Origin of the sequence: Bacillus sp. TH19, from assembly GCF_016651075.1 — a bacterium.
Lineage (GTDB): Bacteria > Bacillota > Bacilli > Bacillales > Bacillaceae_G > Bacillus_A > Bacillus_A mycoides.
Map to the genome: position 1 here is coordinate 230,687 of NZ_JAEKEO010000001.1, position 230,686 is coordinate 461,372.

184 protein-coding genes, 29 pseudogenes and 2 riboswitches (2 of these 215 cut by a window edge) are annotated in these 230,686 nt (G+C 34.1%); of the genes and pseudogenes, 132 read left to right on the forward strand and 81 right to left on the reverse strand.

What is annotated here, in order from left to right:
- The 14 genes and pseudogenes from JFU54_RS01150 to JFU54_RS30025 all read right to left on the reverse strand — a co-directional run.
- A protein-coding gene (locus JFU54_RS01150) for an MBL fold metallo-hydrolase (RefSeq protein ID WP_201038232.1) crosses the window boundary here: on the reverse strand, nt 1-436 show its 5' portion. The gene continues 386 nt to the left of window position 1, outside the view; 436 of the gene's 822 nt are visible here — the first part of the coding sequence; it begins with the start codon at nt 434-436; the stop codon falls past the left edge of the window.
- Between the two features lie 295 nt (nt 437-731).
- Nucleotides 732-1,352 (reverse strand): DsbA family protein, encoded by a 621-nt coding sequence (locus JFU54_RS01155; protein WP_078205665.1) that lies wholly within the window; start codon nt 1,350-1,352, stop codon nt 732-734.
- Between the two features lie 559 nt (nt 1,353-1,911).
- Nucleotides 1,912-3,594: a DUF2075 domain-containing protein gene (locus JFU54_RS01160; protein ID WP_201063485.1), complete on the reverse strand. Its 1,683-nt coding sequence runs from the start codon at nt 3,592-3,594 to the stop codon at nt 1,912-1,914.
- 147 nt (nt 3,595-3,741) lie between these two features.
- Nucleotides 3,742-4,071, reverse strand: a complete 330-nt coding sequence (locus JFU54_RS01165; protein WP_078205664.1) for a nucleotide pyrophosphohydrolase — start codon at nt 4,069-4,071, stop codon at nt 3,742-3,744.
- A 68-nt stretch (nt 4,072-4,139) separates the two neighbouring features.
- Nucleotides 4,140-4,502, reverse strand: coding sequence for a hypothetical protein (locus tag JFU54_RS01170; RefSeq protein ID WP_078205663.1), 363 nt, complete (start codon nt 4,500-4,502; stop codon nt 4,140-4,142).
- Between the two features lie 57 nt (nt 4,503-4,559).
- Nucleotides 4,560-5,483 (reverse strand): HNH endonuclease, encoded by a 924-nt coding sequence (locus JFU54_RS01175; RefSeq protein ID WP_078205662.1) that lies wholly within the window; start codon nt 5,481-5,483, stop codon nt 4,560-4,562.
- A gap of 590 nt (nt 5,484-6,073) precedes the next feature.
- The gene (locus JFU54_RS01180) at nt 6,074-6,820 is read right to left on the reverse strand and encodes a zeta toxin family protein (RefSeq protein ID WP_201063487.1); all 747 of its coding nucleotides are present in this window, start codon (nt 6,818-6,820) and stop codon (nt 6,074-6,076) included.
- A gap of 461 nt (nt 6,821-7,281) precedes the next feature.
- A complete protein-coding gene (locus tag JFU54_RS01185; protein WP_201063488.1) occupies nt 7,282-8,652 on the reverse strand; it encodes a lytic polysaccharide monooxygenase in 1,371 nt (456 codons plus the stop codon).
- Nucleotides 8,653-8,953: 301 nt separating this feature from the next.
- Nucleotides 8,954-9,310: pseudogene (tnpA, locus tag JFU54_RS01190) on the reverse strand (IS200/IS605 family transposase); the annotation flags it as partial.
- Nucleotides 9,240-9,608, reverse strand: coding sequence for a CopG family transcriptional regulator (locus JFU54_RS01195; RefSeq protein WP_201063489.1), 369 nt, complete (start codon nt 9,606-9,608; stop codon nt 9,240-9,242). The pseudogene tnpA (JFU54_RS01190) and the gene JFU54_RS01195, both read right to left, overlap by 71 nt.
- A gap of 308 nt (nt 9,609-9,916) precedes the next feature.
- Nucleotides 9,917-10,130 (reverse strand): annotated as a pseudogene (locus JFU54_RS01200) (hypothetical protein).
- Nucleotides 10,127-10,321: a hypothetical protein gene (locus JFU54_RS01205; RefSeq protein WP_113937361.1), complete on the reverse strand. Its 195-nt coding sequence runs from the start codon at nt 10,319-10,321 to the stop codon at nt 10,127-10,129. The pseudogene JFU54_RS01200 and the gene JFU54_RS01205 overlap by 4 nt, the downstream one beginning before the upstream one ends.
- Nucleotides 10,312-10,470, reverse strand: a complete 159-nt coding sequence (locus tag JFU54_RS01210; RefSeq protein ID WP_181777931.1) for a hypothetical protein — start codon at nt 10,468-10,470, stop codon at nt 10,312-10,314. Before JFU54_RS01210 ends, JFU54_RS01205 begins: the two co-directional genes overlap by 10 nt.
- 389 nt (nt 10,471-10,859) lie before the next feature.
- Entirely contained in the window at nt 10,860-10,982 is a 123-nt protein-coding gene (locus JFU54_RS30025; protein WP_265324696.1) for a hypothetical protein, read from the reverse strand.
- Nucleotides 10,983-11,258: 276 nt separating this feature from the next.
- Here JFU54_RS30025 and JFU54_RS01215 point away from each other — a divergent pair, with 276 nt between their 5' ends.
- Complete coding sequence (locus JFU54_RS01215) at nt 11,259-11,822, forward strand: excalibur calcium-binding domain-containing protein (RefSeq protein ID WP_201063490.1); 564 nt, start codon at nt 11,259-11,261, stop codon at nt 11,820-11,822.
- Nucleotides 11,823-11,965: 143 nt separating this feature from the next.
- A complete protein-coding gene (locus JFU54_RS01220) occupies nt 11,966-12,430 on the forward strand; it encodes a stress protein (RefSeq protein ID WP_201063491.1) in 465 nt (154 codons plus the stop codon).
- Between the two features lie 217 nt (nt 12,431-12,647).
- Here JFU54_RS01220 and JFU54_RS30030 read toward each other — a convergent pair whose 3' ends face one another.
- Nucleotides 12,648-12,782, reverse strand: a complete 135-nt coding sequence (locus tag JFU54_RS30030) for a hypothetical protein (protein ID WP_002016520.1) — start codon at nt 12,780-12,782, stop codon at nt 12,648-12,650.
- A gap of 221 nt (nt 12,783-13,003) precedes the next feature.
- Between JFU54_RS30030 and JFU54_RS01225 the strand changes: the two genes are divergently transcribed.
- A complete protein-coding gene (locus JFU54_RS01225; protein WP_078205657.1) occupies nt 13,004-13,117 on the forward strand; it encodes a YjcZ family sporulation protein in 114 nt (37 codons plus the stop codon).
- 549 nt (nt 13,118-13,666) lie between these two features.
- Entirely contained in the window at nt 13,667-13,780 is a 114-nt protein-coding gene (locus JFU54_RS01230; protein WP_113937363.1) for a YjcZ family sporulation protein, read from the forward strand.
- 100 nt (nt 13,781-13,880) lie between these two features.
- Here the strand turns inward: JFU54_RS01230 and JFU54_RS01235 are convergent, their stop codons facing one another.
- The 3 genes and pseudogenes from JFU54_RS01235 to JFU54_RS01245 form a co-directional block, all read right to left on the reverse strand.
- Entirely contained in the window at nt 13,881-14,306 is a 426-nt protein-coding gene (locus tag JFU54_RS01235; RefSeq protein ID WP_002017095.1) for a DUF4879 domain-containing protein, read from the reverse strand.
- A gap of 532 nt (nt 14,307-14,838) precedes the next feature.
- Nucleotides 14,839-15,118 (reverse strand): annotated as a pseudogene (locus JFU54_RS01240) (hypothetical protein).
- A gap of 287 nt (nt 15,119-15,405) precedes the next feature.
- The gene (locus JFU54_RS01245) at nt 15,406-15,714 is read right to left on the reverse strand and encodes an ArsR/SmtB family transcription factor (RefSeq protein WP_078205906.1); all 309 of its coding nucleotides are present in this window, start codon (nt 15,712-15,714) and stop codon (nt 15,406-15,408) included.
- Nucleotides 15,715-16,434: 720 nt separating this feature from the next.
- Between JFU54_RS01245 and JFU54_RS01250 the strand changes: the two genes are divergently transcribed.
- A complete protein-coding gene (locus JFU54_RS01250; protein WP_002090455.1) occupies nt 16,435-16,788 on the forward strand; it encodes a hypothetical protein in 354 nt (117 codons plus the stop codon).
- Between the two features lie 344 nt (nt 16,789-17,132).
- On the opposite strand, the gene JFU54_RS01255 is transcribed toward JFU54_RS01250, so the two are convergent.
- The 4 genes from JFU54_RS01255 to JFU54_RS01270 all read right to left on the reverse strand — a co-directional run bounded on the left by JFU54_RS01255 (nt 17,133) and on the right by JFU54_RS01270 (nt 20,365).
- On the reverse strand, nt 17,133-17,348 hold the full coding sequence (locus JFU54_RS01255) for an alpha/beta-type small acid-soluble spore protein (protein ID WP_001167047.1): 216 nt from the start codon (nt 17,346-17,348) through the stop codon (nt 17,133-17,135).
- A 238-nt stretch (nt 17,349-17,586) separates the two neighbouring features.
- A complete protein-coding gene (gene hepT, locus JFU54_RS01260) occupies nt 17,587-18,000 on the reverse strand; it encodes a type VII toxin-antitoxin system HepT family RNase toxin (RefSeq protein ID WP_002204143.1) in 414 nt (137 codons plus the stop codon).
- On the reverse strand, nt 17,990-18,397 hold the full coding sequence (mntA, locus tag JFU54_RS01265) for a type VII toxin-antitoxin system MntA family adenylyltransferase antitoxin (protein ID WP_002204144.1): 408 nt from the start codon (nt 18,395-18,397) through the stop codon (nt 17,990-17,992). The genes hepT and mntA overlap by 11 nt, the downstream gene beginning before the upstream one ends.
- 327 nt (nt 18,398-18,724) lie before the next feature.
- Nucleotides 18,725-20,365 carry a S8 family peptidase gene (locus JFU54_RS01270; RefSeq protein ID WP_078205921.1) on the reverse strand — a complete coding sequence of 547 codons (1,641 nt, stop codon included), beginning with the start codon at nt 20,363-20,365 and terminating at the stop codon, nt 18,725-18,727.
- Nucleotides 20,366-20,771: 406 nt separating this feature from the next.
- On the opposite strand from JFU54_RS01270, the gene tnpA (JFU54_RS01275) reads away from it, so the two are divergent.
- From tnpA (JFU54_RS01275) to JFU54_RS01285, 3 genes and pseudogenes are all read left to right on the forward strand, one after another.
- Nucleotides 20,772-21,170: an IS200/IS605 family transposase gene (gene tnpA / locus JFU54_RS01275; protein ID WP_113937393.1), complete on the forward strand. Its 399-nt coding sequence runs from the start codon at nt 20,772-20,774 to the stop codon at nt 21,168-21,170.
- A gap of 11 nt (nt 21,171-21,181) precedes the next feature.
- Nucleotides 21,182-22,293: pseudogene (locus JFU54_RS01280) on the forward strand (RNA-guided endonuclease TnpB family protein).
- A gap of 316 nt (nt 22,294-22,609) precedes the next feature.
- Complete coding sequence (locus tag JFU54_RS01285) at nt 22,610-23,077, forward strand: RsfA family transcriptional regulator (RefSeq protein WP_002144287.1); 468 nt, start codon at nt 22,610-22,612, stop codon at nt 23,075-23,077.
- A 179-nt stretch (nt 23,078-23,256) separates the two neighbouring features.
- Here the strand turns inward: JFU54_RS01285 and JFU54_RS01290 are convergent, their stop codons facing one another.
- The 13 genes from JFU54_RS01290 to JFU54_RS29365 all read right to left on the reverse strand — a co-directional run bounded on the left by JFU54_RS01290 (nt 23,257) and on the right by JFU54_RS29365 (nt 37,464).
- Complete coding sequence (locus tag JFU54_RS01290; RefSeq protein WP_002068800.1) at nt 23,257-24,531, reverse strand: MDR family MFS transporter; 1,275 nt, start codon at nt 24,529-24,531, stop codon at nt 23,257-23,259.
- Nucleotides 24,532-24,639: 108 nt separating this feature from the next.
- Nucleotides 24,640-26,013 carry a M28 family peptidase gene (locus JFU54_RS01295; RefSeq protein WP_201063495.1) on the reverse strand — a complete coding sequence of 458 codons (1,374 nt, stop codon included), beginning with the start codon at nt 26,011-26,013 and terminating at the stop codon, nt 24,640-24,642.
- Between the two features lie 131 nt (nt 26,014-26,144).
- Nucleotides 26,145-27,080 carry an apurinic/apyrimidinic endonuclease family protein gene (locus JFU54_RS01300; protein ID WP_201055276.1) on the reverse strand — a complete coding sequence of 312 codons (936 nt, stop codon included), beginning with the start codon at nt 27,078-27,080 and terminating at the stop codon, nt 26,145-26,147.
- 11 nt (nt 27,081-27,091) lie between these two features.
- Nucleotides 27,092-27,769: a PIG-L deacetylase family protein gene (locus tag JFU54_RS01305; RefSeq protein ID WP_201063496.1), complete on the reverse strand. Its 678-nt coding sequence runs from the start codon at nt 27,767-27,769 to the stop codon at nt 27,092-27,094.
- Between the two features lie 6 nt (nt 27,770-27,775).
- Nucleotides 27,776-28,465 carry a WbqC family protein gene (locus tag JFU54_RS01310; RefSeq protein WP_002204149.1) on the reverse strand — a complete coding sequence of 230 codons (690 nt, stop codon included), beginning with the start codon at nt 28,463-28,465 and terminating at the stop codon, nt 27,776-27,778.
- A gap of 3 nt (nt 28,466-28,468) precedes the next feature.
- Nucleotides 28,469-29,350 (reverse strand): GNAT family N-acetyltransferase, encoded by an 882-nt coding sequence (locus JFU54_RS01315; RefSeq protein WP_078205763.1) that lies wholly within the window; start codon nt 29,348-29,350, stop codon nt 28,469-28,471.
- 11 nt (nt 29,351-29,361) lie between these two features.
- Nucleotides 29,362-30,603 (reverse strand): aminotransferase class V-fold PLP-dependent enzyme, encoded by a 1,242-nt coding sequence (locus tag JFU54_RS01320; protein ID WP_201063498.1) that lies wholly within the window; start codon nt 30,601-30,603, stop codon nt 29,362-29,364.
- Entirely contained in the window at nt 30,578-31,501 is a 924-nt protein-coding gene (locus JFU54_RS01325) for an NAD-dependent epimerase/dehydratase family protein (RefSeq protein WP_016096897.1), read from the reverse strand. Before JFU54_RS01325 ends, JFU54_RS01320 begins: the two co-directional genes overlap by 26 nt.
- 6 nt (nt 31,502-31,507) lie before the next feature.
- Nucleotides 31,508-32,665 carry a DegT/DnrJ/EryC1/StrS family aminotransferase gene (locus tag JFU54_RS01330; protein WP_002068789.1) on the reverse strand — a complete coding sequence of 386 codons (1,158 nt, stop codon included), beginning with the start codon at nt 32,663-32,665 and terminating at the stop codon, nt 31,508-31,510.
- A gap of 8 nt (nt 32,666-32,673) precedes the next feature.
- Nucleotides 32,674-34,002: a nucleotide sugar dehydrogenase gene (locus JFU54_RS01335; protein WP_002068787.1), complete on the reverse strand. Its 1,329-nt coding sequence runs from the start codon at nt 34,000-34,002 to the stop codon at nt 32,674-32,676.
- Nucleotides 34,003-34,738: 736 nt separating this feature from the next.
- Nucleotides 34,739-35,215, reverse strand: coding sequence for a GNAT family N-acetyltransferase (locus JFU54_RS01340; RefSeq protein WP_078205759.1), 477 nt, complete (start codon nt 35,213-35,215; stop codon nt 34,739-34,741).
- A 186-nt stretch (nt 35,216-35,401) separates the two neighbouring features.
- Entirely contained in the window at nt 35,402-37,099 is a 1,698-nt protein-coding gene (locus tag JFU54_RS01345; RefSeq protein WP_078205758.1) for a helix-turn-helix domain-containing protein, read from the reverse strand.
- 119 nt (nt 37,100-37,218) lie between these two features.
- Entirely contained in the window at nt 37,219-37,464 is a 246-nt protein-coding gene (locus JFU54_RS29365) for a hypothetical protein (RefSeq protein WP_207192570.1), read from the reverse strand.
- 1,064 nt (nt 37,465-38,528) lie between these two features.
- Between JFU54_RS29365 and JFU54_RS01350 the strand changes: the two genes are divergently transcribed.
- The 4 genes from JFU54_RS01350 (at nt 38,529) to JFU54_RS01365 (ending at nt 42,908) form a co-directional block, all read left to right on the forward strand.
- A complete protein-coding gene (locus JFU54_RS01350; RefSeq protein ID WP_201053942.1) occupies nt 38,529-40,238 on the forward strand; it encodes a hypothetical protein in 1,710 nt (569 codons plus the stop codon).
- A gap of 940 nt (nt 40,239-41,178) precedes the next feature.
- A complete protein-coding gene (locus JFU54_RS01355; protein WP_002069415.1) occupies nt 41,179-41,322 on the forward strand; it encodes a hypothetical protein in 144 nt (47 codons plus the stop codon).
- Nucleotides 41,323-41,462: 140 nt separating this feature from the next.
- Complete coding sequence (locus JFU54_RS01360) at nt 41,463-42,449, forward strand: tyrosine-type recombinase/integrase (protein ID WP_201038241.1); 987 nt, start codon at nt 41,463-41,465, stop codon at nt 42,447-42,449.
- 300 nt (nt 42,450-42,749) lie between these two features.
- The gene (locus tag JFU54_RS01365) at nt 42,750-42,908 is read left to right on the forward strand and encodes a hypothetical protein (protein WP_172805467.1); all 159 of its coding nucleotides are present in this window, start codon (nt 42,750-42,752) and stop codon (nt 42,906-42,908) included.
- 117 nt (nt 42,909-43,025) lie between these two features.
- On the opposite strand, the gene JFU54_RS01370 is transcribed toward JFU54_RS01365, so the two are convergent.
- On the reverse strand, nt 43,026-43,301 hold the full coding sequence (locus JFU54_RS01370; protein ID WP_242312071.1) for a DinB family protein: 276 nt from the start codon (nt 43,299-43,301) through the stop codon (nt 43,026-43,028).
- 441 nt (nt 43,302-43,742) lie between these two features.
- Nucleotides 43,743-44,453: a DUF421 domain-containing protein gene (locus JFU54_RS01375; protein WP_151304175.1), complete on the reverse strand. Its 711-nt coding sequence runs from the start codon at nt 44,451-44,453 to the stop codon at nt 43,743-43,745.
- Between the two features lie 609 nt (nt 44,454-45,062).
- Between JFU54_RS01375 and JFU54_RS01380 the strand changes: the two genes are divergently transcribed.
- Nucleotides 45,063-45,479: a DUF1259 domain-containing protein gene (locus tag JFU54_RS01380; protein ID WP_078205821.1), complete on the forward strand. Its 417-nt coding sequence runs from the start codon at nt 45,063-45,065 to the stop codon at nt 45,477-45,479.
- Nucleotides 45,480-45,785: 306 nt separating this feature from the next.
- Here the strand turns inward: JFU54_RS01380 and JFU54_RS30035 are convergent, their stop codons facing one another.
- The 8 genes from JFU54_RS30035 to JFU54_RS01415 all read right to left on the reverse strand — a co-directional run bounded on the left by JFU54_RS30035 (nt 45,786) and on the right by JFU54_RS01415 (nt 51,377).
- A complete protein-coding gene (locus tag JFU54_RS30035) occupies nt 45,786-45,920 on the reverse strand; it encodes a hypothetical protein (RefSeq protein WP_277956398.1) in 135 nt (44 codons plus the stop codon).
- A gap of 12 nt (nt 45,921-45,932) precedes the next feature.
- Nucleotides 45,933-46,232, reverse strand: coding sequence for a hypothetical protein (locus JFU54_RS01385; protein ID WP_078205823.1), 300 nt, complete (start codon nt 46,230-46,232; stop codon nt 45,933-45,935).
- A 67-nt stretch (nt 46,233-46,299) separates the two neighbouring features.
- Nucleotides 46,300-46,584 (reverse strand): hypothetical protein, encoded by a 285-nt coding sequence (locus JFU54_RS01390; RefSeq protein ID WP_078205634.1) that lies wholly within the window; start codon nt 46,582-46,584, stop codon nt 46,300-46,302.
- A 491-nt stretch (nt 46,585-47,075) separates the two neighbouring features.
- Nucleotides 47,076-47,339 (reverse strand): hypothetical protein, encoded by a 264-nt coding sequence (locus JFU54_RS01395; protein WP_151304173.1) that lies wholly within the window; start codon nt 47,337-47,339, stop codon nt 47,076-47,078.
- Between the two features lie 436 nt (nt 47,340-47,775).
- Nucleotides 47,776-48,063 carry a hypothetical protein gene (locus JFU54_RS01400; RefSeq protein WP_016096929.1) on the reverse strand — a complete coding sequence of 96 codons (288 nt, stop codon included), beginning with the start codon at nt 48,061-48,063 and terminating at the stop codon, nt 47,776-47,778.
- 261 nt (nt 48,064-48,324) lie between these two features.
- Nucleotides 48,325-49,293, reverse strand: coding sequence for a sugar phosphate isomerase/epimerase family protein (locus tag JFU54_RS01405; RefSeq protein ID WP_078205631.1), 969 nt, complete (start codon nt 49,291-49,293; stop codon nt 48,325-48,327).
- Nucleotides 49,294-50,331, reverse strand: a complete 1,038-nt coding sequence (locus tag JFU54_RS01410) for a Gfo/Idh/MocA family protein (RefSeq protein WP_434088125.1) — start codon at nt 50,329-50,331, stop codon at nt 49,294-49,296.
- A 14-nt stretch (nt 50,332-50,345) separates the two neighbouring features.
- Entirely contained in the window at nt 50,346-51,377 is a 1,032-nt protein-coding gene (locus tag JFU54_RS01415) for a Gfo/Idh/MocA family protein (protein WP_002069438.1), read from the reverse strand.
- A 177-nt stretch (nt 51,378-51,554) separates the two neighbouring features.
- Here JFU54_RS01415 and JFU54_RS01420 point away from each other — a divergent pair, with 177 nt between their 5' ends.
- Nucleotides 51,555-52,502, forward strand: a complete 948-nt coding sequence (locus JFU54_RS01420) for a helix-turn-helix domain-containing protein (protein WP_078205629.1) — start codon at nt 51,555-51,557, stop codon at nt 52,500-52,502.
- Between the two features lie 28 nt (nt 52,503-52,530).
- On the opposite strand, the pseudogene JFU54_RS01425 reads toward JFU54_RS01420, so the two are convergent.
- From JFU54_RS01425 to JFU54_RS01455, 7 genes and pseudogenes are all read right to left on the reverse strand, one after another.
- Nucleotides 52,531-52,896 (reverse strand): annotated as a pseudogene (locus JFU54_RS01425) (RNA-guided endonuclease TnpB family protein); the annotation flags it as partial.
- Between the two features lie 75 nt (nt 52,897-52,971).
- Nucleotides 52,972-53,898: a hypothetical protein gene (locus tag JFU54_RS01430; RefSeq protein WP_201063500.1), complete on the reverse strand. Its 927-nt coding sequence runs from the start codon at nt 53,896-53,898 to the stop codon at nt 52,972-52,974.
- 9 nt (nt 53,899-53,907) lie between these two features.
- Nucleotides 53,908-54,891 carry an RNA-binding protein gene (locus JFU54_RS01435; RefSeq protein ID WP_078205628.1) on the reverse strand — a complete coding sequence of 328 codons (984 nt, stop codon included), beginning with the start codon at nt 54,889-54,891 and terminating at the stop codon, nt 53,908-53,910.
- A gap of 285 nt (nt 54,892-55,176) precedes the next feature.
- Nucleotides 55,177-55,368 carry a hypothetical protein gene (locus JFU54_RS01440; protein WP_078205626.1) on the reverse strand — a complete coding sequence of 64 codons (192 nt, stop codon included), beginning with the start codon at nt 55,366-55,368 and terminating at the stop codon, nt 55,177-55,179.
- A 213-nt stretch (nt 55,369-55,581) separates the two neighbouring features.
- The gene (locus JFU54_RS01445) at nt 55,582-59,079 is read right to left on the reverse strand and encodes a DNA translocase FtsK (protein WP_201053924.1); all 3,498 of its coding nucleotides are present in this window, start codon (nt 59,077-59,079) and stop codon (nt 55,582-55,584) included.
- A 17-nt stretch (nt 59,080-59,096) separates the two neighbouring features.
- Nucleotides 59,097-59,489: a hypothetical protein gene (locus JFU54_RS01450; RefSeq protein ID WP_016096937.1), complete on the reverse strand. Its 393-nt coding sequence runs from the start codon at nt 59,487-59,489 to the stop codon at nt 59,097-59,099.
- 189 nt (nt 59,490-59,678) lie between these two features.
- Nucleotides 59,679-60,962 carry a replication-relaxation family protein gene (locus JFU54_RS01455; RefSeq protein ID WP_201063503.1) on the reverse strand — a complete coding sequence of 428 codons (1,284 nt, stop codon included), beginning with the start codon at nt 60,960-60,962 and terminating at the stop codon, nt 59,679-59,681.
- Nucleotides 60,963-62,494: 1,532 nt separating this feature from the next.
- On the opposite strand from JFU54_RS01455, the gene JFU54_RS01460 reads away from it, so the two are divergent.
- Together JFU54_RS01460 and JFU54_RS01465 are read left to right on the forward strand one after the other, a co-directional pair.
- Nucleotides 62,495-62,908 (forward strand): hypothetical protein, encoded by a 414-nt coding sequence (locus JFU54_RS01460; protein ID WP_078205620.1) that lies wholly within the window; start codon nt 62,495-62,497, stop codon nt 62,906-62,908.
- Between the two features lie 14 nt (nt 62,909-62,922).
- A complete protein-coding gene (locus JFU54_RS01465; protein ID WP_002069458.1) occupies nt 62,923-64,377 on the forward strand; it encodes an FtsZ/tubulin family protein in 1,455 nt (484 codons plus the stop codon).
- A gap of 34 nt (nt 64,378-64,411) precedes the next feature.
- Here the strand turns inward: JFU54_RS01465 and JFU54_RS01470 are convergent, their stop codons facing one another.
- Complete coding sequence (locus JFU54_RS01470) at nt 64,412-65,152, reverse strand: MerR family transcriptional regulator (RefSeq protein WP_002069459.1); 741 nt, start codon at nt 65,150-65,152, stop codon at nt 64,412-64,414.
- Nucleotides 65,153-67,243: 2,091 nt separating this feature from the next.
- On the opposite strand from JFU54_RS01470, the gene JFU54_RS01475 reads away from it, so the two are divergent.
- The 8 genes from JFU54_RS01475 to JFU54_RS01510 all read left to right on the forward strand — a co-directional run bounded on the left by JFU54_RS01475 (nt 67,244) and on the right by JFU54_RS01510 (nt 76,834).
- The gene (locus JFU54_RS01475; RefSeq protein WP_201063505.1) at nt 67,244-68,377 is read left to right on the forward strand and encodes a hypothetical protein; all 1,134 of its coding nucleotides are present in this window, start codon (nt 67,244-67,246) and stop codon (nt 68,375-68,377) included.
- Nucleotides 68,378-69,063: 686 nt separating this feature from the next.
- Nucleotides 69,064-70,017, forward strand: a complete 954-nt coding sequence (locus JFU54_RS01480) for a hypothetical protein (RefSeq protein WP_201063506.1) — start codon at nt 69,064-69,066, stop codon at nt 70,015-70,017.
- 19 nt (nt 70,018-70,036) lie between these two features.
- Nucleotides 70,037-71,530, forward strand: coding sequence for a CpaE/TadZ family protein (locus JFU54_RS01485; RefSeq protein ID WP_201063507.1), 1,494 nt, complete (start codon nt 70,037-70,039; stop codon nt 71,528-71,530).
- Between the two features lie 16 nt (nt 71,531-71,546).
- Nucleotides 71,547-71,999 (forward strand): hypothetical protein, encoded by a 453-nt coding sequence (locus JFU54_RS01490; RefSeq protein WP_201063508.1) that lies wholly within the window; start codon nt 71,547-71,549, stop codon nt 71,997-71,999.
- 28 nt (nt 72,000-72,027) lie between these two features.
- Nucleotides 72,028-72,426 (forward strand): DUF4320 family protein, encoded by a 399-nt coding sequence (locus JFU54_RS01495; RefSeq protein WP_046956950.1) that lies wholly within the window; start codon nt 72,028-72,030, stop codon nt 72,424-72,426.
- Between the two features lie 195 nt (nt 72,427-72,621).
- Nucleotides 72,622-74,049 carry an S-layer homology domain-containing protein gene (locus JFU54_RS01500; RefSeq protein WP_201063644.1) on the forward strand — a complete coding sequence of 476 codons (1,428 nt, stop codon included), beginning with the start codon at nt 72,622-72,624 and terminating at the stop codon, nt 74,047-74,049.
- 146 nt (nt 74,050-74,195) lie between these two features.
- Nucleotides 74,196-76,541 carry a hypothetical protein gene (locus tag JFU54_RS01505; RefSeq protein ID WP_201063509.1) on the forward strand — a complete coding sequence of 782 codons (2,346 nt, stop codon included), beginning with the start codon at nt 74,196-74,198 and terminating at the stop codon, nt 76,539-76,541.
- A 131-nt stretch (nt 76,542-76,672) separates the two neighbouring features.
- Nucleotides 76,673-76,834, forward strand: coding sequence for a hypothetical protein (locus JFU54_RS01510; RefSeq protein WP_201063510.1), 162 nt, complete (start codon nt 76,673-76,675; stop codon nt 76,832-76,834).
- Nucleotides 76,835-77,014: 180 nt separating this feature from the next.
- Here the strand turns inward: JFU54_RS01510 and JFU54_RS01515 are convergent, their stop codons facing one another.
- Complete coding sequence (locus tag JFU54_RS01515; protein ID WP_201063512.1) at nt 77,015-77,203, reverse strand: hypothetical protein; 189 nt, start codon at nt 77,201-77,203, stop codon at nt 77,015-77,017.
- 374 nt (nt 77,204-77,577) lie between these two features.
- Between JFU54_RS01515 and cpaB the strand changes: the two genes are divergently transcribed.
- The 13 genes from cpaB to JFU54_RS01580 all read left to right on the forward strand — a co-directional run bounded on the left by cpaB (nt 77,578) and on the right by JFU54_RS01580 (nt 88,315).
- On the forward strand, nt 77,578-78,438 hold the full coding sequence (gene cpaB, locus JFU54_RS01520; RefSeq protein WP_002069471.1) for a Flp pilus assembly protein CpaB: 861 nt from the start codon (nt 77,578-77,580) through the stop codon (nt 78,436-78,438).
- A 16-nt stretch (nt 78,439-78,454) separates the two neighbouring features.
- On the forward strand, nt 78,455-79,276 hold the full coding sequence (locus JFU54_RS01525; RefSeq protein ID WP_201063514.1) for an AAA family ATPase: 822 nt from the start codon (nt 78,455-78,457) through the stop codon (nt 79,274-79,276).
- A 17-nt stretch (nt 79,277-79,293) separates the two neighbouring features.
- Entirely contained in the window at nt 79,294-80,727 is a 1,434-nt protein-coding gene (locus JFU54_RS01530) for a TadA family conjugal transfer-associated ATPase (RefSeq protein ID WP_201063517.1), read from the forward strand.
- Nucleotides 80,720-81,652 carry a type II secretion system F family protein gene (locus JFU54_RS01535; RefSeq protein WP_201063519.1) on the forward strand — a complete coding sequence of 311 codons (933 nt, stop codon included), beginning with the start codon at nt 80,720-80,722 and terminating at the stop codon, nt 81,650-81,652. Before JFU54_RS01530 ends, JFU54_RS01535 begins: the two co-directional genes overlap by 8 nt.
- A gap of 1 nt (nt 81,653) precedes the next feature.
- Nucleotides 81,654-82,520, forward strand: a complete 867-nt coding sequence (locus JFU54_RS01540; protein WP_201063521.1) for a hypothetical protein — start codon at nt 81,654-81,656, stop codon at nt 82,518-82,520.
- Nucleotides 82,521-82,563: 43 nt separating this feature from the next.
- Nucleotides 82,564-82,770 carry a hypothetical protein gene (locus JFU54_RS01545; RefSeq protein ID WP_002166806.1) on the forward strand — a complete coding sequence of 69 codons (207 nt, stop codon included), beginning with the start codon at nt 82,564-82,566 and terminating at the stop codon, nt 82,768-82,770.
- Between the two features lie 62 nt (nt 82,771-82,832).
- Nucleotides 82,833-83,036 (forward strand): hypothetical protein, encoded by a 204-nt coding sequence (locus JFU54_RS01550; RefSeq protein ID WP_002166805.1) that lies wholly within the window; start codon nt 82,833-82,835, stop codon nt 83,034-83,036.
- A 71-nt stretch (nt 83,037-83,107) separates the two neighbouring features.
- The gene (locus tag JFU54_RS01555) at nt 83,108-83,314 is read left to right on the forward strand and encodes a hypothetical protein (RefSeq protein ID WP_201063522.1); all 207 of its coding nucleotides are present in this window, start codon (nt 83,108-83,110) and stop codon (nt 83,312-83,314) included.
- 75 nt (nt 83,315-83,389) lie between these two features.
- The gene (locus tag JFU54_RS01560) at nt 83,390-83,995 is read left to right on the forward strand and encodes a WxL domain-containing protein (protein ID WP_201063525.1); all 606 of its coding nucleotides are present in this window, start codon (nt 83,390-83,392) and stop codon (nt 83,993-83,995) included.
- Between the two features lie 73 nt (nt 83,996-84,068).
- On the forward strand, nt 84,069-85,154 hold the full coding sequence (locus JFU54_RS01565; protein WP_201063527.1) for a DUF916 domain-containing protein: 1,086 nt from the start codon (nt 84,069-84,071) through the stop codon (nt 85,152-85,154).
- A gap of 29 nt (nt 85,155-85,183) precedes the next feature.
- Nucleotides 85,184-87,109, forward strand: a complete 1,926-nt coding sequence (locus JFU54_RS01570; protein ID WP_201063529.1) for a WxL domain-containing protein — start codon at nt 85,184-85,186, stop codon at nt 87,107-87,109.
- A gap of 40 nt (nt 87,110-87,149) precedes the next feature.
- Nucleotides 87,150-87,695: a hypothetical protein gene (locus tag JFU54_RS01575; protein ID WP_201063531.1), complete on the forward strand. Its 546-nt coding sequence runs from the start codon at nt 87,150-87,152 to the stop codon at nt 87,693-87,695.
- Nucleotides 87,692-88,315: a hypothetical protein gene (locus JFU54_RS01580; RefSeq protein WP_201063534.1), complete on the forward strand. Its 624-nt coding sequence runs from the start codon at nt 87,692-87,694 to the stop codon at nt 88,313-88,315. Before JFU54_RS01575 ends, JFU54_RS01580 begins: the two co-directional genes overlap by 4 nt.
- A 63-nt stretch (nt 88,316-88,378) precedes the next feature.
- Here JFU54_RS01580 and JFU54_RS01585 read toward each other — a convergent pair whose 3' ends face one another.
- Nucleotides 88,379-88,834, reverse strand: a complete 456-nt coding sequence (locus JFU54_RS01585; protein ID WP_201063535.1) for a hypothetical protein — start codon at nt 88,832-88,834, stop codon at nt 88,379-88,381.
- Between the two features lie 610 nt (nt 88,835-89,444).
- Here JFU54_RS01585 and JFU54_RS01590 point away from each other — a divergent pair.
- From JFU54_RS01590 to JFU54_RS01615, 6 genes are all read left to right on the forward strand, one after another.
- Complete coding sequence (locus JFU54_RS01590; protein ID WP_201063537.1) at nt 89,445-90,167, forward strand: hypothetical protein; 723 nt, start codon at nt 89,445-89,447, stop codon at nt 90,165-90,167.
- Nucleotides 90,168-90,207: 40 nt separating this feature from the next.
- The gene (locus JFU54_RS01595) at nt 90,208-90,759 is read left to right on the forward strand and encodes a hypothetical protein (protein ID WP_201063539.1); all 552 of its coding nucleotides are present in this window, start codon (nt 90,208-90,210) and stop codon (nt 90,757-90,759) included.
- Between the two features lie 257 nt (nt 90,760-91,016).
- A complete protein-coding gene (locus tag JFU54_RS01600) occupies nt 91,017-92,330 on the forward strand; it encodes a DUF3854 domain-containing protein (protein WP_201063541.1) in 1,314 nt (437 codons plus the stop codon).
- Nucleotides 92,331-92,460: 130 nt separating this feature from the next.
- Nucleotides 92,461-93,372 (forward strand): Rpn family recombination-promoting nuclease/putative transposase, encoded by a 912-nt coding sequence (locus JFU54_RS01605; protein WP_201063543.1) that lies wholly within the window; start codon nt 92,461-92,463, stop codon nt 93,370-93,372.
- Nucleotides 93,373-94,386: 1,014 nt separating this feature from the next.
- Nucleotides 94,387-101,112 (forward strand): DNRLRE domain-containing protein, encoded by a 6,726-nt coding sequence (locus JFU54_RS01610; RefSeq protein WP_201063545.1) that lies wholly within the window; start codon nt 94,387-94,389, stop codon nt 101,110-101,112.
- 36 nt (nt 101,113-101,148) lie between these two features.
- On the forward strand, nt 101,149-102,075 hold the full coding sequence (locus JFU54_RS01615) for a hypothetical protein (RefSeq protein WP_201063546.1): 927 nt from the start codon (nt 101,149-101,151) through the stop codon (nt 102,073-102,075).
- Nucleotides 102,076-102,151: 76 nt separating this feature from the next.
- On the opposite strand, the pseudogene JFU54_RS29615 reads toward JFU54_RS01615, so the two are convergent.
- Nucleotides 102,152-102,274: pseudogene (locus JFU54_RS29615) on the reverse strand (IS6 family transposase); the annotation flags it as partial.
- 10 nt (nt 102,275-102,284) lie between these two features.
- On the opposite strand from JFU54_RS29615, the pseudogene JFU54_RS29370 reads away from it, so the two are divergent.
- A pseudogene (locus JFU54_RS29370) lies at nt 102,285-102,577 on the forward strand (replication initiation protein); the annotation flags it as partial.
- Nucleotides 102,578-102,745: 168 nt separating this feature from the next.
- On the opposite strand, the pseudogene JFU54_RS01620 reads toward JFU54_RS29370, so the two are convergent.
- Nucleotides 102,746-103,282: pseudogene (locus JFU54_RS01620) on the reverse strand (recombinase family protein); the annotation flags it as partial.
- A 60-nt stretch (nt 103,283-103,342) separates the two neighbouring features.
- Entirely contained in the window at nt 103,343-103,903 is a 561-nt protein-coding gene (locus JFU54_RS01625; protein WP_201063547.1) for a recombinase family protein, read from the reverse strand.
- 155 nt (nt 103,904-104,058) lie between these two features.
- Here JFU54_RS01625 and JFU54_RS01630 point away from each other — a divergent pair, with 155 nt between their 5' ends.
- The 20 genes and pseudogenes from JFU54_RS01630 (at nt 104,059) to JFU54_RS01715 (ending at nt 128,351) form a co-directional block, all read left to right on the forward strand.
- Entirely contained in the window at nt 104,059-107,022 is a 2,964-nt protein-coding gene (locus tag JFU54_RS01630) for a Tn3 family transposase (RefSeq protein ID WP_201063548.1), read from the forward strand.
- 148 nt (nt 107,023-107,170) lie between these two features.
- Nucleotides 107,171-108,235, forward strand: a pseudogene (locus JFU54_RS01635) (glycoside hydrolase domain-containing protein); the annotation flags it as partial.
- 267 nt (nt 108,236-108,502) lie between these two features.
- Nucleotides 108,503-108,844, forward strand: a complete 342-nt coding sequence (locus JFU54_RS01640) for a sodium:proton antiporter (RefSeq protein ID WP_201063549.1) — start codon at nt 108,503-108,505, stop codon at nt 108,842-108,844.
- A 163-nt stretch (nt 108,845-109,007) separates the two neighbouring features.
- Nucleotides 109,008-109,197, forward strand: a pseudogene (locus tag JFU54_RS29375) (hypothetical protein).
- A 161-nt stretch (nt 109,198-109,358) separates the two neighbouring features.
- The gene (locus tag JFU54_RS01645) at nt 109,359-109,778 is read left to right on the forward strand and encodes a hypothetical protein (RefSeq protein ID WP_201063550.1); all 420 of its coding nucleotides are present in this window, start codon (nt 109,359-109,361) and stop codon (nt 109,776-109,778) included.
- A 66-nt stretch (nt 109,779-109,844) separates the two neighbouring features.
- A complete protein-coding gene (locus tag JFU54_RS01650) occupies nt 109,845-110,195 on the forward strand; it encodes a PrgI family protein (protein WP_201063551.1) in 351 nt (116 codons plus the stop codon).
- Nucleotides 110,196-111,110 carry a hypothetical protein gene (locus tag JFU54_RS01655; RefSeq protein ID WP_201063553.1) on the forward strand — a complete coding sequence of 305 codons (915 nt, stop codon included), beginning with the start codon at nt 110,196-110,198 and terminating at the stop codon, nt 111,108-111,110.
- A 2-nt stretch (nt 111,111-111,112) separates the two neighbouring features.
- Nucleotides 111,113-113,212 (forward strand): VirB4 family type IV secretion system protein, encoded by a 2,100-nt coding sequence (locus JFU54_RS01660; RefSeq protein WP_201063555.1) that lies wholly within the window; start codon nt 111,113-111,115, stop codon nt 113,210-113,212.
- A gap of 30 nt (nt 113,213-113,242) precedes the next feature.
- Nucleotides 113,243-117,277 (forward strand): TrbL/VirB6 family protein, encoded by a 4,035-nt coding sequence (locus JFU54_RS01665; RefSeq protein ID WP_201063557.1) that lies wholly within the window; start codon nt 113,243-113,245, stop codon nt 117,275-117,277.
- Nucleotides 117,274-119,484 carry a lysozyme family protein gene (locus tag JFU54_RS01670; RefSeq protein ID WP_201063559.1) on the forward strand — a complete coding sequence of 737 codons (2,211 nt, stop codon included), beginning with the start codon at nt 117,274-117,276 and terminating at the stop codon, nt 119,482-119,484. The genes JFU54_RS01665 and JFU54_RS01670 overlap by 4 nt, the downstream gene beginning before the upstream one ends.
- A 16-nt stretch (nt 119,485-119,500) precedes the next feature.
- Nucleotides 119,501-120,076: a hypothetical protein gene (locus tag JFU54_RS01675; protein WP_002166785.1), complete on the forward strand. Its 576-nt coding sequence runs from the start codon at nt 119,501-119,503 to the stop codon at nt 120,074-120,076.
- Between the two features lie 165 nt (nt 120,077-120,241).
- Nucleotides 120,242-120,625 carry a hypothetical protein gene (locus JFU54_RS01680; RefSeq protein ID WP_201063561.1) on the forward strand — a complete coding sequence of 128 codons (384 nt, stop codon included), beginning with the start codon at nt 120,242-120,244 and terminating at the stop codon, nt 120,623-120,625.
- On the forward strand, nt 120,622-120,921 hold the full coding sequence (locus JFU54_RS01685; protein ID WP_002169762.1) for a DUF2325 domain-containing protein: 300 nt from the start codon (nt 120,622-120,624) through the stop codon (nt 120,919-120,921). Before JFU54_RS01680 ends, JFU54_RS01685 begins: the two co-directional genes overlap by 4 nt.
- A 448-nt stretch (nt 120,922-121,369) precedes the next feature.
- Nucleotides 121,370-122,088 (forward strand): annotated as a pseudogene (locus JFU54_RS01690) (hypothetical protein).
- Nucleotides 122,089-122,422: 334 nt separating this feature from the next.
- Complete coding sequence (locus tag JFU54_RS29380; RefSeq protein ID WP_215561127.1) at nt 122,423-122,572, forward strand: hypothetical protein; 150 nt, start codon at nt 122,423-122,425, stop codon at nt 122,570-122,572.
- A gap of 229 nt (nt 122,573-122,801) precedes the next feature.
- Nucleotides 122,802-124,601 (forward strand): group II intron reverse transcriptase/maturase, encoded by a 1,800-nt coding sequence (gene ltrA, locus JFU54_RS01695; RefSeq protein WP_201063563.1) that lies wholly within the window; start codon nt 122,802-122,804, stop codon nt 124,599-124,601.
- A gap of 757 nt (nt 124,602-125,358) precedes the next feature.
- Nucleotides 125,359-126,042 carry a CPBP family intramembrane glutamic endopeptidase gene (locus JFU54_RS01700; protein ID WP_201063564.1) on the forward strand — a complete coding sequence of 228 codons (684 nt, stop codon included), beginning with the start codon at nt 125,359-125,361 and terminating at the stop codon, nt 126,040-126,042.
- Between the two features lie 103 nt (nt 126,043-126,145).
- Nucleotides 126,146-126,832, forward strand: a complete 687-nt coding sequence (locus tag JFU54_RS01705; protein ID WP_201063565.1) for an IS6 family transposase — start codon at nt 126,146-126,148, stop codon at nt 126,830-126,832.
- A gap of 168 nt (nt 126,833-127,000) precedes the next feature.
- A complete protein-coding gene (locus tag JFU54_RS01710) occupies nt 127,001-127,534 on the forward strand; it encodes an RNA polymerase sigma factor (protein WP_078205618.1) in 534 nt (177 codons plus the stop codon).
- Entirely contained in the window at nt 127,524-128,351 is an 828-nt protein-coding gene (locus JFU54_RS01715) for an SH3 domain-containing protein (RefSeq protein WP_078205617.1), read from the forward strand. Before JFU54_RS01710 ends, JFU54_RS01715 begins: the two co-directional genes overlap by 11 nt.
- Before the next feature lie 11 nt (nt 128,352-128,362).
- Here JFU54_RS01715 and JFU54_RS01720 read toward each other — a convergent pair whose 3' ends face one another.
- The gene (locus JFU54_RS01720; RefSeq protein WP_201063566.1) at nt 128,363-130,123 is read right to left on the reverse strand and encodes a peptidoglycan D,D-transpeptidase FtsI family protein; all 1,761 of its coding nucleotides are present in this window, start codon (nt 130,121-130,123) and stop codon (nt 128,363-128,365) included.
- Nucleotides 130,124-130,531: 408 nt separating this feature from the next.
- On the opposite strand from JFU54_RS01720, the gene JFU54_RS01725 reads away from it, so the two are divergent.
- The 3 genes from JFU54_RS01725 to JFU54_RS01735 all read left to right on the forward strand — a co-directional run bounded on the left by JFU54_RS01725 (nt 130,532) and on the right by JFU54_RS01735 (nt 133,653).
- The gene (locus JFU54_RS01725; RefSeq protein WP_201063567.1) at nt 130,532-132,664 is read left to right on the forward strand and encodes a peptidoglycan D,D-transpeptidase FtsI family protein; all 2,133 of its coding nucleotides are present in this window, start codon (nt 130,532-130,534) and stop codon (nt 132,662-132,664) included.
- A 177-nt stretch (nt 132,665-132,841) separates the two neighbouring features.
- Nucleotides 132,842-133,138: a transposase gene (locus JFU54_RS01730; protein ID WP_016101983.1), complete on the forward strand. Its 297-nt coding sequence runs from the start codon at nt 132,842-132,844 to the stop codon at nt 133,136-133,138.
- An 8-nt stretch (nt 133,139-133,146) separates the two neighbouring features.
- Nucleotides 133,147-133,653, forward strand: a complete 507-nt coding sequence (locus JFU54_RS01735; RefSeq protein ID WP_097891547.1) for an IS3 family transposase — start codon at nt 133,147-133,149, stop codon at nt 133,651-133,653.
- A gap of 154 nt (nt 133,654-133,807) precedes the next feature.
- Here JFU54_RS01735 and JFU54_RS01740 read toward each other — a convergent pair.
- Nucleotides 133,808-134,274 (reverse strand): annotated as a pseudogene (locus JFU54_RS01740) (VOC family protein).
- 215 nt (nt 134,275-134,489) lie between these two features.
- Between JFU54_RS01740 and JFU54_RS01745 the strand changes: the two are divergent.
- The 3 genes and pseudogenes from JFU54_RS01745 to JFU54_RS01755 form a co-directional block, all read left to right on the forward strand.
- A pseudogene (locus JFU54_RS01745) lies at nt 134,490-135,540 on the forward strand (IS4 family transposase); the annotation flags it as partial.
- Between the two features lie 513 nt (nt 135,541-136,053).
- Nucleotides 136,054-137,358 (forward strand): group II intron reverse transcriptase/maturase, encoded by a 1,305-nt coding sequence (gene ltrA, locus JFU54_RS01750; protein WP_201063568.1) that lies wholly within the window; start codon nt 136,054-136,056, stop codon nt 137,356-137,358.
- Between the two features lie 146 nt (nt 137,359-137,504).
- Nucleotides 137,505-137,900: pseudogene (locus JFU54_RS01755) on the forward strand (IS4 family transposase); the annotation flags it as partial.
- Between the two features lie 649 nt (nt 137,901-138,549).
- Here JFU54_RS01755 and JFU54_RS01760 read toward each other — a convergent pair.
- Both JFU54_RS01760 and JFU54_RS01765 read right to left on the reverse strand, forming a co-directional pair.
- Complete coding sequence (locus JFU54_RS01760; RefSeq protein WP_078205848.1) at nt 138,550-138,750, reverse strand: hypothetical protein; 201 nt, start codon at nt 138,748-138,750, stop codon at nt 138,550-138,552.
- 85 nt (nt 138,751-138,835) lie between these two features.
- Nucleotides 138,836-139,036 carry a hypothetical protein gene (locus tag JFU54_RS01765; RefSeq protein ID WP_201063569.1) on the reverse strand — a complete coding sequence of 67 codons (201 nt, stop codon included), beginning with the start codon at nt 139,034-139,036 and terminating at the stop codon, nt 138,836-138,838.
- 296 nt (nt 139,037-139,332) lie between these two features.
- Here JFU54_RS01765 and JFU54_RS01770 point away from each other — a divergent pair, with 296 nt between their 5' ends.
- Complete coding sequence (locus JFU54_RS01770) at nt 139,333-139,497, forward strand: aspartyl-phosphate phosphatase Spo0E family protein (protein WP_201038246.1); 165 nt, start codon at nt 139,333-139,335, stop codon at nt 139,495-139,497.
- Between the two features lie 218 nt (nt 139,498-139,715).
- Here JFU54_RS01770 and JFU54_RS01775 read toward each other — a convergent pair whose 3' ends face one another.
- Together JFU54_RS01775 and JFU54_RS01780 are read right to left on the reverse strand one after the other, a co-directional pair.
- Nucleotides 139,716-140,861, reverse strand: coding sequence for a DUF418 domain-containing protein (locus JFU54_RS01775; RefSeq protein ID WP_201063571.1), 1,146 nt, complete (start codon nt 140,859-140,861; stop codon nt 139,716-139,718).
- Nucleotides 140,862-140,900: 39 nt separating this feature from the next.
- A complete protein-coding gene (locus JFU54_RS01780; RefSeq protein ID WP_201063573.1) occupies nt 140,901-141,383 on the reverse strand; it encodes a thioredoxin family protein in 483 nt (160 codons plus the stop codon).
- A 570-nt stretch (nt 141,384-141,953) separates the two neighbouring features.
- Between JFU54_RS01780 and JFU54_RS01785 the strand changes: the two genes are divergently transcribed.
- The gene (locus tag JFU54_RS01785) at nt 141,954-142,118 is read left to right on the forward strand and encodes an aspartyl-phosphate phosphatase Spo0E family protein (protein ID WP_002166777.1); all 165 of its coding nucleotides are present in this window, start codon (nt 141,954-141,956) and stop codon (nt 142,116-142,118) included.
- A gap of 287 nt (nt 142,119-142,405) precedes the next feature.
- On the opposite strand, the gene JFU54_RS01790 is transcribed toward JFU54_RS01785, so the two are convergent.
- Together JFU54_RS01790 and JFU54_RS01795 are read right to left on the reverse strand one after the other, a co-directional pair.
- Nucleotides 142,406-143,836, reverse strand: coding sequence for an IS4 family transposase (locus tag JFU54_RS01790; protein ID WP_151304162.1), 1,431 nt, complete (start codon nt 143,834-143,836; stop codon nt 142,406-142,408).
- Between the two features lies 1 nt (nt 143,837).
- Nucleotides 143,838-144,368, reverse strand: a complete 531-nt coding sequence (locus JFU54_RS01795; protein ID WP_048561901.1) for a CGNR zinc finger domain-containing protein — start codon at nt 144,366-144,368, stop codon at nt 143,838-143,840.
- Between the two features lie 114 nt (nt 144,369-144,482).
- Here JFU54_RS01795 and JFU54_RS01800 point away from each other — a divergent pair, with 114 nt between their 5' ends.
- Nucleotides 144,483-145,679, forward strand: a complete 1,197-nt coding sequence (locus tag JFU54_RS01800; protein WP_070146044.1) for an MFS transporter — start codon at nt 144,483-144,485, stop codon at nt 145,677-145,679.
- Nucleotides 145,680-146,045: 366 nt separating this feature from the next.
- Here JFU54_RS01800 and JFU54_RS01805 read toward each other — a convergent pair whose 3' ends face one another.
- The 3 genes from JFU54_RS01805 to JFU54_RS01815 form a co-directional block, all read right to left on the reverse strand.
- Entirely contained in the window at nt 146,046-147,476 is a 1,431-nt protein-coding gene (locus tag JFU54_RS01805) for an IS4 family transposase (protein ID WP_201063575.1), read from the reverse strand.
- A 68-nt stretch (nt 147,477-147,544) separates the two neighbouring features.
- The gene (locus JFU54_RS01810; protein WP_201063577.1) at nt 147,545-147,931 is read right to left on the reverse strand and encodes a hypothetical protein; all 387 of its coding nucleotides are present in this window, start codon (nt 147,929-147,931) and stop codon (nt 147,545-147,547) included.
- 23 nt (nt 147,932-147,954) lie between these two features.
- Nucleotides 147,955-148,143: a helix-turn-helix transcriptional regulator gene (locus tag JFU54_RS01815; RefSeq protein ID WP_201063578.1), complete on the reverse strand. Its 189-nt coding sequence runs from the start codon at nt 148,141-148,143 to the stop codon at nt 147,955-147,957.
- 481 nt (nt 148,144-148,624) lie between these two features.
- On the opposite strand from JFU54_RS01815, the gene JFU54_RS01820 reads away from it, so the two are divergent.
- Nucleotides 148,625-149,068 carry a DUF5065 family protein gene (locus JFU54_RS01820; RefSeq protein WP_151304161.1) on the forward strand — a complete coding sequence of 148 codons (444 nt, stop codon included), beginning with the start codon at nt 148,625-148,627 and terminating at the stop codon, nt 149,066-149,068.
- Between the two features lie 219 nt (nt 149,069-149,287).
- Here the strand turns inward: JFU54_RS01820 and JFU54_RS01825 are convergent, their stop codons facing one another.
- Nucleotides 149,288-149,584, reverse strand: coding sequence for a metalloregulator ArsR/SmtB family transcription factor (locus JFU54_RS01825; protein ID WP_151304160.1), 297 nt, complete (start codon nt 149,582-149,584; stop codon nt 149,288-149,290).
- Nucleotides 149,585-149,788: 204 nt separating this feature from the next.
- On the opposite strand from JFU54_RS01825, the gene JFU54_RS30180 reads away from it, so the two are divergent.
- Nucleotides 149,789-149,998, forward strand: a complete 210-nt coding sequence (locus tag JFU54_RS30180) for a hypothetical protein (RefSeq protein WP_151304159.1) — start codon at nt 149,789-149,791, stop codon at nt 149,996-149,998.
- 270 nt (nt 149,999-150,268) lie between these two features.
- Complete coding sequence (locus JFU54_RS01830; RefSeq protein ID WP_078401698.1) at nt 150,269-150,379, forward strand: YjcZ family sporulation protein; 111 nt, start codon at nt 150,269-150,271, stop codon at nt 150,377-150,379.
- A 22-nt stretch (nt 150,380-150,401) separates the two neighbouring features.
- On the opposite strand, the pseudogene JFU54_RS01835 reads toward JFU54_RS01830, so the two are convergent.
- A pseudogene (locus JFU54_RS01835) lies at nt 150,402-150,833 on the reverse strand (DUF6998 domain-containing protein); the annotation flags it as partial.
- A gap of 19 nt (nt 150,834-150,852) precedes the next feature.
- Nucleotides 150,853-150,987: pseudogene (locus JFU54_RS01840) on the reverse strand (IS6 family transposase); the annotation flags it as partial.
- 1,732 nt (nt 150,988-152,719) lie between these two features.
- Between JFU54_RS01840 and JFU54_RS01845 the strand changes: the two are divergent.
- The 10 genes and pseudogenes from JFU54_RS01845 (at nt 152,720) to JFU54_RS01890 (ending at nt 159,523) form a co-directional block, all read left to right on the forward strand.
- Nucleotides 152,720-153,229: pseudogene (locus JFU54_RS01845) on the forward strand (DUF6944 family repetitive protein).
- Nucleotides 153,230-153,573: 344 nt separating this feature from the next.
- Nucleotides 153,574-153,723: a hypothetical protein gene (locus tag JFU54_RS29385; RefSeq protein ID WP_165773209.1), complete on the forward strand. Its 150-nt coding sequence runs from the start codon at nt 153,574-153,576 to the stop codon at nt 153,721-153,723.
- Nucleotides 153,724-153,952: 229 nt separating this feature from the next.
- Nucleotides 153,953-155,752: pseudogene (gene ltrA / locus JFU54_RS01855) on the forward strand (group II intron reverse transcriptase/maturase).
- Between the two features lie 242 nt (nt 155,753-155,994).
- Nucleotides 155,995-156,267, forward strand: a pseudogene (locus tag JFU54_RS01860) (DUF1064 domain-containing protein); the annotation flags it as partial.
- Between the two features lie 43 nt (nt 156,268-156,310).
- Nucleotides 156,311-156,454, forward strand: coding sequence for a hypothetical protein (locus JFU54_RS01865; protein WP_201038252.1), 144 nt, complete (start codon nt 156,311-156,313; stop codon nt 156,452-156,454).
- Nucleotides 156,455-156,593: 139 nt separating this feature from the next.
- Entirely contained in the window at nt 156,594-156,965 is a 372-nt protein-coding gene (locus JFU54_RS01870) for an ArpU family phage packaging/lysis transcriptional regulator (protein WP_201063579.1), read from the forward strand.
- A 761-nt stretch (nt 156,966-157,726) separates the two neighbouring features.
- Nucleotides 157,727-157,924 carry a hypothetical protein gene (locus JFU54_RS01875; protein WP_201063580.1) on the forward strand — a complete coding sequence of 66 codons (198 nt, stop codon included), beginning with the start codon at nt 157,727-157,729 and terminating at the stop codon, nt 157,922-157,924.
- A gap of 356 nt (nt 157,925-158,280) precedes the next feature.
- On the forward strand, nt 158,281-158,514 hold the full coding sequence (locus JFU54_RS01880) for a hypothetical protein (protein WP_201063581.1): 234 nt from the start codon (nt 158,281-158,283) through the stop codon (nt 158,512-158,514).
- A gap of 104 nt (nt 158,515-158,618) precedes the next feature.
- Nucleotides 158,619-158,783 carry a hypothetical protein gene (locus JFU54_RS01885; RefSeq protein WP_003193050.1) on the forward strand — a complete coding sequence of 55 codons (165 nt, stop codon included), beginning with the start codon at nt 158,619-158,621 and terminating at the stop codon, nt 158,781-158,783.
- 32 nt (nt 158,784-158,815) lie between these two features.
- Nucleotides 158,816-159,523, forward strand: a pseudogene (locus JFU54_RS01890) (IS6 family transposase).
- A gap of 485 nt (nt 159,524-160,008) precedes the next feature.
- Here JFU54_RS01890 and JFU54_RS01895 read toward each other — a convergent pair.
- Entirely contained in the window at nt 160,009-161,298 is a 1,290-nt protein-coding gene (locus tag JFU54_RS01895) for a glycosyltransferase family 2 protein (protein ID WP_201063582.1), read from the reverse strand.
- A 307-nt stretch (nt 161,299-161,605) separates the two neighbouring features.
- On the opposite strand from JFU54_RS01895, the pseudogene JFU54_RS01900 reads away from it, so the two are divergent.
- From JFU54_RS01900 to pseI, 9 genes and pseudogenes are all read left to right on the forward strand, one after another.
- Nucleotides 161,606-162,370: pseudogene (locus JFU54_RS01900) on the forward strand (glycosyltransferase family 2 protein); the annotation flags it as partial.
- 6 nt (nt 162,371-162,376) lie between these two features.
- Entirely contained in the window at nt 162,377-163,780 is a 1,404-nt protein-coding gene (locus tag JFU54_RS01905) for a CDP-glycerol glycerophosphotransferase family protein (RefSeq protein ID WP_201063651.1), read from the forward strand.
- A 33-nt stretch (nt 163,781-163,813) separates the two neighbouring features.
- Nucleotides 163,814-164,839 (forward strand): SDR family NAD(P)-dependent oxidoreductase, encoded by a 1,026-nt coding sequence (locus JFU54_RS01910; protein ID WP_201063584.1) that lies wholly within the window; start codon nt 163,814-163,816, stop codon nt 164,837-164,839.
- Nucleotides 164,836-165,798, forward strand: a complete 963-nt coding sequence (locus JFU54_RS01915; protein ID WP_201063586.1) for a dTDP-glucose 4,6-dehydratase — start codon at nt 164,836-164,838, stop codon at nt 165,796-165,798. The genes JFU54_RS01910 and JFU54_RS01915 overlap by 4 nt, the downstream gene beginning before the upstream one ends.
- Entirely contained in the window at nt 165,798-167,003 is a 1,206-nt protein-coding gene (gene pseC, locus JFU54_RS01920) for a UDP-4-amino-4,6-dideoxy-N-acetyl-beta-L-altrosamine transaminase (protein WP_151304151.1), read from the forward strand. The genes JFU54_RS01915 and pseC overlap by 1 nt, the downstream gene beginning before the upstream one ends.
- Nucleotides 167,004-167,999, forward strand: coding sequence for a cytidylyltransferase domain-containing protein (locus JFU54_RS01925; protein ID WP_201063588.1), 996 nt, complete (start codon nt 167,004-167,006; stop codon nt 167,997-167,999).
- 39 nt (nt 168,000-168,038) lie between these two features.
- A complete protein-coding gene (gene pseG, locus JFU54_RS01930; RefSeq protein WP_151304149.1) occupies nt 168,039-169,139 on the forward strand; it encodes a UDP-2,4-diacetamido-2,4,6-trideoxy-beta-L-altropyranose hydrolase in 1,101 nt (366 codons plus the stop codon).
- 1 nt (nt 169,140) lies between these two features.
- Nucleotides 169,141-169,701, forward strand: a complete 561-nt coding sequence (pseH, locus tag JFU54_RS01935; RefSeq protein ID WP_151304148.1) for a UDP-4-amino-4,6-dideoxy-N-acetyl-beta-L-altrosamine N-acetyltransferase — start codon at nt 169,141-169,143, stop codon at nt 169,699-169,701.
- The gene (gene pseI, locus JFU54_RS01940) at nt 169,694-170,743 is read left to right on the forward strand and encodes a pseudaminic acid synthase (RefSeq protein ID WP_016093949.1); all 1,050 of its coding nucleotides are present in this window, start codon (nt 169,694-169,696) and stop codon (nt 170,741-170,743) included. The genes pseH and pseI overlap by 8 nt, the downstream gene beginning before the upstream one ends.
- Nucleotides 170,744-170,868: 125 nt before the next feature.
- Here the strand turns inward: pseI and JFU54_RS01945 are convergent, their stop codons facing one another.
- The 3 genes from JFU54_RS01945 to JFU54_RS01955 form a co-directional block, all read right to left on the reverse strand.
- Nucleotides 170,869-171,846 carry a CgeB family protein gene (locus JFU54_RS01945; RefSeq protein WP_151304147.1) on the reverse strand — a complete coding sequence of 326 codons (978 nt, stop codon included), beginning with the start codon at nt 171,844-171,846 and terminating at the stop codon, nt 170,869-170,871.
- 31 nt (nt 171,847-171,877) lie between these two features.
- Nucleotides 171,878-172,123, reverse strand: a complete 246-nt coding sequence (locus JFU54_RS01950; protein WP_002169373.1) for a hypothetical protein — start codon at nt 172,121-172,123, stop codon at nt 171,878-171,880.
- 224 nt (nt 172,124-172,347) lie between these two features.
- The gene (locus JFU54_RS01955) at nt 172,348-172,581 is read right to left on the reverse strand and encodes a hypothetical protein (protein ID WP_002016601.1); all 234 of its coding nucleotides are present in this window, start codon (nt 172,579-172,581) and stop codon (nt 172,348-172,350) included.
- 203 nt (nt 172,582-172,784) lie between these two features.
- Here JFU54_RS01955 and JFU54_RS30300 point away from each other — a divergent pair, with 203 nt between their 5' ends.
- The 17 genes and pseudogenes from JFU54_RS30300 to JFU54_RS29625 form a co-directional block, all read left to right on the forward strand.
- A complete protein-coding gene (locus JFU54_RS30300; protein WP_374100930.1) occupies nt 172,785-173,096 on the forward strand; it encodes a hypothetical protein in 312 nt (103 codons plus the stop codon).
- Between the two features lie 15 nt (nt 173,097-173,111).
- On the forward strand, nt 173,112-173,276 hold the full coding sequence (locus JFU54_RS30305; protein ID WP_374100928.1) for an S-layer homology domain-containing protein: 165 nt from the start codon (nt 173,112-173,114) through the stop codon (nt 173,274-173,276).
- A 3-nt stretch (nt 173,277-173,279) separates the two neighbouring features.
- Nucleotides 173,280-173,597, forward strand: a complete 318-nt coding sequence (locus JFU54_RS30310) for an S-layer homology domain-containing protein (protein ID WP_369811991.1) — start codon at nt 173,280-173,282, stop codon at nt 173,595-173,597.
- 506 nt (nt 173,598-174,103) lie between these two features.
- The gene (locus tag JFU54_RS01975) at nt 174,104-174,766 is read left to right on the forward strand and encodes an IS6 family transposase (RefSeq protein ID WP_151304146.1); all 663 of its coding nucleotides are present in this window, start codon (nt 174,104-174,106) and stop codon (nt 174,764-174,766) included.
- A gap of 206 nt (nt 174,767-174,972) precedes the next feature.
- Nucleotides 174,973-175,923, forward strand: coding sequence for a nucleoside hydrolase (locus JFU54_RS01980; RefSeq protein WP_061675856.1), 951 nt, complete (start codon nt 174,973-174,975; stop codon nt 175,921-175,923).
- 307 nt (nt 175,924-176,230) lie between these two features.
- Nucleotides 176,231-176,407, forward strand: a pseudogene (locus JFU54_RS01985) (IS4 family transposase); the annotation flags it as partial.
- 367 nt (nt 176,408-176,774) lie between these two features.
- Nucleotides 176,775-179,204, forward strand: coding sequence for an insecticidal delta-endotoxin Cry8Ea1 family protein (locus JFU54_RS01990; protein ID WP_201038255.1), 2,430 nt, complete (start codon nt 176,775-176,777; stop codon nt 179,202-179,204).
- 331 nt (nt 179,205-179,535) lie between these two features.
- A pseudogene (locus tag JFU54_RS01995) lies at nt 179,536-179,889 on the forward strand (IS4 family transposase); the annotation flags it as partial.
- 158 nt (nt 179,890-180,047) lie between these two features.
- Nucleotides 180,048-180,881, forward strand: a pseudogene (locus JFU54_RS02000) (anthrax toxin lethal factor-related metalloendopeptidase); the annotation flags it as partial.
- Nucleotides 180,882-181,530: 649 nt separating this feature from the next.
- Nucleotides 181,531-182,394: pseudogene (locus tag JFU54_RS02005) on the forward strand (serine hydrolase).
- Between the two features lie 431 nt (nt 182,395-182,825).
- Nucleotides 182,826-185,447, forward strand: coding sequence for a PBP1A family penicillin-binding protein (locus JFU54_RS02010; protein WP_201063590.1), 2,622 nt, complete (start codon nt 182,826-182,828; stop codon nt 185,445-185,447).
- Nucleotides 185,448-186,341: 894 nt separating this feature from the next.
- Nucleotides 186,342-186,521, forward strand: a complete 180-nt coding sequence (locus tag JFU54_RS29395) for a ribose ABC transporter ATP-binding protein (protein WP_078204041.1) — start codon at nt 186,342-186,344, stop codon at nt 186,519-186,521.
- Between the two features lie 159 nt (nt 186,522-186,680).
- The gene (locus tag JFU54_RS02015) at nt 186,681-187,367 is read left to right on the forward strand and encodes a response regulator transcription factor (RefSeq protein ID WP_061675857.1); all 687 of its coding nucleotides are present in this window, start codon (nt 186,681-186,683) and stop codon (nt 187,365-187,367) included.
- Entirely contained in the window at nt 187,364-188,440 is a 1,077-nt protein-coding gene (locus JFU54_RS02020) for a sensor histidine kinase (protein ID WP_201038258.1), read from the forward strand. Before JFU54_RS02015 ends, JFU54_RS02020 begins: the two co-directional genes overlap by 4 nt.
- A 251-nt stretch (nt 188,441-188,691) precedes the next feature.
- Complete coding sequence (locus tag JFU54_RS02025) at nt 188,692-189,453, forward strand: ABC transporter ATP-binding protein (protein ID WP_201038259.1); 762 nt, start codon at nt 188,692-188,694, stop codon at nt 189,451-189,453.
- A gap of 16 nt (nt 189,454-189,469) precedes the next feature.
- Nucleotides 189,470-191,299 carry an FtsX-like permease family protein gene (locus JFU54_RS02030; protein ID WP_201038260.1) on the forward strand — a complete coding sequence of 610 codons (1,830 nt, stop codon included), beginning with the start codon at nt 189,470-189,472 and terminating at the stop codon, nt 191,297-191,299.
- 151 nt (nt 191,300-191,450) lie between these two features.
- Nucleotides 191,451-191,591 (forward strand): annotated as a pseudogene (locus JFU54_RS29625) (DNA mismatch repair protein MutT); the annotation flags it as partial.
- A gap of 1,043 nt (nt 191,592-192,634) precedes the next feature.
- Here the strand turns inward: JFU54_RS29625 and JFU54_RS30045 are convergent.
- Nucleotides 192,635-194,338, reverse strand: a complete 1,704-nt coding sequence (locus JFU54_RS30045) for an exosporium leader peptide-containing protein (RefSeq protein WP_201063591.1) — start codon at nt 194,336-194,338, stop codon at nt 192,635-192,637.
- A 512-nt stretch (nt 194,339-194,850) separates the two neighbouring features.
- Between JFU54_RS30045 and JFU54_RS02040 the strand changes: the two genes are divergently transcribed.
- Nucleotides 194,851-195,132: a YolD-like family protein gene (locus JFU54_RS02040; protein ID WP_078204036.1), complete on the forward strand. Its 282-nt coding sequence runs from the start codon at nt 194,851-194,853 to the stop codon at nt 195,130-195,132.
- Nucleotides 195,133-195,592: 460 nt separating this feature from the next.
- Here the strand turns inward: JFU54_RS02040 and JFU54_RS02045 are convergent, their stop codons facing one another.
- Nucleotides 195,593-196,198: a cupin domain-containing protein gene (locus JFU54_RS02045; RefSeq protein WP_088265915.1), complete on the reverse strand. Its 606-nt coding sequence runs from the start codon at nt 196,196-196,198 to the stop codon at nt 195,593-195,595.
- 371 nt (nt 196,199-196,569) lie between these two features.
- Here JFU54_RS02045 and JFU54_RS29635 point away from each other — a divergent pair, with 371 nt between their 5' ends.
- The gene (locus tag JFU54_RS29635; protein ID WP_078204034.1) at nt 196,570-196,791 is read left to right on the forward strand and encodes a hypothetical protein; all 222 of its coding nucleotides are present in this window, start codon (nt 196,570-196,572) and stop codon (nt 196,789-196,791) included.
- A gap of 215 nt (nt 196,792-197,006) precedes the next feature.
- Nucleotides 197,007-197,233, forward strand: a pseudogene (locus JFU54_RS29640) (DinB family protein); the annotation flags it as partial.
- A gap of 644 nt (nt 197,234-197,877) precedes the next feature.
- Here the strand turns inward: JFU54_RS29640 and JFU54_RS02050 are convergent.
- On the reverse strand, nt 197,878-199,671 hold the full coding sequence (locus tag JFU54_RS02050; RefSeq protein ID WP_078205500.1) for a helix-turn-helix transcriptional regulator: 1,794 nt from the start codon (nt 199,669-199,671) through the stop codon (nt 197,878-197,880).
- 422 nt (nt 199,672-200,093) lie between these two features.
- On the opposite strand from JFU54_RS02050, the pseudogene JFU54_RS02055 reads away from it, so the two are divergent.
- Both JFU54_RS02055 and JFU54_RS29400 read left to right on the forward strand, forming a co-directional pair.
- Nucleotides 200,094-201,155 (forward strand): annotated as a pseudogene (locus JFU54_RS02055) (serine hydrolase domain-containing protein); the annotation flags it as partial.
- Between the two features lie 343 nt (nt 201,156-201,498).
- Nucleotides 201,499-201,732, forward strand: a complete 234-nt coding sequence (locus tag JFU54_RS29400; RefSeq protein ID WP_078204032.1) for a hypothetical protein — start codon at nt 201,499-201,501, stop codon at nt 201,730-201,732.
- Here JFU54_RS29400 and JFU54_RS02060 read toward each other — a convergent pair.
- Nucleotides 201,692-201,910: pseudogene (locus tag JFU54_RS02060) on the reverse strand (DinB family protein); the annotation flags it as partial. The gene JFU54_RS29400 and the pseudogene JFU54_RS02060 overlap by 41 nt on opposite strands.
- A gap of 608 nt (nt 201,911-202,518) precedes the next feature.
- Between JFU54_RS02060 and JFU54_RS02065 the strand changes: the two are divergent.
- From JFU54_RS02065 to JFU54_RS02110, 10 genes are all read left to right on the forward strand, one after another.
- On the forward strand, nt 202,519-204,555 hold the full coding sequence (locus tag JFU54_RS02065) for a DUF11 domain-containing protein (RefSeq protein ID WP_201038262.1): 2,037 nt from the start codon (nt 202,519-202,521) through the stop codon (nt 204,553-204,555).
- 63 nt (nt 204,556-204,618) lie between these two features.
- Nucleotides 204,619-206,283: an alpha-helical endospore appendage domain-containing protein gene (locus JFU54_RS02070; protein WP_002193452.1), complete on the forward strand. Its 1,665-nt coding sequence runs from the start codon at nt 204,619-204,621 to the stop codon at nt 206,281-206,283.
- A gap of 44 nt (nt 206,284-206,327) precedes the next feature.
- Complete coding sequence (locus JFU54_RS02075) at nt 206,328-207,053, forward strand: DUF11 domain-containing protein (RefSeq protein WP_151304213.1); 726 nt, start codon at nt 206,328-206,330, stop codon at nt 207,051-207,053.
- Nucleotides 207,054-207,156: 103 nt separating this feature from the next.
- A complete protein-coding gene (locus JFU54_RS02080; protein WP_078205712.1) occupies nt 207,157-207,810 on the forward strand; it encodes a DUF11 domain-containing protein in 654 nt (217 codons plus the stop codon).
- Nucleotides 207,811-207,846: 36 nt separating this feature from the next.
- Nucleotides 207,847-210,327 carry an RICIN domain-containing protein gene (locus JFU54_RS02085; RefSeq protein ID WP_078205713.1) on the forward strand — a complete coding sequence of 827 codons (2,481 nt, stop codon included), beginning with the start codon at nt 207,847-207,849 and terminating at the stop codon, nt 210,325-210,327.
- A gap of 947 nt (nt 210,328-211,274) precedes the next feature.
- Complete coding sequence (locus JFU54_RS02090; RefSeq protein WP_002069635.1) at nt 211,275-211,844, forward strand: hypothetical protein; 570 nt, start codon at nt 211,275-211,277, stop codon at nt 211,842-211,844.
- 479 nt (nt 211,845-212,323) lie between these two features.
- The gene (locus JFU54_RS02095) at nt 212,324-213,739 is read left to right on the forward strand and encodes a phosphatidylinositol-specific phospholipase C (protein ID WP_078205715.1); all 1,416 of its coding nucleotides are present in this window, start codon (nt 212,324-212,326) and stop codon (nt 213,737-213,739) included.
- A 420-nt stretch (nt 213,740-214,159) separates the two neighbouring features.
- A complete protein-coding gene (gene licT / locus JFU54_RS02100) occupies nt 214,160-214,996 on the forward strand; it encodes a BglG family transcription antiterminator LicT (RefSeq protein ID WP_033707505.1) in 837 nt (278 codons plus the stop codon).
- A 290-nt stretch (nt 214,997-215,286) separates the two neighbouring features.
- The gene (locus JFU54_RS02105; protein WP_078205716.1) at nt 215,287-217,155 is read left to right on the forward strand and encodes a beta-glucoside-specific PTS transporter subunit IIABC; all 1,869 of its coding nucleotides are present in this window, start codon (nt 215,287-215,289) and stop codon (nt 217,153-217,155) included.
- Between the two features lie 12 nt (nt 217,156-217,167).
- Nucleotides 217,168-218,586, forward strand: coding sequence for a 6-phospho-beta-glucosidase (locus JFU54_RS02110; protein ID WP_078205717.1), 1,419 nt, complete (start codon nt 217,168-217,170; stop codon nt 218,584-218,586).
- Between the two features lie 735 nt (nt 218,587-219,321).
- Here the strand turns inward: JFU54_RS02110 and JFU54_RS02115 are convergent.
- Nucleotides 219,322-219,540 carry a hypothetical protein gene (locus JFU54_RS02115; RefSeq protein ID WP_078205718.1) on the reverse strand — a complete coding sequence of 73 codons (219 nt, stop codon included), beginning with the start codon at nt 219,538-219,540 and terminating at the stop codon, nt 219,322-219,324.
- 1,429 nt (nt 219,541-220,969) lie between these two features.
- On the opposite strand from JFU54_RS02115, the gene JFU54_RS02120 reads away from it, so the two are divergent.
- The 5 genes from JFU54_RS02120 to mgtA form a co-directional block, all read left to right on the forward strand.
- Nucleotides 220,970-222,952, forward strand: coding sequence for a methyl-accepting chemotaxis protein (locus JFU54_RS02120; RefSeq protein WP_201063592.1), 1,983 nt, complete (start codon nt 220,970-220,972; stop codon nt 222,950-222,952).
- Nucleotides 222,953-224,033: 1,081 nt separating this feature from the next.
- Nucleotides 224,034-224,197: riboswitch (M-box (ykoK) riboswitch) on the reverse strand.
- Nucleotides 224,198-224,619: 422 nt separating this feature from the next.
- A riboswitch (M-box (ykoK) riboswitch) is annotated at nt 224,620-224,796 on the forward strand.
- A gap of 212 nt (nt 224,797-225,008) precedes the next feature.
- Complete coding sequence (gene mgtE, locus JFU54_RS02125; protein ID WP_151304217.1) at nt 225,009-226,337, forward strand: magnesium transporter; 1,329 nt, start codon at nt 225,009-225,011, stop codon at nt 226,335-226,337.
- A gap of 89 nt (nt 226,338-226,426) precedes the next feature.
- Entirely contained in the window at nt 226,427-227,542 is a 1,116-nt protein-coding gene (locus JFU54_RS02130) for an FtsW/RodA/SpoVE family cell cycle protein (protein ID WP_201063654.1), read from the forward strand.
- Between the two features lie 22 nt (nt 227,543-227,564).
- Complete coding sequence (locus JFU54_RS02135) at nt 227,565-228,104, forward strand: undecaprenyl-diphosphatase (RefSeq protein WP_016126998.1); 540 nt, start codon at nt 227,565-227,567, stop codon at nt 228,102-228,104.
- A 570-nt stretch (nt 228,105-228,674) separates the two neighbouring features.
- Nucleotides 228,675-230,686, forward strand: the 5' portion of a protein-coding gene (gene mgtA / locus JFU54_RS02140) for a magnesium-translocating P-type ATPase (protein ID WP_201063593.1). It continues 682 nt past the right edge of the window; 2,012 of the gene's 2,694 nt are visible here — the first part of the coding sequence; it begins with the start codon at nt 228,675-228,677; its stop codon lies off the right edge, out of view.

The window sequence follows — 230,686 nt, forward strand, 5'->3', positions numbered from 1 at the left end:
CTACAAGTTCAAATGTTAGACCTTGAAAATCAATTGTTTTCTCTTTAATAACTTGAGGTAATACCACATTGTTTGGTGCATTTTCTCCTAGTACATCTTTCCAAACTTTTAATTTCCCTAATACAGAATGAACAATATGTTCAACCGTAGACTCTGTTGCATACGCTATGGCTCCTGGGTAAGCAGCTTTCATACTTTCTAACCCAAAGTAATAATCAGGATCCCCATGTATAATAAAGATTTTATCTAGGGATAAGTTATTGTTTTTCAGATAATCTACAATTTCTTTCGAATCAGATTGAGTAAATTTTGAGTTTATTAAAAATGCATGTCCTGCTTTCTCAACTAAGGTTGCAGTTACCATAAAACTTTTTTCATCCGAACTAAACACCGTCAATTTTACATCATTTAGATTTGTATCGATTGTTTTAAACATAGAATGTTATTCTCCTTTTGTTAAAGTTATTGAATAGATAACACATTTTTATCTTGTTCCCACAGAAGGCCCCTCCTCAATTCCCCTGCATAGTTAATCGCACCAGCAAATAGATAGGAGATGTATGTCGGTTGGCGTAAGCTAACATGTTTGCTACTGTGATCTATAGTAAAATCATAATTGGACCTTCTTTAATAACAAATAGAAACTATAACTGTTATCAGAAAGATTTAAGTCCATCCACTTCTAGTCTTTTTTAAAACGTTAAATGTTATATACTTTAACTTAAAGTTTTTTAATATAAATTTTTGAAACGTGCTTCGATTTTATCTGGCGTCATTACCCCGCCACCAATAGGGATAATTTGATTATCCTTTTGTAAAAGTAATGAAGGATAACTATTAACACCAAGCTGTCGAACCTTATTGAAATCATTTTGTACATCTACAATTGTTTCTTGAGCATTTAAACGCTCTATTACTTGTTCAGGATCCAAACCATGCTCAATTGCAATCTTACGATATGTTTCAGGGTCACTTAGACTTTCCCCCTCATAATAAAACGCTTTTTGCATAGCCGAAGTGAATTCTAACAAACGGTCTGGCGCTAATGAACGTAAAGCGGAAAAGCCAATTGCAGCATCTTTCGAATTCATTTTAAAAGTACCTTCTTCCACCAACTTTTGATATGAAGGACCAAACTCTGCACCTGTAAGTTGATTAATTCTTTTATTTCCCTCTTCTATATATGAGAAATTTTTTATTGGTAAATCATCTAAAAATAGCCCTCCACATAAAACCGTTAACGGCACTTCAGTGTGTTTTTGGTAAAATCCTTTAATACTTTCTGAAAAGCCATAGCACCATCCACAATATGCGTCCCATACATATATAAAGTTATCTTGTTTCGTTTCCATTTAAATCTCCTACCTTTATTTTTATTTACCAGTCCAGTTATCACTTAAAATTCTCAGCCAACTTTTTGGTTTGTAAAAGTACATCTTTTTTAGTATCTTGTTCTTTTTTGAGGCACCTTACTATATTTTTCAAAAACTAACCCTTTTAAAGAAAGAGCAACTAAGATTTTTAGCAAAAGACAACGATGTATATTATTGCCCCAAAGTAGAAAATACTACAGTACGGAATATGCATTTCTTTTAATATATCAGTAACTATCTACCCTTAACGGCAACGTGTGAACCACCATCCTTAAATAAATATACAAATCGTATTTCCACTTAAAATAGGTATTAGTTGTAACTAACACGATTACAACTTTATGTAACTATATTAGTTACAACTAAGACGAAAGTCAATTCTTTTTTTATAAAAAATATTAAATTTCTATCCTAACGTTTTCAAAAATCTGGTTAACAATAAAACATAACTTTAGTATTATCGCTTAATACCTATATACCCTTTCATTTTTATTAAATAAAAAGAAGCTACTCTAATTCAAGTAACTTCTTTTCATAATTATTGACTTATTCTCACTACTTCTTTTAGATATCTGTGCATGTTTTGATTTACTGCATAGACGTAACATCCATTTATCCCGCGAGATAATAATACGTAATAGATACGTTTAATATAGGATGTTAACTCTTCATTATTTAAATCAGTTCCCTTAATCGGAAGACCATTTCGATCTTTATACTCTTTTGGATTGACGATGACCTTTGCTTTATTCAAATCATAGTCTCCATTTTCTTCACCCGTGTAATTACAATCAATTTCGGCCCCTAATATCACACCAACATAATTTAAATCAGCGCCCTGGGTAGTATGAATACATCCTATTTCCTCTACACTATTCTCAAAGTTAATCCAACCTTTTACCTTCGAGTTCCATTTGAATGTATCACCTGTAACAGGATCTTTTATATCATATAGATTCTTATCCTTTTGTGTAGCCCATTTCCAAGAATAACCTGCGACTACGCGACATAATTCATGTTCTTTATTTAAAGATTTCATAGAATCATTTAATTCTGTAATAGAGTCCATTACTTTAAAGTCATAGCCCTGCAATAATCCTTCCTCATAAACACCAACATTATTTGCTATTTGTAAATATTTACGCAACCATGCTAGATATTGATCTCCAGATTTTAAACGGAATTGTTTATGTAAGGGATGTCTCTTATAATTCACTGTCAACTGTTGGAATACATCTGTATCTATATCTGCAGGTCGGATTGTTTGATATGGATCATAAACCACAGTTAAGTGATACGCGAATGTTTCTATTAACTCCAACTCAGTTATATAACCATTACCAGTGACTAAATGTTTTAAATCACGTGCTTGTTTACCAAAATATTGTTTCAGACGATGCGCTTCATCCACAAAAACATATTTATATTTAGTACCCCTACTTTTTGCCTGCTTAATAAATTGTGAAGGTGACAGTACTGTAATACCTTGTAGACCTAATTTGTTCATTAAGCTCTTATATAAATTTAATGAGTGATTTTGTGGAACAACAAGTGCTATATCTTCATAATTCAATGCCTCTCTCGCTTTACCAGTTTTATTGTCGTAAGCAAGCGCATATAAGATATTTGTTAATACAATTGTTTTACCGGTACCCGGGTCCCCTGTAATCAAATGTCGACTATTTGATGTGGTAAGCATCGTATTGAAAATGTCTTTACAAACCTCAATTTGATTAGCCGATAGCTCTTTAAATGGTGAATATTTATAAATAAATTTATTATGTATCTCACCTAAATTCTCACTAGCTACCCCTTCTTCAATTAACTGATTCCAAATTTCTTTAAACATACTCTGAACATTTTCAATCCCGTTATAAGAATGAATCTTTTGGCCCCTTACTTTATTTAGTAAGTTAAATTTATCATCTGCAGATAAATATTCAATTAACAATGTTTCAATATGCTTAATCGAACTTTCATTAAATAATTCGCTTTTTATTACAATAACTTCATTGAATGTTTTACTTTCATCACTTAAATGTGCAACGAAACGCTCATATATATCTGTGGACTTACCTACATATAAATTCTTCTTATCTCGTTGAATATAGACTACTGGTACTTTATCAATTTCAAAGTCTCTCGTACTGCCTTGCTCAAACGCTTTTCGCTTCTTCTTAATTATTTCAAATAAAGATAATTTTGCTGCAAATGATATCATTTAAATAACCCCCACTTTTTTGGTTAAAGAATATTTGAGAGTAGTGAATATTGTATACAGTTTGAATTCAATACACACATACAACTCAAAATCCCATCCCTCTTCTTTTACACATTTATTTCAAAAAACTGTAAAGCGATAATCGCTTTACAGTTCGTCATATTTTTTATTACTTCCAAATGCCTTTTCTACTGGATATTTCTCTGCATTCTTGAGTAATTTAGCATATACTGCCTCTTCTAAATCAATATTCAATTTATCACTTAACATAAGCAAATAAATCATTACATCAGCCATTTCTTCTTTCATTTCCTGCATTTTAGTTTCTGTTGCTTCTTCACTAGACTTCCATTGAAAAGTCTCAAGTAATTCTGCTGCCTCTAAATTTAATGAAATTGCCAAATCCTTTGCATTATGAAACTGACCCCAATTTCTCTCATCTCGAAATTTTATTACTGCCTTTTGTAAATCTTGCATCACTATTAATCTCCTCTCTTTTTCGTACTATCTTTTCAAAATAAAACGCACTTTATATAGGGCCTCAACTAATTCACCTTAATCCAGATATAATCGTCCTCATATTTAACATTTAATTTTAATCGGATACCCTTCATATATGCATCTAATTGCTTTGATAGGCTCTCATCACCGACTTGATCATATCTATCTACATCTAAATATAACTTGAATACACTTCCTTCCGTTAACTCAAACTCCCATTTTAAAAAGTTATGTAGCACACTTTCCCGACTCATGTATTCATTTGCTTCCATATATTCTAGCAGCTCATGTAAATTATAATATACTAAGCTACTTGGCCTGAGATCATGACATCTTGGACAATATTCTCTATATCTATCTTTTAATTGCATAATCATTTCTGAACCACATTGATTACAGTTACACATGTAGCAATCTCCTTCAATTCTCTTATGTTCTTCATACTCTTGAAATTATAAATTATACTATTTTGTTTTAAAAATGTTCCTCTTATGCCACTTAAAGTATAATTTATTTTCTGGGCGAATTTCTATCTTAGCTTTGGGTGTTAATCCAAATATCAAATAATCTGTTTCTACTATCAATGGAGAAATATGCAATCGCCCCTGGCCATCAAATGTAATAAACCCTTTATCATACAGGGCATCATGATTACAGCAAAGGAGCACACCATTATAAGAATTTAAACGCTCCATACTTGTGCTATCTTTCCATGGCTTTGAATGACTCGCTCTTAATAATTCTGGTAAATTTATTCCGCATAATGCACATTTCCCGTTCCACAGCTCCATTAATGCTTTCCTGAATTTTTGCTGCCCAATTCGGATTGTAGCTTTTACCTTTGATTCCGTTTCAGATATAACAGGAATTAATGTGTTATTTTCAGTCCTTCTTACCTCATCAACTGATAATTCTAATTGCTCATTTTTCTTCTTATAGATGTTTGAATCACTAATTAATTCAATTAATTTAAGAGCTAATTCTTCATTACATGGGTATAAATAACCTTGATTTCCATTTGCATCTGATTGAAAAGGCGAGTATTTAATTGGTAAAAGCTGCGATATCTCTTCAAAATTCTCACGTATATTAATTGTTTTTTCTAACTCATGATATTTTAAAGGCACCAGATAGCCTTCATCATTCCATTGATCATGACTTTTCATAATCGATGGTTTATTCGATTCCTTACAATCTTCTTCAGCAATACTAACCGCTACAATATTCCCTTTTACATAATGAAAGATTCGATCTCCTTTTTTTACATCCATCATTCTTTTCCATGAATGTGGTACATTACCACCTCTATCTTTTTTTGGTGACCAAATAATTCCTAATTCCTTTTCTTCTTGATAAGTATGTCCCTGCATAACAATAAAATGGTTCATATATTCTCTCCTAAAGCGTATATTTACTACACTGATTTCTATTTAATTTAATACTAAAAAACTCTCCTACGATTAGCAAATAACCTATTTAAGTTTTTACTAATAATTAATTATACATTTTTTATTTCATACGATTTTTTTCTCTTGAAATTTGCTAGTTGCAATACATAAATTAAATCCCACACACAATGGTGTTAACATGTGAAAATAATCTAGTAGTTTTACATATAAAGTACATATCACACAAATATCTACAAAAGCAGCACATGCGCTATTATTGATTTTTGTGATAAATGGAGAGTTTTAACTAAATACTCATTTATGCAAACAAAAGAGTTGACCTAAAAGGTCAACTCCTCTGCTTCAAATTCTTTATTTCTCTTCTTCCTTTTTTTCCATTTCCCGTTCATTTTTAGCGATTAAATCATGAAAATGCTCTTCTTTGTTTTCTTCTATATACTTCATAAGTTCTTTAAATTCCATTCATATCGCCTCCTATACTTATTATATCAATAATATTATAAGTTGTCAGGAGATTATAGAAATTAAATCTATTTATCATTTTATAAAATTTATTAAATGTATGTTCCCTAAAAAACAAGAGCTGATTTTTCGTTAAATTGATTATTTCGAAATTCATCAACAATAATTTCTTTTGCTTGTTTTGATTCTTTAAAAGCAAAAATTTCTGGTTGCTGACCCGTATTATCATATAAGCTATAACAATCTATCAAATCTTTAATTTTACAAAATGTAGTTGCTACTTTCATATGGCTTTCTTCAATAATATGTTCCGGAACCAATCTTCCTGTTAGTTTAAAACGCATGATTGATCGTTCTAAAGCAACCTTTATTGGAACATCTACAATGATTGCATTAATACTGAATTCAGCTTGTCTTAATTGTTGAATCAATTTTTTATATTTCTCTACATTTTTCATTGTACCATCATACATAAAGTTTATTTTTCTCTTCATACAGATTTTTAAAAGTTCCATGGTAATATCACTGCTTTCATCATGAACCAAAAAGGCTGCTTGTTTTATTAGTTCTGTGTCCCCTGATTCCATTAATTGTTGATATTCTGGTATTTTTTCTTTGATCTTATCAGAATCTATCCAAATCATATGTTTCTTCTTACGTTTATACCCCTTACTTACTAACTCTCCAATTGAGCTTTTTCCAGCAGCAGAACCACCACCAAGTAATATGGCTTCAGGTTCTTTTTCTTGCTGTGAATGTTCATTTAAAAATGATTCAATAATCTCATTATGTAGATCCTTACGTTCTATTACATACTCCCCATTGTTTACATATCTTTCTCGGGTTGTTCTCAATTCGTCTTCTCCTCTTCTATAAATGAATTATTAGGTTCCCTTCAAAAGTTAGAGTACTTACTCTAACCCTGTACTTATAACTTTGATTTCTCGTCTCTACTTGAGATCATTCTTACTATGATTCCATATAGCTCTTTTAGTTAGATGCTATATTTTTCAATTCATCATTACACATTCCTTCTAAACAATCATATTTCTCTCTAACTTAATACCTACTCTATATATCCACTTAAACAAACAAAAAAGGACTCCTTTAAGTCGATTAATTGTGCATAGCAAAATAAGCTATATACACTAATCGGCTCAAAGAAGCCCTTTCAAAATTGAAACAAGAACACAACTTGCTTCTACAACTCAACCACAACACATAAGGTGTGGGAATAAACGGAATCAATTAAACTAACAATATACCTATATATTACATAATTTAGTTATTATTATCAAGATGATCTATTAAATTACTATTTTATTTCATTCCATAAAGATAAAGCAAAGATCCAATTCGGATCCCCATTCCCTTGATAGCTTTGGGCCGCCTCGTATTCCTTACCCTCGTGAACTACTCTATCTCCTTTTTTATATGCTTTATACGAATCCCATTTCTCATAAGCGTTTTCTTGTTCCTTCGTAGTAACTGTTAAGATATCACTTTTCATTGATTCATTGCCAGCCGTATCAACTGCAGAAACTGCATACTTGTATGTTGTATTTGCTTGCAAATTCTTGTCCATAAATGATGTGGTATTAACAGTACCTATTTCCTTCGTAACCCCTGCAATTTCTCTGTATACAATATAATGATCCACATCTATGTTATCTTCAGACGGACTCCACATTAAGTCAACAGTATTGGCAGTGATTCCCATACTGTGTAACCCTTTAGGTTGAGTTGGCGCTTCTGTATCTGGTTTTTCCACTGTTGTTTTAATAACTAATGCTTCACTTTCCTTAGATATATTCCCTACAGCATCTACTGCTTTTACTGTATACGTGTAATCTGTGTTTGGGCTTAATTTTTTATCAACTACACTAGTACCTGCTACAGTATTAATTACTTCTCCATTACGTAACACTTGATACTCTTTCACCCCTACATTATCTGTTGCAGGCTTCCAATTAAGTTCTACGCTATTTGAAGTGGTTTTTACTACTTGTAGTCCAGATGGCCTAGTTGGTGCTTCTGTATCTGGTTTTTCATTATTAACTAGATTCACATCAATCACATTATAAAAAGCATTTACGGTATCAGCTACATCCCAAACCGCTAAAATGACATGATATCCACTACGATCAGTTGGTACATTAATTTTATGTGATAAATTATTAGATGCTGCAGAACCATCGTGTTTTACAGTTCCTATTAATTCAAAATCCGCTCTTGTTAGAGGTTTGTTTGGGTTCCATCCTTTTTTTGTAATGTAATAGTGCCATTGACTTGTTAAATGAGGAGCAGTGTATTTCCAAGTGAATGTATTCTCTCCACCCTTAATCGTATTCTTAAACCATCGATCAGCTGTTTGTTGATCAAGAATCCCACCAAACAGGCCTCCTGCTGAAGCAATTTTCCCATCAACCGGTCCACCTTGTGGGAATCCTTTAGGCGCTTCTAAGCTTTGCGGCTCATACATTACATTGCCACAATTTAAATTCAAAGCTCCATAATTCTGGCTACATAAAGCAGCACGGCTACCTGGCTTTTCAACGAACCCATGTGCATAGGCATTTTGAGGAATTAAAGTTGTACTCATAATTCCTACTGCTACTACAGCAGCACTTAATCCTTTTTTATTTGTAGTCATTTTTTTCAACTGCTTTAGAATTTTTTTATTCATTTTAATAGTCCCCTCCTATTAATTTTCTTACTATATTAAGAGCATTGATGTAAAAGAATAATAAACATAGATTACAAAGATTAAACAAATAAAAACGAAACCTCATAACTTCATACTCAAATATTCATTTAACTTCCTTTACATCCAAATAGCTTTATAATTAAATTATCACATAATAATTCATTAAACTTATACTGAAATTGTGCACAGTTTTTGAACTTTCTTCCAATACGCCTTTTTCTTTAAAAATCTCCCTTTCTGTAGCTTTAAAATGAAGTTTGATCAAAAACACTACGCTAGTCTATATTTTGTAGCAAAAAAAAGAATCCATTTTAACGAATTTACTGAAAGAATTCTCCTTCCTCAAGCGTGTGAAGGGCGATAGCCCAGCGGTAGAAACAAAATAGGAACGTGTCCATAAACTTGGCAAGTGCATAAGGTGAGGAAATTCTTCCCTCAAACGCTTTGATGTCACCCCTTTAATTTTCGCCATTGTATCGGCGGGACTAAGTGTTGGCATTGTATTTAAAAACAAGTGAACGTGGTCTGTATCACATTCCATTGCGATAATAACAATATCCAGTCCGTTACATATTTTTTGAACCAACATTTTGAAACGTTCTTCTACTTTTGTGTTTAGAAAAATCTTTCTTCTGTATAAAGATCTCGTGAACCAGTTTCACGCAAAAATCTACGGCATCCTCATCACTTGTAATATTTGCACCAATGTTGGCATTCTGAAGTTCTTTTATATCCCGTACCATTTGAGTTTTCGGTATCTGCGTCTCTAACATTTTTCGAATTACTTTAGATTGACTCCCCCCAGCGTATTCACACAGAAACTCAATCTCACTCCATAACTCAGTTGGTAAAGTTAACGATACTTTTCTTGTTACACCGATCGCTTTACGTCCTGCTCCTTCTCTTTTCCCACCACGATTGTTTTGTCCAGTCATTATATATATCTCCCCTTTGATTAAAGTTACTTTATTCAAAAATATCCCTTGCATTGGATACAATCAATTAATTTTAGTTACTTTATTCAAATAGAGTTCGACAAAATGAAATTTTCATTACATTAATCCCCGTATAACATTTCCGGTCCTGCTAACACTATAACTGTAACTTAACGTTACACATCCTAACTTGCAGGGCCTAATTTTCTTTTGTACAACAAGCAGTTAGCTAATTAAGCTGATTGCTTTGTTGAGCCGAATGAAGGATTTATAAAAAGATTTCTCAACACCTAGCATTTAGAAATATATTACCTATTATGGTAATCCGTTGGTAATCCTATGATTTCTATAGCTTCTCTCTCGGACTTCGCCTCAAGCCAACGACGCTTCCACTTTTCGTCTTTGTCATAAAACTCTAATGAGTACGTCATAACGCTATTACGTTTCAAAAATTTGTCCGCTGTACTTGTTGCAGTATAATCAAAAATTTCGACTATATCCCTCCCGTGGTAGTTGTTTCATGCCCCTAACCCCATTGGACGAGATTTAATTTTGTTCTTATCTGCCTGATCCATGATTAATGTGGCGATTTCTAGTTGATTCCTTCCTAGCCCTTTTGCTATTTCAAGAATATCTTTATCCTCATCCCACACTTCTCGTAATTGAATCACTTCGCTTTCATCAAACACTAGGTCCAATCCTTCTAAAGCGATATATCGCCTCTTATTTCAATGATTTTGTATCCTGGATAGCGATTGGGAGTAATGTACTCAATCGCTTTTTCTTTTGCTTCTTTTTCATTTCGTCCTTCCTTCCATACCCATGAAGGAAGGAAGACTTTTGATTGATTTTTATCTAACATAGGCTTTCACTCCTTGTTTAATTAGAAGAAACGACCATGTTATAATAGAGGGACAAAATATTGTGTCGTTTCATGAAATAGCTAATTAGGGGTAATCGACTGTTTTTATTTTCTCAATAACGATTATTCAATAAATCTGTTAACATTTAATTACCGATATGTGTATCAACCAGCCTGTGCATCTGCACAGGCCTTTTACTATGCTAATTTTAGTTAGCGGATGCATTTTTCTCACCCTTTATGATGCTTCGCACATCAGAATAGTTCATAATTCCGTAACACATGCATACGAGTTATCGTGTTAAAATTAAGCCATTCTCAAGAAGTAATTCTTATTTACTCGACAATTCTTTTACCCTGTTTAAAGCCTTGCCCCCTGCGAGGCTTTTTTATTTAGCTAAAGTAATATCCTCTACCTTATCTGCGCTGTTATGTACCCCTCTAGCTCTTAAATCTCGTATCATTTTGATTATGTTTGCTATTTCTTCTTTGTCACTCTGCTGTTTATCCATCACTTTTCATCCTTCATAATCCGTTTGTCTATCCGATCCATCAGGTAAATGAATCCTGCAATTCCGATAACTAGTACCAGTATCATAAAATACGAGAATGTACTTCCTTCCATTTTCTAGGGATAAAATTATGTGAAGATTGTACCAAATTAACCAATGAGGGCTACGGCTCTCTTTTTTTATTTCTAATCGACAAAATATGACAATATACGGATAATTATTTTGATAAGATTGTCCAGAAATATTACATTTTATATATCTTGGAGGAATTAAATTATGAGCAAGAAATTATTAATGGCTTTAGCATGCAGCGTGTTACTTATGGGATTGGCTGCTTGTGGTTCAAGTGATAAAGCAAGTACATCAGAAGAACCAAAACAAGAAACTAAAAAAGAAGATGAACAAAAGAAACTAGATGAGCAAAAACAGGAAGACGAACAAAAGAAAATAGAAGAACAGAAAAAAGCCGAAGAACAAAAAGAAGTTGAAGAGCAGAAACGATTAGAAGAACAGAAAAAGGCTGAAGAGCAAAAGAAATTAGAAGAACAACGAAAACAAGAAGAGGCTCAAAGACAACAGGAAGAACAAAAGAAACAACAAGAAGCAGCTCGGGCAAAAGAACAGGAGCAACAAAAAACTACTGCTAATACAGCACCTCAGCAACAAGCTGCACCTAAACAAGAGAAAGTGCACTTTGCAAACTGTACAGATGCAAATAATGCCGGTTACTATGATATAACTCCAGATAGCCCAGCTTATGCTTCACATTTAGATCGCGATGGCGATGGCGTGGCTTGTGAACGAAATAAAGGACATAAAAAATCTAGTAAAAAACATTAGATTTATGGTTAAGCACTCTTGTGAGTGCTTTTTTTATTCTCATTCGACAAAATATAACAAAATACAAATAACTTGTTTGCTACCATGAGATAAGAAATCTTACATTTCAGCTTATATAACTAATACATACTGGGGGTAACACAATGAAACGCAAATTACTTGCAGCATTAGCATGTAGCGCCTTACTTATGGGATTATCCGCTTGTGGTTCAAATGAGAAGACTGCAACTGAATCTAAACCTAAACAAGAAGCTAAAAAGCCTGAACCGGTTACTACAACTTCACTTATTAGCGAGTTCAAGAAAGCTGGTATAGAAGCTGAAAATGCTACGGATCTACCACAAAAAGAGTTCGGTAACATGCGTAAAGATGGTAAACGAATCCTAATTCCTAAATTAGGTGAGGATAAAGGTGGCCGTGTGTTTGAATTTAGTAAGAAAGAAGACTTAGAAAAAGCTAAGAAGTACTATGATGAGCTAGGAAACTCAGCTCCAATGCTTTTCTCACATACATATGCTAAGGGGAATTTCCTTTTACAGATGAATGGCGATATGAAAGATGAAGAGTTTAATAAGTATAAAGAAGTTATGGATAAAGTAGTGAAGTAAATAGCGGCACTCGAAAGAGTGCTTTTACTATTTCTCAATACTCGAAATTATCTAACGTGGTAAAATAATAATTGGATTGGCATCCAATACCATATTACGTTGGTTCAAATCGCAGGAAGGCACCTTAGGGTGTCTTTTTTTTATAAGAAAACCCCCAAGCATTTATATACTTAGGGGCTTATCGATTGAAAGGTAAAACTGCTTACAATTCCTTAAATTAAGAACAAAGTGGGATTACTCCTAAACCAATTAATAGAGCTGCAGCAAACGCTGGAATTGGTACAGGAATCTGGATACCTTCTACAACTAAGAAGTATTGTCCACTTACTACTTGGAAACAAACTAATTGCATGGTTATTCCTCCCTTCTGTTAGGATTAATACATTATATTAAATAGTCTGTTTTTATTAATATATGCGATTTATTAATATTCAGGAGAAGTGCCTTAGATTGGCTTTCTCTTTTTTCAAAAGAACTTGCTCCATTAATGCATAAAAACATAAAGTAAATTGAATCCGTTAAAATACATGAGTTACCTCTTGTTTTATCCTCTTATCTAAAGGAGGAACTATTATGGGCTTTGGTGGAAGTTGTGGTGGTGGTGGTGGCGGCTTCGCTGGAGGATTTGCTTTACTAGTTGTATTATTTATTCTATTAATAATAGTTGGAGCTAGCTGCTTCTGCTAAACAAACTATCGGAAAAGACACTCTTATATGGGTGTCTTTTCTTTATGCATTAAAAAGCCCACCTATTTCCGTAGGTGGACTTTATCTTTATTACACAATACCAAATTATACTCTCATTTTTTCGTAAACTTTATGCAATTATACATATTTGTAAAAAATTACACTAAATAAATATTACATGTAGTAAAATATAAATTGTGGACACGTTCTATAAAGCAGATTCTCCGATTAGAAGGCGTAACACATCTCAACCATATAGATGTGGCGTTGCTTTAATCTAGCCAAACAAACGATCTCGATTCTCTTGTATTTGTACACTAACAATCTGGTAAAAATAAATGATTCTGTTTTATAGGATGTGTTTACTTAATGTCCAATACATATTATTAAAAGTAAAGTGGTTCAAGTCGGAGGAAGGCACCTTAGGGTGTCTTTTTTTATTTTCAAAAGGACCTGCTCAATTAATCCGTAAAAACATAGGGTAAAGTGAACCCGTTAAAATACATGAATGACCTTAATTTTCCCCTCCTACTCAAAGGAGAGATTAAAATGGGATTTGGTGGTAGTTGCGGTAGTTGTGGCGGTGGCTTTGCTGGAGGCTTTGCTTTATTAGTTGTACTATTTATTTTATTAATCATAGTTGGAGCTAGCTGCTTCTGCTAAACAAACTATTGGAAAAGGCACCTACATAAGGGTGCCTTTTCTTTATGAAAATCTCCACACAAGGTGCAGGAATTTTCATGCTACGAATATATAAAACTAATTATTTAATATATAATGAAGTGCGCCACGTATCTCTTGGATAATTTATTGAAGTCTTTTGATATTCAAAAGTCCCTTCTTGATGATTTGATGCGTCCCATTTATATTCCCAACCTACAATAGGATTACCACCAATTATTTGTGAACCAATACTTTTCACATCAAATCCATTCATTTTGGCAAAAGGAAACTGGCCATATCCTATTTCTTTTGTGTAAACATATAAGTAACTTCCCCCATGATCTTTAGTTGTACTAAAACTATTAGGATTAATGTATTCAACTCCACCCAATTGTGATTCTACTTTTACTACACTTAAAGAAGTTAGAGGTGCTGCTGGTCCTGCTGATGCCTCCGATGCCATTCCTAACCCAACTACCGCCGCCACCGCTAATGATGATATCCCTAATGTAACTTTTTTAAACATATAAACATCCCCTTGTTTTATAATAAGTACAAGTTTGATATTAGCAGAAATTTATAAAAATATCCCTTATTTTGAAAACGTTAACAAATTCTACTTTTTTCGATATGCAATTTAGCATATCGATTGACATACAGAATAATCCATCTACTACTTTTGATATAAAAACTATTTTCAAATTTAATACTATTAACTCACTAAATTCTCATAAAAAGACTGGTCGTCTATACAATGTTTTGGTAAAATATAGGTAACTTTTAAGAAGGAAAAGCTAATATACATCGACTAAATAATGTAAAGAAAATGTTTTATTGCATAAAAAAAGGCTCCATTGCTGGAGCGCTCAAAAAATAATATAAGTAAATGAATTAAAACAAATAACAGACAATTAAACTATATAGATAAAGCTTCAATAAATCTATATATATGCAATATTACATATAAAAATCCTATTTATTGATGCTATAATAAGCTTACTCGATGATTGTTATATTTTTTAAGTCGGAGAAAGGCCACTCAAATGAGTGTCCTTTCTTTAACAATATTCAGGTTCATATAACCCGTATAACTGTCCACCGTTTATAACAGTTCCTTTTAAATAATGCTTTATTCCCCCTTTAATCACTACCATTAATCACTACCATAGGCATATCATCTTTACTATTATAAGGAAAAGCCTTATAATCACATGTTGCGGCAATTGAATTATTACTGTTATTCAAATTATTATCAGTGTCTACAGCTGCGGATGTTCCTGTAGCACCAGACAGCATAAACCCAGTTGCTAAAGCCCCTACTACTAATTTCTTAAACATAAAAATTCCCCCTTTAATATTTTTTATAACTTGCACCTTAAATGTATCAATTTAATTGTTTTTGTAATTTGAGAACCAACAATCTGTACGGTATGGTCACAGTACCGTAGCCCACGAACCTATATGGTCTGTTGTGGGAGTGGTGATGGCACACCGCAATCTTGCACGTCAGCGATACCAGAAATGGACTTCGCCTTTGGTAGCAAGAATCCCACTGACGTTAGTCAGCTGGCCCCTTTAGGGGTGGGAGTGTCAAATGTGTTTCATTTTAAAATGTAATGTAGCCGCTACTTATCACTTCCCCACAAACCTAAAATTCCTACAATCTGACGAGCCTTAGCATTATCTATATAATAATGCATCTCTAACCCTCTTCTTTCTGCACGGAGTACGGTTCTCCTTAATTTTGATAGATGCTGTGAAACAGTAGATTGTGGGAGTCTTAATATTTCCGTTAACTGCGTAACATTACACTTTTTATGGTGCATTAATTCATTTACAATTTGTAACCGAACCGGATGTGCCATTACCTTTAAGACTTCTACATCTTCTTCGCGGATTTCAGCTAGATTTCTATCAGATACTACTGTTTTCATTTCGCATTCTCCTTTATTATTAATTTCTATTTTCCTATTATCCTTATAATTAGTACTTATAGATGATTACCATTTGTCCTGTTGAGAAAATATATTCTCTTTTTAAAACAAAAAGGTTACCTATCCTGAAAACAGTTTTTTTACTGCTTCAATGATTTGATCCCCCTAATTTTTTAACCAGACTATATTTTGTGTTGAGAGAATTATTTTGTAGTCAATTACTTGACTTTGAATGAGGCTTAACACGCTTTGCTAAGCAAAAGTAATACTTCTATCCCTTTGTTTAAAGACAGATTTAAATTCGGCATTTGCTTTCTCGTATTTCAAAATCTATAAGAAACATCTCTTCATCTCTCCTCCTACAACATATATTTTTTATTTCTCAACACCAAACAAATGGAATTTCAATCCCATTAATGGTAGTATAATGGTACCTTCAGTTGTTAAATGTCATGCCCTTTTGAAAGGCCCTGTCTGTAATGACGGGGCCTTTTAAATTCCTCCAACTAAAAAAAGCCTTTTTATTTCCTTGTTAACACCAATAGTATATATCCCTCTTTCAATCTATTAATTTCCTATTACATTCCTTCATATAGAGATGGAGGGACTTCTCGTTCACATCATAAATTATGCACCATTGCATTTGATAATCATTTCCGTTGTAACTATAATGATTACAGGATGATTTTTAATCCAAATATTCTATATGGAGGTTTTATTATGTTTAAAAAAATCATTGTGTCTTCTATGGCGCTTACTATGTTTGGTGGGGCTGCAACTATGCTAGAGACACCTACTGCTCAAGCAGCTACTTATAACTCAGCATCATCTTCTTACTTTGATGTTACACCTGAAGAAGCCGCTGCTTTCTATCAATCTCAAGACTATAAAAAATTAAAAGTATTTATGGATGACTTTGAAGCTAGAAATCCTTATACTCCTGGTGGAGGATACGCTCAAGGTAGTGTACGTATGCAAAGATTCAACGATGCTCTTAGAGATGCTAAATTAACAAATGTCTACCAAGAATTTATTAGAATCTCGTACTACAATCATTATCCAGAACCAAAATAATAGAAATGTATAAAGTATCTCTTATTAATTTAACTTTGCCCAATTATCTTATCGCCTAATTGTAAATGTATAATCCAAAATAATTATTAGAAACCACTTTTATAAGGGTGGTTTTTCTATTTTCCATGAAAATTAGCATATGAATGCTAATTTATCTCCATATAAAACATTAAATGAATTAACTGCTCTACTGTGGGAATACATCTAAAAAGTTAACTGCCATCAACTGAGCAACGTTAGCCATTTAGTTGATTTAAACACTTTACCTATACACGATAAAACAGGAGTGTGAATAATACTTTCACACTCCTTCCCTATCTTTTGGCTCAAACACATATTTTCTCTTAGTGAATTTTATATTGTCCTGATAACTGTTCTTGCGCCATACGCACTAAGCGTTTTGTAATTTCCCCACCTACTGAACCATTTGCTCTTGCTGTTGAATCCGGTCCAAGTGTAACACCAAACTCCTGAGCAATTTCATATTTCATTTGCTCAATAGCACTTGCTGCAGCTGCTATCAAGATTTCGTTCGAATTATTATTTTCGCGAATTTGCATTTCATACACACCTCCACTGATTTTAGTAATATTATGTTCCGTTTATAATAAAATATACGAATAATTTCCAAAACAAAAAAAGACACCTTAAGATGCCTTTTTTCAATATGTCCATGTAACGCTTAATTTATTTTTACTTGTTAAAGCAAGTAAAGAACCCACTGAAGTACTTTCCTCCTCATGATATACAGTTACTACAGTGTTCTCCACTTTAATCATAGTTCTAAGATTTGTACTTTTATAGTTCTAGAATTCCCATAACTTCTTTCGTAAATAGTTTAAAGTCCTTTAGATGTTTTTCAATAATTTGGCGAACAATATCTAAGTTTACACTTTGATAATCATGAACAGCAATATTTCGAAACCCAACCATTGCTTTTAACTTACTTGCCAGTTCGGTACTAAGTAGATCTGCATCAACCAACAAATCAAATGCCTCTCTACTAGATTGAGGTAGTCCCAACTTCTTTCCTGCAACAATATGCATTGCTAAATCAATACTTGCTTCGCATGCTCTTTGAATATTTAATATTATAGAATCTTGCTTTGTATAATCCTCTAAATTATCAGGGTTATTTCCATATACCTCTTGAATTCTTTTTATACAACGCTCTATTGTAGAAATTTTATTCAAAATAACTTCATTCTTCATATATAGAACCTCTTTTCTTTATATCCTCAAATACGATTTTGCGTTCCTCATTCAATTTTGAATACATTTTTAAAGTTTTTATTTCAAAAATTGTTTTTCGCTCTTCATCCGAACAAAATATTGTCTTTCCTGTATGTATAATTTGAGCTTGGAAAACTGTAGAAGCTTCTGATAAATCAACTAAATCAACATCTCTATGAACAATATCCGCTAACTCCTGTGCTAATAAAAAACGTTCATAATTCCCTAATTTTATGTCACTTAAATAAGCTATATCAATGTCACTATCATCTCGTTCTCTGTCCTCTGCTATGGATCCAAATACAATTATCCAATAGGGATTCACAGTCTCTTGTAATTTTTCTATAATAGCTGTAATCATGCTTTGAAAAATCATTTAATTTCCCCCTCCTTATTGTACTTGAATTTTATTATATCATAACCATTATATAACCTTTTCAGCTACGCAGTATAATACATTAAGAATATTAAATTGCCCTCCTTCTTAAATCTTCTTAAACGGCTTGTATATTTTGTAAATAAATTCAATTTAACGCTTTATTTGTTAAAGCAATTAAAATATCCCCAGAAGTACCTTCCTCATATAGTTAAAAGTACAACAGATAGGCTCTTATGCTATTACACATAAGAGCCTGTCTCACTAGTATTATAAACAACTACTTATATAAGATTCTTTCATACTAAATAAAAGGTATTTCTACAATTATTCTGGGAAAATGAAGTTAGAGTTCCCTTCACTATTAGCGGAATCCTCTTTCGGGAATGTAATAGTAGTTCCTTCATTCCCTTTATTTATTTCTTGTTCCTCTGGGAATACAATGGAAGAATCATTGCTTAAGTTTGGTGAAAAGCCAAGTTTAGATACAATGGCTTTTAAATCAGGTAAAACACCAATTTTATCAGAGGCTGGATCATTGGATTTCGTTCCTGTACTAGGATCACTTAAAATATCTCTAAGCTGGCTTGGTGTATATACTTTTCCCAGATTAGTTTTTGTAATTCCTTGAATTGATGCAGCAGCACCAGCAATGATAGGTGATGCACTAGATGTTCCACTAAAGCTAGAAGTATATAGATTTATCATAAATTCACGTGGTTTAGCATCTGTTGTATCCACTGCATTCCCCCATCCATATACATCTACCCTACTACCATAATTAGAGAAATATGAACGTTTATGAGGGACCCTTGCAGAAGCTGCTCCAACCATAATCGCCCCTGAATCTTTGAAATCAGGACTATTACGATTTAAAACTTGTTTACCATTACGGTCTCTAAATTGATCCAAGTCATTTCCGCCGTTTGCACCTGCTTCAATAATAATAATTCCCTTATTTGCTCCCATACGAATTGCATCAAATATATCCGGTTTTACTTCTACAGGAAGATAATTCTTATCTCCATATCCTTCATAAGTTGCTTGAGCTTCTAATAAAAGAATATCTCCAGCTTGCATATTGTTAACCGCACTTAATATAGCATCAGCTGTATTATACATACCGTTGTCTCTAATCTGAGATACAACCTTTACCTTAGCTTTTGGTGCAATCCCAATTCCACCTATTTTATTATCTTCTGCAGAAACAATTCCTAAGACTGAGGTACCATGATCATGGTGTTCACTCTTGTTCTGTCCGGACATCAATTCGATCTTCTGATTCACTAAATCTTCATGACTAAATAACCAGCCATACTCCATATCTACAAAAGTTGTTCCTTTTCCATCTCCACCTTTTATACTCCAGGCATAAGGTGCATTGATTCCTAATGGTGCTGGTTCAAGGTAACCTTGCCTTGTAAGTCTAGGTTCATCATATGGATTAACTGATAAATTGGATAAACGCTCTTCAGGTGGAGCTTCTTCTTCCTGTAAATATGCCGTTTCAACAAGAGATGATTTCTCAAATTGTACAAGCAATGCTTGTACATCAATATCACCTTGGGTTTCTACAATATAATAGTTTAGCAAATTAGAAGAAATATGATCAGAGTCTTTTATTTCTTTACCTAGATTTTTAATTTCTTTAGGATTTAAAGAACTAAAAAGTCGATTTATAGTTACATTTTGATATTTGGCTAAAATTCCATTTAATTCAGGGTCTTGTTTTTCTTCTTTAATGAATTTTTCTATCCCATCCTGATATGGCAAATTTGCTTCATTTTTAAATTTCAAAATTAATTGTTTAGTAACTTGCTTATGTACAATAGAATTCAATTGCTTATTTGAATAATCGTAACTAGCTGCGTAGGCAACTTCTGATTTTTCACTTGGGAGTAGTCCGCCCACCCCATTAAATGCTGTTAATGCAATTGAAGAAACTAGAATTCCCTTAAAAATTTTCAAATCGTGCACCTCTTTTAATTTATATATGATTATAAAAAACTATAGATTACCTAACTTCTTTTTTATACAAGCGTCTTATATTTAGGGTTATATTTTCAACTCCATTCATTTTTTTATATTCACTTATATATCATTAATACAACTAGTTCATGCCATCAAATCTATTACTTTAGTCGCATAGCTGTAACCAGTATAGTTACAACCTTGATAAATAGTCAACCTTATTTTTTATGCAATTTCGCATTTTAACGAATTCCTCGAAAGAATTCTCCTTCCTCAAGCGCATGAAGGGCGTAGCCCAGCGGTAGGTGGGAGATGAATTTCGGTTTGGCGTAGCCAAAAGGCTTTGCTTTTTATTTTGCCTCTGATATAATCAGTCTTATAAAGCGAAAAGGTTGGTATATTAATGAAATTAGACAGCAATAATCATTCAGTGTTCTTATTGTATTATCATCTTGTGTTGGTCGTAAAATACAGAAGAAATGTGTTTGATGATGATATGTCAGATTATGCAAAAGACATGTTTATCAGGTTATCCGAGAATTACAACATAACACTGGTAGAGTGGAATCATGATGTAGACCATGTTCATATTTTGTTCAAGGCACATCCGAATACAGAAATGACAAAATTCATCAATGCTTATAAGAGTGCAAGTTCTCGACTAATCAAGAGAGACTTTCCACAAGTGAAAACGAAACTTTGGAAAGAGATGTTTTGGTCAAGAAGTTTTTGCTTACTAACTACTGGTGGTTCGCCAATAGATGTAGTAAAGAAATATATTGAAAATCAAGATGAAAAGTGAGGTGAAATGATATGACAAAGCATAATAAAGCATATAAATTCCGTTTGTATCCAACAGAAGAACAAGCATATCTTATGCGTAAAACCTTCGGTTGTGTACGTTTCGTGTATAATAGAATGTTAGCAGAACGGAAAGAAGCGTACGAAAAATACAAAGATGATAAGGAACAACTAAGGAAACAAAAGCCTCCAACTCCCGCGAAATATAAAGCAGAATTTGAGTGGTTAAAAGAAGTTGACTCATTAGCTCTGGCAAATGCTCAACTACACTTGCAAACTGCCTATAAGAATTTCTTTAGTGGTCAAAATGACTTCCCAACATTCAAAAGTAAAAAAGACAGAAAGTCTTATACAACGAATGTAGTAAACGGAAATATTATGTTGCTTAATAGTCATATCAAATTGCCAAAACTGAAAATGGTACGTATCAAACAGCATAGAGAGATACCACAAGATTATATGATCAAGTCATGTACGATTTCTATGACACCTACTGGTAAATACTATGTGTCCATCTTGACTGAATACGAAAAAGAGATTGTACAAAAAGAAGTAGAAACAGTTGTTGGATTAGACTTTGCGATGGATGGATTATATGTTAGTTCTGAGGGTGAGAAAGCCAATTATCCTAAGTTCTATCGTAACATGTTAGACCGATTAGCAAAGGCACAACGAGTATTAGCAAGACGCAATAAAGGGTCTGGGCGTTGGAATAAACAACGTATTCGTGTAGCTAAGTTACATGAGAAAGTAGCTAACCAACGTAAGGATTTCCTTCATCATGAGTCTAAAGAGTTGGCTACTCATTTTGATGTTGTAGCTATTGAAGACCTAAACATGAAAGGAATGTCGCAAGCACTTCATTTTGGAAAAAGTGTCGCTGATAATGGGTGGGGTATATTCATTTCTTTCTTAGCTTATAAACTAAACGAACAAGGAAAACAACTTGTGAAAATAGACAAATGGTTTCCTTCCACAAAAACATGTAGCAGTTGTGGAAATGTAAAAAATATGTCATTGTCTGAACGAGTATATTCTTGTATATGCGGTGTAAATCTCGATAGAGATTATAACGCAGCTATCAATATCAAAATGAAGCAATACGTCTATTAGTGTTAGCGTAAATAGCAATAAAATAACCTTTGGAACAAGGGAGTTAGCTCGGCTGTCTTAGGACGAATTCGTTAGCTATCAAAAGTAACGACTAACCGAGAAGCCCCCACTTCAAACAGTCCGTTAGGACGTTAAGTGGCGGGTAGTTCACAGAGTGTATACTTCTATCAACTTACTCCTAATTATTTTAATTTGAGTCTTATTCTCCTCATATTAAACCGATCTCTTATTTAAGTATAAAACCTTTACATTTTAAGAGAAGTTGGGCTTCTATCATTTTAAGTAATTGCATATATGTAATTAAAGGCATATAAGGGGGATTGAAAAATGGTAATTTCAAGACAAGATTCCTGGACTAACGATAACGATTCACTTCTCGCAACAATAGTACTTCAAAATATTCGTGACGGTGGAACACAATTAGCTGCATTTAAAGAGGTAGCTAAGCAATTAGCTAGGACACCTGCTGCTTGCGGATTTCGTTGGAACTCATGCGTACGAAAACAATACGAAGAAGAAATACAACAGGCTAAACAAAATCAAAAAACTGGAAATAACAAGTCCCCCATCCAACAAACAAAAGAAACAAGCTCTTTATCTATTACATTAGATGACATTATTATCTTTCTACAAAATTATAAAGAAGTGAATGAATTGACAAATTTACAAAAGCAAATTGAATATTTAGAAGCAGAGAATCAAACCCTTCTACAACGTTTAACTATGTATGAAGAAGAGTATCATATGCTACTTAATCATATTGATAAGACAAGAAATCTGATTGTAGTCGACTAAGAAGAATCAAATTAATTTTTATCGTATTAAAACCGTAGCCTGTCAAAGTTACTATGTATGAATTAATTTCAATACATTATAAATGATAATAAGCAAAGCGCACGTTTATTGTTAATAAACGTGCGCTTTACTTAATTCATAAAATAGAAATTTTTTTCAACTTGATAACACTTTTAAAATTAAGATGTTTGTTTTATAGGTATCTGTTTACTTCTATTCTCAACAAGTTTATCTAATAATAAGTAAACAAATCCAGACATAACACATCCCACACCTAAGATTGTAAATAATATATGCCCTAGAAGATGCTCCAGTAACAAACCGCCTAAAAGAGGCCCTAATATATTACCTGTAATCCACTGCAGATTAGCGGCTCCCATATAAGTACCCCTCAAATGTTCTGGAGCTAAATTAGCAACGAAAGTCATTTGGACAGGTGACATAATCATTTCTCCTAAAGTATAAACTGTATAAGCTATTAATAATGAAACTAAAATAACTAAATCGTTTGTGTTTATTACTTGAAACCACTTTGGTAACCATCCTATTGCCAAAAGACCAATACCAAAAAGAATTGCGCCATATAGCATTGATTTCCCAATCGATTTGTGAGTTAACCATTTTGAAATGGGAAATTGAAAAAAAACAACTAATAGGCCATTTAACGTCATTAAATATGGAAATGGATTACTATTTCCAAAAATCATTGTCTTCTCATTACTAAAATGAAGCGGTAACATACCTTCCGATTGCGAGAATCCCATAAATATAATGATTCCTGTAACTATATAGAAAAGTAAGATCCTATCCCTTATAACAACTCTTAATGTGGATCTTATTGAATTTTCAGGTGTTTCTTCATGTATCATGACATTTTTAGGTTTTGTTTCCTTTAAAAACAGTACCATTAATATTGTATAAAACAGCATGGTTCCAGAAGTAATCAAAAAGATGACATCTTTTGATACAACTACAACTGCTGCGCCAATTATAGGACCTATCGCTGCTCCTATATTATGAGCCATTCTAAGTAATCCATATGCCTCAGTTCTTTTTTCTGGTTCTGTTACATCCGTAACCATTGCAGATGCGGCTGGTTCAAAAAAAGAGTTACATAACCCTAAACCGATAGATAAGATTGCATATGCTATAAAACCATCTATGAACAAAAAAAACAGCATTAATAACCCATTACTAGCCATAGAGAGTACCATAGTTGGTTTCCGGCCATAAGTATCTGCTATATGTCCTCCAATTAACGAGCCTATACTTGCTGCAATTGGAGATAAAGCTATGATCACACCTACCTCAAGCAAAGAATCTACTTTATCCTTTAAATATAATGCGAAAAATGGCATTAACATCATCATTGCAATACCATTTAAAGCTTCTCCAATAAAGCGAATCCATACATTAAGGTCCATCCCCTTGAACTCTTTCCATGTACTTCTCATATATATCTCACCTATGCTCACTGTATATTTTTTATTACGTAAAGAGCTTTATAACACTTTTACCAAAATCTAAATTTAGCAAAATAAGCTACCAATTCATAAAAATACTTATCTTTTGATAAAATAATATAAACTCGTACCAATAATCTCCAGTGCATCTTGCATACGTTGAGCCGAGATGTTCTCTAAAACGGTATCTTGAGGTGTATGGAAAACCCTTTCAACATAATAAATAAGAGGATCCCACCTCTCTACATCCATCCATATAAATAAAGCAGAGGGAATTCCAGCTTGATTAAATGGTACATGATCACTAGAATCAAACTTTCCAGTTAACACAACCGATTTCCTCAATTCTTTACTAGTAGCTACAGCAGTATTTGTCACTTCATTTTGAGAGCCATCTAACGTCATTGCATATAAGTCCTTAGCCTTATGATAACTTGTTGCAATCATATCTGCATTAAACACTCCTCGGATACGAGTTTTGTCTTTAACAGATAACTGATTAACATAATGATAAGCTCCTAAAGATTCATTTTCTTCCGCTCCAAAAGCAATAAATTGAATTTCTTTATTAGTCTCTATATCCTTAAAATTGTAAGCCAACTCTAATAAAAGCCCCACTCCAGAAGCATTATCGTTTGCTCCAGGTGCCCCAATAACACTATCATAATGAGCACTCATTATTGTTACTTCCTCATCACCTGTCGTATGTTTAGGCTTTTTTTTCGCAATAACATTTGATGAGCGTAAATTTACTTCTTGCTTTGCCTTTAAACTGACTACATTGTGATTATGTAATAATCTTTCTTTCATTCTAATCCCCTGATTATAGGCAAGCCCAAATACAGGTATCGATTGTTTCTTTTTTAAAACTGGATTAAAAGCTTCTCCATAGTTCCCTCTATCCCCAATCGTACTATATAACAAAACACCCTTTGCTCCCTTTATTGCTACATGCTCAACCTGTTCATTATATTTTTCAATAGTATCGGCCTGTTCTAATAATACTATCTTCCCATGGATCGACTCAGATAAACTATTAATATTGGTTTCTTTTCCTATAAAAACTACCGAGCCAACCACTGGATTTGTAGATATAAATGCATTAGATGCTGCCCCAACCTGCCAATCTTTTTCCCCATACATACTAAAAGAAATACTTCCAATATATTGATCAGGTACAGGGAATGCTTGATACTCAACCTCATATCCTAATTTCTGCAATGTATCTCCAATGTATTTAGCTGCTCTATGTTCTTGCATAGTCCCACTTGGCCGTGGACCAATTTTTTCAGAAAGAAAACGTATATGCTCAATGGCACGATTAGCACGAACTTGTTCTGTCACAGGAGAATACAGATTATTATTAACCATAGCATTTACTTTTACTGGTTCTCCATATGGATTACTAAAAAAGAAAAGAAATAGAATTCCAAAACTTACAATGTTTTTTTTGATAATAGTTAATTTTTTCATTTGTCCTCCCTTTTATTAGGAAACATTAATAGTAAAACCCTCCCTCCTAACATACTTACTTAGAAGAAAAGGTTCATTAAAATCATCTCTAACTCAAATTACTTGTTATGATATTAAAGCAGTAACTCTTTTTATATCTTTAAAAAATTCGAGTTTGCTTGTATGCCAGTAATATTCTTTTGGAACCAATTAAGAGTCTCCCATGATTTCACTCTATTTGTGTAATCCGTCTCCTGTACTTCGAATACAATTCCTATATTTCTACTTGAAACTTGATTATTTACTTTTAATAAAGTTTCATGTAATAAATTTTCATTAATAGAACCATTAGTCGGACTTTCTCCCTCAAAGCAGCGTACCTCACTATAAGGAATCGTCAAATGTTTAAAAGAACTAAAATGTAAATGTTTGATATGATCCATTAAATTTATATACTTATGAAAGTCTTTATACTCTATTTCCTCTTGTCTTAATAATTTAGAAATACCTAGACGTGTAAGATAAGTGATAGACCAATGGCATATATCCCACGTTATTCCAACATTAGATAAATCTAAATTTACCAAGTCATTAAAATCTTCTGGGTATACAAATATAGGATCAAAGTCATCACCTAAGTTTCCAATGATGGGTAAGTTTTCAACACCTATCCATATATTGGTTCCTTTTATTTCCTCATCTATCATTTTAAAGAACTCTATAATTCTTTTTCTATTATCAATAAGATTATACTTTTGAAATTCTGCTATGTTCATAAATTGATTAGCATGAACTGTTATACCTGCTGCGTTATATTTTATAGCAAGATTAATAAACTCATATAACTGTTTTTTTATAAATTCACTATTTAAATAGTCTGCATTATCAGTTGGAAAATGCAAGGTTAATAAAGATGGATTAAGTGTTTGAACAAAAGAAAGTACATCTGAAAACTTTGTTGTATATGACTTATCATGTAAAGATTCTCCATCAAAAATATTTGCTTCTAATCCATAACCTTGTTCAACCCATTTTAAATCAATTTGTTTGCTATCTAATCCAAAGAATGGTACCTGTGGTATTAACATATTCTCTTCACCTACCATGTTCCTCTTACTAACATAAATGCTTCAGCCGCTTTATATCCTGACTTTGCTCCCCATACAAAAGCATTGTGCTTCATTGCTTCTATTGAACGTGGGTGAGGAAATTCCCTTAACTCCGATTCATAATGTTTCATCGCATTTAATTTTGCCTCCAAATGTTCTTCAATATTTACGAAATAATTAGGAAGAAACTTATCTTTCTCATTATAATTCCACTCAGTAGAAGATAAGGTTTCATATGCAAATACCCATTTAATATTACTATTTGGTAGAGGTCGTGTAGCTGTCATCACTGCTCTATAAACAACAGTATGATCGATATTTATATCTCCACCATATTGAGTATAAATAATCGTAGGGTTTATTTTATTAATGTGCTCTTCAATTTCTTTTACAACATCTAGTAATGGCAATGTATCAAGACGATTATCAGGAAAATCTAACCTCGTAAAACTTGCTACACCAAGTGTCGTACATGCCCCCTCCGTTTCTTTATAAGACAGGCTCTTAACCTCTAAATCTAGTTCTCTGTATTCTTTAGATCTCGAAGATTTCCCCTCTGCAAGGATTACAACATGTACATCATCACCTTGTTCCACGTGTTTTGCTATTGTTCCACCAACACCAATAATTTCATCATCCGGGTGTGCAGCAAATACAAGTACATTCATATGATTTTAAACTCCTTTAATAAATTTTTCTGTTTCCTCTGGACCACAATTTAATAAAACATCTAGCATAGATAAATGCGGTATAAACTCTCCAAATAACTGTGGGTAAGAATACTCTCTTATCCTTTGGTATATGATTTCTATATTTTCATGCTCAAAATCACTTTCTATTAAATAATCTTGACCTAAACTTCCAGAATAATAAGTATTGGCATTAAACTTTTGACAAAGCTCTAATACAAAATCACTTTTTTTCCCTGTAATCCCCTCTAGCTCTGATGCATAATATAATTCCGTATCAATATTTAATTCTTGAATAATAAAATGAATAAAGTTCATATTCATACTATTTAGATTATCCCATTTTTCTGAATAAAAATTTTCTAGATAATCCTTGTATACATTGAAATAGGGCGCATTAGAGTAATTAATTCTTATTGTCTTCCAATGCTTTCGCTCCCAATCTTGTGTATTGTCTATCTTTAACTTATTCAATGGGATTTCTTTATAATTTTTCATTTGCATCGGAACCGTTAACCAGGATACTCCTTGGGAAGTTTTAATACGATTTCTATTTAAAAAACCTTTCTTTTCAAATTGTGCTATATCATGAAATACAAACACATCCGATTTATGAATTTTTTCAAAAAAACCATACCAAGGTAAATAACTTGGTTGGTGGCCACTAATAATCATAGTTTAAATCCTCTCTTTTAAACAAAAACATTTTTTCAAAACTGCTCCCCAGTATATCTTTGGTCTAGCAATTCCTTTATTATGCGAATATCCTAAATCCGCATACTTTAATTTATTATGAATTGCTAATTCAAACGCATCATTTAGTAGCAAATATGAAGATTGTGAATTTTTCCCTATGGTATTATTAATATTGATCCAGTAATATAAAACTTGTTTATCCATTATAAAAATGCTGGAACTAATTAGTTCTTCTTCTAAGAATGCCCCTAAGAAAAGTATTTTTTCTTGTAAGTTAAGAAATAAATGATTAAAAAACTCTCTACTAAATGAGTAACTCGCTCCTATACTGTTATTATGTTCCTGATATAAATTGTAAAATTCATCTAATTCCTCAGAAGCTATAGGCCGAATTTCAACATTTTGTTTACGTGCATATCTTACACTTGTCCTAGCTTTTCCAGAACACGACGTCCATAAATCCTCAAACCTATTTGGTAGGTCTAACATATAAGTTTCTTTATAATCCCACTTTTCATTACTATAACTTTGAAAAGGATTTATCGTTATAGGTAATAAAAGTTTTTGAATTTTATTTTCAAACTTTCTATTTATTATTGATTCATAAAATGAAAAATCTATTTTATCTTGGCCAATTATTATTGGGCCTCCATAACCAATTAAACTTCCTAGCAGTCTACCATCCTGTACATACATAGGAGATAAAACTACTGTATCTCTTGTTTCTATTAGTACTGGAAAAAATTGAACACCAGGTAATAATTCCATTAATTTTCCCCATTCATAACAATGAAATACAGAACCATTGTATTCTTCCATACAGGCATCCCAATATTGGGCATCAGTACATATTTCAATTTCCATATAATCACCTTTTATTTCTTTTTCTCTAAATATATTAGAATTTGACTACATATATACTTAAGGTCTTTATTCCCTAAAGGATATTTAAAAGGTATTGATAATACTCTTGGCCATAAAAAATCTATATTTTCTGACTCGGTAGCGTACTTCGAAAAAATAGGAATTTCACTCAAAGGTAGATAGTTCCAACAAGTTTGTATTCCTTTTTCCGCCAAATATACGGAACACTCATACCTATCAGAGGGTTCTTTGAAAATAATAGTGAAATAGTTCAAATAAACATTCTGAGCTGAAAATATAATCTTTACCCCGTACTTTTCTTCAATTGATTGCAGCATCGTATAACACAAACTGGCATTACATATATTAATTTCTAAAATCTTTTTCGTTCTCTTTAAGTGTTTATCAATTAACAATGAGCGTAATGTGGACATTGTTTTTGGATATATAACTTCCGTTTCCTCTGGCAAAGAATCCAATTTGCTATCATTATAAGAAGGAAGAATCCCTGACTTTTCCCAATAATCAGTAAATAAACTCAGTAGCCTACTCTTCTTAATTCTTAAAGCTAATTGCGTTTTCAGGTGGTTTTTATAATCTAAAAGCACTTCTTCTTTCTTTTCTTCATCCATATCACACGAGTCATTTACCGTACGATTAAGAATTAATGCTCCTCCCCCTATACTTGGGATGGGTTTAGTTCCCCCAAAACTTAAAATTCCAATGTCACCTAAACTACCAATTAATTTTTCGTTTTGATAAGAGAACATTGCTTGTGCTGCATCATCAATTATATAAATATCATTGTCTCTGGCCCAATTAATAACCTCTAAATCTTCATGACATCCATACACATGTGTAAGAATAATTGCTCTTGTATTTTCATTTGAGTATTTTTTTATTTTATTAAGAGAAAGTGAGTAATCAGTAGTCAAATCAATTAATACAGGTTTTGCTCCTACTGTTAATACAGCCTCTATTACATTAGGACAATTAAAATTTGATAAAATTACTTCATCCTCTTTTTTTATCTTTAGATACTTTAACCCTGCTACTAATGCCGACGAACCACTATTAGTTAATATAATTTCGGAATTAGGGTAGAGAGTTTGTAAACTCTCTTTTAGATTAGAATGATTGGATCTATATATACTTTTCAAAAAATATATATGATCAAATATACTCCAAAAAGAAGGATATATTGGATACTTAATTTTTTTTGGGTTTTTAGGATATAGATACTGTGTTTCCATATTTCTCCTCTATTATTATCTCTAACCCTTTATTTAATGAAATAACTGGTTGATAGTTTAATAATAATTGAGCTTTTTCTATCGAAGGGATTCTTCTGAATATTTCTATGTTAGAATCTCTTACTCCCTCATCTCCTAAATTAAGAAATTCAATTTCACTTTTGTTTCCCATTAACTCATTGATTTTTCCCGCTAATTCCTCCATAGATATAGGCTTGTTATTTCCTATATTAAAATCAGCAAAATTCTCTCCTTCATATTCAAATGCTAATATAGTTCCGTTAACAATATCGCTAATATAACTAAAGCATCTAATTTGCTGTCCGTCCCCATAAATAGTAATATTTTCGCCGTTATGAGTTTGTTTTAAAAACTTAGAAATCACAAAGTTATCATTTTGTTGTGAACCGTATACATTAAAATAACGTACCACTCTGACTTTAAAACTATTATTAGCATATTCTTTCAAAAAATCTTCTGACATTAATTTGGCTTTTCCATAAGCTGATTTGGGAATTTTGACATCATTTTCTTTAAACGGAACACTCACACCATCCCCATACACCTCGGAACTAGAAGAAAATAATAACTTATCTATTCCATTTTCTATACAAACTTCTACAATATTTTTCGTGCCTTCAAAATTCACCCTGACTACATCTTCTTCATTTGAACGGCAATTATCAACACCTACTAATGCAGCTAAATGTATGACCCCATCCACATTAATAAGCTTTTCTCTTAATGTCGCAATATCTAAGATATCAATTTCTTCAAAAGGAACATCAATACTTGGTTTAAATTTATCAAATATAATTACTTCATAACCTCTTGCTATTAACTCCTTTGTAACATGTTTACCAATAAATCCACCGCCACCAATAACTCCTATCTTCATAAATATTTACCTCCCTACCTTTAATTGGTATAAACTTTTTAAAGATGTAACGATATGTTCAACCTCATTTTCTGTAAGTGCACTATACAATGGTAATGAAATAATTTGATCAAATACTTCTTCTGTTTTGGGTAAATGTACATTAAATCTCTCTTGATAATATGGATGCATATGAACGGGAATAAAGTGAACACTCAGCCCAATATTTCTCTTTTTCATTTCTTGAATCATCTGATCTCTACTGATAGGAGAATTAGGATTAATCTTTATAACAAATAAATGCCATGCATGTTTTATACTTGGATTGTTTACATAGTTAGGTAATGTTATATACTCTTGGATTTCTTTTAATTCTTCCTGGTATATTTCCGCTATTCTCTTTCGTTTTTCAATCATTTCATCAGCTCTTTTTAACTGACTAATACCTAAGCTAGCTTGTAAATCCATCATGTTATACTTAAATCCAGGTAATAGAACATCATAACGCCAACTTCCTTTTTCGCCATAACGATTCCATGCATTCTTGGTGATGCCATGCCAACCATATAATCTAGCTTTTTCAGCAATCTCCTCATTTTTAGTGACTAACGCTCCACCTTCACCTGTTGTTATATTTTTAGTAGCATAAAAACTAAAACAAATAATATCTCCATGTGTACCAATCAAAGTATCATCATACTTAGTTCCTAATGCATGAGCCGCATCCTCTATCAGAAATAACCCGTGTTCTTTACATATCTTTTGAAGTTCTTTTAATTTGGCTGGGTATCCAGCAAAATGAACTGCAATAATGGCTTTAGTTTTTTTAGTGATTTTTCTTTTAACATCATGGAGGTCAAGACATAAATCCTCTTCATCTATGTCTACAAATACTGGTTTTGCACCTACATGCATAATAACGTTTACACTTGAACAAAAAGTAAAACTTGGAACTATTACTTCATCTTCTAATCCAATCCCCAAAGACAATAACGCTAAATGTAACGCCGCAGTCCCTGAATTGCAACTTACTACATGTTCAGTATTTAGATATTCTTTTAAATTCTCTTCAAACTCTATCACTTTTGGCCCCTTTGAAAGCCATCCAGACTTAAGAGCACGAATAACTCCCTCAACATCTTCATCATTTATTTCTGGTCGATAAAAAGGAATAAATTCTACCATATAATCACCTACAAACATATAATATTTTTTTTATATATTGATTCATCTTTAAATATGTTTCTTGTATCTAAAATTAAGCAATTTGCCTCATTGAACAAATTAAAATTAATACAATCATGATCCGTATGAACAATAATTAAATGGTATTTATTTAATGCATTCATAGTTAAATCGATAGATTTTTTCACATTATGATTGTCCACAATTAGATCCTCAATAAATGGATCATGGTAATCGACGTTATACCCTTCTAGCATTAAACCATTCATAATATCCAAAGCTGACGATTCTCTAGCATCATTAACATTTTTCTTATATGCTACGCCAATCATAAGAACATTCTTTCCATCTTCATCTTGTAGTAACTGTAATGCCCTTTTAATAATATAATTTGGCATGTTTTCGTTAATTTCTTGTGCTACATCAATCATTCTTGTTGCCAAATCTTTATTATTTGCAATCCACTTAAAATATATAGGATCAATTGGAATACAATGTCCTCCTACACCAGGACCTGGATAGAATTTTTGAAATCCAAACGGCTTAGTCCCAGAAGCATCAATTACTTCCCAAATATTAATGTTTAATTCATTACATATTTGTGTCATTTCATTAATAAATGCAATATTTATAAAACGGTAAGTGTTTTCTAATAACTTCGCTGTCTCTGCCACTTCTGGACTACTGACCTTATGGATCCCATTAATTAGGTTACTGTAAAAGGCTGCAGCACAATCTGTACAATTAGACGTAACTCCACCTACAATTTTAATAATATCTTGGATTGAAAATGATTTATTCGCAGGGTCAATCCTCTCTGGAGAGTACGCTACAAAAATATCTGTACCAATTTCAAAATTGGTTTCATGTTCTAATTTATATAAAATCTCTTCTCTTGTTGTACCTGGATAAGTAGTACTTTCTAGAATGACTAATGTACCCTTTCTAATGTACTTGACTATTTCATTAGCTGCTGAATGAATATATGTTAAATCTGGTTGTTTACTATCTTTTTCTAAAGGAGTAGGAACACATATAACGACAACATCACATCCATTTATATATTTCATTTCTGTACTAATAAAAAACCTATTTGTATGTAAAGCATCTTGGATTTCGGTATCCTGTATATCACTGATATAACTTGTTCCACATTCTAATTTTTCTATTTTAGCTGTGCTTTTATCGAATCCTCTTACCTCATAACCTGCTTCTAAACATTTAAGAGCCGATGGTAGTCCAACATATCCCAGACCAATATATCCAATACACGCACTTTTATTCACAATTTTTTCAACTAATGATTTTTTAATTTCATTATTTAATGCAGTGACCATTACTTATCACTTCCCCAGAAATTTAATATCAAAATTTTTACCAGTAATTGATAATTGCGCGTTATGAAAGCCCATAGATGCACGTAAATTATTAAACAATGGAACAAACTAAATTATTAACACTATCATTCCTCCTAATAAGATACATATTTAAATTCACAAAAAAAACCCTAGAATTTCGAGGTATTTTTTTATATCTATAATGTTCACATGTTATTTTATGGGATTCAATCAATTTTTTTCTTTTTTTCACTTTCTCAATATAGAAAAAAATTTGTTATCATAAAAATAATAATCTACAAAACCTTATATTTTTATATTATAAAAATGACGTGATACTTGTTATAGCTGCATTTTTTTAATCCCCCCAAAAAAAAGAAAGAATTTTCCTTCTTTTAATTCGAAAGATATAACTCATCAATTTGTTAATAAGAGTATTCAATTATTATTAACTGTAATATTTTTTACTGTTTTTACTTTTTATTGAAATTAATAGAGAAACATCTATCTGAATAATAAAAAACATTTTGAAATATTTTTAAATTCAAACCATAAATGATATACCTTTTCTAAAAATAACTTTGCAATAAAAGAATTTACAATTCAATTCAGGCCTTCTCACATACTTCATTTTTTAATGAAGCGTTAAGGTTTACATTATTCAAAAAAAAATCGTAACATCTCATCAATCAACTGAGAGTTACGATTTTTGATATATGATTACTTTTTAATTTTTTTATAAATATTGCGTTAACCTAATCATATCTATACACTGAATACCATTTTCATATATTTCATCTTCATAATTGCGTAAGAAAAAATTCCTATCCACATTTGTTATTCTAAACCCACATTTTTGATAAAGGCCTAATTGCATTAAGCTAGAATTTCCCGTCCCTATTTCTATGGTTTTATATTTCTCTTTTTTAGCATAGTCTATAGCAAACCCAAGCAAATATTTCCCATATCCTTTTCCCTGTTCTTTTTCAGAAACTGCTATATTTATAATCTCAATTGTTTCAGGACGAGTAGGAATTAAAATCATAATCCCCACAGTAATAGTATCCTTTTTTAAAACAAAACAGTCCCCTTGTTTAAGGTATCCATTAACTACTTCTGATGAAGGATCAGCTAGTAATAATAACTCCATTTCTTCTTTACCAATGCTTGTACTTTTTTCAATACTAATTTCATCCCAATTATTTAATTTCATTTTCAATACTCCCCCTTTTAACTAATATATTAAATGAATTCATTCTCACAAAACAATATCAACAGTTATTTTAAAATGCAGTAGTTGGTTCCTATCATCTATTATTCTAAATAAAATACACATACATAATGTATGTGTATTTTCATTTTCGTTATTTCTTAATAAAAAAGTAGTTTTTAGGCTACGTTACATCTTCTCTAATATTTCTTGTCTTTCACACCATTTTGTTAACTTTTCTAATGCTTTTTTAGACAAGCGTTTTGTTTTATAATTACAAAATCTAGACAGCGTAGATGGCGAAATACTAACTTCATCTGCTATTTCACGAATACTTACATTTTTTTCATTATGCACTTTCAGTATTTGATCCCGAATTTTCTTCTCTCTTTGTTCGACTGGTTCCACAGTCTCCCTAACCTCTTCAACAACTGTTACTACAGGTAATTGCTCTTGTGGTTCCTCTATAAATTTCTTTCCTATTCCACTATCCATTGACTGTAGCATTTCCTCAGGTGGTAAAATAGTTATCCCTAAGTTAGCGTAATAATTTTTAAACCAGTTACGTTTCCCAATTTGTTGTTCATCAAGCGGGTCACTATACTCCCAATGAGAGATTACTTTTTCATTTTCTAAATCCATTAAAACATTCTCTAGCTGTTCTCTAATACGATTCGGCTTCCAATCTTTTGGAATATCCATTACTGCTAGTAGCCCCTTATCCCCTCCTATGGAATAGGGCTTTTTCAATGATGAATACATTTGTCTAATTCTCCATTGCCATGTTAAGTATCGAATTAACCTTTTATGATATTTATGTCTATAACTATTGTATTCAAGGGCCTTTTTAGACAATAATGCTGTTGTATTATTTGATCCGTATAAATAATTCGTTAAAAAACTACCTGGCTTAATACGACAAGATTCAATCCCCATATATTCGTTTGTAACACTATGTCTCCACAATACAACCGAATCTAAAACAAATAACCTTTTAATAACCTCACGCTTTAATTCTACTCGTTCTCCTTCGTCATCACGATCGTTTAGTACTACGACCTCATTATCATCATTTAAATAGATAAAAATGCTTGCTAAAGCCGCAATCCTCTTCGCTATTTTAATTTTATCTTCCGCTCGATAATATTCTTTATTTTTAACGACTGTCTTTGGAATATTGCACATCTCTAAAACTTGCTCGTATGAAAAATCAATGAATTCATCTGGAGATTTCGCCTCATTTATCCACTGTATTGTAATTGCATCTAAACAGTCTGCCGTCAAATCGTCCATATTACTCATTACATCATCAACAAGGGTATTCCATCGAGCTGATTCTTCATTGTTTGTAAGTCTTAAATCCTCGTCTTTGTGTGAAGAAAGTTGAGCTACACCATTAGAAGACTTCGTTTCAATGGGATACTGTAGGACTTTACTTTTTTCATCTTCTTCAAATTGATTCTTTGCAATTCCATCTCTTAGTTTATAATAAACAGCAGAATTATTTACTTCGTAATAATCCTCATGGTTCACTATATTTGTCTTATCTATATTTTGATCATTTTCTAATATTATGGAATTTGAATGCGCTACATTCTGAAATTCTTTTTCTATATACTCTTCAATTTCCTTATATATTTCTTCCTTATAAGAATCAATCTTCGCATAAATTTGTACTAATGTAATTCCGGATTCTTGCTTTTTCTCTAACCAAGATACTAATGCAGTAAATGATGGAGAAGCATAGTGTGAGGTTAGTACTTTGTTATTATTATTTTCAACATCTTTAAAGTACGCATTCCACTTGTTCCATAATAGCTCGTTCGTTTTATAAATTGGCTCAGAGATTAGCAATGCATCTCGGAACATTTGTAATAAGTTATCCACTTTATATTCCTCCCTAAACCATGGATCACAACAAAGTAGTTTTCATCATAAAAATCTTTACTACTATTATATTTAATTTATTGTAACAGATATTTACAAGATTTTGCGGTTTCTTCTCCTTAATTCCTTAACTTACAACATGTTTGCTCTTGCTTTTCCCTATTCCTCTTTACTTGCATTCCTTTTGCGCTTTTCTTTCCTTTATTGCAACACGTTTGCTCTTGCTTTTCCCTATTCCTCTTTACTTGCATTCCTTTTGCGCTTTTCTTTCCTTTACTCTTCAACTTGCAACATGTTTGCTCTTGCTTTTCCCTATTCCGCTTTACTTGCATTCCTTTTGCGCTTTTCTTTCCTTTACTCTTCAACTTGCAACATGTTTGCTCTTTCTTTTCCCTATTCCGCTTTGCTTGATTCCTTTTGCGCTTTTCTTTCCTTTACTCTACAACTTGCAACACGTTTGCTCTTTCTTTTCCCTATTCCTCTTTGCTTGCATTCCTTTTGCGCTTTTCTTTCCTTTACTCTACAACTTGCAACACGTTTGCTCTTGCTTTTCCCTATTCCTCTTTACTTGCATTCCTTTTGCGCTTTTCTTTCCTTTACTCTACAACTTGCAACACGTTTGCTCTTGCTTTTCCCTATTCCTCTTTACTTGCATTCCTTTTGCGCTTTTCTTTCCTTTACTCTACAACTTGCAACATGTTTGCGGTATCCTTACCCTATTTCGTCTAACTTGCAACAGTATATTTTTTTCTCAACCTAATACATTACACAAAAAATCGTTCTATTTTTAAATTTTTGAGTGATTTTTTTATATTTACAACAAGTTACTCAAATAAAATGCAACATGTTTGCGGTATCCTTACCCTAACTTTTTTGTCTTTTTTAATCTAATCCCTTATATATCAAGGAATTAGGTGCTTTTACTTATTCTTAGACATATAATTCAACTTGCAACACGTTTGCGGTATCCTTACCCTTATTTTTCGCATAAGATGCAACACTGTTTGCGGTATCCTCACCCTATCGTAATCCATACAAATCTAATTAAACCTATCACATCAACGATAATCGTTATATTTCATGATTAATAAGCGTACTTCTTAACTTGCAACACGTTTGCGGTATCCTTACCCTAACTTTTTTGTCATTTTCAATCTAATCCCTTATATATCAAGTGGGGAGATGACTTTTTACTTTTTCTTATACATATAATTCAACTTGCAACACGTTTGCGGTATCCTTAACACAAAAAAAATTAATAGAATTCTCATATCCCTTGATACACCTAGCTTTATAAGCTGTTGCAAGTTGCTATCTTTCTTCTTAAAGGAGCACCTTTCGCCAATTTTCGATTTGCTATAATCAAAATTGGTATATTTTATAGTATTTTGACATATATTTCTGAATTTGCAGAACGGAGGTGAAAAAGATGGGGAAATCATTTATTATTCAAAATCAGCGTAGCTTAAATGGAAAAACAACAAATGCTGTTTTAGTTACACTAAAATCTTGGCAGAAGTTTGTTGCAACATTTGAGGAGAAGTACTACAGCTATAAAGATACATATTTAGAAGATATTCTGCAGCACATGACATACGAAGAACGTATTGCGGATGTAGAAGGCTTTGTCGAACAAGCGAAACCATCTTTTTCACGTCGAGCAATGTCTGCACTTGCAGAAAAAACAGGAAGAAAACATAAGTTATATGGTATTACGAATGCAGATCTTGAAGTGTTCTTATATCTACATAAAAAATGCTTTACTAATGGTGTCATTCCAAATGTAACGATACATATGATGTGGGAAGATTACAAGCAATATAAAGAAGAATTTGCATACATCCAGCATTCTCAGTTCTATATTGCTCTAAAGAAATTAAGTATACATAACATAATCTCTATCGAAAATGGCGTAGATGGTCGATATACAATCAAATTGACTCATTTTATGAATGAAGAAACAGAAAAGGCTAATCCATACGTATATATTAGTCCTGTTGTATTTACAAAGGCTTTCTTTAAGCTATCTGTAGCAGCTAAGAAACTATTCTTAGACATTGCTATGCAACAACATACCGAAACAACGTTAAAGCGTTCTTTAGACAAGCAGGACGAAAGGGGCAACAAAACTCACTTTGGTGGGATGTATCGTTTCTTACATAAAAAATATCCGCACCAAATCCGTGCGGTTATCGAAGAATTAACAACTGCTTTACCATGTACGGGTAATCCCCTATTCAAAATTTGCAAAATGCAAAAAGGTGTAAGGCATACAAAACGATATACAACCTTATATCTATCTATCCATTCGGACTTCTTATGTACGAAAGAATCTGGAGAAGAGCAACACAGGGATCCATTTACACCAAAAGCTACCTATGCTCGTAAAGCAAAATTCATCGAATCAGTTCTACAAGAAATGAATATCGGTGAACTGTCTTCAGACATGAATAAGTTCATTCATGTATTAAAGCATACTTGTCATCGTCAAATTCGTGGTGTAATTCGTGGACTTCGTGACATGGTTGATCGAAAAGAAGGATATCCAACGAAAATTGTATATACATTGAAAAAACTGTTACATCAAACATCTCAATATCAAATTCTTGATACAGCGGCGAAAGAAGGCATCTACCCTCTTATTGCGCAACATGTACCAAAAGAGAGAAATAGTGACCGTGAACAAGCTGTCTTTAATTTTGGTCTACATTATTCCATGTACTCTCTTCGCAACATTAAGAAGATGTTTAAAAATGTGCATGCACTACTGAAGCAGAAGTTTGCGATACCAGTGACGGAAGAGTCTTATCACCGTAATTATCTAAAATACCAGGAAGAAACGTTATTTAGAAAATATGCATATGATCAGGGAGTGAATCTCCATACATATATCGCTTTAGAAATTGAAATGCGTGAAAAATTAAAAGTTCGTGGCCATAAAGAACGCACGATTCCAAGTGATGTACGTGAATGGTTTATCGAGGCAATTGATAAGCTGCCACAAGAAAAACTTCGTGTTATTGAGCTGCCAAAGCAGTTTAATTTACTAGAGTTTATGCGTACCTTCGAACGTTTAGTACGTGCTGGTGTAACAATAACAGCTCCAGATCAGGTGCTAACCGCAATGGAAATAAAATAATAGCCCTCTACTCTCTATTTTTGAAAAAATCGAAAGTAGAGGGCTATTCGTGTTTGTTTGATTAACCCCCCTTTTCTACTACCCTATTTATAAATACCAAATCAGAAGGACTTCATGTAAAATGGAGTCTTTTTTTATACAATTCTATACAAATCCTCTTCTACCTATAGAAGAATCTCCACACTACATATTGAATATTCTTCACGTATAGTAAAACATCTGATTTTATATCTACAAAAAATCAGAAGGATATTTATAAAAACAGTGGATATGAGGACAATTATGATCAAATGTGAATAATATTTTCCCAATATCCTTGATAATACTACTGTCGTTAATTTCATCTAATAAAAATCATCAATAATAATGTGAGTTATGTGTAAATACTGAGTAATGTTAACAAATAGCTACATTATCTGAACAAAATGTGGATAATTGGACGCTACATACTGCTCCATTTAACAAAATAAAGAAAATACACCCTATTTCCATGGCTGAATAAATATAATGTGATTTGTATCAATTTCTTTCCGATTTCATGTAGAAATATATGATTTTCTTTCTGCTTTTTTGTAGAATTGAAAGTCTAATAATCATTGAATCTACGGATACATTTTCTACTATTTATGATTTTTTATGTTCTAACATCAAATTTTTCCTTGTGGGAGTAGGTCTTTTCCCTATTTTTGATAACCTATAAAAGTTTTATCTTTATTTCTTTTTAATATATAAGATATATATTTATAATAGATTTTATTATTACTAGTATGATTGTTAATAAGAAGTCTGACCTAATTGAAAATATTTGTTAATTCAGTTATAATAATGGTAATTAAACATATCATTACCCACATACAAAAGGACAAACCTACGTATCCCTACCAGGACGAGGTTTGTCCTTTTTTCATTTTATAATCAATTAATAATTGGAGGATTAAACATGGTCGTACTAAAGAATACAACTAATATAGCAATGAATGAATATAACGAAATTAGATTTTTTAAAGGGGTTTTTTGGGGATTATTACTTGTACTCCCTTTTTGGAGTATTATGATAGCCTTATTCATTTGGCTTTGTAAATAATAATCAACATATCAAAAATGCAAAGGGTTGTTTGTCCGTTTGCGTTTTTGATATGCCAGCAACCGTGCATAGCAGAGGGCGGTAGCAGGTCTTTCACCTATTTTTTGTTATAATATACCCAAAGAAATTAGGTGATTATAATGAACGAGACAATTAGGTTAGAAGAAACATTAGAAGCTTTTTCTAATTACTTAATTGAAAAAGGTCGAAAACATTCTACGATACAACGTTATTCTTACGATATTAAGGATTTTTTTAAATGGTTAGAAGTAAATGAGATACTTTTTCATATCAAATCGTGGAGTGAATTATCTCCAAAAGATTATCAGGGGTATTTCTCTGAGTTAGAAAGCAAGCGCAAATATTCCCAGAAAATAAGGCACAGAATATGGGTGGTTTTAAAGAAATTGAACATGTTTTTAGGGATAGATAGTCCATTAGATGAGTTTCACCTCTCCTTAATTCCTGATCAATCACTAAGTGATAAGGATTTTATTACTGCAACGGAAGAAAAGCATTTAAAACAAACGATACTTTCAACAAAGGGATTAACAGAAAGACAAGCTAAATATCGCCCTCTTATTATGGATAGAAACGCTTGTATAATAAATTTAGTAGTAAACTATGGGTTATCCTTGCAAGAGCTTGTATCGCTTAATATGAGCCATATACAGTTTGCTAGAAATAGTTTAATTGTTCCAGGAGAGGATGGAGTAACTAGATCTGTATTCTTAACTGATGAAGATACAAAGCAACTTTATAAATATTATACGATCATTCCAGAACCCGTAAGACCTCGAAAACATACTGATAATCCCCTATTTGTTGTATTTGATTTTAACCGGGGTACTTATCGTTGGGTGTACGAAAATGATGCGCCAAAGGCCTTGTCTGAGGTTGCTGTGCAAAAAATGATACGACTTGAAGTAAAACGTGCGGGGGGAAATAGGCGTATTTCTGCACAGCAGATGAGGAATACATTTATTCTCCGTCTTATTAAGCAAGGAATAAATGAAGATGAATTGGTAAGTAGAATGGGGTTCAAAACTAAGATATCTCTAAAAAGATATTTCCGATATTTACAACAAGTTCCACTCAAGCACGTTCAAAACAATACAATAGATTAAAGACACATGAATATTAACAGTAAAGATAGTAAGGATATTAAATTAAATATATAGAAAGACGATTAGTTATTGAAATATAAAGCCTGTATCGATGATTACCAAGTAATTATTGATACAGGCTATCTTTTAAAGCATTTGTCATATTCAACTAACGCATACGTTAGTTGAACAACGAATATATGTTTATTATTCAAACGAAAGTCCCTTTATTTTAAGTGAATTTCAATCGAATCCTTGGAATATACTAAGTGTTTTTGTAAATAATAGGATTGTTAAATCAATAAATAAAGGAGGACTTTTATGCTACAGAATCAACAAGACAAAGAAAATTTGGGTTCTAATATGAAACAAAAATTTGCGGGAACTGATGCACAAAAAGTAAAACAAGAAATTCAAAAAGATGTTAGCCAAGGGCAAGGAGCAATGACCTCCCGTGAGGCAGGAGCAATGCGCGATTAAAAAACCACTCTAAGTGGTTTTTTATTTTTCTACATGTAAATTAAACACTTTACAACTCTCATTTTGATTTGATGGTTTAGATAATCTGTAGTAAATAACCTCTTTCTTGTTCATTTACTACAATAAAAAGATGTTAAATAGTCTTCGAAATGTAGATTCATTATCTTCTGCTTGGGGTTCATTCGCTGTTTTACCAAGAAATCGCATCAGAAGTCTCTTTTTATAGAAAAATAAATGACAAACTAATTCCCAAATGGAATTCATTTCCCCCTCCGGTTTCCAAATTGCCTTTTCAAAAGTAATATTCTTTAGCACTTTTTCAAGTGGCGGAAACCAGTCTTCTTCATCTAAGCAGCTTGCCCATTGTTGTGACAAAAGTGTTTTTACATCCATTTTCGATTTTTGCCCTCATAGTGAGTTACTTCTCCATATATTTTTACGGTCGTAAATGTCATCGTTATAAGAAGATGACCGTCTTTGATATTCTAGGGATTGTGTATAAAACGACGGTGAAGCATAGACAAGCTGCCTAGCGAAAAAATCACGTTTTAATAGGCTTCTTTAGTATGCCTACTTTTCTATCAATTGCTAGTTTTGAACCGAGGATCGTTTCATATCTAGTAAGTTACTTGGTTAGCTTGATGGGCATGTGGCGGTCCCCCATGTCCATCAACTCAAGAGATTCTAATACCCCCAAGCATCAAAAGATGTTATTTTTTCTAACAAGCTAGATTAGAAAGGATGACGTTTTCTTATGAATCATTCAAGATGAACTACAACCATTTGCGGAAGGATTACAACGATATGTGCACCTGTGTTTTCAGAAGAAATAGCCTATTCTTGGTCCATTGGAGAAGTAATGTTATCTTTATATGTATCAATATAAATATTTCCATTTGCAGCAAGTACAGCATACGTAACATCTTTGTAGCGAAGGTTACGTTTTTTTAGTTCACATTGTAACCCTAACTCTGTCTGATTGTTTTGCCTTAGGTTTTCTGTCATAATTTCTCCATCCATAATTAGCTCGATGGGGAGTTTAGACTCTTTTTTTATCGGTATATTTAAATCTTGTTTTGTAACATTACGATATTCAGGTTTTTTCAAAACAGATATCTTACCATTTGTTTCAACTATGACATAAAGAACTTCTTCAATGTTGAAAATACCATTCTCTCTTAATTGTTGGTTTAAATAATCTAGAGAATAGCGCATTTTCCGCATATTATTTTCTAAAATTTTCCCATTTTCAATAATGACTGTCGGATTTCCAGCAAATATTTTTCTGCCTATCCGACTTTTCATGGATATATAACTAACCATTAGAATGATAAATACTAAAATAAGAAAAGCGATGACTGCATGATGAGTTTTTACATTTAAATTAAATGCCAAATTTGCAATAATACTTCCGATAGAGATAGCACCAATAAAATCAAAGGTATTCATTTCAGCGATAATTTGCTTTCCTAATATTTTAGCTCCGATAAATAAAATCGAGAAAGATAACAGTGTTCTCAAAATAATCTCTATATGTTCAGACACAAGTAGCGCCTCCTTTTGGGATTGCATGTTCGTATTATAATAATTTATATAAGGATAGTATGTATCATTGTAAAAGAATTTATTATGTTCAATAGCATTAAATAGTTCATGTAGATGAATTAATCTCGGTTCTGTTGCCAAGTTTCTCAAGAGATAAAAAGAGACATGAATGTAAGAGGAAATATAATGATGTTGAATGTTTTAATAAGGAGTACATTTTTTGAAATCAAATAAAATAATAATTATCAAAAAGAGATTGGATTCCCTTAAAGAGTATTAACTAGATAAATATGAACTGATTTGAATTACCGGGATATGTTTTCTACCTACAAAATCATGTATCACTCTCACCTATCCAGAAAATCATAACTTTTTAAACTGGTGATTTCTTTGAGGAAAAACAATCATGTACCGACAGGTATTAATATTTTAAGAACGTCCCTAAAATATATTTTTGGTGTTTTTAAATTAAATGAGAAGTGAATATGATGTGCATTTTTTTCTTATTATCTAAATAAGGGTTTCTTAAATTACTTATATAAAAGCTAATGGACGAGTATTAATACTTATGAAGTAACTTTTATCTGATAAGAAAGGGGCATCAGATTTATGAACAACCTTAATTTCCTTTGTGAACAATTTGCTAAAATTCTTAATGGGAAAAGCAACATAAATCAGGGTGTTTGTTCTGTCTCCTTGCGTCGTAATATTAAAGTGTTTGTTCAAGGACGACCAAGCACCTCAGTGATACCGGTTGGGATATCTTTTGAATCGTTAGATCAAAATGGCAATGCGTTGAACTTTGGAGAAATCGCTATTTTACAAGAAGAAATCCCTTTATTTATGCAATCAATTGTTCAACAAGGGATTATTGTTAGCGCCTTACATAATCATTGGTTATATATGAAACCATTGATTATGTATATTCATATCCAATCTGTTGAACCACCATTGAGTTTTGCAAAAAAATTGGCAAATTCCTTTTCGGTTTTAAGTAGTTATCCAATTACTGATAACGGGAGCTAATGTTAAGTAGATCATATTTATTCATTTCCTATATCGAGAATCATGTGAACAAAAAATGCCCTCCAGCTAAGTGATCTGGAAAGCATTTTTATGAATTTCTAGATACATTGAATTTCGATAACAGGAATTATGTAAATGAGCTGTCCATATGGGCGGCTTATTGTATTTGTTGCTTAGCATAGGGGTTTTCCGAAATGCTGGTGGTACCACATAGCCATCAAGCTAAAATTTTTTAGTACCCCCACTTCAAACAGTCCGTTAGGACGTTAAGTGGCGGGTAGTTCACCTCCACATACTGCTTGTCCGTTATTTTTCTAAATCAGGCATTTCGTTTGCAATAAATCCGTTGATAAGCAATTCAAAGGATTGACGAAGTTCTTGATTATTAGGAAGGACTTCTTTTGACTGTAATAAGTCAAAGAAGTCCTTCCTAATAATCATTTGAATGCGCCCTTACACACGAACCGGTAGGATTAACTGCAAATTAGAATGAATTGTATCCTCTGCTCCCACTACCACAATAGGTCTCTGATTACTAATCATTTTTATCGCGATTTTTTCAGAAGATATCGTTTGTAGTGCTTGCAGCAGATATTCCACATTACAAGCCAATGTAAATGCCTCTACTTGATTACATGGAATTTCTACTTCAATGTTTACAACTTTTAGATGGTACGGCATACGGCCATTGCTAAAAACATCCCCTACACAAATTGTCCAAAGACTCGTTTCAATTTCAGTTACAACATTCATTATATATGCTCCTCTGCAGATTAATAAAAAAGACATTGAACAAATTCGTCCAATGTCTTTTTCCCTCTTATATATTCTTTAACTCAAAGTACAATTTTCCAGGTTTTCCATACATGTTAATTTCATTTTGATATACGACAGCTAATTGCTGAGACATCTCAATGCTTTCCATATAGGATAAAGAAGCAGCTGCTTCTATTTTTTCTTTAATTTCATTAGGAATAACTGCGTAAGATAAGCTATCCATTTTACTTCCTAATTTAGTATCTGTAGCAGCCTCATAATAAATTTCGGTAATTAAGACCTCATTATCATCTGGATCATACATATATCCTCGGTTAACTGTAATCATATTAAAGTACTCCTCTCAAGTTTCACATTCTAATCCCTTGTGCTTTTAGCATTGCAACAAGTATCTTACGTATATAAATACTCTAGTTCTTAATTTTTATATTCCATTCTTTATCTAGTTTACTATAAATTAGAAATTAATCTCTTTCTTTGCTGTCAAATTCAAAAATCTTTAACAATAGTAAGAGACGATAAAGACCTGGTAAGTGTTTTTCTCCATAATAGAAATAGAATTCCTGCGATTCTTTTTTATAAGAAAATTGTACACCTAAGTGTGCAGGAAACGACTTTTAATGGGTTCGGTGATTTCTTTATTTTGAAAGGTTAATATAAGTTCCCCTAGTGATAATGCTAGTTCATCTAATGTAATTGCATGTTCATGTTTCATCATAAATATCTCCTTTTCCAAATAAAAAAAGCACAAATCATGTGCTATTTCTTCACAGTATTTTTTAGTTATAATACCTAAATATCTAGCCTTCTCATTCTTGCTTAGTTTAGTATCTCTACTACAGTACAAGGACATGTTGTAAAGCGCTTCTCTTTAGAGATTTCTTGTAAAAATTTAGTAACAGGATAACCATTGTACAGAACCTGAATATGCTCTGAGAGGCCCGTTATTTGAATGAATAACTCATTTAAGTCTGTACAATTGTGATTTATTTCTAATAAATAGTACCCAGCTGCCTCATATGAATTTCGAGCATAAATTACTCTCATAAACTCTTTCGAACTTCCTATCTTGTAAAATTTCATTTTATCTCTCCTCTTAATTAAACAAAAAAATTACAAAATAAGTGCTTTTTCATTTAGCATATTATTAGCCCCGAAGGTCTATTTACATGTGCTTCCTAACTTAAAGACAACACAAAAAGGGCTTCTTCAAGTCGATTAAAATGTGCATAGCAAAATAAGCTATATATACACTAATCGGCTCAAAGAAGCCCTTTCATAATTGAAACAAGAACACAACTTGCTTCTACAACTCAACCACAACACATAAGGTGTGGGAATAAACGGAATCAATTAAACAATAAATATAAATTTATATTAAACTATTTTTATATTATATTCAATTGTTTTTAATGAAATGAAGATAAGAAGGAATTTATTATGCAGATGTTATATGTATTGTATAATAATACCCCTGTTTCCCCTGCTATAAATCCCCTCTTATTTTCATTTCTTGGTGTTACTTCATATACTGCATTTCAAAATATAGTTTTTCTGGCTTTTGATGTTGGTCTAAATAACAAAGTATTTCTTTAATGGTTTCTGCTTCAACTTCAACAGTCTCCATGTAGGACATACTTTCAGTTTCTTGGACCTTTTGAAAAATAGCAGTAGGTAGTTTAACCGCATCGAACACACCCATTTTGCTTCCTAGCTTTTGTTCTGATGTAGCATCGTAGAAAATTTCATTAACAATTACCTTATTATCATCTGGATTGTACATGTACCCTCTTTGTATACGTAGCAATGTATTACTCCTTTCTTACATATTCTATTTCAACAATAATTACATCTGCATATATCATTATTGTTGAAACAGGCATCAAACAATATTATTTCGTAAAATCCATACTTTGTATAGAGGTAGATACAGGATAATTAGTTTTCGTAATTTATTTTTGAATATTTCGTCCTTTTTTAAACGTTTCTTTTAAAAAAAGAGAAGCTAATATTCTTTTACGAATGGCTTCTCTGAAAAAAATGTAACTTATTTCTTTTTTAAACGAAGTTACACCCACCACATCTGTGAAGGGTTTTCTTCAATTAAAATAGATTGAAGATTTTTTGTGGCACGTTTAAATCCCTCTTGAATAGACATGAGTGGATCTTCGTGTTCGATACTTACAACATAATCATATCCATATGTACGAAGTGCACTCATCATTTGCGACCATTCTTCTAAGCTATGACCACAGCCAACAGAACGGAATGTCCAAGCTCTTGTTTTCAGTTCACCGTAGGGCTGCATGTCTGTTAAACCATACATATTTACATTATCTTGATCGATGTAAGTGTCTTTTGCATGAAAGTGATAAATTGCATTTTCTTTCATTAATAACTTAATAGCAGCGACAGGGTCAATTCCTTGCCACCATAAATGACTAGGGTCTAAGTTAGCACCTATCGCATTGCATGTTTCTTCACGTAGTTTTAGTAATGTATATGGCGTATGTACTAAGAAACCACCGTGAAGTTCTAAACCAATTTTTACACCATGTTCTTTTGCAAATTCACCAACTTGTTTCCAATAAGGAATGAGCTTTTCTTCCCATTGCCATTTTAAAATATCATTGTATTCATTTGGCCATGGTGCAACAGGCCAATTCGGGTATTTTGCGCTTTCATGGTCACCTGCTACGCCTGAAAAACAATTCACAACAGGTACGTCTAGTAGTGAAGCTAGTTGAATGGTTTTTAACAATGTTTCATGAGATTCTGTTGCAAAAGCAGCATCTGGGGATAATGGATTTCCGTGACAACTAAAAGCGCTAATGATTAAGTCTCTTTTTTGTACATGTTCTATATATACGCTTCTGGCTTGTTCACTTTCTAATAATACATCTAAGTTACAGTGCGAACCTCCAGGATAACAACCTGTACCAATTTCTACTGCATGCAAACCGGCTGCTTGTACATAATCAAGCATTTCTTCAAATTCCATGTGAGAGAAAAGTGTTGTAAATACTCCTAATTTCATTTATCTTCCCGTCCCTTCTTCATGTGTGTTACTACTTTCGTAAATTGCATCAATAATTTGCGATACTTGCAGCGATTCCTCAGGCTTTACAATTAATTCTTCATCGTATAAGCAAGCTTTTACAAAGTTTTCTGCTTGCAAAATTCCAGGATCGCCGTTATTTGCTATCCAGACTGGTTCACTATTTAATATCATATTATGTTTTATTGTATATAATTCAATTGGAAAAACATTTATTCCACCGTTTACTCCGGAAATACTCACATGTTCTTCATCATTTTTAATATTTGCTGCCCAAGAAGTTTCAAATAACAATGATGCCCCATTTTCAAACTTTATATATGCGGTAACATGATCATCAACTTGAAACGTTTTATAATCATATTCTCCCCACATATTTACTTGATTTGGTTGCTTACTAACGGCATTATAGACACTACCAATGACTTCTGTTTGTTTTGGATTTCCAATTAACCAAAGTGCTAAATCAAGAAGATGACAACCGTAATCTATTAAACTTCCTCCGCCTTGTAATTCTTTATTTGTGAAAACGCCCCAGCCTGGTACTTTTCGGCGACGGAGTGCTTTTACACGAACAACAAGAGGTGTGCCAATCTCACCTATCATCATTTGTTTTGCAACTTGCGACTCTTTCATGTAACGATAATGATAAGCGATAGCAAGTTTTTTACCGTTGTTTTTTGCAGATTCTATCATTTTTTCGCATTCTGCCGCTGCTAAAGCCATCGGTTTTTCGCATAATACATGTTTCCCTGCTTGTAATGCTGCGATAGAAATCTCAGCATGAAACTTATTAGGTGTACAAATACAAACAGCATCAACTTCTTTAAAGACTTCTTCATACGTTTCAAATACATAAGGAATGTTATATGTTTCAGCGATTTGTTTTGCGTGTTCTATGTTTCTATCATGTATAGCCGTAATCGTACAATATTGATGTAATTTTACAAATGCAGGGATATGGCGACCTTGTGCAATTCCTCCGGCCCCTATTATTCCAATGCGTAGTTTCTTCATGTCTTCACCTTTTCTCATAATGGAATTGTAACAATTTGTTTTGCTTCACTGGATTGTATGGCTGCTAAAATGACTTCTAACGATTTCATTCCTTCTACACCATTAATTAACGGCTCTTTATCAGAAAGGATAGACTCTACAAACTGCTCAATTACATGTGAATTACTTTGACCAACTGCAGCATTCGATTGAATTTTATCAAGCTCATATTTTACAACTTCACCATTTTTATATTGAAGAATGAGTGAGTAAGTCGGATCATCTTCTAGTCGAAGAGTGGCCTTTTCACCATAAATAATTGTTGAATTATCTTCTTTGCTAACGTAAGACCAACTTGCTGCAAGTGTTCCGATAATGCCACTTTCGCTTTTCAACATACATACAGCACAATCATCTACATTCGAAAATGTTTTTGCGCTCGTCTCAACAAAGGCACCAACTTCTGTAATTTCTTCATTAAGAATATACCGAATTAAATCCGCTTTATGTACACCTAAATCACCCATTGCACCAAGAAACGCTTCATCTTTTTTAAAGAACCAGCTCTCTTTTCCATCTACACTCCAATTTTCAGGACCACTATGACCAAATGCTGTACGGAAGCTATATATTTTTCCGATTTCTCCATTTTCAATCAATTGTTTTGCCTTTTGGTGAGAAGTAACAAATCGCTGGTTATGACCAATCATTAACTTTTTACCGCTTTTTTCAGCAGCTTCAATCATCATTTCCGCATCTTTTTTTGACGTCGCCATTGGCTTTTCACATAGTACATGGATACCCGATTGTAAAGCAACGATAGAAATTGATGCATGTAAATCATTTGGTGTACATACACTCACTGCATCTAACTCTTCACAATTGATAAGCTCGTTATAGTCAGTGTACATATTTACACCATACTTATTGGCAACTTCTTTTGCGCGCTTTTTATTACTGTCACAAACAGCCACAATCTGTACATATGGGTTTGCTTCGTATTCTGGTAAATGACGATACTGTGCGATGCTTCCGCAGCCAATAACACCTACTTTTAAAATATTCACTATCATAGCCTCCTTTTGCTTGATTTAAAATTATTATAGAAATTTTTTCACTGAAAAAATATGCTATATATCGTTATGTTTTTATCAAAAGTTGCCTTTTTCTATAAGAAATAAGGCAACTTACTTATCGCATTTTGATAAAGGTGTTATATTCCTAATAAGGAGGTGTAAACGTCTATGTCAGAAGGAATTTGTAATAAGCTTGCTGAAGCAATTGAAGAAAAGGTTATTTATCAAAATCCATTACTATTTTTAAAAGTATGGGACATTGTTATGGAAACCTCTTATAATAATCAAATTGAGAGTGCCCCTTGGCATTATCATGAAGAGATTGAGTTTCTAGCAATTATAGAAGGATATTTAGGTATACAAAATAAAGATAAGTATATTGTTCTTGGCCCTGGAGATGTTTTTATTTTTGGGAAATCTGAGTTGCATCGGTCACATAAACCTTCTGCAGGTTCGTTACACTACGTTGTGTTTCAAGTAAATTTAAAACAACACTTTGACCGAAGCATTATACAATATTTACATTGCTTTTCAGAACAAACAAAATCCTTAAATGAGTTAAACTATATTTTTGAACAAAATGAAGTGGTGAAACATGAGGCTTATGCTCTTATTACAGAAATCTTTACAGAATCAAAAGTGAAAATGAACGGATATGAAATCGCAATTAGTGCTGCCATTAAGAAATTACTTTTATTACTAGTAAGAAATGACACACATAACATATTAAATTATAGTGAACAAGACGACTTTGCTCGTTTAAAACCAGTACTTGATTATGTAGAAGATCATTTAGGAGAAAAGATAACCGTAACCAAAGCATGTGCATTAATAAATTTAAGCTATCATTATTTCATCAAATACTTTAAAAGAATTATGGGTATTTCCTTTTTAGATTATGTGAATTATAAGCGCATCAAACAAGCTGAAAGTTTATTAATAACAAGTGACCTTAGTATTACAGATGTCGGATGCGAAGTTGGAATTGCAAACATGTCACAGTTTTATAAGTTGTTTAAAAAAGAAAATAACTGTTTACCGAAAGAGTTTAAGCAGCGAATACAAAGCATTGAACTACCCCCACTTTCACTTCGTTTAGAAGTGGAGGATTCCTAAGTAAAGAGTTCTATCGAACTCTAATTTATTAGGCTATCCCCGCAGTCCTTGCGGTTAGAAGCTGTATTGCTTCATTCTTTAGATTGATACTTGCGTTAATATCCCTATCATGGTGTGTACGACAAGAAGGGCAGTCCCATTTACGTAGGTTTAGGTTTTTAACGTCTTTGTTTTGATATCCACAACAAGAGCATAATTGGCTTGAAGCAAATGTTTTCGATACGACAATGACTTGTTTGCTATACCATTTTGCTTTATATTCCAACATGGTTCAAAACTGTGACCATGATACCTCACTAATTGCTTTTGCTAACTTATGATTCTTTAGCATATTCGATACTTGCAAATCTTCTATACCGATAACATCGTGGTTTTTGATGATTTCAAATGATAAAACACGCAAATCATCTCTATTTGTAAAAGTAAACAAGCCACCCTTTAAAAGAAAGCAATAGCTTGTAAGGATGGCTTAGTTTGTTGCGAATAGCTTTGTATTTAATTGTTTAATCTCCCCTTCTGCAAGAGGCTGATAAAAAGCATGTTGTAATCCTTGAGAATGTAAGGTTTCTCCTATACATAGCAATACTTTACCAGGAATTAAATCAAGTAGTAGATCATTATTAATTTGCTTTGCCTGTTTTTCAGTAGAAACATAAACAACTAAGATTGTAGGATTATTCCCTAAGTCTTGCATAATAACATCTTTCCCTGACTCTACAAAAGTCTTCCATCTAGCGATAATCCGCTTTAATCGATCCTTTGTATCTGATAATAAGGTGGAGTATACAACAAAATTAAATTTACGATCTTCTCCACCGCTTACTACAAAACTTAAAGGAGGGGGAAAAACCCCTTTACTTATAGATGGATGCATAATATGCCCCACAAAGGACGGAGCATAGCGTAGATGGCAGAGTAAGTCTATATCATGCCAATAACGTAGGTGAACGTATTTGCCGTGATTATCAAGGCGCTCTGGAGCAAAGTAAAACATATTTCCTTGCCAGTACTTTAAGAGCTTAAACCCATTATCGGATAACGTATAAGCCTCCTCAAGAATTTCCATATCAAAATTCTCTACTTGCCATTTTTCAATGAGACGATAGTAAAGTAGTCCTTGAAGTGCATCATTAATTCTCTTACGCGAAAACTTATCTTTGAATAGATATAATAAATGATTAAAACGAACAGATGTATGAATACCGATGAAAGTTAGTATTGCATGCTGTTCTTCTGTTAAACGCTGCTTAAACGTAACTAATTCGTCATAGGAATGGAATACATAGGTTTTATCCAGACTATGTATCCGATATACCTGAAGTCCCTGTGCGTCCTCATTTGATAAATGTGGGACGGAAGGGAGATATGGAGACATTTGATTCTCTATTGTACGCATAGTCATTCATTAAAATTGAAAGATTGCAGAACTAGATTTTTTACTTTGGCCTTGAGGATAATTTAAAATACGTACAGTTCCTCTGCGATTTTTTGGATCAATATTAAGCAGCTCACATGTAACGATTGTTTGGTTAATTGCATCTTCTGGAGTTGGATTAGCAAGATTACGGCTCTTTAATCCTTTAAATTGAATACCAGGTGCAACTTCTACGAAAATACCAGCAATGGCATCTACACCTACAATTTTACCTACAAAACGATCACGTCGTTTCTTAAGCTCTAATAGCTTTTCCATTGGATCTGTTTCTAGTTTCTTTTTATTTCCTCTAAATTCATAGCGGCCGTTCTTTTCTACTACTTTATCGATAATGAGCTCTACAACATCACCAATAATAATATCCTCCGGACGTACAAATGAATGTGACCAATGTGAGTACCTTACCCCTATAGTTACACCATGGACTTCAACCAGAACGGTTTGTGCAGTTGGAATATGACCTGAAACTGTTCCTGTGTATACTTTATTCCCACCTTGTGAGGTTACTTCATCATATAATCTTTTTTGTAATGCGAGCTCTCCTGCTGTGATTGATACAACGGCAAAGTTCCCTTCCTCTGTCTTTTGGAAATGCTCAATGATAACAGGTTTTGTTCTACCAACTAGCCATTGAGGATTCTTAGGAATTGTTATCCCTGCCTCTGTAATTGGGCAGTATGCAGTTGTATGGGTACCAATTTGCATCGTAAGTACGGGTATGCGTTCTGATTTACCATTTTTAGTTGGGAACAACTTTTCAGAGACTACTGTAATTAAGCCTTTACCTATAATACGTTCACGTTTCATACGAGCTAACTCTTCTAATTCATGCTCACGTACTCGCTCAAATTGATTAAAGTTTGTTTCTACTTGTGTGTCTCCTACTGTGATTTCTTGTCCAAAAGCCATCCCTAGTTCTTCTGCAACGTGTGTTGTTTCTTTCTCTACTGTCATTCTATTTTTCCTCCTAGAACGTAAAAAAGGACACACCTGTACCGTTGGAATGGTACGTAAGGTGTGTCCTTCACGTAAGTTATGTTTTATTTATATAATTATTAATTTTAATATAATGGTATTCAGAAATTTATGCAAGTGTTATTTGGTTCAACTTCAAATGTTTTCTGGCAAATCTCTTGTAGCTTTGAATTAAAGTTTGATTAAATAATGTACCCAAACTCTTATTTTACAGTAAAAAATTTGATTAAAATAACTTCTATTACATATAGTGTTTTTATAAAATTATCTACATTTACTACATAAAATTTCGTTTGCTCTCTTAGCTAATACTTTATCTAATTGTCCAACAGGCATATTTTTTTCTTCAGGTAATACTAAAGAAACTGCAAATCGTTCACCATGTTCGATTGTTTTATCACATTGTGAACACACTAAATTTACATCTTTAAAATGATTTTTTAATTTATCTAACATATCATTTATTCCTCCTATTTGATTGTGAAATATAAATATCATTATATTCATTATAACAAGATAAAAAAGATGGAGTGAAATTCCAATTCACACCATCTTTAGCAACAACTCTTTTATTAATCGGCAATAAAGCTTTTTTAATAACATCGTGATTTTATTACAAGTCAACATCTCTCATTAATTTCAAAGTATTGTTCTAATTGAAAGGCTATATTAATCAAATATATCGTTTAATTCCTTACTCATCACGTTAGATGTATTTTTCTTAGGTTGTTCATTTCTATATGACAGTGGCTGTGCACCACTATACTTATTTTTCTGTTGAGCCTTGAGGCGTTCTTGACGTTCTTTATAGGTCATACGGCTATACTCTTGTTGCTCTTCAGTGTTTTTTGTGTTTTCTACCATGTTTTTTTCTAAGTTTTTATGAACAGTAGCACTAATTGATTCGTAAACTTTTGCAACTTCGTCATCTAGTTTGTTTTCTTCTGTAAAATCTACTGCTTCTATAACTGGAATGAGCTTTTCACCAATATCTGTTTCTGATTCTTCCGCTATTTGCAGTGTATTTATTTCTTCTTGTAACTCCTCTTGGAATGGTTCGGTTTTAATTGAAAGCGCCGTCTCAATTGAAGCATCTGTGTTCCACTCTTGTTCCATTATAGAAATGGATAAACCTTTGTTAAGTTCGGCCACATCCATATCTATTTCATAGGAATCTACTATATCCTCTGGCTTTAGCTCAATTACTTCCTTGATTATTTCTTCAACTACCTCTTCATGTATTTCAGGTGTTACACATTCCAACTTTTGTTGCGTGTCTATGTCATTTAAGACTCCATGACGTTGTAAGGCATCTAGTAAGCGTGAGGCACGTGTAGAACCAATATTAAATTTATCCTGCAATGCCGATAGGGAAGCCGCCCTGGATTGCTTCACAAAAATTACAACATCATCATATAAGATATCTTTAAAAAAGCTTGTCTCTTCAAGCGCGGCCTCCTTGTCTTCGCTTGGAATGGCTACTTCTTGAGGAATACTTTTATCGGAATTTGTTTCGTACAAGACGGTAGAATTTATATCAGACGCCTCTGGCGATAGTGGACTACTATTGTCTTTTGAAATTAGAACTTTACGAGGTTCTTTTCCTGTATAGGAGCTGACAACTAGATTTTGTTCTAACTTCTCAATTAATCGCGCTGTCTTCATATAGCCAATCCTAAATTTTCTTTGCAGCAGGGATGGCGAGACTTGCTGTGATTCAATTACGAAGCTTTTAATCTCTTCATATAGAGAAGTGTCCTCTTCATCTTTCTCGTTGTGGCTTGTCTGTTGTTCATTAGCAATGGATGTATTTGATACAACTATATCTTCGACTTCTTTTGTTTCAGGTTCAGATTTATTCTCCTTATAATTATCCAATGAGACAATTTGCTGTTGTCCCTCGTCTGTTCCTATAGAATTGTTCTGCTCCATCGTATCAATCTGTATAGGTGGTAATGGTTCTTTTGTTTTCATATTCTCCGCATCTACGTGCTTCATTGGATTTGCTTTAGTAATAGATTCCTTAATTAGAATGAGACGCTCATTTCCCCAATATTGCCCTAGTTTTTCGTCAACTTGAATAATTGCTTTAGCAAACTCTTCTTTGGGTACAAAATTACTTGTGATTTGTTGTACAGGCTGCACATGATTATCTTGTACGATACGAGCAGCACAAATAAATGCACCTTGTGCCATAATATCCCCTGGCGACATAACCACTTCTTTTGTTTTTTGATAGGTTGATCCTAAACGACTAACGGGATTCTCTTGCATAGGAGAAATGCCTTGTTCAGATTCAGATTCTTTAAATTCCTCTTTTTCGCCAAACATGTCAGAGAAAATCTTTGCATCATATGGCGTAACATCTCCAAATATCATTTTGTTACGGAATGAGCCCAGCAAGGTAAACATGTACTGCTCTGTGAAATCGAGAGCTAATTGAGATAGTGTTTGGCTTGCAATTGTCAGGATTACTTTATATTTACGAGATTGTGCAGGGAATTCTTTAAACGGGCGGACAACGTAATCTGGGAATTCATCGACAATTATATGGTGGTATGGTGAAACGTTTGGTTCTCTACGGAATACAGCATTCTGCATACTAAGTAAGACGAATTTTCCTAATACATTAGAAAGGTCTGCCAATTCCCCTTTTGCCGTATTTACTAATAAAATTCCACCTTGTTCTAAATGTACATCAAAATCGAAATCGGATTTACCAAATAAAACTCGTCGTATTAGTACGTTCGAAGCAAGGTCTTTTAAAATATTACGTAATCCTTTTACATATTCTTCTTCTCTATCATAATGCATGGGGTGCCCGCGGTATTTCCCTTTTTTATAAACCGCAGGTTCGCCTTGAGAATCTGTTTTTTCTCGAATTGTATTATCAAACCACTCATCTATCCCTTTTATAATTTTATATTCGTTGTTCTGGTCCCGCGAAGCAGTGCCAGTTTGAACAAAATCGTATAACCTTTCCACCTGTACTTTTAACAGTTTATGCATACGATGGACACGTTCTACATCATCATACATCTCTATCAAGTCGTCGAAGGTTACATCTTTTTGCGGGTTGTGCAGCTTTAATAAATAGATATGTTGCTTAAGATGGTTACGCTGTGCTTGTTCAAAGAATGCATTATTGGATTCAGATAAACCTTGAATAACCATTGCGAAAACCTCTGCTACTTTATCAACTGGTCCACGCAGAATGTTTATGTTTTTTGTATCAGGGTTAGTTGGATCAATATAGTAAACAGAGCTTTCAGGAATTTTGTGTGCTTGTACTAACTTAAATACTTTTTGACATAAATCATTACTTGGTTCAATAACAGTGACACCATTTAAAAACGTCCCTTTTACTTCTTCCGTATCATAATCATTTTTTTTATAAGCATTCTCGAACTTATTAATGAAACGTACCATCCAGTGTAAATCTTGATTAATCATTGGAATGATTAAACTAGATGTTTTACCAGAACCAATTGGACCAATAATGATTCCATTTAATGTTCTATCTTTCCCTTTGATACGAACCATTTCTTTATGCTCAATATGAGGACCAATTTCTACATCAGGATATATTTGTTGTTCCTGACTATTAAACCATTTTTGTAACTTGTGGTTTTTGTACTCATATTTTTGTACCCATTTTAAAATTTCTTCCCGGTAACGAACAATATGCCCGCTATACCAAAGAGTAAACAAGATCATAAATACAGTAGGTAAAAACACAAATATCATGGTTAATGTGTGGAAATTCCCCGTTAATACATGGCCTACTGCCTGATATTCACCAAAATTAACATGCGTTGCTTTATCCGTGAGATAAGGGATAACCTTTGCATGGATAGGAGCAGTTGCAAACCATAAGAATTGGATATCAACTGCGATGTGTGAAGCAATTAGAATGAAAAGTTTCCCATTTTTCACATGTAAAGCTGGAATACGGCTGTAGAAACGAAAACTAAATTCTCCTAGAAATAAAGAGAAGAACATTAAGATAAGTGGTACATATGTAATTTCTATAGGATAAGACGGTAGTTCAAATGCATAGTATAGTAACTTTATATAGTTTATTAAACCGACTCCAAAAGAAATAATAAATGCGCTAATTAGTGTAATAGTTGTAAATAAAGGCAACCTTTGCTTAAACGTATTCATAAAGGCTCACCTATTCCTTACAGAAACAGCTGAGCTTTATGGCGGAATGTAAAACGTTCTTGTAACTCTGGATTAAATCGCTCTTTTGACTTTTCTAGAAAGAACTTTGCTGCATCTTCAGTCTGTTTTAAATATAGGTCGATACTAGCTTTTTCACAAAGCTTGTCATATTCTTCTTGAGAAAGTACAGCAATATTCACTTCTATTTTCTTAGCAGTTGCAGTTTCAATCAATACGTCGTACCAATAATAATTAGGCTTACCAGGTATTTGAATATCTTGTAGTGAAACGCTGAACTCCGCACCTTCTTCTGTAATATGTTCAAGTACTAGTTCTGGATTTGCTAATGCCTCTCTCACAGAAAGCACTCCCCCATTGGCTGTTGATGCAGTTGTAAATTGCAAATTCATTTTCATTTTCCACCTTTCTCCAAATAAAAAAAGGCAAGCGACACCCACTGTAAAAACAGCGTGTGTCGCTTGCCTTAATTCATATGTTCTGATTTGATTGTAGTTTTAATTATATGTTCAAACGTTATTCTACCACCTTAAATAATGAAAATCAATAAAATTATATAGTGTTATATAAAAAATAATAGATTAATATAACTCAACAAGTTTACGTCTTTTCGGATGAACGTTATTTGCAGTACGTACCATGATCTGTTCATCCATGTCTATATGGATACTTTTATTTTGGATTGATAGCAGTCGTACATTTTCATAAGTGTCCATCAGAAGAATATCTCTGGGCTTTTCACGTTTAGGATAGATAACTACAAGTGGAACACCGTCATCCCCTTCTCTTCTTGAAAACACGACGTCATCTAATCTAGCGATCATTCGATAATCATTTTCGTTCCCAAAAATAAAGAAGAAATCTTGTATAACGTCTTTGTCTCGCCTATAAGTTCGACGTAGACCGCCATCTATTGGCTCCTTAAATATTTGTACGTTCTCAACAAATGCATAACGCCATTCAGCATCTCCTACTGTACGTTGAGATAAAGGCACAAGAATATCTTGTTCGAAATTTTGGTTGTCATCTTTTCCAAGAATGATATCTGAAATAACGTCTCCAGCATCTTTAAGTGAGCAGACGTACATATTTAGATTAGGTATTGTCATTAAAAGTTCGTGATACTCCCTCATAGAAAATAATAGATTCTTCATACGTACGTATGGTGGTTCTGCTTCTTCTGCAAGGAACATTGATTTGTCGTACATGACAAAAATAACTGAAACATTGTCCTTCGTTTTTTGAGCATATTCTACATACTTGCCTACTTTTTCAACTAAGGTAGAATTGGTTTCTTTACACATATCCATTTCAATATAGATATTTTTATCTTGATATGAAATGTGTTCATCAGGTATCACCGGTAACTGGCCATCCTCAATTTTCATATTTTTCTTCAGGTAATAAGAGCGGATATCTAATTTATATAAAATCTCATTATTTTGTTTCTTCTCTGTAGTAGCTAGTAGAGTACGAACAAGAACCTCACGTGAACATAAAGTGTGAAGTGAATTTATACGTGAATATCTTTTTTTTGAAGCGCCAGGTGGGAGCTTCCCTATCTCTTTTAAGAATTCAATTATTTTCTCTTTCAAGGAAAATAAAGCGCGTTTTGTTATACTGTCATCCCTTTTATCTATTTTTTTAGTTAGGATAGCACCATATTGGGAGTATCGGTCGAGTTTTGTAAATACGCTTGCTTCTGAACATTCCCTCCCCTCAAATGCACTATATAACGTAGTGATTTGACGTGTTGTAAGGGCTCTTTTGTAATATAAAACTGTAAAAACAAATATGTCTGCTTCTTTTAGATGAAAATATTTTTGGGTACCTGGTCGTTTATATTTATACAGTTTTTTGAACATTATATACACCTCGTATCTTAAATTAAACTAAAACTAAATAAGTATCATTTTATATATACTAGTACATCTAAATATTGGTTGTAAAACAAGAAAAAATGAATGAGAGGATTTGCCTTCTAGAGATACCTACTCTTGTACTCCAAAGTTGGGATGATAACTTGCTTTATAAATCTGTAGAAAATTATTGATTTAATGGGATTTACGAGATTGTTCTGATTGTTAGGACGGGGTACTGCTAGATACCTAACAAGCATTCAAAAGAAAAATTACTAATAAAGTGATGTTATACCGCCCTAACAAGACGTAGATAGGAATATTAAGATTTTTATGGATTGAAATTATTCAAGAATTATAAAAAGGATTTTGATAACAAAGAGTGATTTTCTTTCCTCGTTATTAGATTATTAATTTCTTTTTTGTGATTGAGTGTCTACTTCTATTACTGGTTCAGTGCGAGATTCAATTTTTTGTAGGCTTTTCCTTTTGTGTTGAATCATCAATTTACTTAGATGAAAATTAATGTTATTTCTTTCTGAATCAACGGCATGGTATAAATACGTCCATGGGCTCTTTACCTTAATTTAGATCCCCATTCACTAAACCATAAAACTACATAATAAATTTTGAGATACCGTCTTTTGTTCATATGAAAATAATGGAGTGAAAATGTCAGAACGATCGAAGTAAACTACTCAATCATTTTAAACTACAAAGTGTTTAAAATGATTGAGTAATTTTGTGGATATGAAATTAACAATCTTCCCTAATAGATTTTTAGGAATGACTGAAATTGATAAGAAATTGGATTCACATGCAGCACCCTTGTTTTTACTGCATACACAGTTGTGCGAATTAATAAAAGAGTTAAGTTAAGTGAAGAAATGCATTAACATAACATTAACAATCCCTTTTCTAACAAGAGATGAATCATGTAAAAGCAAATTGTTAATGAAGGGAAAATGAAGTATGAATTTTTATAGAAACTTAATGGAAGCTTTTAATCAATATAAATAGATGAGTGCAATGTTAATTATTAAAATACAGAACTTTTCCCTCATTATTATATAAGCGGTACATATAATTCTTATACACACAACTTACATGTACCGCTTACTATGTAGTGTTGATGTGAAATTGATATATATAAGAATGGAATTTATTGATATATATAGTGTTTAATGTACGCTGTATATACAAAGTGTATATATAAAATGCACAAGGTTTTGGATTGATAATTTATAAGTTTTATATTAATAAAATAGAGCTATTTTTTGATATGTTCATTTCATGTAGTCATGATAGTAAATCAATCCTTGTTAAAATGTGAATTACATGAAGTGTGAGATTGATATATCATATATACGCTTTATATATACATCGTATATAAGAACCTATGTAAAATAAGGATTTCTTTTATTAAGAGACTTATAAGTTCTATATATAAGTTTTATATAGAATTACTTGATATACGACGTATAATGATGTACTATGTTTCTAGGAATAATTAACCAATGCTTTAAGGGGGGGACAACTTGAACGAGGTTTTAAGTGAAAAATATCAAACAATCAAGTTTGCAGATGAAGTAGTAAACATGTTTGCTGATATTCTTGAACAAGATGAGATACTATACAGTGTATTTCTATACATAGGAAACGTAGTAAACAAACAATTTCAAGAGACAACATATATGAGGGGCATATCCATTAATGAAATAGTGGAAAATGTAGTTATAGACAGGAGAGTAAAGAAAACAAAAGGAAAATCTTATTCATTAGAAGTTGAACGTACAAATATATCAAGGCGTTCGGCTGAAATAAGTGTGAGTACATTATCATCAATGTCTTTAATTTATGAAAAGACTATGCACCCATATAAATTTTTAATCTTAACTTATAGAGGACAACAAGTACTTATTGAATTAGGAAAAAGAAAAAAAAGTGAATAAGGAGAGATAAAATAATGGCAAAGAACTTTTTGAAGAATGAAGTAGCAGTTAAAATGACGATGATTGGTTTTGGTCAAGCTGGTACTAGAATGGTAGATAAATTTGCGGAATATAAACATACAGACGGAACAGCAGTATATAACTGCTTAGCGCTAAATAGTAATGATGGGGATCTAGCCGAACTAAAAAATGTACCAAAAAGCAATCAAGTTTCACTTAAATTAGGTGGTTTAGGTAAAAACCCTGAGCGTGCGGTAAAGGTTCTTGATTCAAATGATGACGCAAAAGAAAAATTAAAAGAATTTATAACTGAACGTGTAAGACCATCTGATGAACTTGTTTTGTTTTTTGCAGGACTTGGTGGAGGCACAGGAACCTCTACAATCATTAAGGCCATTGAAGAGTTTTCGGCTTTTCATAATAAGCCAGTAATTAGACAAGAATTACAAAAAGTTGCACAGCAATACCCAATGGCTGAAATAAAAGCAAATCAAGCGAAGTTTACGAGAATCGCCTTTGAAAATGCTATTGAACGCAAAGACTTTATAAAAATGGGGATTGTTGTAACACTGCCTGTCCGAGCAGATGGGCCAGATGTATTACGACAAGTAAATAAATTTTCACAGGAGATTTGGAAATTAGCAAATGATAAATCAAAAGGTGTAGCATTTGTAGTATTTGCTGATAACCAGCACTTTTATGATGAATTTAAGAAATTAAATGAAAATGAGAAAAAAGGTATTGCCAATTCACGAGACTATGCAAATCAACGCATTAGTGAGATTATTCATGAGTTAAATACTGCTGCCAATGGATCTGGTACATCTGTAATACTTGATTCTCAAGACTTTAAACGTATTTTACTTGAGAAAACGGGCTGTTTAGTTATTAATAAGGTTTCACGCAATATGAACCAGATAGAAAATAGCCATGCAATTATAGAGATGTTCCAAGAGTCATTAAGAGGAAGCTCATTCCATCCTCCAATTGATTTGATGAAGAAAAATAACGATGGTTCTGTTGAAGCGTCAAGAGTACATCATTTTGGCATGCTGGCTATCTTAGATGAGCAAAAAAACATTGATGATTCCTTTATGGATGATGCTAAAGTAGAAGTTTCAAATAATCTACCTATAAATGGTACCGTTTTTAACGGGTATTTAGTAAGTAAGAATGATTTCTTAGGAAGTGTATATACGTTCTATAAAACTGATGCATTACCATCAAGGTTATCTAAAGGTTTAGTTGAAGAATTTAATGAGTTTAAAGAAAGACAAAGCCAAATTCAGTACACAAAGTCTCAAATTAGTACAATAGAGAATGTAGATGATGATGACGACTTAGGCTTTGCATTTGGAGATTTTATTGATATGGGTAGTGATGAAGAAAATAAAGATGCTGGAGCAAATGAAGATGATGAATTTGCGGATTTCCTAGATCCAGATAAGATGTTCGGTACTACAAAATAAAGAAAAAGTCTGGATAAAGATCCAGACTTTTTTGTTATTCCACAGTATTCATAAGAGATTTTATATAATCAATAATATTATCCTGTATGTACTGCTCAATGAAGAGTTGTTTTCTACCCAAATCTTCCTCTTTTTTAAACCACCCTACTTTTCTAGTACGCTCTTCTTCAGGTTTACTATTCCACAGGCTTTCTGCTTGTTTTCTTAATTCCTGACGTGCTCTATGCTCAATAATGAAATTATCCAGTCTATCTTGGCGTTGGCGTAATTTTATGGTTTCTACATCTTCTGGTTGTGGTAACTGTTTTAGTATATTTTCAACCCTTTCTTCATAATGAGATTCAATATGTTTTATTTTTTCTTCTAACTGCTTAGTTACCATTTTTTCGATAATTTCTGCAGCGGCTTGAAGGTTTAATTCGGTAGATACTTCATTTGTTTGATTCTCTGGTGAAACTGGTCTTAAATCAAACTGGTGTGGTAAAAGGTCAATAATGGCATCTAAAGACCATTTTTCATCTCTTTTTTGTTTTATAAATAGAGCAATTTCAAGATCTAACGTATTATAGAGTTTTTCGTTTGTGTTTTGGGTTCTTAAAGTTTCGTGAAGCCCTTTTTCCTCTAGAATGTTGAACCAATTATAAACAGTATTATGATGACGCCCGACTAGTTTAGAAAATTCAGTTATTCGCCATGCTTTTTCAAAAACAGTATCATTTAATATGTCATCATCATTAGTTTGATGGTCTTGTGATTCGTTTTTTTGGTCAATCACTGTAACTACCTCCTTAAAAATCAACTCATAAACACCCTATTTGTAATTAACATGTAAACTGAAATTGACATGTTAGGCATTAATTCGATAATAATCATGTAAATCCCTACCTGTTCAGTAATTGACATGAAATATAAAATTAACATGTAACCGAATGTTTGTTAACAAAACATTAACTGTTAACACGTAATATGCTTGATTTGTTGATATTACTGTTAACTCTAAGTGTCTAAATGGTAATGTTCTATCGATGAAAATACCTATCTTTTATGTTAGTAAGATTAATGATAGTTGCCATGAGATTAACAAATCATGTCACTTAATATTAATGATAAGGAAATATAGGTGTTTTGTAAATAAGTTATAAGGATATAATTAAAGTATACTATGGAAAAACAAGCATACTAAACTAAGGAATTTAAATTATAATGTATAAAAACTAGAGAAAAAGGTAATAATACTACTACATTAGTATTATTTGGTGAATTTAAATGTACTTAGCGATATAGGAGCAGAATCAAGATAAATAAACTGTAAGAGTTAATTCCCACTCTACGCTGCCATTAATGTGAAATGTACGAGTATTTTAATATGGTATAGGATACTTGGTTGGATTTGCATAGTTAATTTAATACTGGTAGCTTTTAAACAACTTAAAGCCGTTATTTATCTAACATAAAACGCCTTGTTTTTTAATAAAGGTGAAAATCATCCGATCCAGGGGCGAATCTTGGGTTTGTATTGACATTAACATAGAATGTGACATTGATATGAAACAAATTACACAAGAACAGCCTCCTATCAATGTTAATGTCTTATCAACTAAAATAACCATAGGCGCCTGCTGTATCTATGGTGGTCTTCCATAAAGGGGCGCTTTCAACATAGAATGTTCAATAATCGCTTTGATTAATATATAAATAAAATAAATATATAGTGATGGATTTTATAGAACACTTTGATATGAAGGTTAAATATGCTAAAGTTTCCTTTTGACCATCTAAATAAGTCGATCAATACCTTTTCGGTGTTAATTGATTAATTATGTATGCAAATAACAAAGTGAATAAAGAGAATGAAATTAACATGTTGACCGGTTATTGAGTGATATTGTTAAGAATATCTATATTATTATCATTAACATGAAACTATAATGCTATTAACAAGAGATTGATATTTGAATACGATGCTATACTTGTTGTTAATTTTGTATCAACTAAAAGGACAACTTGTTAAGGGTTTAGTTCCATAGAGTTAAGAGTGAATTTTGAAGCTCCATCGAAGTAGTGTTTATTTAGGTGGAATATATCAAAAAAATAATTGAGATTTGTTATAGAGGTTATTAATACACTGAAGTATGTATTGGTTTATAAGTTTTATTATATTTTGTTAGCTTTTAACTATGGTGCAAGCCTGGGCAGGTTCTATAGGTATTTATAATTCTAGTCATTTAGAAATGTTTCTTATAAGGTTGTTAATGATTTCAAATGAATGTGTGTGTATACTTGTTCTCCGCTGTTAAATATTGATATGAAATCAACATTTAACAGCGGGAATTTGATTACATGTTAATGTCAGTTGATATGTTAATGTGAATGCATTCTCTGGAATGAATTTTAATTGTTTACATAACATTAATATGTGAGTTAATTATGTACTAAGTAGTTTTGAAAATCCGGCTGTATATAAAGGTTGAAAGGTTTTGGTGCAAAAACTCTAAAGTTTTTGCAAGTAATCTTCTAAACTTGGACATACTGATAGTGTTACGCTAAAAAAAGTGTGGTTGTTATGGGGAAAGTCTATTCAAATGGAAATGATAGGAAGTCGAACGCATATTATTAACAGTAAGAAGATATCTACGGTACAACTTCTAATTAAATCAATTATAGGTTTTATTTCTTATAAAATTTAAATGAGAAAATGTATTGACATTTTAATTTTATAAAGATAATCTATACATGAATATCAATTGTTTAAGGGTTATATACAAATAAATAAATAAAAAAATTGCTAAACGGACACACCGAAGGCGCATTACCTGCCAGCGGTGTGTCTTTTTTGTGTTTTTGGGGAGGGGAGTAAAAGAAGACTATGAATGCGCAAATGGCTTTTTCCCAACAGAACTTTAAGGTTCATGGGGTTAAGTTTTTCGATGGATTATTAAACATCGTGAAACTAGAAAATGAACGAAAAGAATTACCATCTTCAGCTTTAGCTACTTATATCTTGCTTCACTTTGAATGTAATGATATTGGTATGCTACCACGTGAATTTCAAATCATGGATCTTGCTAAGAAAAGTGGGATTCCCTACACAACAATTTATACGGGGTTTCAAGTTTGCTTGGAGCATAGGCTCGTAAAAGAGACACCTGTTGGAAATCGTACTGTATATGAGGTTGTAGATTATGCCTTGTATAACCATACTGCTGCAAAAACTACAGATATATCACTATCATATTTCCGAATTCCATTTCATCTTATTCAAACAACTATACTTAGTAGTCTTGTAAAGGCTCGTGATAACAGAGGGATTATGTTCCTATTAGAATTAATAAATACTTTTTCGAGAAAAATTGGTATGGAGCATTATAAGCACCAGATTCAAGAGTTCGAGATTACAAGAAGAATGGCTTTTTTAAAGGATAAATTGAATCGTAATGCAAAGAAGGTACGACAATACATAGAAATTTTAAAACCAATTGTGCAATTTACAGCAATTGATTCTAAGGAAAAGAAGTCTAGCGACTCTCGCATAGCGCGTGTTAGAAAACAGGTGAAGCAAGTCATCATTGAAAAGTTCAATGTGGTGTTTTTTTCAAACTGTGTAATGGAGAATGATAAAAAAGATTTACATAGGCCAGTAGCGAAATGCAGAAAGGAAGCAGTATCTCGTTTAAAGTATATGGGACAATCATTACGAAAGAAAGATCGTGAAAATATGATAATTGCATTTAAACAGGAAATTGTGGACATTGCTGCATACATGCCAACAAAGAAAAAACAAAACGAATTACTGATTACTGCAATGACTTATGCATTAGATCAGGTTGAAAATTATACGAAAGAGCAAGAAATATTCTCTATTCCTGCATTTATGCGAGTGCAATTTAGAGAATTCTGGACTGATTTTACGGAAAAAAGCTTGTCTGTAGAAGAAAGACACGATGTAATGATGAATTATTATAATCAAAATGGTGCCTATCCAGACTTCATAAAATCTTAAAAAATATAGTAAGCAGCAGCCCTTGTTAAAAAATCACATAAAAGCAAGGGTTATTTGACATGTTTTTTTATTAAGGAAATGTCTTTACCGGCGTTTTTACGTAAATATATAAACACTTTATGCTGCTTTTGGATACGATTCAATTTGTTTATAATTCGATTCAATACTTGTGATTATCTTAATACTATATATAAAAACCTGTGAATTCTTAGTAATATGATATTTAGCTTCTTAATTTGTGTTTTTTATGATTCATTACTTGTATGTAATGGGGATAGTACGATATGTAATTTGGTTTATTATAAAAGAACGTATGGTATATAAGGATTCATAAGCACTTGTATTTTCTCTTTATATTTAATAATTGAGTTTAGTTATATATGATTCTTGTATTATTTATATAAAATACTTGAATATATTTTTATTTGAAATATTGTTTTCTTTAGATTAGATACATAAAAAATAAGAAAAATATAAGTGAATATATTAGTATTAGGATTTTTTGAAACTGTTGACTTTTAAAATTCAGAGATGTATTCTAATACATGAACAACAATTTACTAAGATAAATATACAAATTAATAGATAAATTCTTTAGCTAAACGGACACACCGAAGGCACATAACCTGCCATCGGTGTGTCTTTTTTTATGTATTAATAACATTTGAAAGGGAGAAATCAGAACTATGAATGAAATTGTAAGCATGAGTAAAGAGAGATTTGCAAAGTATTGTGAGGATAATTCAACGTTTGAAGAAAGTATTAGTCGTATCATTAATCATTACTTTTTATTGTTAGGTAACAAAGCTAATATCCTACAAGAAAGGGAGTTTAATAACGAAGTTGAAGAAAAGAAATTTAAGAACAATGTAAAGCGCTTTGAAACTCTATTCCCAGCAGCAGCCAAGAATGCATTTTTAAAAGGATATCAACTATGCCTTGAGTTTGTACATCATCCTGAAACCCACATTCCAGAGGAGCTATATACTGATTCGAATCTTATTAAAGATATTCCTTTTGCTTTAGTAAATGCATCTGAGTTTGAATTATATGAAATCATTCGAACAGATGAAACACAGGAATTTAGTGTATTTACAATACGAACATTTGAGGGGATTCGTCCATTACTAGAACAAGTATTTTGCGAAATTGCATTTGCTGGCGCTGAATGTGCGTTTGAACACGAACGATTGGAAAAAGGATTGGAACTAGTGAATGGGGATACCACTACTTTAACTAAAGTTCCTGTAGATCGTCTTTTTGCAATTACGCCTTCAGTAAATGGAGTTGTTGTGCATGCGGAAGAACATTGTGAGATTTGGAATCTAACTTGGAATAGCGGAGTAACGATAGACAATCCTTTCATTGAGCTTGCAGAGGTTACATTTATTCATCAAACAAGAGATATGATTCAAAAAAGCATTGAAGATGGTGTTTTATACTACAGAATTCTTTATCTCGATACACCATTAAATGAAATTCAAGATCGACTGGAAATACGAATAAAACTTAATTCTGATTTTGAGGCACCACGACCATTGGAACAAGTTGAAGTGGAGTATATTCTGAATGAGATTTTTGGGAAGATTCATCAACAGGCGCAAATTCCAATTGAAAACATGATTTTAATCCAACGCTAAAAGTTAAAGGAGGTCTACCATGGTCAAAAAAATTGTATTAGCCATCAGTGATACTGTATATACGGCATATTTACGAGAAGATTTTGTTGGCGCGGGATTTGAAGTGGCTGATAGTGATGTGATGCATATTAAATATCTAGATGAAATTCTAGATACGGAACAACCCGAGATTCTATGTATTAATGACAAACGATTAAATATTGATGCGGGACAGGAAGATAAACGTGAATTGATTATCATACAGAAGTTAAGGGATATACGTTTTAATCGAGATATTCGTATTGTAGTTTTTACAGAACGTGAAAATGATGATGAGTTTTTGGCGAAACTGATTTATCTAGGTATCTATGACATTTTCAACTCTCGTAGAATTGATATTGATAATAAAGTTATCCCGCAGTTGCTACAGGAGTCGGATATTAAGAATGTAGCCGAGATTGTTGGAGCAAGTCAGGTACCGCAACAAACGAAATTACCGGACATTCCTGCTGAGGAAGAAGAGGAAGTGCCAAGTGACTTAGAGGAAGGAAGCAATGATGAACCTGCCTCTAAGTCAAAAATATTTAAAAACAAACAAAAACGTAAGTCTGTACAAGAGGAAACGGCAAAAGCACCAATAATTAAAAAGCAATATAAATTATCGTTTGAACCTGTATATGAGAAGCAGATTGGTATAGCAATTCCAAGGAAAACAATTGTTGTGGCCAGTATGAATAGGAGAAGTGGAGCTACTTTTGTTTCGCATCTCCTAGCTGCCTATTTGAATGAACTACAGATTGATGTGAACTATATAGAGAATTTATACGATGAGGGGTATACGTATCCACTATTAAAGGGCTATACAGAAGCACCAGAAAATTATCGCAGCGAGTTCATGTTACAGCGCTATAAAGAGATGTTACAGAAGGAATCCGATATATTATCGATTCCAAAGTGGAAGCAAGGAAAGATAAACTTTATCGTAAAGAATCCGATTGTGGACCAAGAATTGAAAAATGAAACAGAGCAAGACTTTGACCATTTCATTAAGGTCTTGTTGGGGAACCAAGAAGCACCTATTTCTATTATTGATGCGGGTAATGATTGGGACAAAGATTTATATCAAGAGATATGCGAGATGGCGGATTACATATTCTTTGTAGCGGAGCCGGATCTTCATCAAATGCTAAAGATAGCACACCCTCTTACGCAAAAAGAAAGAAAGTTAGTTTCCTACTTAGCATTAGAGAAAACAAAAGTAATTGGGAATAAATTTTCATCATCATTGTTAAAACACGAGGTAGTGGAAGAATGTTTAGGACAGAAGTTATTAGCAGCTATACCACCTTATGGGATTGAGGATGTATTTGAAGCACAGTTGAATAGTAGTACGTTACTATCAAGTCGTAACTATTATAGAGAGTTAGAAGGAATAATGAAGAAGATAGCAGAGTTATTACTACCAAACGAATTGCTGAACCAGAAGAAAAGCTCTATATTAAGTGGATTTCGTTTCCGAAAGACCGAAAATTAAGAAGGGATGATAAAAAATGCAAAAATTTATAATAGCTGCGGGTGCGCTACTTTTATTCATAGGCTGTCTTTTCTTTGTAACAGATATGGTGATTGGGGATACAACACATACTGACAATAAGGCTGCATTAAAGAAAGGTAGCAATACTGCCTTATATAAATCAGTAAAAGTCGGCACTTTACGTGCGGAGGAAGAAATAGCCATTGATCCAGAACTAGCAAAGAAAGAGTTCGAGCAAGCGTACAAGCAGAATGCGGCATTCAAAGACCCTGCGTCAAAGCGTGATTTTTCTGTTCATGTTATCCAGGACAAGCCAGCAATGATTGCAGTTGAGGGAAATGTGGATGCAAAGAGCTATCTAAAACAATTTGATGAGAACAAAGGAACAATTAAAAGTAAAGCACGAAACATCTATATTTTTGAGTCTACCTCTGATAAAAAACAACCTGGAGGAAACATAATACAATAGGGCCAAGAACAGTAAGGAGTGAACCAGTATGCAAAATACCGTAACAACAGCTCTATTATTAACTCTTTTTCTATTCTTTATCTCTTTAATCCCGGAAGGCGTACTATATGGTATTCAATTGGTCAAAGCACATAATTTTGCTTCTAATACGATAGAGTTAGCTGAAAGAACAGGCGGATTTCAATATAGTTATAATGGGGAAAACGTAGATTTAATCCCTGATATTGAGAAAAAGATGAAGGCAGAAAATATGGATGGGTGGAAATATGAATTTACAAAAGGACGAGTAGATCGTAACCAACCTCTATATTTTAAGATTAAATCGGAACATCAGTTTTATATATTTAAATTGATTGGTGTTGACGGAGTAAAAGCGCCAATTTGGAGCAATCGTGAGGGAGTAGGAAAAGTATTCTTTCGTGAATAGAGCAGACATAATATAAATCTGGGTAAGAAAACTATGCTGAGAAAAGTGTAGTTTTTTTGCTAGAAAAATATATTTAAAAATAAATATATAAAAATACTTTACAAGCCTATTTTTATATGGTAATATTTTCCATATAGAACAGCGGTCATAAAAAACGCTAATCAATTAATTAATATGTTAAAACATCTAGATTTTATGTTCAATTTAGGTACAATAAAGGAATCTGTAAAAAAACTAATATACTTGGAGGAACAAACAATGGCTAACAAATTTTTAAAAACAGCAACAGCACTAACAATTATGGGAACATCTTTATTAGGAGCAGGAGCATTTACAGCGAAAGCCGCTGATAAAACAGATTTACTAAAATTCAATGATGTTCCAGCAGATCACTGGTCTACGAAAGCAATTTATGATTTAACAAATCGTAAAGTGGTGCAAGGGTACGGAAATAATATCTTTGGTTTTGGTGATAATGTCACTCGTGGGCAAGTTGCTCGTATGATTTATATGTACGTAAAACCAGCGGATGCAGATGCTAGCTTCAAAAATCCATTTACTGATATCAAAGGACATATGTTTGAAAAAGAAATCTTAGCACTTGCTAAAGCAGGTCTTGTAAGTGGTTATGGTGAAGGGAAATATGGTCCAGATGATATTTTAACTCGTGAACAAATGGCACAAGTACTTACAAATGCTTTCAAATTCAAAGCTACTAAGACAACATCGTTTACTGACATTGATAAAAACTCATGGGCATTAAAAGCAATTAGTGCATTAGAAGAAAATGGCGTTACTATTGGTACAGGAGGTAAGATGTATTCACCATATACACATGTAACCCGTGAACAATATAGCCAATTCTTATATAACTCTATTAATGTAATCGAAAAAGAAACAAAACCTGAAACGAAACCAGAAGAAAAACCAGAAGTGAAGCCAGACCCAAAACCTGAGACAAAACCAGAAGAAAAACCAGAAGTGAAGCCAGACCCAAAACCTGAGACAAAACCAGAAGAAAAACCAGAAGTGAAGCCAGACCCAAAACCTGAGACAAAACCAGAAACAAAGCCTGAGACAAAACCAGAAGAGAAACCTGAGACAAAACCAGAAACAAAGCCTGAAACAAAACCAGAAGTTGAACTTCCTAAAGGTGTAGAAATTGATAAGAAATTTATATCTGATAATGTTGTGGTAAATCAAACTGCTTTTGAAAATACTGCCTCTTCAAAGACATCTGTATCAAAAGAAGGACAAAATTTAGTTGAATCTATTAATGAAAAATATAATTTGAACTTAAAATATGGTGAAATTGGTGGAGTAGTAACTTTAGTAGATAAGGAAAATATTTATCTGCCAGCGGGTACATTTAAGTCTCAACTACATGTTTCTGGTCAAAATAAAGATGATTTTGAAATTAATTTCCTATACACTAATGATGCTATTGTTGAATTGACTAAGCAGTGGGTTACTTTATTAAATAACGAGTTGAATTTAGACAAAGAGATTGAAGAAACAATTGAAACTTTAAAAACAAGTAATTATGAAAAAGGTAATTATAAAATTCGAATTGGACATTCAACAGCAGATCAAATGATGTATATCCAAGTTCAAACTAAGTAATCTATATATTGTAATTGAATGATAATTATGGTATTGTTGAAAACAATAATTGAATTGTTTAGTATAAATTAATATACGTAAAGGACACACCTTACGTACCTTCCTAGGTACAGGTGTGTCCTTTTTTCGTTTTAGGAGGATGAATAATGAAGATAAAAAGAAAAACTTTATTAGTAGTAACCTCACTTTTCTTATCAGTACCGGCTTCGGTAAGCGCTCAGAACAGTGATGTTCCATTTTATAACGGGTCAGATAATACGCTATTACGTTCAGATAGGTTGCAGTTAGCAGGGAAATATTTTCGACCAGGGAATGGGTTTGCAGCTGAGCAAACTTTATATAGAGCTGATATCCATTATCCTGCTGTATACAATGGTTCTTTTAATTGGGATAATTCTAGAGAGAATTTAGTAGAAGCAAATGATAATTCTGAACCATATATTCGTATCTCTAATGATGGGTATCTCAATGGTTACGTTCCAGCTGGTGATCGTATGGTAAGTGAAGTAGAAAGATTTACTCCGTCACTTATTACATCTAAATATTGGGGAAACGGAAAATTTGTTTTAGATAATATAGATATGCATAAAATAAGTTCATATAATGAGAATACTCCATTTGGGAAATTTTATTGGATACGAGATATAGCCTATCTTTCGGGTGGTTATGCAGGATCTGGTGGCGTAGATGATGTGAATAAGTTTAACCTGTGGTATGTGCGTACAAGTAAACCTGAAATAAAAGATTTTAAAGCGTCTAGTGGTAAAAAAGATGTACCTGTTAAATTCACATTTAATGGTTTTGAATATGTAAGTAAGGGAAAAGGGTACAACGATAGAGATCCAAATGGGACAACCGTAAATCCATATCAAGCAGCTGCTGGCGAGCGAAATCGTGTGAAATGGATGATAGACATTGAAAAAGATGGTGAAACAGTGCATCATCAGGAGAATTACTTACGTTCAAACCCACAAACAGATAATCAGAAACCAAATGAAGGCGATGCAGGACAATTTACTAAAGAAGATGTAAGCTGGCAGCCGCAAATGTGCGGGCGCTATACTGCGAAAATTAAAGTAACAGACGCTGTTCAAAGGGATTCAAATGAGAAAACAGTCAACTTTAATGTAGATGGTAATTGTGGTACAGAAGTGACACCTAACCCAGATCCAGGTGATGAAGATGATTACAAATTTAAAATTGATTTCTCGGCTGACCGAATTGAAGGTGAAACAGCAAGAGAAGGAAAAAATATTAAAACAAGGGTAGATGTATCACGTGATAACTTTAAACAAGAACGTGACGAATATAGAACGAAGGTAAATAACAACATTAATAAGTCTCAGCAGGAAGTAAATAGCACTGAATCAGATAGAGATAGCGCTCAATCAAGTCTAAGTTATTGCCGTCGTGATCCTATTCATGAAATAGATGCGGAAGGAAATCACCACTATTATGATAGGGACTGCTCATGGGAAGAGAATAGACTAGATAACGCTGCGGGTAGGTTAGATAAGGCAAGAGAGAAGCTAGATAAAGAGAAGAAAAAAATTAAGAAGTTAGATGGATTAGAAGAAAAATATGTGAATCCTGAAACAGTTGTGGTGTTAAAACATAATGGGCAACAAGTGGCTTCACAAAAGATAAGACTAACAGAGGGAGAAAAGAAAACATTGAATCTTGATTGGCAGCATAAAGGGAAAGGAACAATTCAGGCGGAAATTAACCCTGCTGGTAATCGTATAGATATAGAAGAAACCACATACAAAAATAATCCTATTAAAACAGGTATCTATGCACCATCACATGAAAAAGGGATGTGTGGTGTAACTAGCGTAAAAGGTGTGGTAGAGACAGTCAGTGGGCGTGTTTCTAAAGATGATACAGTTGGAGAAATGTATTATGAAACATTAAGTGGAAGTATTGATAATCTAGTACCTTCTAAGCTTCATAGTGGATATGGATTCACTTATGAAGTAAACGGAAAATACAAAAATGATTGGAATGCAAATTACCCTGGTGTATTTACAGAAGCAACGGCACAATATCCTTTTGCCGATGAAGGATTAAAAACTACACAAGATTTGGAGCGTGTTTCTAATACTGGATTGACATCGAAATTCCTTCCTAAAAATATGTATTTGTCTGAAATAACAGGTCTTGTATTTGATAGTAAAAGACCGACAAAGTCCCTTTATTGGGATGGACAGGAAAAGATTATTGATGGGGGACGCAAATGGTACGCACCATTGAAAAAGAAAGATGGTAAATATAATTTTACAGTTGAAACACCCCCAGCGGGAATTAATGAAATGAGTTTATGTATGACAAATCAAGTAGAAATCAAAGGTGCAGCATACGATGATTTTGTAGATAGAGATGTGCTTGCAGATCTTCCATTCCCTGTACAAACACCAGGATGGAACTGGGCAGGAAAAGAACATATTATTACTGACCTGTCAGACTGGTACTATATGAAGAATAGAAATTAGTTAAGTAGTATTGTATAATAAGTTGAATTAACACAATAATATATCCATCTTAAACTAGTAGCTGAATGGACAAACCAAAGGCACATCCCTTAATGGGATGTGCCTTTTTTTCGTAGAAAGGGGAATTTGGAATGGACAAAAAGAAAAAACAACGTGTGAGACGTGCAATTTTCATCGGGGTTGTCGTAATGATTGTATCTCTGTGCATTGGAAGTGAATTTCAGGATCGGAATGGGGAAAGCTATGCTCCTGCAAAGTATTTTGAAACAGGAACAAAATTGATTTCGTTTTAAAAGTAATTTTATTTATTTCATCCACTATAGTGGATGAAGAGACATGACATGGACCATAGTTGATGTTATAATATGTGTAGAAGTATTACAAAGATAGTTTTTGCATAAACTAATAAAGACGAGATGCTTCAACATCTCGCCTTATGTAACTGCTACCGCAAGGTGGTTGGTTACTAGAATTTAGTTATTTTTGTTGAACCACCTAGTACGTTTGCGGCGTTGGGTGGTTCTTTTCGTTTTTTGTCGCTTTTTTTGTATTTTTTTCCAAGACGTTGATAGGAATTTACCTACTCGTTTTGCAAAAAATACAGCGATTTCTCTAGCAATAACTTTCAAAATTTCAATTGCTATAGTGAAAAAAATGTCCATTTGGTCACCTCCTTTCCCCATAAAATGAAAGAGAAAGGATAGCAACCGACCACCCTGAAATATTCAGTTACGTTGCATCTATTATATCATATTTAATGGGTAGTTAATAGCTTTAAAACCTTGATATGACAACGTTTTTAAAGGTTTTTTGTTTTTTTTAATTCGTTCGTTGGGATAGAAAAAACAGATTTTTTTTAGAAATGATTGACATAAAACCGTATATATCATAATATTGAAATTGTAATATTAAAGAAAACAAATCCAACATTTTCATATAGACTTTAGATTAGCTAAAAGGACACACCTAAGGCGCTTTATGCCATAGGTGTGTCCTTTTTTTGCGTTTAAAGGCTACATAAGGAGGAACACAAACATTGAAGCCATCTAAGTTTCAAAAGAAGCAGATTGCTGCGGTTGGTCTTGCCGCTGCAACAGTCGCTGGTATCTATGGATACAATCATTTTGCAGTGGAGAATGCAGTAAAACCAACAAAGATTGTCGTAGCCGCAAAGGATATACCCGCTCATACAGAGATTAAAGAGGATATGCTAGTTGAACGTACATTACCTGGTGATTCCATTCCACCCAATGCATTACGCGTGAGTAAGAAAGAGGTCGTAGGAAAATGGACAAATGATGGGCAACCCATTACAGAAAATAGCTATCTCTTCAAAAATAAAGTGGTAAAGAAAGAAGAGTTACCAGACTCTGCAATATTAAACCTAAAAAATGAAGAAGTTGCTTTCCCATTACTCGTTGATCTTGAAACAAGTTCCGGGAATAGTATTATTCCTAACACATACGTGGACTTGTATTTCAAACAGGTTGTAAAAGAAGGAGACAATGAGAAGGTTGTATTCGGTGGTCTTTTCCAACGCGTACGTGTTACGGCTGCAAAAGATAGTAATACGGAAGATGCATTCGTGTTAGAAAAGAAAGAATCAAAAGAGGAACAAGAGGGTAAACAAAAACCGAAGGTAACTCGTTTATATACATTAGCTGTTTCACCGGAACAACTCCAATACTTAAATCGTGCGAAAATGCTTGGAGATGTGATTCCTGTTGCAGTCGGACAAAAGGTAGAACAAACAGGGAAAGAATTACAACCAGCAGAAGGGTTCTCGCAAATATCTGATCAGAAGAACATTTTAGACTATGTTGAGAAACATTCAACCAATCCAATTTCTAAAAATGTAAAAGAATTTGTTGCACAGTATCTGAACGAATCCAAATAAGAAAGGGGATATAAAGATGGAGCGGCAAGTAAGAATGGTTGCCTTTTATGCGACAAACGAAAACGTAGGGAAAAGCACGTTAAGTATTGCGATGGCGAATGAGTTAGCTCATTTAGGAAAAAAGGTGCTGTATGTAGAAGCAGACCAAATAAGGCCGAGTTTTGCAGTTGGAACAGGTCTTACCCATGACAGCAAAAATATATTAGAGCTTGTTAAAAAAGAAAATGAGTACAATCTCTTGCAGTATATTTGTACCAAACAAGATTTGGTAGAGAAAAAATTGAATCCAAGGTTGATACAAAAATTGCACGATAAGATGGATTTTCTGGTATTTCCATCAGGATATAACATGGCTCACTTCCCTGAGATTCAAAACAAAGAATTATTTGTAACAACATTCATCGAATCGCTTGTAGCCACAGAATACGATTACATCATTCTGTCTGTACCAACTGAATTATCAGAGGTACTGAGTTACCCAATCTTATATCAATCAGATATTGTGGTTCATGTGCTAAATAGTAATCCTCGTGGTGCTTTAGCAATTAAGCAAGAATTGCAGTTGATAGAAGAAACGAAGCTGACATTACCTCGTATGGTTCATGTTTTGAACATGGGGGATGAGAACTATGTAGAAGATATTGAAAAGCTTTCTTCACAAAAAATTGCGGTGACCATTCCATATGATAGAGATCGTACAAGTTACGAATGGGGAATGCAGATTGGTTCCCCACAAATTAATACAAAGGTCCATCACATTATGGAAGCAGCTGGTCTTGATATTGCATCCCAGCATACATCCTCTATGAAAAAGGGTATCTTTGGTTTTCGAAATTAAAAGGGGAGGTTAGTAGTATGTGGGGTTATTTACAGGCAAAACAAGTGGCCTTAAAACGAAATCGAGTAGATTTATACCATTTTGGTTATATGATTCGTTCCAAATCGGCTCGAAAATTAGGGACGACTACAGCTCAACAAGTTAAAGATATAACGGATGAAATTCGTGCGTTTTTAGTAAAAGAACATCGTGATATTTTAAGTGAGTCCTTTATGAATAAGGAGAAGAGAGCTGCTGTAGAAACGATCATTAAAAACTTTTTGTTAAGTAATCAAGTTGTTATCGCAGATGTTCCTTCGGATCAGTTATTAAACATGGTATGTGATGACATTGTGGGATTCGGGATTATAGAGTCTTTGAAAGAGGATAAGGACGTAACCGATATTTATATAAATGGCACAAAAGAGATTATTTACGAAAAAATTGGGGAGGGAGAATGTACATTTCCTTACCGATTTGAAACGGAAGAAGAAGTCAAAGCTTTAGCTTACAAGATGGTAAACAGTACGTCAGAATCATTAAATACAGCAAAGCCATATGTAGATTGTGTATTTCCGTATATACGTATCAATATTGCGTTAGATGAACTTGGGGGACTAGGAACAACGATAACGATTCGTAAGAATGCGGATCATCTTCGTGCCTCTGAAGAGCGTATGTTATCTACAAATCAAGCATCGAGAGAGATGTTGGACTTTTTGGCCGCAGCCGTGAAAGCCAAAATGAATATTTTAGTGGCGGGAGCAACAGGTACAGGGAAGTCAGAGTTTATGAAATATCTTGCTTCTCATATTCCGAAAGGGAAAAAGAAAGAACGTACTCTCGTAGTAGAAGATAACCCTGAATTATATTTGCATCGTATTTTTCCAGAACATCATTTTGTTCCGATGCAGTGTAGGGCATCGGAAGTAGAAGAGAATGCAATTGACTTTGATAGATTGCTAACAAATGCGTTACGACAAGGACCAAAGCGATTAATAGTAGGGGAATCAAGGGGGAAAGAAGCATTAAAAATGCTGAACTTCTTCCAAACAGGACACCCAGGTTTTACTTCTGTCCATGCAAGAAGTGCAAAAGAAGCAGTTAGACGTTTAATGCTCATGTGTCTGCAAAGTGGTGCAAATATTGACGCCCAGTATTTATATGAATTAATTTCGCAGACATTTGATGTGATTGTCTTTTTAGAGAAGAAAGATGATGGAAATCGTTATATTACAGAGATGATTGAACTGTTGGATTATCAAGATGATATACAGTTCAATCAGCTTTCTCAGTTTATCCCGACATATGAGGAACACGATGAAATGAATGAGAGAGTAGGAAAGATTCATGGAGATCATATCACTACAGCGACTATGTCGGCTGATATGGAAAGGAAGTTCCGTTCTTCTACTGTAAATCCAGCTCTTTATGCACCATTCCTTTCACAACAGGAGGTGCAGTATGCATAGTTTGTTAGCTTATGGATGTATCTTCCTCATATTCATGAGTGTACTATTGTTAGTTTTACTTTTCACAAAATCTAAGGGTTCTGCCCTTTCCCAATTTGTACAAGAAAATGAGAAAGAAGAAAGACGCTTAGAATTGCGGAATATCAAAGGAATACGGATGTATCTTCCACAATCCGTTATCCAGGAAGCCCAAAAGTACGAGTGGAAACTGACGAAAAGTATGTACTGGGTATATACGGTACTTTCAGGCATGAGTATTGCAGCTGTCTTCTACTTCTCTTTTGGAAGAGATCCTTTTACACTGATTTCCGCTTTATGTGGATTTTTAGTTCCGAGGTTTCTTCTCTATCGTAGAAAAAAACGTTATTACTTAGTTGTCATAGATCGTCTTTCTATCTATATGAAGGCTGTAGCAAATGCACTTCAAATTAGTAATAACGCAAAACGCGTGTTACTTCAGGTGAAACCGATGATGCATGACAGTATTCAAGAAGAAATAGAAAAAGTTTCTCTTTTATTAGAAGGTGGAACCACGATGCATCGTGCATTTAGAGGGTTTAATGAAACCTTTAACTTTAGAGAATTGGTTTTCTTCCACGAAATGTTGGAAGTATGTAGCCGAGAAGGTGGAGCAAATTCAGTGCAAGTCTTACTAGATATTGCAGAAGATTTCGAAAAACAAAAGCTATACCTGGCAAGATTGCGTTCTAGTTTGTCCCAAGCGCAACGTGCTTTTGTACAGAACTGCTTAATAGTCATCGCAATGCCGATTGTCATTATGTTGATGTCAAAAGAGGCATATGGATTTTTGGCAGGTTCTATGATGGGGAAAATTGCATTAACTATAAATATGTTTATTGTATTTTTCCTAGCAACACGTGTAGAAAAAATTGCAAATTATAACCCGACAGAAAGGGGGGAATAAGATGGCTGCGTTTTTAGGTTTAGTCATATTTGTTGTCATGTACTGGGTATTCTCCAGCTTTCTACAAAGTAAAAAAGACAGTGAGAGTGTACTTACTCATTATGTAGAAAATGCGAAGCGTATTGAAAAGAAGAATTTGAATCAAATGATGCTTGCTCCTTTTCAATCGTTATCACATAAGTATCTGACAGAAGAAAAGAAAGAGCAGATTCAGAAAAAATTAGAGGAAGCTGGCTTGGATACGAAACCAGAAGAATATTTGAAAATGAAGGTTGCGTATCCCGTCATTTTCACATCTGTTTTCTTAATTTGTACCGTATTCCATGATTACTACTTATTTAAAGTAGGCGTTCTGGTTTCACCACTGCTTTACTTCTATCCAGATTACTTATTAAAGAGAAGAATAAAGCAGGCGATAGAAGCAAGGAAGTTTGAATTGCCAGAGTATTTAATTCCGTTGCTGCAATTGTTAAAGACACATACAACATTAGAAGCAGTAAAAAAGGCACAGATATATGCAGGGAGACATCTTAGTCCGTATGTATCTACTCTTACAGCAGAATTAGAAATGTATGCGGGCTCGGATCAACCGTTTAGGAACTTCGCAGCAGCTCTAAATAGTCCAGAAGTAAATACCTTTACGATTGCGTTACAACAAGCGCAAAAAACGGACAAGGTACAAAGTCTTCGGATTATGGATTCGCAAATTAAAATGATGCGTGAATTAAAACATGAGAACTACAACCGTCTGATTCAAGATAAACCAATGGAAATGAATAAATTTAACGTTGCGGTTATTGGTTGTATCGTTATTTATCCAATGGTCATTGTTATTCAATCCTTAACACAAGGATTTGCAAGTTTATAAAAAAGATATTACCCCAAATGGAATAGGAAAAGGAGCAAAATACATGTTAACAAAAATGAAGAATTGGTTAAAAAATGAAGACTCACAATTATCATCAGAAAACGGTATGTTAATCGCCTTGGCGGTCATTATCGTATTAGTCATTGGACCGTTTGTATGGAAAGCAATTCAAGGTGGATATGACACAATTCTAGCTCGATTCACAAAGGCATCAAGCAATGCAGATGTAGATTCTTGGAACAAGAAATAAAAGGTTAGTTTCATAATGTTTGTTAGAAATAGCTCAAATAAATAGATAAGGGAGATTCAATCATGTTAGCAAAAATGAAGAATTGGTTAAAAAACGAAGATTCACAGTTGTCGTCAGAAAACGGTATGCTAATCGCGTTAGCGGTAATTATTGTACTTGTTATTGGACCATTTGTATGGAAGGCAATCCAAGGTGGATATGACACAATTCTAGCTCGATTCACAAAAGCATCAAGCAATGCAAATGTGGATTCTTGGAACAAGTAATAAAATTTTAATTAGGTAAATTCTTATCCTAGTAGTTTCCTAAAATCGATATATAAAGGGGCAAAAATAAAATGTTTGTAAAAGCGAAAAATTGGTTAAAAAACGAAGATTCACAGTTATCATCAGAAAACGGTATGCTAATCGCGTTAGCGGTAATTATTGTACTAGTCATTGGACCGTTTGTATGGAAAGCAATCCAAGGTGGTTATGACACAATTCTATCTCGATTCACAAAAGCATCAAGCAATGCAGATGTAGATTCATGGAATAAAAAATAAGCTTTAAGGTTGTATATAAGGGGAGTCACGTATCATGTGGCTCCTTCTATAAAATAAAAATTAGGAGGTATTATGATGAAATTTAGTAAAGTAATGATTCCTACTTTAGCAACAATTGCTCTGGGTATGTCAGTAATGGGTACACCTACAAGTGCAGCAACAACAGCTGAGACGAAATTAACACAAAGTATTACGGGTGGAGAACATAATGTCGCTGTTACTCCAGCCAGTAATTTTAACGCTGTAACACTAAGTGGAGAAACACAAGTGACAAATGCAAATCCTGGTGTGCTAACAGTCACAGATGCAACTGGTTCAGGAAATGGCTGGAGAATTAATGTAAAAGCAGATCAATTTAAGGTAAATGGTGATGCAAAATCAAATCGAACACTTCCAAAAGGATCTCTAGTTTTAAATAGTGGCGGTGCTGCTATTACGAAAATAGGCGGGACAAGTTCACCTAATTCGGAGTTTAAAACAGCTAACTTTATAATAGATACAGATAATCAGGTTACAATTTTAAGTGCGAAAAAAGATGAGGGTATGGGAAAGTATAATGTGAGTTTTAATGATAAGTCTATGGCGTTAACCTTAAATCCACATAGTACATATGTAGAGAATAAGGCTGGTGCTACCTCATATGAGTCGAAACTTACCTATTCCATTGTAACAGGCCCCTGATTAGAAATTATAGTGCAGAAGAGATACATATTATAGATATGCTTCTCTTCTGTATATAGAAAGAAGGTGCAATATGAAGAGTTTTGCTTATAAAATTTCTATTAGTATATTAGTAGGTATTGTGTTTACTTTGAGCTTATGTCTAAAACCTTTTCATCTTGTTTATGCAGAGGAAAAACAAGATAGTCTACCATTTGATGTAAACATTCATGTTCCAGATAATCAAATAGGCGATATCAAAAACTATTTTACTTTACAGGTGAATAAGAAACAGAACCAAACAGTGAAAATGGATGTACACAATAAAGCTAATACTTCAATCAAAGTGAATGTAAAAGTGGCCAATGCTCTCACCTCTACAAACGGAGGTATTATGTATGTGCCAAACCGTGAAGTTTCACAAAATAAGTTAATGGATACAGATTTTTATATGGATCAGTATGTGCAAGCTCCTTCCGCTGTTACTTTAGAGGGTAATCAAACGAAGACCATAGAGGTACAACTAACGACACCTAATCAAGATGGAGTATTTTTGGGCGGATTATTGTTTGAATTAGTACAAGATACAAAATCACAGGATCTTGAAAAAGATGGACTGAACTTCTCTGTACATAACCGTATCGAATATGCGGTAGCGATACAATTGAATGTAGGTAAGACTGAAAATTCTGTCAATTACTCATCTCTGAAGTTAAATGGCACAGCGATTGAATCATATCCAACACAACCGCAAGTACATGCACTTATTCAAAATAAAAATGCAAATATAGTGAGGGATGTGGCAGTTTACTATGAAGTTTTATCTAAGGATAACGTTCTATTTCATGGGAATATCCCAGCGTTCAATGTTGCCCCGAAATCCAAGGTAGGATTGGCTATTCCATGGAAAGCGAAAGAATACAAAGATGGAAAGTATATGCTAAAAGTCACAATAAAAGAGAACGGTGTACCCAAAACATATACAGAAGAATTCCAGATAACTGCTTCTAATGTGACAGAGTACGCGGAACAAACTGGTGCAGTAAAGGTATTACCGACGTATTCTAATCAAACATATATGATAGTGGCTGGTGTTGTTATAGTAATCATTTCAATATTTGTATTTGTATGGTGGAGAAAGAAGCATGCAAAACAGAGAGAAGAACAAAAAGCCTCATAAATACTAAAAAAGTGAAGGGGGAGGATATGGTGAAACGGGGGAAGATTTTCACTTTGGTCATGCTTTTAACCGCCGCATGCTTATTTATAGGTATAAAAGATAACACTATATTAGCTGATCAAGCAGTAAGCCAGCAGAATGGTATTCCAACACTCACTGCAAGTGGAAAAGAGAATGAGGTCAAATTGGAATGGGCAATTGATATCTTAGATCAAGATGTACTATGGAAAATTGATTTTAATAACTCTAAAGATGTCAATTTAATGAATGGTTGGGGAGAATTTTATGGGAATGGGAATCAAAGTTTACAATCAGAAGTCTTTTATCCAAATGGTGCAGATACCAGCGGATACAAAGTATTTGATACAAAATTAGGAGGGAATCGAGTCTTATATCCCTATACGGTTAAAACAGATTCTATCGCTGTTTTTAAGAGGTTAAACGTCCCTAATAATGCTTATATTTCCGCTACCTTTAAAGCAAAGTCACAAGGATTAGGAAAGATTAGCTTTTATGGTGATGGAAGTTGGGAAACGGGGAGAGAGTTTGATTACTACAACGCTATTATTTTAAAAGATGTGCCATCCGGTTCGAAAGAATTAGAGATTAGTAATATCTCTTTATTTCCGGAAAGAGAACCAGGCACCAACATACCAAAGGATAGAAAACATATAACTTCGGACATAAATAAAGATGTGTATCAAGATTCTCCGATGGTAGATAAAGTAATTCCTTATCAGGATGGTTCTGGACAGGGGAAGTTAATATTAAATAGTCCTATTATGACTCCAATGAAACAAGGTGACCGCTTAAAAACAAGAAAATGGGCAGCACCTATCCAATTACCAAATAATCGTACGGTCACAAAGGATGATTATAATAAAGACATAAATGGATGGTCTACATTTAGTATGAATACCCAAGTTGCAAATAATCCTTTTTATATTACCGAGCAACGAGGCGTAACGTTTTATATGCTTGCGTATTCAGAAGGGATTACATATGTGGATGAATTAAAAGTGGGATATGCATCAGAAGCAGAAGTATACCGAGCGAATGAGCAAATATATAAAGGTAGACTTTCTGACTATGTAGATAAAGAAGCAAGGGATCAGGCAGCACCAACAACACCTGAAGGTTTTCAAATAGAAAATAGAGAGCTAAAGGAAACAAAAGTAACATTTGATTCCGCGAAAGATGAAGGGAGTATCTATCATTATAAAATTCGTGGAGTTGGTAGGAATGGCGCTTCAGACTTTTCTAAGGAGGCTCCTGCTACTGTAACAAGTGGTGTGAAAGGGTATGAATATGTAGTAAATGACAAACCCGGCATATCACTCGATAAAGCAAATGGTGTTCAGTTTACAAATCAGACTAGTATTCAGTTTCCGACTGATTATGCGAAACCGCAATATGTACATATCCGAACAGTAGATAAAGCTGGGAATAAAAGTGCGACAAAGCATGTTTCTACCACACAAAAAGGACATGTAGACATGCTCACTGTACCAAAAAGTGTGGAATTCAGTCCGATCCAATTAAATGGAGAAAAACAAAATTCATTTGGTACCTTAGGAAAAATCATGATTCATGATAGTCGGAATCAAGCGGATGGATGGAGATTGAATGTGACTATATCACCATTTACAGAATCGAATATATCAAAACAATTGCAAAAGGGTTCTCTATACTTGAAAAATCAAGTGAGTGTAACAAAAGTAAAAGGGCCAGAGACAGGGAAACCTATTGTACAGATTCCTAATGCACCTATGGATAATGGGGCAGCACACACCATTATCCAGGCTACAAAAGATGTAGCAATTGGAGAATATCAAATTGATTTTGGTCAACACGCATTCCAACTTCAGCTAGATCCAGGGACAATCTATGTAGGGAAGAATAGGCAAGCAACTTATACTTCAACGGTCACTTGGTCTTTAGTAAGTGGACCTTAATAAGCCATCTAAACATGAATGAAATAAGGAGAGAGAAAACATGGGCATGTATGTAATAGGAATATTGATAGGGTATATGATCCTGAATGTATTTACTGATTTGAAGTATAGAAAAACGAAAAATATGTGGCATCTACTATTCTTAATTGTAGGTATAGCAATCACGTATTTTGATGGAGTAAGAACAGGGAAAGAGATTGTGATTGTACTAGTCATGGCCTTAGCATGTGGTTTATTATTAGAGACGTTTAAATTTTCTTCACCCGGTGATACGAAAATGCTTGTGGTGGTAGCTTTATATGTTAGCAATGTAGTAGAAGAATCTTCTATGCTTACCGCTATTACATTAACAGCTTTCCATTTACTATTCTTTTGGATTGCTAGTGTGTATCGGTTAATTAAGATTTTAGGGTTTGTGGGAGCTATTAAAGACCAATTAGAGCATGCTGCCTCTATATTTGGTGCGAAACTACCAAAGAAAGAAATACAGCTCATTCAGAGCTTCCCAGGGGCTTGTTCTATTTTATTAGGAGCACTTGTTTATGTTGCTTTCACTATATATCAAAACGGAGGTATCTTGGCTTGAATAGTAGAATCATTCATCAAAGAGAAACGTATATTTATTTCACGATATTCGCACTAGTAGGAGTACTTATTACAAATATGTTTATTAATATGGTCTTTATAATAGCGTATCCGTTACTTATAGAATTAATTGTACAGGTTGTCCTGCTTCAGAAGATAAAAAAGCCGTTTTATCGGAGCGGAAAAGAATTAACGGAACAGTTAAAACTAAAAAATATATTTCTAGTAGAATCAAATATTTTAGGAGATGACGAAGGAACGGTGTATGAGGTGCATCAAATGCCTTTTGAATTCTCTAATGGATTAATTAATAAAGATAAGAGTTATAAAGTCATAAAACAAGAGTATGAGAGAAAAGTCAAAGAGGATTTAACGAAAATTGCAAAATGGCAAGTTACAACAAAAGCTAGGCTAGTTACTACTACACATTTCCGCTTGTATGTGATTTGGCAGAAAAACAGTACAGGCTATCAGCTGAAAAAGTTAGAAGATTGTATTGACCCCTATGCAAAGATGAACCTTATTCAATGGATGATTGTCTCTTTTTGTACCACTGGTCGTATCAAGTATGACAAACAGCCGAAAGATTGGTCTAGTTATGAGTGGATAACCTTAAAATAAAAAGACAAAAGTTATAATGCTTTTGTCTTTTTTTCTTGCTATTTATTCTAACAGTTTCGTGAACTATGCATGATTCTTAGCGCGTTCTATAAATGCTTGATATTTTGTTACATCACTAATATCAAGTCCGAAATCGAAATCGTCTATTTCTGTATGATAACCGTAAGATACTAAACCGAAATCTTTATGTGCCTCAGGGAAGTAAATTAGCACTTTTGCATTTCTATAGTCTTTTAAATTTAATAATTCATACATTTTTGCGATTAGATATTCGCCAATCCTATTAATTGCACTTGTTCCGCTTGTAACGTTAGAAATCTCATCATAAATGTGTAATGTATGACTTTCGCTGTCAACGAATAATAAAAAATGATTGTACCCCATATTGTGGAAGTTTTCTGTAACTAGATGATATTGGTTTTCGTGGCTAGTAGGGAATAAGAAAATATCAAATGTCCCTTCAGCCGTCATAATAGTTACTTCATTATCTTTTGTATCTTTTTTAAACTTTTTGAACATGAAAAGCCCTCCTTTTAAGAACGTATGTTTTGTTTTTTGTAAGTATAGCATGAATTTAATATAATTAATAGTATATATTGGAAATTTATAGATAGGAAAGGGGAAGAAAATCTGAAGAGAAAATCAATAAAAAGAAAAAAGGCCCTATTTCTATATTGGGCCTTTTTTGAAATGACGAATGAGATACGACTCAATATCTCGCATAGGATACTTTTTTTATACATTATTTGTAATAAAAATAAAAAGCAATAATCAGAATATTTCAAGGGACATAAAATTGTTGAAATTCTGGTATGAATTTATTATTATAAAACTATATTTATTGTTTAATTGATTCCGTTTATTCCCACACCTTATGCGTTGTGGTTGAGTTGTAGAAGCAAGTTGCGTCTTGTTTCAATTGTGAAAGGGCTTCTTTGAGCCGATTAGTGTATATATAGCTTATTTTGCTATGCACATTATTAATCGACTTGAAGAAGCCCTTTTTGTGTTGTTTTCAAGTCAGGAATCACTTGTAAAAAGGTCTTTAGATTTAGGTATACAAATAAAAAACATTGTGAGAAAAAAGCACAAGATTTGTGTTTTTTTACTTTGGAAGGGGATCATTATAGTGAAATACGAACATGCAATTACACTAGATAAACCATTACTATCATTAGAGGAAATTATAAAAATCTTTCAGAGGAATGAAGTTACTCAACCAATTCGAAAGCGTGATTCTAGCATTTACCGTGATACAAAAGATTATATTGCAGATAAAATGACAGCCTTACACATCGACTATGATGAGTATTACAATACGATTTTCTTACCAATGGTACACCATGATTGTGAAGAAGATTGTTATTTTGCATTTCAAAGGAATTACTGTTTAGAGGTGTATGGCTATCCATGTACGTTAGAAGATATTTTTAAAGACTGGGGTCTTTATATTATTAACGAAATGGATTGTAAATCAGAAAAAGTAATGTCTGAGTATGTAGAGGTTAAAAATCCTTTATTTGATCCTACTGTAGAGGAATTGGCCAGAATTATTAAATATAATAAAGAGCTTGCTAAGGATTGTAGTAAATTATTTAATATTACTCTTGAGCCATTAAAGAAAGCATTAAAGGAGTCCTCTCATACAGTTATTGAGATCATTCAAAACATTGAAATGGAGGACATATCAAAACTTCCTATACACATAGGTGTTCGATTTGCTTACAGAAGGGAAACAAAGGAACTCTACATCTATTATGGAGAAAAACATTTTCCAGGGCTTTATCGAGTATTACTTTTTCTTCATATTTTTGAGTTATCCATTCCTAATGTGAAGAAATCAATTTTGTGAAGTAGGAATATAAAAAATGTATAACCAGGGGGAATATTAAATGAAAATGAGTTTTGAAGTATCCATATTTTGTTCTGCACATCCAAAGGATTTTATTCCAAGTTTGCGTGCATTACGGATGAGAGTTACAAAAGAAGGAGCATTTTGGGAACGAGATTGTTATCAGTTTTCTATTAAACCATCAAATTTGTCGCAACAAGAGGGAAAACAAGCAGGGGAAATCTATTTGTATCATGTCTATTTTAATGGATGTATACGAGATTTCCTTTTTTTATTGGAAAGCTGCTTTAGAGGGACGAGTTTTCGCTTTACTGCCATCCGTGGATTTTTAGATGTAGAGGGATATTCGCTCAAACAATGGAAACCGATTCTGCGTAGCCATCATGTAAAGTCTTCAGATGTAGATTGTATTTTTAAGAAAGATGACCTTACAATGCTTGTACATCATCATGGATGTTTAGAAGTGGTTAAGCGTGCGGAGAAAGGCGAGCAATTAAAAAAAGTAAACTTTCTAAAGGTAGATAGCTGGTTACAATCACTTAATCCAACAAAAGAGGGTATATTCTCTTTAACAGGCGTGAGTGTATCTTAATGAGTAATTTACAAAACCATATGGAAGTATGCAGACAGAGGGAATGACAGAAATCCGTAGTGAAAAATTACTATGAATTTCTGTCTTTTTATTTTGATAAGGAGGATTAGAGTATGAATTTATTTGAATTGTTTGTGACACGCATTCTTTTATATATCCGTTAGGAGAACAAAGAGAACATCTAAATAGAAGTATAAAGAGTTTAATGGAAGTGGCAGTTCCATATATAATAAACAGTATACAAGGAGTGGGACAAAATGAACTATAACATACAAAAAGGACAGTTTCGTTTAACAAGTGCTTATCCAAGAGGTAGCTGGTGGGAGTTTTATCGTGTCCCTTGTCCAATTTGTCATGATACAGGCAATTGCATGCTGCATGCCTCGCAAGAGAAAGTAGCATGTACCCGTGTAGAAAGCAAATGGGTCTATGGGAAAAATACGAGCAATCCAAGCTACATTCACTACATAAATGGAAAAGATAAGTATCAATTGCCTGAGGCGGATGAAGTTCAGATTCATGATAAGAAAAGTAATGAGGAATTAGATGTGTTTAATCGTAAGTTAATTGATTTTATACCATTGCAAGATAATCATCATGCACATTTATTAAGAGATAGAAAAATGAACGAGGAACAAATACAAGTACGTCAATATCGTTCCTTCTTAAAACAACAAATTGTGTTAGAAGAGGATAATACGTATACAACCGTTTGGGAGCAGTTATTCAAACAGATTGGGAAGAAAGATTGTTGGCAGGGCGTGCCAGGCTTTTATGAAATGAAAAAAGGTACACTTTCGCTTCGTTTAATGGCAGGCTCCCCTGGTATATTGATTCCTTTTCGAAACCAGTATAATCAAATTGTTGGATGGCAGGTTCGTGTGGATGAAGTGAAAAACTCAGTTCATGTGAAATCTGCACCTACTGGAGTTCAAGCGGAATTAATTGAACAGCCTAATGTTGTAAAGATAACTAAGAATGGTGATTGTATCTTTGAAGGCGAACTAGAAATGAGCAAAAAGGTAGAGATTCCATTTCAAGAAGAAAGAATTGTTGTAAAGATTCATAAAGGGCAAAAATACCTCTGGCTTTCATCAGCAAACAAAAATCAAGGAACTGGTGCAGGAGGTAGTGAAAATCCACTTCCTGTGCATGTAGCGGTACCGAGTTCTCATTTGAAACATTGGATTTCTGGTACCTTACATCAAACAAAATCAGTAATGATCACAGAGGGACCTATGAAAGCAGATCTGATTGCTGATTTGCTGCCAGAGAGATTTAATAAAGCGGAACTTTCTGAAGTAGGGACAACGGTTCTTGCGATTCCTGGTGTAAATGCTTGGCGAATTGCTATACCTGTATTAAAGGATATGGGAGTAGAAAATGTCTATCTAGCGTTTGATGCCGATTTAGTAGAGAATAAAAAAGTAAGAAAAGCTCTTATAGACTTTGCGACAAAGTTAAAGCAAGAGGGCTATAACGTTATCATAGCTGCCTGGAATCCAACGCAAGGTAAGGGTCTGGATGATACGATGCAAGCGGGATTTAAACCTGTATTTCAGAGACTATAAAAGTCAAAAATTAGGTTGATATTTTCATAAATAGGTAGGTTGAAAAAGATAGAGTTTGTAATTCTATCTTTTTCTTATACCCAATTACTATAGAGAGTTTAAATTAACTAAAAGAAAGGTAGAAGAGAATATGAATACATCTATGAAAAAAAATCTAGTAAATTTACGAGTTGATTTTGCTTTCAAGCGCTTGTTTGGAGTAGAGGGAAACGAGGTTATACTTATTGGTTTTCTTAATGCAGTATTACAATCCTCTTTAGATGAGGAAATTATTTCTTTGCATTTAGATGATCCGCATCTTCCAAGGGAGCAAAAGGATGATAAATTATCTATTTTAGATTTGCGAGCTACCCTTAATAGTGGTATAAAATTAAATATAGAGATACAGGTTCGCGACAAAAAAGACATGATCGAGCGATCTTTGTTCTACTGGGCTGGCATGTATTATTCCCAAATGACTCAGGGGATGAAGTATACAGAATTAAGACCAACTATTTGTATTAATATAGTGGACTTCATTCTGTTTCCAGAAGAAGAAGACTTTCATAATGTCGGTGTAGTCATGAACAAAAAATCAGAGCACATAATTTCTGAGAATATGCAATTGCACTTTCTAGAGATTCCAAAAGTAATTCGAGAATGGCAAGAAGAACGAATGGATCCATGGGAGGATATATTAGCACGTTGGCTATTATTATTTCCTGCATATGAAGATGAGAAATTAACTACAATCCTGGAGGGAATCGCGATGGAAAAAGATCCAGTTTTGAAAAAGGCAATAGAGGATTGGGAGCGTTTAAGTAGTGATAAGGACTTTTTACGCTTATATGAGGCGAGAGAGAAGGCAATCAAAGATAGAATATCAGAAATAGAGACGGCAGAAGAAAAAGCCGCGGAAAAAGCAGCAAAAGAAGCTAGAATAGCAACTAAGATAGAGATGATTCACAATTTAATTAATGTCGGTGTACCTATTGAGAAAGTAGCGGAAGCCACTGAATTAAGTGTGGAAGAGGTTAATGAAATTCTAAAAAATAAAGAGTAAATATAAATGATATAAAACAGGTAATTGTGATTACAAACAATTACCTGTTTTTTTATGCTTTTTGTTAATAAACAACTATTGTATTTTAGCTATTATTAATGGAAGCATTAATTTATCTCCGGATTCTGTTTTTTACTCCACCCTACAATAGAATTTCCTGAATAAGGGGTAGCATCAGGATTTTGCGGATTTACAACGTTAAGGTAGAAATCCTTGTATCAATAGGGTTTACTCTATTGGGACTTAATCGATTTTGTAACAAACAAGTCTTTCCATGTTATTTTTTGCTAGAATCCTAATTTTTATTTCTAATCTTTATTCTCTTACTCTACATTTCCCCCACCACTTAACCAACTTAAGAATTATTTATTTTTCTTTATAACCTGATTCTATGATATAATCATAAAAGGGCGAGGGGATTCACTCCCCTCTATGGACTTTATCTTATCTATTTACTTTGGCGTTTAGTCTTTGAGACTAGACGTCCTTTTTTCGTTTTGGGGAACAATTAATTTCTTAAGTTGATGGGCATGGGGTCACCATATCAAAAAAAGAAAATTGTACGTTTAGACACAATTTAGACACATTTAAGTCGATTCCCTGTTCCTTTAGATAGGGAGCTTAAAAGTATATTCCTTATAAAAAAAAGCAGTTAACAAAAGTTAACTGCTTTTTTTACTTACTATTTATTGAAAAGGTTTCAACCTACAGTTACTACTAAGAAAGCAACTTAGAGATAGTATGTGTACCAAGTTTTGAATTGTATTTTAAAATCCAATTTATGGATATATTTTTATCTCATAATATAAATAATACACCTTATGTAATATACGATTGCATATATTTATTATACATGTAATCTTTATATAATGTAAATATTCTAATAGAAGTTGTCGAAAAATATCCAAATCTATCGTCACTATTTCTCCCAAATTAGAAATAATGATTTACTTTGTTTCTTCTTTTTTTACATTCAATTTTGTAAGATTTATAAAATCATGACGAGGTGAATGTATGGAAAAGAAGCAAGGTAAGAAACGCTGGTATAGGTATTTAATACAGCTAATGGTAGTTGCATTAATGATTACATCTATACCGATGAATGGATTGGCAGAAACGGCACCACCGTTTACGCCGTCTCCAAATTCAGAACAAAGTCCACAAGTGGAGAAGAAAGAGGAGAAAGAATTACCTGCGCCGCACCCGGATCAGGTAAAGAAGAAGTTACAATCACAAGTAAAGCCCACTGAGGTTGTAGAAGAAAGAACAGAAACAGAGAAAATCTTCGATAATCAAGATGGTACCTTTACAAAAAAGGTGTATACAGAAGCGATACATACAGAAAAGAATGGAAAGTTAGAAGAGGTTTCCTCTACCTTAGTAGAAGCACCAGATAAGAAAATTGTGACGGAAAACACAAAATTAAAACCAGAGTTTAAAAAGACAGTAACAGATGGAAAGTATGTTCAGTTTAAAACAGATGAACATACCATTCAATATGAGTTAATTGGGGCAAGCGGTGAAAAAGGTGAGGTAAAACCATCACCAGTAACTGCCACACATGAAGATAACACAGTATGGTATAAAGGGATATTCCCTCATATTGATTTAAAGAGTACAACGTTTAATGAGAATGTAAAAGAAGATTTTGTACTACATGAATATACAGGGCATCATATCTTTACATTTGCATTACAAACTGATTTAACACCCAATGTAAAAGAAGATGGTTCCATTGATTTTCTGAATGAAAAACAAGAAAATATCTTTACTTTACCAAAACCATATATGACTGATTCCCAAGTGAATCAACAATCTGGAGAAGCGGTCACTTCACAGGATGTTCGTTATGACATCCAAAAGACAGATGAGAAAACATATACATTAACGGTTACGGCAGATCCGAAATGGTTACAAGCACCAGAACGTAAGTATCCGGTATACATCGATCCTTCTATTAATATAGAGGATTTTGAAAACGCTTATGCTTCCAGTGCGTATCCAAATGTAAATTATTCAGGTGGAAATCTCTGGGATGGTGGTCAGAATGCTTATACATTAAAAGTAGGGTATTATGATGGAGCATCTGGGACCAACTATGCTTTTATTAAACCACAAATCTCTGATTTAAAAGGGGCACAAATCCAAAGTGCAACATTCCATGCTTATGCAGTATGGCATTACTATGGAAATCAGCCCAATGGTGTATGGCTAGATGAAGTTACAGGTGGCTGGAGTGTTGGAGGAGTAAATTGGAACAACAAGCCTGGTTCTAATAATATTGCCCATGCAGATGTAGGACGAGGACAATGGGCTAAGTTTAATGTAACAAATACAGTGAAAGCATGGGTAGAAGGCGCAAGACCAAACAATGGATTTAAGTTGCATACAAATGGAAATGGACAAAACCATTGGAAGAAGTTTATTGCGGCGGAAAATGGATCCAATGCACCTTATTTAGAAGTAAACTATTCGTATGCAAAACCAAATAAACCGAGAGTACAGGCGTATTCTAATGGAAGTGGTAGTAGTTCAGGTCACTTTAACCTACAGTGGGATGCAGTCCCAGGAGCAACAGGTTATAAAGTAGCAATCTTTAATGGATATGATTATGAATACATTCCAGTTGGTAATGTAACAAATTGGAGTACAAAGGATAAAAAGTTATACCCAACACCGGACGAAATTGCACAAGGTCATTTTGAGTTCCATGAGGATGGGAAAGGAACTGAATTAGCAGTAAATCCAGGTCCTTTATACAAAAATGCACATTTAGCAGGTAGTCCGTATGGAGATTATAGTGGAGCACGAGGCTATTGGATTCGTATCGTGGCGGAGTACCCATTTGGAGACAGTCCGCTTTCTGATGAAGCTATTTCCTATATTTCGTTAGAACAAGTCAAGAAACCGACAGGTTCGGCTTATATTAATGCAACCGATAAACAAACAGGATATGTTTCATTAAAATGGGACAGTGTTCCTGAGGCTGCTGGTTATAAAGTATGGGTGTATAACGGAAAAGATTATGAAGCATTTGACGTAGGAAATGCGACAACATGGACGACGCAAGGGCAAAATATTTGGCCAACAAAAGATGAAATTACAAAAGGTCAATACCTCCTCCATCATGATAAAAAAGGTGTGGAACTGGCGTTAGACCCATCGCCTGTTTATCGAAATTCCGGTGGAATTTATGGTGGATCTACAAACTATTGGTTCCGTGTAACAGCGTATAGTAAAGTGGGTCACGCTGAAAGTGACATTTCACAAGAATTTATGCCTAGATTTTCTCAAGACTTTGGATTCTTAGGTATGTTAGACTACTGGGCATCCATTGATGTGTTAAACGGGAAAGTCAATGCGACAAATGGTAACTTCCTGATGGATGAAAAAGATATGTCCTTATCAGGGCGTGGGCCAGATGTATCCATTGAAAGAACATATAATAGTCAGAGTAAACATATTGGTTTATTCGGTAAAGGTTGGCATAGTAGTTTAGAAGAACGCATTTGGAAAGATGCAGAAGGAAACTTACTTCTGACTTCTGCAGATGGTGCCCAAATCACATTTACCCGAACGGGAGATGGAACGTACCAAGCACCTACAGGTGTGTACTTAGATATGAAGGAAACATCGGAAGGGTATGAAGTCAAAGACAAGGATCAAACTGTTACGTTTTATACCAAAAAAGAAAATTCAGGTCGTATGGAATATGTGAAAGATAAATATGGAAATACGACGACATATGAATATGATGGTGAATTCCGATTATCTAAAGTAAAGAATGCATCTGGAAAAGAATTGATATTACAATATGAAGGAGCAAATAAAAAAGTTTCCAAAGTAACGGGACCAGATAATAAAGTCATTACGTTTACTTACAAAGGAGATTTACTTGTTTCTTCTACAACACCAGAAGGAAAAGCTTATCGATATGGATATGAGAATGACTTACTAACTCATGTATATGATCCGAAGCATACAGATGAAAAACCATATCAAACCATTTACACGTACGAGAATGATAAATTAGTAAAAGTAACAGATCCATTAGGGAAAGCATCAACATTATCATACAATACAGATGCGAAAGAAGTGTCTGTGGTGGATGCCAAAGGCCGTAAGGCAATTTACAGTTATAATGATGCTGGTAATCCAGTGAAAACGATTGTAGATGCTGGGCGTCTGAACTTAACAACAACGTATGAATACAGCGCAAATAATTTAGTAAAAACAACAACACCTAAAAATCAAACAGAGTCCTTTACGTATGATAACAATGGAAACGTAACATCTGCGACGGATGCAATGGGAACCGAGAAGTTTGAGTATAATCAAAACAATGGTGTTGTAAGTGCAACAGATAACGAGGATCGTAAAACAACAGTTGCCTATAAGGCAGCAAATACAGAGGTTTCTGTCACGGATCAATCGTCTCATACCGCGTCTGTCACACAGCACGATCAGTATGGTAATCCAACGGAAACAAGTAAAGACATTGGAACAGGAGAGAATCTCCTACAAAATCCAAGTTTTGAACTGGATACAATTGAAAAGTGGACACAAGTAGCTCATAATAACCAAGGTACTTTATCAAAAGATACTGTTCCAGCACCTGGCGGTCTGGGCGGAGCATCTTCGCTAAAGATTACAACCAAAGCAAGTACCAACGATTGGGGTTATATCGCAGCAATCCAAGATGTTACGTTAGAACCAAATACAACGTATACATTGAGTGGTATGCTGAAGACCGCATTATCACCAGGGATTGGAGCCTTCTTTAACGTTCAGTTATTGAAAGAAGATGGTTCAGCTGTTGATGGTGGCGGTTGGAACGATAATCGCTATAATAAATTACAAGGTGAAAAGGATTGGACAAATCGCCAAGTTACTTTTAAAACAACAGATCAAACGAGAAAAGCAAGAATTTACTTACAAGTAGAAAACGGCGGAGCTTCTACAAGTGGTACAGCTTGGTTTGATAAATTGCAGATTGAAAAAGGAGAAACATCTTCTAGTTTTAATCCTATTACGAACAGTAGTCTAGAGAATATGATGGAAAATGGTTGTATTCCAGGATGGATTAGAGGAGATGGCACGAGTTGTGATAAGAAAGACACAGCACATGAAGGATTTACTGGCCACTCTTCTATTCTATTAGAACGTAGTCAATATGGTGGCTCAAATGTTGGTTATAGTACAAGAGTAACTTTAAATCAGAAAACAGCAGAACCTTTAACACTAACGGGGATGTCTAAATCTGAAAATGTAGAAAATGATGCCCCTGATAAACTTTCCAGAGATTATTCTGTTTGGGCTGATGTTTATTATCAAGATGGTAGTGGTGAAAATTATCAAGCAAAATTCCCAAGTGGGACAAATGATTGGAACCGTAGCGCAGTACTCATTCCAGCGAAAAAACCAATTAAGCATATTCAAGTGTATCTTTTATTTAGAAATAATAATAAAGGAAAAGTATGGTTTGATGATGTACGATTATTAGAAGGTAATGTCCTTGTTAAAAATGAGTATGATAATGATAGTAATGTAACCGCAACGTATGATGAAGAGGGCAATAAAAATACTTTCACATATGATACTTCTGGAAATAAGACCAGTGAAACAGATGAAAAAGGAAATACCAAATCATACGATTACAGCAAGGATAATCAGCTGAAAAAAGTGACACTGAAAAATGGAACTTCGGTTGGGTATAGCTACGATCATAATGGAAATACAACGGAAAAATCTGTGATGTTTGGTGGGAAAACACAAACACACAAATATGAATATGACATAGATAATAAAAATACAGTATTCATTGATGCGTTAAATCGTCGTATTGAGCATGAATATGATGAAAATGCAAACAAAACAAAGACCAAAATGCCAAGTGGCGCAACGATTGAATGGGGCTATGATACCGCTGATCGTACGGTAAGTGAAAAGCGAAATGGAAAAGATGCCTTTACGTTCGAACGTGACGCAAATGGGCAAGAAACAAAAGTGAAAGACCATGTCAATGGCATGGAACGAGGAAAAACATACGATAATGCAGATCGCATTACAAGTATGACAGATAGCCGAGGCGGAAAAATAGACTGGGCGTATCACGATAAAGCAAATAGTAAATCAGAAAAACTAAAAGAAAAAACGATTACGCATGGTGGCTACAGCAATAAAGTTTCATATGATTACAACACTGCGGACCAAAACGTTAAAGTGACAGATGGTGGGTCCGCATATCGATTTGATTATGATGAAAATGGTCATGTGCGTACATATGCCGCAGCCAATGGAACAGGTTCAACATTTAACTACGATCAAATAGGGAAACTAACAGATTTAGTCATTGGAACATCGAACCAAATTTTATTATCTGAAAGATATCAGTATGATAAAACGGGTAACCGTACGAAAATTACACATGAAGGTACAGGCGGAAAAGTAACCGAAACAAATTATGTATACGATCCAATTAATCAGTTACTGAAAGAATCGTTACCAAATGGAACGGTTAAAGACTATACGTATGATGGATTTGGAAACCGCACAAGTTTGAAAGTAACAGAGAGCGGGAAAGAAACAAAATCTGTTACCGCAACATTTAACGAAGGAAACCAGCTTGTAACATTCGGAAACGAATCTCTTACGTATGACGCAAATGGAAACCGTACATCCGACGGGAAATACACATACACATGGAATGAAGTAGACCAACTTGTTGCCGTAACGAAAAAAGATGAGAGCAATCCGTTCGCAACATACAAATACGATGATGATAATCGTCGTATTGAAAAGAATGTCAACGGCGTAGTTACGCGTTACTTCTATGACGGTGACAGCATCAACCCATTATATGAAACAGATGGAGATGGAAATGTCCTTCGTCAATATGTATACTCAATAGACGGTGTTCGTCTAGCGATGAAATCACAAGGACAAACGTTATTCTATCATTACAGCCCACGCGGTGACGTCGTAGCGATGACAGACAAAGATGGACAAGTAGTCGCAAATTACGAATATGATGCATGGGGGAACGTATTAAAGAGTGATGCAAAAGGAATCGCAGCGGACAATCCATTCGGATATGCAGGGTACATGTATGATAAAGAAATTGGTATGTATTATCTAATCGCTCGTTACTATAACCCAGAACATGGTGTATTCTTATCAGTAGACCCTGATCCAGGTGATGATGATGACCCGATTACACAAAATGCATATACATATGCAGGGAATAATCCTGTGATGTCTATAGATCCAGATGGGCATGCTTTTTGGTTAGTGGTTAATGCTGGTTTTGCAGTTTATGATGGATATGGTGCTTACAGATCAGGTAAAAGCGCAAGGGGAATTGCTAAAGCAGCCGCTATGGGGGCTATTGGCGGTGGTAGGTTTAAATATGGCGCTAAAGCTGTGCGTCAAGTAGCTAAACAAGTCAAAAGTCACGGGCATCATGCTTTTCCTAAATATATAGGTGGACATTCTAAACAACCATTAGTTAAGGTTCCAACTAATGTCCATAAACAATTGCATAAAGAAATGAGGAGCTTTGCACAGTCGAGTAGGAAACATAGTACAAAGTACTATAAAAATTTAAAAAATAATAATCCAAAAGCGTATAGGAAAATTTTAAAAAAGACTTATAAATTCTATGATACAAAGTACCCACAGTATAAGAAAGCTTTTGTACAAGGGGTTCACTATTCAAATAAACATGGATACTTTAAGTAAGTAGTTCAATGTGTGATATGAATTAGGAGGTTATACATGATAAGAAGACAAACATCAATGCTTATGTTAGATGAACAAAAAATTTTAATACCGAAAGTATTATGTACAATATATAATAATTTTGTTGTACTAGAAGCTAAAAGTAGAAAGTTACAGTTAGAAATTATTTGTCCAACATATAAATTGCTTGTAGAAGATGTTTTTTTGGATATATATTTAAATAAATATCCAGATTTTATTCATAAGGATTATAGTTACTATTATAAAGAATTTAGTTTTCAAGAATCGAAGCTAAATATTGAGGGGCAATCTTTTGAGATTCTAAATGGAAATATTCAAATTGATTATTTATCAATAAGGACTTTTTCTATAGAAATGGAATTAGAATTAAGAGCGAGTAATGGTTTAAAAACTATGAGTACATTTTATTTATATCCCCTTATTAAAGAATCTACAATAGATGAGAGAAATATGTACTTTAGCAATCTTATTCCTCAAGTAGTTAAAGAGTTGGGGTCAACAATGGATTCATCTAGTGGGAAACCGATAGAAGAGTTAAGTCTTGAGGACTTTTCTGTCGCGCCAATCTGGGAATGGGATTACGGGCATGAGAGTATAGAGTATCAAGACGAGACTTGGGTCCGACCGTCTCGTGTTAAAAGTCTATTTGAATTAGAAAATATGGATGTCTTTATAAAAGCGTACTTAGTGTTAAATGATGATGAGATTCTATATCAATGCATTTTAAACATAGATGTAGACCAAGGAACAAAGACCATTTCTATTATGGAAGGAGCTGTATTTGCAAATGAAGAGTATATCGATTTAAGAGATTTTTTATTCGATTCAAAAGCAAATACACAGAAGATAGCTTTTCACATTCAAAATCAAACATTCGAAAAGATACGTCCAATAAATTATAGAAAACAACAATGGGATTTAACATTTTCTTTGAGAGGTTAAGGGGTTCTGTTGCAAAGGTGAAAAAAGAAAAAACAGGTTGGTAAATGAGGAATACTGTTTAGAGAGTAGCTAGTAATTATTGAAGTTCATTGTACGTTGAAAAGGCGGAGTCTCTTTGAAGACTTCGCCTTTGTTTATATATGGTATAAGTAGTTTCGATACCTTTTATCGTACGTAAAGCATGACGAAGATTGTGAAATTATATGGATTTAGAAATTATAGATGATATACGCTTCCGTGTAGATATAGATTCACCAATCGGTTATGTAGAATATATGCTCACTTCGCGACTTAGAGAACTATCTGATACGGAAATATTAAAACAAGATACTCAAAATCTACAGGTGCTGTAGCTACATTCTTAGTTAAAGATACGGTTATTCATGAATTAACAAAAATCTGTACATTAGAAGAAGCGGAAAGATTCTGGAACGAAAAGGAAGAATTTATCATGGATAGTATTTATGAATACATAAAAAAGAATAGAAAAAAAAGAAGATGACATAATTGATTCACCATATCATTTAAGTAAAATTGTACGTGTAGAAACATTTTGGACACAAACTTATTGATATCCTGTACGTTAAGGTATTAGTTTTTATTTTTAAAAGATATGTGAATAGTTACTGAGAAGCTATTCTAGGACTGAACTATCAAAAGAAGAACCAGCTCATAGCTGGCTTAATTTATTTTCATATTCTTTTATTACTTTGTAAAATGTATTTTTCTTTAACTCTAACCTTTTCATAAACTTAACTCCTGTTATTTCTCTATTTTTCCACTTTGGATAAGTTTCTTCTATTAAAAATAGTTGCTTTGTGCTTAATGTTGAAAGGTTAAGTGGAGGACGTCCTAAGTGCTTTCCTTGAGATTTAGCTACAGCAATACCTTCCATTTGTCTTTGATGAATTTTTTTACGTTCTTGATCTGCAACATAGGATAGCAAAGATAAGAATTGGTCTTCCATTAATCTTCCCATATCACCCATCTCACGAAATTTACGACTATCAAATAGAGTTTCGTTTTCTAAAACAACAATATCAGCTTGTAATTCCCTGGTGATGTATTTCCACTCCGAAATTACTTCATCATAGTTACGTCCCATACGATCTAAAGCATCTATGTAAACAATATCACCTGTACTTAAAATTTTTCGTAATAATTGATACTGAGGACGATTAAAATGTCGTCCACTTGCTTTAGGGGTACGGAAACGATTCGAGGGATGAGGGGCCACTCTGGGATTTAATTACAAATATAAAAAACTTTATTCAAGTTCTTTTAATCTACGATATAGAGCGGCCTGACTCACTCCTGTAATCTGACATATTTCCTTTATTGTTTTATTGGTATGTTTTCGTAATTCAATTGCATGGTTCATGCCAGGATGTTTATCTGTGTATTTCTTCACTCTTCCTCTATATACTCCTTTTTGTTTTGCTAGCTTTATTCCCGCATGTTGTTTTTCTTTAATCATTTCACGATCTAATTCACTAAAGGCAGCCATGACAGTTAAGAAGAACTTGCCCGTTGGAGTTCTTGTATCAATTCCTAAATTTAAAATTGCAAAGTGAACATCCTTTTCCCGAAGTTGTTCTACTAACTGTAATAGCTGAATGGTATTTCGACCTAAACGATCCATTCTAGTTACGACCAAAGTATCCCCAGTAATTAGTTTTGACAGTATAGTGTCTAACTCTGGCTTTTGTTTTGTTACTCCACTTATTTTTTCTTTAATAATTTCATCTACTCCATATTTCATGAGCTGTTCAATCTGTGTATCTAGATTTTGATCTTGTGCACTTACACGAGCGTATCCATAGACCATTTTTCTCCTCATTTCAAATATATTTTTGATAAGTGTTATTGAGAGTCTCTGAGACTAATAATATCAAGGAAAGGATTTCTTATCAATAGGGTACACTCTAATGATATATAATGAAACTAATTAACTGAATAATCACAGAAATGAGATGATACTGTATGAAAATGGCGAGAGGTAGAGAATTGCTTACACCGGAACAGCGACAAGCCTTTATGCAAATTTCTGAAGATGAGTGGGTGCTAGGAACCTACTACACTTTTTCCAAACGAGATTTAGAAATTATAAATAAGCGACGGAGAGAAGAAAACCGTTTAGGGTTCGCCGTTCAATTAGCCATTCTTCGGTATCCCGGTTGGCCATACACTCATATCAAAAGCATTCCAGATTCAGTCATACATTATATATCGAAACAAATCGGTTCTACTCCATCTTCGCTTAGTCTTTATCCTCAAAGAGAAAATACACTTTGGGATCATTTGAAAGAAATTCGAAATGAATACGACTTAGTAACTTTTACTCTAAAAGAATATCGAATGACATTTAAACACCTTTATCAATTAGCTTTGGAAAATGGTGATGCCATTCATCTACTACATGAATGCATAGATTTTCTAAGAGAAAACAAGATCATACTGCCTGCTATCACTACACTTGAAAGAATGGTATGGGAGGCAAGAGAAATGGCTGAAAAGAAGCTATTTAATATGGTTAGTCAATCTCTGTCAAATACGCAAAAAGAAAAGCTTGAAGAGATCATTACTTCGCAGCATCCATCCGAATCCAATAAAACTATATTGGGGTGGTTAAAGGAACCACCGGGTCATCCTTCACCCGAAACATTTCTAAAATTAATAGAACGACTTGAATATATACGGGGAATGGAATTAGAAACGGTACAAATTAATCATTTGCATCGCAATCGCTTGTTACAGCTATCTCGCTTAGGTTCAAGATATGAGCCTTATGCATTCCGTGACTTTCAAGAAAATAAACGTTATTCGATATTAACCGTCTATTTATTACATCTTATTCAGGAGTTAACGGATAAAGCTTTTGAAATTCATGATAGACAAATACTCAGTCTGTTATCAAAAGGCCGCAAGGCTCAAGAGGAGATTCAGAAACAAAACGGTAAAAAGCTAAATGAGAAAGTTATACACTTTACGAACATCGGACAAGCTTTAATCAAAGCAAAGGAGGAAAAATTAGACGCTTTTGAGGTTTTAGAATCCGTTATTGAATGGAATTCTTTCGTCTCTTCGGTGGTAGAAGCTCAGGAGCTTGCACGTCCCACCGACTATGATTATTTGGACTTACTACAAAAACGATTTTATACACTTCGAAAATATACGCCAACGCTCTTAAGGGTATTGGAATTTGATTCTACAAAGGCAAATGAACCACTTTTACAAGCTGTGGAGATTATCCGAAGAATGAATGAATCTGGGAAGCGAAAAGTGCCTGATGAATCACCTGTGGACTTTATCTCGAAGCGTTGGAAAAAACACTTATATGGGGATGACGGTACAATTAATCGTCATTATTATGAAATGGCTGTTTTAACAGAACTAAGGGAACATGTTCGTGCTGGTGATGTATCCATTGTGGGCAGTAGACAATATAGAGATTTTGAGGAATATTTATTTTCGGAAAATACATGGAATCAAACGAAAGAGAATACGAGGTTATCAGTTAGTTTATCATCCGAAGACTATTTGACAGAGAGAACCAGTAGCCTTAACGAAAGATTAAAGTGGTTGTCTGCCAATTTCAATAAATTAGATGGGGTTTCTCTTGAAAAAGGAAAACTGTCAATTTCACGCTTAGAAAAGGATACTCCAGAAGAAGCAAAAAAATTTAGTGCAAGTCTTTATCAAATGTTACCAAGAATAAAATTAACCGATTTACTTATGGATGTTGCATATATAACAAGATTTCATGAGCAATTCACTCATGCTTCCAATAATCGAAAACCAGATAAAGAAGAAACGATCATTATCATGGCTGCCCTTTTAGGAATGGGAATGAATATTGGGTTGAGTAAGATGGCTGATGCCACACCAGGACTTACATATAAGCAACTAGCCAATGTATCCCAATGGCGCATGTATGAAGATGCAATGAATAAAGCCCAAGCCGTATTAGTAAATTTTCATCACAAATTACAATTGTCTTCCTATTGGGGAGACGGTACAACTTCTTCGTCAGACGGAATGAGAATGCAGCTAGGTGTTTCATCACTTCATGCAGATGCAAACCCACATTACGGAACTGGAAAAGGAGCCACCATCTATAGATTTACAAGTGATCAATTCTCTTCTTACTACACAAAGATTATTCATACTAATTCAAGGGATGCAATTCATGTTTTGGATGGTTTATTACACCATGAGACGGATCTAAACATCGAGGAACATTATACAGACACAGCTGGTTACACAGACCAAATTTTCGGATTAACCCATTTATTAGGATTTAAATTTGCTCCAAGGATAAGGGATCTATCGGACTCAAAATTATTTACAATAAATAGAGCAAGTGAGTATCCAAAACTAGAAGCTATTTTACGTGGACAAATAAATACAAAGGTCATTGAAGAAAATTATGAGGATGTTTTGCGATTAGCCCATTCAATTAGAGAAGGAACAGTCTCAGCATCCCTTATTATGGGGAAATTAGGTTCTTATTCAAGACAAAACAGCTTAGCTACAGCCTTACGTGAAATGGGGCGAATAGAAAAAACGATCTTTATTCTTAATTACATTTCGGATGAATCTCTAAGAAGAAAAATACAAAGAGGATTGAATAAAGGAGAAGCCATGAATGGACTGGCAAGAGCTATTTTTTTTGGAAAACAAGGAGAACTTAGGGAACGAACCATACAGCATCAATTGCAAAGAGCCAGTGCTTTAAACATAATTATCAATGCCATCAGTATTTGGAATACCTTACATCTAACAAAAGCAGTTGAATATCAAAAACAGTCAGATAGCTTTAATGAAGAATTATTGCACTATATGTCGCCTCTAGGTTGGGAACATATTAATTTACTTGGAGAATACCATTTTAATTCAGAAAAAATGATCTCGTTAGATTCTTTAAGACCATTGAAACTTTCTTAGCGTTGTTAAAAATGGGGGAATCGGCTTGAAAATGGGCTTAGCGTTGTAAATCCGCATTTTCCTGACGGTACCCCAATAAGTAAGATTCCTTGTTAATGTACTATTAATATAAGCTACTTCTTCTTCCGATGACAAAAACGGATTTAAAGCAGGAACAACTATCTATTTTGCAGTAGATTTTGATGTTTACGGGTATGAAATCACAGACAATATTATTCCCCACTTTGCGGCAATCAAATCTGTATTTGCTGCTATGGGTGGAAAATACACAGTCGGAATTTATGGCCCTAGAGCTGCAGGAATACGTGCTCATGAAACTGGATGCGCTAAATATAGCTTTGTAAGTGGAATGTCACCTAGATACAGTGGGAATTTGGGATACCCTCTGCCCAAAAACTGGTCATTTGATCAAATTTCAACCATATCCATTGGAGCAGGAGAGGGATTAATAAAAATTGATAATAATATCAGTTCTGGGCGTGACCTAGGTCAATCTTCTGTTGAACCTGTTGAACACATTAATGGATTAGATTATCCATTGAGAAACAATTTTATTGATTCTATCCGAAATGAAGTTACTCCTGTGGTTGATTCAGGGAAAAACTGGTTTCAAAAATGGATTTTGGAAAAGTTTGGAGATGTCATTGGCGCAAATTTTTATGTTCGAAATGCAAAAGATTCAGTAGAAAGAGTTATTGAGTATGATGCTTTGATTACTCGAATGGCAAGAAAACTTCAAATGAGAAAATCTTTAATTCAAACTGTCTTGGCGTGGGAGTCATCTGTTGAAAATTCTTTAGATACAGCAAAAGATTTGCTCGTAAAACAAGGAATTGAAAAGGACTCTAGTACAGGTCCTTGTCAAATATTCGCAGCCACGGCAATTAAAGCAAGAGGGTGGGCCGTATACAATGGATATTTAGAAGAAGAAATTCTTGATCCTAGTAATCCTACTCATTTAAGGGTTATTTGGGAAGCATTACATACAAGTCCAGATTATAATATCGACACTGCGGCTTGGGTCTTAAAATGGGGTGCTATTCATCTCCTTGGATTTGGTGTTAATACGCTTGAATATACTGATAAAGAAATACAAGAAACATTGTCACGTTATAACGGAACGGGAGATGAGGCTTATGAATACGGATTAAGAAATTCCGAGATTTATAAAGGCTTTGAAAAATATAACGTGCTTAGTAGATTAGGAATGTAGTTATTAGTATATATAAGTTTTTTAATATGGTATGAAATTGTCGTTTCATACCATATTTTATTTATATAGCATAATAGGATTTAGAGTAATTTAATATCCATGCTGTTAATACATCTTGAATCTAATAGATAAGCCAATAACTTTTGATATTCCAGGTAAAGCTTTTCTATTTCATTCTCCTAATATGTAATAGTTAATACTCTTTTTTTATTCTTTTAAGGTGCAGTTTGGAAGAATTCGTCTATAAATTCTAGAATGAAAGCATAAGTGAAAAGCCCAATTGGCAATGAGTTTACAAATAAAGCGAAAATTCTTATGACTAATTTTTCTTTGCTGAACATTGAAATGAAGCTTAAAGGAACTGCAAATAATGAAGCAAAAAATGTAACTGATATAAAGACTTTTAATATTGATTCTACATTCGCATTGGAAGTTAGTGCTGAAATGCATAAGGATATTGGTATAATTGAAATTGTAGCTAATGCTATTAAGAATGAAATTTTAGTAAATATCTTCAAATTTTCTCTTTTCAAAAAATTACCTCCATTCACTAAAATCATAATTGTATTGGTTTTTTACCTTCAATTCATAATAAATCTCTTAAATTAAGTATACAATAATATATTGAGCTATATTCAATTTAATTACAATGATAAAGAAGATATATATACTAATTATAGTATTCCCTTTAAAATACAACACTTAATTGTGTAATTTTTACATATTTAAGTGTTGTATTATTACATTATAAAGACTATAGAGGTAACGTATTATGCAAAAGAAAAAAGAAGCTTATTATGTAAAATGTGTATACACTTAGAGACAAAACTACAAAATCCATAAAAATAGAAACATGGCGTTCATTTAAAGAAGAAAAGAATGTTTTAGGTATTACGGACAGTGACATTTTCCAAATTCAAATGATCTTATACGATCCAAACAAAGACAATAAGCAAAAATAAAAGCAAGATGGCAGAAGAAATGTCTATCTTTCTTTTATTTTTGTTAAATATGTAAAGAAAGTCTTGTGTTTTAAAAATCGCATTGCTATAATATAAACGTAATAGGATTTAACAATAAAATAAAAAAATTAATCAGTTCGCATATAAGAGAAGACCTCAATATGCGCCATGTCCTTAGGGGACGTGTGCGTGTATTGGGGTCTTTTTGCGTTTTGCGAGCAAAAACACCCGGAGGTGCAGGAATTATGTTGAATTGGTTGTCTGCAAAGCTTATGACAACATCGGTAGGAGATTTTCTACTGGCAAAAAGTAGTTTTGAGAAGGGTCTTACTGGGCACACCAGTGGTACGAGTGCTGAAACTGTACAAAAAAGCATGAATACCCTTGTAACAACACTAATTGGTTTTGGTGGTATTTGGGTAGTTGCTTGTGTTGTATTCGCAAGTATTAAACTTTCTGGTGCACAAGGGAAGAACCCTGAAAACCGTACACAAGCCATGGTTGGTTTAGCTTGTGCGGCAATTGGAGGCTTTGTCATGATCAAAGCATACGACATCGCTGCTTGGGTTACAAAAATCTAACATAAGAGTTTGTAAAAGCTCTCCTCTATTTGGGGAGAGCTTCTCTTATACAAGGGAGGAAGCAGAATGAGAAAAGTAACCGTTCCTGTTGATATGACTTCGGAACAAAAAACACTATTAGGTGTGCTGAGCAAACGCCAATTGATTTATCTATTAGGTGGCGGAGCATCCCTTTATTTATATGTACCATTCTTATGGCGGCTATTTGCACCTTTTAATTCGGTAGTAGCATTTTTTATTTGCTTAATTTTAGCAATACCAACGGTAGTAGGTGTAATAGCTTTTGCTTTTATTTATAAAGAGAAACAACACATGTATCTAGATAAGTTTTTACTTATCAAAATGCGTAGCCGTTCTGAAAAAGGCAAGTGGAGAAAAGGGTACGAGCCAACTACATGGGTAAAGGAGACGTTATAGATGTTAGAAATGATATATTTTGCGGCGATAGCCATTGTAGGATTTTTCTTTTATCGGAAAATGAACGGGAAACCGCTGTTTGGGTCTAAAAAAAAGGGGAAAAACCAAGGTGGGATAGAGAAACACATTGCTGAAAACGGCGGAAAGAAAAATAAAAAGAATATGCCTCCTAAATCAGAAGTTGATGAGGATAATGTTGATTTCTTTAGCGCTTTTGTAGAAGACATTAAGGAAATTGACAATCATATGATTCGATATCATGATGACACATTTGTCCTAATCGCGGAAGCACATCCAGTAAACTATTACTTACTTTCCAACATGGAACAAGAAGCAATTGATATCAAAATTGAATCATGGTTAACAACATTAGAGTTTAATACAAAAGTATATATACAAAGTAAATTTGTAGATTTAACAGATCCTGTACGAAAAATGACAGAAACGATGAAAGGTGCGAAGGACCTTACACCAGAGACAATACTATATGGTCAAGAAGTTATCGATAACTTAGAGTACTGGCAACGTTCGCAGCCCCGATATGAGCAAAAACGTTATTTAATTTACCCATACAAGGTGGATATTAGTACGATTACAGCTGATACAGAGGAAGAATTGGACGAAAAGATTGTAGATAAAGCGTTTAACGAATTATATCGTCGTTATAATGCTTCGCGAAATTTATTATCAAAAGCAAAAATTAATGTAGAAATGTTAACGAAAGATAAATTGATAGAACTCTTATACGTAGCGTTTAATCGCCGTAAAGCTGTGAAAGCGCGTTTCCAAGATTTAATTGAAAATGAAAACTTCTCTCTATATTCAACAGGTGAAACAAATGAGAGAAAACTAGAGTTAATAAAGAAAGTTCTAGCAGAAGAAAAAGCTGAAAAATCAAATAATGGGGTGGCGTAAATATGAAGTTGTTTGGAAAGAAGAAAAAAGAAAAAAAGAAATTAGAAGCAGAAAAGAAGGATGAATTGGAACTGGAGGAGGAAGAGCAGGAGCAAGAAGAGGTACCCACTCAATTAGATAATCAAACAACCGTGTTTGATGTCATTGCCCCAGAAGGCATGAAAATTGATGCAGAAGACTATGGGGTGATTAAGCAGTCTTTAGGAAGTAATACCTTCTTCCGTCCGTTTTATATTCCACGTGATGGATACCCTCGTATGATGCAAACCAATTGGTTGAACATGTTAACTTCAGCTGGGGAAGTCGATGTCATGATTGATATTCATAAAGAGCCAAAAGCGAAAGCGATGCGATCGTTAGATATGCAGCTAACGATGTTACGTTCGAACCTTTCTTTCCAACGCACAAGAGGAAACATTGACCAAGAAAAAGACTTAGATGCAAAAATTCAAGATACAAACAATTTAATGGATGAAATTCAATTTAATGAGAATGACTCCTATATGGTGAGCACGATGGCTGTTGCATATGCAGAATCAAAGAAAGAATTAGACGTTTTATGTGAGTATCTTGAGGATGAAATGCAAGCATCACACTTTAAGATAGCAAGTACTTGGAATCGCGTGAAAAGTGGTTTGAAAGCGGTTATGCCACTAGGTGCACCAAACACTTTGCAAGATACATATCGAAATATTGATAGACGAGCGCTATGTACATTTGCACCATTTGTATCAGGTTCTGGACGATTTAATGGTGGTATACCAATAGGAAAGAACAAAATTACTGGGCAAATAGAATTTTTAAATTCGTTCGGGAATGCAGATTATCGCCCACCAAATTATAACATTGGTGTGACGGGGATCTCAGGTTCCGGGAAAAGTTTACTTTTAAAGATGAAGTTAGCTCGTGAAACGTCACTTGCAGATACACATGCAATGATTATCGACCCAGAGGGAGAATTCGTGAAGATTACAAAACGTCTAGGTGGTATTAATTTAAATATTTCACCTGAAAGTAATATCATTATCAACCCTTGTGCAATCGCGGTAACAGAACTTCAGATTACAGATAAAGATGAAGAACTAGAAGCTCTTGAACAATATGATAAGAAAGAACTCATAGAACGCGATGGCGTGAAGTATGTAAGATTTGTACCAATTTTAGAGAAAATTAATGAAATACTAGGATTCTTTGACATTATTATTCGTGGGCAAGACTTTGATCAACCAGGATTAAATGTATTCCAACGTACGATGCTGGAAGATGCGATTCGTGAAGTGTTTGATAAACATGGCATTACTTCCCACCCTTCATCTTTATATGCAGATGAAGTGAAAAAAGTGGATGGACAATTAATTCAGTCTCAAGTGAGAAAGCCTGAGCCAGAGTTAAAAGAAATCTACGATGTAATAGTAGAACATCATGGGGACGATGTGAAAGCAGAAGAGTTAATTGCCGCGATTCGTCCGTTCTTACGTGATGGTTCAAAACCATTATTTGATGGGCAAAGTCATTTTGGCCGTGGTGTGGAAACACAGTTAAATGAATCACGTGTTGTTAACTTTAATATTAGTCATTTAGAAGAAGGATTCTTAAAACCAATCGCCTTCCACGTTATCCTGAACTATATCTGGGAGCATTGGATTAAGAGCCCAGAACACGCTATCAAACGAAAAGTGTTATATGTGGATGAAATGTGGCAGTTTATCGACTATGAACAAACAGTTAACTTCTTAGAAAAAGTAGCACGCCGCTCTCGTAAGAGAAATGCAGGTATGTGTTGGGCAAGTCAGGACTTTGTTCGTATTTTAGAAAATGTAAAAGCACGCGGTATCTTGCAATCCACTTTCTCTTATTTCTTCTTAGAACAAAATAAGATCGATAAGAAAAAGATCCAAGAAAACTTTAACTTAACTGCTGGGGAGCTTGATATTATTCTCAACAACCCAGGAAAAGGAGAAGGGATTTTCCGTGTAGGAGATAGTTCGGTTTGGATTCAAACAGATCCATCAGACAAAGAAATGATGTTCATTGAATCGAATGAAGCAGTACTACAAGAGCTTTTAAATAACATGAAGAAAGTACAAGGGTACGCAGGGTAAAAGCGTACCTTTGAAAAGGAAGGTGAAATTATGCTTGAGAAAATAGTAGAGTGGGTCGGAGGCCTAATTATTGTTTTAGTGAAGGCTTTTCTTGGTCCGGTTTATGCGACTTTGGATCCTCTTCCAGTCTTAGTGTTTGGTGGAAATGGGACAGAAGGAAAAGGGACAAATTTAGATTTCTTATTTTCGGGAGATTCTCTAACCAAAGTATTAGACACAGGTATGCCTGTCATGTTTAAGTTTGTTGCTTTTTGTGTCCTCATCAGTGTAGTGATTACGGCAGCAAAATATTCAGCGACAGCTATTAATCCGAATAATCGAACGGCATTAATAGAGTATGCGAAAGATTTAATGATTATCTCGATTTGTCTTTGGCATTTGGATTACTTCTATACTCTTATATTTGATATCAATTCGTGGGTAATAGTAGAGTTCAGAGACGCTATCAATGGAGTAAGTGGTGGGAATTTTGACCCGGATAAGGGTACTAAATTTCTACAGCCTGGATTTGGTGGGGCTGGACTTACAATTACTGAGCTGAGTCTGAAAGGTCATGAAAATGACTATATGTTTATTATATTTGGTTTGTTTATAGAAGCTGGTCTCATCGTCTGGGCAAACTTTTACTATTTAATGCGTGCGGTGTCACTATATGTCTTAATGTTAATGGGTCCTTTAATGGTAGGTATGTGGCTATTCCCACAAAAGAAACAACAGACATTATATTGGATACGTGAATTTATGGGGGCAGTGTTCATACAAGCGATTCATGCAATTACTTTATGGCTCATTATTTCTTTAATTGGAGCAGCAAATAGTCCGTTACTCAAATTAATGTTACTTGCTATGTTTATCCCAATAGGTGAGATTGTGAAAAGTTTTATTGGTCTTAGTACCAATGCATCAGGTGGTATTCATAAAGCGGGTACGATGATGGGTATGGGGGCCTTAGCAAGTGTGGCTGGGCTGGTTAAAGGTGTTCGTGATGACTACCGTAATTCGAAAGCGAAACCTAATGATAAAGGGAATAAAGAAGAGACAAAAGAAGATGCTGACAATCCCAAAAATGCATTGGGAGCGAATTTAGGAACAGATATTGGTACAACATCTCGTGCAGCTCGTATGTTAAAAGCAGGGCAAATTGGAAGTTCAATTGGTAAAGCGGCAACGGGACTTGCGGGTATGGCCGCAGGAGCAGGGCTTGGACCAGAAGGAATGGCAATAGGGACAATGGTCGGTAGTAAAGCGGGTGAAATTACTGGTGCGGTTGCAGGAAGAACTGCTGGTGCAGTAGGCGAAGGAGCTGTAGCGTTAGGGAAACATATTGGTTCAAGTGTGAAGAAGGGTGCGGACACGTATTCAAATTTAAATGGAGAATCCTATCCAGAATTAACCGATGAAGATATTGCACAGGATTTAGCTACAAAAGATTTTGAATCTTGGAAAGCGGATAATCCTGATTCAGCAGTTACGAGTCGATTAAAACAAGCATTTCCTGGTGCTTCCGATGCAGAGATTGCTAAGAAAGTAGCGAAAACCAATAGTGATCAAATGTCTCACTTTAAAAATCAGCGTAAACAAGATTTTCAGAATATGAAGAAAAACGCTACACCATATGGAAACGCTAAAGATTTAGTAAATGCAGCAACAAATGCATTCCAAAAAGGATATGAGGCAGACCATAAAGATACGTTTATGAGTCAACTGCCAGAAGGTATGCCAGCTGAAGAGAAAGAGCAAAAATGGAGTGACCATTTAGACTCAAAAGTACAAGGATTTAGAAATCATGCAGAACAGGCGGCAACAAAAGCTGGAGCAATGCCAGTTGATGCAAAAGATAAGCAAGGAAATAACTTGTTTGATAAGTCCTATGTGAATAAAGATGCTTTTGCTTCTCAACTTGCATTAGGAAAAGTCGGAAAAGCAGTGGAGGATGTAAAAGGAGAAACGTTAGAGAGTGGCCATCAAAACATGGGGCAGGTTGGTGCTCTTGTAGGAGCTTCAACCGCTGCGTTTAAGAAAGCATATACTGCAGATCATAAGGCTGGATTTATGAAGCAATTGCCTGCGGATTTACCACAACAAGAAAAAGAAGCGGCATGGAACAAGCATGTAGGTCACAAAGTACAAGGGTTCGAAAATCATGCACAAAGAGCTGCAGAGCAAGCAGGTATTGTTCAGCAAAAAGACGGTACAAGCTATGCGAATAAGAAAGCTTTCGCTTCTCATTTATCACAACAGTTACAAAATAATCCAAACTTAAATGCAATGGGTGTATCCAGTACTGCAGGCATTCAAAAGGCAGTCAATGGCGTGAAAACACATGGTTTGACAAGTGGATATGGAAGTCAGAATGCCAAACAAGTAAGTAATGTTGGGAACCTGGTCCAAGCTTCTACGGAATCCTTTAAACAGGGATATGCGGCAGAACAACAAGCAACCTTTATGAAAAACTTGTCCCCAACCATGTCTCAACCGCAAAAAGAGCAGGCTTGGCAGACACATTTAAATCAAAAAGGAAATGAATTTAAAGCAGTAGCTCAGCAAGCAGCAGTACAAACTGGAGCGATGCCAGTACAAGCAAAAGATACGAGTGGTAAGAGTCTACATGCCCAGTCGTATATCAATAAGGATGCTTTTGCTTCGCAATTAACGAAAGGCTTACAGAGTCATGCAACCCTTGGGACAGTGAGCCAACAAGTAAGCTCTGGGATTACAACTTCTATTCAAGGAGTTAGATCACACGGTGTTGCTGCAGGTGGTGCAATTAATAAAGCTGTGTATGCAGCTACACAAACACAAGCAAGTATGGCGAGTGCAGGAAATCTTTCCGTTTCTGAAATTCAACGTTCGTATGCAGATGCGTCTGCAGGTGTAGCAATTATTGCACAAAGTGCTGGCAAAATGTCTATCCCAACTTCAGCTGTGGGACGTATGACACAGCAAAGTACGAAGATTGGCATGAGTGTGATGGAAGGTGTCAAACATTTTATGCCTACAAATGCACTAGAGAATGTTTCAAAAGCATACTTTAATGCGTCAAGTGCTGTTCAGCAGGCAGGAGGGAATGCAGTACAAAAAGCGATAAGTGGAAGTGCAGCCGCTGTTCATACTTCATTAGGAGGTAACGCGGCAGAACGCCATTACAATGTCACAAAAGGATTAAGCTATGCTGCTGGTGTGATTGGTGGCGCAGGTGCTTACCAAGCAGCTGCACGTACGGTAAGTAAATATAACCCGTACAATAAAGCAGTTCAAACTGAAGCAAAAGAGATTCAGGAGATTCAGAGAATGGTACCAACGACAACAGACCATACAGGAACGCAATCTGTTGCCAAAGGGGCTGTACGTTTAGTTACGACGAATAACAAGTCATGGATTGAAGCAAAAGATTCCAGTGGAATGACACAAGTTGTATCTCGTTATGGTAGTGGAGATAGCAGCATTCGTTCCGGACAAATGGTATATCAAGATTTAAATATTGCAGACGGGCAGTTGACACAGTACCGAAATGGTATGAAAGCTTCTCCAGCATATATACAAGATTCAAGTGGTGGGAAAATTAGTATAAATCGCTCGATTAATACTAATCCAAATCAATTGGTAGGAAATCAAAATCCAAGACCAATACAACAGAAACCAGTGATAAGTGAACCACCACTTACTGTGAGTCATAAGGTAGACAATGGCCACTTCTATATGTCTGACTTAGATCAAGGTGGATATAAGAATGTACAAATGGTCGTAGAAAGAGACCGTAGTTATATGGTGGCTACCACAACAGAAGGTACAGTTTCACGTATCTCACCATTCGGAAAAGGAGATACACGTTTACAAACAAACCAAAGAATTGAAAGAATCTGTGAAGTAAAAGATAGCAGTATTAAACCAAAAGAAGAAATTTTGGTTACACATACACAGGACGAAGTAGTACGTGCAGAGACACAACTGAATTTATCAGAACATGACCCGCAAAATCTGATTCCATTTGCACCAAACCCGCGTTTAGCACAGCGAAAAAGACGAAATGATGAGCATGGAAAGTATGGTGTGACAAGTCTATGAGTCAGAACCCAAACGATCCAAATGAACAGAAAAAAAGCAATCCCTTAAAAGATGTAGCGTCTCACTTTATCAAGAAAAAAGGGATGCAAGCTGGCGGGAAAATGGCAAAATTGGCAGGAAAAGCAGGAAGGGCGGCAGCGAAAGCTGCTGCCAAACTGCTAAAAAAGGCAACACTTAAAATTGTAGGATCAATATTAGCCGCGGTTGGATTACCTGCAGCTATCATTATGTCGCTGATTATTGTGGTGTGTGTCATTTTAGCATCATTTGTACCGTTTACAAAAGATGAAAGTAAAACAGAAGAACAAGTAAAAAAGTATATGGAAGTTTCAATGGCTCTAAATGTGGATTGGAAAGAGAGTGTTGCTTTTGACATGGCACGGTATGATAATGATCTCACCGGTAAAGATCCACATGATGCGATTTCATATTTTTTGGATATCCAATATGAAGAATATACGGAAAAAGAGGTATGTGAGGCAGGACCAAACGGTCCTTGTGAAAAAAAGAAAAAGGAGATGCAAAAAACAAAATCTGAGAGTTACTCCGGACCAGATGTAAAAAAGATTTTAGGAGATACAGATTTTAAGAAAAAAATAGATGAGATTAATGCTAGTGGTAGTAAAAAGGTGACAACCTCTTCTCATGGGCTAGAGAAAGCGATGGAACTTGCAAAATTTAGTGAGAGTCAAAAAGATCGTGCGCGTGAGATATTAGCTGCAGGGATGTTAGAGGGAATGTATGGACATCTAGCCCCAACTGGTGGATTTATCGGGGGGATGTGCGTAGGTTCTGTTAGTCCTGGTGGAGAGCCTGTTAATATCAATGAAAAAGTAACAGGTTATCTTCCCAAAATTAAAGAGATGGCAGAAAAACATGGTGTGGCTCAATATGTTGGTATTCTGGCAGCTCAAATGATGCAGGAATCAGCTGGAGCAGGAAATGACCCGATGCAAGCATCAGAGGGACATTATGGAGACTTGAGTCCATCTTGTATAGGTGTAAAAGGAAATGCTCGAATGGGGTGTATTACAGATCCGAATATTTCTATTGAAGCAGGAGTACAGGAATTTAAAGATGTGCTAGGACAAGCGAATGGTGACGTCGCTCTCGCCTTACAGTCATATAATTTTGGGAGTGGTTTTATTAGCTATGCATTAGCAAAAGGTGGTTATTCAGAGGAAACAGCCATTGAATTCTCAAGAAGTAAGGCACATTTAAATCCGGGTGGTTGTTCTGACCCTAATAACTTCCGAACCAAAGTTGGAGCGTGTTATGGGGATTATACGTACGTTACCAAAGTTTTGAAATTTTACAAAGATTTAGGTTGTGTAGCGTCTGGAGATGGAGAATGGGTGTCTGATAAAGGTTGGAAATGGCCAACGAAATCAGGGCGTATTACAGATACGTTTGATGCGGTTCGTGGTGGAAAACAACATAACGCTGTAGATATTGGGGCCATGACCGCCGGAAGAGCTGGAGACCCTGTGTGGTCGATGGAAGTTGGTATTGTAACGAACCAAACAGGAAATGTAAATGGTGGTGGTTTAGGTGTTTATGTAGACCATGGAAATGGCATTGTATCTCGCTACTTACACTTGAGTAAAATATCAGTTGCACCAGGAACCATGGTAACAAAAGGACAAATCATTGGGGAGATGGGCGGTTCTAACTATAATAAAGATACTGGTTTACTTAATATGAATGGATACGCTGTCCATTTAGACTTCCAGATTCGTATTAACGACCAACCAACAGATCCAATGAAATTCTTTAAGAAAAATGATGATCCGGGATTATCATCAGGCGGTTCTCCTGTTATGACGAATGACAAAAGACAAAAGGTACTAGCAGAAGCGAAAAAATGGCTTGGGCAAGGAAAAGTTAGATATGTATTAGGGGATCGTAATCCACCAGGCGGCACTTCAGATTGCTCAGGATTTACGCAGTATGTCTTTAGAACAAGTATAGGTGTGCAACTTGGAGATTGGACAGGTGCTCAAGTTGGACAAGGTAAACAAGTACCAGACATCAATCATGCACAACCAGGAGACCTCATCTTCTATGAAAACCCAGGACACGTTGCAATTTATATGGGGAACCAGAAAATGATTCATATTGGTGATGATAAGGGTGTACAAATTACAGGTCTAAACTATACGGCAAGAGGACAACATATGACTCAAATTCGTAATGTTATAGACTGATAAAGGATGAGAGAAGATGAAGAAAGTAATCAATATTTTGTCCAATATGCCTCGTAAGTACTTGGTGGTATTGGGGGTCATAGTTTTAGTGCTAGGTGTAGCTACCTATAATACCATTCATCGTTACATGATGAAATCACAAGTACAAGAGGAAGAACAAGTAAATCAAGATGAAATAGAGATGCTTGGAGATAAGCCAAAGGGATTTGATACAAAAGAAGAGGAATATATCGCGAAAACAAAAACAGTAGAAGACTTACTACGAAAAATATCTTCCAGTAGTTATGATGTACCATATTTGTTTACAAAGGCTGGATTTGGTATTGAGCCAATGAAAATGACAAGTAATGAGCGCATGCTTGCTACAGAAGCTGTACAACGATATTTCCTGCATGGAGATAAATTCTATAATGCTCGTATTACAAAAATAGAACGCGGAAAAAAAGTAGATACGTACCACATTGAAGTTCAAATTCAACAAGTGAATTTCCTTGAACCACGTCAATTTAAAGTGCAAGTCAATCAATATGCACAAATTGTAACACCAATTGAACAAATTCCGCACGGGCAAGAAGAAGTACCAGTGGATTAAGTGGAAAATGAGGGTTGTGGAAGAAAAAACACAACCCTTTCTAAAAAAATAAAGAGTACCCTAAAATATTTATTGAATATTCATAATTTTCTGATATAATAAAACCATAGCTAAATGAAATCTATATATATAACTGATTTGAAATAGATATGGAGGAAAGAAAAAATGAGAATGTTATTTGGAACAGCAGCAAACTTTTTTGCGGGATATTCTTCTGGAAGGGGATCAGGATTTTTAGGGACATTATTCGGATGGGCTTTGTTTTTGGGTGGAGGATATCTATTAGTAGAAAATTGGGATGCTATCACGGTGTGGATGCATAGTTTAAATATAGTGCAAGGGTTAGACGGTTATGAAGATATGAGTAATGGGTTCATCTTTGTATGCTTGGTTGTAAGTGCTTTTATTTTTATGCTGTTGTTGCCGGTCTTTGCCGTATTAATAGTAGTAGCCGTAGTGTTAATGAATATTGTAGTTTGTAACCTTGTACTGCTAACATCACCAAGTACATATACAAAACAGAAAAATAAGGAGAGTGAGTGGGAATGAATACAATTCTAGTATTAGGTGGGTCAAATGGTAGGACGTTAGAAAAACTAGCGAAAAAAAGAGATTGTCAGGTGATTTTTCATGACGGAAAGAATCATGGTGGCGTAAAGAAGACTTTTCGTAGTGTCATTAAAAAATGTGATGTCATTGTTGTGCAGAAAGGTGCATGTGGACATGTATCTATTGATGTAGCAAAGGAATACGCAAAGAAGTATGATGTCCCGCTTCTATTTAATCAAGGGTTTGGTGGAACGGGTGCGTTAGAAATAGGTTTAAAACACCTGCAGGCAGCGTGAGATTAGTAGGAAAAGAATATTTCGGTTTATAAATCATAAAATTTTTATATACAGATTATATTTTGGTAGATTTTAATAATATATAATTTGAATTTCATTCAGGATGGGGATTCAGTATAACAAAAAGTAATGAATAAAAGAGAAAACCCCTGCGGGGACAGGGACTTTTTAGGAGAGATATTGTTGTCGTACAATGTCGAAATTTGGCGGATTCGACGAATTAATATTATCACGAATTTTCAAGTAATTGCGGTGGCTGATGTGTCAAAACTGTGTACGATTTTCATATAAATGCGTTATTTTAATCGGAAATGGCAGGTAATTGACCAAATCACCTGCCATGTGCCTGAACAGTCCGGAGGGGGAAAGCTCCGTTTTGAAAGAGTGGAGCTGACTTGTAGATAGTATGTGTAATGTAAAAAAGATTATTCAAAAAGGGGAATGAGAAGTGGAAAATCAAAAACCATTAGTTATTTTGAATGAAGATCAAAAGGCGGTCACTTTAAAGAGATTAAAAGATTTATGTTTTGCAGCACAACAAATGCATGAATGGTTATCAAAAGATAAGTTAACTGAAGAAATGAAGGGGACACTTATTTCTTTATCAGAAGGTCATATTTCAGTTATAGCTAAAGAAACAAACTACGAATTAGATTTGGCTAAGGAACGAGAAAGACGTAGTGCTGATCTTAGGAATGCAAATTTACGTATTAGAGAACTAGAACAAAAGATGGCTGACATGAAGCCTATTGATGGCTTGAGTGAACAGCTTAATTCACTAACTAATAAAATTAAAGGCTGGTGGAGAGAAATTGGGTTTAATTATATTTCTGAAATGACTTTTACTGAATATGGTGGATTGGATGTAAAGTTCGCTTTTAGTTTAACTCGACTTAGCAGAATATTTAGCAAAAAACCAATATCAGATAAAAAGATGAAGTAGATAAAATCCAACAATTATGTGATCAGGGATTCATCCTTATGAAAGAAGATAACGAGTTGCAATTGGTGGATAACGATACTAATAAAAAGTTATTGATAAGCCTATTGGAAGAAAGATTCCCAAGTATTAGCATAGACCGAATAGAGACATGTTTCGGAAAGAGTAATCAAGAATCTCATATTCAATATGTTACAGCTTATATCGGCGAACTACATGAAATTTAAACAAAATAGTTATTTGCGCGACACGTTTCCTTATAAGTGTGCGAACACGAAATAGGAGGGTTATCAATTTTTGATAACAACAACTGATTGACTGAAAGTAGGAATGAAAGCCGTCAGGTTGAGCTGAAACTACTTATCTAATACTCCTACATGCAAGGAGTGATAGTAGTCACAAATTGTATGAAGCTAGGTGAAGTCGGCTGAACAAAACCTAAGTGAGAAATCATATGGTAATGGATAGGTCGGGATGCTACAAACTATCTATGGTGAGAATGTCCAAACGGACTGACGAACTTGCGAATGTACGGGTCTAAACTATTAATACATTAGAAATGTGTATGTCGTTAATGACGACGTTATTTACCGAAAAGTAAGAGTAGATAATATGAAATTCGGAACATCCAACGATGAGGATGTAAAGATAACAGGCTTACAGCAAGCACCTAAGGATATATGTATAGCTAAGTCAATCGGAACGTGGTAAGCAAGAAACTGTCATCAACGCCTACTAGCGGACAGATGCATATAAGGTTCTAACGAACCGAAATTGCTTCATTCTTGTGAAGGTGGGGACACAGTACCAACGAAACATGTAACGAATGTGGAGGGATAGTCCCTAGTCTTGTTCTTTGAAAACTAAATTAACTAGATGTAACTCACAGGATCGAGTAAGATGATGGGACTTTTCGTAAGAAAGGGGAATTAACACATCGGTGAGTACAACATTACGACATGCAGAATATTATGACATGCAAAAAGTGTTTGATGATTTATATCAACGGAGCAAAAACAACGCTACTAAAGGTATAAATTTATATAAACATCTCATATCAAAGGAAAATATTCTATTGGCATATAGAAACATAAAGGCTAACACTGGCTCTAAAACTGAAGGAACAGATGGTATCACAATCGACCATTATAAAATGGAAGATGTAGATTTTTTCGTTGATAACATAAGAAAGAATCTTGTAGACTACAAGCCAAATACGGTACGTAGGGTAGAAATACCTAAACCAAATGGAAAGAAACGTCCATTAGGAATACCTACAATGAGAGATAGATTGATTCAACAAATGTTCAAGCAGGTTCTAGAGCCAATATGCGAAGCAAAATTCTACAAGCATTCATATGGATTTAGACCCAATAGGTCAACGCATCATGCGATGGCTAGGTGTCAATTCTTGATGAACCGCGGGGGATATAGTCATGTAGTTGACATTGATATACAAGGTTTTTTTGATAATGTAAACCATTCCAAACTACTAAAACAACTATATAACATAGGTATAACTGATAGAAAAGTACTGACAATCATTTCTAAAATGTTAAAAGCACCAATCAAAGGAATAGGCATTCCTACAAAAGGAACTCCGCAAGGAGGGATTCTAAGCCCATTACTAAGTAATGTTGTATTGAATGACTTAGATTGGTGGATAACTAGTCAGTGGGATAATATCAAAACAAGGAAAACATATACACTACCAAACAAAAATTATCATCTATCAAAAACAAAATTAAAGAGAATGTATATAGTTAGGTATGCGGATGATTTCAAAATATTTACAAACAATCACAAATCTGCAACTAAAATATTTTATGCAGTGGAAGGTTACCTCAAAAATCACTTAAACCTTGATGTATCTAAGGAAAAATCAACTATAACTAACCTAAAAAGAAAATCTTCGGATTTTCTAGGGTTCTCTATTAAATTTGTTAAAAAACGCAAAAGATATGTGGCAAATACACATGTAAGCGAGAAAAAGAAAAAGGATATTCTTGAAAAAGCAAAAACAAGAATTAAAGCAATTCAAAAAAGTCCATCTGGAAAAACAATACAGGACTATAATTCCTATGTGCTTGGTATAAAAAACTATTACAAAATAGCAACACATGTATCTATAGACTTTACTGAAATAGCCTTTCGTCTCTCGAAAACCTTGTTTAATCGTCTAAAATCAATAGGAAAATATAAGATTCCTACTAATACAAACGCATTATACAAAAGAACTCACAGGAACAATTATAGAACCTTTGAAATAGCAGGTAATCATGTATATCCATTAGCGGACATACAAACACGATTCCCTCAAAGTTTCAGTCAAGATATATGTAATTACACTAAAAAAGGAAGACAAAAACTCATCAAAAGCTTAAAAGGTAACATTGCCAATGAAATGCAAAAAATGTTGCTATCCTCCACCAAAGGGAAAAGTATGGAGTATATAGATAACAGAATGTCGAAATATTCCATGCAAAATGGAAAATGTGCTGTCACGGGAATCTTTTTGCTAGCTGATGAAGCACACTGTCATCACAAAGTACCGAAAGGTATGGGAGGAACTGACGAGTTCAATAACCTAATTATTGTACGTGAATTTGTCCACAGACTGATTCACGCTATAAATGAAGAGACGATTAGAACGTATATGAGAATACTTCAATTGAACGATAAACAATTGAAGAAAATAAATAAGCTCCGTAAAGCTTGTAATCTAGTTACTTTAGTATAGAAGAATAAGATGGGACGCCGTATGTCGGGAAACTGACACGTACGGTGTTAGGTGGGGGAAAAGGTAGAGATGATATCAAAGCCTTACCTATCACGCACAGTAATAAATAAAAAGAGTGCATATATAAATGCACTCTTAGAAAAGTAGGTGAATGTCTCATGAAACAGAAGTAATCAAAAAAATTGTAATCAGATTTTCATGAGTGAATTTTTAATATGGTATGCCTTAATTGGATTTATTGAGTCTGTCACTGAAGAAAATGGTCAAGTGGAATCTAGAAGTAATTAAACAAAATCCTTATTTGAACGTAAAAAAACCTAGAGGGGACTAGGGTCTTTTACATAATAAATCTTTCTGTTTTTAAAAGGACTTACTGAAGATAACACATGAATGTTTCATAAATGTATCAAAAAATGAACGAAATCTTTATTTCATAACAAGCGAAAAAGAGCACACATTTAAGTATGCTCTTCGACAAGAAAGGTAGTTTTCTATGAGTGGAGAGTCTCCATACAATAACATATGCTTGTCCAGTTAAAAGGTGAAAAATTTTTAACAAAATCGTTATTTGAATGAAAAGACAACAAACGGAGGGGTTTGCTGTCTTGATAAAAAGGAATGGCACTAAGTATATATTACAGAGGTAACTGGTTAGTAAAAGTATATGCATTATATATATAAATATCACCAAACAAAGGTGATAATTTTTAAACAAAACGCTATTTTAGAGAAAAAGGTAAAGGATGAATCCAAGAATATGAATAATAGTAATATATACAAATCAGGTTATGTCATTCTTATTTATTTTGTTATGACTCAATTTGTAGGAATTATAGGAGTACAATTACTGGCTAAGACAGGTTGGTATGATATTCAGGGGAATCAGCAACAAGCGATTCAAGAGATCCTTGTACATTGGGAGTTAATAGGGTTTCTGCTTACACTAGGAATCATATTTCTTGTATATAAGAAAGAATGGATTAAAGAACCTAGGCTATCAATCAAATTATCGAAAACCACATGGGGGTGGATTCTTGCTGGAATCATATTCGTTTTTCTTGCACAGATGATTGGTAGCTTTTTAGATAAAAGTTTATTCCAGTTATCTACGCAATCAGAAAATACATCTAGTACAGTCGCAGCTGCAGTGATATCACCAATTGCGATTGTATCCATTGTAATTCTTGCCCCATTAGTAGAGGAACTGGTATTTCGATATGCAACCATGAATATTTTAATGAAGAAGTTTAAAGAAACAGGGAGTATCATAATCAGTGCATTGTTCTTTGCAATTATGCATTTTGATTTTCCATTTATCTTTGGGTATTTCTGTATTGGGGTTGTATTAGCCTTCGTATATAAACGTTCAAATCAATTATTAGTTTCTTATATTGTTCATGCAGTGATGAACTTCATTGTACTGATGTTGCAAATAATCTAAATAGGGGTCCCGCCACATGCCCATCAACTTAAAAATCTTGGTTCTGTTGCAAAGTTTTCTAAACGAAATTAAAATGGAAAAAATGATTCGAGGAGCATGATGCATGAGATATTTTAAAGGAAAACAGTTCAAGAAAGATATTATTTTGGTAGCCATCGGCTACGACTGTCGTTTTTCTTTAAGCTATCGTGATGTATCTGAAGTCTTGAAAGAGCGTGGAATATCAGTTCATCCAACAACTATCATGCGTTGGTTTCATGAATATGGCAATCTTATTTATCAAATCTGGAAAAAGAAAAATAAAACTGCTCAATTATCATGGCATTTAGATGAAACTTATATCAAAGTCAAGGGGGAGTTGCGTTATCTGTATCGTGCGATTGATCGAGACGGATACACCTTGGATATCCAACTCCGTAAAACAAGAAATCATCAGGATGCCTATATGTTTATGAAACGATTAGTCAAAATTTTCGGAGAACCGACGGTTCTTACAACAGACAAAGCCCCAACGCTACTTTGCGCGTTTAATAAATTAAAAGAACAAGGTCTTTATAAATGTACAACTCATTGTACCGTCAAGAATTTGAACAATCTCATCGAACAAGACCATAGGCATGTCAAACGACGTTTTTCTAAATCCGCAGGATTTCAAAGTCTTCGTCATGCTTCACGTAACTTGAAAGGAATTGAAACCATTCATGCTCTATATAAACGAAAACGAAGTTTGCAGCCAAACTTCGTTTTTTCGACATACAATGAATTACATCAATTACTAACGATTGCATAAAATCCACCTGCAATCATGCCAATTTTTTATCTGTGAAGAAACTTTGCAACAGAACCTAAAAAAAGATAAACAATGGAACAAATGAAACTTGTATCATGTCTATATATTGCAACCATATTAAAAGTGAGGGCAGTTTTATATTTATTTAAATAAGTTTGAGGTGTGGAAATGGAACAGAAGTTTATTAAAGAATGTAATCATGATGAGCTTGACTATGTTATAAAAGACTATTGGCAAGATGTATGGAATTATTCATTTATTATTACGAAAGATCCACACTTATCAGATGATATCACACAAGATGTCTTTATAAAGGTTTTTAAACATTGGCATTCGTTTCGAAAGGAGTCATCTATTAAAACGTGGATATTAAAAATCACAAGAAATACGGCAATAAACTATTTGAAATCCTCTTATTTTAAAAGGATATCTTTAGTGGGATTTTTTAGTGACGACAAGCAGTCTTCCTCGGCAGAACAAGAGTTTTTTAAGCAAGAGGAACTGAATGAAGTGTGGGATGTTGTATTAAAACTACCTAAAAAACACCGTGAAATACTAATATTGGACGCGAAATATGAATTATCTTATGAAGAAATGGCTGAAACATTAGGTGTATCCATTGGAACAGTCAAATCTAGGTTAAGCAGAGCAAGAAGTAAAGTTTCAAAATTAATAGGGGAGGGTAGAAGTGATGAACAGTAAAAAAAATCCTGACTGGTATAGCAAATTAAAAAATGGACCAATGGAGCGTCGTAAAGATGAAGAAGCATTTATTTATAAAATAAAGCAATCGATATACCAAAATAGTGAAGTAGACTCTGTACCATACAAGAGACCATTTCGTAAAAAAGCATTGCCTATTGTAGTAGTTTTGGTTTGTACAATGTTATTTTTTATTGTTCAACAACCTTGGCTTGATGATAATACATCACCGGTACAAAGTAGTACACAAATTAAGCCGAAAATAAAAGATGAGTCTGCTCAAGATCCATCATTAAAACAATTTATGAATGATTTATCTCGAAGTACAATTTCAAAAAATGAAAATGACTTGTATAGAGCGTTAAATGATGAAGTTCTATTTAAAGGGAGTATGTATAAGAAGGATGAATTGAAGTTTGATGAAGATATTTTTCATGAGTTGCAAGTCGCTCTTACAATGGGGGGAGAATTTGCAAATGATACAAAAAAAGTATACAAAGTACCAAGTGGATTGACAGAAAGTAACCAACCAAAGCAAGCGCATTTTATATATGCAACGGTTACTGGAAATAAAACAAAAATTTTAGCTGAACCAAAACGAGAATCAAAAGTTTTATATGAAGTATCTAATGAAATGGTAAAAGCTTGGATTCCAGAAAAAGTGCAAAAGGATGGATATATAAAAATATCGACAATTAACGGTTATACTGGATATGTACAAAAAGAGTATGTTTTAACTGATATTAAGTATTCATTTATGTTCGAAAAGAATGATAATGGTGAATGGAAAATAATAAATATAGATTCTATATGGTAAAAGAGGAAGGTTCACTTTAATGAACCTTCCTCTTTGTTATTATTTTCTTTTTGAAGTGTATGCCAGGACTCTAAAATTTCTGATGTAACGAGAGCAGCGATGTTTTTTTCTGAATTACTACCAGGAATAACGACAGAAATGGCGATTTGTGGATCTTCGGTAGGAGCATATGCAATGAAAAGAGAATGATTTATCATTCTTTCTTGCTCATTCGGAGAACCTGTACTACCCGTTTTACCTGCGACATGAAAGGGGAAATTTTTAATCTCCTCTATATTTTGACTCATTCCACCGTGCACGACACTCCAAAATTCTATAGGATAACGATTTGAACTTTCTAAAATTGGTTTAAACTTTTTTGTTTCCTTACCGTCCTGACTCATAATAGCACTTACGATTTGAGGTTTATATTTATCACCTTTACTTGCCAAAGTTGCTGCATATTGAGCGAGTTGAAGAGGGGTATGCACTTCATTTCCTCCCCAAGAGGCATTTAATAAAGCGGAGATTCCATTTTCAAACTTATTAGATGGATGGAATTCATATTGTCCGTCTTCTTCAAAGGGTAAATCAATCCCGGTTTTAGAACGTAGGCCGAATTGCATTAAATAATCTGTCCATATATTAGCCACTTTTTCTATATTCCCATTATTTTGGTTGAATAAGGGCAGAGCTACTTTTGCTGTCATAAATGTGTTAGATGAATTAATGATAGCCTGCCTTGGTGTAATCTCACCTGTTGGCGTTCCAGGTTCATTAGCAATGTTATTTTGATTATCATACTGAAAAGTACCCTTATCTAAATAAGTATCTTCAGGCTGAAAAAGCTTTTCGTTTAATCCAATTAAAATAGTAAGTGGCTTTATAATAGAGGCTATATTTACATAAGATTCACCATATTTTAATTTTTGAATTGCTTTATTTTGCGAAAGGGATTTAATGTTTTCTTTTTTAGATGATACATGTGTATGTAATATATTTGGATCAAAAACTGCCGAATTGGCCATAGTTAATATTGCGCCAGTTTTTACATCGGTTACTACTGCATAACCAGCATTAGCATCAGGTACTTTCTTAATTTGAGATCTTAGTGCTTCCTCTGTTTTTTGCTGCAATTTCGAGTCTAAAGCTAGCTGGATATCTTTTCCTTTTTGTGCTTTTTGAATGTTCCATAAGAACTTTTTATTATTCATTTTAAAAATCAGAGTTTTTCCGGGTTTTCCTTTTAAATCATTTTCATATTGAAGCTCAATCCCACTTTTCCCAACAGGTCCATACTTAGAATTAAGATCATTTTCTACATACCCAATTAGCTGTGAACCAATTTCGTGTTTAGGATAATATCGAATCCATTCATTTTTAATTATTACATTATTGGGTTTGTTTTTGTTTATGAATGTAAGTTCACTCTCATTTATTTCAGAGTATAACGGTATATCATTCATAGTTTGCTTTTTACAAGATTGTTGTAATTGTGATTTTACGTCCTCTGCAGAAATATCATGTTGAAACTCGTTTGAAAATTGATTGAAAAAAGCTAATGTGTTTGATGTATCTTGATTCGATAGCTTTTCATCATTAGAAGTGCAATATAGAGACTTAACTTGCTTATTTGTAGCTAGTATGACACCATTTTGATCAAAAATTTTTCCTCTTTCAGCTGAAGAAGTTGCGATAGTAATTGAAATGAAGTTGATTTTTACTAAAAGTAGTAAAATCAAACCTACAATAGAAAGAACCGCAAGTAATCTCCATCTTTTTATATGTAACATATAACCCTCCCTTATGTAGCCTATTTCATCTTATAGTTAATTATTTTTTTTGTAAATGTGGAACAGCTTTATTACTTAGGTTGTCTATTAAGTATTACAGCATGAAGAAAGGAACAATCAGTATGAAAAAAGTACATGTTAATAGCAAGTCTATGTGTAAGTTTAATATGAGTCATTATACAGTTTAGCATTTCTAATGCAGGCGACAAAAAAATAGAGAAAAAACAGGAAGGGAGATTTATCAATTACGCGGCTAAACCAAAAAGAATGGATGCTTACAAGGATTTAACAAAAAAGATAAGACACTATTATAACTGAATAGTGGTTTCTAATATATAGGGAACGCTTTTAGTATATTTATTTACTAAGTATTAGTGAGGATTTCCTGAAGAATTATATGGAGGATTTATGAAAGAACAAAAAGTAAAGAAACAGAAGACATATATATCTATTCGATTAAATATAATGTTCCTTTGCATATTTGTACTATTCTCAGCTATTATTATGCAGCTAGGAAAAGTACAAATCGTTGAGGGAGAGGCTTATAAGAACCAAGTGGAAAACAGTCAAAATGAAACAACTAGTATACCAGTTCCACGTGGACAAATTCTAGATCGAGAAGGGAAAACGGTCGTTAATAATAAATCTCTTCGCACAATTACGTATACAAGGGTGAAGGGGATAAAGAGTGAAGATATTTTAAAAACAGCAAAAGAATTGGCGAAAGTACTTGAAATGCCCGAACAAGATATAAATAAGTTAACCGATATCGATAAAAAAGATTTCTGGATGCAATTGAATACGAAACGTGCGGAATCAAAGATTACTAAAAAAGATATAGGAAAGTTTAAAGAAAAGGGAATAGAGGGAAAAGAACTAGACAAAAAAATTCAAGACTTAAGACGAAGTCGCGTTACAGAAGTAGAATTGGCAGAATTAACAGCACAAGATTTAAAGGTGTTAGCTATTAAAAGTAAAATGAGTTCAGGTTATCAACTGACACCACAAATTATAAAAAAAGATGTGACAGATCAAGAATATGCGCGGATAAGTGAAAACCTTGCGGAGTTTCCAGGAGTAGATACAACAGTTGATTGGGAACGTAATTATGTAAATGGTAATTTATTTCGTTCCGTGATAGGTAATATTACAAGTAGTGAAGAAGGACTACCGAAAGAAAACTTAGATTCTTATTTGGTACGTGGATATAACCGTAATGATCGTGTAGGAAAAAGTTATATTGAACAACGATATGAAGATGTATTACACGGCACAAAAGAAGAAGTGAAAAACATTACTGATAAATCAGGAAACATTATAAACACAGAAATAATCTCTAAAGGAAAAAGTGGTAATAGTTTAATATTAACGATTGATATGGAATTACAAAAGAAAGTGGAAGAAAGTATTGAGAAAAATTTGAGAGCTTTTAAGAGTTCAGAGCCACTGTTGGACCGAGCTTTTGTCGTCATGACGAATCCAAATAATGGGCAGATTTTATCTATGGCAGGCAAAAAGATTGTAGAAAAAGAAGGGAAAATAGAGATTGAGGATTTAGCATTAGGTAACATGACAACTTCGTATGAGCTAGGGTCAGCTGTAAAAGGCGCAACGTTATTAACTGGATATGAGACAGGGGCAATACAGCCAGGAGATCAATTTTATGATGCACCGATGAAATTTAAAGGTACACAAGCTAAGAAATCGTGGAATGTATCCGGATTTGGTAATGTAAATGATTTACGAGCTTTACAAGTATCTTCGAATGTATACATGTTCCAGACAGCTTTACAAATCGCAGGGGTTAATTACGTACCAAATGGTACGTTGGATATTAAACAAGAAGCATTTGATACGATGCGCTATTATTTCAAGCAATTTGGTTTAGGTGTCCCAACAGGTATTGATTTACCGAATGAAATAATTGGACAAACGAGAAAAATAGATAGTCAACCAGGGTTTTTATTAGATTTTTCTATCGGTCAGTATGATACGTATACACCACTGCAATTGGCGCAATATATTTCAACGATTGCTAATGGCGGTTATAGAATGCAACCGAAGATTGTACAAGAAATACGAGAGCAATCAATAAAAGAAGAGGTTGGCAAAGTTATACGCTCCATAGAGCCTGTCGTATTAAATCGAATTGATATGAAGACAGAACATATTGATCGAATAAAAGAAGGGTTTAGATGGGTATTTCAAGAAGGTGATGGAACTGGCGTGAAGTATTTCAAAAATGCGCCATATAAACCAGCAGGAAAGACAGGGACAGCTCAAACTGTATATGGTGGAGATGATCCAATTGGTAGAAATGCAAAAGGAGAACGTATGGAATGTTACAACTTAACATTAGTTGGATATGCTCCATATGATAATCCAGAAGTAGCATTTTCTGTAGTAGTCCCGTGGCTTCATGATGATCATAATGGAATTAATTCTATAATTGGAAAGGAAGTTTTAGATGTATACTTTGATTTAAAACAGCAACGTATACATGGTGAAGCTACTAGTACAGATAGTTCGAATCAAAATTAGGAAAATTGGTGCACTTTTCTCAGGGGAAGAGACCCTGTTTATATAAAAGTCTTTATAAGCGAAAAAAAAAGTAAGATTTGAAATAAGAGATAGCAGCTATCATAGTGATATAATCCCCTTATAGTAGACAGGAAAATGAAAGCACATTAACCTGTTTACTATGGAGGGGATTTTTTTATGGGAAAAATTAGAGTCACTTACGATGTAGAATTTAAGAAAAAAGCTATAGATTTATACTTAAAAGAAGGCATGAGTTATAAAAACATTGCGAAAAAATTAGGTATTCATCACTCGGTTGTAAGTCGTTGGGTGAAACACTTTGAAGCTGAAGGAATCAAAGGACTAGAAGAAAAACGCGGTAAAGCGAAAGGACCAGGTTTAGGTAGACCAAGGGTTAGACCCGAAGATCCAGAAGCTAAGATCAGACGATTAGAAGCGGAAAATGAAATGTTAAAAAAGCTCTTAGGGATGTAAAAGGAGGTATGAAAGTCGTATCCAAAACGAAAAAATTCGAAGTCATCCATGAAATGACAAAAACAGGTTATACAGTGACCATTCTATGCGATATTGCTGGTGTAACCAGAAGTGGGTACTACAAATGGATAAAACGGCATACGACGCCTTCAAAAAAACAATCAGAGGATATCGAAATTAAGAAAAAGATATTGGCGTGTCATAAAAAATTAAGAGGAATTTATGGATATAGAAGAATACAAGTGTGGCTGAAAGCCACATATAACCTTTATTTGAATCATAAGCGCATCCAAAGATTGATGAGTGAACTAGGTATCAAAGCCGTAATTAGGAAAAAACGACCTTATTACGGAAAAAAAGAAGCTTATGTGATTTCAGAGAACCATCTAAATAGGGAGTTTCAAGCTTCAAAACCGAATGAGAAATGGGTAACCGATATTACCTATTTGATTTTCAATGGACAGCGCTTGTACTTATCCGCTATTAGGCCTCACGACACATGCCCATCAACTTAAGAGATTAATTGTTCCCCTAAATGAAAAAAACGAACTGAATTTTCATGAACAACTATGTAGAGATACAATTTTCGTTTTGGGGATACTCTAAAATATTTGCTTGATAGTGATGTGTGGTGATCCCATTTAGTAAAATAAGCTTATCTCGCATCTCTCATTTAAATGTATTATTAACTAGTTTCTTCAAATCTACAAAGGACAACTTATCTGTAATATGTTTTAACTCATTAGGAACTTCAATATGACATATTAATTCTAAACTGTTACCATCTGGGTCTTTGAAGTATACTGAAGCATTACCTTGGTGTGGGCGGATAAATGGCTCAATAATTCTCTATTACCAAATGGGACAGCCTCAACTTGAATAAAATCTAGCCACTTTAAAGATTCTTTTAAATCTTCGTATGAAACTCGAAAAGCAATATGTCGTAAAGAAGGGTGGTATCGAGTTTCATACTCATTTCCTTCCCATAATCCCAACCAACTCTTACCTTTTTCAATCCAAAAGAAAGCAGTGTCTTCATCACGCCAAGCAAGTTTCAATCCTAATTTTCGATAAAATTCAATTGAATTTTTAAAATTACTAACTGGTAAGTGTGCTTCATACAACCCTTTAATCATATGGTTTTCCCCCTTATTTTCTGTTCTTGAATATTAAATATATCAATGTAAAAACAATATTAAATCCACTAATAGTATTAAAATTCTATACATCTTTAGAGGTAATGTAATAGGGGGCACCATACATGCTTATCAGCTCAAAAATATTCACTACATCCAAGTATAAAAAAGCGTTATTCTTTCTAAAAAGCTAGGCAGAAAGGGTGACACTTTTTATGAATTTTTCGATTCAAGATGAATTACAACTATTTTCTGAAGAGCTGTATCGTCATTTAACCCCTTCTCTTTTGGAAGAACTCGCAAAAGAATTAGGTTTTGTAAAAAGAAAACGAAAGTTTTCAGGAAATGAATTAGCTACCATATGTATCTGGGTAAGTCAACGTACAGCGAGTGATTCTCTCGTTCGACTATGCAGTCAATTACACGCAGCCACAGGCACTCTTATGAGTCCAGAAGGACTCAATAAACGCTTTAATAAAAAAGCGGTTGAATTTTTGAAATATATTTTTTCTGCATTATGGAAAAGTAAACTTTGTAAAACATCAGCCATTTCAAGTGCAGCACTCACGTATTTTCAACGAATTCGTATTTTAGATGCGACGATTTTCCAAGTACCGAAACATTTAGCTCATGTATATCCTGGATCAGGTGGTTGTGCACAAACAGCAGGTATCAAGATTCAATTAGAATATGACTTACACAGCGGACAGTTTTTAAACTTCCAGGTAGGGCCTGGAAAAAATAATGATAAAACATTTGGAACAGATTGTTTAGATACCTTACGCCCAGGAGATTTATGTATTCGAGATTTGGGGTATTTTTCATTGGAAGACTTAGATCAAATGGACCAACGTGGCGTGTGCTATATATCAAGACTTAAATTAAACCATACTGTCTATACGAAAAATCCGTTTCCGGAATACTTTCGAAATGGGACAATCAAAAAAACAGTCACAGTATATCCAAGTTGATTTAGAGAACATTATGCACACGTTAAAACCAGGACAAACGTATGAAATAAAAGAGGCGTATATTGGCAAGAACCAAAGATTATTTGCAAGAGTAATTATCTACCGATTAACAGAGGAACAAATACTGGAACGTAGAAAAAAACAAAGCTATACCGAAAGTAAAAAGGGGATTACATTTTCAGAAAAGAGTAAACGATTAACGGGTATCAACATATATGTTACGAATACGCCTTGGGAGATGGTTCTGATGGAACAAATCCATGATTTTTACTCCCTCCGCTGGCAGATCGGCGTGTCCAGATAAGGACACATTATCTAGTTGGTGAAAGTCCAATCGGGAGAATAGACTCCACTCCCGTAGCCTGAGAGGCGCCATGAAGTGAAAGCGACACGGCGAAGCCCTCTGACATCACATGCAAAAGGCATGTGGGCAAATCTCCAGGTTGTAACGTACAGTGAACGTAGACGTAGCCTCGTTACACGCAATTCCGGTGGCTGAGACGGTCGATAACGTGCGAAAGCAGCAAGAACTGACCGAAACGAGTCTGGAACGGCAGTTCTCACCGGCGGGGTATCAGCGGCGACATGGAGAGAAAGATAATGTGGAAACTGGAGAAGCCCTCGACACCCGATGAAGAAACCTCATCGAGGAGACCGTCTCTATAACCGCGATCGGGAAGTGAGAACGGTAGGTGTCAGGGTGGCGGAACGGATCGTAGTACCAGAGATCTGCGTGCAGCAAAACGCGCGGGGAGGGAAGGGTCCGAACCTGTAAATATTTCGTACGACCAAAGGAGGCAAGGGTGCCATGATAAAAACACCTATTACTTTGCAGGAGCTAAGGCGACGAATCTATCAAAAGGCGAAGTCTGAACCTACGCATCGGTTTTGGGGACTATTTTCCCACATTACCAAACTAACAACCCCTCATGAAGCATACCAGCAAGCGAGGAAAAACAACGGTGCCCCAGGCATCGACGGGAAAAGTTTCGCTGATATAGAGCTAGAGGGAGTTATGCCGTTTTTAAAGAATATCCAAGCAGAACTACAGGCTGGAACATATCAACCACAAGCTAATCGTAAAGTAGAAATCCCAAAAGAAAACGGAAAAATGCGGACACTACAAATCCCGTGTATACGGGACCGCGTGGTCCAAGGAGCGCTAAAACTCATATTGGAAGCCATCTTTGAAGCTGATTTCTGTTCAAATTCCTACGGATTCCGACCAAAAGGCTCCCCACATCAAGCACTGGCAGAAGTGCGACGTAGCATATTGCGCCGGATGACTGTAGTAATCGATGTTGACTTGTCACGCTACTTTGATACAATTCGACACCACATACTTTTGGAGAAAATTGCAAAGCGTGTTCAAGATTCGCAAGTTATGCATCTTGTAAAACAGGTAATCAAGGTGACAGGAAAGATTGGTGTCCCGCAAGGGGGACCATTTTCTCCCTTAGCCGCAAACATCTACCTCAATGAAGTAGATTGGACATTTGATGCCATTCGACGTAAGACAACAGAAAATCATTACGAGGCTGTAAACTATCACCGTTTTGCTGATGATATAGTTATCACTGTAAGCGGACACTCTAGTAAACGTGGATGGGCTGAATTGGCATTGCGACGACTGTGGGAACAATTAAAGCCTTTGGGAGTTGAACTGAATCTGGAGAAAACCCGAGTGGTTAATGTTTTAAAAGGAGAATCCTTCGGATTCCTAGGATTTGATTTGAGGCGAGTACTTAATCGAAATAAGAGTAGATACTTTGTTCTTATTACCCCGAAGAAGAAAGCCTGTGCGAAAGTGAAAGCAAAAATCCGAGAATTAATCAGAAACGCAGGCGCCAAGCCTGCACAAGATTTAGTAAAACAAATCAATACTGTACTGATTGGATGGGTGAATTACTTCCGGGTTGGGAATTCTAGTCGAGCTTTTAGTAAAGTACGGGACTATACAGAGATGAAAATCCGTACGTTATTGACGAGAAGGAAACGGCGACAAAAGCGTAGCATTGGATGGCAGAGATGGAGTAATGAATATCTCTATGGTGTACTAGGACTCTATTGGGACTGGAAAGTTTGTCCTCTCGAAAGCTCAGGAAGATATTGATAAAAGTGTCTGCCATCTGATAGGTCTCATAACCCTTTTGATGAAGTTTATGGGGTGAGCTGCTTGAGGGAAAACTTCACGAGCAGTTCTTATGGGGAGGGGCTGGAGACGGGTCATAACTGATACCGCGCCAGTTCTTTACCCGACAAATCATATTTAAAACGTGGAAATCTCTATTTCAAATTCATCACTGGCAAACTATCAAACAAGAGCGATTAGAATGCCATGTGTATGGAAAACTCATTTCCATTTTTATCTGTTCTTCCACGATGTTTAAGATGCGCCAACTGCTGTTGCGAAAGCACAAAAGAGAACTAAGTGAATATAAAGCAATTGGGATGATTCAAGATCATCTATCCCTGTTATATCAAGCGATACAGAGAAACTCCCATATAATAATAAAGGTTTTAATCTGCCTGTTTACCCTACTAAAGAAAAATGGCCAGAAATCTCATCGATATGAGCAGAAAGCTATCTTTGATATTATGGGTGTTATCTATGAGTATAGTGGATATAGAAAACAAAAAAAGTTGCATAAGTAAAAAAATGAAACCCGTTAGGGTTTATTTCGTATGCTCATTTTTAGGAGGATAATACTGTTTAAAAGTTTGTTCATTTCAATTAATGGAAAACCGTGGAGTTTCTATCCTTAAGTTGATGGGCATGGGGTCTCGCCAACTAAACGCGAATTTCGTACGCTAAGGAATTTCTAAGTTGAAAAACTTGGTTTTATCGTACGTTAACAAAGTACCATAAACGACATTTAATGTTTGTTATGGTACTTTGTTTTTGATAATGAGTTTTGGAACTGGTTTTTGACTGTATTTCTTTCAGTTATATTAGAATTAAATAGAGTTCCTTAAACGATCGTTTTCGGTTCTTATTATACAATCCTTGTTACATCAGTGGTTGTAGCCTTAGCGTACAGAATCTGCGATTGGTGCTATCCCATAATGAAAAAAGCCTTAATATTCAAGGCTTTAAGAAATCACTTCGCTATCAACTCAAAGACCTACTGTTATAGAAATATATTAGGCTTTTATATACTACTTATTAACCGATTCATCAGTTTTATTATAAACATATTTGGCTTCTCCAAAAAGACCACCTGTGTCCCATTCTCCACCATAATACGCATACTTCCTAGGTGAACCATTGTCTCGTATACTTGGATATGATTTTAGTTTATAGTCATAAACCGAAACCATAAAAATATAAATATATCCCCCCGATTAAAAGTGCCGCAGCAACGATTAATATTATTACTCCATCCGGACTATTAAGAATTTCTTTTATATGTTTTTTTGCTATTTGCTTAGTTTCTCCACTTGAAAAGAGATAAACAATGGAATGGAGAATTAGTAAGAAAAATGCCGTAATTACCTCTAACATGGCTTATGTACCTCCTAATATATATGTACCTTTAATTATCCAGTAATTTTCTTGCACCTTGTATCAGCCTGAGTAACTGGAATGCTTAGTTCAATAAAAGCCAAATGACAAAAATTACTCCTATAACTGCTCCAGATCCCAAAAAACCTAACAACATTTTCCCCTCAGGACCATTAATAAGCTCTTTTAAAACTTCTTTTGCTATTCGCTGACCTTTACCACTTAAAACTATCGAAAGAATAAAGAATATTACCACTAATACAAATGAAGAAATTATTAACTCCATGACTTATGTACCTCCCTAATATATGTGCATTATTAATTAACCAATAATTGCCTTATAAATTATATCAGCTAGGGTACATGGAAGTATAACAAATTATTTATATAACTTATTTTATTAATCTATATATTAAAAAAAGACACCGAATAATTCCTTAGCGTACGAAATTCGCGAAATGTTGGTGCTACCCCATATATAATTCTACCTTAAATCTCAATTACCAAAATTACCAGTTCCCTTATTTTTATATTTATACTATAATTTAACTGCTAAATAGTATTAAAGGAGTTTTTAAAGAGATGGAGATGAGAGATTTACAAAAACTAATTGAATCAAAGAAACAAGAACTAATTAAACTTGTAGAGAAGTATGGGTTTACCCATAAGCAAGTTTTGTATTTAAGTCAAGACATCGATATATTAATTAATGAATGTATATATAATAATGTTAATAAAGGTGAATGAAGTTGCAGTTTACATAGGAAAAGCACCACATCGCTTAAAGCTAATAAAAAGAAATGCCCCCTAAAATAAAAAAATACGCTATTCTTTCTGTAGAATCTTAGGAAAGGATGGCATTTTTTACTCTTGAGGGTAGTTAATATTTTTAAGTTGATGGGCATGTGGTGCGACCCCAAATAGGAGTAAATAAAAAGACATGCTGGATAAAACAGCACGTCTCTTTATTTATAAGTCCATTTTCTCCATAGCCATTCGATAGGCCCATATCGGAAATACTTACTCCATAGTGTGCTGAATATACATTGTACGATACAAATAAGAATCCCAAAGATACATAGTTGCCAGTATGTTACTTGTGAAATGTCCTGGAAGCACGCTGAGAGAATCACTAGCGTGAGTATACTTTGGCTAATATAGTTAGTTAAGGAAAATTTACCAATAGCCATAAAAGGTTGTAACCACCCTACATATTTTTCATTCTCACATATTAAAAGGAGAAAACATATGTAGAATATAGCGAGGGATTTTCCTCCAAATAGAATCCATAACTGGATATGGATAGAGTAATAGACATCTGTTTCTATAAAATAATAGATGATAGGGAGGGAGAGCAGACATGATAGGAATAGCGAACTCCACTGTAAAACTTGAATTTTCCCTCTGAGATCCGATATACGTCTAAAAATATTCTTCTTTCCAGCCCATAAACCTATTAAAAATAACCCAATATATTCCGGGATTCCTATTAGAAGTTGCTGAAACTCCTGAGTCATAAGAAAGAACAAACGAGCTTTTACTTGATGTAAATAATTCGAAAATAGATTCACTGTGTGATTAGTAGTGCTGCCTGTAAACATATATTGATAGTATTTTGGTATCTCTTCAGGAATAGAAGGGCTTGCATGTAAAAATAAAATAACATGTAGAGTATAACTAGCAAGTAAAAAACTACAACCTGTTATAAAAATAAGCTTAGTAGACCGCTTATAAAAGAACAATAGAACAAAACCTGCTATAGCATATGCATGTAAAATATCTCCATACCACAGAAAGATAAAGTGAATTACACCAAATAGTAATAGAATACATAACCTACGACTAAATAGTTTATATATGGGATACCCTTTTTTTTCTGTATTTCTCATAAAGATATAAAATCCCACGCCGAATAAGAATGCAAAAATGGTATAAAACTTTGATGATATTAGTAAATCTACTAGAAAACGAACTACTGTATCTATACCGGAGTAACCTGCTTGATTAAAGGAATCTAGTCCCGTCATAGTAGGTAGATTAGCAAATAGGATACATAGTATGGCCATACCCCTTATTATGTCTAAAGAATAAATACGGGCGTTTTGTTGCATGTAAATTCTCCTTTCTTACAAAGAAAAACGAGCACTATATTAACTAGCGCTCGAATTACGTCTCGCAAAGAATCCATCATATGTAGCAGCTGACACTGCTCCTTCAAGGCGTTCAACCTCTTCTCCTCTGTTATAGGCTATAACAACAGGAGTACCAGGAATGTCGAACTCTTGAAATGCACTTTGATTTTCTGGTGTAGAAATATCAATACGATAGATGGTTCTATCATGATTTTTTGACATACTATTGATATCCGGTGCAGCTTTTTTGCAATAATGACAGGTTGGTTGATAGTAATAGGCAATAAACTCTTCATGGGATTCTATTTTTTGCTTTAATTCTTTTTTTGAAATATCTTTTATATTTTTTGGTGCTCTTTCTGCATCTGCAGCAGATACAATTGCTTTTTCTGATGTTACAGTTTCTGTTTTGACTGATTCATTCTTAGTTAAAGTAAAGATCGCGATACAAGCAACACATAAGGTTGTTAAAACTGCTCCGATTTTATACATTTTTTTCATAGTAAATTCCTCCTTAAAATAAAAAAAAGGACAAACCTCGCCCGAGTTAACTGGGCGTAAGGTTTGTCCTTCACGCTACGTACAATAGAGTATAAACAATGCTAACAAATTTTCTACTTATATATTACCATATAATCCATATAGAATGCTATATTAATTTTCATAAGTGACACAAAAAAACAAACAAAATCATTATAATTTCACGTATCAGAATAATAATAAAAAAACAAACAACATACAATAGGGGATTCTATACAGTTTATAACTATGTGTTAGTTCTACCCTAGTATTAGGGGGCAAAACGTATAAAAAGACACTACTTAAAGTGTCTTTTTATACGTTGACATGCTATTTAAGAAAATGTAGTGATTAATCATAATTAATTAGATGCTTCTCAATTAATCTTAGTATAACATCAATATAGAAGATTTTAAATGCAATTCTGCATATATAGATTCTTACATATTTAATTCTACCTTAAATCTCAATTACCAAAATTACCAGTTCCCTTATTTTTATATTTATACTATAATTCAACTGCTAAATAGTATTAAAGGAGCTTTTAAAGATATGGAGATGAGAGATTTACAAAAACTAATTGAATCAAAGAAACAAGAACTAATTAAACTTGTAGAGAAGTATGGGTTTACCCATAAGCAAGTTTTGTATTTAAGTCAAGACATCGATATATTAATTAATGAATGTATATATAATAATATTAATAAAGGTGAATGAAATTAAAGTTTACATAGGGAAAGCACCACATCGCTTAAAGCTAATAAAAAGAAATGCCCCCTAAAATAAAAAAATACGCTATTCTTTCTGTAGAATCATAGGAAAGGATGGCATTTTTTACTCTTGAGGGTAGTTAATATTTTTAAGTTGATGGGCATGTGGTAGAACCCCATGCCCATCAAGCTAACAACGTAAATTACTAGATACGAAATGATCCTTGTTTCAAAACTAGTGAGTGATGGAATATTAGGCATGCCAAAGAAGCCTACTAAAACGCAATTTTTTCACTAGGCAGCTTCTCTATGCTTCATCGTTGTTTCATACACAACCCCTAGAATATCAAAGACGGTCATCTTCTTATACCGATGACATTTACGACCGTTCTTTTTGAGCAGCTGATAAAGGCGATGCAGAATTTTCAAAAGTTCTTCTGTGCCAACGGCTATCGCTTGAAACAGTAACGGAAAGTAATCATTAATCATATAAATCGCTTTGTATTCACTCAGCTCCTGCTTTTTCTTTTCAAGCAGAAGCTGTCGCATTTGAAACATCGTAGAAGAACAGAGGAGAATGCCGATGAGTTGTCCATATAAATGGCACTCTAGGCGTTCTCTTTTAATATTTTTACATTCATCAATTTCAAAGAATGACTTCCACGTTTTAAATAAAATCTCAACCTGCCAACGAAGTGAATACAATGAATGCACGTAGTTCGTCGGTACTTCTTCTAGCGACGTGTTCGTGATATATGCATTCATGCCCATTAAACGTTTACTTTTATCCTTCATGACAATGCCTTTCTTCTTTTCACGTATCGCTTGGTTTTTCAGGCGTGTTTGCGTTTGATCATCGGTTAAACGATGGATAATGACACGTGTTGGAAGCTTCTGATTTTGGCCAATGTATGCCTCAGAGATTTCTATCGTTTCACCAGGGGTTAGACCAAACATAATTTGTGTCATATCAAGCTGGATGTATTCTGTTTGCTTTTTTAATGTCCCATTTTTGAAGTATTTTGGCTCAAGGTTCTTGATATAAATACGTGTATTCAGCTTCAACCGCGAGATATAGTAAGCCTCTTTATCATGAATGGATTGTAAGTCTCCTAAATCAAAGTAACCAAGATCACGCAAACACAAATCGCCCGCCTCTACGGTTTCAAGGCAGATGGTACCGTATGTTTTATCATTATTCTTTCCTGGTCCAAGCTGTACGTTAAGAAATTGACCACTCAGTAAATCATATTCCAATTGGATTTTCACGCCTGCCGTATTACTACTTCCACCTGAACCTTGATAGTCAGTGGCGAAATGATCAGGCAGTTGAAACACTGTCGCATCTAAAATACGGATACGATTGAAAGTAGAAATCATGTGTGCAGAAAGCGATTGATTTGTACAGAGTTTTCGTGTGAGAAGAGAAGTAAAGACTTCTCGAAGAAATGCGACAGCTGCTGTATTAAAGCGTTGATTCAGTCCTTCTGGGCTCATCAGTACCCCAGTGGAAGATTCTAATCGACTACACAATTGTGTAAGTGATGTGCTAGCTATTTCCTGACTGAGCCATACGCAAAGGGCAATGAGTTCGTTTGCTTGATACTTACTAGATCGTTGTACAAAACCAACTTGTTTGGCGATGTCTTGTAGGATTACTGGAGATAAAAAGTATTGTAGCTCTTGTGCGAAAAGATTTAGTTCATTTGAAATGATAGGATTCATCTTATTTATTTTTTCCCCGGTATCTTTTCACCTTAGCAATCGTCCCACAGGCCCTACCTTTTGGTCCACCCGCATACATGCTACACCAACGTTTACTTCCGTTCTTTGAATAATCATAAAAAACCCATTGACAATCAGGACAAGCTTTAAGACGTTGCCACTGATTTAATGCAATGCTTTCTACAATAATTGTTAGCATTTCATAAAGGAAGTCGTGTTTTTTCATTGGAGAGTATTGAATTGTATTTTGATCTATAAGGGCAACCTGAATAGGATTTCTAAGTAACCATTCGCTTAAATAACTTATATCATGATTTTCAACTGATTTTCGAATGTCATAACGAAATTGATATAGGTTATCTAAGTTCTCACTAACATCAACATTAGAAAAATTTTTCTTAATAAATGCTTCTAAGTTTTTTTCGTTTTTTAAATGATCTGTCGGTTGTCTTGTATCATTAGATATTTCCCAAGTATTTAAAAAGGTACGTATAATCTCCAACCTTCCTGGCGCTAATTGATTATGTTCCATGTTAACCACCTAACTATTTTAATGATTGACGTTTTTTCTTCGTACTGATACGATTATAACACAATGTGTAACCACTTAAATGTTTTAACAGTTAACAAAAGGAGGATTCTTACCATGACTACTCTCAAAATTCCTGTCTCCATCAGGATATTGCTTGCAGCTGTTCTATTCATGAATACGGGAAGTTTCATGATAATGCCCTTTTTCGCTATTTATTTAACAGATAGTCTACATTTTTCTCCTTTAGAATTAGGAACAGTATTGACTACAATTTTAATTTCACAACGTGGGTTATCAGTCATTACAGGATTTATCGGTGATCGAGGAAGTCATACCATACATGTATTGTTAGGTGTTATCGTAAGGGGATTAGGTTTTTGGTTATTTGTCTATGCGGAGAATTTTTGGTTTATAGTATTATCTTCTTTTTGTATTGGCCTCGGAGGAGCACTATTTGATCCCTCAGTAACAGCCTTTTTTGCTTCCCAAAAGGAAGAATTGAGAAAAAAAACGTTTACTTATTTTAATCAAATGCTGAATGCAGGAGTTATTATAGGACCAGCAATTGGAGCATTACTAGTCAAGATGAATCCCATATACCCCTTTGCCATAGCTGGTATTTCTATGATGATATTAGCATTTGCTATTTTTGTATATCGTAAACAATACCCAGAAACTATTAAGGACAATAAAAATATATTGGAAAGTGTAAAGTATGCATTTTCTAACACACTATTCTTAACTTTCATAGGTATTATGATTCTGTTTTGGATTATGTTCGCTCAATTAAATATTTCATTTCCGATTAAAGCCTATGCTTTATCTGGAAATAAAGAATTAGTAAGTTCTATTTTTATCGTAAATGGAATCTCGGGGCTAATATTCATGTTTTTCTTACGAAAATTATTTATCAAGTTGAATCCCATAATAATGGTTAAAGTAGGGGTTTTAATTATGGGAACATCTATAGCTATGATCCCTTTTATTCCGTCTATATATTGGATGCTATGTTGCATCTTCCTTTATACATTGGGGGAAACACTGGCTTTACCAGGTGGAGAAATGGCGGTAGCTCAATTTAGTACGAATAGACCTGCTGGATTATTTTTTGGAATGTTTCAAACCTCCTGGGCATTGGGAGGATCTATAGGGAATTATTTTGGTGCATGGTTAAATAAATTTAATCATACATATTGGGCGTGGTTTATTTATTTTTTAATAGGAATTCTTGCCTTCATATTATTCCACCTTATTCATAGAAAGATGGAAACTAAAAAAGAATCATTTCAACTACATGCTCATCAACAATAACTACCGTATTATAGATATAAAAATTTTGTTGATGTCATCGGTAGAATGACAAAATTATGCCCATTAAATCAACAACTTTATTCCTAGGATCCTGTCAAATTGCCATCAAGTTAAGAAGTTCATTGTTCCCCAAAACGAAAAAAATGAGTTGAATTCTCATAGACAAGTGTGGAGAGATAAAATTTTCGTTTTAGGGTTACTTCAAAATATTAGCTTGATGGGCATGTGGTAGAACCCCATCGCTATCAAGCTAAGCTTATGCAAAGTCAATTTTAGGCGAGATTGTTTCTTTTTTCTAAAGAGCAAGTGTAGGTGATTGAAAGATTTGCATACGAAATAAACCCTAACGGGTTTCACTTTTTTGAATTAAGCGGCTTGATTATCAGACATAGTACAATTGTAAACGACACCTAATATATCAAAGACCGTTTTTTTCTCATATCGATGAGATTTCCGCCCGTTTTGCTGTAGGAGATTGAACAGGCGAAGTAACACCTTTGATAGCTCTTGGGTGTTTTTTTGTATAGTTTGGAATAGAAGAAGAAAATAGTCTTTAATCATATATATGGCTTTATACTCACTAAGCTCTCGTTTTTTCTTCATGAGGAGCAATTGTCGCATTTGAAACATGATAGAAGAACAGAGTAGAATGGCAATCAATTGACCATATAAATGGCACTCCAATCGTTCTGGTTTTATCTTTTTACAATGATGAATTTGAAAGAATGACTTCCACGTTTTAAATAAAATTTCGATTTGCCAACGTAAAGAATACCAATCATGTACTTGTCCCGTCGGGACAATATCTGTAGGGGTGTTTGTCATATATACATTGATACCACTGAGTCGTTTACTACGAGGAGAATACTTCATTCCTTTCTTTTTTTCTCTTACAATTTGATCTTGTAATCGTTTTTGTTGCTGTTGTTTTGTTAATCGATGAACAATTACACGAGCTGACATTTTATCAATCATTCCTACATAAGCATCAGCTATTTCACATGTTTGTCCTGGTTGAAGGGAGTTCATTAACGTCTCCATATCTATCTGTATATACTCTGTACCTTTCTTAATTCTTCCATCTTGAAAATAATCAGGGGTAGGATTTTTTTGATAAATACGTGTATTCGACTTGATACGAGAGATATAGTAGGCCTCCTTATCTTGTATATATTGAAGGTCTTTCAAATGAAAATAACCTAAATCTCGGATACATAAATCATTCGCTGTCACAGTTGGGGCACACAGAGAGCCGTAAGTGCGATCATGTTGTTTACCTGGGCCTGTATGAATATGTAGGAACTGCCCACTTAACAAATCATACTCAAGTTGAATTTTTATTCCAGCTGTATGGCTGCATCCTCCTGCACCTGGATAAATCAATGAAAATACATCTGGGAGTTGAAATGCAGTTGAATCTAAAATACGAATACGCTTGAAAACAGAAGTGTATGGCGAAGAAATCGGCATAGATGCGTCCATTTTTTTGTTTAGTAGTTCAGCTAGTAGGCGTTGTAAAAGTTGGACAGCCGCCTCATTAAACCGTTGATTCAGTCCTTCAGGACTGATGAGCACTTCTGTTGATGCTTCTAAACAGCTACATAACTGAGTTAAAGAGGTTTTAGCGACATTTTGACTAATCCATACACATAAAGCGACTAAGTCTTTTGCTTGGTACTTACTGGTTCGTTGTACAAAACCAACATCTCTAGCAAGATCTCGTAAGAAATTCGGAGATAAGAAGCTTTGAATTTCTTGAGCAAACAGTTGTAATTCGTCAGACACAGAAACAGACATAAAAAACGCCATCCTTTCCTATGATTCTACAGAAAGAATAGCGTTTTTTTCTACTTTTAAATAGTCTATTAAGAGTTGCTTCTTGAAACGAATATATGACTTATTTGGTAAACGATAGGATATAAGAAAACCAGAAAGATTAACGGTTTATTATGCATATGGTTAAAATTCCATGTTCCTTCTGATAAAAATAAAGTACCTAAAGTTAATACATACATTACAAAACAACAAATTGATAAGCTTTTCTGTCTGATATGTAAAAACATTTCATCAATAAAATTCTCACTCTCTTTTTTCCCTTTCAAAATTCTCTTCATAAATAATGATTGCAAAATGATTGTTGCTACAAATAACGAAGTTATAGAGAGCTGTTGCTTCTCATACCATTCAAAAGCAAGTAAACCCATAATCACAATGTATAAACAAGTAAATAAGATATTAATTCCATTTTTCATTTGTTTCTTCTCCTTATCTAGCTTTAATAAATAAATAATTGATCAACTGTTACACCAAGGGATTTAGCTAAATTAAAAGCAAGTTCCAATGTAGGATCATATTTGTTATTCTCAATCGCATTAATCGTTTGTCTTGAAACACGACATAATTTAGCTAAATCTTCTTGGGAAAGCTTTTGCTCTTTACGTAAAATACGAATTATGTTCTTCATTTTTATGAACATCACCTCTAATTTTGTCAAAAACTTTTTACATTTATATAAGTAAAAAACGATAATCCTTCTACAATTTAGATAGAAAGAATATGGTTTTTTCATTTTAGGGGTATTTTTATTTGTTAGCTTGATGGTGATGTGGTAGAACCCCTAATATATAAAAAATAAGTCCTAACAATAATGTAATATTTCAACTTAAATTTCTACATTTTTTTACAAAAACACACAAAATATGGTCATCAGATGAAATCTGAGAGTGTCTTTTCATGAGAAATAATAAGATAATATTCGGATAGGAGTCCAATACATATTATTAAAATTCAGATGGTTCAAGTCGGAGGAAGGCACCTTAGAGTGTCTTTTTTATGTTTATGGATTTTTTTAGAAAATATTTGAAATATAATACAATAAATTATATTATTATGTGTGTACGACTTCTGATTTTTAATATTTCTGAAAATTAATAGGGGAAACAATAATGAAATTAGGAAAATTAGTATTAATTGGGGCGTTAACATTTAGCGGGTTTACTGCAATAGAAATGATTAAGCCTACCTCACAAGTTACTGCAGCTTACTCAGATCCATTTAATGATGATTGGGGATTTAAAACCATTGTGGATCTGGAAAGTTCCGTGGAAAGTACATATCAACCTGATTGGAAAATTGGGGATTTAATAACTGGTGATACATTTTACTTAACACAGCACTTTGGTAGAGAACATTTTGGTGCGCAAATGAAAATTTTTAAAGTCCACACAAATGGTACCCTAGAACGATTCCAAACAATAGAACCAGAATTTCTTCCTGGAACAGAAATTTGGCAAACTCCTATCACAGATAGCTATACAAGTGGTACTTATGTAGCTGCAATTAAATATCGTGGTGAATTCACGTATTCAAATCAATTTACAATCAATTAAGGATGTAATAAATTAGAAACAGGCACTCAAAAGAGGGCCTTTATTATTTCTCAATAACCGAAATTATTTAACGTGGTAAAATAATAATTGGATTGGCATCCGATACCATATTACAATACGATGGTTCAAGTCGCAGGAAGGCACCTTAGGGTGTCTTTTTTATTTGTTATTGTTTCAATTATAAAGTGCTTAAATTCAAAAAAAGACATCAAATAAAACTTAATATAATAATCCTAATAAATTGATAATATCAATAACTTTCTTATCTTCTATTCTACAATAAAGCCTTGTACCCTTGCGCTCGCTAATTACAATATTACCTATAGTTAGTTTGCGTAAGTGTTGTAAAATCATAGGTTCCGAAATATGCGTCGCAGCACTCAACTGAGAAACTGTTAAAGTCCCACTTACAACCAATTCACGTACAATTAATAAACGACTTAAACTACCTAATAACTCTAAGATTTCAGCACCACTTACATAATAATTAGAATCCATGTTGAAATCACCAGACATACTATTCATCTCCCTAATATCAATACGAATATTGAATATTTTAACATAAAAATGAAAATTAACCTCCTGATATTTCCTATTAAAGTGTAAAAATTTCAAGTTTGGGTGGTTTAAGTGAGAGGAAGGCACCTTGAAATGTCATTTTTTAGTGGACAAAACAATATAAATTGTATTATAAAAATAAAAGGATAAATAGAAAAGTAAGTGAATATCATAATTAATTTTGAACCGTTTAACCCAACTATAAATGCCATAGCGATCAAACTTGCTATGGTACTGTTTATACTGTTATTCTTAGCATTGCTTGTCAAAGTGATACTTATGAAATTTATGAAAGAATTGATTGCTGGCAGACTAGCATATCTATCTTGTTTATTTTTTATGTACTATGTATTTAAATTTGTTACAGAGTAGAAAGGCACATTAAGGTCTCTTTTCTTTTATGTAATAATGCATAGAATATTAAATTTAATAGATATTATGATATACTCTCAAGGTGTGATACATAATTTCTTTAAATTAGAAAACTAAACCTTATCTACCCAATTGTGGGGGACGCCTTATGGCGTCTTTTTTTTAGGACCTGCTCAATTCAGGCATAAAAACATAAGGTAAAGTGAACCCGTTAAAATACATGGAATGAACCCTAGTTTCACCCTCTTATCTAAAGGAGGAACTATTGTTATGGGCTATGGTGGTAGTTGCGGCGAAGGCTGCGGTTTTGGTGGCGGATTTGCTTTACTCGTTGTACTCTTTATACTATTAATCATTATCGGATGCAGTTGCTTCTGCTAAAAAAATATAGGAAAAGACACTCTTAAAGGAGTGTCTTTTCTATTCTCTTTAAAGAACTTATATTGACCTCGTAATTATTCCCATATGGTTTAAGCGATGGAATTTCTGCCTTTGGCCCGTAAAATAATAGTTTCAAATCATCATCTTTGTACTGAACTACGAAGAAATCATCGAATTGGTAGAATGTATTTTGATTGATCGTGATAAAACCTTTTCCTTGGGCAGTTGTTTTAAAACTTATTCTTCTCCCATCTTTGATGACATCATATCCATGCTGATTAGTCATTTTGGATAGCTCGTCATTCGTATAAAGAACACAAAAGAATTCACCTAGACGACCTATAAGATGTCTTAATTCGGTTGCTTTCCATCCAAGGACATTTATTTCATATCGTAAAACTTCAAAATATGATTCATATAACTTTTGGATTTGCGAGATTCCTATAGCACTTTTACCATTGTAAGGAATAAGTTATCCATTGACCTTTTACTTTTATATAGGTTTCATCGACTCTCCAAGAGTCATTTGTTTGAGGTGACGACGGATTCGTTTGTCCAATTCAATACTGATGAACCCAACGCATAATCGTTGTATGAAAAATAAATAAAAGAACCCGTTAGTCATAAACGGATTATTTCCACAAGATTCACAAAGAATACAAGGTAACTGGTCCAGAGAAACCTATGAAATTCCATGTGATATTACTATATGTAAAGTGGATAAAACGGTTAATGGAAATTAAACAAAATTCTTATTTAACAACAAATAAAAAGAGCACATTTTTATATGCACTCTTAGTAAGATAGGTGAATGTCTCATGAGATATAAAAAATTCAAAAAATCGTAATCAGATTTTCATGAGTGAATTTTTTATATTGTATTTGTTACTTGGAGTTATTGAGCCTGTCACTATAAAAATAAAGAGCGCTTTTTAAGGCGCCCTATGACCAAGACTCATATCGAAAAGCCTATCATGATTAATGTATGTGCAGTTTTTTAATAAAATCCTTATTTGAACGTAAAAAGCCCTAGAGGGGACTAGGGTCTTTTACATAATAAATCTTTCTGTTTTCAAAAGGACTTACTGAAGATAACACATGAATGTTTCATAAATGTATCAAAAAAATGAACAAAATTTTTATTTCATAACAAGCGAAAAAGAGCACACATATAAGTATGCTCTTTGACAAGAAAGGTAGATTTCTATGAGTGGAAAGTCTCCATACAATAACATATGCTTGTCCAGTTAAAAGGCGAAAAAATTTAACAAAATCGTTATTTAGTAGCAAATGAAAAGAGCACACTAATAAGTATGCTCCTTGAAAGGTAGATTTCTATGCTTGGAAGGTCTCCATACAATAACATATGCTTGTCTAGTTTAAGTGTGAAAGGCTTTTAACCAAAAAGCTATTTAAATAAAAGAACCCCCGTTTGTCTGCGGGGATTCTAAGGGTAATCGTCAAGTAATGACGTACTCGACTAATTAACCATATCATGAATTTTTTGGTAAAAATAGTGGTAAATGTGTCCAAATGAATGGGGCATTATTTTGAACAAAAACACTATTTGATTTCAAATGAAAAACAGCTAGCAAAAGCTAACTGCTCAGTCTTGAAGGAAGTCTCGATTAGTAAGGTTACACACAAGAGATTTCCGGCTGTTTAACAGCCTATCTGTAGTATTGAGGGAATATTAAGTTTTATTCAGGGGAGATTATATTTTACAAATTAGATTATGATAGTCGATATTCTCCATATTGACCAGAAAAGAACCAAAAATTCTATTGAAATTCCAAGTCTTCTTTTCCTAGTTTTTTGAAATTCTTTTATTAAATAGCCAACAGCACTAATTGCTATAAGAATGAAAAGAATAAGTTCTAGTGTAACTGGCATTTGATTTACTCCTAATCTATTGAAATAATTTAATATATAAAGATTATGATATATTTTTGTAGTTAGTGGCGAAAAATTAAACAAAACCATCTCTTTACGAAAAAGGTCCTGTTGTCTCCAACAGAACCTTTCCTAAAATGGCAAAGAGTAACTCTTACCTTACTCTTTGTTTATATACTACAGGAGTTTTAATGAAAATCCAAGGCTCCTTATATTGAGAAATAAGGAAGAATCATTCTAAAGAATCTTATATTTGTTATAAATATAAGAGCAGTTAGCAAAAACTAACTGCTCATCTCCAAGGGGAACAAGGCGAAAAATCTAATGTCATCTATATTATTTACGTAATATTTAGTTTTATTCAAGGGGAGAGAAGTAGGATATTAACATGGATATGCGCAAATTCATATCCTGTAAGTAATAAATTAATGACGGGGTAGATTGAGAATGGATGATCCGATTAAGGAGATAGCTAGCGCTTGGTTTGTTGCAGTAGGGACAATTATTGCTGCGATTGGGAGTACACCTTTAAAAAGATTGAACAGCGAATTAAGCAAAGACTTGAACATATGGGGGAATGTATTACAGGCAACGGGGAACGGTCTGGAAGCTGATGGACAAGGAGAAATATCCCTTGAATTGATTGGGAACGAAATCCAATCAATTGGTAATATAACGGTTCTAACAGGACTTATTATAGACTTTGAAGATGAAACACAAAAAAAATTAGTAATTGCAGGGAATTGGATACAAGCATTAGGTGGTGTTACATCAATAGGTGGGATATAGGAATTGAAAGCTAGTCGGGATAAAGTGGAGGGAATTTCGGAAGGTGATGAGGAGGATGGACAACTTATAGTGATTACGGGGAGTTGGGTCCAAGCAGTCGGTTCAGTAGTTTCATTAATTGGTCAAATAAGAGAAGAAAGCCAAGAGATAGAAGAAAATAATTCATAGAGAACTTAATAAAATAATCCTTTGTGCGACACGTTTCCTCATAAGTGTGCAAACACGAAGTAGGAGGGTTATTAATTTGATAACAACAACTGTTTGACTGAAAGTAGGAATGAAAGCCGTCAGGTTGAGCTGAAACTACTTATCTAATACTCCTACATGCAAGGCGTGATAGTAGTCACAAATTGTATGAAGCTAGGTGAAGTCGGCTGAACAAAACCTAAGTGAGAAATCATATGGTAATGGATAGGTCGGGATGCTACAAAATATCTATGGTGAGAATGTCTAAAATAACGGACTGGCGAACTTGCGAATGTACGGGTCTAAATTATTAATACAATAGAAATTTGTATGTCGTCAATGATGACGTTATCTACCGAAAAGTAAGAGTAAAGGATACGAAATTCGGAACATCTAACGATGAGGGTGTAAAGATAACAGGCTTAAAGCAAGCACCTAAGGATATATGTATAGCTAAGTCAATCGGAACGTGGTAAGCAAGAAACTGTCACCAACGCCTACTAGCGGACAGATGCATATAAGGTTCTAACGAACCGAAATTGCTTCATTCTTGTGAAGGTGGGGACAAAGTACCGACGAAGCATATAACGAATGTGGAGGGATAGTCCCTAGTCTTGTTCTTTGAAAACTAAATTAACTAGATGTAACTCACAGGATCGAGTAAGATGATGGGACTTTTCGTAAGAAAGAGGAAATAATACATCGGTGAGTACAACATTACGACATGCAGAATATTACGATATACAAAAAGTGTTCGATGATTTATACCAACGTAGTTAAAATAACGCTACTAAAGGTGTAAATCTATATAAATACATCATATTAAAAGAAAATATTCTATTGGCATATAGAAGTATAAAGGCTAACAGTGGTTCTAAAACTGAAGGAACAGATGGTATCACAATCGACCATTATAAAATGGAAGATGTAAATTCCTTCGTTGACGATATTAGAAAAACTCTCACAAATTACAAACCAAATACGGTACGTAGGGTAGAAATACCTAAACCTAATGGGAAGAAACGCCCATTAGGAATCCCTACAATGAGAGATAGATTGATTCAACAAATGTTCAAACAGGTTCTAGAACCAATATGCGATGCAAAATTCCACAAGCATTCATATGGATTCAGACCTAACAGGTCAACACACCATGCAATGGCTAGGTGTCAATATCTGATAAACAGAGGAAGATTTAGTCACGTAGTAGACATTGATATACAAGGTTTCTTTGACAACGTGAACCATTCCAAGTTATTAAAACAACTATACAACATAGGCATAACTGATAAAAGGGTGCTGACAATTATCTCTAAAATGTTAAAAGCACCAATCAAAGGAAAAGGTATTCCTACAAAAGGAACTCCGCAAGGAGGAATCCTAAGCCCATTACTTAGTAATGTTGTATTAAACGATTTGGATTGGTGGATATCTAGGCAATGGGAGAATATTAAAACAAGAAGACCATACACAACAGCAACCAAAAATCCATTGCTGATAAAAACAAAATTGAAGAAAATGCATATCGTTAGATACGCAGATGATTTTAAAATATTTACTAACAATCATCAATCTGCAATCAAAATATTCCATGCAGTAGAAGGTTATCTTAAAAATCAATTAAACCTTAATATATCTAATGAAAAATCGACTATAACTAACCTAAAAAGAAAATCTTCCGATTTTCTGGGGTTCTCTATCAAATCTGTTAAAAAGCGCGAAAGATATGTGGCAAACACACATGTAAGCGAGAAAAAGAAAAAGGATATCCTTGAAAAAGCAAAGACAAGGATTAAAGCAATTCAAAAAAGCCCATCAGGGAAAACAGTACAGGACTATAACTGTTATGTGCTTGGTATAAAAAATTATTACAAAATTGCAACACATGTAACTATAGACTTTGCTGAAATAGCCTTTCGTCTCTCGAAAACTTTGTTTAATCGTCTAAAATCAATAGGGAAATATAAGATTCCTACCAATGCGAATGCATTATACAAAAGAACTCATAGGAACAATTATAGAACCTTTGAAATAGCAGGCAATCATGTATATCCACTAGCGGACATACAAACACGATTCCCTCAAAGTTTTAGTCAAGACATATGCAATTATACTAAGCAAGGAAGACAAAAACTCATCAAAATCCTAAAAGGTAACATTGCCAATGAAATGCAAAAGATGTTGCTATCCTCCAATAAAGGACAAAGCATGGAGTATACAGATAACAGAATATCCAGGTATTCCATGCAAAATGGTAAATGCGCTGTCATCGGAATCTTCTTAATAGCTGAAGATGTGCACTGTCACCATAAAATACCGAAAGGTATGGGAGGAACTGACGAGTTTAATAACCTGATTATTGTACATGAATTTGTCCACAGATTGATTCACGCTACAAATGACGAGACGATTAGAACATATATGAGAATTCTTCAATTGAACGATAAACAATTGAAGAAAATAAACAAACTCCGTAAAGCTTGTAATCTAGTTACTTTAGTATAAAAGGATAAGATGGGGCGCTGTATGCGATGAAAGTCGCACGTACAGTGCTAAGCGGGGGAAAAGATGGAGATAACTTCAAAGTCTTACCTATCGCAACTATTAGAAAGTGAGATTAGCAGTTGATTAAAAAGAAAAAGACTAAACCTCTTAAAAATAAACAAAAAGTGAAAGTACAGAAAAAGAGGAAACCGAAGATTAAGAGCAAGCCGATCATGATTGATGGTATATAGTTTGATTCTAAAACTGAGTCGGAGTATTACATGTACTTAAAAGGCAAGGGTGAAGTCACTTGTATAGAGTGCCACCCTAGCTATACATTAATCCCTTCTTTTGAGATTAAGAGCAGTATAACAAAGTCAGGGAAGTCGAAAAAGGCAGCTATGAAGTTTACACCGGACTTTAAAATAACGTACTCAGATGGGCGTGTAGAAGTGGTTGATGTGAAAGGAAGTAAACGAGCTATCAATGAAGGATTTCCGTTACTTAAGAAGTTAGGTGAACGGACAAGATCATAAAGGGGTGAGTGTTATAAAAAGATACGAAGGTACACGAAAATATATGTTGTTTCGAAAAGAACCAGGGTTTGGAGATAATCAAAAAGTTTGGTTGTTTGATGTATTTGTGTATCAGGGTTTAATGGATCATTTAAATGATGGGTGGCAGTTTAGTAGTGGAATTACAACTAAGAAGAAAATAGCTTAATGGATAGCGGAACAATGACTAACAGTGTGGAGGGGGCTGTATTGTAGTCATCGTTCCCTTATTCAACAATGAGATAGTAAAATTTCACGTATCTTATGTGATGTTAAAAAGAGAAATTCAGAAATAGGGGGATTCCTTCATGGAAAGGCAAGTAACTTTATTACCAGCGATCGATGATAAGAAAGTACAAAAAGAAGTAGTGAGCGTATTAAAGGAATACAGAGCACTCAAGATGCGATTCAATAATGAAGTGGAACAAGAAGGAATCAGTTTGTTTCCAGAGATACGAAATTCAAGAAGAATAAGCGAATTAAAGGTAAAACAGATGGAGAAGACTTTGGAGCATATCTTAGATAAGGAAGAAAGAGACATTATTACAATGAAGTTCTTAACGAATGAAAGAGTAAAAGATTCAGATGTTTATCATGACCTACTACTCAAGAAGACTTACTTCTATGAGAAGAAGCAAAGTGCAGTGAAACTGATTGCTACAGCATTAGGGATTATCTAAAAAATGCGAACAAAAGGCGAACTTTTTTGGGGACTAAATAAAATGCCGGAAATTATAAGCTATTCCTATAAACAGTTCTTTGAAAAGAGAATACGTTTTGGGGATAGCGTTCCCATTATAATAACGTTACTCGGTGACGCGGAGGCTAGAGGGGATAAGAGCTTCCCGAAATTATTTATATTTTACTTCTTATTGAGTGTATAAGCGTTCCACCTTTCGTTTGTAGGCTCATAGGTAGTAAAACCACGCCTGTCATGTGGATTTCTTGATTTCTATGTTAAAACTAGATTGGCACCAATTGGATATGATGGTTTGATTGAATGAACTGCATGTCATAAAAGAAGGAAAGTATAAATTATATTAGTAATTGCTACCGACAATCACCGATATAAGTCAGGCTGTTCTTCTTAAACGATTAACCGAGCAGAGAGCTTCCGCTCTTTGTTTGAGCCAATACAGCTGAACATTCCCCTCAGTTTTATGTGTTGGTTCAAACAAGGCGTAGGAAGAAACATATGCGTCTGGATATAAATCTTTTATAATTCGACATTGGCGAAAATGACATTAAGTAGCCGACTCTACGGAGTATAAACGAGAAGACTGAGAGTATCTAGAATAGCAGAGGCTTGAAGAGATACTTATTGCCATTTGTTCTCTCTCTTCCCCTTCAGGAGCTGTCACTTCGGTGATGGCTTTTTGTTTTGTAGGATATTCTTCTTTTCTGTCGAATAGATAGATTGGGAGAGGTGGGGAATAAGTAAATGAAAAAATTTCTAATAAGCATAGAAGCAGTCGATGGTAAACAACACGAATTTGAAATTGAGTATAAAAAGACAGTAACAGTTGCTGCTATAGAAAATTCTATACAAGCAAGAGAAGCTAGATTCTTCAGATTTGGAGATCGTATGGTTAATTTGGACAATGTATTCTCTTTAGTGGTAAAAGAGAAGAAGGATTAAATACAAAAAAAGCATCCAAAACGGGTGCTTTTTTCTTTGTTATATAGAAATTACACATTAACCATTAAGCATATTAGGGAATATCAAGCATAGAATGATATTGACATGACACACCACGATATCAAGTTTATTGCTGCGTTTTAGTGTTACCTCTATGTTCACGAAAGGGCACCTGGATAAGGTGCCTTTTTGATGAACTATTTTGATAAAGAAATCATATAGTATAGTGTAGGACAAGTTAACCGCTTATATCCTATTCAATGCTCATCGAGAAGTCCATTCACATATTTTAGCATCTACTGAAGTGGGTGCTCTTTTTTATTGAGCAAAATGTACATTTAAATAGAAGGTTAATGGTGGGTGTAACATTAGAGGAATTAGAAAAGTGTTTTAATGAAGCTGTAAATGAAGAAGCAGAGTATGTAGCTGTTCAGATTGAAATGGATGGATTTCCTAGCGATGAAGTAATTATTAACGACAAACATAACATTGATTCTAAACTAGCTTATTATAAGAAAACGTACAATGAAGATTTAGAACATAGATACACTCCAGGAATTAGTATTGTAGGTTTTGCGTATGGTTATTAGTTCTCAGGAATCCTACGTGAATTAGGATTGTTGGTGAAGTAGTGATTAAACCAATAGCAATTATCGTAGGCGCTGCCGTCTTGGGATGATAAGGGGTGAGGGGAATGTGGGGTCCAACAAGTTTTAAGGATGTTTTAGAGATTATTTGGTACTACAAGTGGGAGTTTTTCAAAGCACTACTTCCTATAGGGATTCCAGTATTTTCACTTGGATTAGGGACGGGTTGGCTGGTTCTGGTGCAAAAAATCTATAAAACTTGGACATACTGATATTACTACTCTAGAAAAGGTGTGTGATCAGTATGAAAAAGGAAAATTTGTTCAAATGGAAGCATTATCAGCCTGATATAATTTTGTTAACGGTAAGATGGTACCTACGGTATAACCTCAGTTTTCGTGATTTGGTGGAAATGATGAAGGAACGGGGCTTATCTATTTCTCATACCACGATTATGCGTTGGGTTCATCAGTATGGCCCGGAATTGGACAAACGAATTCGTCGTCACCTTAAGCAAACCAATGACTCTTGGAGAGTTGATGAAACATATATAAAAGTTAAAGGGCAGTGGATGTAACTGTACCTTGCTGTTGATTCGAAAGGAAACACAATCGATTTTTGTCTAAGCAAAACAAGAGACCGAAAGGCTGCAAAGCGCTTTTTCAAGAAAGCTTTGCGGTCTTTTCATGTATCAAAGCCACGTGTGATAACAGTCGATAAGAGTCCGGCTTATCCAATAGAAATTGAACTGTTGAAAAAAGAAAAAAGCATACCTGATGGTATGCAACTTAGACAACAAAAGTACTTGAATAATATAGTAGAACAAGATCATCGCTTTATAAAGAAGCGTATCCGTTCTATGCTAGGGCTCAAATCTTTTGACACAGCTATATCCATTCTTTCTGGAGTAGAAGCCATGCATATGATTAAAAAAGAACAGATTAATTTACGGAACCAGTCTATCCAAAATCAGAAAGAATTCGTCCATCAATTGTTTGGACTTGTAGCATAAGATACGATTCCGTTAGGAATATATATGCTTTATTCTCTTTTACTTTATTTTTGCACCAGAACCTAAAAGAATCAATGGGAAAATCAGAACTATTTGAGAAAGAAAAAATAAAAAAAAGAAGTGACTGTTTTGACAGAATTGAGAGAGTCATAATGGTACATCAAAACTTCATGAAGAGAAGAAGTGCACCTATTATCATATAGAATTTGTTGTGAAAGATGAAAGAAACAAGCATGCAATAATGATGAAGTATGGCATTATATATATTTCTTATTATTCGATAGGATGATGTTATCTGCATTACTAATATTGATAGATGGTGACCCCTACTAGCAAGCTAAGGTTTTGAAGTACCCCCTAAATGAAAACTTTCTTTCTCTACAGGTAGATATTTTGAGAAAACAGCTCATTTTTTTGTTTTGGGGTGCTTACTTTTCTTAAGTTGATGGGCATGGGGATAGTCCTTCTTGGCACAATCTCGTTTGTCAGTCTTCTTGGTACTCTTCAGCTAAGTGAGATGGATATGATGAAATAGGAGGACCAATTTTAAAGTAGGATAAGCTAGTTTTTGAAATCGGTATACAGTTCTTTAATAGATACAGTTTTTGTAACATGTCTTTATCTATTGGGTGAAGCATGCGATCTGTCATAATGAAATAATTGTGATGATAGATAAATACTTTCCCTTCAGGTAGAATCGTGTAATTAGATAATTTCGGGTAAATAGGTGGTCCATCTGAAAATTCATCTAAACTACGTTGCGAAACTTTAATAATTTCTTGAGCTGAAAATTTAAACTTGCGAAATGCTGTAGTGTTAATAAATGGACGTTTTTGATTATTTTCTATATAAAATAATTCTCCTTTTTCATTTTTTACAACACGTAAATTTGGAATGGGTTCTGTAAGAGATATAGGTGGTCCTTCTGTGTATTTGTAAATAAATGGTTCAGGTATTGGGACAATTTGATTTTGATTATATTTGAAGTAAGAAAGCATTTCTTTTGATATGGGCCTACGTTTATAATTATCAACTAAAAATACGTCACCTTGTGAATTTCTAAGCAATATACCATTTAAATCTTTAGATGGGAGGTTGGCATATAGATTTTGGAAGGAAAAAGGTGTTTTGAAAGTAATATCGAGCACTTTGTTAATAGGATAGAAAGGTTGGAATGTATTTAGACGTTTCCAAAACATTGCATCTCCGTTAAACCAATATAGAGGATCGGTCTCCCAATAATTACTGTATTTTTGATAAACCTTTAATAAAATTCTTCTTGTATGCATAACTGAACAGTGATCCACAACATTTGCAGCTGTATATAAAATTTCCGAGGCTTTCCTTACATATTCATGAGTAGGTTGTAGATTATAATCAACACATTTTACGTGCTGAGAAGAATACACCACATCTATTTCAGGACTTTTTTGTAAGAAAGATAACATTTCAGCTAATCTATTTGGAACGTACATAGTATCATCGGTTAAATAGCAAATATAATCTCCGCATGTTAATGGAAGCGCCTCATTAATGAGCGTTGCATATCTTGTGGTTTTATATCTTTCATTACCTAGTATAAAACTATTCTTATAATAAATTCGAGGGTCATCTAAATACTTTTTTATGATATTTATAGTATCTGGATAAGAGTTATCATCCATAATAAAAAGTTCCCACTCTTTAAAAGTTTGCATCTGAACACTTTCAATAACTTGATTAATTAAAGAAGGTTTATTATAGCTAGTGAGGATAATTGAAATTAGGGGTTTCAAATTTGTCACCTCTTGTGAGAATTTTGAATAGCTTAATATTTTCAGGTGGATATTAATTGAATCTTTGGAGTTAGTTGTTTCTATCTATTGATATTTTCTTTTTTGTACTTAAATAGTTTATTACTTGTTCATAGATATGGTATAGACTATAGCGGATTATAAAAAAGACGCATGGGCAAATAAAATAGCTACTTTATCATTTTATTACATATATAAATCTTTTTTAAGATTATTGGAACGGTTCGTCCTTTCTCTTTATATAATAACGTAACTATTTTTTATTTAATGATAAGGAGGAGAGTAATATTTGCCTAAAATTACAGTTATTATGACGAGTTATAATAAGCCCACATTTGTAGAAAAATCGATATTAAGTGTATTAAACCAAACTTTCCAAGATTTTGAACTTTTTATTATGGATGATGATTCTAACGAATTGACTCAGAAAGTGATTCAACCATTCATAAACAAGAAAAATGTACACTTTTATAAAAGTAATGTAGCCCATATTTCTGAACGAACAAAAAAAGTCAGATATGCTGCTTTAATTAACGAGGCACTTAAACATGCAAAAGGGGAGTATATTACTTATATTACAGATGATAATCAATACGAAAAAGAGCGACTTAAAATGATGTCTAGTTATCTTGATGAGAATAAAGATGTTCAAATTGTATATTCTGCATCAAAAACGATCCATCTAGATGAATCAGATTTACCTATCAAAACTGTTGAAAGGCCTGCAAAAAAAGTCACTAATAATGCGCCATGCGCAATTGATCATTGTTCTATAATGCATAGAGCATCTGTTTTGCCGATTCTTGAAAAAAGGTGGAGTACTTACTGGGATGAAGACCCTCAGTTTTATCGTATAGGAGATGCACGCTTTTTTTGGAGATTAAATCATTATTGGGATTTTTATCCTTTAGATGAAATTTTAGATATCAATTATATTACTTCACATTCAATACATGCGCAGTTATTTGCGGAAGAAAAAAATGAATTTGTACAATTATTACCATCACAAAGAACATGTAAAGAATTAAGAGAAGACTTAAGAAAAAAAGAGGGTGAAATATTGAGTGACATCTATTTGAAAAATTACTGGTTATTAAATCTAGAATATATAAATGTTTTTTCTGAATTAAAGCATTATAATGTTCCTTTACCATTACTGAGTAATTTCTATCAATATTTGGACGAAGATGTAAAAAATAAAATGAAAGAAAAAGATTTTTATAAACAACTGTCAATTGAACCTATAGAGGAAACACAGTTGCAGTTAGAGTTTGAAAAAAGAATGTCTTCATTTCAATCAAAGATAAAAAGAATAAATCAAAATGGAGTGATTCTCCTGAATTCAGATTATCTCCGTTTTTCAGTAAGTAATTTTACTCACTTTAATCCAAATCATACAAAGATATTAACTAGATCAAAAAAGACAGAACTTTATGGTCTTCCTACAATTTGTGCACCAGATTATATAAATAAAGCCCCTAATACTGCACATGTTTTCATCGAAAAGGCTAAAAAAATATATTCAAAGTTTAATAAACATCCACTATTTTCAAACATGTTTTTTCAAAAAAAATTACTCAGCGACCTCCCTATTATGATTGAGAAACTTAATATGGCTTATTTCATTTTTAAGGAACAAGTTATTTCTGGTGTGATTGTTGGCACAACGGAGGATATAGCAAGCAGAGCTCTTACTTTTCTATCTAAAAGTGAAGGGATACCGAGTTATTGTCTTCAGCATGGTGCGATAATGGGTGAAGAAGCATACTTTCCAGTTTTCGCTACAAAACAGGTTGTATATGGAAGATATGAACGAGATTGGTACCTTCAAAAAGGGGTCAGTGAATCTCAAATTGAGATTATAGGGCATCCCAGATATGATGATATCTTCGATAGGGTATATATGGATAAAAAGAATCTTTTTAAACAATTAAAAATAGACCCCTCTACAAAAGTGGTTTTTATTGCAACCCAGCCATTTAAAACTTCATTTTATATCGAATTGACAGAAGAATTAGTTAAAAACAAAAATATCACAGTTATTATAAAGCCTCATCCTTGGGAAAAAGGGCGTAACCTAGTGGGAGAATATGTTCGGTTAAGTAACGTATATCCTAATGTTAAATATATAACAAATGAAGTGAACATGTATGATGTTATTTTACATGCGAATCTTGTGGTTATTTCTAATTCAACAGTTGGGTTAGAGGCAATGTTATTAGATATACCTGTAGTTGTTTATAAATCGTTATTAGAGGATAGAGATTATAAGTATTATGATAAATTAGATTGGCTTGTAAATCACTCTATTGAAGATATGGTGGGCACGATTGAAAAGGTCCTAAACGATTCTTTGCAGTCAAGTCTAGCAAAAGAATTAAGACAACAATTTATTAGTGAAAATTATCCACAAGAAGTAAGCACCAAAAAGTTGCAAGGCTTAATTCAAAGCGCACAAGGATAAACATTATTTTAAAAAGAGGAGGTATTCATATCTATGTTTTTTAAAAATAAAAACGTTTTAATTATTGGTGGAACAGGAACAATTGGAAAAAGCATTCTTTCTAATGTTTTAGAGGGAAAGCCAAAAGTTATAAGAATTTTTAGTAGAAGTGAATATAATCAATTTGTATTACAAGAAGAGTTTAGGGGTAAAAATCAAAATATTCGCTATTTAATTGGGGATATTCGAAATTATGATCGCCTATATAGCGCAATGGAAAATATTGATTATGTGTTCCATGTTGCGGCGATGAAGCATGTTTCATTTTGTGAATATAATCCGTTTGAAGCGGTATTGACCAACATTTTTGGAACACAAAATGTAATAAAAGCAGCAATTGCCCAGAAAGTAAAAAAGGTGATTTTCACAAGCTCTGATAAAGCAATTTCACCAACAAATAATTACGGTGCAACAAAACTAACAGCTGAAAGATTGATAACATCAGCGGAATATTCAAAAGGATCTAGTGAAACAATATTTGCAAGTGTACGTTTCGGAAATGTTATGGGATCGAGAGGTTCTGTTATTCCCTTATTTGAAAATCAAATTAAAGAAAATCACAAAATAACTGTAACTGATCTTAGTATGAGCAGATTTATGATGACACTGAAACAAGCAACGATGTTAACCATTGAAGCAATGAAAATAGCAAAGGGCGGTGAAACTTTCATATTGAAAATGCCAGTTATTTCATTAAAAGATTTAAGTGAAGTGATGATAGAAGAAGTTACAAAGTTGTATAGTTTGTCCAAAGATAGTATTAAGATTGAAGAAATTGGATTAAAACCTGGTGAAAAAATGTATGAAGAACTTATGACACATGATGAATCTTTACAGGCTTTTGAATTACCGGATATGTTTATCATACCAAGTCCACTAAAAAAAGGTGCTCAATATGAAAATGCCAATAGAGCGAAGCAAGGATTTTATCGCTCAGATCATCAAGATGCGATTTCAAAAGAAGAACTTAGAAATTTGATTATAAACCAGCAATTACTAACAGGAGGGGAGAAACTATGAAAATATTAGTAACTGGTGGTGCAGGATTTATTGGTAGGTGGGTTGTAAATCGATTATTGCAAGATAAGCATGAAGTATGGATATTAGACAATTTAGCGAATTCAACTACAGCAAATATTATCGAGTTCGTTCATGATTTAAACTTGAAGCAATGTATACAAGGAGATATTAAAGATAAAAAATTGGTGGACCAATTATTTAAAGATCATTCATTTGACCTTTGTTATCACCTAGCAGCAAGTATCAATGTTCAAGATAGTATAGATGATGCCAGAACAACTTTTGAAAATGATACAATAGGTACTTTTAATTTGTTAGAACAATGTCTTAAGTATCATGTCAAAATGGTCTTTATGAGTACTTGTATGGTATATGATAAAGCTACTAATATACAAGGGATATCAGAATTAGACCCGATTAAACCAGCTTCTCCATATGCTGGATCAAAAATCGCTGCTGAAAACATGGTTTTATCTTACTATTATGCTTATAAGCTACCTGTTGTGGTTATTCGCCCATTTAATACGTATGGCCCATTCCAGAAAACTGGTGGTGAAGGTGGGGTTGTTGCCATTTTTATAAATAATAAATTAGATAAAATACCAGTAAATATTTATGGAGATGGGAAACAAACGAGAGACCTTTTATACGTTGAAGATTGTGCAGATTTCGTTGTGAAAGCAGGCTATTCTTCTAAAGCAAATGGTCATATTATCAACGCAGGAACAGGACAAGATATATCAATTAATAAATTGGCAGAATTGATTTCGGGAAATAAAGTAAGTATTCAACATGTAACTCATATCCATCCACAAAGTGAAATTCAAAAATTATTATGTAACTATGAAAAAGCAAAAACAATATTAAATTGGGAACCGAAAGTTTCTTTAGAAGATGGAGTTATTAAAACAGAAGAGTGGATTAAATCTTTAAAAACTAACCCTAAGGAGAAAGAATAATGGCCAGGGAAATTCTCGGTATACATGGGGGAAATCCTGTTAGAGGAACATATTTGCCTTATGGTCAACAACAAATTGATGACCATGATATTCAGGCAGTTATAGATATATTAAAAGGAGACTTTTTAACGACAGGACCAACGATTCAACAGTTTGAGGAGGCTATAGCAAAATATGTTGGGGCAAAATACGCTGTTTCTTTTTCAAGTGGTACAGCTGCTTTGCATGCTGCCTGCTATGCAGCTGGAATCACAGAGGGAGACGAAGTAATTACAACCTCAATGACATTTGTAGCAAGTGCAAATTGTATTTTATACCAGGGTGGAAAGCCAGTTTTCGCTGATATAGACTATGAAACATACAATATCAGTACTAGGTCTATAGAGGAAAAGATTACAAACAAAACAAAGGCTATTATTCCCGTACACTTTACTGGGCAGCCTGTAGAATTAGATAAAATAAAAAAAATAGCAAATGAGAATAACTTGATTATCATTGAAGATGCAGCACATGCATTAGGAGCCACTTATAAAAACCAAAAGATTGGTTCAATTGGTGATATGACAATGTTTAGCTTTCATCCTGTGAAACATATTACAACAGGAGAGGGTGGAGTAATTACTACAAATAATACTTTGCTTTATGAAAAGCTTGTTCAATTTCGTACACATGGAATTGAAAGGAATCCTCAAAAACTTCTTGATAATCATGGGCCTTGGTATTATGAAATGCAATTTTTGGGTTACAACTACAGGATGACTGATATACAGGCTGCTCTTGGCTTATCACAGTTAAGTAAATTAGATTCTTTTATTAAGATTAGAAAGAAATATGTAGACATTTATAATAAAGAATTTAATAGTTTACCTGAAATCATCATACCAAAGCAATTGCCCCAAACCCACTCAAGTTGGCACCTTTATATCATTCGGTTAAATACTAAATTATTAAAGGGTAATCGAAAAGAAATTTATGAGGCATTACAAAAAGAAAATATTGGTGTGAATGTGCACTATATACCCGTACATTTACAACCGTTTTATCAAAATTTGGGTTATAGAAAAGGCCTTTGTCCACAAGCCGAAAATTTATATGAGGAAATTATTACACTTCCTCTATTTCCTAAAATGACAAAAGGTGATGTAGGGGATGTAATAAAAGCAGTAAGAAAAGTTCTTTCGTTTTATAGAGTTGCTAAACATTAAATGAAAGGGGTGTTATTAGAATTGCGAAACAAAAAATTGTTAAGAGCAGTAACAAAAGTTGATATAAAAAAAGGAGAAATCATTACAGCTAATAAAGTTGATATGGAACTAGGTATCGTTGAAAATGCACTGAACCAGCTTCAGTTTGAGGAATTATTACCTCAAGTAGCTTTATATAATTTGCAAGCAGGAACTCCATTAACGAAAGAGGTTATTGAACCTCCTAAAGTAGTAATTATTGTACTTTGTAGGTTAAAATCTACTAGGTTACCTTTAAAGGCAATATTGCCAATACATGGAGTTCCTTCCATTGAACGATGTCTTATAAATACATTAGCTATTCCAGGGAAACACCAGGTCATACTTGCTACTTCAGATATTGCACAAGATGATCCTTTGGAAAAATTTGATTTAGATGGGAAAGTTAAGATTTTCAGGGGTGATCCAGAAAATACCGCTGATCGCATATTCCAAGCTGCAAAACAAGAAAAGGCAAATATTGTAATACGGATTACCGGAGATTGCCCAGTTGTATCACCAGAAATTAATACTTTTTTACTAGATCAACATTTGAAAAGCGGTGCAGACTATACACAGGCAGAGTTAAGTACGTTACCTGTCGGAACAGCAGGCGATATTTTTAATTTAGAGGCAATCGAACGATTGCTACAAACCCCAAAAACTTTAACCTATGCAGAATACCTTCCGTTTTATTTTATTAATAATCCACATTTATTCCGGGTCAATATAGTAAAACTCCCTCCGCCATTTTGTTACCCTACTTGGAGGTTAACATTAGATGAACAACCAGATTTAGATATGTTCAATGAACTTTATAAAAGTCTGAATGTAAAATCTAAACCTTTATTTTTTCATCAAATAAAAGATTATATCCTTCGAAATCCTGAACTTATTCAAATCAATAGTCATGTGAAATTGAAATGGGCAAATCAACAATCATTAGTGGATGAGTTAAATAGAGAAACGAAATTATAAATTAATAAATTGTAGTGCTTTTAGTGAGGAGGGAGTAACTTGCTTGAGAAAAAAATTGCCTTTCGCGCCGACGCATCTATTGAAATAGGTACCGGTCATATTATGCGTTGCTTAACACTGGCCCATGAGTTACGGAATAAAGGTGCTCAAGTTTATTTCATTTGTCGTAAGCTGCAAGGTGATTTGCAGCAATATATTTTAAATAAGGGATTTCATGTGTTTTTGTTAGATGCAGATGGTGAAAATACGAATTTCTTAAGTACAGTACACGGGAGTTATTTGGATTGGCTAAAATGTCATTGGTTTGTTGATGCACGACAGACCAATGATATTTTGTCGCAACTTCCCAATTTTGATTGGTTAATTGTTGATCATTATGGATTAGATGAAAAGTGGGAAACTGCTTTAAGAAAAACTGTAAAAAAGATTATGGTAATCGATGATCTTGCAGATCGAGTACATGATTGTGAATTGTTATTAGATCAAAATCTATACGAGAGTCTTAATGAACGCTATAAAGAATTAATACCAGAGCACTCTTTAATAAAATTAGGACCTAAATATGCCATATTACGGCCAGAGTTCCATTCTGCTAAGAAATTTTTACGAAAAAGAACGGGTGCGGTTGAACATATTTTTATATTTTTTGGTGGGCACGATGTAACGAATGAGACATTAAAAACGTTAAGAGCTATACAAAATATTAATAGTGATACTTTAAAAATAGATGTAGTGGTAGGAAGCCAAAATCCTCATAAGAAAGATATTCAAAATTATTGCAAGAGCATTTCAAACGCTTCATTTTATTGTCAAATAGAGAATATTGAAGAGTTTATGATACGAGCGGATTTAGGGATAGGAGCTGGGGGCACAACAACATGGGAGCGCTGTTTTCTTGGATTACCTTCTATAACAATTACAACTGCACAAAATCAAATAGAAGTAACCAAAGCTGTGGCGGAGGCCGGAGCTACATGGAATATCGGTACAGCTGAAAGTGTTTCAGATGAAACCATTACGAAATGTCTAAACAAACTTTTAACAGATTCAGATAAAGTGAGAGAAATGTCTAATAAAGCTCTTGCCATAAAGTGTGCCAGTAATTCGGATGAAATAACAAAAATTATTTTAGGAGGATAGTATGTTAAACATTGAAAAATTCCATTTGAAATGTATAGAAAAGAAAGATTTAAATCTTATTTTAAAGTGGAGGAATACAGAAGAAATTCGTTCTGTTATGTACGAAGATCATAAAATAACAATAGACGAACACTATAAATGGTTTGAAAAACTAAAATATGATGAAACAATGATTGCAAGATTACTAATATATAAAGAAAAGCCAATTGGATTTGTTAATTTTACAAAAATAAATAAAATAGATCGAACTTGTAATTGGGGATTTTATATAGGAGATAAACAGAGTGTAAGGCGTGCTGGAACTGTATTAGGTATAGTAGCATTAGACTATATTTTTGAAACAAATGGCATACAAAAAGTATGTGCAGAAATATTAGAATCAAATCGTATTAGTTTAAACTTTCATCAGAAACTCGGCTTCCAGGAAGATGGAAGATATGTGAACCATATTTTCAGGGATAATGAATTTATCGACGTTATTACAATGACCCTTTTTTATGAACGATGGATGGAAAGGAAAGAAGCTATAAAAAAAGAAATTGAAGGTGAAAAATATGAGTAATTTATATATCGGGGGTAGAGAGATTGGCAATAGCTCGCCACCATTTATTATTGCAGAAATGTCAGGGAATCATAATCAATCATTAGATAGAGCCTTGCAAATTGTAGAGGCAGCAGCAGAGGCTGGAGCACAAGGATTTAAAATTCAAACATATACACCAGATACAATGACTTTAAATATAGAAAATGGTGATTTTTTAATTCAGGATACGAAAAGCTTATGGAAAGGTAAAACACTTTATCATTTATATAAAGAAGCATATACACCATGGGAGTGGCATAAACCCATTTTTGATCGCTGTATAGAATTAGGAATGATACCATTTAGTACTCCATTTGATGAAACTGCTGTAGATTTTCTAGAATCATTGAATGTTTCTTGTTATAAAATCGCATCTTTTGAAAATACTGATATTCCCCTCATACGTAAAGTAGCAATGACAGGAAAACCAATAATCATTTCGACAGGTATGGCTTCTATTGCTGAATTAGATGAAACAGTAAGAGCTGCGAGAGAAGAGGGATGTAAAGAATTAATTCTATTAAAATGTACAAGTACGTATCCTGCATCTCCGAAATCTACAAATATAGCTACGATACCTCATATGAAGGAGTTATTTAAATGTGAAGTAGGTTTGTCTGATCATACACTTGGGGTAGGAGTATCTGTAGCGAGTGTCGCCTTGGGAGCCACAGTAATTGAGAAACATTTAACGCTTTCGAGATCGGATGGAGGAGTTGACGCTGATTTTTCAATGGAACCTGCTGAATTTAAATTATTAGTAAGCGAAACTGAAAAAGCATGGGAATCTTTGGGGAAAGTATATTATGGCCCTACTGATTTAGAAAAAGATTCTTTAAAATTTAGAAGGTCATTATATGTTGTAGAAAACATAAAAGCGGGAGAGGCTTTCACGATAGAAAATATTAAAGCTATTAGACCAGGTAATGGCTTATTACCAAAACACCTATCCAAAATTATCGGAAAGAAAGCGAATAAGGACATTGAAAAAGGAACACCTGTTTCGTGGGATCTTATTTGATAGGGTACAATTAGATACTACTAGGAATTCGTTGAATAAATTAAAATGCCTTTTCAATTTAATGAAAAGGCATTTTAATTTATTCAGAATGATTATAGAAGAAAAGATATTTTTAATTTAATAACCTAATGAAGTTGTGATTGTAAAATAGTCGTAATAAAATGGATTCTCTCATGAAAAGTATGCTGTGTAATAACTTTTGTATGAATTTTTTTGACCATTAATCTTTTCGAAATCGTATCATTCAAATGAAAAGATACTCTATTTAAACAGTCCTCAAAGCTATTATAGGATATAATTTCATCTTTATTGAAGAAAGATGAAAGGTCAGATTTTTCTTCAATAATTTGAAAGCCTTGGCAAGCTGCAATATCAAACGTACGATTATTAATGGTATTATTTTTTACTTTATTTTTATTTTTATTCTGTGAAAATAGATGACTACGATGAGGGTTTAATATAAGACTAGCGTTATTATAATAGAGTGCAACTTCTTGAGGTGGAATCCATTCTTCTATAATTTTAATTCTTCGGTGATTTTTCCATTTTTTAATTAACTTATTTCTCCAGTGTTGACCAATAACAGTATAGTGATAAGGGGTTTTTTCCAAAAGAAACTGCATCAATTTTACTCGAGTTGGATAAGGATATCCAATGAACAATATTTCACTTTTATATTTCGAATTTCTTAGACCAGGCTTAAATACATCTATATTAGTTGCTAATGGTAAGTGGTATACATTGGTATATCCTAAACCTGAATAATATTTAAGTGCTTCACTATCAATAGTAAATATAAAATCAAAGTTATTTAATAGAAGAAGAGAGGTATCTATATAAAATGGGTCCTCTGTTAACCAGACAGCTAATTTAATGTTCCTTTTTTTAAAATATTGAATTGCTTTTTGTGGTAGATGATTACCTAATAATGTGAAAACAATATCAGGATGAAACGTTGTTATAATGAAATCCAATTGCTCTATTAATTCACTCGGCTGTACTGCTAACCATTCGAAATTTTGATCGATAAGTGTTCTCTGTATGCTTTGATCTAGATATTGATAGATTTTTGAGTAACCAGAAGTAATGTATAAGAGTTTCATATTTCAATCCCTGCTTTAGGTTTAAAATATATTATGAGATAAATGTAACACTTTCTATTTCTTTACAACTGATCTTAGTAATACTTGTAGTAGGAGGAGTAACTGAATTTTCCTCTTCTAATGTGACGATACAAGTATTAGGGTTAAAATTTGTAAAAATAGCAGGTCCAATAATATTTCCAGATTTACCAGTCACAGTAACGACTTCGCCTGGTTGTAAATTTTTAAAAATACTACAGACTCCACCTGAACAACGAAATAAATTACATAAGAACAAATTTATCCCTCCTTTAAACAATATACTATATCATATGAAAGTATGTAGAGGGATGTGTAGACAAGTAACCTTTAGAAGGGAAAAAATTCAGTTTAAAGCAACTTATTGAAATGATAGATACAATGGAATAATACATTTTGGAGCATTTTGATTAGATTATCCATAGTTAAGACATTCATTAGAATGTCTTAACTATGGATTGAACTTTAACCACTTGAAGCATCTTAAGGGGTGGTTAAAGTAACACTTTCTATATCTTCACAACTTATGAATATGGTATTGGTAGAAGAGGGGGTTATCACATCTTCTTCAACTAATACAACCGCACAAATAGTCGGAAAGAACAATGAAAAAGTAGCAGGTCCAATAATTTGTCCTGATTTAGTGGTAATTGTAACAACCGTTCCTGTTGGCCACGAAGAGAATAAAAAACAAGCCAAACCTGTACATTCTGCCATATTAAGCCCTCCTAACTTTAAGTTTTGATTAATATAATTCAATTCAATTCAAACATTTCATATTGTATGTGGTAACAATATGAAATGTTTGGACTAATAAAAAACTAGAATTATATAAAAACGTAAAAGTAGTATATTAACTTACATTTATCTTTTTTAGTTAGCCTGGATGTTATTTGTTTTTAAAAATATAATATTTTAATATAAAAGAAGTTAGTGAGAAATATCCTTGGGTTAAATGGTTTCAAAAAGATGGAAACTGGTATTATCGTGATAAAGAGGGCCCTCTGGTTAAAGGCCTACAATCTATAAATGGATACAAATACTACTTTAATGAAGATGGTGTTATGCAAACAGGCTTACAAACTATTAAGGGACAAGTATATTATTTTAACGAAAATGGTACTATGGTTACAGATTGGAAAGACGTAGATAATAAATGGTATTATTTTAATGAAAATGGCATTAAAGTTCCTAATGTATTTTTAGATGTTCCAGAAAGTCATTGGGGATAGGAACAAATATCATATATGGCAGGAAATAAAATTATAAATGGATATGGGAATGGTTACTTTGGTGCAAATGATAATCTTACACGTGAACAATTAGCAGCCGTCTTATATAAATCTTTATCACTGCCGGATACAAGTGATAATCCTTTTACAGATATAAATGATAGCCCATTTAAAAAATAAATTTTGTCCTTAACGAAGAGCGGTATTTTTTCAGTAAATGGGGAAAAGACATTTAATCCAAAAAACGCTGCGACAAGGGCTGAAATTGCAGTAGTGTTAACAAAAGCATTTAACTTGAAAATCAAAGCTAATTATGAATTTAATGATATGAAAGATCATTGGGCGAATGAATATGTAAAAGCTTTATATAGCAATGGGATTGCAAGTGGTACAGGAAATAAAAATTTCAATCCAGGAGCGAATGTTTCAAGAGCAGAAATGGCTGTATTTTTATATAGAGCAATCAACTTAAATCTAAATTTTGTACCAAAGCCTATTTAATCTTATAATAAGATGGTTTTAATACGAAGCCTATATAGGCTTCGTACCAGTTTGTTTTGAAATTGACTCATCATTTTGAGTGTAAAAAAGTTTATATCAACACAATTCATCTTTTCTCTAATCAAAGTTATAGGTTTTGAAAAAACTAACTAATTTGATCAAAAAATGCACCCTAATTGTTAGTCACATAATTGACAATTAGAGGTGCATTTTTTATAGTCTATTTTTAAAATACAAGCACTAAGACGGTATATAAGGTGTTGAAAATTAAAAAACAATTTCTAAGTGTGGATTTGAAATAAAGTCGTACCGTTTTGAAAAAAGTTTAACCGTTTTAAAGAATACATTTTAAAAGAAATGTTGTTGTAGCAGGATTTATGATGAATTTCAATCAAACTTTTTTATAAAAATTGTGTATTAGTTCACAAGAGTAATTCTATTTTTAATCAATCTTTTTTCAAAGTATGAAGGGTTCTCTTTTAATACAAACAACTTTTTAATATGTTTTGAATCAAACTTTATTTAAAAGAAACAGCTACTATTGTCGTTTTTCTTTAAGCTATCGCGATGTATCTGAACTTTTGAGAGAGCGTGGCATATCGGTTCATCCAACAACTATTATGCGTTGGGTCCATGAATATGGAAATTTGATCTATCAAATCTGGAAAAAGAAAAACAAAAAGGTACAATCATCGTGGAAATTAGATGAAACTTATATAAAAGTGAAAGGAAAATGGCGTTATTTATATCGTGCGATCGATAAGGATGGATATACATTGGATATTCAACTTCGAAAAACAAGAGATCATCAGGCAGCATATGCCTTTATGAAAAGATTGGTGAAGGCTTTTGGAGAACCAACGGTTCTTACAACGGACAAAGCCCCAGCGCTACTTTGCGCGTTTAACAAATTAAAAGAACAAGGTTTTTATAGACGTACAACTCATTGTACAGTCAAACATTTGAACAATCTCATTGAACAAGACCATAGACATGTAAAAAGGCGTTTTGCCAAATCCACAGGATTTCAAAGCCTTCGTCATGCTTCACGTACCTTGAAAGGTATTGAAACCGTTCATGCTTTATATAAACGAAAACGAAGTTTGCAACAACCAAACTTCGTTTTTTCGACGTATAATGAATTACAACAATTACTAACGATTGAATAAAACCCATCTGCAATCATACCAACTTTTTCTCTGTTAAGAAACTTTGCAACAGAACCCTTGACATAATATCAAATTTAGATGAGCAAAGCTATTTCAAGTGAATAGAATCCACTCTTTAAGAATACATAAAATATATACATACAAGCTTAGTCTGATCACTACATCATTAGTGAAAGTAGGATTCTATAGATTTGGGAGGAAGAGATATGCAAAAAAAGGTTCTCCTGTTTACAGATTTGGGGATTGATGATGCGTTTGCTATACTGTATACCTTTTTTCGTAAAGACATTCATCTTGTAGGAATTGTAGCCGATTATGGAAATGTATCAAGAGAAAATGCAATAAGAAATATTAACTATTTGAAGTACATTGCGGGAAGAGAAGAGATACCTGTATTCCTTGGTGCTTCTGTACCGTTGACAGGTATATTGATTCAGTATTTCCCTGAGGTACATGGAAAAGTCGGATTAGGACCTATCATTCCCCCTGAAATTTCATATCCAGTTTATCCTTTAAATGATATTTATCAAATTATAGAATCAAATTTAGAAGATCTTACAATTATCAATTTAGGAAGACTTTCTTCGCTAGCTACGACTTTTGTATTGAATTTAGAAACAATGCGAAATGTTAAAGAATGTATTTGCATGGGGGGGGCTTTTTTCTATCCAGGTAATGTAACTGCCGTGGCTGAAGCTAACTTTTACGCAGACCCTTATGCAGCAAACTTAATTCTGCAGCATGCGAAGAAGTTGACAATTATTCCTTTAAATGTGACTCAACATGCGATTGTTACACCCGAAATGGTTCAGAAAATAGATGAGTTTCATCGGAATACACAGGATCTTGCAGGACTCATCATCAAACCTATGTTAGATTATTATTATAATTTCTATTCTAAGTCTAATCCTGGTATAAGTGGAAGTCCTATGCATGATTTTGTAACAGTGTGGTATTTGCTGAATCAAGAGGCTGTTAGCCTTTCAAGGGTACCCATTAAAGTCATTCCTGATCAAGGGGAGGGATTTGGTCAAAGCATTGCAGACTTTCGTTTTGTTACTAATCCAGGCTATAAAACACATAATGTAGTTTTTCAGTTTGATTATGAAAGATTCAAGAAGGATATTATGGAAACATTCCTAAAGAAGAGAGTGTAACAGACTTTATTAACTTCAGATAATACGGATTATGTGAATGAAATATCACTGCATTTAACGTACCGGAATTCGACTTTATTAGGTTGAAATTCGTCTAGCATACAAAACTTCCGAAATGTTGACTGTATCCTATCACTATCAAGCTAACAAAATAAAATCCCCCTAATTGCTGGTACATTAAAATTTTAACTTGATGACCATGTGGTGCTACCCTTTACCCATCAACTTAAGAGATTTTAATACCCTCAAGTACCAAAAAAAGTCATCCTTTCTAATCTAGCTTATTTAGAAAGGATGACTTTTTTTAATGAATCTCTCGATTCAAGATGAACTACAACCATTTGCAGAGGAATTACAACGATATGTGACACCTGTATTTTTAGAAGAACTTGCAAGAGAACTTGGGTTTGTAAAGCAGAAACGTAAGTTTTCTGGCTCAGATTTAGCCACCATTTATATCTGGATTAGTCAACGAGTCGCTAGCCCTTTTATTAAAACTCAATAAATGTAAGAAAAGTTATAATATTATGTCTTTTTTAAATGATAGTTAACCTTTAGTGTATGATTTTCACATTAAATTTTCTTTTTTTACTACGTTTATTAAGAGGAATATTTAAAAATACACTTTTAAATAAACATAATAGCTATCAAAGGCGGGGATTTTCATAGAATTGCTAAATGTTGTGTCAATCATTACTATTAAGACTATATCCCAATGAAATTAGAGTATACTTCTTCTATTTTCAAGACTATAGGCATGAATTTGATAAGAAAATATTTCTGAATTTTTGTATCAGAAGCACCCAAAGAACAAAGCATAAGGGGATTTACTTATGGGAACGGGGGATTTTATGACAAAGAAACAAAAGAAAATATTATCTATCGCATTAGCTACAGGTGTATTTGCTGGAACCTACATTCCAACTGCTTATACGGCATTTGCAGAAAATGAACAAAAAGAAGATTTACAAGAAAATCAAACAAAAAATATTAATCAAAATAGCCTTCCGATAGATTCATATGGTTGGTTTGAGAACCCTTATAAGGGAGTAACTTTTTCACAATTTATAGATGCATTTAATAACAATCAGTGGCAACCTTTATTAGTCAATATTAAGAACAAAGGGGATGCTGGTTCGGGTACTATTTCTTTTCTAAAAGGCATGATGACAACAGGATTATCATTATTACCACCACCAGCTAGTCTTTTAGCAAGTATTTGGAGTGTGTTTATTCCTACTAATGATGCTAACGGAACGGATATGTGGAGGCAATTAGAAACATACATCGATGAAAAAATAGATAGTAAAATAAATGATTATCATAAATATCTTATGGGTGCTGAATTTAATGGGGCTATGTCAGCGATAAAAGAGTATCAACGGGTTCTCCAAATATATAATGACAGTAAAAATAGCTTAAAAAGAGTAGAAGAGCCTGGCACACCAGTGATTGAAGCTGTCCGAGCAGCAGATAGGAAGTTGAAAGAATTTATTGCTGTTATTCAAACGCCTGAAAAATCAAATGATTCTGTATATCAACAAATAACAGCTCCAATCTTTGTGCAAGCTGCAAATGCTCATCTCTTATTACAGAGAGATATGATTTTATATGGTGAAGAATGGGGAATGGATAAAGATCAATGGCAAGGATATAAGGATAATCAGAAAAAACTTATTCAAGAATATACGAATTATGCTATGAAAGTATATAATGATGGATTGGAAAAAAGGAAAAAAGAAGCTGAAGAGATTAATACGCAACAACCAAATAGAAATACTGACAGATGGAATCATATTAATGATTATGTAAGGGAATATACATTAAGCGTTTTAGATTTTGTAGACTTGTTTCCAGCAACAAATCCTGAAACATATTCTAAAGGCGTAATGCAAGAAAATTCTAGGCAAATTTATTCTTCTATTAAAGGCGCAGTCATACCACAAGGAGGAACAGGGGAAGGAACAACATGGGAAAACATACAAAAGATCCTAGATTCTCAAGAATATAAAGGGGATCTGCACAAGCTTGATATACGATCCTTTGATCGTATTGATGCTATTCAACCATGGTTTTCTGATAAGCAGAATGGTGGTTCCAATTGGACTACTCCTGGATGGACTGGAAATACAAGTGGGGGGGCTTTAAAGACTCTTATAAATCCTTCTGATAATCCGATTACTAGAGTTAAGGCGCAATCAAGCCGTACTCCTAATTATATTGACTTTAAATTTGATACTGGGGGAGATAACCCTTACTTTGGTAGATATTTTTCAGGCGGATCATACAAAGAAGATATTTTTGAATATCCGAATCAAAAACTTTCTCAAATTCACGCATTTAACAGAAGTACCTATCCAGGATTTGAAGGTATTGATGCAGTAGTATTTGGGTTTGTCGACAAGAATCTTACACAGTCGTCCACTTATCTAATGACAAATATGATAACAACAATCCCAGCTGCAAAGTATAACCGTGGAATGAGCAATTTTCAACCACAAGTGGAATCTATACATGCTAAGCAAAAAGCGATGAAAACTGATACTACCAATTCTTATTTAGCATATGGCGTCGAAATTTCTAAAGAACAGGAATATAAAATTAGATATAAGGTTGCAGCTAACGAGAATTCTAAAATCAGTCTTTCACATAGAAAACCTGGTGGTAACTATGCAAAAATAGATGACACTACTATTCCTATTACTGGAAATGCAGCGGACACTGTTAAAGGAGAATATGGTTCTTACAAGATTGTAGAAGGCCCTATTGTTAAGTTAACAAAAGGTGCACATGATTTGAAATTGGAAAATTCACAAGGTAAATTCTCCTTAGATCAAATTGAATTAGAACCTGTGGAACGGGATCAAGTGATAGCGCGGGATAATTTTGACGATCAACGGTTAAATTGGATTAACCTAGGTGGTATTGTAAATGGAGGTATCACAGGGAAAGCTGGTATGATTGGTACAAATGGAGATACTTGGACTTATATTCAAGATCAAGTATTACCATTCTCTAAATATACCTTGAGTATAAAAGTGAAATTGAATTCCAATGATGGAAATGAGCGACAAAAGGTAACGATATTCACAGATAATTTGAAACATGAGCGAATAACAAAAACAGTCGAGCTTAAGGGGAAAGCAGGCTATCAAGAAATACAACTAGAATTTATTACAAGTAGGGATTTAGCAAACACTCATGTTGGGATTCTAACGTCAAATGGAACATCTAATATATTATTTGATGATGTCCAAGTTATAGGTGCAAAAAAAAGCTAAACTAATATGGGTTCTGATGTAAAAACTTTGAAACATATAAAAATGGTTTATCAAACTTGGATATACTGATAGGAGCACCATACATGCCCATCAACAATACCCCTAAGTACCAAGAAAACGTTATTCTTTCTAAACTGATATGCTCTCCTTTAGGTAGACAGATAAAAAATAAAAATCTGTTTGCTTGAAGGAGAGTTTTGTTAATGTCTAAAAAAGTTTACTCTGCGGAGGATAAATTTAACATATTGAAAGAATGGGAGGATGGTAATTATTCACTAAATGAACTTGAGTCCGTTTTTAAAGTAAGTCGCATCAATCGAAGCACTCATCAAGTCCTGAGGGACTGAATCAACGGTTTAATAAGGCGGCCGTCCTACTTTTACACCCCCTACTAGCCGAACTACTAAGAAAAAAATTGGCCGCATCTATGCCGATTTCTTCTCCATACACTTCTGTTTTCAAGCATACTCGTATTTTAGATTCAACTGCATTTCAACTCCCAGATGTATTTTCATCGGTTTATCCAGGTGGACAGTTCCTACATATTCATACAGGTCCAGGTAAACAACATGATCGCACTTACGGCTCTCTGTGTGTCCCAACTGTAACAGCAAATGATTTATGTATCCGAGATTTAGGTTGTTTTCATTTAAAAGACCTTCAATACATACAATATAAAAAGGCAAGCCAGTATGGAAAATAAAATTAACCCAGAATTATTGGAATCATGAAATGAGGCTTTTAAAAGGAATGCTTATTTCTTCAATCACTATCAATTTTGTTTTTTGAAATATCCCTATTTAATCAAAGGGTTATTAAAAATCATATAACGGGAGGATTTATATGAAAAAAAATACAATTTTGATATTATTGATATTTATTCTGTCTATTTCCCTTACAAACCATCCCCTTGCAGCCGAAACTTTAAACAACCTTGAGTTTATAAAAGAACAACAGACTAAAAATGAAAGGCTTATTCATATTGATATAAGAGGAAATAATGTGGAAGAATATCAAGAGGCACAACATATGGTTGATAGAATAAAAAAAATAAAAAGCGGCATACTTGATAAATTAGTGGCAGACGGAACATATGTAAAACTTGTTAATTATCCTATCACTGAGTCTGACGAATACAGGGACCTAAAAGGGTTAATTCCACGAGGATGGGAAGGGCAAACCAATGCCGAAGGAAAACAATTGACCTGGGATGATGTACCAGGTGTGGGATCTGATATTGGTGGAAAACCTGTAATGGCTAGAATAGGTTTTAGTGAAAGAGGAAAGGGGCATGGTTCCATTAATTTAGAACTTCATGAAATAGCGCATGCAATTGATCGAGTGGTTTTTTTTAATATAAGTCATACTGATTTGTTTGATGTTACTTTCAGTCAAGAGAGACAGAAATTTTTCCCGGATAAATATTACGAAAATAAGGAAGAATATTTTGCGGAATGTTTTACATATTATTATTTTAGCGAATCATCTAAGCAAGAGCTAAAAGATAAGGCTCCATTGACTTATAGATGCATAGATTTATTAATTAAAACTGTTCAAGGGGATTCCAATTCAACAGAACCTATTAATGAACTATTAGACGGAAATCAATTTGCTTGGTCTTTAAAAGGATATAGTGATCGAGAATTCGCAAAAGTAGATTATAACAAGAAGGCAGAGTTAACTATGGTTTTAAAATAAATTCGCGATGTTTATAAAAAAGATACGATGCTCTATCCCTTTAGGTGGTTATCTAAAGGGGTATTTTTATACTAAAAAGGAAAAGAACATCTGAATTGAAGGATAGACTAGGGAACTGTTGTGTGGCAATAAGTTATTCCTGTGAACTACTCGCCACTTAGCAAAGCTTGAAGTGGGAGCTTCTCAGTTCCACGATGAAAGCAACCTTTCGTCTCCCTGAGCGTTACTTCGGGGTGTTCCATCCCTAGATGTCCAACGCTTGGACGCTCTTTTGGTACGGTTGATATTTTACGCAGGAACCGAATGGCTTAGTTTTCGCACTCAATTTTCTTCCTGCAACCTCATATATCAAGTTATCAAAGAACTTCATATAGCTAGTTTATCAAAAGCTTTTGGCTATGCCAAACCGAAATTCATCTCCCACCTACCGTTGGGCTACGCCCTTCACACGCTTGAGGAAGGAGAATTTTTTCGGGGAATTCGTTAAATTTAATGTATTTGTAAATGTGGAACAAATTTATTACTTAGATTGTCTATTAAGTGTAATCCTAAAAACTTAGTGCCCAAACTTAATACACTGAATCTGGTTTGACATCTATTTTAAGTACTGCAGAATACGAAAGGACTGATTATCTTGAAAAGTACAAGGATGTTAAAAATAGGGATGTGTGTTGGAATACTAAGTTTAAGTCTTGCAAGTGTAAAACTTTTTACAGGTGAACCATTGTAGGTGGAAGCAAAAGAAAAAGTAGAGAAAACTAAACATACAAATCATGCGGCTCATTGAGAATTCGCACAACTCGAGAAAAAGTTTGACGCTCGACTGGGTGTCTATGAAATCGACACCGGTACAAACTGGGCAGTTACTTATCGATCACCTAATGAACGGTTTGTTTACGCATCTACCTTTAAGGCTCTGGTTACAGGGATATTGTTACTACAATATCCAATTGACAAATTAGACGAAGTTATCACTTATACAAAAGATGATTTAGTAGAGTATTTACCAATTACAGAGAAACATGTGGATAGCGGTATGACTCTTGGGGAAATTGCGGAGGCTGCTATTCGTTACAGTGATAACACTGCGGGGAACACTTTATCCAAGAAATTAGACGGACCTAAAGGATTTGAACGAAGCTACTCCGGGAGACATTTGTGATACAAGTACAGCAAAAACACTTGCTACCAATCTTAAGGCTTTCACGGTCAGAGATGCACTCCAAACTGATAAACGTAAAACCCCTACGGATTTGATGCGCGGAAACGCTACAGGAGACGAACTCATCCATGCTGGTGTACCAAAAGATTGGGAAGTCGATGATAAATCTGGAGCCGGAAGCTACGGAACACCTAATGATATTGCCATCGTTTAGCCACCGAATAGAGAACCAGAGAACCGATTATCATTGCAATTCTGTCCAGTCAAGATGCTATATATGATACTGAGCTAATCGCGCAGACTGCCAAGGTTACAATAGATGCTCTCTAGTGAGGGTATTGATTTTACCTTTGCTTTCTGATTCCCTATATTCCATACCATCTATAGGATAAAATTAGAAGTCGATTCTTTTTACATCAAAAGAATCGTTTTTTACATTCTTTTTATTTCATTACGATTATGCTAACAAGAACCATTATATTAGACGAGTGGTCCAAGAACTCACTATTACAAATATTAGATATAGTACAAAGAGATGAGGAACAGCTCACAATTTCCTTGCTTTAAGGGGCAGCATTATTATAAAGAATAGAGATGAAAATAGTTTGTTCAAGAGTTAATCTTAGTTTTATAGTCTATAGATTAGGAAAATATTGACTGATTCCGATTAAAACACTTTTTAAATATAAGTATATTTCTGAAGGTGACCTCAATAATTTTAAGTAAATCAAAGGGAGAATTGAAAGGCAGGAGAAAGTAGCATGTCAGAAAATTATCGTTCTCGAGAGGAGCGACGACAAGTTAAAAAGAAAAAACACCCCGCTTCTAAAAAACAACAAGGTAAAACATCGTTTTTTCGCAAATTTTTAATCAGTTGCTTACTACTTGGTATTGTAGGATTAGTCGCAGGGGTTGCTACCTTTTTCGTTATGATCAAGGATGCGCCAAAACTTGAGAAAGCAAAACTTGTTAATCCGTTATCCTCAAAAATTTATGATAAAGATGGAAAATTGATATATGAATATGGGAAAGAAAAACGAACGAATATTATGTATAATCAAATTCCTAAATTAGTAGAAAATGCCTTTTTAGCGACAGAAGATGCACGTTTTTATGAGCACAGTGGCGTAGACTTTAAAGGTACTGCACGTGCAGTTTTAGTCAGCCTAAAAGGGGATTACGGCTCTCAAGGTGGAAGTACGATTACGCAGCAAGTTATTAAAAATTACTTCTTATCGATGGAAAAAACGTCAAAGCGTAAGGTTCAGGAAATTTATTTGGCGTATAAACTAGAACAACAATATTCAAAACATGAAATATTAGAGATGTATTTAAATAAAATTAATTTAGGTAACCGTTCATATGGAATCGCAACAGCAGCACAAAACTACTACGGTAAAGAATTGAAAGATTTAACATTACCAGAAGTTGCAATGTTGGCCGGTTTACCGAAAGCACCAAATAACTATGATCCAACGAAAAAAGAAAATGTTCAAAGGGCAACAGAAAGAAGAAACGTTGTACTAGAATTAATGAATCGACATGGTTATATAACAAAAGAAGAAATGGAAAAAGCCTCACAGGTTAAAGTAACAGATGGGCTTAAATCTGCAACAGAACTTCAAGCAATGCCATATCCTGCATTTATGGATGCGGTTGTGAAAGAAGTAGAAAAAGAATTACCAGATGCTAATATTGGATCTGACGGTTTAGAAATTTATACAACATTAGACTCAAAGGCACAGGATTTTGCGGACAAGCTTTTAAATGAAAATATTATAAATTATCCAAATGAGAAATTCCAAGGGGCTTTCACATTTATGGATACGAAAACAGGAGAAGTTCGTGCAATTGGTAGCGGACGCGGTGAAAATAAAGCTGTATTTAAAGGACATAATATAGCAATTGAATTAGATCGCTCAGCAGGTTCAACAATGAAACCAATTTTTGATTACGCTCCTGCAATTGAATATTTAAAATGGGCTACTTACCATCAAATTGATGACTCTCCATTTAAGTATTCAACAGGACAAGAAGTTAGAAATGCAGATAGAAAGCATTTAGGACCAATTACAATGCGTGATGCATTGAAAACATCCCGAAATATCCCGGCTATTAAAACTGCAAAAGAAGTAGGAATTAATAAATCAAAAGCTTTCTCTGAAAAGTTAGGTATTACCTTTAATGTAGTACCGACCGAGTCAACAGCGATTGGTACTAATGAAGCGTCACCAACTGAAATTGCAGGTGCTTATGCGGCATTTGGTAATGATGGTAAGTATACGAAGCCGCATTTTGTTAAGAAAGTAGTTTATCCAGATGGTAAATCAAAAAGCTTTGAGCAAAAGCCAAAACGAGTTATGAAGGATTCTACAGCATATATGATTACTGATATGCTTCGTACTTTTGTTTCATCTGGATTGGGTACAGCAGCTAATATAGATTCTTTAGATGTAGCGGGTAAAACAGGTACAACAAACTATTCTTTAGAACAAATAGCACAATATAATCTACCAGAAAGTGCAACTCGTGATAGTTGGTTTGCTGGTTATACACCACAATATACGATGGCAGTATGGACTGGATATATAAAAGATAGTAAAGACGATTATATTAGTAGTAAAAATACGAAAATTTCTCAGTTGATTTTTAAAGAAATGATGAGCAAGATGGCTACAGATAAGTCGCAATTTAAAATGCCGAAAAGTGTAGTTCAAGAAGGTAGCGAATTACGTATTAAAGGTGAGAAACGTGATTCTTCTCCAAATACGACTGAAAAGCCAAGTAATAATAATCAAAATAAGCAACAAGAAAAGCAAAAGAAACAAGAGGAATTAAAGAAACAAGAAGAGCAAAAGCAAAATACTCCAAATAATAGTAGTGGCCAAGGAAATACAACGTCACCAAACAATGGTAGTGGCCAAGGAAATACAACGCCACCAAACAATGGTAGTGGCCAAGGAAATACAACGCCACCAAACAATGGTAGTGGCCAAGGGAATACAACGCCACCAAACAATGGTAGTGGCCAAGGAAATACAACGCCACCAAACAATGGTAGTGGCCAAGGGAATACAACGCCACCAAACAATGGTAGTGGCCAAGGAAATACAACGCCACCAAACAATGGTAGTGGCCAAGGGAATACAACGCCGCCAAACAATGGTAGTGGCCAAGGAAATACAACGCCACCAAACAATGGTAGTGGCCAAGGGAATACAACGCCGCCAAACAATGGTAGTGGCCAAGGAAATACAACGCCGCCAAACAATGGTAGTGGCCAAAGAAATACAACGCCGCCAAACAATGGGGGTGGCCATGGAACGCCAACGCAACCAAGTAATAATGGGAATACAGGAGAGGCTCCAGCCGATAATGGATAATAAGTAATATGAAGAAAGTGTTGGTTCTGTGCAAATTTTAAAAAAAGCATAAACAGGTTGGTAAATGAGGAACAATGTTTAGGAAGTAGCTAGTAATTGTTGAGATTCATTGTACGCTGAAAAGGCGGAGTCTCTTTGTAAAGCGCCCTAAAATTTGTAGAGTTTGTGAATAAATGTCCAATTTTCTATGTTTAGGGGGTACTCCAAGGCCATCACTATCAAGCCATGGCCTTGGAGTACCCCCTAAACAAAATTTCTATTCATTATTGACTACTTGATAAATAGATTATGTTTCCATTTTAAAGAGTAGGCAAAGTTTTTTAATGCTTGTTATTAGTTTTGTATGAAGTTAACTTCGATAATTGATTATTGTATTCTTCTAATTGGATTAGATATTCATAATCCTTTTGCAACAACGAAATTTCGTTTTTTTAGTGTACGATGAATTACATCAATTACTAACGATCGCATAAAATCCATTTGCAATCATACCAACTTTTTATCTGCTAAGAAAATTTGCACCAGTCTCCTTTTGGGCTAGCGTATATATCTTTCTAAATTTACGAATTTCTTTACGATATTATTTAATGTAATGCCTACCCCAGAATCTTCTATAAATTACTATGGACTCCCTCTTGGATTATTGGAAGTTGAATCTAATACTTTACTTTATTTTTTAGGTGTTATTAATAAATATTATTACAATGAGAAGCTAATAGTGAACATTTCAAGAGTGACTATATATTTTTAAGACAAACTGCTGTAGAAAGATTAAGAATTCTTAAGAACTTTTGCCCCTTTTTCTTAAGGTTTGGATTCTAGAGTATGAGTATGAATTCTTACCAGTGGGGTGATTAAGTATGAATACAATTCACTTTCTTATTTCTGTATATAATGAGCCAAAAATCAGTTGGTGCAGCCCTTCCTAGTTTAAGGTTTATTGGAGATAAAATGATTGAAGGAATTGATTTGAAGAAAGTAAATTACATTGTCAAATATGGGCCAAGCACACGTGTATTAAAAGGGAAATTAATTATAAGAAGAAGGAATCTTATGAATTGTAAAATGGCTTAGCAGTATATATTGAACAATATATTAGGGGATTGATATCACTATATTCATTATGTTATTTCTTGTTTTCCGTTTGCAAGTTAACAATAAAGCGACGATAGACATGTCTCACCTGCAAATGTCTTTAATTGTTCAATATTAGAAAAAATGTGGAGGAATAATATGGAGTCAAAAATTCTTATTGTTGATGATGATAAAGAGATTAGAAATCTTATCTCTGTTTATTTAGAAAATGAAGGTCTGAAAACTCAAAAGGCTGAAGATGCTATCGAAGCTTTACAACTGTTAGAAGAAAAGGAGTTTGATCTGATTATATTAGATATTATGATGCCTAATATGGATGGTATTGAAGCGTGTATGAAGATTAGGGAAGACCGCAATATGCCTATCATTATGCTATCTGCAAAATCTGAGGATATAGACAAAATTCAGGGTCTAGCCTCTGGTGCAGACGATTATTTATCAAAACCGTTTAACCCATTGGAATTAATTGCTAGGGTAAAATCCCAATTAAGAAGGTTTAAAAAATACAATGCGTCAATAGATCATAATAAAAGTATCCTAGAAATTGGTGATTTAACCGTGAGTACAGATACACGTCAAGTATGGGTAAGAGGAAAGCAAACAAGGTTAACTCCAAAAGAGTTTGATATTCTCGAACTACTTGCCCGTAACAAAGGGGTTGTCCTGAGCGTTGCAAAAATATATGAAGCTGTTTGGAAAGAGGTTTTTTATAAATCAGATAATACCGTCATGGTGCATATTACAAAAATAAGAGACAAAATAGAAGAGGATTCTAAACATCCCATTTATATTAAAACTGTGTGGGGAATTGGGTATAAAATATGAAGAAGATTAGTTTTAGAAATAAAATAATTATAAAGCTTTTGGTTGCTGTTGCAGTAAGTTTTTTTATCTCGTTTGGTTTTACAATCCTCACTTTTCTATTCATTTTAGATCCATTATTTAGAAAATACGACCATTGGGGTTTGTTTGAATTCAATATCGCAATGTTGTTCTTATTCGCGTTCGCAATCTTTACCTTTATAATACTTTTTTTGATATTGGTTCGAAAGAAAATAGTATATTTGAAGCTCATTTCTGATAATGTGAATGATATTGCCAATGGAAAACTAGGTCTGACAATTGGGATTAAGGGGAAGGACGAATTGACCCAACTTGCTCAAAATATCAACTATATGTCCAAGGAATTGGAAAATACATTTGAACAAGAAAGACGATTAGAACGTACAAAAAATGAACTTATAACCAATGTATCTCATGACTTACGCACACCGTTAACATCTATTATTGGCTATATAGATTTATTAAAAAGAGGGCAATACAACAGTAAAACACAATTACAGGAATACCTTGAAACCACGTATTCAAAGTCACAGAGACTGAAATATTTAATTGATGAGCTGTTTGAATATACTCGTTTATCAGGCATAGATGCTAATTTAAACTTTAATGAAGTCGATTTATCAGGTTTGTTGGAGCAAATAGTTGGAGAATACATTCCTATATTTGAAAAGGAAAGTTTAATCGTTCAAAAATCAATCACGGAAGAAATAATACCTATTTTCATGGATGTAGAAAAAATGGTACGTGTTTATGAAAATCTGTTTATGAATGCGATAAAGTACAGCATGAAACCTTCCGGATTATCCGTATGTCTTGAATTAATAGATAACAAAGCGATTTTGAAAGTATCAAATAAAGTCGAGAAGCCGCCTGTTAGCGATCCAAATAAATTGTTTGAAAGGTTTTTCAGGGGGGACAAGGCAAGAAAAGATGACCAGGGAAATGGTTTGGGGCTTGCTATCTCAAAAAGAATTGTTGAACTTCATCATGGTAATATATATGCAGAATATAAAGATGGTTGGATGTCCTTTATTGTTGAACATCCAATTAAATAGAATGGCTTATGGAATTACAGGTTCCATAAGCTTTTTTTTTATAAAAACTTAAGAAATCTTAAGGATTTTACGGGGTGTTTCCTAATTTTCATAGTTTATCATGAATGTATTCAAAATGATGAGGTGAGTGAAGAAGATAAAAGGAAAGATTTCATTGTAGCTTAAGGGTGGATGCAACATGACTATTTTGTTAGTAGTAAACAAACATAGTAGCTTATTGTAATGAAATAAAAAAACGTAGGAGGATATATATGATAAAACCAGTTGTAGATGTAAAAAACATTCAAAAATTGTACGGTAAAAAAGGTGAGAATCAATCACACGCGTTAAAAGGCGTATCATTCTCGATTCAAGAGGGAGAGTTTGTTGGTATTATGGGGCCTTCTGGTTCTGGTAAAACAACATTATTAAATGTAATTTCAACGTTAGATACAGCAACGGGCGGCATTGTTGAAATTGCAGGTACGGATATTACGAAAATGAAGCAAGGTGAGCTTTCTGATTTCCGTTCGCAAAAATTAGGATTCATTTTCCAAGACTTTAACTTATTAGAGAATTTATCTATATATGAAAACATTGCACTTCCACTTTCACTTCAAGGTGTTTCATCTCGTAATATTGGAAGGAAAGTAGAAAAAGTAGCTGATATGTTAGGCATTACAGCGATACTTCAAAAGTATCCTTCTGAAGTATCTGGTGGACAAAAGCAACGTTCCGCAGCAGCACGTGCGTTAGTTCATGAACCAGCAATTATTTTAGGAGACGAGCCGACTGGAGCTCTAGATTCTAAAAATGCAACGAGTTTACTTGATGCAATGACAAACTTAAATAAAGAACAAGGTGTATCGATTATGATGGTTACGCATGATCCATATAGTGCAAGTTACTGTCAACGTATTTTATTCATTCAAGATGGTGAGCTATATAAAGAAATTCATCGCGGTGGTACACGTGAAGAATTCTATAAAGAAATTTTAGACGTGCTTGCAAACTTAGGCACACAAAAAGCGTAAGGAAGGAAGTTCAATCATGTTATTTAAGCTTTCCATGTCAGGCCTAAAAAGTAAGTTGCAAGATTACATTGTTTTACTTGTTGGTCTTATTGTCTCTATTTCAACTTTTTATATGTTTCAAACGCTAGCATCCAATAAAACGTTCCTTGAATCTAACTCTTCTATTAGGGATATTGCATTTATATTTAAAATTGGTTCCTTCTTGTTAGCAGTTATCACATTTTTCTATATTTTATATGCAAACTCTTTCTTATCAGCTCTTCGCCAAAAAGAATTTGGTATGTATATGATGTTAGGAGCAAAAAAGCATAAAGTTACCTTACTTATGTTTATCGAAACAATCATATTAGGTGCCGCGTCTCTTGTGATTGGAATTACAGTTGGTGTAGGGCTTGCAGAAGGTGTCGGTCAGTTATTAATGAAACAATTAGAACTTCCTGTTAGTGGTTATCAAGCATTTTACATGCCATCTATGACTTATACTTGCATCTTTTTCTTTGTATTATTTGTACTATCAGCAAGTATAAGTAGTATTAAGCTAGCGCGTTTTTCTGTATTACAACTTGTACATGCAGATGCACAAACAGAACGTGTCGCCATAAAAGGAAAAATGAAAGTTGTAGTTGCATCCCTTGGTGTGATTTTATTGGGTATTGGTTATGGATCACTGATCTATATGTCATATGCAAACCCGCTAATTGGTCTGGGATTAATGGCCATTGGATTAATCACAGCAACCGTTGGTACTTACCTTATATTTGGATCACTTCTCCCAGTTATGATTAACAAGTTAAAGAGTAATAAAAAATGTAGTGAAAAAGGCCTCAATGCTTTTACTTTTGCACAATTAAATTTCCGCATTAATGGCCTAACAAATGTGCTTGCAACAGTAGCAATCTTAGTGGCTCTTGGTGCTGGTGGAATTGCGTGTGGTATGGCATTTAAAAACAACATTCTAAAAATGACTGATCAAATAAGAATTTACGATTCAGTCATTCATAATCCAACAGCGGAAGAAAAGAAAATTTTGAGTGGTATCCTATTTCAAGAAAAGTTTGAATATCATTACAAAGTTGATGATAGGTATGTTTATTATCTAAAAGAAGATATAGAGAAAAATCGCCCTTTCATACAAGGTATGAAAATAGAAAAAGTTTCAGAGAGATTACCAATTGGTGCATTTTCAATAAAATGGGTTAAAGGAGAGAGGAACACAAAACAATGGATCCAGGCTTTCAGAACAATCCAGCCAGATTATATGTATCCTGATCATGAAATAAAAGTTGTAGATCAAAACATATACGATGGTATGAAGGGTAAAGAAAATACTGTGTTTATTGGGAAAACAGGTGATTTTGAGAAATTCTTAAAAGAATGGAAACAACTTGATGAATTACAGGTAGTTAAATATAAAAATATGAAATCTGAAGAACTGAATAGTAAGTATCAAACATATAATAATAATCGTGATTTCACCAGCGGAATAATGTTTATGGGATTCTTCGTTGGAATTGCGTTCTTAGCAATGATGGCAAGTTGCTTAATGTTTAAAATTCTATCTGGTGCATCCAAAGATAGCACACGTTATCAAATGCTTCGTAAAATCGGTGTTCGCCGGGAGTTATTAATACAATCGATTTATAAGGAGTTATTCTTTATATTTTTAGTCCCAGCAATTGTGGGTATTGTTCACGTATTAGTTGGTATGAATATGTTCAGAGTTCTTTTGGTTGATCCGTACTTTCGTATTTGGCTACCAATTATTATTTTCGTAGTGATTTACTCGATTTACTATTTTATTACAGTTCAATTGTATAAAAGAATTGTACTTCCGAAAGAAAATTAATGTAATGATATTATTTATACGAAATATCAACATAATCTGCCCCCATTTATTGATCATTCTAAATGGGTTTGGAAATAATAAATGGACTAGCACTACAATCAATAAACGGTGTTTAATGTTCCGTATGATACTGTGTTTTTAGTAATGAGTTTTGGAATTTCCGGAAAGTATTGTTGATAGTGCCATTAGAGAAGTTAAAGAGGAAACTGATCTTGAAGTTAGCAACCTTGTCTATAAAGGACTTTATGAATATGTTAATCCGATCGTCAAAGACCGATATATGATATTTAACTAACACAATTATCGTAGATGTTTCAGAAACTATCCAAAATAAGGGTTATAAAGAATTAGACGTTCGTCATGTTGTAAAATATGGTCGCTATAAAAAAATTCGTTCTTATAAAAAACAGGCTTCCTAAAAACTTAAACAATTGCTAATGGAAGTGTGATCTCATGAAAGAATACATGAGCAATCATAAAAATAGAGTCCTAATAATAAGGGACTCTATTTCTTATGTATATCTTATTTCTGTTATATAATTTACTTTTAGGGGTAGCACCACATCGCTATCAACCTAAGAAATGCAAATACCCCATGCCCATCAAGCTAAGAAAAAATTAATACCCATAGCCATCAACTTAAGATATCGGTTGTTCCCTAAAACGAAAAAAACGAGTTAAATTTACATAAATAACTGCCAAGAGATAAAAATTTCGTTTTGGGGGTACCTCAAAATCTTAGCTTGATGGTGATGTGGTGGCAACCCTTGTAAATTAATGATAGTTCATATGAGAATACAAATAAAATATTAATCTGCTTTCTACATAAATGTTCTTTAATAAAACTAACGGTGGCGTTAGCTTAATAAGCCAAATTAAAAATCGGTTCCTAAACGTAAAGGAATCGATTTTTCTATGCTGTAGTTTTCTTAACGTTGTAAATCCGTATTTTCCTCACGTTATCCCTGGTACAAGAAATCCTATATGATAACCAACACTATTTGGTTCTATTGTTACATAAACCACTTATTCCCACTTTTCGGGGGATGGGCAAAAACACCCTTATATGATTATTTTATCCTGGTTCTCATTTGTCACCTAAACGTTTGTTTATATGACAAGCGAAAATGAAAGCTTAGACGAATAAAGGAATTTTATAAAAAACCAGATTAGAAATAAAAGTAAGCCTATAACCTATTTTTACACGTATCTCGGCTGTACCCCATAATGAAGATTGATTTTATTTTGTAGCAAAAGGGAATAGCAGTAATGGCCAATCGTAAGAAACAAAAAATCAAAAGATATATTAAACTTCTATATTTCATCTATACGTTATCAAATCAACATAAGCCAATAACAATTAGTTAATGGAAGGTTAGGTGGCACTGGGATTACTGTTGTATTATACCCCACAATAAAACTAGGTGGAACAGTTGCAGAAGCCCACCCTAAAGTGAAAAATTGGTTTGCAATTGTATTACCAGAACTAAAAATAGGTGTTTGACCGATAGAACTCGAGTCAATGCCGATAAGTCCCTTTCCGGCAGTATTTTGAATACTGTTACCAACAACTTCTATGAATTTAAATATAGTAAGGTCCGCGTTAAACAATAAAACAGGTACATTCCCTTCATTTACTGTTGTGTTGTTTAGAAGAAATAAACCAAAATTTGTACCCACAAATTCCTCGATATCTAACAGGTGTCTTAATGTAGCGGGAGAAAGGTTATCTTGTGTATTATTGCTTATTACTAAATTCCCTTGAAGTGTGCCTGAATTAACGGTTATATTGGTGATGATGATAAATCTGCATCGCGTGTTACCTGAGTCAGACACAAAGGTGTTACCGTCAATAATGCTTTGCCCAGAAGTTGAGGAAATAATGATATAGAAGTATCCGTTGTTAGGTGAAGCAGCGGGGGCATAGGTAAAATTGCAATTTGTTATCTGAAATTCAGTTGCTTTAATGGCGATGCCAAGTTCGCATACTGAAATTTCACAACTATCAACATATATTCCTGTTGCTAACAAATTATTAATTGAAATAACAGACTCAACACTTAAAACAGAAGGGAAATCTTGGATGATTGACATGTTACGAAAAATAACGTTGGATACTGTAACATTAAACATAGAGATTACAGTATTCAAGGTAGTAATGACGGTAGTTGCCCCTATTCCTTGACCCTCAATCGTTACCGATTTATTAACAGTAACAGTGGTTGTAATTATAAAGGTCTCAGCATCAAGTAATAGTCTGTCACCATTATTAGCGGCAGCTAAAGCTGCATCAATCGTAGTATAAGTCTGCGATGAACCTACAAGTATTGTAGCACCGGTTGGAGCAGGAATAGGTCTAATCATTGGGGAAACTGGTTGAGATAGCTTATAATAGGTGCTTCCTGTTAATAAATCAATATAAATATCTCCCAAATTGCCAATAGCACATGTTGGAGCTCCAACTCCTGTTAAAACCGTAGTACCAGTTGCCGCTGTAGGTCCAGTTATTCCTGTAGGTCCAGTTACTCCCGTAGGTCCAGTTACTCCTGTAGGTCCAGTTATTCCTGTAGGTCCAGTTACTCCCGTAGGTCCAGTTACTCCTGTAGGTCCAGTTACTCCCGTAGGTCCAGTTACTCCTGTAGGTCCAGTTGCTCCCGTAGGTCCAGTTGTTCCTGTAAGTCCAGTTACTCCCGTAGGTCCAGTTGCCCCTGTAGGTCCAGTTACTCCCGTAGGTCCAGTTGCCCCTGTAGGTCCAGTTGCCCCTGTAGGTCCAGTTGCCCCTGTAGGTCCAGTTGCCCCTGTAGGTCCAGTTACTCCCGTAAGTCCAGTTGCTCCCGTAAGTCCAGTTGCTCCCGTAGGTCCAGTTGCCCCTGTAGGTCCAGTTACTCCCGTAGGTCCAGTTGCCCCTGTAGGTCCAGTTGCTCCTGTTGGAAAAGTAAAGGGAGGAATAGATGAAAGTGTTGGCCCCACTAGATTAGGATCAAAGGCCGCAGCCTGAATTCCCTCCCATTTCTTTTTCTCATTTTGGTTTTCGAACATATTATTACCTCCAAACAGAATACACTCATTCCTTGGATGAGGAAATAGCTTTTATCTCTACATTAGTCTATGTAGAGGAGTTTCACCAATTTTCCTATATACGAATAGGTTATGAAAAACGAGAAATAAAACAGTTTTCTCTCTTATCTACAAGACACCAGATGACTTTGTCATTTCTCCTATATGTTATGTTATGTTAAACTTTCCATTCGGTTTATTTATTAGATTAACGAATGAAACATATTTTTAGTAACTTAATAGTAAGTCACCATTATTATTAAAAACCCGGTCTGTTTATAATAAAACATGCATGGAATTTTTATAAATGCATAAAAAATACAGATAAATCCTCAGACATTGATTTTTGGTTCAATACGTTTATTGATTCAACAAAATGGTAATGTTTGTTGAACAAGAAGTAAAAGGTTGCTACATATTAGTCATATATAATATGTAGTAACCTTTATTCTTTATGATTTTTACAATTTAGGTCTTGATAACCATTCGCAGCAATGCCTGAACAGTGTGCTGTTATTCGTGAAATCATCAAAGAGAAAAATAAACTAACTTGGCCGATCTTAACCACTGAAGAAAAAGAACTGATCGAGAACATGCTATTATGTTCCTTATTATCTGAAGAAGAAATACTAATTACATATTATGAAGACGATTATTTACTCACTAGCTATATGACTGTTGTTGATATTGATCCGTTAAATAGTGCTGTAGTATGTACAGATGAATTTTACAATAGATTCATACTGAAGTTTATAGATATTATTGATGTAAAATGAACAACTAAGGCACTACTTATGTACTTTAAATAATGTTTATTCCAAACGGTTTTAAAAATTTAATACTTCAATTGTTCATTTGTATTGCATTTATTGCGGAATTATTTAAAATATGAGATAACAAAAATAACCTTTATACAATGAAACTTTTAATTTATATCAAGACATGTCGTTCTTCCGGCGCCTACAATTTACAGAAGTAGGTGACATACTTTGATTTTTATAAAGTATAAGAAGCCGTCAGAAGAAGTAGAGATTGAATTTCGATGTAATTGCGAAAAAATAATATCATTACTTTTGGAAATACAACTTTATTAGATTTTCTTGCAAAGTCTTTGGGTATATATTAATAAAAAAAGAATGCACACAGATTAAAATGTGCATTCTTTTTTTATTCACAGTACATATGTTATTTCATTGCTCTTTAAAATACAGTTATAGATTTTATAATAAAGCTTGATTAATAACTAACTGTATTCTTATTACTATGACTATAACTATAACTTTCTTCCATAGCTAATGCATCTGTTTTAGTAACATGAACGGTACCAAATGGATGATTTGGAGGAGCATATATCGAGTAAAGTTTTAGTGGAATATTACCTGTATTAGTTACATTATGCCATGTTCCGGCAGGTATCATTATTGCAAAATCATCATAGGCATTTCTTTTAAAGTCTAAATTATCTTTACTCTTGCCCATTTGAACAATCCCCTGACCTTGTTCAATACGTAAAAATTGATCAACATTGGGATGTATTTCCAAACCGATATCTTCGCCAACATTGATACTCATTAAGGTGACTTGTAAATGTTTACCTGTCCATAAAGCAGTACGATACGTATTGTTTTGTTTTGTTGCTTCATTTATATTAACCACAAATGGTTCTGATCCATAATCTGTTAACGAAATACTTCCAGCACCATCGGAAAAACTAAAAGAATCAAATCTGTTTGCATACTCTATCTCATTGGGGAAAGTCCAGTAAACAGACGGTCTTCCATAGTTATACATAGGTACATTAACATAATAAGGATATGGATACATAAAAGGAATATAGTACATTTTTCTCAACCCTTCACGATTTTATAAAATTATCCTATGCACTGGTTAAGTGAATGTACTTAGATTAAAGGTAACTTTTGTAAAGAAGGCTTTTTAGCCTAAAAGGGGTACGGAAACAATTATGGATTTCAGGGGCTAATCTAGGATTAAATTCAACAATTTAATTTTGATAAATCCATTTTAGAGCTTCTAAAGCCTTTAAAATAAACAACTTGCTATATTATTAATAGAGTATACTCTATTGATAATGCTTGATATGACTAGGTTTATCTCAATATCGTTATAAATCTGCATAATCCTGACGTGACCCCGTTTAGTTTTTAGACATATAATATAAATGTTTATTTAATTATTAACTGAGGTGAATTATTATGATAAATCCTTACTGTATTAAAAACAGGGCAATAGGCGGAGTCTATACAACCCATGGAGCTCAAGCAACAATGCATGCAGTATATCATGCAATGCAGCATATGCCATACTATCAACATCCAGCTATACCTTATTATGAAACCATACAATATCATCCCTCTATAGAATATACACCCCAAAGTATATATCCTACTATTTTTACAACAATTCCACTTTATTAACCATCCTCTTGTTTTTAATTGCTTTTAAACTGTACAGACAAACACCCCCACCCCCCTCACTTTTTGATTATAGCTACACTCTCCATTCGCGCCTATTTTCCAATTACTCCGTTTTGTAATCTAATTCAGACCATTGTAAGAATCAGAATCATAACTGATCAAGAGCTTTGTTAAATGCTCAACATGGTATTTCTCATCACGGCTGATAACACTGAAAACTAGCTTCACAGTATGAAGAATGGATGAATAGCCAAAAAGATTTAGAACAAAAAATTAATTTGAATAATCCTTGGCCAGGTGCTAGAGAGACTGCATACTCATAAATTTTATTTCATGTTGCTAACCATGGTACCTATCATCGAGTAACATAACAGCCATGCTAAGACAACAGGGGCACGCTTCAACAATGAATGACCTAGCTTTATATTGGTATCAGAGTTAGGGCAAATAGTACTTGTAAATTAATGATGGTTCATATGAGAATCCAATAAAATATTCATCTGTTTTCTATAATAAATGTCCTTTAATTAAACTAACGGGGGCATTAGCTTAATAAACCAAATTAAAAAAATCGGCTCCTTTACGTAAAGGAATCGATTTTTTTTGCTACAGTTTTCTTAACGCTGTAAATCCGCATTTCCCTAACGTTACTCCTGGTAGGGGTAGCACCACATGCCCATCAACTTAAGAATTTTATAACGCCCCAAAAACAAAAAAAATGTACATTTTCACCTAAAGATGCCAATTTTCTCGTTTTAGAGTATTTGTTTTTTTGGGGGTTGATGGGCATGGGGGAAAACGACGATTCGTTCTTTTTCGGACCACTTGTAAAAAACTTTGAAATGTATGATAAAACAATGACTTTAAGGTAATTAAATTTGAAGTTTTCAAGAAGATTTTCTTTAAATGTATTCCGTCCACTTATTTTCCGGCAATATTTACAGGTGTTCAGTAAACAAATTTTGTTAAATTCATTCCAAAAGTTAACGGAACTCTAATTCTGTTACTTAAAATAATGAGTGGCCCAAAAAATAGTAATCGTTGCCGTGCCCGAATACGGAAAAATGATTATATATTGAGTACCATCTACACAATATTTTCCTTTCGGGCCCTTTTTATTGCTTCTTCGCGGTTGTTGACGCTGAGCTTCGAGTAGAGAGTCGAGCAATAATTGCGGATCGTTCCCTCCGATAAAAATAATTTGGCGGCGATAGACTTATAACGCAGTCCACCTGACAGATGCTCCAGAATCTCCATTTCACGTTTCGTAAGCCCGTACGGGAAGTTTTCCTGACTTGAACCGATCTTCTCCAATTGCTCGCGTTGACTTTTCATCTCTTCGAAAATTCGCGTAGCGACCGATTGATCGATCCAGATTCCTCCGTTATAAATTAGTTTCAAGGCTTCCTTCATCTCTCGCGGATGAATCGACTTCAGCATGTAGCCCTCCGCCCCGTGCTCCAATGCAGTTGCTGCCTGCAAGGAATCCTCAAACGTTGTCATGAACACAACCTTCATATCAGGCCATCGTTGTTTCATCTCAAGTAAAGTTTCAATCCCGCTCATTCCCTGCATACTAATATCCATTAGCACGATATCCGGTTGGGACCGCTCACAATGTTCTAATGCTTCGCCACCGTCACTGGCTGTACCAACTACGTTAAAATCAGTATGCTGATCCAAAATTTGCTTCAAACTGTCGGTAATGATCACCTGGTCGTTAACGAGCAGCAGGCGGATTGTATCATGTGCAGGCTCTGTCTGCAACGGAATATTACATATGACGAAAGTTCCTTGTTCTGGCTCGGAATGCACGGACACCGTGCCGTGAAATAGCTTAAGTCGTTCCTTCATCCCATTAAGTTCAAATCCAAATTGGATTTCTTCCATTCCGATGCCGTTATCTTCGATCTGTAACCTGAGCTGCTGACTCTCGAAATACAACTGAACGGATATCAAGCTCGCCGAACCGTGCCGAACCGCGTTGTTCAGAGACTCTTGAAGGCAACGATATAGACAAAAGTTTATTTTTTGCATAACGAGAGTCTCGCTGCCGATCACACGGAATTTGACCATTATACCTGTTGACTTCATAAAATCTTCGGTAAATTGCCGTAGAGATTCACTTAACGAATGGTTCAATGGAGTATGAGAGAGCTGATGCAGATGTTTTCGGATATCAACCAGACTGTGTTGGGCGATTCCGACAAGCGAATCGATCCTCTCTATCTGTGAATTCGGTACGGACGATCGCAGCGATTCGACGCCGACGATGAGTGAGGTAAGCGTATGGCCAATCGTGTCATGCAGCTCATGTGACAGCCGGCTGCGCTCCTCCATCAGCGTAAGTTCCTCAATCCGCTCAATATGCTGCTCCAACAATAGCTTTTGCTCATGAATAATTAGGGCTTGCTTATGGGACTGAATTAATATATTAAACGTGAAGCCGATGGCGAATCCAAAACCGTTGCTAACGATAAATTCATACGGGAGACGACCAGCGATCCAACCGTTCAATGCCGGCAATATGATTCCACAGAGGATACCTGTCCATACATAGGTTCTTCGATTGCTGGCCAAGCCGATATTCATCACAAGTAAAACGAAAGACCAAAGTAAATCCGGTGCTGTATAGGCTAAATAAAGATGAAAAACCCCCGCTGCCATGACGTCGACTGCAAGATACCAATCTGCATTTCTACACCAGGCGATTAATGGAACGAGATAAACGACGAAAGCAAAAGAAAATAAGACCCAAAAAGACGCATCGATTAATGACGGTTTGATAAAACTAGCGCTTATGATAATGACCATCCAAAGCGTTCGTATGGCCACAAATATCCAATCATACCAGAACCATTTTTTTATTATAGAGAACACGGATTATGCACACCTACTTGTAGTTTTTAAAATAAATTCTGAATAAATCAAACCTATCATGCACCATAAACTTCTGATCCGTCAAGCGAAAGAGAGGGTAAACAGTTAGAATTTACTGTAACAAGCACGTCACATGAGATATTTGACAGTTTGTCATATGGTATATGTGACAAGTCCAATTTCGAGTGTCAACAAAAGTTTGGCGGTTTCATCACTATCCGATTTAACAATTTTGGGGATAAGGTGAGGATGTAAAGCAACACAACATTCCAAAATAATAGGAGCGATACGTTATGAAATTACTCAAGATTCAAAAAGGAGCTGTACTTGCATTAACAGCTATATCGGCGAGTACACTGGTATTTTCTGCTTATGGGTCTGTAAACCCGGTACAGACTGAAGGCGCGGTACAAGTGGAGACAGAGAAGGAAAAGAAAAGCAAGCATCGGGATGAAGTCAAACACGTCATTGATGAGGTGGTAACCATCAAAGGAGTCCCAAGTGTCATAGCTGGCGGGTTACAGAACGGGAAACGCTGGTCTTACGCTACAGGTACAGCCAGTTATGAAGTACCAAACCCGGTGGAGTCCAATTTTTCATTCCGTATTGGAAGTATTTCAAAGACTTTCACAGCGTCCGTTGTATTACAGTTGGCTGACGAGAAAAAATTGAATCTGGATGATTCGGTTGAAAAATGGCTGCCAGGTGTCATAAAAGGTGAAGGGTATGATGGCAACAAAATTACGATCCGTCAGTTATTGAATCATACAAGTGGGCTTGCTAGCTATACAGATTTGGATTTCCGAGATATTACTTTGCCTCAAAATCCATACCGTTACTATTCCGTCGATGAGCTTATCGACCTTGGACTTTCAAAGCCACCTGTATTTGCACCAGGGAAGGGCTGGAATTATTCCAATATGAATACTGTACTAGCCGGTCAAATTATTCAAAAGGTAACAGGAGAAACGTATGCGGAGCAGATCAGGAAACGGTTTATCATACCGCTTGGAATGAAAGGGACATTTGTGATGGGAAATAGTCACGAAATTCCGGGTAAGCATGCCACAGGATATAATATGGATAGATCGGGTCATTTGTATGATTTAACAGAAATGAATCAATCATGGGCAAATGCGGCGGGAGATATAGTCTCAACAGTTAATGATTTGACTACCTTCTTCAGTGCGTTGTTGGGCGGGAAGCTTCTGACTCAAGAGATGATGGACCAGATGCACACAACAGTAGATGGACCTTTTGGTAAAGTCGGACTAGGGATTTATGAATTTAAAACAGCGGACGGGCAATCTTACTGGGGGCATGCCGGAGGTACTTTCGGGTATGAATCGAGAGCCGTCGGATCTCTAGACGGGAAGCATATTCTGGTAACGTGCATCAACTCGGTAGGTCCACAAGTAGCGCCAGCTCACGATAAAATAATCAATAAGGAATTTAGCCATTACGCAAGTCTAAACAGACAGTGAATTATATATGTTTGACCTGCTTGGAAAACGAAAACATACCGATTTATACATGGTTACGAGTGCCGGATTATATCTATCACTCCTCATGGGATTTATACACAAAAGGACCGTCAAGATGTTTTCCTAGCGGTTTTTCTTATGAGATGGATGTATATTGTATTCATAGAAGTTAACATAAAGTCCTATTATGGGTAGAAAGAAAAAGGCGGATCCCTACTCTCACAAGGGAACCTCCTTTTTTTGTTCTACGGATCTATGCATTTTTTTATACATTCCTATCCTGGCGCGGTTTTAGGGTTCTTGTTTGTTACTGGATTAGCCGAAAAACTGTATAAAACCTTGCATGCTCTTAGCATGGTTTTTTTCCGAAATGCTGGCGGTACCCCATCGTCATCAAGCTAAGGTTTTGAAGTACCCCCAAAACCAAAATTCACTTTCTCTACAGGTAGTTACTTTGAGAAGTCAGCTCATTTTTTTCGTTTTGGGGGCGTTTATTTTTCTTAAGTTGATGGGGATGGGTGGAACCCTTTCCTTGTTTAGGCCGGATATCCGCCTGTTGGCGGTGGCCAAGCGCTAAATAATCTGCGAATCAGCACAATTTCTCCTAAATGGTAGGAGTTGTGAGATGCAATATTGCGTAGCACACCGCCCGGGGTTTCACCAGGCCATTCCTCCAATGTTTTGTCCAATTGAACAGTTTGGGCAATCGTGCATGCTTGTTCAATCCCCTAAAGAAAATACTGAATAATCTGTTTCCGTTTGAATAGGTTTTGCTTTTCCATACTAATCACGTCCTTTTTTAGAATACTAGTATCAGTATGTCCAAGTTTCAGAGATTAGTTACATAAGTCATATAGTTTTTGCACCAGAACCATAAAAGTAAGTCTATGACCTATTTTTACACATATCTCGGCTGTTCACTATAAGAGGCCAAGTAAATAGAAGACAAAAAAGCGACCAATTTCAATTAGTTGCTTTTTTGTCTGTATTGTTCCAACCTTCAAACGATAAATACTAGGAGTTACAATCTGTCCAAATATCAAAACCTTTATAATTGTTAACTGAAAAATTTGAATGATATCATTTTTTTATTATTAGCTTAATAGAGATGTGGTGGTATTCCTATTAAATGATTTTAACAGCAGAACTGGATTTGAAATATATTTACCTGAAAAATCAGATAAATAATGATAAATAGAAAGAACATTTAATTATAGATATAGTTTTTCAGTGAGTGAAATATAATTTGTGTTATCAAATATTTACATAGGAGGCAATTATATGAATTAAAATCCCCGCTTAAGTTTTATTAAAAAATAAAATAATAGTTATTATTCTAGTTGTTATAGAAAGGACGAAGAGAATGTCAATAGTTCAGCGTTATACAACGACTACAAATGGTGCGATGACGTTTACAGGTAATACGCTAGGATTTGGTTCGAATAATCCTAGCTATAATGACATTGGAGCATTCATTACGTTGGATCTTACCCAACAAGTCCCAAGTTATCCAATAGGTAGTACATTGAATTGGAAATTGAATGCTTCTCAAGCAGTTCTGAAATTTCCTGTAGCTAGTGAAGTGCTGTATGCAGAGTTGATTTGGGGAGGTACCTCAAAATTTAATGCAGTGGATGTTACAGGAGATATTAACGTTCCCATTTCCTTAACTAACCCACAAGGTTCAATACAAACAATATCTCCTGATGCGACAACGGCCCAAGTAGTAGTGCATGAAAATCACACATTTTATATTCGTACAGCTGATGTTACTAAACTAATAAAGGCGAGTGGGGCAGGTTCTTATACTGTAAGTGGGGTACCAGCCACAATCCAACGGCCAAGTAAAAGTAATGCAGCAGGATGGACACTTGCTGTTATATATAAAAATCCTTCTTTACCTTCACGAAATATGAACTTATATGTTGGTGTGGCATCTGTTGAAAGAGGGAATGTAGTGGATCAAAAAATTAAAGGTTTTGGGACACCTGAATCCAAGCCGTTTCAGGCAAGAGCTTTATTGACTGCTATCGAAGGCGATAGTTTCATTTCTAAGGACCAATTTTTATTTGGTCCATCCCCAGGCCAATTACAAGCCATTTTTGGACCGAATAACTTAGTGGATAACTTTTTCGCTTCACAGATTAATGATGATGGTGGAAATTTAGATACTAGTGGGACAGCGGGAAATAGTAATGTAACCCCAGGGCAAAAACAGTCTACACAGCGCTATGGCTGGGATATTACGAATGTGGATATTTCAAACGCCATGGAAATCTCACAAACTGAAGCGATTGCTCGGTTCAAAACAGATATGGACGGATTCATCCTTTCTGGATTAGGGATTCAAATTGATGTGAATAGTCCGGAGCTCAAGATAGACAAACAAGTGGATAAAGATATAGCAATAGTCGGAGATGAGTTAACTTACACAATTTTAGTAGAAAATAGTGGACTAGTAGAAGCTCAGAATTCCATTTTTAAAGATATTCTTCCAGATGAGTTAGAATTTGTGCAGAACAGCTTAACTATCGATGGGCAAGCCAAACCCGGAGAAAATCCAGCTAAAGGAGTCAATATCGGATTTGTAAGCATAGAAGGGCCAGTCGAGATCATATTTAAAGTGAAAGTGATTGCGGTCCCTACAGATGGAAAGGTGACTAATACGGGTAAGCTGGATTACGAGTTCCAAAGTGCAGCGGGTTTACCTCTCACATCAGGATCTAGTAGCTCAAATGAAGTAAATACTATCATTAAGCATGTACAAGTCGATCTCGTGAAAAGTGAAGATCGTTCGGTTTACGATAAAAAGGGAGATATTATCACCTACACGCTCGATATTACCAATAATGGAGATACTTCAGTAAATGCAATTTCTATTAAAGATGTCATACCTACAGGAACGGTACTCGTTCCAGGGAGTTTAAAAGTAAATGGTGCACCGGTGCTTGATGATTTAACAACAGGAATTCCTCTTGGTACATTAATTCCTGGCCAAACAGCTGTGATTACATTTCAAGTAGCGTTACAGAGTCCGTTGCCAGTGAAAGTAGATAACCAAGCAGAGGCAATTTATCAATTTCAGCTGAAACCAGGTAGCAATGTGCGTGAGGAAATAGTAACAAGTAACCTAATTACGGCGTGGTTGGAGACCGATTGTCAAAAAGCACAAAATCAGATTTTTGAATCAGTAGCACAACAAGAGCTCGGTTTGATGAAAATCCTTCAAGCAGAAAGTGTAAAAGTACAAGAAGCGGTAAAGGCATTTGAAGAAGAACGAATCTCTGCCCAAGAACTTGCTAGGATTAATCAGAGTGTCGAAAAAGTAGTCCAAAAAGCTACACAGTTGGAGAAATTATTAAAAGATAAATTAGAAATTGCTAAGCAGATTTGTTGTTAGTAGATTAATGAGAAAGAAGCACAAGAATTTATAGCTTTATTTAGATTGAAAAGGGGGAAGAATATGCCATTTATTCATCGTTTCACCCAAACAACCAATGGTGCGATTACATTTACAGGAAATACATTAGGTTATGCAGATGGAAGTACAGATATTGGGGCTTTTTTGACAACAGATAGTTCTAAACAAGTGTCAGGCTATCCAGCTGGAAGTACAATGAACTGGCAAGAAAATTCCTCTTTGGCTATGCTGAGAATCCCTGCAGACAGTGAAATATTGTATGCCGAGTTGATCTGGGGTGGATCGACTAAAGATCAATATACTGATGTTCGTTCAGCTATCAATACTTCGATTACTTTTACTACCCCAGCTGCTACTGTATCCATCGCACCAGATGCCTTCACTGCACGAGAAGAGTCCGTCTTTGGCGGTCAAGTTTTCTATGTTCGCTCTGCGAATGTAACTGAATTTGTACAAAAAGGTGGAGCTGGAACTTATATAGTAGGTGGTATTCCCGGAACGGTAAGAGATTGTACTTTTTTTCTAGCTTCTACCAATACAGTGGGATGGACGTTGGCTGTCGCTTATAAACATCCATTACTTAAAATTCGAAATATGAATATTTATGTTGGGTCTCAAGTGATTTCTATGTCTAATCCTCCAGTGGATGAGTTGATTTATAATTTTAAAACCCCAGAAGGTGGGGATATCCAGGGACGTGTCATGCTTACGGCACTGGAAGGAAACTCTAATCTTCCTGGCGATCGCTTTGAATTTGGTCCCAATCGTTCGTCGCTTTCGGTGATATCTGGTCCGAATAATCCTGGAAATAATTTTTTTGCGTCGCAGATTAACGATGATCTAGGAAATTTAGATACTAGTGGAACTGCTGGAACGCTCAATAAGCCTCTTGGATCAGACGGATTTGGCGTACGATCGGGTTGGGATATCACGAATGTAGATATTTCTCACACGTTGCATCATAGTCAAACCGAGGCAATCGCCCGTATTGCGACGGCGCAAGATACCTATTTGGTGAGTGGATATGGAGTACAGATTGACGCCAATAGCCCAATCGTAAAAATGAATAAGTCGGGGGATAAAAAACAAGCTGTAGTAGGTGAAATAGTAACTTACACTTTGGAAGTAAAAAATGATGGCTATGTAGATGCGACTAATGTGATTCTTCAGGACTACTTAGATCCAGAACTTGAATATTTACCAGATAGTTTACGAATCAGAGGTGCGGCATGGCCAGGACAAGATATTGCTAAGGGTGTGAACATTGGTACTTTGGCTGTAGGAGAAACAGTCCTCATCACGTATCAAGCGAAAATCATGAAAGAGCCTGATGATAAAGTGGTGCATAATCAAGCATCGATGATCTTTGATTTTCAGAGTAGACCAGATTTACCTATTTCGACAGCGACGAGTATTAGTAACAAACCTGGGATTGAAGTGATTGAGCCACCTACCTGTGAAGAAGGGAAAAATCAGATTATCCAAACGATTGCTGAGGCGGAACAAAGCATTGCTAGGATTATGCGGGCAGAAGCAGAAAAAATTGAAGTAGCTGCTCGTGCGTTTGGAGATAAGAAAATAGGAGTCCAAGATCTCATCGCTGTCAATGAAAGTGTGGAGGATATGTTAGACAGCCTAATCGTACTAGAATCAGTGCTTAAAGATAAACTCGCTGTTACCCAAGAAATTTGTGATTTTTGCTCATAACATCCATATATAATTTGATTCGATGATGGAAAGGGTGATGAAATATGTCTCAAAGTCGGGGGTATGTAAATATGAAAACTGAGGCGAATAGATTAATGGAGGATAGTCTGAAGATGGAAATAAATAAAAAAGTAAACAAAAATGAGGCAAAAGTAAAAGATATTTTGACTTATACCGTTCTTGTAACAAATATGGATCCGGTTGACGCACAAAACACTATCTTGAAAGATATCCTTCCAAAAGAGTTGAAGTTTGTTCCAGGTAGTGTTTTTGTGGATGGTGTGCCTCAACCTAGTGTGAGTGTAAATAATGGGATTAAGCTAGGAATGGTAGGAACAGGAGAACTGATTGAAGTGACATTTCAAGCGAAAGTAATCAATATTCCTCCAGATGAGCTAGTGAAAAATAAAGCCACCTTAAATTATGAATTTGAAAGTGCTTCTGGAACGCCTATCAAAAAAGGAGAAGCGGCCAGTAATATAACAGAGACAAAAGTGATTGTGCGTCCTCCTACTAACTGTGAGAACAATCAAAGTACCATTGAATTTTCAATTAAACAGGAAGAGAAGGCCATTCAGGAGTTACTGGATGCAGAAGCAGAAAAAATAAAGACGGCAAATCAAGCCTTTAATAGTGGCAGGATTACAAAAAATGAACAGAATTTGATTATTCAGAGTGAAAATAGTGTTTCTCAAACATTATCTACATTGAAACAAGAACTACAGAACAAGAGAAATACGATTCAGGATTTATGTAGTGGTTGTAAGTAGAGAAGAAGAGGATGTCTTACTTTCCCTCAGATGCTTTTGAAAAATAGGGAATCTGATTCATCACTAATAAGGTATGAATTACAGAAAAGAAAGGGAGAGGCACATGTCTAATTTTCCGAAAGTGAGTATAGAAAAGGAAGTAGACAAAATTGATGCGGTGGTAGGAGATATTCTAACATATACGTTTACCATTTCCAATGATAGTCTAATTGATGTTACTAATTGTCATTTTAAGGATTTTCTATCAGAAGAGGTGCAGTTTGTCCCGAATAGTGTGGAAATTGACGGTGAATCAAAACCTGGTGAAGATCCAACGAAAACGATTGTACTTGATAGACTATCCATTGAAGGGCCTATCATCATTACATTTAAAGTTGAAGTGATTAAACCTCATTCTAGTGGAGTGATTAGGAATAAAGCTTACATGGGTTCTCAGTATTCAGGTGGTTATGTAGATGCGGTCAGTAACGAAGTACAAACCAATGTGCCAGCAGGACGAACAACCTGTGAATGGTCACGTGACTTAATCATTCATTCCATCGCACAAGAGGAAAAAGGCCTAGCCACGATTCTTTACATGGAAGGCGAAAAGATTCAAGCAGCAATTAATTCATTTCGAGGTGGCCAGATTAAAGTGACGGATTTGCTAGCAATTAACAAGAGTGCAAAGAAAGCAGTTCAGCAAATTGCTAATCTGGAAAAAGAGTTGAAGAAAAAGTTAGATCAAGTTAAAGACCTATGTTGTGGTTGTAAGTAGGGATAGGAATAGATAAATAGAGAAAGGGTGAGAATCATGGCGTTTATTCAGCGATATTCAACCACGACTAACGGAGCGGTTACTTTTACTGGCAACACACTGGGTCTAAGTAATACCAATATCAGTTATACAGATATTGGTGCATTTATCACATTAGATTTGTCTAAGCAGGTACCAGGATATCCTGCAGGTACCACACTGGATTGGAAAGAAAATGCTTCTGCTGCACAGCTTCGCTTACCAACGGGAAGCATAGTATTATATGCAGAGTTAATTTGGGGTGGATCAACAAAAACGAGTACCGAGGATGTGACGAGTGAAATAGATCGGGCCATAACGTTAATCTCGCCAAAAGGGAGTACCCTCATTACGCCAGATCCGACTACGAGTCAGCAAGTAGCTCAGGCGAACCAAATATTTTATGTTCGCTCTGCCAATGTTACTAGTTTTATAGATGCAGGTGGGGCTGGTAATTATACTGTCAGTGGTGTACCAGCGACAGTACAAAGATATAAAGGGAACAACGTGGGGGGATGGACTTTATCTGTGGTTTATAAAGATCCTACACTGCCTCTTCGAAATATGAACATTCATGTCGGAACAGCATCGATTGAGAAAACGGGATCAGTAAGCCAGAAAATTTCTGGCTTCTCTACGCCTGAACTTGGTGATGTCAAAGCAAGATTGTTGCTAACCGCAATGGAAGGAGATTCAAAGATTCCAGGAGATCAGTTACTTTTTGGAAAAGATGCTTCTTCTTTAAAGCCCATCTCAGGTCCCAATAATCCGATTGACAACTTCTTTGCTTCACAAATTAATGATGATGCAGGGAATCTAGATACGAGTGGTACCTATGGGAATGTAAATGTCACACCAGGAAGTGCCGGACCAGCAGTTCGTTATAATTGGGATATTACCAATGTGGACGCTTCTACAGCTATGGAGAACTCACAAACGGAGGCATTAGTTCAACTGACTTCGAAATCAGATGGTTATATCGTGACAGGTCTGGGTGTTCAAATTGATGTGAATAGTCCAGAAATTAAAATTAATAAAGAAGTAGATAAAGAAGCAGCTATCGTGGGTGAAATCCTTACTTACACTCTATTAATTGAAAACAGTGGAATGACCGAAGCACAAAAAACTATTTTAAAAGATACTCTTCCACCAGAATTAAAGTTTGTTGAAGGCAGCTTACAAGTCGATGGCGTTCCTATACCTGGTGGAGATCCGACAAAAGGAGTAGACATTGGTTCCATATCTATCGAAGGACCGACGGAAGTTACCTTTCAAGCCTTAGTATTAAAAGTGCCACCAGACAATAGAGCGGTGAATAAAGCTACTGTCGTGTATGATTTCCAAAGTGCCCCAGGCTTACCGGTCTCTTCAGGTACAGCAGATAGTAATGAAGCCATTACGGTCATTCGAAAAGTAGAGGTAGAGGTAGTGAAACGGCAAGACATGTCAGTTTATGTCAAGGCAGGTAACATTATAACCTATACCATTGAAGTTGCTAATACAGGTGATACACAACTGACCGATGTCGTAATTGAGGATCAAATTCCAAATGGAACGAAGTTGGTTCCAGGCAGTTTACAGATAGATGGGCGCCCTCTCTCAGGCAATATAGAAAGTGGCGTGAATATTGGTACGGTAGAGCCCGGGACGACGACAAGAGTCACCTTCCAAGTGTTGATTGATAACCCAGTGCCTAAGAAAGTGACAAACAAAGCAAAAGTTGATTATAAATATAAGCTTATTCCTGATGGACAAATTTATCGTAAAGTAGAAATGACGAATGAAGTGACAGCTATTCACGAAAGCAATTGTAAAGAAGCACAGAAGAAAATCGTGACAGGTATTGGAGAAGCTGAGTTAGCGGCTGCAGGAGTAATCGTAGCAGAAAAATTAAAAATACAAGATGCAATTCGGGCCTTCAACGAAGGGAAGCAGAGTGCAGAAGAATTACTCAATGAGAATGAACAGTTGACCCACAAACTAACAAAAATAATTTTAGACGAAAAATTGCAACAAGATACATTGCAAAAAGCAAAAATACTTTGTTGCGATGGTATTGAAGGGATTGACTACAGTGGTGTCTATATCATCAAAAATAAAGGAAGTCAAAAAGTATTAGATATATCTAGCGCCTCAATGGATAATGGTGTAAACGTCCAACAATGGGATTATAACGGCGGAGATCATCAAAAATGGGAACTAGAGAAGATGGCAGATGGGTATTATAAAATCAAAGCAGTTCATAGTGGGAAATTGCTTACTGTGTCCGGAGCTTCAAACAGTGATGGTGCGAATGTAGAACAATGGGAAGACATTGGTGGAGATAATCAAAAATGGAAAATCGAAAAAAATTCGGATGGAACGCTTAAATTGATAGCTAAGCATAGCGGCCAATTACTTGATCTGAAGAGTAGTATACAAAACAATGGTGCTAATATTCAACAATGGCCAGACAATGGTACAGATGCTCAATGTTGGGAATTGACAAAATTAAAATAATACTTTTTATAAAATAAAGTATGTGTTTCGATATAGTAGCACAAAGTAGAAGTATTTGCTTTTAATAAAAACGGTAGAATAAACTTTAAAAAGAAAAGACATGAGTCATTGAGAAGTATAGACTCATGTCTTTTTTGTGTTATGGTGTAAAAAATTATTTAATAGAAGAAATCGAAAATACATTTGATGAGGTAATCTTTTTAACGAATTCCCCGAAATAATTCTCCTTCCTCAAGCGTGTGAAGAGCGTAGCACAACGGTAGGTGGGAGATGAATTTCGGTTTGGCATAGCTAAAAGCTTTTGATAAACTAGCTATATGAAGTTCTTTGATAACTTGATATATGAGGTTGCAGGAAGAAAATTGAGTGCGAAAACCAAGCCATTCGGTTCCTGCGTAAAATATCAACCGTACCAAAAGAGCGTCCAAGCGTTGGACATCTAGGGATGGAACACCCCGAAGTAACGCTCAGGGAGACGAAAGGTTGCTTTCATCGTGGAACTGAGAAGCTCCCACTTCAAGCTTTGCTAAGTGGCGAGTAGTTCACGATACTCACCTTGTAAACCCTCTCATCTTTTATCTGTTAAGAAAGTTTGTAACAGAACCTAAAAATAAATATGAAAATTTGTGTTAATTTATTAACTTTAATATGATTTTTCGCTTCAATTATAGTATTAGCAATATGATTTTACTATGTTTATAGAGTATATATAAAAATTTAAGATGATAAACTATCTTATAAAAGGCTATTACCTAATCATTTATCTGAAAATTGCGAAAAGGTGTGTAGATAGATATTATTGTAAATACATATATAATTCATTTTAATTTTCTGACATTAATTATCGGTATTCTTATAATAATCTTTGGCGTATATTGTGATAAATACAATGTACGGTGTCAGTATTTAAAAGGTTATATATCATAACTTAAAGGGGGAAGAAAACTATGAAAATGAAGAGTAAGATGATCATGACAACAGCGCTTGCAGCTACTTTAGCTACAGGTGCATTACCTACTACATCGGTATTTGCTGCAGAAAAAGAAGCACCTATTCAACAAAAAGAGTCACAAATTAGTATTCAACCGTTTGCACAGAATAATTTGGAAACAGCTGTTAATGCTGCTTTACATGGTCCCGAAGTCAAAAAAATCAAAGTATTCGAGCACGAATTTAATGTAAAACCAATTGAAGTTGTAAATTTAGCTGGCGGTAAAAAATATGTTAAGGGACAAATTTCTCATCATTTAAGTTTTCGTCCAGATGATCAATTTTATTATGAGTTTACAGTACAAGATGGAAAGGTGATAGATAAGCCTGTATTTAATATTGATAGGGGTGGTTTTACACCATTTGTGGCTCCGCTTTTATCAATTCTTGCTGCGTATAATGGAATCCCAGTTAATCCAAACGATTTAAACTCACTTGGTCAACAGATGGGAAAAGTTATAGATGGAAGCTGGGAACAAGCAGCACAATCTATTGCCACTGTAGTTAGTTTAACTTTTAATGAGTAGAAATTGAAGGGGAAATAAGTTTTTGTTTAGTTTTGCAGAAGCCCATTTTTCGTAAGTATACTTGTTATAAAAAGCTTTTAAATAAATATAAAACATGTATTAACACACCTGTTATATTTTCTTAATTTGTTAACCATCTTGTCTATCATTATATGTCACAAAATAGGAGTCTTGTTTAAGACTTCTGTTTTGTTTGTATAAAAAATGAGTGGCTTCGATTCTTTTTAAGATCCGTGAAGTATGATGAAGAATGGTGTCTTTACATGTCTATGGTTCGGCTCTATGAAATTTGTATATGCATGAATCTGATGGTTGTTGGATGAACCGCTATGGCCCTTCAAAATTTCAAGTAACAGACCGCTATCAAAAAATATTTTTAAGCAGAAAATCTCATTATTCTGGGAAAAGAAGCAATGTATATTGTAAAAAAACGTACCTTATTTTATGAGACGAATCTATTAAAAATTAGGAGAGATATAATGAAGAAAATAAAAATGAAAAACATCTTAAAAAGTGGAATCCTTACTTGTTTTACACTTGCAAGTTTATGTACGACTTCTACAGTATTTGCTGATAGTCATCCAGGTTATTCCTATGAATCCAATATAGGCTATCAAAATCCAACATGGATGTCAAAACTAGAAGATACAAAAAGAATAAGCGAAGTATCTATCCCGGGGACTCATGGTTCAATGGCTTTACATGGGGCAAGTTTTATTGATGAAAATTTGACAAGAAATCAAACAATGACCCTATCTCAACAATTCAATGCAGGAATTCGTTATGTAGACATGCGTGTTAAACGTGTAAAAGATTCTTTTGCGATGCACCATGGAATTGTAAATCAAAAAGCAATGTTTGAAGATGTATTAAAAGAGACAATTCAATTTCTAAGAGATAATCCTAAAGAAACTATTTTAATGCGTTTAAAGGAAGATACTGATCCTGAAAGTGGCTCGCTATCATTCGAGGAAATATTTAAAAATTATAAAGACCGTAATGCTTCCTATTTTTGGGATCCGAATTCTGTACCATCCTCAGAAAAAAATAATCCTAAGTTAGGAGATGTTCGAGGGAAAATTGTAATATTACAAAATTTCTCGTCATCTCAAGAATATGGTATTAATTATGAATCTTTGAATACCCAAGATAAGTTTGAAGTTGGCACTGGACCAGACGGAATGTATGAAAAATGGAATGCGGTGAAAACCCATCTTCTAAATGCAAATAATAACTTTAACAATGGTAAGATCTATCTCAACCATTTTAGTGGCACGGGTGGTGCAGCAGCATTATTGAATAATTGTTACCCTTGGTTTGTCGCAAGCGGAAAAGAGAGCAGAAATACTAATAGTAATCCAAAACTGATTCAAAAAAATGTAACAAATGAATGGAGAGATTTCCCTCGAGACATAAATGGACAAGTATTTTATGGGGGAATGAATACACTTGGAACTGATTTCATACAACAAGGTGGTATTAAGCATTCTGGTATTATTGCTGTTGATTTTCCTGGACCAGGTTTAATAGATAGTATTATCAGATTAAATGGGATAGACTCAAGTGAAAAAGAAATATTAATTTCCCAAATTTCTTCTGAATCGAAGCCATTATCTGGACAAAAAAATCGATCAAGTCAAAACTTTAGCATTAATAATTTACCTACAGGAACAAAGGGGTTAAAATGGGTTATCGAGCCTACAGAAAAAGATAATGCATCTACTATTTCCTTCAATGTTATGATCGATGTTTCTCTGGGGACGGATTCTGTTCGTTGGGGAAACATTTCGAATGGATCTAAGACTGAAGCATATACAAATTCTAAATACTATATTGCAAACCCAAGTGGCGCAACTAGCAAATTTACAGTGAAAATATACGCTATTACAAATTAAGGTTTTATTGTAAAGTTTTTTAATAAGGGTAAGGTTCTTTGAACTACTCACCACTTAACATCCTCGCGGACTGTTTGAAGCGGTGAGTAGTTCAAATCAAAGCATAGTGAAGTATTGCTAGCTATGATTCGTATTCAATTTATGCTACGAACCTTATGGTCAACATGTACTGTCAAACTAGTTAAAAAAACAGGAAATAATATGTAATTATAAAAACTTATTGAAAACGCTAACATAGTTGGCTATAATCAGGGTATAAAACTTCAAATGGATTGTGACTGTTCGGCAGGCAAAACCTAAATTATGGTGAAACCAGATTTTGAAATACTGGATTCTAATTAATTTAGGTTTTTTTATACTCTAAAGTATGTAGCTGCTGCTGAGCAATCAATATCTAAAAACCTAATAAGGTGATGATATATGCTCATAAAAAAAGTTTTTAATAATAATGTTGCTTTGGTAAACCGAACTGGAACAGAAATGATTGTCATGGGTAAAGGAATTGCTTTTCAAAAAAAAGTAGGTGAATATATTGATGAATCCATAGTGGATAAAGTATTTGTGCTAGAGAAGGAAAGTCAAGTATCGAATAAATTATTACAATTAATTAATGAGATTCCTACGGAACACTTCGAGCTTACTACCCAAATTGTGGAATATATAAAGAAACAAATTTCTAACTCAATTAGTGATAATATTTATCTTACCTTAACTGATCATATTAACTTCGCAATTAATCGATTTCAACAAGGTCAAATTATTAGGAATCCTTTATTTTGGGAAATAAAAAAGTTTTATCCAGAAGAGTATAATGTTAGTTTAACAGCTCTTACAATAATTAAAGAACATACTGGATTTGAACTACCAGAAGAAGAAGCTGGTTCCATTGCCTTGCATGTAATTAATGCACAACAAGATAATATAGTAATGGAAGAAACCATTATGGTAACAAAAATAGTAGGAGAAATTTTAAAAATTGTAAACTACTATTTTGGAATCAAATTAGATGAAAAATCTCTGAACTATAATCGTTTTGTTACACATTTAAGGTATTTTGCTTATCGTCTCTCTCGTAATGAACAAATAGTAGAAGAAGATAGCTTATTATTTCAACAAGTTAAGGAAAGTTATCCGGAAGCTTACGGTTGTGCAAAGAAGATAATGGCACTTTTAAAATCTAACTACAATCAAAAACTTACAAAAAATGAGATTACTTATTTTGTTATTCATATAAACCGTGTTACTCAAAGAAAATAAAATTAAAATGATTAATTTACAGGATTGTGACTGTTTGGCAGGCAAAACCTGAGTTGAAGCTTATGTATATACATAATTTCAACTCAGGTTTTTTATATTTCTGATGCTACATTTTATAGCATTGATCCTTATCTAATCAAAAACCAAGAAATTCTCTTAGAAGAAACCTTTTGTTTCTCCAATTTCCTCTTTTTGTGTCCAAGGGGTTAAGCTTTTGAGTACAAATCTCTAAGGAAATTCAGGCTATCTTGATATATATAATAATTTTTAATAATAAAGGAGTGTGTAGAATGAAATATGAAAAATTATCAAAAAAGATTATACAAGGAATCGGAGGAAAGGAGAATGTCAAAAGCGTTGTCCATTGCGCTACGCGTCTTCGCTTCCAACTAAATAATAAAACGCTTTTAGACAAAGAAAAGTTAGAACATTTAGAAGGGGTACTTAGTGTTGTTGAGAGTACAGGACAAATTCAAATTGTAATTGGTTCAAATGTTGCAGATGTGTACAATGATTTAGTTCAAGTAGGAAACTTTAATAGTGGATCTGTTCAATCAAATAATCAACCAAAAGAAAAGGTAAAGCTCACAGCAATGATTTTCGAATTAATCTCTGGTACGTTTACACCGCTCTTAGCACCACTTGCTGGAGCTGGGATGTTAAAGGCGATATTAGCAGTATTAGTTATGTTTGGTGTTCTTTCTGAAAAAAGTGGTACGTATGGAATCCTAGCAGCAGCAGGAAATGCTATTTTATACTTTTTACCTGTTATGATTGGTATTACTCTTGCTATTAAACTTGGTGCTAATGGATATATGGGTGGAATTATTGGAGCTTCATTATTAGAACCGAATTTTACTAGTCTAATGAGCAATGGAGATACAACTTCATTCTTGGGAATTCCTGTCCTATTAATGGATTATTCTTCAAGTATCGTTCCATCCTTTATTGCTGTACTTATTTATGCACAATTGGAGAAGTTCCTAAAAAAAGTTATCCATAAAGATTTACAATTATTTCTTTCTCCAATGATTTCATTGATTATTATAGTTCCATTAACAGTACTAGCGTTTGGGCCATTCGGAATTTATGTAGGAAAAATGATTACCTCTAGTATTAACTTTTTAAGCGAACACAGTGGATTACTGACTGGTGCTGTGATTGGAGGTACAATGATTATTTTAGTTGTCTTTGGACTTCATTGGGCACTCATTCCAATGAGTATCGAAAACTTAACGAATGGTGGAGATCCAATAGATCCAATGTGGGCAGCAAGTACATTTGCACAAATGGGAATCGCTTTAGGGATTTTCCTGAAAACGAAAGACAAAAAACTAAAATCTCTAGCAGGATCTACTACAATTACTGGTTTACTTTCAGGTGTAACAGAACCAATTATTTATGGCTTAATTTTAACTCATAAACGTACCCTAGCTTACGTCATTATTGTTGGTGCTATCGGAGGCGCATTTATTGGGTCATTTAAAGCCGAAGCGAAAGCGTTTATGCTGCATAGTATTTTTACACTAGGTGGTTCTACCACTCCATGGTTACCTTATTTTTTAATGATCTTACTTACAGTTGGTGGAGCTACACTGCTTACTTATTTCTTTGGATATGAAGATAAACCTTCAAAACAGAAGGGAAAGATGGAAGGGGAACCTAAGCAGCTGAGTAATCCTAATAACACGAAAAAAGTATTAAACAAACAAATAATTAACAGTCCATTATCTGGACAAGTCATCCCATTATCACAAGTAAACGATCAAGTATTTTCATCCGAAGCAATGGGTAAAGGTATAGCCATTGATCCTAATAAGGGTGAGGTGATTTCCCCAGTAAACGGGACTGTGACTACTATGTTTCCAACTGGACATGCAGTGGGAATTACCTCAGATGATGGAATCGAGATTTTAATTCATGTAGGAATTGATACAGTTCAATTAGATGGAAAGTATTACACTAAGCTTGTAGAAACAGGAGATTCAGTGTCGATGGGGCAATCTTTAATTCAATTTGAAATCGATAAAATTAAAGAAGCTGGATATGAAACAACGACACCTATTATTGTGACAAATAGCAATCAATTTCTAGATATTATTCAAACGACGAATCAATCCGTCTCAACTAATGCTAATTTATTAACAATAGTTAAATAGGGGGTATTAAATATGAAACCATTCACTAAACCGTTTCCTGAAAATTTTTTATGGGGTGGAGCAACAGCAGCGAATCAAATTGAAGGGGCTTATAAAGAAGGTGGAAAGGGTCTTTCTACAGCAGATGTACTACCAAATGGTGTCTTTAGCCCACCAAATTTCTTACTAAATGGAGATTGCCCTTATCATACTGCAATTGACTATTATCATAACTATAAACAAGATATTGCTCTCTTTGCAGAAATGGGATTTAAATGCTTCCGTATGAGTATAGCATGGACTCGAATTTTTCCAAATGGTGATGAGTCTCAACCAAGTATAGAAGGATTAGCTTTCTATGATCAAGTATTTGCCGAATTGAAAAAATACCACATTGAGCCTATCGTAACAATATCTCATTATGAAATGCCTCTCAATTTAGTGAGAAAATATGGAGGATGGCGAAATCGTAAACTTATTGATTTTTATTTAAATTTTGCCACTACTTTATTTGAACGCTATAAACACGTGAAATATTGGTTGACGTTTAATGAAATTAATTTTGTAATTCATGCTCCTTTTACTGGTGGGGGACTCGAGTTTAAAGAAGGGGATCATAAGCAAAATATACAGTATCAATCGGCTCATCATCAATTTATCGCAAGCGCTTTAGCTGTAAAAGCAGGTCATGAAACGATAAAGAATAGTAAGATAGGTTGCATGCTTGCCTATGCGCCAACTTATCCGCATACTTGTAATCCTGAAGATGTATGGAAAGCCATGATGTTAGATCGTGAAACAGTATTCTTTACTGATGTTCAAGTTCGAGGGTATTATCCGTCATATACTGAAAAATATTTCGCTGAAAATCAAATACAAATCACAATGGAACCTGGTGATGAGGAAATTCTCTCATCCCATAAAGTAGATTACCTAGGTTTTAGCTACTATAATAGCGGTACGGCATCTGCTTCTCCTGATAAACATGAAACTTCTGCCGGTAACTTACAGGTTGGCGGTGTTAAAAACCCATACCTAAAGGTCTCAGATTGGGGATGGGAAATTGATCCAAAAGGTTTACGCATAGCCTTGAATTTGTTATATGATCGATACCAAATACCTCTATTCATTGTTGAAAATGGTTTTGGAGCAATAGATGTACTAAATACAGAAGGTACAGTACATGATGATTATCGAATTAATTATTTGAAATCTCATATTATAGAAATGAAAGAGGCCATCGCTGATGGAGTCGATTTATTAGGTTATACTACATGGGGACCAATTGATTTAGTAAGTGCATCAACAGCAGAAATGAAAAAGCGTTATGGATTCATCTATGTAGATAAGGATAATGATGGAAATGGAACCCTAAAACGTTATAGAAAAAAAAGTTTTGCATGGTATAAAAATGTTATTGCCTCTAATGGTGATAATTTGGATTCATTTTGAAATTAAATTTTAACACATTATCCGAAAAAATTCTCTTTCCTCAAGCGTGTACAGGGGGATAGCCCAACGATAGGTGGGAGAAATCTTTCGGTTTGGTGCAGCCAAAAGATTTCTGATAAACTAGAAACGGTTCTGTTGTAAAGTTTCTTAACACATAAAACGGTGAGGAAATTACAATTGAATTTTATGAAGCCGGTATTAATTTTGTAATACGTTACACGACGAAAAGACGAGGTCTGATTGAAGACTTCGTCTTTGTTTATTTCGTTGGAATCTATAATTAAAGAGTATAAAGAGAAGAAATAAAGTAAAGTATGAACCACCTAACTAACACATATTACTTCATAATGCACTTAGTAATTATATAATTTTTATATAGATATATGGTTTATTATTTTGCAGTAGGGGGGATTTTGAAAAAGAAAGAAGAAGCATATTATCTGCATGTGTGCTAAAGGACAAAATTACGAAATTCATTAAAATAGAACCATGGCGTTCATTGAAAGAAGAAATGAATGTTTTAGGTTTCACGGACAGTGATATTTTTTAAGTTCAAATGGTATTATATGATCCGAATAAAGGCAATAAGCAAAAATAAAAGCAAGATAATAGGGATCACGCCACATTGCTATTAAGCTAAGCGTATATAAGTTTAAGCTCTTTTCAGCACCTTTTACATCTAATTTGATTCATAACAGATGGGTGTCATAGACCACCAAATAAAAACACAGGGTTTTATCTCTCTGTTTCTTCAAATTTTCGTTCTTGAATATATGCTTTAGCATGAATAATGTCTTCCTGAAGTTCTTTTAATTCTTTCATAGATTCTGATTCAATAGTCATGTAAGCAGTAACTAACCTAATCATCATATCCATGTTCTCTACTATATTTTGAATGACCTGTTCAGCTTGCTCTTTTTTAGGGTGTTGTATTGCTTTTAACGAATTCCCCAAAAGAATTCTCCTTCCTCAAGCGTGCGAAGGGCGTAGCCCAACGGTAGGTGGGAGATGAATTTCGGTTTGGCATAGCCAAAGACTTTTGATAAACTAGCTATATGAAGTTCTTTGATAACTTGATATATGAGGTTGCAGGAAGAAAATAGAGTGCGAAAACCAAGCCATTCGGTTCCTGCGTAAAATATCAACCGTACCAAAAGAGCGTCCAAGCGTTGGACATCTAGGGGTGGAACACCCCGAAGTTACGCTCAGGGAGACGAAAGGGTACTTTCGTCGTGGAACTGAGAAGCTCCCACTTCAAGCTTTGCTAAGTGGCGAGTAGTTCACTATATCTTCCATATAATTGTTCTTTCTTTGCTTGATATCATAAATAAACTGTTTTGTGTTTGAGTTCAGTTGTTTTTCCTCCGTTTTAGATTTCTTTCTATTCTATCATATTTGAATAGAAAATATTGGATTCCCCTACATTTACACCTGTCTTATACATCTCCTCAATTATACAAACTAATTCTTTAACGTACAGGGAACTAATCGAAACGTGTTAATTTTGTGTATAAACGTACAATTTTCTTTTTTGGATATGGTGAGGCCATGCCCATCAACTTAAGAAAAATAAACGCCCCAAAAACGAAAAAAATGAACTGACTTCTCAAAGTAGCTACCTGTAGAGAAGGAAAATTTTCGTTTAGGGGGTACTTCAAAACCTTAGCTTGCTAGCGATGTGTTCCATTCTCCAAAATACATATTGGTTCCTGCGGTTATATATTCTAATGCTAGTATTTTTCTATATAGATGGTAGCAAATTAAAATTCATACTAAATAATTTGTAATATATGAAGATGCGTATAATTAAAAATTTATATATTTTTTGATTTTAATATTTAAAACTTATGTATACATGTTACAATATAGTTCTCCAATTTATTGTATTCTTCTATTTAGAATTTATGGTTCAGTAATCCAATAAAAAAGTGGCTGTAGTAACTAGATTTATTAATGAAGTGAAGAATGTAGAGTAGTTTAAAAAGCCATTAAGTAGAATTATCCAGGGGATATATTCACTTAGTTAAGTTTTAGAGAATTTCTTATGGTAAGGATTTCATACAATTTAATTAGGCCTAAATTAAACCTTTTATCCAATCAAAACTAAAAACTATTTTAATAGAGTGAAGTATATATTTAATACGGTTTATTTGGAATAATTCTTATTTTTATATTTGCTTAAAATAGAAAAATAACATACTTGAAAGGGGGATAAATAAAACTCCGCTTGTGAAAGCTAAATTGCTATCTCTGAAGATGCATGTAAAAGGATATAGTAGTAAGTTCATTTCAAATGATACCATAAATAATTGTAGAAAAAGATAAAGGAGTAAACATTTAAATAAATAATATGAGTTGTAAGAATGAAAAGGAGAAGAAAATCGTGTTTAATATAAAAAAAAGATTGGAACAAATAAAGCTAAAAACGAAGTTGTCTATGGCATTTATTGCAATATTAATTATACCTAGTCTTATTGTAGGAATAACATCTTATGATGAGGCGAAAACAGATCTTAATGAAACAATTCTACAAACAGCAAAAGATAATGTAAGTATTTTAGATAAGATTGTTGATGATGAATTAGAAAACAAATATATAGATGTAACTTATTTTGCAAAATTACTCACACAAGGCAATTATAATCCTGATCAATTACAAAATGTGCAGAGTAAATTTGAACAATATATACAGTTACATCCAGAGATAGAAACAATTTATTCCGCATCCAGTAACAATCAATTTATTCATGCGCCTGTTGGAGAAATACCAGAAGGATTTAGTCCGTTAGAAAGTAGTTGGTATAAGGATGCTGTAAAAGCAAATGGTGAAATTATTGTTTCATCTCCGTATAAATCAAAGGCTACTGGAAATATGGTAATAGCAGTTGCTAAACAAAATGAAGATAAAAGTGGTGTCATTGGTATGGACTTGAATATTGATGATATCGTAAAAACATCTAAAATGATAAAAATAGGAAAGCAAGGTTTTGTAGCTATAGTGGGGCAAGATAAAACTATAGTCGTTCATCCAACATTAAAACCTGGTGAAAAATTAGAGAAATCTTTAGCAGATGAACTTTATAAGAAAGAAGATGGAGAGATTACGTATAGCCTCAATGGTGAGGATCGAAGCATAAGCTTTAAGACAAATAAAAAAACAGGTTGGAAAATAGCTGGTGTAATGCCTACGAAAGAAATTGAAGAAGCTACCAATCCTATTTTTTATAAAACATTTGCTATAATAGGAGCTTCTTTATTATTAGGTGGAATTATAATTTTCTTCATTCTTAGATCTATTATTAATCCACTAAGACAATTAGTTATTTCAGCTCAAAGAATTAGTCGAGGAGATTTAACGGAGAAAATTGATATTCGTTCAAAGGATGAACTTGGTCAATTGGGTGATAGTTTCAATGCAATGGCAGAGTCTTTACGCAATATTATTTCACAAATTAACACATCTGCAGGACATGTAGCAGCTTCTTCTGAGGAACTAACTGCTAGTGTAGAGCAAGCAAGTGTTGCAACAGAACAAATTACAAAAGAAATGGAAGAAATTTCACATAGTGCAGAAGTTCAAAATAATGAAGTTGAGTCCGGAGCTAAATTAATAGGTGATGTAACACGAGATATTCAATGTGTAGCTGATAATGCTTCTGAAGTATCGACCTCATCTTTATACACAAAACAAAAAGCATATGAGGGGGAACAATTAGTAGAACAAACTGTAACACAAATGCAGTCTATACATAATTCTGTTTCCCAATCCGATAATGTAATTAAATTATTAGATAAGAAATCGCAGCAAATAGGCACTATATTAGAAGCGATTCAAAATATTGCTGAACAAACAAATCTATTAGCACTAAATGCGGCGATTGAGGCGGCTAGGGCAGGAGAACAGGGACGTGGATTTGCAATTGTTGCGGATGAAGTTGGGAAATTAGCGGAACAATCAGGACAATCTTCAATGGAAATTGGAAAATTAATTAAAGAAATACAATTAGATGTACATGAGACTGTAAAAGCTATGAATGAAGTAGGAATAGAAGTACAGTCGGGAATTAAGGTAGCGAATGATACAAAACAAAGTTTTTATGAGATTTCAAATTCAGCGAATGATATCGTTTCCAAAGTACATGGTATGGTGGACCTATCAAATAAGATGACATTTGATGCAATGCAAGTCGATAAATCTATTAATCAAATAGCAGTAGCTGTAAAAGAGAACACCACAAGTATGCAAACTATAGCTGGTTCATCCGAAGAACAACATGCTTCCATGGAAGAGATAAATTCTTCAGCAATTCAATTAGCACAAATGGCCGAAGAATTACAGGAGTTAATAGGTGGATTTAAAATGTAAAATTTTGGTATACCCTTAAATTATTGAAATTATTAAAACACATAAGGTTTTATAAGAGTGTATGTTGAATTATTTTGCAATATACGCTCTTATTTTTTGTTTTTTTACAAAAAAACCTAAAATTAGAACGGATAATTACATTCATAAGTGAAGGAATTATAGCAGAAGAATACAAAACAATACCGAGGAATATTAGAAAGGAATTTCATGTAGAATGTAACTGCTCGATAATGAAATGTTTTGATAGACGTTATTTTGAGTAATAGTTGTAGAACAATTTTCGAGCAAAAAGAGGCGAATTCAATGGATTGGTTAGTTGGCTGTAATTTCGCTTTCTTTAAGTGATTAAGTAAAAATGACATAATAAATTGGGATGGAAAATTGATATTATTTATATATTTATTTGTAAGCCCAGTTGAACGGAAAAATACTGTGTAAGTATTTTTGTGAACATTTGGTGAGCAGTATCATCAATGTGATAAATCACATATTAAGAATATAATAATGTTAAAAGCAAGTGATCGTTATCACCACTTGCTTATGAGGTCTCTAAATAATGAAAATCAAAAAACATACTAAATAGAGTGAACAGGCACCTCATAGATAATATGTACTTCAATTATTAATTCTAAACATTGAGCAATTCTCACACGTATTGAGTAAAAAATGTGGTTATGATATTTTTGAATAATTTTACATATTGTTTTGAATAAGTTAATTTTATTTTGAATATATAATTACTATAAATAAATATTAGAATTCGAATAACGGACATAATTTCCCCATATTCACTGCATAAAATTTTGTTAAACTCTGAAATTCAAGAGGTAAATTATTCTTTATCATTGTAGTTCTTTTTTTATACGCTACTCTAAAATGCGTGTAATTATTAGAAATATGAATATGGGAAGAGGAGGGAGAACTTTTATTTCATTTTGATAGATTCAATTTTTTTCATGAAGATTCACCCTTTCTTTTTGTACTATATTCACATTTAAAAGGCCTTTACTCATATGAGTAAAGGCCTTTTTCAAGACAAAGAAACCTTGTTAGGAAAAAGCTAAACAAGTCGTTTTATCATAAAGGTCCCCCTCATTGAGTTTTAGCACTGTACAGCATAGGTTTAAAACCAGCTACCTTAAGAAGGGCCTTAATTCGACCGTTCCTGTTGACCCATTGGCGTCTCTCGACATTTTTGGGTAGCAGCGTTTCTCTATACAGGAGCCTCACCTAACAGAGACATATTTTATTTGCACTAATAAGCAAATTAAATGTTGTGTGTTTATCTAATGTGAAAATAATAAGTTTAAAATTCATCCCTTTTCAAGATACAGATTATATCGAAAGTGAGAGGAAATCAAGTTGAAATTTTTGTTATCTATCGGACGTTTTTGTTTTAAATATTTTATTTTTACACCAATATTCAATTATAAAGCGTCAGGACACGTGTAATAATAAAAAAATTAATTTAATAGTTTATAGTTTAGAAAATTTAGCGCATGAATTGTAAAGTTCGTTGTATAAATATAAATTAGTATACAGTTGTTTATATCTATGATTTGGGAATGGTATGATATCAAAAAATGAAGAAATAAGTTTTATTATTACTTGACAAGCTCAAAAATAGTGGATATGCTTTAACACGAAACGAACAAAAATTTAAAATATTTATAACCTGTTAGGTGAGGCTCCTATACAAACACAGGCTATTGCCCAAAAATATCGAAAGATGCCAATGGGTAGAACAGGAATTGTCGGATTAAGGCTCTTCTTAAGATAGCTAAGTGATGAATGATTCATCCTTTACGTTGTATAGTGCCAAAACTCAACTAGGGGGAATGAGCTTTATTTAGCTATGTCTTTTTTAAATCAACCTCCTTTAGTTGAATCACTAGGGGAGGTTTTTTATATGCAAAATTTTATTTGTAATAAATCTCTTAAAAAAGGGGGGAAAACTAATGATTGATGATATTGATCCCATATTTATTAAGAAATTTGTTTTCCCAGAAGTGGGAAAATGAATAAATAGTACTACTGTCCTTAAGGAGGAATTACGATGAAAAAATGTTTACAACAATTATTAGCAACAAAAGATATACATTTAGTGCGAGAGCTAATAAAAATTCAATCCTATGATATTGCGATGGAAATGAAAGATCTTCACCATAAAGATCAGATATCTTTAATGAAATATTTTCCTGCTGAAAAAGGTGCGAAAATTCTTAGTTACCTTACTCCAGAGGAGCAATATAATATTTGCACCAACGTGCCTGTGGATAAAGGGGAAGAGCTATTAGCTAGGCAATCTATTGATGACCTTGTTGATGTAATTCTTTCAATTCATCCACTACAGGCTGAGAAACTGATACAACTTTTGTCTAAAGAATCTCAACAAAGAATTAGAAGTCTGTTGGTTTTTCAATCTGGAACAGCGGGTAGTTTGATGACAATTGACTATATTGCTGCCAGGGAAAATTGGAAAGTGAAAGATACGCTGTCGCATATTAGAAAAATTGGGGCAGGGGTAGAATCAATTTCGTATATTTATGTTCTTGATACGCGTGGTCAGCTTAATGGAATTGTTTCTATTCGTGAATTATTGCTAGCTTCAGATGATAAAACTTTATCATCAATAATGGCATCGGATGTTATTTCAGTTTCAGTGGACCTAGACCAACAGGAAGCTGTACAAAAGCTAATGGATTATGATTTATCCGCTATACCTGTAACAACGATGGATAATCGGATGATAGGTATCATAACCTTCGATGATGCAATGGATGTTTTCGAAGAAGAAGCAACTGAAGATATTCAAAAATTAGGAGGGAGCACCCCATTAGATAAGCCGTATTTCGAAACCTCTATTTGGCAAATATACCGTAAACGTATAGGTTGGTTATTACTTCTGTTTGTAGCAGAAGCATATACTGGTTCTGTACTTCGACATTATGAAGAAACTTTGACTCATGTAGTTGCACTGGCTTTCTTTATTCCATTGTTAATTGGAACTGGTGGAAATACAGGCACACAGGTCGTAACTACATTGGTTCGTGCTGTAGCTCTAAATGAGGTGAAATTTAAAGATATATTTCGTGTTATGAAAAAAGAAGCATTAGTAGGTATTTTACTCGGGCTTACATTAGCCGTTGCGGCATTAATTCGTGCGTACACTTTAGGCGTAGGTACAGAAGTCGCACAAGTTGTAGCTATAACTGGATTATTCATTGTTATTTGGTCGTCTATTGTTTCATCTGTATTACCCTTGATTCTAAATAAGTTAAAGTTGGATCCAGCTGTTATTTCAGGTCCGTTCATTACGACATTAGTCGATGGGACGGGGTTAATTCTGTACTTTACCATTGCAAAAATGTTATTAGGCTTATAAAAAATTTATATTAAGTTTTTATACCTAGGTTCGTTCCCGTAAAGTTTGTAGACAAGATTGTGGGAGGCATGGAGAAAGAGAGAATAGAAATGAAAAAAGTATTCAAGTTACTGGATTATCCGTTGGTGTTTTCGCTTATCGTTACAATTATATTTGGAATTTTGATGATGTATAGTGTTAGCTCAATTGTTGCAGTAAAAAATTATGGTTATAGTGGTGATTTCTTTTTTCGCTCTCAATTAAATAAACTTTTTTTAGGAGTAATAGGGTTAATAATTTGTATAGGACTACCTTTTCATATATGGAAAAAACGCATAGTTTCCGTGTGTATTGTAATTGTAAGTATTGTATTACTATTTTTAGTTTTATGGAAAGGGAAAGTTGTTAATAATGCACAATCTTGGATATTTGGAATACAGCCTGCAGAACTTATTAAAATGGGTGTGATTATTGTACTAGCAGGTTTTTTTTCAAAGCGTCAAGAGGTGCAAAAATCATATTGGCAAGGCAGTGGTAAAGTTATTTTGCTTTTAATGTTTACGTTCTTTTTGATATACAAACAACCCAATCTAGGTTCTGCATTATTAATTTCAGGAATAGGGGCAAGTATGTTTATATGTTCTGGAATAAACATTTTTATTTTAATGAAATGGATAGCTGTTACTTCAATTGTTTGGGTACCGACTTTATACTTTCTTTTTAGGTTTGGTTTATCTGATGTTCAAATGGCACGTATTACAACGGTGTTCAATCCATTTCTTGATGCAAAAGGGGATGGTTACCAACTTGTAAATTCATTTATTGCCATAGGATCTGGTGGAGTTAGTGGACGTGGATATGGAAATAGTATTCAAAAGGAAGGTTTTTTACCTGAGCCTCATACTGATTTTATTATGTCAATTGTATCTGAGGAGCTTGGAATTATAGGGGTACTAATCATATTAACTGGTTTATTAACTATAGTACTTCGCTCTTTTAAGATTGTTCAAGAGTGTAAAAGTCAATTTGGAAGTCTAATATCAATAGAAATCGGGAGTATGATAGGTCTTCAATCTATTGCTAATTTAGGAGGTGTCACGGGAATGTTCCCTCTTACAGGCACCCCCCTTCCATTTATTAGTTTTGGTGGAAGTTCTTTAATGGCTAATTTAATAGCAATGGGACTGTTAATAAATATCTCAATTTTCAATAAAAAAAACAGATAATATATTTGCTTATGGAGGAGAAATGTTAAATTTAATAAACAATCTAGATTATAATGGATTTCGGTATATAAATGAGCATGTGAAAGGAAATGTATACATCGATTATTTAATGATCTTTTTTGCTGAATATGCTCAGTATATGTTCATACTATTATTTATGATTCTTTGGTTAAACAAAAAATATAAAAATAGAACCTGTGTAATTCAAGCTATAATAGCATGCTGTTTTGCTTTTGTGTTGAATAGAATTATTGGATTGTTTTTTTATAGAGAACGACCATTTGTTTCTCAGTTGAATATAAAACAACTTGTTGAGCATACCGCTAATGCTTCTTTTCCTAGTGATCATGCTACAAGTGCCTTCGCAATAGCTATAACTTTATGCTTATATGAAAAACGTTTAGGGAAAGCATTTTTATTGTTAGCTTTTTTAATTGCTTTTTCAAGGGTCTGGGTAGGAGTACATTATCCGCTGGATGTATTAATAGGAGCTGTTTTAGGATTTTTGTGGGCCTTCATAATCCATTATATAGTTAAAACTAACTTCAAAAATAATAAATAAAGCGTCTACACTATTATACTTGCGACAGACCACATTATATTCAAAAGTTTTGCTGCTAATAATAGGAAACTTATAAATAAAAATTACTTTTTACGGTGAGAATAATACTATTTAAGTGCAATTGCACTTCTAAATTTGATTAAAAATTCAGGGTGATTATAAAAATGTAGCTGTGAACTACTCGCCACTTAGCAAAGCTTGAAGTGGGAGCTTCTCAGTTCCACGACGAAAGTACCCTTTCGTCTCCCTGAGCGTTACTTCGGGGTGTTCCACCCCTAGATGTCCAACGCTTGGACGCTCTTTTGGTACGGTTGATATTTTACGCAGGAACCGAATGGCTTGGTTTTCGCACTCTATTTTCTTCCTGCAACCTCATATATCAAGTTATCAAAGAACTTCATATAGCTAGTTTATCAAAAGTTTTTGGCTATGCCAAACCGAAATTCATCTCCCACCTACCGTTGGGCTACGCCCTTCACACGCTTGAGGAAGGAGAATTCTTTCGGGGAATTCGTTAAAATTATATTTTGAAAAAACAGGGGGATTTTATTTAATGGGTAGGAGGTTAAGTTGTTGCGATCTAATAAAAAAAAATCTTTTTATAATCAGGAAGTACTAGGAAAAAATTATAAAATGCTAAGTGAAATTGCAAAAAGTGATGTTGAGTCGACGTTAGCTTTTTTTAAAACATCGTCTCATGGACTTTCTCAGGAAGAAGCTACTAAGCGGCTTGAAGTATATGGGGAAAATAAAGTGATTTATCAAAAAAGAATAAAATGGTATATAACATTATTTAATTCTTTTAGAAGTCCGTTTATTTCTCTTCTAATAATATTAGGGATGTTATCTTTTCTTACTAATGATATAAAGGGTACTATTATTGTAGGGATTATGGTGGCTGTAAGTGTATTAATTCGGTTCATACAAGAAATTCGTTCTCAGAAGTCTATAGAAAAAATAAAAAATCTTGTATATGAAAAGGTAACTGTTCTGAGGGGGGGAGATGTTTTATATAAGGAAAATAAGAGGGCGGTATTAGAAGAAAGTGGAAAGGTACAAGTTGCTCTTGAGAATCTTGTACCAGGGGATATTATAGAATTATCTGCCGGGAATATTGTACCTGCAGATGTACGAATCATCTCATCGGAAAATTTACTTGTAAATCAATCATCACTAACAGGGGAAGCATTACCCATTGTTAAAACAAATCAGTATTTCCATATGTACAAAAAACGTAAAATTAGAAAAATCCAAAATTTGATCGAATTGGAAAATCTCTGTTTTATGGGAACTCATATTATAAGTGGTACCGCAAAAGCAATAGTTGTGGGTACTGGAACAGATACTTACTTTGGTTCAATAGCAAAGAATCAATTTAAACTGAACAAGAAATCTGATTCTAGATTCGATAAAGGGGTAAGCAAAGTTAGTTGGCTATTAATCAAATTTATGATTATCATGACACCTATTGTTATGATGATACATGGAGTTATAAATGGGAATTGGTATGAGGCATTTTTATTCGCTTTAGCTGTAGCGATTGGACTTACTCCAGAGATGCTTCCAATGATTGTAACCGCTAATTTGGCTAAAGGTTCTATTAATATGAGTAAAAAGAAGGTACTTGTAAAACAACTATCTTCTATCCATAATCTCGGAGCTATGGATATTCTCTGTACCGACAAGACAGGCACGTTGACAGAAGATAAAATGGACCTGGTACGTCATACAGATACAAATGGAGAAAAGTCGGATAAGGTTTTGAAATTAGCGTATTTAAATAGTTACTTTCATACAGCATATAAAAATGAAATTGATCTATCGGTTATGCGTTATGTAAGAGATTGTAGTGAATATGATATATCTCAATACTCAAAAATAGATGAATGCCCATTTGATTTTAATCGAAGACGAATTTCAGTTGTTGTAGAAACAAATGCTAACGAACGAATAATGCTATGTAAAGGTGCTGTTAGAGAAGTTATATCAATTTGTAGTTATATAAAAGAAAATAATAAGATAATTCCTATTACAGATGAAATCCAACGTAAAAATAAACACTTAATTGAACTCTGGCAGGAACGGGGGATGCGTGTTGTTGCAGTTGCATATAAGCAGTTGAAGAGTGATAAAGTGGGGAGTTACTCTATTGATGATGAATCAGATATGATACTTGCTGGATATGTTGGTTTTTCAAATCCACCCAAACAATCGGCTATGGCTGCACTGCATACTCTACAAAAGAAAGGGGTACAAGTGAAAATTTTAACTGGTGATAATGAGTCCGTGACAAGAAATGTATGTAGGAAAATGGGCTTGTATATAGGAGAACCAGTACTGGGTTATGAAATTGATAGTCTTCCTGATAAAGCATTAGTAAAACTTGCAAGTAAAACAAGTGTGTTCGCAAAATTAAATCCTAGTCAAAAATTTCGTATTATTAAGGCACTTCAAATGAATGGCCATACAGTTGGATTTATGGGGGATGGAATTAACGATGTGTTTGCTTTAAAACAGTCTGACGTTGGTGTATCTATCCATACAGCAGATGATATCGTTAAAGAGTGTTCAGATATTATACT

Coding starts and splice junctions, on each gene's coding strand:
- JFU54_RS01155 (WP_078205665.1), bottom strand. CDS start 1,352: ATGGAAACGAAACAAGATAACTTTATATATGTATGGGACGCATATTGT.
- JFU54_RS01160 (WP_201063485.1), bottom strand. CDS start 3,594: ATGATATCATTTGCAGCAAAATTATCTTTATTTGAAATAATTAAGAAG.
- JFU54_RS01165 (WP_078205664.1), bottom strand. CDS start 4,071: ATGCAAGATTTACAAAAGGCAGTAATAAAATTTCGAGATGAGAGAAAT.
- JFU54_RS01170 (WP_078205663.1), bottom strand. CDS start 4,502: ATGTGTAACTGTAATCAATGTGGTTCAGAAATGATTATGCAATTAAAA.
- JFU54_RS01175 (WP_078205662.1), bottom strand. CDS start 5,483: ATGAACCATTTTATTGTTATGCAGGGACATACTTATCAAGAAGAAAAG.
- JFU54_RS01185 (WP_201063488.1), bottom strand. CDS start 8,652: ATGAATAAAAAAATTCTAAAGCAGTTGAAAAAAATGACTACAAATAAA.
- JFU54_RS01195 (WP_201063489.1), bottom strand. CDS start 9,608: ATGACTGGACAAAACAATCGTGGTGGGAAAAGAGAAGGAGCAGGACGT.
- JFU54_RS01210 (WP_181777931.1), bottom strand. CDS start 10,470: ATGTTAGATAAAAATCAATCAAAAGTCTTCCTTCCTTCATGGGTATGG.
- JFU54_RS30025 (WP_265324696.1), bottom strand. CDS start 10,982: ATGGATAAACAGCAGAGTGACAAAGAAGAAATAGCAAACATAATCAAA.
- JFU54_RS01215 (WP_201063490.1), top strand. CDS start 11,259: ATGAGCAAGAAATTATTAATGGCTTTAGCATGCAGCGTGTTACTTATG.
- JFU54_RS01220 (WP_201063491.1), top strand. CDS start 11,966: ATGAAACGCAAATTACTTGCAGCATTAGCATGTAGCGCCTTACTTATG.
- JFU54_RS30030 (WP_002016520.1), bottom strand. CDS start 12,782: ATGCAATTAGTTTGTTTCCAAGTAGTAAGTGGACAATACTTCTTAGTT.
- JFU54_RS01225 (WP_078205657.1), top strand. CDS start 13,004: ATGGGCTTTGGTGGAAGTTGTGGTGGTGGTGGTGGCGGCTTCGCTGGA.
- JFU54_RS01230 (WP_113937363.1), top strand. CDS start 13,667: ATGGGATTTGGTGGTAGTTGCGGTAGTTGTGGCGGTGGCTTTGCTGGA.
- JFU54_RS01235 (WP_002017095.1), bottom strand. CDS start 14,306: ATGTTTAAAAAAGTTACATTAGGGATATCATCATTAGCGGTGGCGGCG.
- JFU54_RS01245 (WP_078205906.1), bottom strand. CDS start 15,714: ATGAAAACAGTAGTATCTGATAGAAATCTAGCTGAAATCCGCGAAGAA.
- JFU54_RS01250 (WP_002090455.1), top strand. CDS start 16,435: ATGTTTAAAAAAATCATTGTGTCTTCTATGGCGCTTACTATGTTTGGT.
- JFU54_RS01255 (WP_001167047.1), bottom strand. CDS start 17,348: ATGCAAATTCGCGAAAATAATAATTCGAACGAAATCTTGATAGCAGCT.
- hepT (WP_002204143.1), bottom strand. CDS start 18,000: ATGAAGAATGAAGTTATTTTGAATAAAATTTCTACAATAGAGCGTTGT.
- mntA (WP_002204144.1), bottom strand. CDS start 18,397: ATGATTTTTCAAAGCATGATTACAGCTATTATAGAAAAATTACAAGAG.
- tnpA (WP_113937393.1), top strand. CDS start 20,772: ATGAAATTAGACAGCAATAATCATTCAGTGTTCTTATTGTATTATCAT.
- JFU54_RS01285 (WP_002144287.1), top strand. CDS start 22,610: ATGGTAATTTCAAGACAAGATTCCTGGACTAACGATAACGATTCACTT.
- JFU54_RS01290 (WP_002068800.1), bottom strand. CDS start 24,531: ATGAGAAGTACATGGAAAGAGTTCAAGGGGATGGACCTTAATGTATGG.
- JFU54_RS01295 (WP_201063495.1), bottom strand. CDS start 26,013: ATGAAAAAATTAACTATTATCAAAAAAAACATTGTAAGTTTTGGAATT.
- JFU54_RS01300 (WP_201055276.1), bottom strand. CDS start 27,080: ATGTTAATACCACAGGTACCATTCTTTGGATTAGATAGCAAACAAATT.
- JFU54_RS01305 (WP_201063496.1), bottom strand. CDS start 27,769: ATGAATGTACTTGTATTTGCTGCACACCCGGATGATGAAATTATTGGT.
- JFU54_RS01310 (WP_002204149.1), bottom strand. CDS start 28,465: ATGATTATTAGTGGCCACCAACCAAGTTATTTACCTTGGTATGGTTTT.
- JFU54_RS01315 (WP_078205763.1), bottom strand. CDS start 29,350: ATGGAAATTGAAATATGTACTGATGCCCAATATTGGGATGCCTGTATG.
- JFU54_RS01320 (WP_201063498.1), bottom strand. CDS start 30,603: ATGGAAACACAGTATCTATATCCTAAAAACCCAAAAAAAATTAAGTAT.
- JFU54_RS01325 (WP_016096897.1), bottom strand. CDS start 31,501: ATGAAGATAGGAGTTATTGGTGGCGGTGGATTTATTGGTAAACATGTT.
- JFU54_RS01330 (WP_002068789.1), bottom strand. CDS start 32,665: ATGGTAGAATTTATTCCTTTTTATCGACCAGAAATAAATGATGAAGAT.
- JFU54_RS01335 (WP_002068787.1), bottom strand. CDS start 34,002: ATGGTCACTGCATTAAATAATGAAATTAAAAAATCATTAGTTGAAAAA.
- JFU54_RS01340 (WP_078205759.1), bottom strand. CDS start 35,215: ATGAAATTAAATAATTGGGATGAAATTAGTATTGAAAAAAGTACAAGC.
- JFU54_RS01350 (WP_201053942.1), top strand. CDS start 38,529: ATGGGGAAATCATTTATTATTCAAAATCAGCGTAGCTTAAATGGAAAA.
- JFU54_RS01355 (WP_002069415.1), top strand. CDS start 41,179: ATGGTCGTACTAAAGAATACAACTAATATAGCAATGAATGAATATAAC.
- JFU54_RS01360 (WP_201038241.1), top strand. CDS start 41,463: ATGAACGAGACAATTAGGTTAGAAGAAACATTAGAAGCTTTTTCTAAT.
- JFU54_RS01365 (WP_172805467.1), top strand. CDS start 42,750: ATGCTACAGAATCAACAAGACAAAGAAAATTTGGGTTCTAATATGAAA.
- JFU54_RS01370 (WP_242312071.1), bottom strand. CDS start 43,301: ATGGATGTAAAAACACTTTTGTCACAACAATGGGCAAGCTGCTTAGAT.
- JFU54_RS01380 (WP_078205821.1), top strand. CDS start 45,063: ATGAACAACCTTAATTTCCTTTGTGAACAATTTGCTAAAATTCTTAAT.
- JFU54_RS30035 (WP_277956398.1), bottom strand. CDS start 45,920: ATGATTATTAGGAAGGACTTCTTTGACTTATTACAGTCAAAAGAAGTC.
- JFU54_RS01385 (WP_078205823.1), bottom strand. CDS start 46,232: ATGAATGTTGTAACTGAAATTGAAACGAGTCTTTGGACAATTTGTGTA.
- JFU54_RS01390 (WP_078205634.1), bottom strand. CDS start 46,584: ATGATTACAGTTAACCGAGGATATATGTATGATCCAGATGATAATGAG.
- JFU54_RS01395 (WP_151304173.1), bottom strand. CDS start 47,339: ATGAAATTTTACAAGATAGGAAGTTCGAAAGAGTTTATGAGAGTAATT.
- JFU54_RS01405 (WP_078205631.1), bottom strand. CDS start 49,293: ATGAAATTAGGAGTATTTACAACACTTTTCTCTCACATGGAATTTGAA.
- JFU54_RS01410 (WP_434088125.1), bottom strand. CDS start 50,331: ATGAAGAAACTACGCATTGGAATAATAGGGGCCGGAGGAATTGCACAA.
- JFU54_RS01420 (WP_078205629.1), top strand. CDS start 51,555: ATGTCAGAAGGAATTTGTAATAAGCTTGCTGAAGCAATTGAAGAAAAG.
- JFU54_RS01430 (WP_201063500.1), bottom strand. CDS start 53,898: ATGCGTACAATAGAGAATCAAATGTCTCCATATCTCCCTTCCGTCCCA.
- JFU54_RS01435 (WP_078205628.1), bottom strand. CDS start 54,891: ATGACAGTAGAGAAAGAAACAACACACGTTGCAGAAGAACTAGGGATG.
- JFU54_RS01440 (WP_078205626.1), bottom strand. CDS start 55,368: ATGTTAGATAAATTAAAAAATCATTTTAAAGATGTAAATTTAGTGTGT.
- JFU54_RS01445 (WP_201053924.1), bottom strand. CDS start 59,079: ATGAATACGTTTAAGCAAAGGTTGCCTTTATTTACAACTATTACACTA.
- JFU54_RS01450 (WP_016096937.1), bottom strand. CDS start 59,489: ATGAATTTGCAATTTACAACTGCATCAACAGCCAATGGGGGAGTGCTT.
- JFU54_RS01455 (WP_201063503.1), bottom strand. CDS start 60,962: ATGTTCAAAAAACTGTATAAATATAAACGACCAGGTACCCAAAAATAT.
- JFU54_RS01465 (WP_002069458.1), top strand. CDS start 62,923: ATGGCAAAGAACTTTTTGAAGAATGAAGTAGCAGTTAAAATGACGATG.
- JFU54_RS01475 (WP_201063505.1), top strand. CDS start 67,244: ATGAATGCGCAAATGGCTTTTTCCCAACAGAACTTTAAGGTTCATGGG.
- JFU54_RS01480 (WP_201063506.1), top strand. CDS start 69,064: ATGAATGAAATTGTAAGCATGAGTAAAGAGAGATTTGCAAAGTATTGT.
- JFU54_RS01485 (WP_201063507.1), top strand. CDS start 70,037: ATGGTCAAAAAAATTGTATTAGCCATCAGTGATACTGTATATACGGCA.
- JFU54_RS01490 (WP_201063508.1), top strand. CDS start 71,547: ATGCAAAAATTTATAATAGCTGCGGGTGCGCTACTTTTATTCATAGGC.
- JFU54_RS01495 (WP_046956950.1), top strand. CDS start 72,028: ATGCAAAATACCGTAACAACAGCTCTATTATTAACTCTTTTTCTATTC.
- JFU54_RS01500 (WP_201063644.1), top strand. CDS start 72,622: ATGTTCAATTTAGGTACAATAAAGGAATCTGTAAAAAAACTAATATAC.
- JFU54_RS01505 (WP_201063509.1), top strand. CDS start 74,196: ATGAAGATAAAAAGAAAAACTTTATTAGTAGTAACCTCACTTTTCTTA.
- JFU54_RS01510 (WP_201063510.1), top strand. CDS start 76,673: ATGGACAAAAAGAAAAAACAACGTGTGAGACGTGCAATTTTCATCGGG.
- JFU54_RS01515 (WP_201063512.1), bottom strand. CDS start 77,203: ATGGACATTTTTTTCACTATAGCAATTGAAATTTTGAAAGTTATTGCT.
- JFU54_RS01525 (WP_201063514.1), top strand. CDS start 78,455: ATGGAGCGGCAAGTAAGAATGGTTGCCTTTTATGCGACAAACGAAAAC.
- JFU54_RS01530 (WP_201063517.1), top strand. CDS start 79,294: ATGTGGGGTTATTTACAGGCAAAACAAGTGGCCTTAAAACGAAATCGA.
- JFU54_RS01535 (WP_201063519.1), top strand. CDS start 80,720: ATGCATAGTTTGTTAGCTTATGGATGTATCTTCCTCATATTCATGAGT.
- JFU54_RS01540 (WP_201063521.1), top strand. CDS start 81,654: ATGGCTGCGTTTTTAGGTTTAGTCATATTTGTTGTCATGTACTGGGTA.
- JFU54_RS01545 (WP_002166806.1), top strand. CDS start 82,564: ATGTTAACAAAAATGAAGAATTGGTTAAAAAATGAAGACTCACAATTA.
- JFU54_RS01550 (WP_002166805.1), top strand. CDS start 82,833: ATGTTAGCAAAAATGAAGAATTGGTTAAAAAACGAAGATTCACAGTTG.
- JFU54_RS01555 (WP_201063522.1), top strand. CDS start 83,108: ATGTTTGTAAAAGCGAAAAATTGGTTAAAAAACGAAGATTCACAGTTA.
- JFU54_RS01560 (WP_201063525.1), top strand. CDS start 83,390: ATGAAATTTAGTAAAGTAATGATTCCTACTTTAGCAACAATTGCTCTG.
- JFU54_RS01565 (WP_201063527.1), top strand. CDS start 84,069: ATGAAGAGTTTTGCTTATAAAATTTCTATTAGTATATTAGTAGGTATT.
- JFU54_RS01575 (WP_201063531.1), top strand. CDS start 87,150: ATGGGCATGTATGTAATAGGAATATTGATAGGGTATATGATCCTGAAT.
- JFU54_RS01585 (WP_201063535.1), bottom strand. CDS start 88,834: ATGTTCAAAAAGTTTAAAAAAGATACAAAAGATAATGAAGTAACTATT.
- JFU54_RS01595 (WP_201063539.1), top strand. CDS start 90,208: ATGAAAATGAGTTTTGAAGTATCCATATTTTGTTCTGCACATCCAAAG.
- JFU54_RS01600 (WP_201063541.1), top strand. CDS start 91,017: ATGAACTATAACATACAAAAAGGACAGTTTCGTTTAACAAGTGCTTAT.
- JFU54_RS01605 (WP_201063543.1), top strand. CDS start 92,461: ATGAATACATCTATGAAAAAAAATCTAGTAAATTTACGAGTTGATTTT.
- JFU54_RS01610 (WP_201063545.1), top strand. CDS start 94,387: ATGGAAAAGAAGCAAGGTAAGAAACGCTGGTATAGGTATTTAATACAG.
- JFU54_RS01615 (WP_201063546.1), top strand. CDS start 101,149: ATGATAAGAAGACAAACATCAATGCTTATGTTAGATGAACAAAAAATT.
- JFU54_RS01625 (WP_201063547.1), bottom strand. CDS start 103,903: ATGGTCTATGGATACGCTCGTGTAAGTGCACAAGATCAAAATCTAGAT.
- JFU54_RS01630 (WP_201063548.1), top strand. CDS start 104,059: ATGAAAATGGCGAGAGGTAGAGAATTGCTTACACCGGAACAGCGACAA.
- JFU54_RS01645 (WP_201063550.1), top strand. CDS start 109,359: ATGCGCCATGTCCTTAGGGGACGTGTGCGTGTATTGGGGTCTTTTTGC.
- JFU54_RS01650 (WP_201063551.1), top strand. CDS start 109,845: ATGAGAAAAGTAACCGTTCCTGTTGATATGACTTCGGAACAAAAAACA.
- JFU54_RS01655 (WP_201063553.1), top strand. CDS start 110,196: ATGTTAGAAATGATATATTTTGCGGCGATAGCCATTGTAGGATTTTTC.
- JFU54_RS01660 (WP_201063555.1), top strand. CDS start 111,113: ATGAAGTTGTTTGGAAAGAAGAAAAAAGAAAAAAAGAAATTAGAAGCA.
- JFU54_RS01665 (WP_201063557.1), top strand. CDS start 113,243: ATGCTTGAGAAAATAGTAGAGTGGGTCGGAGGCCTAATTATTGTTTTA.
- JFU54_RS01670 (WP_201063559.1), top strand. CDS start 117,274: ATGAGTCAGAACCCAAACGATCCAAATGAACAGAAAAAAAGCAATCCC.
- JFU54_RS01675 (WP_002166785.1), top strand. CDS start 119,501: ATGAAGAAAGTAATCAATATTTTGTCCAATATGCCTCGTAAGTACTTG.
- JFU54_RS01680 (WP_201063561.1), top strand. CDS start 120,242: ATGAGAATGTTATTTGGAACAGCAGCAAACTTTTTTGCGGGATATTCT.
- JFU54_RS01685 (WP_002169762.1), top strand. CDS start 120,622: ATGAATACAATTCTAGTATTAGGTGGGTCAAATGGTAGGACGTTAGAA.
- JFU54_RS01700 (WP_201063564.1), top strand. CDS start 125,359: ATGAATAATAGTAATATATACAAATCAGGTTATGTCATTCTTATTTAT.
- JFU54_RS01705 (WP_201063565.1), top strand. CDS start 126,146: ATGAGATATTTTAAAGGAAAACAGTTCAAGAAAGATATTATTTTGGTA.
- JFU54_RS01710 (WP_078205618.1), top strand. CDS start 127,001: ATGGAACAGAAGTTTATTAAAGAATGTAATCATGATGAGCTTGACTAT.
- JFU54_RS01715 (WP_078205617.1), top strand. CDS start 127,524: ATGAACAGTAAAAAAAATCCTGACTGGTATAGCAAATTAAAAAATGGA.
- JFU54_RS01720 (WP_201063566.1), bottom strand. CDS start 130,123: ATGTTACATATAAAAAGATGGAGATTACTTGCGGTTCTTTCTATTGTA.
- JFU54_RS01725 (WP_201063567.1), top strand. CDS start 130,532: ATGAAAGAACAAAAAGTAAAGAAACAGAAGACATATATATCTATTCGA.
- JFU54_RS01730 (WP_016101983.1), top strand. CDS start 132,842: ATGGGAAAAATTAGAGTCACTTACGATGTAGAATTTAAGAAAAAAGCT.
- JFU54_RS01735 (WP_097891547.1), top strand. CDS start 133,147: ATGAAAGTCGTATCCAAAACGAAAAAATTCGAAGTCATCCATGAAATG.
- ltrA (WP_201063568.1), top strand. CDS start 136,054: ATGATAAAAACACCTATTACTTTGCAGGAGCTAAGGCGACGAATCTAT.
- JFU54_RS01760 (WP_078205848.1), bottom strand. CDS start 138,750: ATGTTAGAGGTAATTACGGCATTTTTCTTACTAATTCTCCATTCCATT.
- JFU54_RS01765 (WP_201063569.1), bottom strand. CDS start 139,036: ATGGAGTTAATAATTTCTTCATTTGTATTAGTGGTAATATTCTTTATT.
- JFU54_RS01770 (WP_201038246.1), top strand. CDS start 139,333: ATGGAGATGAGAGATTTACAAAAACTAATTGAATCAAAGAAACAAGAA.
- JFU54_RS01775 (WP_201063571.1), bottom strand. CDS start 140,861: ATGCAACAAAACGCCCGTATTTATTCTTTAGACATAATAAGGGGTATG.
- JFU54_RS01780 (WP_201063573.1), bottom strand. CDS start 141,383: ATGAAAAAAATGTATAAAATCGGAGCAGTTTTAACAACCTTATGTGTT.
- JFU54_RS01785 (WP_002166777.1), top strand. CDS start 141,954: ATGGAGATGAGAGATTTACAAAAACTAATTGAATCAAAGAAACAAGAA.
- JFU54_RS01790 (WP_151304162.1), bottom strand. CDS start 143,836: ATGAATCCTATCATTTCAAATGAACTAAATCTTTTCGCACAAGAGCTA.
- JFU54_RS01795 (WP_048561901.1), bottom strand. CDS start 144,368: ATGGAACATAATCAATTAGCGCCAGGAAGGTTGGAGATTATACGTACC.
- JFU54_RS01800 (WP_070146044.1), top strand. CDS start 144,483: ATGACTACTCTCAAAATTCCTGTCTCCATCAGGATATTGCTTGCAGCT.
- JFU54_RS01805 (WP_201063575.1), bottom strand. CDS start 147,476: ATGTCTGTTTCTGTGTCTGACGAATTACAACTGTTTGCTCAAGAAATT.
- JFU54_RS01810 (WP_201063577.1), bottom strand. CDS start 147,931: ATGAAAAATGGAATTAATATCTTATTTACTTGTTTATACATTGTGATT.
- JFU54_RS01815 (WP_201063578.1), bottom strand. CDS start 148,143: ATGAAGAACATAATTCGTATTTTACGTAAAGAGCAAAAGCTTTCCCAA.
- JFU54_RS01820 (WP_151304161.1), top strand. CDS start 148,625: ATGAAATTAGGAAAATTAGTATTAATTGGGGCGTTAACATTTAGCGGG.
- JFU54_RS01825 (WP_151304160.1), bottom strand. CDS start 149,584: ATGTCTGGTGATTTCAACATGGATTCTAATTATTATGTAAGTGGTGCT.
- JFU54_RS01830 (WP_078401698.1), top strand. CDS start 150,269: ATGGGCTATGGTGGTAGTTGCGGCGAAGGCTGCGGTTTTGGTGGCGGA.
- JFU54_RS01865 (WP_201038252.1), top strand. CDS start 156,311: ATGTTGTTTCGAAAAGAACCAGGGTTTGGAGATAATCAAAAAGTTTGG.
- JFU54_RS01870 (WP_201063579.1), top strand. CDS start 156,594: ATGGAAAGGCAAGTAACTTTATTACCAGCGATCGATGATAAGAAAGTA.
- JFU54_RS01875 (WP_201063580.1), top strand. CDS start 157,727: ATGAAAAAATTTCTAATAAGCATAGAAGCAGTCGATGGTAAACAACAC.
- JFU54_RS01885 (WP_003193050.1), top strand. CDS start 158,619: ATGTGGGGTCCAACAAGTTTTAAGGATGTTTTAGAGATTATTTGGTAC.
- JFU54_RS01910 (WP_201063584.1), top strand. CDS start 163,814: ATGTTTTTTAAAAATAAAAACGTTTTAATTATTGGTGGAACAGGAACA.
- JFU54_RS01915 (WP_201063586.1), top strand. CDS start 164,836: ATGAAAATATTAGTAACTGGTGGTGCAGGATTTATTGGTAGGTGGGTT.
- pseC (WP_151304151.1), top strand. CDS start 165,798: ATGGCCAGGGAAATTCTCGGTATACATGGGGGAAATCCTGTTAGAGGA.
- JFU54_RS01925 (WP_201063588.1), top strand. CDS start 167,004: ATGAAAGGGGTGTTATTAGAATTGCGAAACAAAAAATTGTTAAGAGCA.
- pseH (WP_151304148.1), top strand. CDS start 169,141: ATGTTAAACATTGAAAAATTCCATTTGAAATGTATAGAAAAGAAAGAT.
- pseI (WP_016093949.1), top strand. CDS start 169,694: ATGAGTAATTTATATATCGGGGGTAGAGAGATTGGCAATAGCTCGCCA.
- JFU54_RS01945 (WP_151304147.1), bottom strand. CDS start 171,846: ATGAAACTCTTATACATTACTTCTGGTTACTCAAAAATCTATCAATAT.
- JFU54_RS01955 (WP_002016601.1), bottom strand. CDS start 172,581: ATGGCAGAATGTACAGGTTTGGCTTGTTTTTTATTCTCTTCGTGGCCA.
- JFU54_RS30305 (WP_374100928.1), top strand. CDS start 173,112: ATGGCAGGAAATAAAATTATAAATGGATATGGGAATGGTTACTTTGGT.
- JFU54_RS01980 (WP_061675856.1), top strand. CDS start 174,973: ATGCAAAAAAAGGTTCTCCTGTTTACAGATTTGGGGATTGATGATGCG.
- JFU54_RS01990 (WP_201038255.1), top strand. CDS start 176,775: ATGACAAAGAAACAAAAGAAAATATTATCTATCGCATTAGCTACAGGT.
- JFU54_RS02010 (WP_201063590.1), top strand. CDS start 182,826: ATGTCAGAAAATTATCGTTCTCGAGAGGAGCGACGACAAGTTAAAAAG.
- JFU54_RS29395 (WP_078204041.1), top strand. CDS start 186,342: ATGAGCCAAAAATCAGTTGGTGCAGCCCTTCCTAGTTTAAGGTTTATT.
- JFU54_RS02015 (WP_061675857.1), top strand. CDS start 186,681: ATGGAGTCAAAAATTCTTATTGTTGATGATGATAAAGAGATTAGAAAT.
- JFU54_RS02020 (WP_201038258.1), top strand. CDS start 187,364: ATGAAGAAGATTAGTTTTAGAAATAAAATAATTATAAAGCTTTTGGTT.
- JFU54_RS02025 (WP_201038259.1), top strand. CDS start 188,692: ATGATAAAACCAGTTGTAGATGTAAAAAACATTCAAAAATTGTACGGT.
- JFU54_RS02030 (WP_201038260.1), top strand. CDS start 189,470: ATGTTATTTAAGCTTTCCATGTCAGGCCTAAAAAGTAAGTTGCAAGAT.
- JFU54_RS30045 (WP_201063591.1), bottom strand. CDS start 194,338: ATGTTCGAAAACCAAAATGAGAAAAAGAAATGGGAGGGAATTCAGGCT.
- JFU54_RS02040 (WP_078204036.1), top strand. CDS start 194,851: ATGCCTGAACAGTGTGCTGTTATTCGTGAAATCATCAAAGAGAAAAAT.
- JFU54_RS02045 (WP_088265915.1), bottom strand. CDS start 196,198: ATGTACTATATTCCTTTTATGTATCCATATCCTTATTATGTTAATGTA.
- JFU54_RS29635 (WP_078204034.1), top strand. CDS start 196,570: ATGATAAATCCTTACTGTATTAAAAACAGGGCAATAGGCGGAGTCTAT.
- JFU54_RS29400 (WP_078204032.1), top strand. CDS start 201,499: ATGCTCTTAGCATGGTTTTTTTCCGAAATGCTGGCGGTACCCCATCGT.
- JFU54_RS02065 (WP_201038262.1), top strand. CDS start 202,519: ATGTCAATAGTTCAGCGTTATACAACGACTACAAATGGTGCGATGACG.
- JFU54_RS02070 (WP_002193452.1), top strand. CDS start 204,619: ATGCCATTTATTCATCGTTTCACCCAAACAACCAATGGTGCGATTACA.
- JFU54_RS02075 (WP_151304213.1), top strand. CDS start 206,328: ATGTCTCAAAGTCGGGGGTATGTAAATATGAAAACTGAGGCGAATAGA.
- JFU54_RS02080 (WP_078205712.1), top strand. CDS start 207,157: ATGTCTAATTTTCCGAAAGTGAGTATAGAAAAGGAAGTAGACAAAATT.
- JFU54_RS02085 (WP_078205713.1), top strand. CDS start 207,847: ATGGCGTTTATTCAGCGATATTCAACCACGACTAACGGAGCGGTTACT.
- JFU54_RS02090 (WP_002069635.1), top strand. CDS start 211,275: ATGAAAATGAAGAGTAAGATGATCATGACAACAGCGCTTGCAGCTACT.
- JFU54_RS02095 (WP_078205715.1), top strand. CDS start 212,324: ATGAAGAAAATAAAAATGAAAAACATCTTAAAAAGTGGAATCCTTACT.
- licT (WP_033707505.1), top strand. CDS start 214,160: ATGCTCATAAAAAAAGTTTTTAATAATAATGTTGCTTTGGTAAACCGA.
- JFU54_RS02105 (WP_078205716.1), top strand. CDS start 215,287: ATGAAATATGAAAAATTATCAAAAAAGATTATACAAGGAATCGGAGGA.
- JFU54_RS02110 (WP_078205717.1), top strand. CDS start 217,168: ATGAAACCATTCACTAAACCGTTTCCTGAAAATTTTTTATGGGGTGGA.
- mgtE (WP_151304217.1), top strand. CDS start 225,009: ATGAAAAAATGTTTACAACAATTATTAGCAACAAAAGATATACATTTA.
- JFU54_RS02130 (WP_201063654.1), top strand. CDS start 226,427: ATGAAAAAAGTATTCAAGTTACTGGATTATCCGTTGGTGTTTTCGCTT.
- JFU54_RS02135 (WP_016126998.1), top strand. CDS start 227,565: ATGTTAAATTTAATAAACAATCTAGATTATAATGGATTTCGGTATATA.